Below are 230686 nucleotides of genomic sequence, written 5' to 3' on the forward strand. Positions count from 1 at the left end.
ATATGATGAAAACGAGAATGAAAGTGGATCACAAAGCCAGTTATTTAAAGAGGATTTAATATATGATTCAAATGTGTGACGTGTTAATTCACGAGCAATTCCTTTTCTTCTTCCTTTTAAAATCTCTTGTGCCATATGCAATATTTGATGGCACTCTTCCTCTTCTTCATAAAAAAACTTCTCTTTTAAGATTGTATATATCCACTCATTTTGTTTCACATTCACAATGAAATATACCATTACTGGCAATAAAATCTTTTCAATATAATTTGATTCACATACTGGTATGTGAATCACCACTTTTTGTTCCTGTAAATACACACTCGTTTCCTTATATAACAGTTCCGCTCTTTTCAGTAGTTGTCTATATACGTGCATAGCATCATTTTTTTCTTCGAAGCAAATTTCAATCACTTTTGTCCCCCCTTTTATCCCTGCTCTAAAGGACTGTATCTATACGTTACAAATCCTATAAGAGTCCGTCCCGCGTGAAAGTTCACTCTTAGTAGAATTACATTTCTTATCGTTAGAAAATCCACTCGATATGGCTTGCTAATTTTATATATATTAAGGGAGGGAGAAAAAAATGATACAAGCTACTAGGAATTTTCAATACGAACTTTTCATTTTATAATTCGGCTACTTTAAAAAGCGTTTAACTACAAAAAAGAGCAAGCTTCTCAGCTTACTCTTTACTTATGACGACGGTTTTTCCCGCCAATCGGAATTGGTTTCGCTAAATATTTAATTCGCTCCATAATACGAGCTGCTTTCATTTCTTCCGCTTCACCGCGCTGCGTATATGTTAAATGATGTTCTAGCTGTTTAAAATCAAAGTTAGACGTAAAGAACGTCGGTAAGTTTTCTAACATACGGAATTGCAAAATTGCACCAAGTACATCATCACGTACAAAGCTTGACATCGCTTCTGCTCCAATATCATCTAACATTAAAACTTGTACGCGTTTTACTGCATCAATCTTTTCCCCAATCGAATTATCTTGAATCGAACTTTTAATTTCACGTAGAAATTCAGGGAAGTATACAAGCATCGAACTTATTTTCTTTCGAGCAAGCTCATTCGCAATTGCTCCTAACAAATACGTTTTCCCTACACCAAATTTACCGTACAAATATAAACCTTGTACTTTTTTACCAGGTTCATATGTACTTAAAAACTCATTAGCTGCACCAATTGCATCAATACGCGCATCTAAATCTGAAGGGTCTAAATTTTCCATCGTTGCTTGTAAAATATCAGTTGGCATATATACACTTTGAACGAGCTTTTCATATTTCTTCCTCTCGTCATATGCTACTTTTCTAACGCAACGATCATATTGAATATCAATCATCTTCCCTTGGATAACGAGCTTTGGCTCATATCCTTGCAGCATGTTTTTACACGAACCTAGATCCGGACAATCCGCGCAACCTACACTTTGTCCAATATATTCGTATAATTTCACAAGACTGCGTTCAATCATAGACGTTGTTACTTCCCCTTTATGTTCGTCTATAAATTCTTTCACACGCGGATGTGCCATTACTTCCGCCTTTAATACTTCATATCTATTTTTAAAATTTTCATTTTCCATTAACTTTGCAAATGAATTTTGAATATGCTCCATTTTCTCACCTCAAAGAGCGTTCATTCTCTTCTATTAATCACGCTTATATTTTTTTAACACTTCTTCTAATCGTTTTCGTTCGTCCTCTAACGTACTTGCACCTTTTTCAGCATTTACATCTTTTTTCACAGTTTCTTTCTCTTGTTCTTTCGGCTCTTCTTTCAGCCAATCTGGTACCATTTCTTTTCGTACTGTTTTCTTCGACGTACGACCTTTCTTCTTCGTCTCAGCCCATTCTTGATATTGACGATTTTCTTCTTTCGCTAATGCCATCGCTTCAGCTACTGTACCGACCTTTTTACGTGCCCAATGTCCAGCAATCTTCTCCACATACGTTTTCGCAAGTTTCATATCTGAGCGTAGCATAACGTAATAAATAAGTACATTCACAACACCTGGTGTTAACTTTTGATTCATCATTACATCTTCAACGATTTGCAAGTCAGCCTTCGTTGCCTCTGCACCGCCAGAGATTTCTTTCAATAGTTGTTTTGGTGAGATTTCCTCTAACTGTTTGATTAACATCTCTTCTTGCGATGAAGGCTCTTTTTCTTTCATCATACGTGCAGCGTGAGGCTGTACTCTTTCACTTAATACAGGTAACGCTTGGCCGTTTTCGAACTGATACCAATCACGTGCTCCTTTTCTAAGCCTTTCGATATCAATTGTCTGCATCTCTGTCACCGCACCAAGAACGATATTTTGCATCGATAACACATCTACATCATACACGTAAGCAAGCGTAATGACACATTCTCGCACTTGATCTGTAATCGCCTTTTTAGGGACAAGAGCGGATAAGCCATCTACAAATAAAGAGAAATCAAAGAAATCATTCCAAACTTTTGGAGCGTCTCCCTTTTCATTACTTGGCATAGCTGTCGTTTTTGGAATACGAAGGTCTTCTTGCGCATGCTCAAGCTGTCCTGGATTAAACGAACCAAACACATCATTAAAAGAACGCGTAACATTTTCATACGATACAAAATCAAATTCTTCTTCTAAGAAATATTGTTTTACTTGATTATATTTTGTCCGACTCAATCGATTGTATAAAAAGATACTTAAAACAATATCATCAAAAAACTGCTTCGGAGATAAAGGTGGTTGCAGCTCATATATAAACATTCGAATATCTTTTTCTTTCTTAATATATACTTTCAAAAGCCCAATTGCCTCTAACTTTACTCGTTCTTCATACACTTCGGGAAGTTGCATTTGCATGGTCACCATAAGGGAATGATGCGTATTCTCTTTTCCAAACACACGATCTTGTTCTAACTCTCCCCATAGCGTCATGTACAAGCTAAAAGCTCTACTACCTATTAACGGCTGATATAACATCGTTAACACTTTTCGGTCGTAATTATGCAGTAACCCTTTCGCACTTACTTTATAACGATCAATCGGCAATAGCTCCATCCATGACTGTTTTTCCATTCTTGCTTTCCTTTCTCTCATCCAATCTTCACTATATAATTTATTAGCGAAAAAGAGCTATTAGCTTTCGCTTCTAGCTCTCTTATCTCATTACTTACGGTATGTAAAGAGAATACGATACAGATGCTACTCTCTTTCTTTTTGCAGTATATCTTTTAATTCTTCAATAAATACATTTAAATCTTTAAATTGGCGATATACAGAAGCAAAACGCACGTAAGCAACATCATCGATATCACGCAGTTCTTCCATAACAATTTCACCAATCATATCACTCTTCACTTCTGATATACCTAAATTACGAAGTTCACGTTCCACACTTTGAGTTACTTCTTCTAATTGTCTTAAAGATACTGGTCTTTTTTCGCACGCTTTAATTAAGCCACGTAAAATCTTTTCTTTATTAAACTCTTCTCGTGTTCCTTCTTTTTTTACAACGATAAGAGGTGACTCTTCCACTCTTTCAAATGTCGTAAAGCGGCTTAAACAGCTTTCACACTCTCTCCTTCTTCGAATAGAGCGCCCCTCGTCTACCGGACGCGAATCTAACACTCTTGTACCATTATGAGAACAGGATGGACAACGCAATATATTCACTCCTTTACACTATACTCTTTATTTTTTCTCTACTTACTTCATCTGACAATATATATACATTATTATATAACTCATTTTAACTCTCTTACCACTTTAAGTTTAAACGCATTAGGTTATCATCTCGTTTTCAAAAATAAGATAGTAGATAGGGCGTTAACTCATTCGTAAGAGCTCCATTTATTTAACTAACGAGTACGTTATATTTTCCCTTTTTTATAAACTAAAAAAGAGGTGCATTATACACCTCTTTACATTTTAAATCAATTATGTTCTTTTTTAAAGAGCTTTTGTTTCTCTCTGCTTAATTTCGAAGCTACCAGTGCCTCGAGGAAGCTCGATGCTCTCACGCGTTTTCGCGTTTAAACCTTCTGCAATATATTCTGCAGCAACATTTGGATCAATACGATCCCCACAAGTATAAACATCAATACTTGCGTAACCGTGCTCCGGAAAGCTATGAATTGTTAAATGTGATTCCGAGATAATTACTACTCCACTTACACCTTGTGGTGCAAATTTATGGAAAGCAACCTCACGCACTTCAGCACCAGCTCTTAGTGCTGCATCCACAAATAATTGTTCAATATACGGCATGTCATTAAGCTTGTCGAAATCGCAATCCCAAAGTTCAGCGATCACGTGACGACCCATCGTATCCATAGTATCCATTCTACAGTTCCCCCTTGTAAATTTATTCTAACTGTTCGAATTGAAAACTAATTTGCAATTTGGCTTGCTCCACTACCACGGGGGAAAGTTAGTCCAGAGAGGTCCTAACCCTTTAAGTAGTGACTACGTACCTCAGCTCTTAAGTTTACGAGTGTTAGTATACTTTGTTTATTTTCATTTTGCAACAACAGTTTTTTCGATTTTCTGTCATATTTTCCTCTTTACTTTTCCCTAAAAAAAATAAATGATTCACGAATGCAGTAATCCCAACACTTCGTGGTATGTCCACTTCTAAAAATATACTTATATAATTTTTTTCCTTTTCAGAAAAAAATAAAAAAAAGAGGGCAAATATTCACTTGCCCTCTCCTTATTCACTTAAATATGTTGCACATTTTCTTGTTTCGCTAATTCATCCACAACTAACGTTACAAGATCTACAACACGACGAGAGTAGCCCCACTCGTTATCATACCAAGCAAGTACTTTTACTTTACGATCACCCATTACCATTGTAGATAAACCATCGATAATAGCTGAGTGTGTATTTGTATTAAAGTCAATAGATACTAAAGGCTCTTCGCTGAATTCTACAATGCCTTTTAACGCACCGTTTGCAACAGTTTTGAATGCATCGTTAATAGCTTCAACTGTTACATCACGTTTTACATCTACTACTAAGTCAACAAGAGACACGTTTGGTGTTGGTACACGAAGTGCCATACCATGAAGTTTTCCATTTAAATGTGGAAGAACTTTTGCTAGCGCTTTCGCAGCACCTGTCGTTGTCGGAATAATTGATTGTCCGCAAGCACGTGCTCTTCTTAAATCTTTATGTGGGTTATCAATATTTTTTTGGTCATTTGTATAAGCGTGAACTGTCGTCATTAAACCGTTTTCAATTCCAAACTGCTCATCTAACACCTTCACAACAGGCGCTAAACAGTTTGTTGTACAAGATGCATTTGAAATAACAGTATGTTTTGTAATATCTAATTGGTCTTCGTTCACACCTACTACAATTGTTACATCTTCATTTTTACCAGGCGCTGTTAAAATAACTTTTTTCGCTCCAGCTTCAACGTGAAGAATTGCTTTTTCTTTTGAATTAAATTTACCAGTTGCTTCAATTACAACTTCAACACCTAAATCTGTCCAAGGCAATTCCTTTGGATCGCGGTTGTTTAAAAGGCGAATCATTTTCCCATCAACTAATAAGTGATCTTCAAATGCTTCTACTGTTCCGTCAAACTTGCCGTGAACTGTATCATATTTAATTAAATGTGCTAACGTTTCAGATGGATAGCTTGCATTGATTGCTACAATTTCGAATGCGCTTTCTTTTATTGCCTGACGAAATACCATTCTCCCAATACGTCCAAATCCATTAATTGCCACACGAGTCATAATATGTTATCCCCCTTGAATGCGTTATACTATTTATCTCCAATCCCAATAATAGTATAACACAAAAAGGAGATATGTCACTAAGCATTTTCATTAATTTCACAATTTTTTAGTCAATAATGTTCCAATTCTTTAAAATGACCTCCAATTGTGTTTTCGTTCCCATAATTGTGCCATCATTATTTATCACTTCATCTGCACGTTTCACTTTTTCTTCTAACGGCATTTGAGATTGAATACGAGCTGTTGCTTCTTCTTCTGAAAAATTATTTCGCTTCATTAAACGTTCTAATTGCGTACGTGGCTTAACTGCTACAACTAAAACGCGGTCAACGAGACTTGTTAATTTACTTTCAAATAAGAGAGGAATATCTAACACAACCGCTTGCATACCTTCTTTTATGTACATTTCCTTTTGCCTATTCATTTCCTCACGCACTGCAGGATGAACAATTTTGTTTAACTGCAATCGTTTCTCTTCATTATAAAAAACGACACTTCCTAATTTCGGCCGATCCAGTTCCCCATCTTCTTGTAATACTTCCGTTCCAAACACTTCTACAATTTTGTTATATGCTGGCTTTCCTCGTTCTACAACTTCTCGTGCAATAATATCTGCATCAATAACTGGTATATTTAGCTCGCGAAACATTTGAGATACTGTACTTTTTCCGCTTGCAATACCTCCCGTTAATCCAATTACTACTGTCATCATATAATCCTCCTCATAATAAAAGGCGCGAAACTAATGTTCCACGCCCGTACTTACATTTTCCAAATTCCAATAATAATGAGTAATACCCCAGGCAGGAATGTAAATTTTTGCAACCATTTCATATTTGATAAAACCGTTCCAAGTTTCATTCCAATAAATAAAAACAAAGAACTCATCACTGCAACTAATATCGCCATCATAGCGGGTGCATACCCTAATAAAGATGCACCAATTCCAGCACCAAATGAATCTACAGAAAGAGCGATACCAAGAAGTAACGCTTCTCCTGCAGAAATGGTGCCTGATTTATCGAAATCTGCTACAGTCGGTTTCCGTAAAATTTGAATGACTAACCCAAGCGAGGCAATCTCTAATTTCCATACCTTCTCCTCTTGCTTCGGTTCTTCTCTTTTCTCACTTCGGAAAAATTGGTATAATACCCAAATTCCTATTCCAATAAGAACAAGCCCACCGATACGCGTTGCGATAACAGGTGAAAATACTTTCGCGATCATATGTCCAATTCCCATTGAAACAAGCATAACAGCGGCTGAACACATTCCGATAATTACAATTGATCTTAGTGGAATTCTTACGCTTCTTAAACCATATGTTAGCCCTACACTACAGCTATCTAAGCTTAATGTAAAAGCTAATAAAATAAGAGATAAATAAAGGTACATCGGTAAGCTCCTCCCTTATACATAGCTCTGCTGTATGTATATGACAAATGCCTATCCGATGTTATCTCTTTTCTATATTCTTGGCTGACAAATTGGGCAGTAATGCGTTCCTCTTCCACCAACAACTGTTTTTTCTAATATCGTACCGCAAGTCACACACGGTTCTCCTTTTTTTCCATATACATTTAGCAGTTCTTGGAATGAGCCAATTTGCCCTTGTGAGTTGATATACGTTCGAATTGTACTTCCGCCACGCTTCACTGCTTCGCCTAACGTTGTAACAGTCGCCTCATAAATTCGCTCAATTTCTTCTGCTGTTAAAGATGATGCTTCTCGTTCTGGATGAATTTGAGAACGGAATAAAACTTCATCTACATATATATTTCCAAGTCCTACTAAAAGACGCTGGTCTAATAATACAACTTTTATTTTACGCTTTGTCTTTTGCAATCTCTCTTGTAAATACTGTGGTGTCAATTCAGCATCAAATGGCTCCGGACCTAAGTCAGCAAGAGGCATTTGATTCATTTCCTCACCTTTTTTAAAGAGATGCATCGTACCAAACTTTCTCACATCTTTATAATGTAATTCAGTTCCATCTGTAAATAAGAAACGGACGTGCGTATGCTTATCAATTGGCTCATCCTCTTGATGCAGTAAAAACTTACCTTCCATACGCAAATGTGAAACAATGACATAATTTGTTACATATAAAAGCAAAAACTTTCCCCTTCGCTTTATATTTTCAATCGTCTCGCCTTTTAGCATTTCTTTAAAGATTTCTGCATCATCCGGTCGTTTCACGATTTTGGGATAAGTAACAATAACATCTTCAATCGTTTTTCCTGTTACAAGATTTTCAAGTGTCCGTCTGACGTTTTCAACCTCTGGTAATTCAGGCATTTCATCACTTCCTTATTTTGCGTCGTACCAAGTTGGACCGTAAGAATAATCAACTTTCAACGGAACTGCGAGTTCAATTGCATGCTCCATTACTTCTGGTACAAGCTTCTCTAATTTTTCAATTTCTTCTTTTGGTGCTTCAAATATTAATTCATCGTGTACTTGCAATAGAAGACGCGCTTGTAATCCTTCTTCTTCTAAACGATCTGCCATAATAATCATCGCTTTTTTAATAATATCTGCTGCAGTACCTTGAATTGGTGTATTCATAGCTGTACGCTCAGCAAAGCTACGCAAGTTAAAATTACGACTCGTAATTTCCGGAATGTAACGGCGGCGATTTAATAATGTAGCTACATATCCTTTTTGTTTCGCATCTTTTACGATGTCATCCATGTATTCTTGTACACCAGGGAAACTTTCTAAATACTTTTCAATAAATTCCGCTGCTGCTTTTCTTGTAATTCCTAAGTTTTGTGAAAGACCATAATCACTAATACCATACACAATTCCGAAGTTAACAGCTTTCGCTTGTCGTCTCATATTTGAAGTTACTTCATCTTTTTCAACGCCAAATACATCCATAGCTGTTTTTGTATGAATATCCATATCATGTTGGAACGCTTCAACTAGCCCTTTATCATTGGCAATATGAGCTAATACACGAAGTTCAATTTGTGAATAATCTGCCGCGTACATAATCCATCCTTCTTCTGATGGAACGAATGCCTGACGAATCTTTCTTCCTTCTTCTAGTCGAATCGGGATATTTTGTAAGTTTGGATCCGTTGAACTTAATCGGCCTGTTTGCGTTAATACTTGATTGAAACGAGTATGGATTTTAGATGAATCTTCATGTACAACTTTTAATAACCCTTCAATATAAGTTGAATTTAGTTTCCCTAATTGACGGTAATGTAAAATGTTTGGAATAATTTCATGGTGATCCATCAGCTTGTCTAGTACATCAGCTGACGTAGAATAACCTGTTTTCGTCTTCTTAATAACCGGTAAGTTTAAGTTCTCAAACAGAATCACACCAAGCTGCTTCGGTGAATTAATATTAAATTCTGTTCCCGCCAGCTTATAAATTTCCTGTTCCATTTCCTTTAATCTACCTGCAAGTTCTTCTCCCATATTACGAAGACGTTCTGTATCAACTTTTACACCTTTTACTTCCATATCAGCTAATACACGTGCAAGTGGTAATTCTAACTCTGTAAACAGTTCATATTGCTCATTCTTTTCTAACTCTTCAACGAATGTTTGCTTCACATCATATAATACATGCACTTTACGAGCTACATGCTCCGCTACTATCTCTAACTCTGGAACAGCACGCTTCGCACCTTTTCCGTAAACTTCTTCATCAGATTTCACAGCATGCGTTTCTTTCATTTTCGCTACAGTACGGAAATCTTTATCTGTATCAGCCGGATCAAGTAAGTAAGCAGCGATTAATAGATCAAAGTCAATCCCTTGCATATCTATACCGTTCCATTTCAGCGCAACGATCGCACGCTTCGCATCAAATGTATACTTTCTCATTTCTCCATCTGCAAGCCACTCTTTAAAAGCATCTGATTTAAGTGCAATGTCTGTCTGAATAAAGTAACATCCGTTTTCATTTTGAATACCGAAACCTTGAATATCTGCTTTATGATAATTATCTTCTTGTACTTCAACGATAAGCGCACTATCTTGTTGAAGCATTTCTTCTGTAACTTCTTCCACAATATCAAATGTAATATCATCTAATTCAGCTGGAGCCGTTTCTTCTGGCGTAACACCTAATTTATTTAAAAGAGATGTGAATCCTAAATTCTCGAACATTGGAATGACATCACTTGCTTCATACCCTTTATACTCCATATCATCCACATGCACTGTAATCGGCGCGTCTGTAATAATGGTTGCAAGATCTTTACTCATAAGAGCTTGGTCTTTATTTGCTTCCAGCTTTTCTTTTAATTTCTTCCCGCTTACTTGATCTATATTTTCATACACTTCTTCAACCGTTCCAAACTGTGTTAACAATTTAATCGCAGTTTTTTCACCAACTCCTGGTACACCTGGAATATTATCTGATTGGTCTCCCATTAAACCTTTCATATCGATAATTTGCTTTGGTGATAAGCTGTATTTTTCAAATAAAGCTTCTTTCGTATATTCGTCTACTTCCGTAATCCCTTTTCGAGGAATACATACAAGCGTGTTATCAGAAACAAGTTGAAGTAAGTCTTTATCTCCTGAAATAACTTTTACACTAGCTCCTTGTTCACTCGCTTCTTTCGCTAGCGTTCCCATAATGTCATCCGCTTCATAATTTTCTAATTCATAACGCGGTACATTGAATGCATCAAGCATCTCACGAATAAATGGGAATTGCTCTGATAACTCAGGCGGAGTCTTTTGACGTCCTCCTTTATACTCACTATATGTTTTATGACGGAATGTCGTTTTCCCAGCATCAAATGCTACTAACATATGCGTCGGTTTTTCTTCCTCTAATATTCTCATTAACATCATTGTAAAACCGTAAATTGCGTTCGTATGTATACCTTTGTCGTTATTTAAAAGCGGTAGTGCAAAGAAAGCACGATACGCGATATTATTACCATCTACTAATACGACCTTTTTTTCCAAATCAGAAACCTCCCCATACAAATTTGAAATGATTTTTTTCACAGAAAAAAACCGTTTCTTTCCTCTCTCTATATTAACATGACTAATAGAGAGAAGAAAAATAACGGTTATTTTCTTTCATATATAAAACAGACTTATATTGGCATAAAGGGAAGTGACGAGAATAGCTTAACTATTCTCGTCCCAAATTACTCCTTGGATGAAGGGGTTTTCATGTATTATATTAACAGAGCTTTATTAATATTTAATTAAGCCATTGTTAATATATTGTAAACATCCTTCATCCTATTTTTCAGTTGCTGATTTTGGTAAAACAACTGTAAACGTTGTCCCTTCTCCTACTTCACTATCCACTGTAATCGTACCGTGATGGGCCTCGACTAAATGCTTTACGATTGATAATCCAAGACCTGTACCACCAGTATTTCTACTTCTCGCTTTATCAACTCGGTAAAAGCGTTCGAAAATACGCGGAATTTCATCTTTACTAATACCAATTCCAGTATCCGATACTTTTATATAAGCATTATATTTATCTTCTGCTAATTCTACAGAAACAACGCCTCCAGCCGGTGTATATACGATTGCGTTATTCATTAAATTAATAAAGATTTGCTGCAAACGACTTGGATCTCCAATGACAGAGACACGTTTTAATGCATTTACTTGTAAAGAGATTTCTTTTTCTCCCGCTTTATTATCAAGCACCATATGAATATCTTCAAGAAGTCCCTTCATATCAACGGTACCCATATTCAATTTAAATCCTTGTTGCTCAATCTTTGATAAATCTAATAAATCTTCAATTAATCCTTGCATACGTTCACTTTCTTTTAAAATAATGTGCAAGAAATGTTCGCAGAATTTTTTATTATCCATAGCACCGTCTAAAAGTGTTTCTGAAAAACCTTTAATAGAAGTAATCGGCGTTTTTAGTTCATGGGAAACATTCGCTAAAAAGTCTTTTCTCATTTGTTCTAACTTTTTCAGCTCAGTAATGTCATGGAATACAAGGACAATCCCTTTCCATTCATGGTTCGTCCCGATAATCGGTGCTCCATATACCTCGAAATGCTTTCGCTCAATTCCAAGTGGCAATAACATTTGTTTGCGCACTTTCACTTCTGTCATAAAGATTTCTTCCACAAGCTCTATAATTTCCGGATGATGAAACGACTCATAATATAAACGATTTAAATATTCTTCATCTGTGACGTGGAAAGTTTCCTTATACGAACGGTTTACAAGGTTGATATAACCGCGGCTATCAATTAAAATCATTCCACTTCCCATATTTTCAATTAACGTATGCAGACGATCTTGTTGCATTTCTTGCTCAAGTGTCATCTCTTGTAAATTACGAGCTAAAATATTAATCGCTTTACTTAACATTCCCGTTTCATCCGAATGACTTTCATAAGCGCGTGCTTTATAATTACCCTTCGCTAATTCGATGGCAACTTTCGTAACGGACTCAATCGGCCTAATATATTGCCCTGTAATTTTCATACCTAAAAATACGACTACAAGACACGCAATAACAAATCCGATAATTAATAATCCCCACGTTTTTTGATGAACGTCTTTCAAAGGCTCAATTGTGCTCTTCACCAAAATGTATCCTTGTTTCCCTGCTACATCTTGCACGAACACCGCATGGTAAAATTCATTATTTTGATCTGTTTCTTTCGTAATGACTTTATTTCTTTGTTTCGTTGTTTCAGAGGAAAGTTCTTTTATTATCCCTTGGCTAAAAGCAGACGGTTCTCCCCCGCTATATTGAACTTTCTTTTTCTCATCTACAAAGGCAATAGAAGCCTGAATTTTTTCTTCTAGCTTTTTAAATATATATGGATTTTTTAAAACATCATCAAAACCTTGTTCTTCTGCTAATACCGCAACATACTCTGTCTCTTTTACCATTCTCTCTTTCGCATGATCTATATAATAGTTTTCAAACACGGTTTCCAGCAATAAACCGAGTCCGACTAAAATAAAAACAATAAGAGAAACAAATGTAAAAAGAAGCCTGGAACGAAATTTATTCATCCCCTTTTGGCTCCTCTAATTTATATCCTAAACCACGTATCGTTTTAATGTACGTCGGTTTTTTCGTATTTTGTTCAATTTTATCGCGCAAATGGCTAATATGAACGTCAACAATTCGTGTATCACCAGCGAAATCATAATTCCATACAGCACTTAATAATTGATCACGCGTTAATACGCGACTTTTATTTTTCGCAAGATAAACAAGTAGTTCAAATTCTTTTGGTGTTAATTCAAGCTTTCTTCCTTGGAAATAAGCCTCATAAAACTCCGGTAAAATTTTAAGTTCAGCAATTGTAATGCTCTCTTCATCTGACGATTCTGTAACTTGCTCTTCTTGTTGTAATTTCGTACGGCGTAAAATCGCCTTCACACGCGCAACAACTTCCCTTGGGCTAAATGGCTTCGTCATATAATCATCCGCCCCAAGTTCAAGACCTAGCACCTTATCAAACTCATCATCTTTTGCTGTCAACATTAAAATCGGCGTCATAACGCGCTGCAATCGTAATTCTTTACATACTTCCATACCATCCATTTTTGGAAGCATTAAATCTAATATAATTAAATCTGGACGTTCTGTTGTCGCTTTTTGAAGCGCCATTTCTCCATCCATCGCTGTTATCACTTCAAAACCAGCTTGTTGTAAATTAAATTCGATTAAAGTTAAGATAAACTCCTCATCATCAACTACTAAAATACGATTGTTCATTCTTTTCCTCCAAGTTATAGACTTGAAACCTTCTTCATCCTAGTATTTTCCCCGTTATTCTCATCATACTAGAAAACAAGGTCCCTCTCAATATAATTGTCTATTCATGGATTCGGATTGTTCTATTGTTATTACTCATTCACTCCAATTAACGTGTTGTTATCCATACTTTATATACATCTATATTTTCATTCCATTCTACTTCTGTATGAATATTGAATTCTTGATTTTGCGCTAGAAAAAGCGAAAGAGCATACGCTATTTTATAGTCCCGCGTTTCATATCCACCAAATACTCTTCCATACATTTCATTCGCGATCCCGTCTGCCCACACTTCAGCCTCTCTCATCGTTTCAAAGATAACGTCTTCTCTCTTCCATCTCATCTTAAAAAACCACTCCTTCAATTGACTTTAATTATCAAATCACTATATAGTAAATATTGTTAATCCGAAAATCCTAATATAAAAGATAAGGAGACTCTATTATGCGACTAGTGCTACCTATTCTATCTTTAATAGTAACGTGCATTCTTACATTCAACGCCCCAAGCTGGGACACGATTAAAACAGGTTGTTCTGATTTCGCCGAAGGATTCACACAAGGATTCTTCAACTAAAAATAGCGCTAGCTCCTTATAAAAGGTATGCTAGCGCTATTCACATTTTCATGTTTTAAAAATTATCTAATGCTTTTTCCATAATAGAGACTGATTTGTAAGGTGGCGTTACTGTTAATGAGCCTTTCACAACAGTATCCCCTTTTTCATCATGAGCAGATACAAGCATATCAATTGTATGTTCCTCCTCAGAAACAGCCACAACTTCAAAGTGGATTTGTAACGTTTCATAATGGTGAACATGCTTCACGAACGTAAGGTCCTTTCTCGTAATATGACTACCTGGACCTGGTAAATATTTCGTAACTGCCGTTGTAATCATTCCAGTTAGCATAATGCTTGGTACAATCGGCTTTTCATACGGAGTTTGGGATGCGTAATCATGCTGAATATATAATGGATTGGCATCATTCGTTAACCCTAAGTACAATAACAAATCTTTATCCTCAATTTTTTCAGTGATAGATAATTTCTCTCCTACTGTAATTTCATCCATTTTACGACCAATTTGAACTTTTTTCTTTAACATGTTACAACCCCCTCCGATTTTTTCACCTTATTATCCTACTAAAAGCGATACTTGATCCGACATTTACTATGATGAGGGCAATGTATAGTATAAATCTACAGTTTCATTATAGGATATTACAAATGATAGCGTTTTCATGTTATTTCAAAAAAACATTTGTATAAATAGTAGAAAAAGATTCGGGGCCCCGAATCTTTTTCTACTTATATTTAATGATTAAACAAGAACCTTCATAACATTACGTACAGATTCTACAGAGCGATCTAACGCTTCTTTTTCATCTGCAAGAAGTTCTAATTCAATAATTTTTTCAATTCCGTTACCACCTAGAATTACTGGTACCCCTAAGTAAAGGTCACTATAACCGTATTCACCTTCAAGGTACGCAATAGCCGGTAATACACGGCGTTGATCTTTTAAGATTGCTTCTGTCATTTCAACTAAAGAAGCAGCTGGTGCGTAATATGCACTACCGTTTCCTAATAAGCCTACAATCTCGCCGCCACCTTTACGGGTACGTTCTACGATTGCTTCTAAACGCTCTTTCGGAATTAACGTTTCTAACGGAATGCCACCTGCATATGAATAACGTACAAGAGGTACCATATCGTCACCGTGTCCACCAAGAACAAATCCTGTAATGTCTTTCACAGAAAGATTTAATTCTTGTGCGATGAATGTACGGAAACGAGCTGTATCTAATACGCCCGATTGACCGATAACACGCTCTTTCGGGAATCCAGCTTCTTTAAATACAGAATATGTCATTGCATCAACTGGATTTGTTAATACAACAATAATCGCATTTGGTGAATGTTTTGCAATGTCGCGCGTAATACTTTTCATAATTTTGGAGTTTGTTGCTACTAAATCATCACGGCTCATACCAGGCTTACGTGCAATACCTGCTGTAATCACAACAACGTCAGAATCAGCAGTATCTGCGTAATCAGATGTTCCAATAATGTTAGCATCAAAACCTTGTACTGGGCTCGCTTCTAACATATCTAACGCTTTCCCTTTTGTTGGATTTTCCAGCTGTGGAATGTCCACTAATACAACATCTGCAAGTTCTTTTTGTGCTAATAAGAATGCTGTTGTTGCTCCTGTAAATCCTGCACCGATGACTGAAACTTTCTTGCGTTTGATTGTCATAATTTACCCCCCGCTTTAATTATGCGTTTTTGATTATCGCTACATCCATGTTTTTAATAAGTTCATTAGCGAACTCAGAACATTTCACTTCTGTTGCACCTTCCATTAAGCGTGCGAAATCATAAGTTACTACTTTTGAAGCAATTGTTTTCTCAACAGAAGCAGTTACTAATTTCGCAGCTTCGTTCCATCCTAAGTGTTCTAATAATAATACACCAGAAAGAAGAACTGAAGATGGGTTTACTTTATCTAAACCTGCATATTTTGGAGCTGTACCGTGCGTAGCTTCAAAGATAGCATGTCCAGTTACATAGTTAATGTTTGCACCAGGTGCAATACCAATTCCACCTACTTGTGCAGCAAGTGCATCAGAGATGTAGTCTCCGTTTAAGTTCATTGTTGCAACAACATCGAACTCACGTGGACGAGTTAAAATTTGTTGTAAGAAGATGTCTGCAATAGAATCTTTTACGATGATTTTTCCAGCCACTTCAGCGTCTGCCATCGCTTTATTCGCTGCATCTTTACCATCTTTCTCAACGATACGATCATATTCAGCCCAAGTAAATACTTTGTCGCCGAATTCTTGTTCCGCTACTTCGTAACCCCAGTTTTTGAAAGCACCTTCTGTAAATTTCATAATGTTTCCTTTATGAACTAATGTAACAGAAGAGCGTTTTTCGTTAATTGCATATTGAATTGCAGCACGAACAAGACGCTTTGTCCCTTCTTCTGAGATTGGTTTAATACCAATACCAGATGTTTCTGGGAAGCGGATTTTATTAACACCCATTGCTTCTTTTAAGAAAGCAAGAACTTTTTCTGCTTCTGGAGATCCTTGCGCATATTCAATTCCAGCATAAATGTCTTCTGTATTTTCACGGAAAATAACCATATCAGTATCTTCCGGACGTTTTACAGGTGAAGGAACACCTTCAAAATAACGAACTGGACGTAGACATACATATAAATCTAATTCTTGACGAAGTGCTACGTTTAGAGAACGAATACCACCGCCAACTGGAGTTGTAAGTGGACCTTTAATCGCGATTAAATATTCACGAATTAAATTTAAAGTTTCTTCTGGTAACCACTCGCCTGTTTGGTTGAATGCTTTTTCCCCTGCAAGCACTTCTTTCCAAACGATTTTCTTCTCACCATCATAAGCTTTTTCAACTGCTGCTTCTAGTACACGAGATGCAGCTGCCCAAATATCAGGACCAATTCCATCTCCTTCGATAAATGGAATAATCGGATTGTTTGGTACATTCATAACACCATTAGTTACAGTAATTTTTTCACCTGTCGTCAATGTGATAACCCCCATGTTTGAAATTTCATATGTATGAAACTGAGGGAATAACCCCTCAGTTCAAACCGTTAGTCAAATTAAAATATTCTAATCATTACATCTTTCCGAAAAAATCAGACTTTTGAAAGCGTATTTTCACTATCAAAATAGTGTTATTCGCTTATCGTTGTGCAATTGGAACATACACTTGATGTGTTGGTCCATTATAATCAGCACGCGGACGGATTAAACGGTTATTTTCATATTGTTCTAGAATATGAGCTAACCAGCCTGACATACGGCTAATTGCAAAAATAGGTGTAAATAAGTCATGGTCAATTCCTAAACAATGGTATACAGAAGCTGAATAGAAATCAACATTTGGTGGAAGACCTTTTTCTTTTGTTACAATGTCTTCAATTTTGATAGACATATTATACCATTTCTCTTCTCCTAAAAGCACGCATAATCTCTTAGACATTTCGCGTAAATGTTTTGCACGTGGATCACCATGCTCATATACACGGTGGCCAAAGCCCATAATTTTCACTTTATTTTGAAGAGCATTATGAATATATGATTCTACATTTTCTTCTTCGCCAATTTCAGTTAACATCTTCATTACATTTTCATTTGCCCCGCCGTGAAGAGGACCTTTTAACGCACCGATTGCTGCTGTAATGCCAGAATATACATCTGAAAGTGTAGCTACACAAACGCGTGCAGTAAATGTAGAAGCGTTTAACTCATGATCTGCGTGAAGTACAAGTGCCTTATCAAAAGCTTCAATTTCAACTTCATTTGGCTCGCGATCATTTAACATGTACAAGAAGTTTGCAGCTAATGATAAATCATTTCTAGGCTCAACAACATCTAAGCCTTTACGGATTCTTGCGTAAGCAGCAACTAAAGTTCCCACTTGAGCCTGTAATTTAACCGCTTTCAAATAATTGGACTTTTCATCCATAATTTCAGCGCTCTCATCGTATAATGATAGCATGGAAATTGCAGTTCGTAAAACAGACATCGGATGTGCGATTTTTAAATCTACTTGTTTCAAATATGCTAAAATCTCACCTGGAACTTTATAGTATTCCGATACAATCTCCTTAAATTTCGCTAGTTCTTGCTCGTTAGGAAGCTTGCGATGCCATAATAAGTACACTACTTCTTCAAATGTAGCATTCTCAGCTAAATCATCAATATTATACCCAACATAAGTTAATGTATCATCAATAATAGAGCTCACAGATGATGTTGTTGCTACTACCCCTTCTAAACCTCGAATAACAGTCATGACATTCTCTCCTTTTCCTGAAAATTCTCCCAACCTTGCTCCTTATATCTATTTGCTTCCCTTTTGAATTATGAACGCCCGTTCACTCTTTAGGCAAGCAAAATGCACGATCATGCAAATTTGTTGCGATGTTCCCCTCTTATTGTCCATTGTTTACATGGAAAGCATGAGCGTGAATGTCTCCCCGAATCCTCACGCTCAAAACAACAAGTTAGTGAGGAAAATGAATTCCGAAGAGTTTTATGATAAAAACAACATAAAGCAATATCATTATAAAATTGTTTTATGTTGTTTTTATTTTATCTGGTGTAAAGTCTCTGCTGTTATGTAACTTTTCAAAGTTTCTAATCCTATTATAAACAATTATCTGACTTTTGTGAACAGAAAGAATTCAAAAATTTTATATTACTATAAAATTCTTTATTTAAACATCTGTATAATGTTCATAACTGCATAGGCAATTCCAGCCCCAATTAATGGACCTACAGCGACCCCATTAAATAAAGCAACTGCTATAATTGTCCCGAAAACGAGTGCAGTTGTAATATGAGGATCTGTCGTTAATAATTGTACGCCACCTTTCGCTAACAGAGCAACTGCTACCCCTGAAGCTAAAGCAATCCATGCATAATACGATTTCGCTGCTTCCCCAAGTTGTTTAAAACCTATTTCCCCCGTTGCAATCGGTACGAGTACTGCTATTGTAATAACCGTAACACCGAGGTTAATCCCTTTCGTTTGTAGATAAGGGAAGACTTTATCTCCTAGAAACGTAAATTTCAATAGAAATAACACACCAATAGCTACAGTAAGCGATTGGTTTTTCGCAATAAGTCCTATAATAAGTAGTATGAATAAAAATAACGTTGACTGACTAATCATGTTTGCACTTCCTTTCTGAAAATAATGAACTCATTTCCAAACCAAAATACCTTTAAACCTATCGTTATACATGCTATATCGATGCCTATCCAACATGAATCACTTCATTTTTTTATGCATTTTAAAATGAAAAACTGAGACTTTCACCATCCAAATGTAAGCATGTATACATTTTAAAAAACGGGCGTCTCTCCTTTCTTTTCTAATTAGAAACAGGTAAAATAAAAAGAAGAGAAAATGAAGTTTTTACCATATAGTAGAAGCATCAACAGCAAGCTTTCACAGTCACTCACATACTGAAAAAGCAGGAAAAATCCATCATTCCACTATAACATAAAGTGAAACTTTAATCAGTGGGGTACACTCGTTATAAGTTGAACGAATTAGGATAATCCAAATTGGAATGGGAGGTATACATCTTTGAATCGAAACTTACTATATATGATATTGCGACTCGTATTTGTCATTGTAGCTACGGTAGCCGGGTTCTATGCATTACTATATATGTCAGGACTTATCTATCCTTTTATTATCGCTTTCGCATTTGCTTATTTGATTAATCCTGTCGTCAATTTTCTTAATCAAAAACTACAATTTCCCCGCGCACTCGCAGTACTCGTTAGCTTAATTCTCGTATTTGGAGCTATCGTCGGACTCGTTACATACCTTGTAACAGAAGCAATATCTGCTACAACATACTTACTACAACTTGTTACAGTAAAATTTCCGGATATCGTTGCATTCGCTCAGCAGTTTGCACTTAATCATATTATGCCTCTCTACGATGATTTAATCTCTAAATTTAATCATCTTGGGGAACCGCAGCGCTATACGATTACACAAAACATTCAAAACTTAGGAACCGAAGCAACGACGCAAATGAAAGAACTTTTAACCGCTATTATAAGCGGGTTAACAAATTTCATTAGTGCACTACCAACTACTTTAACTGTACTTGTATTTGTTTTATTAGCCACTTTCTTCATTAGTTACGATTGGCATCGTCTTGCTCAGAAAGTAAGAAAGTTTTTGCCCAACCGTGTTCATGGCTATGGAAAAACTATTTTTGTGGATTTAAGAAAAGCTTTATTCGGTTTTGTTAAAGCACAACTTACACTCGTATCTATGACAACTGTTATTGTACTAATCGGACTTTTAATATTACGCGTACCATACGCCATTACTATCGCGATTATTACAGGGGTTGTAGATTTACTCCCGTATTTAGGAACAGGAGCTGTCTTCGTTCCTTGGGTTATATACGTATTTTTCACTGGCGACACTGCTTTCGCCATCGGTCTTCTCATTTTATACATCGTCGTGATTGTCCAAAGGCAAATTATGGAGCCAAAGGTACTTTCATCTAATATCGGCCTTGATCCATTAGCAACACTGATTGCTCTATTTGTCGGCTTTAAGCTCTTTGGCTTCTTAGGATTAATCATCGGTCCAGTCACCTTAGTACTACTTAATACATTACACAAAGCTCGTGTATTCCATGATTTGTGGAAATATATTAAAGGCTCACCTTCAAAATAATAGTTTCTAATTCATACACAACCAAAAACTTACATATAATCAGTGGAAATTCCCCACTGATTATTCCTTGTACTTATTTTTCATACTCATTACACACAACAAGAGAATTACCCTAAAAACAGGATAATTCTCTTGTTTTTCGCATAAAAAACGCATATTTCGTGGTATTTTTACATATTTATTCTATTTAATTTATAATTATTGCTTACATTTATTACTTTTTATGTAAATGAATAAATATACAAATCGGCATAGAATGAGACTTAAACTGACCATTTACCTATTCTTATTTAACTTTTTTCATTCCAATTCATTCTTTTTTACATACAAAAACAATCTTAAGTTCAGATTCCCACTTTAAACACACTGATTCAGAGCTAATAACTCCCAAATCACATATCCAATCGAAAAAATACACAACAAATACAACAAAGTAAAACTTTAATCTACAAGGATCCTATCCCCATCGATTATCAACCGTCACATTCACCGCATATTAAAACACATCTTTCATTAACTGAACTTTAACCACTCTCTCATCCTTTTACAGACAAAAAAATAGTGCTTAGATCGCTATAATCTAAGCACTATTTCTGCACAATAATAGTTGAGTTTTTTCTAAACTTCCATTCCATCCACTTCATAACAAACGGCTTCAATAAAGCCCTCGTCATAGGGACAACAAAGATGAAACCTATTATATCCGTTACATATCCAGGAAGCACCAAAAGAATACCTCCTACAAAGATAAAAATACCATCTAAAACCGCCGCTCCTGGCATTTCTCCTCTATTCAACTTAGATTGAATCTCTCCAAGTACTTTAAACCCTTGTCTTTTCGCCAAATATACACCTACAACACCTGTAAATACGATCATAGCGAACGTAGACCACAAACCTATTACATGACTCGATCCAATTAAGACTGTAATCTCAATAGCCGGTATTAATATAAACAAGAATAGTAACCACTTCATAGTTCTACACTCCTTTCATATCCCATCACTTTAAACACCCTCACAACGTCCATATACAGCATATAAAAGCCAAACGCACTTTCCCATCAAACTTCATAATAAATAGCTTTTAAAAGTAATTTCAGACGTTTTAAGCTAGTTTCACCTCATTTTTGTGTAAAAAAAAGAGAAGGACTCCGATCCTTCTCTCCGTATTACTTATAGCACTTCCGCATGTCCATTATAAACAATTCCGCGTGCTGCATCAACTGTTACTTCTTGGCCATTTTTTAAAGTTGCTGTTACGCCGTTTACACCAACGATAACAGGAATACCGATTGATACACCTACAACAGCCGCATGGCTTGTTAGGCCGCCTTCTTCTACAACTAGAGCAGCAGCTTTTTCAATTGCAGGAATCATATCTTTATCAGTGCTTGTTGTAACAAGGATATCACCTTCGTTTACGTTTGCTACAGCTTCAGCAGCTGTTTTCGCTACAACTACTTTACCTTTTGCAGCTTTACGACCGATCCCTTGTCCTTTAGCAACTTCTTCACCAACAACGTGGATTTTCATTAAGTTTGTTGTACCAGTTTCAGCAACCGGAACACCAGCAGTGATTACTACAGTGTCTCCAAGTCCGATTAGACCTGCATCCATACCTGTTTGAATCGCTGTATCTAACATTTCGTCAGTAGAAGCTGCGCGCTTCTCAGCCATAAATGCTTGTACACCCCAAACAAGTGCAAGACGACGTCCTACTTGCTCGTCAGATGTTACAGCTACGATTGGAGATTTTGGACGGTATTTAGAGATCATTTTCGCAGTATATCCACTTTCTGTTGGAGCTACGATTGCAGCTACATCAAGAGCAAGTGCTGTATGCGCAACAGATTGGCTAATTGCATCTGTAATTGTTGGAGTGAACTCTTTAATACGTTTTTTGAACATATCTTCATATTGTAATGATTTTTCAACACGTACTGCAATGTTAGCCATCATTGTTACTGCTTCTACTGGGTATTGTCCAGCAGCTGTTTCACCTGAAAGCATGATTGCGTCTGTACCATCGAAGATTGCGTTAGCTACGTCACTTGCTTCCGCACGAGTTGGACGTGGGTTACGTTGCATAGAATCTAACATTTGTGTTGCAGTAATAACTGGTTTACCTAACACGTTACATTTTTTGATTAGACGTTTTTGTACTAATGGTACTTCTTCTGGTGGAATTTCTACACCCATATCACCACGAGCTACCATTAAACCGTCAGAAACTTCTAAGATTGAATCGATGTTGTCGATACCCTCTTGGTTTTCGATTTTTGGTACGATTTGGATGTATTGAGCGTTATGCTCTTCTAATAATTCACGGATTTCTAATACGTCAGCTGCTTTACGTACGAATGAAGCTGCGATGAAATCAACTTTTTGCTCGATACCGAAGATGATATCTTTTACGTCTTTTTCAGTGATACCAGGAAGCTTAATGCTTACGTTTGGTACGTTAACACCTTTTTTATTTTTTACAGTTCCGCTGTTAAGAACTTTTGTACGGATGTTTCCGTCAGCTTTTTCGATTACTTCTAGCTCGATAAGACCGTCATCGATTAGAATGCGAGAACCTGGGTTTACATCGTCATAAAGACCAGCATAAGATACAGAGAACTTCTCTGCAGTACCTAATACTTGCTCAGTAGAAATAACTACTTCTGCACCTGTTACAAGCTCAGCTTGTCCGTCTACGAAGTCGTGAGTACGGATTTCTGGACCTTTTGTATCAAGTAAGATACCAACTGTTTTACCAGTTTTCTTTGAAGCTTCACGAATGTTTTTAATACGAGCGCCGTGTTCTTCATGGCTACCATGAGAGAAGTTTAAACGAGCAACGTTCATACCTGCTTCGATTAATTGCTCTAATTTTTCAATACTTTCACTAGCAGGACCTATAGTACATACAATTTTAGTTTTACGCATATTGCACCTCCGAAAATTATGAAACCGTTCCCAAATATCCGACATTACGCCGATTAGATGGATAATTCTTTAGATAATTGATACATATCTTTATCGATTGTATGCTTTTGAGCTAACGCTTCGATAATATCATGATCAACAAGTTTGTTATCTTGAATACCGACACAACGTCCACCTTTACCAGCAATTAATAATTCAACTGCTCTTGCACCAAGACGGCTTGCTAATACACGGTCTTGTGCACTTGGTGATCCACCACGTTGTACGTGACCTAATACAGTTACGCGAGTATCAAAGTTTGTTGCTTCTTCAATGTGCTTACCGATGTCAATTGCACTTCCAACACCTTCAGCTACAACGATAATACTGTGTTTTTTACCACGTTCACTACCGCGCTTCAGACGAGCGATAACATCTTCCATGTCATACTCTTCTTCTGGAATTAAGATTGTTTCCGCACCATCAGCTAAACCAGCCCATAATGCGATATCACCAGCGTGACGTCCCATTACTTCGATAACATATGTACGTTCATGAGATGTAGCTGTGTCACGAATTTTATCAATTGCATCAATAACAGTGTTTAAAGCTGTATCGAAACCAATTGTGAAGTCTGTTCCAGGGATATCATTGTCAATTGTACCTGGTACACCAACACATGGGAATCCTTGTTCAGTTAATTTTTTAGCGCCTTGGTAAGAACCATCTCCACCAATAACAACAAGTCCTTCGATACCGTGTTTCTTTAATTGCTCGATACCTTTTAGTCGTACTTCTGGGTCTTTAAACTCAGGACATCTTGCTGTATATAATTTCGTACCACCGCGGTGGATAATATCGCCAACAGAACCTAGTTCTAATTTTTCAATGTGACCAGAAATTAATCCAGCGTATCCATGGTAAATACCATATACTTCAATATCATGGAAAATCGCTTTACGAACAACTGCACGAATGGCAGCATTCATACCAGGTGAATCTCCACCACTTGTTAATACACCAATACGTTTCATTTGTACTCACCTCATAAAGATTATTTGCCTTATAATAAAATAACACGAAAAAATATAAAAATACAATGGAGAAGATGTGTCTTTTCATAATAAAAACGTGCATTCGCGAAGTGGAACGCACGCTTTTCTTATTTTATCCAAATGGAAGCGTTTGAAAACGAAACTTGCCCAATTTTCATATATTTTTCATAACGTTTTTCGATTAATTCATCTTTCGAAATTCCGTTTAATTGTTCAAAAGTTTTTCTAAGCATTAAATCTATATTTTCTGACTGTTTCAAAACATTACGGTGTGCTCCACCTTTTGCCTCTGGAATAATTTCGTCAATTACACCTAATTCTTTCAAATCTGCCGCTGTAATTCTCATCGCCTCTGCAGCTTCCTTTGCTTTCCCTGCATCTTTCCAAAGAATTGCTGCTGCACCCTCTGGTGTAATAACAGAATAAGTGGAATTTTCTAGCATATGAATGTAATCTCCTACTCCAAGACCTAGCGCACCACCACTACCACCTTCGCCGATAACGATACAAATAACAGGCACCGTTAAGCCTGCCATTTCAAATAAATTGCGGGCGATCGCTTCACTTTGACCACGTTCTTCAGCAGCTTTACCAGGATAAGCTCCTTTCGTATCAATAAAACAAATAATTGGACGATTGAACTTTTCCGCCTGCTTCATTAAACGCAATGCTTTTCGATATCCTTCTGGGTGAGGCATCCCAAAATTACGGCGAATATTTTCTTTCGTATCTTTTCCGCGTTGATGCCCGATTACAGTTACAGGCATCCCTTTATACTTCGCAATGCCGCCGACAATCGCTGCATCATCGCCAAAGAGACGATCTCCATGACATTCAAAAAAATCAGTAAATAAGTGCTCAATATAATCGAGCGTTGTCGGTCGTTCTGCATGACGAGCAATTTGAACACGGTCCCATACTTTCATATTGCCGTATATATCTTCCTCTAAATTTTCTAGCTTGTCTTCCAAAATACGAATCTCCTCACTGAAGTCCATCTGGCTGTTTTTCGTATAGTCTTTCAGTTCACGAATCTTATTTCTTAGCTCAACAACTGGTTTCTCAAATTCTAGCTCTGCCATACAGCCATTTCCCCTCCTTGATGAACTTCTAAAATCTTACGAAGCGATTCTCTCATATCATCACGATGTACCACCGCATCTAATTGACCATGTTCTAGTAAGAATTCTGCCGTTTGGAAATCTTCCGGTAGTTTCTCACGCACGGTTTGTTCAATTACACGTCTACCAGCAAATCCGATCAGTGCCCCCGGTTCTGCAAGATTATAATCACCAAGTGAAGCGAAACTTGCTGAAACCCCGCCCGTCGTTGGGTGAGTCATAACAGAAATAAATAATCCTCCTGCATTACTATGCTTTTTCAAAGCTACGCTTGTTTTTGCCATTTGCATTAAACTTAATATCCCTTCTTGCATACGGGCACCACCCGAAGCAGTAAAGATAATAAATGGAACTTGTAAGTCGTATGCCTTTTCAACCGCACGGGCAATTTTTTCTCCTACAACAGAGCCCATGCTCCCCATTCGAAAACGAGAATCCATTACTGCAACAACAACAAGCATGTCATCAATTGTTCCTTCACCAGTTACAACCGCTTCGTTCAATTCAGTCTTCTTACGATCGCTCTCTAGTTTCTCTTCATAATCTGGAAACTCGAGTGGATTTAATGAAACCATTTCTTTGTCATACTCACGGAATGACCCTTCGTCCAATATACTATCAAGACGTTCCCACGCATTCATAGGATGATGATATCCACAATTCACACATACTTTTAAATTTTTTAGAAGCTCTTTCGTATACATGATTTTTTTACATTTCGGACATTTTGTCATAACGCCATCTGGTACATCTTTTCGTACTTGTTCTGAAGGTATTGCAGCGTACTTTTTCTTTTTCACGAATAAATCTCTTAGCACAATTTGACCCCCTTCGTTGAGAGCTAAGGTTAGTGTAAGAAGAAAATTGGGCTAACACCAAAGTTTGATGTTAGCCTTATCTTCTCAATCTGTCTAATAACCTCACTCTTTACGTTTAACTTTAACCGCTACGCGATAGAATGTTTGTCATAACGTGTCATGGTCATTTCGACAAATTTTATACATTACGAGTGAAACTGTATATTCTCTACTAATTCATCGTAAATTTTTAGTGCATCATTTTCTTGTTTTTCTTCCAAAATAGCGTAAAGCTTTCTATACATATCGATAGAATCTCCTGAAACTTTACAAGAAAGCGTTGATACGTAATCATTTACGATCATCCAAATGCGATATAGTAAATAATTATCGACTTGTTCAATAAGTGTTTTAAAGAACGTTTGGTGAAGCATTGGAACTGAGTTTTCATTTCCTTCAAGCACTTGATGTAATTTACTTAGCACTTTAGAAAACATTTCTTTCGGTAAATTACATACAATTCGAATCATATCTTTCTCAAGCAATCGTTTTGTTTGTAATAAATCACGAATTGTTTTCTCATCTTGCAGCAAGAACGGAGCAATCAATTGTACAAGACCGTTATCGTAAAAGTTTCGAATAAACGTCCCTTCACCACGTCTCGTTTCAATTAATCCTACAAGTTCTAAAGCACGCAACGCTTCTCTTACAGAGGAACGTCCTACGTTTAAACGTGAACTTAACTCACGCTCAGACGGCAAACGATCCCCTGCTACCAATCCATCCTCTTCCATAATGGAACGGATTTTTTTTACAATTTCGAGATATACTTTTGTATTTGATGATGTCAATGGAAATTCCTCGCTTATTCTTTACCAATCAGCGCTAATTGTTTTGTTTTCTCAGCAACTTCATTTGGATCTACTTGACGGCGAGCTACTCCTGTCTCCATTGCAGCTTTTGCAACGTAAGCTGCTACTTGAGGCGCTACACGCGCGTCAAATGGTGCTGGAATGATATAGTCTGCATTTAACTCATCTTCTGCTACAAGCTCAGCAATAGCTTGTACAGCTGCCATCTTCATTTCTTCGTTAATTTGTGTCGCATGTACGTCAAGTGCACCGCGGAAAATACCAGGGAACGCTAGTACATTATTTACTTGGTTTGCGAAGTCAGAACGACCCGTTCCAACAACAGCTGCGCCCGCTGCTTTTGCCAATTCTGGCATAATTTCTGGAACTGGATTCGCCATTGCAAAAATAATTGCATCGTCATTCATTGTACGAACCATCTCTTCTGTTAATGCACCTTCTGCAGATACACCAATGAATACGTCCGCACCTTGTACAACATCAGCTAAAGAACCTTCGATACGATTCTTATTTGTATATTTTGCCACTTCATCCTTCACCGGATTCATACCTGTAGGACGACCATCATAGATTGCCCCTTTACGGTCACACATAATAATGTCGCGTACGCCATAGCGATATAAAAGTTTAATAATTGCAATACCTGCTGCACCTGCGCCATTTGCGACAACTTTAATGTCAGACATTTTCTTTCCAACTAGTTTTAGCGCGTTCACAAGACCCGCTACTGTTACGATAGCTGTTCCGTGTTGATCATCATGGAAGATAGGAATATTTGTTTCTTTTTTCAAACGTTCTTCAATAATGAAGCAGTTTGGTGCTGCGATATCCTCTAAGTTAACGCCGCCAAAAGTTGGCTCCATTAATTTTACAGTTTCAACAATTTTATCTACATCGTTTGTATTTAAGGCAATTGGGAATGCATCTACACCAGCAAAGCTCTTGAATAATACAGCTTTACCTTCCATTACTGGAAGAGATGCTTCAGGTCCGATGTTACCAAGACCAAGTACAGCCGTTCCATCTGTCACAACTGCTACCATATTTCCCTTCATTGTATATTCATATACCTTACTTTTATCGTCATAAATTTCTTTACAAGGTTCTGCAACCCCTGGAGAATATGCAAGACTTAAATCTTTTGCATTTTCTACTTTTACTTTTGATACAGTTTCTAATTTTCCTTGATGCACTTTATGCATGTGAAGTGCTTCTTCACGAAGTGTTGACAAACTATCCACTCTCCTCAAATTATTCTTGCTGATATCAATTTCTCCAAGTGGTCTGACCACGAACACTACTACTATAATAATCGAAGTGTAGGGAAATTGTCCATTATATTTTCACAACCACATTTTCTTCCCCGACAATTTCACGAAGTGCTCCTAAACATTCTTCACTTGGGTGAATCGATAAACTTCGTGATAATTGTACCATTTTATGTTCCTTTTCATAATAAATTAGTACTTTCGCAAAACCCGAATAGTCAAACAATATTTTAGTAACCTGATTTAAAAGCTTTTTCTCATATTGAGACGGCAATTTCACGTAAACAGACGCATCTTTCTTTTCTTCATACACATCCATTTCTTCTAACGGATATAGTCCATTTACAATCCATTGCAACTTATGATTTCTAAGCTCAATCATGCCGTCAACTAAAACAATTGCTCCTTCTTGTAACTTATCTGAGAAATGTATATACGTTTCGGGGAAAAGAACTGCTTCCATTTCATCATTTTGATCACAAAATGTAATAAACGCCATCTTTTGCAACTTTTTCGTACGAATCACTCTCACACTTGTTATATACACGATAGCTCTTTGTACTTTTTTCTTATGTCGCATCGCCTGAGCGAGAGATGGAATTTCTAATTCTTTCGCTAACTTCACATACTGCGCTGTCGGATAGCTTGATAAATAAAAACCTAGTACTTCCTTCTCTTTATTTAACTGTTCAATAAAGGAGAGCTCTTCTCCTTGTACGTATTTTGATTTTGGAACAGCATCTCCTAAATCACGTGCAAGATTGGCATACTCTAACGCTCCTTTAAGACTTTTCCATAAATTCGTTCTCGAAACACCGAAATCGTCAAAACATCCAGACCAGACGAACGCCTCTAAATTTCGCTCTGTTACAAACTTCGATGGCATGCGCAGACAAAATTCAAATAAATCTTCAAACATTTTTTTCTCTCGTTCTTCGATTAATGCTGTCACTGTAGCCATTCCGATGTTTCGAATAGAAAGTAAGCTGTAACGTATCGCATTTCCTTCTATTTGGAAATTGTAACCACTTCTCTGAAGAGACGGCGGCAAAACATGAAAACCTTTTCGCTTCGTTTCTCGTATATACTGCACAATCTTATCTTCATTTCCAATTGCACTCGATAATAGTGCCGTCATAAATTCCAGCGTATAATTCGCTTTTAAGTAAGCAAGCTGATATCCAATCATACTGTAGGCTACAGCGTGACTTCGGTTAAAGCCGTAATTTGCAAATCTTACAATTAAATCGTAAATTTTCTCTGCAGATGTCTCGTCATAACCATTTTGTAAACACCCTTGCACAAAATGCTTACGTTCCTGATCTAAAATATCACGATTTTTTTTACTCACTGCACGGCGTAATAAATCTGCTTCCCCGAGCGAGAAGCCCGCCAACTTCGACGCGATTTGCATAATTTGTTCTTGATATACAATTACACCGTATGTTCTTTCTAAAATCGGCTTTAAGTCCGGATGTAAATATTCAATTTGTCTTTTTCCGTGTTTTGATTCAATAAAGGTTGGAATTTGTTCCATCGGTCCTGGTCTATATAACGAGTTAACAGCAACAATATCTTCAAATTCATTCGGCTTTAACCCGCGAAGTACATTTCGCATACCACCTGATTCAAGCTGGAATACACCTGTTGTATCCCCTCTACCTAACAATTGGAATGTCTTTTCATCTTGAAGTGGTAAATTTCTTATATCGATTTCTTTTCCTGTTTTTTGCACGATAAACTTTATAATATTTTCAAGTAACGTTAAATTACGTAATCCTAAAAAGTCCATCTTGAGCAACCCAAGTTCTTCTAATGCATCAGCTGGGTATTGCGTAACATACACATCGTTATGCCCTTCTTGAATTGCAACACTTCCGGTTAATGGCTCTTGGCTCATAATAACGCCAGCTGCATGAATAGACGTATGACGTGGTAAGCCCTCTACACGTTTTGCAATTTCAAACACACGCTCATGCAAAAGATTCCCTTGTATAAACTCACGGAGTGATTGCGATTCCTCATATGCATCTTTTAACGTTATACCAAGCTTTGATGGAATAAGTTTTGAGAATATATCAATATCTCGCGGCGGAAGCCCCATTACACGCGCAATATCTCTAATTGCCGCTTTCGCTGCCAACGTCCCAAACGTTACAATTTGTGCAACACGAAGCTGACCATATTTATCTTTCACATATCGAATCATCTCATCACGTCTTATATCTGGAAAATCGATATCAATATCTGGAAGTGTCACACGTTCGGGATTTAAAAACCTTTCAAATAATAGATCGTATTCAATTGGATCAATATCTGTAATTTCTAATACATAAGAAACGAGTGATCCAGCCGCCGATCCACGTCCTGGTCCTGTTAAAATATGATTTTCATGCGCATACTTCATAAAATCCCATACGATGAGGAAATAATCACTAAACCCCATACTAGAAATCACGTTTAATTCATGATTCAAACGGTTTATATGTACTTCTTTCGGCGTACCATAACGTTTCTGTAACCCTTCTTCACAAACGCGGCGCAAATACGTGTCATTCGTCTCGTTCGCTGGAACAGGAAATTTCGGTAATTGATTTACATGAAACGGTATTTCTACTCTGCAACGTTCTGCAATTTCTACTGTGTTATAAATCGCTTCTTCTACGTGAGAAAACAGTGCTTCCATTTCATCTGATGATTTTAAATAATATTGATCTGTTTTCAGCCTCGGCCTATCTGGATCCGTCATTTTCGTTCCACTTTCAACAGATAATAAGCATTCATGAACAAGTGCGTCACTTTGATTGATGTAGCGTACATCGTTTGTTGCAACGACTGGAATATTTATCCTACTCGTAAATTCAGGTAATTTCTCTTGCAGAAGCAGTTCATCTTGAATCGCATGATGCTGTAAACTCATATAAAAATTACCGAACATACTTCGATACATGCGAGCTACTTCTTCAGCTTGACTCTCTTTGTCTTCTAATAATAATTGTTCAATTTCCCCATCTTTACCTGGTGAAATTGCAATTAATCCTTTCGCATAATGTGCAAGCCATTTCTTAGGAATACCTTCTTTTGACTTCGTCATAATGCTACTAGAAATCTTTAATAAATTTTGATAACCTATTTCATTTTCAGCAAGTAAGACAAGCGGATAAGACTTTTCTTCTTCTTCACTAAAAATAGAAGCTGTTACGCCGATAATAGGATGTATACCATGTTTCTTACATGCTTTATAAAACGGAATAACGCCATACATAACATTTTCATCCGTAATAGCAAGTGATGAATAACCGAGCTCTTTCGCCCTAACTACAAGTTCATCAATTTTACAAGCACTTTTTAATAAACTAAAAACGGTTTGACATTGTAAATGCACAAACTTCACTGTTGTACCCTCTCTTTACCTATTTGACTACTTTTATTATAGGTGAAGAGGAAAGCGGAAATCAAAACATACTTCTTATACTTTGTCCATATATATGAAGAAGAAAGGGGAATGACGATGGATGTAAGAGAACATACTTTTTTCTCTCTGCTTATTATTAGTTATTTTATTGCCTTTGGGGTTATACTTGGTGGTTCATTAATTGGTGGATTTGGTGCATTTCTTATCGGAAAACCAACTCTAACTTACATTAATCAATTCGCCCAAAATTTAAGAATTTGGGCACTCGTTGCAGCGATTGGCGGAACATTTGATACTTTTTATAGCTTTGAAAGAAGTTTCTTTGGCGGGGATATGAAAGATATCGTAAAACAAATTCTCCTTATTTTTTTCGCAACGGGTGGTATGCAAACTGGTCTTATTATTATTAAATGGCTAACGCAGGAGCATGTATGAGAGTACCAAGTGCCAATACAGCAAAAAAATGGTATTTAGTTTTAGCTGGTGCTGCTGTTGGAGGCGTGTTGAGCTGGTTTATTTTTTTGTACATATACGGTGTTTTTCAAGAAGAACAAGCTAGTAAAATAGCAGAACAAAGAGAAATTATAGAAAAACAAGAAGCAAAGCTCCACGTCCTTCTCGAAGATCAAGAAAAATTGAATACTGAAAATAAACGGCTCTTAACCATTCAAGAGATTAAAATAAAACTTATAAATCGAGAAAAATACGATTTAGACAATCTTACACTCGAAAATATGACTACATCTATCCATAATGACCTCCAGCATCTTTTAACGAAAAACATACAAAGTATCGCAAAAAATAAAGACCTACTCAAAAAGGTAATCGAAAACAAGACGTACAAACATTACGATCGGCTATACCGGTTTAAAGTCGATACAATATCTTTTGATACCGTGCTTGAAATTAGCATTACGATAGAGAAAGAAAAATAAAGAAGGAGGGCTTTAGCACCACTCCTTCTTTTCGTTCTAACATATAATTTCTTATTTACAAATCTCACGTAAATCAGCAAATAGACGATCCGCTTCTTCCCAAGAAGATGCTTTTGCACCAGAAGCCATCGGATGTCCTCCGCCGTTATATTGCATTGCTAATTTATTTATAACTGGTCCTTTTGAACGAAGGCGAACACGAATCACATCGTCTTCCTCTAAAAATAGAACCCATGCCTTTAATCCATCAATATTACCAAGTGCTCCAACAACGCCAGATGCCTCAGAAGGAAGTACATCAAATTCTTCTAATACTTCTTTCGTTAATTTAATGTAAGCTGCTCCTTCTTCTACCATCGTAAAGTTTTGTAAAATATAACCGTTTAAACGAGCGATTTTTTCTTTTGTCTTATACATTTCATTGTATAAATCTGTGAATTTCACACCCATGTCAACAAGCTCACTTACGTAACGAAGTGTTTTTGCTGTTGTATTCGGGAATAAGAAACGACCTGTATCTCCAACAATACCTGCTAAAATAAGACGAGCTGCTTCTTTTGTTATCTGTAATCCTTTATCTTTTCCATACGTGTAAAACTCATAAATCATTTCACTTGTAGAACTTGCTGTCGTATCTACCCACGTAATATCTCCGTATGGATCTTCATTTGGATGATGATCAATTTTAATTAACATCTTCCCTTTTGCATAGCGTTGATCGTCAACACGTTCTTGGTTCGCAGTATCACATACGATAACAAGTGCATTTTCATATACACTATCTTCAATATCATCCATTACTCGTAAATATGCAAGTGACGGTTCATTGTACCCAACCGTATAAATATTTTTCTCTGGAAACGATTCTTGTAGAATTGTACTAAGACCGCCCTGCGAACCTAACGCATCTGGATCCGGACGCACATGACGATGAATAATAATTGTATCAAACTCTTTAATTGCTCCTAAAATTTGCTCATGCATATGTATAATCTCCTTTTTATTCAACTTCTTCACTTCAACGTGCAGTAAAAGCCCAATGAATGTGGGCTAATCATTAGCGCGGAAACATCCCCACACTAATGAAAGTCTCACTTTATCCTCCATTATAACGGAAAGTATTTCATACATGCGAACAATTGCTTTATAATAAAAATTAGAAAGTTTAGATATTTCTTTTTTCTCCACTATTATTTTTCACAAAACGATGGGAGTGTGTATTATGCCAGTATTAGTCTTCTGTATTATCGTCTCATTTATGTTGTACCTCTTCTACAAAACAAAATACTTTCGTACAAACCGCCCAATGGAGAAAGGTTGGCTCTCAGGAAAATCCGCAATGGCACTCGGTTCATTCGTCTTATTCTTCGGGATAAATCAATTCTTTTTAGAACTTTCAACCGCTCGTATTATCGTTGGTGTCTTATTTGTTCTATTTGGTAGTGCAAGTGTATTTAATGGATTTCGCCAATATAAACATTTCTTACCATTAGCAGTTAAAGAAGCAGAAGGCTATGAAGCAACGTAAAAAAGCATCAACATTGTGATGCTTTTTTACGTCCTCTAACTTTCAAAATCATATATGCGACAAACGCAGATGGTATATTAAATGGGTTGCCTTGCACATGAAGATGTAATTGTTCTTCCCCAAAAGACATTTTTTCGTATAGTTCTCGCTGAGATAATCCTGTTTTTTTCTTTTTTTCATGTAAACCTTGTAAGTATAAATATTGAATCGGTATCATCACAAGGAAGTAAAATAGTGCGATACTACCAAAAAAGAGTACTGTTGATGACATAATGCATACCACCTTTCAGGAATCCATTTTCTTACAATATAATCATAACACAATATACAACTGAGTTGAATTACTATTCTGTCTTTTCTTTATATAACTGTTTCTCCACCTAACTCTTTTTCAGCATACTGAATATATCGCCGAATAAAAGCGCCAGGATCTTTTCTAATAGGTTCAATATCGAGCCTTAACGGTATCTTTCCAGCCATATAAAAGATTCTTGAAGCGGTCCCAAGTCGAATGGATGGTTCTGAAATATTTTCCCCATATCCCATCATGAAATTCCCCCACATGTCTTCTAGTTGCCCCGAAGCAATTAAATGTAATCTTGGAACACCAATATCAAACTCTTTATGCCCAAATCCACATTCATCAAAATCGAGTAAATACCAATCCTCTTTGCCTACAAGAATATTTCCAAAATGCATATCTCCGTGAACAAATTGTTTATCTCCTAGTTGAGTTGAATTTGAGAGCTCTTGTATTTTTTCTGCAATTCTCATGCACGTATGCTTATCCTCATGCGATAGAAATGAAGCATGTAGTAATCGTTGTAAAGGCTCATGGATTATCTTTTGCTCACCATATATCGGTCTTTCATACCCTCTCCAAGTTTGTGGTACCCTTTTGAACACTTCATTTGCTTTATCGTGAAACATGCGCATTAATGATCCAAGTTTTTCATAGTCCCTATTCTTCGGTTCTAACACTTCACTTCCGTTTATAAACCTAAAAACAACAAAATACAAAATACTCCCATCATCTTTCGTAACATACGTGATCCAGTTACCACTTTTATCTTCAACTACTTCTGGTACTAACATTTGTTTTTGCATCGCTATTAACCAATGTATTTCAGCCTCTATTTGCTCGGCTGTATAACGTCCTTCTCTATACTGCCTAACTACAAATTTACTTTTGTCTGATTCGAATATATATGTTTGATTTTCTCCCCCATGCAACAATGAAACGTGCGTAAGACTATTTAAATTATACTGCTTACACAACTGCTTTTTAGTGTGAAAATCCATTCTTCTCCCCCTAGTTCGTATAATGAAGCATAGTAATAATTAGTAGCTTAAACTTCCTTATCGACTAATCACCAATTTTCTATCCGTACCAATACATATCCTGCTATTTTTTCATTTCTCTACCTGAACTCTTGCGTAACTTAAATAATAATTTCAAAACCAAATAAAACAAAATAAAATTAACAAAAAAACCTAATGGATAAAACGAAATTTCCCATCCACCATAATAAATGAAATTTTCTGCTGGTATACCAAAGTAAAGAAAATCGCTATTATTTTCTCCAGTTGTAGGGATAGCGGAACAGATAATAGCGAAAATTAAACTTATTACATACAATTTCTTTTTATTTGCATCCATTCTTCGATGTGTTAACACATGAAAAGTTATTGCAAATACTACCCCTAAAAAGAGAATTATTACTCCCATTCGACACCTCCACAATTATTATTCAAGTATCTTCAAGTGATTGCATGCCCTTATCTTATAAATATGAAACAGAACGTGATAGATTCAGTTGCTAACTAAATTAAAAACTCCCTACTATAGCGTTCTTTAAAAAAATGGAACAAACCAAAGCGGCTTGCTCCATCTTTTTATTTATCGATCAATTGCACCATAAGCAATGCTTTCCCGACAACATTACCTTCATGATGTACTTCTACATCAACCTTACCAAATTTACGTCCAATTTCTAATACTTTCGGATGAACGGATACAACATTGTCAATTTGAACTGGTTTTACGAAATAAATTGTTAAGTTCTCAACAATTAAATCGCTCTTCTTTTGCGCACGAATAACGCGATTCGTTGCTTCTGTCACAATCGTTGCGAATACACCGTAAGATAGCGTTCCGATTGAATTCGTCATTTGCGGTGTCACTGAAAATTGATATAGATGCTCATTTTTCGCTTCTTTCGGCGTCATAAATTGATTCGTTACAATATCATCGATTGTTTCACCGACTTGCGGTTGACGCTGAATCATTTGCAACGCCTGAAGTACATCTTGACGGCTAATAATACCTTGCAACTTATTTCCTTCATCAACAACTGGAAGTAACTCAATACCTTCCCACACCATCATACGTGCCGCAGCTGCGACAGACATTTTTCCATTTACCGTAATCGGATGCTTTGTCATCACTTTATCAATTGGTGTTTCTTTCGCTACACCGATCATATCTTTTGAAGTTACAATACCTAACACCTTTTTATTTTCATCAACAATCGGATATCTTCCGTGCATCGTCTCTTCGTTATACGCATGCCATTGCTGCACTGTATCATCTGGCTTTAAATATAACGTTTCTTCAATTGGCGTTAAAATATCTTCAACGAGTACAATTTCTTTCTTAATAAGCTGATCGTAAATCGCACGGTTAATTAACGTTGCAACTGTAAATGTATCGTAACTACTTGAAATAATCGGCAGTTTTAATTCATCTGCTAATTTCTTCACATGATCTTCCGTATCAAATCCGCCCGTAATTAACACCGCAGCTCCGGTTTCTAACGCTAATTGATGTGCGTTTGTACGATTACCGACAATAAGTAAGTTTCCAGCTTCTGTATAGCGCATCATCGCTTCTAATTTCATTGCTCCGATTACGAATTTATTTAACGTTTTATGTAGTCCTTCTCTGCCTCCAAGTACTTGACCATCGACAATGTTAACGACTTCTGCATATGTCAGCTTTTCAATATTTTCTTTCTTCTTTTGTTCAATTCGAATTGTTCCGACACGTTCAATCGTACTAACATACCCTTTATTTTCTGCATCTTTAATTGCACGATAAGCTGTACCTTCACTTACACTCAAATCTTTTGCAATTTGCCTTACAGAAATTTTATGCCCTACTGGCAGGCTATTAATATGTTCTAAAATTTGGTTATGCTTGGTAGCCAAATGGTTTCACCATACTTTCTTTTCCCTAAATTCTTCATGTGTTGTATTTTTAGTATACTATATTTTCAAAACTGTTACACTCTCTCTTTGTATATCTGTACTATTTTTTTTATAACAAAATACGCCTTACATTACACCACTTCTTCTATTACAACAATGTAATGGTATTGTCATCTCGTTCGATAGTTTGTCCAGCCGCTTCCATATACAATGAAGACAAGAAATGAAACAAAGGAGCGGATACATGATGAAAAAATTATTAGAAGTTGTAGGTGCTGTATTTTTAGCTTTCGTAGACGGGAAAAAAGTTGCAATGGAATTGAATGAAACACCTGAACAGCCACTCCCAAAAAGAAAAGAATCATCAAAACAAGTACAACCATTAAAAACTATCCTACACACGTAAAAAACCCTTCACTTGTCGTTTCAAATGAAGGGTTTCTTTTTTATAGTGTAATACTTTCTCCAGCTTCTAATACTTTCCCTGTACAATTTTGTAGCTTTTCGACAAATTGATATGGATCTTGTTCAATTACTGGGAACGTATTGTAATGCATCGGTACAACAGTTTTCGCCTGAACCCATTTTGCTGCTAAAACAGCATCTTTTGGTCCCATTGTGAAATTATCACCAATTGGTAAAAATGCTACATCAATGTTATTTAATTCCCCAATTAATTTCATATCAGAGAATAGAGCAGTATCCCCTGCATGGTACAAAGTCTTCTCTTCTGCTGTAAATAAAATACCCGCTGGCATACCTGTATATGTAATCGTCTTATTTTCTTCATCAATATAACTAGAGCCGTGGAATGCTTGTGTAAACTTCACTTTTCCGAAGTCAAATTCATGTGAACCACCAATATGCATCGGATGTGTATTTACACCTTGCCAACTTAAAAATGTCGCTAGTTCAAATGGTGCCACTACAACCGCATTATTTTTCTTCGCAAGTTCTACTGTATCTCCAACATGATCACCATGACCGTGTGATAAAAGAATCGCATCTACTTTTACATCTTCAGCCTTTAAATCTGTTTTTGGATTTCCTGTTAAAAACGGATCAATTAAAATTACTTTTCCATTCGTTTCAATCTTTACAACTGAATGCCCGTGATAAGATACTTTCATTATTACATTCCTCCCCTTATTACATTCTCACTTTTTATTCTACATGATTTTTCAATTCCCTGTCTTTTCTAACATCTATTTACTTGTCATAACACTTTCTTCCGAGTTAAAGTTATATTTGTAATTAAATATCTCGGGGGTGCCAATCGATGAATGCTAGATTAGAAAATTTAATGCAATGGCTAAAAGAAAAAAACGTTGAAGCTGCGTTCTTAACTTCTACACCGAACGTCTTCTACATGACAAACTTCCACTGTGAACCACACGAAAGACTTCTTGGTATGTTTGTATTCCAAGAGAAAGAACCTATTTTAATTTGCCCTAAAATGGAAGAAGGCCAAGCACGTAACGCTGGCTGGGCACATGAAATTATCGGATTTACTGATACTGACAGACCATGGGATATGATTGCAAAAGCAATTAAAGACCGCGGTATCAATGCAAATGCAGTTGCAATTGAAAAAGAACATTTAAACGTAGAGCGCTACGAAGAATTAACAAAATTATTCCCAAATGCAGCTTTCACGTCAGCTGAGGAAAAAGTTCGTGAACTTCGTTTAATTAAAGACGAAAAAGAACTTTCTATTTTACGCGAAGCAGCTAAAATGGCAGACTATGCTGTTGAAGTTGGTGTAAATGCAATTAAAGAAGATCGTAGCGAACTAGAAGTATTAGCAATTATTGAACACGAATTAAAAACAAAAGGCATACATAAAATGTCATTTGACACGATGGTATTAGCAGGTGCAAACTCTGCTCTTCCACACGGTATTCCAGGTGCAAACAAAATGAAACGCGGCGATTTCGTACTATTTGATTTAGGCGTAATCATTGACGGTTATTGCTCTGACATTACACGTACAGTGGCATTTGGCGACATTTCTGAAGAGCAAACTCGCATTTACAACACTGTACTTGCTGGACAACTACAAGCAGTTGAAGCATGTAAACCAGGTGTTACACTTGGCGCAATCGACAACGCTGCTCGTTCTGTTATCGCAGATGCAGGTTACGGCGACTTCTTCCCGCACCGTCTTGGTCACGGACTTGGAATTAGCGTACATGAATATCCAGATGTAAAAGCTGGTAACGAGTCTCCATTAAAAGAAGGTATGGTCTTCACAATCGAGCCAGGTATTTACGTACCAAACGTAGGTGGTGTTCGTATTGAAGATGATATTTATATCACAAAAGACGGATCAGAAATTTTAACGAAATTCCCGAAAGAATTACAATTTGTAAAATAATAAAAAAGGCAGCGTGAGTGCTGCCTTTTTTATTTCTCTACTACTTCAAACTTCTCTACAATCATTTTTGCTGGATAGCTTTCAAGTGTTTGAGAAGACCATACTTTTATTTTATCCCCTGTTTTTAATTGATTATATGCGCTTTTATCCTTAAAACTTAAAACCGTATGTGATGGATGTTCTTTATTTATTTGTTGTTCTATATAATTTTGCAGCTCTACTTTCGTTTCAAACGTTTTACCACCGATAAAAAACACCGTACCATCTCTTAGTATGACATACCCTTCTTCAGGTACTTTTTTTACTGCTACTTGCTCTACTCGTTTTGTAGTACACGCTGATAATATGGTTAGAAATACAATTATAAACATTAATTTTTTCATATACCTATTCATTTTTAACTCCTTACTCAAGGCTATTTCAAATTTAACACCATCTTCTCCTCATACTTATCATCCCATTTAATCACAACCTCTATCGGTTCATCTTTAGATAAAGGCGCACAACTTATACAAGATGATTTCATTTCAATCTTTGCTCCTTTATGAACTTCTGACGTTTGTGTCATTGTACGAAAGGTTTCATTTACAAATATGAAGAAGACGAGCGCCTCGTTTATCCGATTGTCGCAATGCTACAAAATGGTCTAAAGGAAGAAGCTCTCATATTAGCCCTTCATAATTTAGTAGCTCAATTACCCGTCCAAAAACAAACATTACATATTAAATCGTATGAGTACTTATACGGAAATATAAAATCTTTCTTACGCAGCTTATTTTTCAGACTACGCACACTGTCTATATGTAAAGAAACCGAATGCGAAATTGAAAAATTGCTACAAGAGCTTCCAAAATATTATTAAAAAAAGAAGGCCACTTAAAAAGTGCCTTCTTCTATTTCACTAATATTTAATTGAAATTTCACGATCCAAACTGAGAAAAGGTGGACAAGAAGCGCAAACGCCATACATGCTCCGCTTAAAAAAGTTAGTATAGGATGCGAATACACGTGCCCTAATCCATAGGATATCGCCACGAAAAACATAGTTATGTAAATATAAATTGCTCCATGTATTTGCCTCATACAAACCTCCTTTTCCCATAGTATAACATAAATTTTCTGATTATTCACATTAATAGACTGTAATTAATATTTCTCAACTGTTACACCTCTAACAGCAGCCTTAATATATGGTGCTCCTTGTAAACTTTGTAAATCCTCTGTTTTTCCTGTTACAACTACAACGTATATGGGTAGATTTTTTGGTTTAAAGTTTTCACCTTGTTATAGTTTCCCCTAAATTTTTTTAATATCCCTCGTTTTTTTCACTTAAAGATATCTAAATACAGCTTTTCTTCAAAGTTTTTTTCAAGATAAAAAAGCACACCTACCTTGATGTGCTTCTCCCAAAAATACTATTCTATTATTTCATCGCGTCCTTCACAACATCTTGAATCATAACGACTTCTGTTTTCATTTCAACAGACGGTACTTCCTCATCAATACATTCATACCAAAATTCCAAGTGCTTTTTATCAATTTCATGATGAGAATTTTCGACAAGAGCCCCGCCTTCTCCTTGCACAGAATACCAATATAAGTACTCTTCTCCATCTCTTATTTCCCGGAAAATTGTCTCAACGTACATCTTTTCGTCGTTTAATGTCAAAAGTACTTCTTTCATATTGTCATTCAGAAGCTGCAACCATTCATCTACACGATGACTTTTACCAGGCTTCACTTTAAATCTCGTTAATTCCACATTCATTTTTATTCCCCCGTTTTCTTCCGTACAAATAATCTATATTCTATTGGATTATGAAAACTTAATTTGCTAGCTAATTTTCGCGAAGAAATATTGTCTACATAACAATCCCAACACGGTGTAATATCATTTTGCATGCAATGCTCAATGAACCGCGTCGCAACAGCTTGAGCTAACCCTTTCCCTTGATATGCTTTATGCGTCACAATATCAATTTCAGCAAATCCGTTTCCACTAAATATTGAAACACATTCCGCTACAATTATTCCCTCTAGTTCTATACAAAATCCAAAACCATCGTTTAAAAATGTTTCTTTTGATCCCCAATATTCTTTGTAGTACTCCTCTGTAAATTCACTGCTTCGTTCTATATATCTTCTATCAATACGCTTCACTTCATATGTATTTTTGTTACAATCCCGTTTTCTCTCTTCAAAGATTACGCTTTGAAACTTCATTCGCGGGATGTTTCGAAGTACATGACTAAAACGTTCTTCTATCATCATTTCCCACTTGTCACTCGAAGAGAACAATGTAAATCTCTTCTCTGTTTTTTCGATAGCCTTTTTTATAAACGAAAATAAATCTTCGTTGTAATTTTGATCATCAGTATGACCAAATAAATAATAAATGCCATTCGCTGTACGAATTAGTCCTGCTGTTAACTTCTCGTTTACAAAAACATCACCATCTATCACTTGATCACATACCGCATAAGCAAACGTCGTCGTTTTTGTATGGCTTTCTAAAATCGGAAGGATTTTTCTATACTCAGCTACAGATAATTTTTTCATAATTGCTCCACTTTAATCGTATCCGCCTCTATATGTTCAAAACAAAGATTTACCGTTCTCTTTAATGCTCTCGTTCTATGAATCGTGCATGCTGGAATTAAGATAGAATCATTCGGATTTAAAACCGCTGTTTCTCCATCTTCAAAATCGATAAGTAATTCTCCCTCTAGTACAATAAATAATTCATCCGAATTAGAATGATAGTGCCAATCGTATTCACCAGTAAATACAGCGATTCGTAAGCAATGACTATTTACATTTGAAACGACGAAGTTTTTATGTTGATCTTGAATGTCTTTTGTTAATTCTATTAAGTTCACAGATTCCATCTTTCGTCTCACCCTTTCATTAGTCGTTCTTCTGAAAAACTAACTTAGTCTCCACCACCTCCGCAATCTCCTCCACCATCACTTGAGCTGCTACAATCGTTGCTACTATAGTCACCAAATCCGCTTGATGAACTTGAAGCGGATGAAGATTTTTTATTCCTTTTTCTTTTCTTATCTTTCTTACTTTCATGACTAGGCCATACTGTATCAAATAGTACAGAGAATAAGACTAATTGTATTGCAACAAGGAGAAATTCTAAAATACTCTCAATAATATTAGGAGTTATCTCCAAACTGTAAAACACTCCAAATGAATACATACACAAAATTACATACAGAGCCATACAAATATACCGAAATGTTTTTTCTATCATAAGAACTACTTTTTTTGAAAGAGGTATATTCTGTTCCTGTTTTTTCTTTATGTACTTTTGTCTTTTAGCTTGCTTTTGCTTCCTCTTTTTACTCCCCATCCAATCCCCTCTTTTTATTATATAATTCTAAATTATCACAATAAAAATCGATTTACACCAATAAATAACAATTATTCACATGTTATTTCCCCATATAAAAAAGACCCTCCTTATGAAAAGGAAGGTCTCAAATGTATTTCTATTATGATAAAGCAGGAGCTTTTTCAAGTAGCTCTTTCGCATCAGCATATTGTAAGCCATGAGCTTCTGCAACTGCTTCGAATGTTACATATCCATCTAATGTATTAATACCTTTTAGTAATGCAGTGTTACCTAAGCAAGCATCTTTGTAGCCTTTGTTCGCAATTTGTACTGCATATGGTACTGTTACGTTTGTTAATGCAAGAGTTGATGTACGTGGAACCGCACCTGGCATATTAGCAACTGCATAATGAACAACGCCATGTTTTTCGTAAGTTGGGTTGTCATGAGTTGTAATACGGTCAGTTGTTTCGAAAATACCACCTTGGTCAATCGCGATATCTACAACGACAGAACCTGGCTCCATTGATTGAATCATTTCTTCTGTTACAAGTTTTGGCGCTTTTGCACCTGGAATTAATACTGCACCAATAACAAGATCAGATTCTTTTACGGCTTCTGCGATGTTGTATGGATTAGACATTAACGTTTTTACTTGGTTACCAAAAATGTCATCTAGTTGACGAAGACGTTCTGCACTTAAGTCGATGATTGTTACATCTGCACCTAAGCCTACTGCGATCTTCGCTGCGTTTGTACCAGCTTGACCACCGCCGATAATTGTTACTTTGCCGCGTTTTACCCCTGGAACGCCTGCAAGTAAAATACCTTTACCACCTTTGTTTTTCTCAAGGAATTGTGCACCGATTTGTGCAGACATACGACCTGCTACTTCACTCATAGGTGCAAGTAATGGTAGTGAACGATTGTCTAATTGTACTGTTTCGTATGCAATTGATACGACTTTGTTATCAATTAATGCTTTCGTTAATTCTGGTTCTGGAGCTAAGTGTAAGTATGTGAATAAAATTAAACCTTCACGGAAATAGCCGTATTCACTTGCTACTGGCTCTTTTACCTTCATAACCATATCTTGATTCCATGCTTCTTCAGCAGTTTCAACAAGTTTCGCACCAGCTTGTACGTATTCTTCATCTGTAAAGCCAGATCCTAAACCTGCTCCTTTTTGAACAAAAACTTCGTGACCATTTTGTACTAAATGTACTGCTCCCGCTGGCGTCATTGCCACGCGGTTTTCATTGTTTTTAATTTCTGTTGGAATACCGATACGCATGATTAGTTCCCCCTTGAGTTATGAAATGACCCCTGAATCATTTTTTAAAGCGCTTTCTACGCTCTTATATTTTAACATAATATCTCAATATTTGACAAAAAATAATGCGAGTTTTCCGATAGATTTAATCTTACATGAAAGGACAGTATTATCCGCACCTCTTTGCATACAGGATAAACTGTCCAATTATTCGAAACTTCACTTTATTTTTCTCTATCGATGTCTATGAATAACATCAACTGCACCAGTCACTTCAATAATTGTACCGGTAATCATATCGGAATCGTCCTCACATAAAAACGCAATCGTTCTTGCGATATCTTCACCTGTTCCAGATCTACCAATTGGTGTGTTACGTTCTTTCAACTGACGTGCTTCTTGAATTGTCGCTTCTTTCATATCACCAATAATATCACCAGGACATACCATGTTTGCAGTAATACCATATTCTGCTTCTTCGTAAGCCACTGTTTTCGTTAATGAAACAAGTCCTACTTTCGCTGCTGCAAAAGCTGAACGATAAATCCATCCCGGTGCACTATCTGCCCCTTGGAATCCATAATTAATAATACGGCCAAAGTTCTGTTTTCTCATAACCGGAACGACAAGTTTTAACAAATGAAATACCGCTGTTAAATTACCCTGAATCATTTCATTCCATTCATCTTCTTCATAATCGACTAACTTTTTTCGTTCAAATACATATGGACCAGCATTATTAATTAAGAAATCAATTTTGCCAAAACGGCTTATCGCTTCTTCTACTATTTTATGTAAATCTTCTTTTTTCGTGACATCCGCTTGCACGAATTGTAGACGCTCTTCCATATTTTTATATGTTTCTTTCATTTTTTTCATAGCCGTGATATCGCTATGATACGTTACTGTTACTGAATACCCTTTAGCCAATAACTTCTCTGTTACTTGCTTTCCTAAACCTTTCGTACCGGCTGTAATGAGCACGTGTCTCACAAAACGGCCCCCTTTTAAATTGCTATAGTTCATATGTAACAAGTTCTCGCACCAATTACAACTAAAATGAATTGAAACAGAGTTTTCGAAATTCTGTAACGTTTCTGGCAAGCACATTACCAAAATTTGTTTTATAATAAAGTTGTAAACAGTAATAAAAATGATTGGGAGGAATTTACTATGAATAATACATATACAAATATTTTAATCGCGGTGGATGGTTCTAAAGAAGCAGAAAAAGCCTTTAAAAAAGCAATTCAAGTCGCAAAACGCAACAATGCAACATTAACTATTGCTCATATCGTTGATGTAAAAGCATACTCAGCAGTAGAAGCTTATAGCCGTGCAATTGCTGAACGTGCAAATCTATTTGCAGAAGACTTATTAGAAGACTACAAAAAAACTGCGCTTGAAGCTGGCCTTGAAAAAATTGAAACTGTATTAGAATTTGGTAATCCTAAATCAAAAATTTCAAAAGAAATCGCTCCAAATCATAAAGTAGATTTAATTATGTGTGGTGCAACTGGTTTAAATGCTGTTGAGCGTTTCCTAATTGGTAGCGTCTCTGAACATATTATTCGCTATGCGAAATGCGATGTCCTTGTTGTTCGTGGTGATGAGGAGCAAGGTGAGCTTTAATTTATAAATAAAACACCAAGTCCAGATGGGCTTGGTGTTTTTCATTTCACATATTTTACTAGAAATACAAGACAAGCTATAACAACAACGGTAATTGCTAACACATAAGGCGGAAGAAACTTCAAAGACCACAATGCCATCATAATCGTAGCTACTGTTAAATAAGATTGCCTTGCATCTTCTGTCATTTTTTTACGAAGGCATAAAACGTACAAATAACCAATTGGCGGCGTAATAAAGCAAAGAACATATATGATTTTAGATTTCAAATACCATTTTTGTTCCCCGAGTTTCTTTATATCTTCTTCTATTCTCTTATGCTCTCGTTCTCTCGCTTCTTCTACAAGTGGATCTTCCTCTTCTCCTCGCTTTTCTTTCATATAAGGAAGAAAATGCATGAAAAAATAATATGCAAATACGAACGCTCCAAATCCAATATTTAATCTTTCTAATGGGATATTCTCACTAAAAAAAGTAGCAGCAATCGCTAAAGTAAAACAATACGTCGTCATCCAAAATGAACGTTTTCTCTTTTTTCGTTCCATTTCATTTTTATCTTGTACATGTTTTCTTTTCGAAAGCCATATTGAAATACAGCAATCTACTATAAATAGAGTAAAGATAAATATCCCAACGTGTACTGTTTCTACATCCTTAAATGAAAATACGATTGGGAATGCAACATGTACTACAACCAACGTATACAAAATTAACCCTATAAAATAAATACGTCTCATTTTCCATCCCTTTCTTATTTCCTAACATTACATTAACATACATTTTTTAGAAGTAAACGGACAAAATATATATGTTGAAAAAAGGAGGCTGCTACATGGATGATTCTGAACGCATTATTTTAGATGTGAATGGGAAAGAAATCGAAATGTTAGATACGATTCGTACTCATTTTAAAGAAAAACATGGTGTGGAACTAAGTAATGGTGCATTACTACGAGATTTGATGGATATTGAGTATATTCGAATTACGGAAGATCGGCATAAGTATGATTGATTTTAAGCTATAAAAATTACAAAAGAAGGTACACTTCCCTCTACTAAGGTTAGCGTACCTTCTTTCTAATCAATCAACTTCCCACAAACTCTCCAACTAATCCCTTCGCCTTCTCCAAAGCTTTTTCAATCTGTTCAAACCCTGTCCCACCAGCACTGTTACGACGCTTTACAGCTGCATATGGTAACAGCACTTCATACAAATCTTCTTCAAATAGCGAGCTCATTTCTTTATACGTTTCAAGTGGGACATCTACTAAATAAATCCCTTTTTGTGTACAGTGTAGCACTAGCTTCCCAACAATTTCATGAGCTTGACGGAATGGTAGTCCTTTACTTGCTAAGTAATCGGCAATTTCTGTTGCGTTAGAGAAATCTTGCGTTACAGCTTGCCCCATTTTTTCTTTGTTTACAGTCATCGTCTCTAGCATGCCTGCCATAATATGAAGGCATCCTTCTACTGTTTTTACTGTATCGAACATTCCTTCTTTATCTTCTTGCAAATCTTTATTGTAAGCGAGTGGTAATCCTTTCATTACTGTAAGTAAACTAAATAAATTACCGTATACTCTGCCTGTTTTACCACGAATAAGTTCTGCCATATCCGGGTTTTTCTTTTGCGGCATAATGCTGCTTCCCGTTGCGTATTGATCGCTCATTTCAATAAATTGAAACTCTTGGCTACTCCATAAAATAAGTTCTTCACAAAAGCGTGATAAGTGCATCATGAGCATAGATGAGTTACTTAGGAACTCCAGTATGAAATCACGATCGCTTACTGCGTCTAAACTATTTTCATAGATTCCATTCAATCCAAGAAGCTCCGCGCTATATTCTCGATCAATCGGGAATGTTGTCCCAGCTAACGCTCCTGCTCCTAATGGGGAAATGTTAATACGCTTTAACGAATCTTCATAACGGTTCACATCGCGCTCTAACATCCAAAAGTAAGCGAGAATATGATGTGCAAATGAAATCGGCTGCGCACGCTGCAAATGCGTATAACCAGGCATAATCGTTTCAATATTATTTTCTGCTTGATGAACAAGAACAGTTTGCAATTGTTTTGTAGCTTTTATAATATGTTCTACTTTTTCTTTCAAATATAAATGCATGTCAGTCGCTACTTGATCGTTACGGCTTCGGCCAGTATGAAGTTTCCCTCCTACTTCACCGATTTTTTCAATTAACATCTTTTCGATATTTAAATGAATGTCTTCCGCTTCAACTGAAAAATGCAATTTATTTTGTTTCGCTTCTTCTAATAAATATTGAAGACCTATCTTTATTTTTTCGGCTTCTTCTTTCGTAACGATGCCTTGCTTTGCTAGCATCGTTACGTGTGCAATACTTCCGTTTATATCTTGATTTACTAACTGTTGATCGAAGGAGATGGATGCTCCGAACTCTTCAACCCATGCTTCCGCTTCTTCTGTAAAACGTCCGCCCCAAAGTTTGCTCACGCTTCCACCTTCTTTTGGTTCACTTGGCTGTATACTTTTGTCGGTAACCCGAATAATGAAATGAATCCAACTGCTGCATCATGATTAAATTCATCCTGAGCAGTATATGTTGCTAATTTTTCATCGTATAAAGAGTACTCAGATTTACGTCCTTCTACAATTGCATGACCTTTAAATAATTTCACACGCACCATGCCTGTTACATTCTTTTGCGTTTCTTGTAAGAAAGCATTCAGCGCTTGTTTTAAAGGCGAGAACCATAAACCGTTATAAATAAGTTCTGTTATTTTTTGCTCAATCATCGGTTTAAAATGCGCTACTTCTTTTACGAGTGTTAAATCTTCCAGTTCCTTGTGCGCCGTAATTAAAGTCATCGCTGCTGGGCATTCATATACTTCACGCGATTTAATACCGACAAGACGATTTTCTACGTGATCGATACGTCCAACGCCATGTTTTCCAGCAAGTGCATTTAACGTTTTAATTAATTCTGAGAGTGGGTATGCAATACCATTTAAAGTCGTCGGTACGCCTGCTTCAAAGCCGATTTCTACAAACTCTGGTTTATTCGGTGTATCTTCTAATGCTAATGTCATCTCATATGCATCTTCTGGCGGTGCTGCCCATGGATTTTCTAAAATGCCACATTCATTACTGCGTCCCCATAAGTTTTGATCGATTGAAAATGGGCTGTCTAAATTAATCGGAATTGGTACATCGTTTTCTTTTGCATAGGCAATTTCTTCTTCACGTGACCATTTCCATTCACGTACAGGCGCAATCACTTCTAAGTAAGGATTTAACGCTTGAATAGAAACTTCAAAACGAACTTGATCATTCCCTTTCCCTGTACATCCGTGTGCCACTGCAGTCGCTCCTTCTTGTTCTGCAATCTCTACTAATTTCTTCGCGATAAGCGGACGTGATAACGCTGAAACGAGAGGGTATTTCCCTTCGTATAACGTGTGCGCTTGCATCGCCATCAATGCATATTCATTTGCAAATTCTTCTTGAACATCAATCATATATGATTTAATTGCACCTACTGAAAGTGCCTTTTCTTTTACAAATGCTAAGTCTTTACCTTCCCCTAAGTCTAAACAAAGCGCGATAATATCATAATTCTTCTCTTGTAACCATTTAATTGCAACGGAAGTATCAAGGCCTCCAGAATATGCTAATACAACTTTTTTCTTCTCCATTTTGCATCCCCCTAAAGAATAAATATTCATTTTCTTTTATAATAATTCACACTTTAACACCTTTTACAAAATGTATCAAGAGTCATTTTCAAATTTTTTCAAACAATTTCGTCGAACTTCTTTCTGTTTTTTTGTACAATATAAGCAGGAAAACGGGGGTGAACTTATGGAAAAGTATTTCTTATACGATGAACATCTCGGAATTGAAGTTCCGCATTTACAAGAAGACTGGGAAGATATCCCCGAAAAAATGCAACATGCGATTTTATTAAAATGGGAACAAGTTCGCGGAAAGATTCCTGATCGTATAAAAGAACTCGAACATTATATTAATGCAAAACAGCATCATTTAAATAACGAAGAAGACTTCGAAATTTCTTGCAAACTGAATTCAGAAATTGCCGATCTCGCTTCCATCATTAATGACCTTTGGCTTTGGTATCGACTCACTCAACATGTATCTGAGGGGAAAGCACACCAATAAAAAAAGCATGCCCCTCAATTACTTCGGGTCATGCTTTTTTGTCGTAACACGATTTACAATATATTTCTTGTGCTGTTTTTGCCAAACACACATCAAATGGACCAACTAATATACTTCTTTCTTTCGGCAACTTTACAAAAGCAATAAGCTCTTCTTCATATTGAATCTTTTTCTGACATGAAGCACATGTTAACTCTTTTCTTTTAAACATGTCTTTTAGCATATTCTCACTCTCCTCTTCATCTATCTATATTAATATACTCTCATAATAGTTAAAACTTGTAAAAACATGACACATTATAAAGTAAATGATTCATATACTATGTACAAAAGGAGGCCTTACACTTATGCGCGCTTTCGTTATTATCGCTTTAACTTTTTTAAGTGTGATTAGCTGGGATGCGTTTTTTAAAGATAAAAATACAACTGAATAGAAACTCTTCTTTTCTTACTTATTGGACAAACTAAAAAAAACTGTCCAATTCTCCAAAATAACTTAGGCTTTTCTACAAAAATATTTAAACATAACAATTTTTGTAGATTTCCTCCGTTTATTGTCGGTTTCCATCCGCATACATTTTTTGAAAGTATGATATAATAATATAAATCTTGAAGGAAGGGATTTTGATATCATGATCGCTCGAAGGAGCATGTGGCATCGTATTGACGAATCATACACGTAGCGTATTTTCCAGCTCAGATACTTTAGTCTAGCGAAAAAAATACGAGAGTGGGGAAATTATGATTGCCCGAAGGATAATTTGGCAAAAAAAAGACTCTTCTTACACATAGCGTTTTGTTTAGGGCTTAATTGTTACTAGCTAAACAAAACAAAGAAGAGCAGGATTGCTAAATGAAGAATCCTACTCCACGTTTTGTTTAGTCGTTTTAAGACTTAAACTAAAACGAAAGTAGGGAGAATTGATGGACGAGAGGATTATTCGTTATTTCTTCAGCGACATATAGCGTAGTTAGTTTTTTCGTAAACTAACTGAAGCTACATGTGAGCTCGTAGTTAGTTTACAACACAAAAAAGGACTACTAACTACGGAAAGAAGGAATAACGATGAGGAACATCCAAAGTCGACAAATTATTAAAGAAGTTTTTATGGTTTTAATCGGTTCATTTATTTTAGCAGCAGCGCTATATCACATTCACTTCCAAAACCACTTAACAGAAGGTGGCTTTGTAGGTATCGCACTATTCATCCAAAATTTTTATGATATTTCACCATCTATTTCAACTGTAATGATGGATATCCCAATTATTCTACTATGCGCTTCATTGTTAGGTAGAAAAATGGTTGGCTATTCATTCTTAGGTTCAATTTCATTCGGAGTATTTTATTCTCTTATGGAAAATTATTCTCCATTTACGGTCGATTTATCAAACAATTTATTTATAGCTGCAGTAGTTGGCGGTGCGTTAGCTGGTATTGGACTCGGTTTTATATTGCGATTTGGCGGTGCAACCGGTGGAGACGACATTTTAACAATTGTATTAAGTAAAAAAACGCGTTTTACAATTGGGCAAATTTTCTTCGTCTTTGACGCGATTGTTCTTGCGCTTTCATTATATTATTTAAATTGGACAGAAATTGCTTTTACTATTCTTTCAATTGCCGTACAGGCAAAAACATTGGATTTAATTTATTATCCAAAAACAGAAAAAGCAGAAGAAAAGCAGCCAGTATCTATTCCAATGTCCAAAAAGCATGCAACAAATTAAAAAAAGCGAAAGGCTTCGGCCTCTCGCTTTTTTTATGCTCTTTTTTCCTTCTCGACTATGTGGCGCACTTGATAAAATCTATTTGCAAATTCAGTAACGTTTCTTGTTAAACGATAATTCACTGTAGACCCGATTGCCATTCCAATTACCGGAATACCTTGGAATAATTTACGACGAAGGGCATAAATCGAAAATGTTTTCAAAATTTGTTTTAAAATAATTTCAGTAGAAGCTGGTTGTAACACCGCTTCATCTCCTTCGTAGAAGAAGGAATCTTCTTGTTCTAGCTCTTGCAGTAAATTGTACCATGCGTATTGCTGAAGTCTTCCTGGTAGTAATGACGCATGAAATACCTTTAACGCAAGCATCATTTCATACGGCTTGTTCACATCATGCCCAAATGACGTTGCAATAAGTTGGACAGCCTTCACATTTAACGCAATCATAACCGGAAAATCAGCTGTTAATAATAATAAACCTCCAGCACCCGTTGCTCCGCCTTGTACGAATGAATATAGGCGATGGCGTGCTGTTTGCTGCTCTGCTATGTATGTTAATTGATCAATAGATAATGCTTTTAAATCCTCTAGTTGCTCAATCGATTCATCAAATAATCTCGATGTTCCTAAAATACGATTACGCGCCTCTAACTGTGATTGTGAACTTTGAATCAATGCATGCAAATGAAAGAGCCATCCATCTGCTTTCGTAAAGAAATCTTTTCGTTTTTTCTCAGGTAGTTTCGCAATTGTAGTATGTACCCATTTATCAAACAGTTTTTGAAAATCAGTCGCTTCTTGCTCAACTAATTGCGATTCCCATTCTTTTATATTGTCTAAAATGGCTTGTTCTCGCTTCGATCGCATCGTAACAACCACCTCGTTCGATTTTTTTCTATTGTAACATATTTCTGCTTATTCTTTACAAATATGCTTGTCTATCTTTATTCACATACCATTTTTAGTAACATAAAATATTAACAAAAAGGATGAGATAAATCACATGAATCTATCCGATATAAAAAAAGAATATCATGCAGTATTCAGTTTAGGACAAAACTGCTGGCCTGCTTGGGCGTTATATCAATTCGAATTATCACCATTTTTTGGCGTTATTGATTTTATGCTAAGCCCATCATTAGAAAAGGTGAATATATTATTACAAAATCGATTTGACCGTTTTTTACAGTTAGAAAACTTATCCTTCATCTCATTTTGGGATGATGATGCGAAATTAAGACTACGGGACAATCTATATGAAATCGACTCCTGCCACGACTTTAAAACAGATGTAAACACACCAACTTCTTGGCCTTCTTATACAGAAATTAAGTTAAATTATGAGCACCGAATTAATCGTTTTCTAACAACAATTGACACAGCACAATCCATATTATTTATTCGAACTGGAGGAACATACGAAGAAGCACGTTCCTTGGAACACATTTTATCTCAAATCGTTACACATACATTCTCTGTCCTATTACTCATTCCTGAAGATGTACCAACTGTTACGGAAGAAGATTGGGGATTGCAAAATATTTGCGTTATAAAATGTCCTATTATGGATGTATTTCAGTACAATGAAACATTTTGGAATGACTTATTTAATGGCATCGTAATTCGACCACATTCTTAAATACACGACACTTTTATTACGCAATACATTATAATCATCCTTATACAAAATAAAGTGAAACTTTAATCAGTGGGGTTTTTGTTCATCCCCCACTGATTATTAGCCCTCACCAATCGGACTTTTACGGACAGCCCGCCCCCCCACCTAACTTCTTTGCTTCCGCTGAATTTTGAGGTGGGGGTCTTACTGCCCGTTAAAGCGGGATAAATAAGGAGTGATTGTATATGTATCCACGTGCAAAAGCTTTCGGTCTTGCTTTACATCACGAGCGGCTTCTCGTACAAGAATATCATACAGACGATGAAACATATTACCGGCCTCTTGGCGGTTCAATTGAACTTGGTGAAAAATCAGCACATACCGTTATTCGTGAATTTCAAGAAGAGCTTCATACAGAAGTGGAAATCACTGCTTATTTAGGTTGCTTAGAAAACATCTTTCATCTTGATGGAGAAATTGCTCATGAAATCATTCAGTTATATTCTTTACGCTTATTAGACACGTCACTATATGGAATGGAAGTACTGAATATACAAGATGAATAAACAGTATCGTATGCGAAGTGGATTCCCATTACAGCATTCATTCAGGAGAAAAAAGCACTATATCCAGATGGAATTTTAAACTATATCCAAAAGAAAAAAGACGAAATCCTATAGGATCTCGTCTTTCTTTTCATATATTAACCAATGTTTCCAAGACGTAGTACGTCACGAGCGATCATAACTTCTTCGTCAGTTGGAATTACAATAATTTTTACTGGAGAATGTGGGAAGTTGATGAATGCTTCCTCACCGAATACGTTATTGCGTTTTGCATCGAAGTATACGCCCATGTATTCAAGGCCTTCTAATACGCGTTCACGAATAATCGCACTGTTTTCACCTACACCAGCTGTGAAGATGATTGCGTCTACACCTTTCATACGAGCAGTGTAAGAACCGATGTATTTGTGGATACGGCTTACGAATACATCAAGTGCTACTTTCGCACGGTGATCGCCTTCTTCTTCTTTCGCAATGATGTCACGTAGGTCACTAGAGTAACCAGTAAGACCTAACATACCACTCTTCTTGTTTAATACGTTAACTACTTCTTCTACTGTTTGGCCTGTTTTTTCCATGATGTATGGAATTAACGCAGGGTCAATGTTACCAGAACGTGTACCCATTGTTACACCAGCAAGTGGAGTGAAGCCCATAGAAGTATCGATAGATTTACCGCCTTCTACTGCTGCGATACTTGCACCGTTACCTAAGTGACAAGAAAGTAAGCTTAAGCTTTCAAGTGGACGACCTAATAGCTCAGCTGCACGCTCAGTTACATATTTATGAGAAGTTCCGTGGAAACCGTATTTACGGATGCCGAATTTTTCATAGTACTCATATGGTAAGCTGTATAGGAATGCAGATTCCGGCATTGTTTGGTGGAATGCTGTATCGAATACTGCTACTGCTGGTACGTTTGGTAATACTTCTTGGAATGCTTTAATACCAACAACGTTTGCTGGGTTGTGAAGTGGTGCTAAATCGCTTAATTCTTCGATATCAGCTAATACTTCATCAGTAATTAGAACAGAGTCAGCAAATTTTTCGCCGCCGTGAACAACACGGTGACCGATACCGCCAATCTCATCTAGAGATTTAACGATTCCGTTTTCAGTTAATTTTTTAAGAAGCATATTAACTGCTACTGCGTGATCTGGAATGTTTGTAATTTCTTTTTGTTTTTCGCCATCTACAGTAATAGTGAAGATACTATCTTCTAAACCGATACGTTCTACTAAACCTTTTGTTAATACTGTTTCACTTGGCATTTCAAATAATTGGAATTTTAAGGAAGAGCTTCCTGCGTTAATCGCGATGATTTTTGACATCTAGTCTTTCGCCCCTTTTTCTCTTGGTAGTTGTGTGGATGTTTCCACAAACCGCTCGATTTTATCTGATCAAATTTACTAAATATGAAAACGTTTCATCATTAGCAAATTTTATACTCACGATTTTAATTTAAACATCGTACGACATATATTTCAAGTGAAAAAATTGTAACACCAAGAAAAAAAATATATTACAGATTTCAAAAAAATTCAGTTAAATCTTGTATATATTTAAAAATATGACATATCATATAAAACTGTACTACATGAATTACTAACCCTGTTACATATACCTAGCCTTATTTATGCGTTGCAAACCAAGTATTTAATTGGTCCATAATGTCCTCCATCGCCTTCATGTTGGAGAATTTAGGTAACTCCACTAATAACGCCTGTTTTGGCATCGTTACACTAGGACCTTTCTTTTGGAGAACAAATATACTTTTTGCATTTTTCTCGTTTTTAAACATGGAAACAGGTAGCTGTAATAACCCCTGAATAAAGCATGTTTCTTTAATAAATGCATGCAATTTCGGTGCTTGATCACTTTCAAAAATGAAGTTCGGTACTAGGAAGAATAAGTATCCGCCTTCTTTCGTATGTTTCACACTTTGTTCAATAAATAGGTGGTGGGCATATGACATTCCTTCATCTGCTTTTAACTTATATTCACTTGCACCGATTTCATTTGGATAGTAACCAACCGGTAAATCTGAAACGACTGCATCAACTGGATCGATATAAAGCGGTGCTAGTCCATCTTGATGGAAGAATTCGATTGCATGCTTTTGTAAATTCGCATTTACTAAAGCAAGTTTAATTAGCACTTCGTCCACTTCTACACCAAATCCACTCATCGTAATGTTTTCTTGAGCACTATTGAAAACTGTCGTCATCAAGTTACCCGTTCCAATTGCAGGGTCTAACACAGTAATTTCATTTTGACCCTTCATAAATTTATGGAATAAGTAGCTCATGAACATACCAACTGCATCAGGCGTCATTTCGTGATTCGCTTGTACGCCTTCCTTCATTCCTTTTAAGATGGCTAACTGAAATGCTTTACGAATTTCTTCACCTTTATATGTTTCTTCATTAAACGTACTATATTCACGATTCAGCCTTTCAATTGCTGATTCTGATAATTCCTCTTGTAAAATCGCTCCTTCAAACAAGTTATCCCCTGTTTCTACAAGCGCCTCTAAATATGTTACATCTAATTCTTTACGTAAAACTACCGCAGAAGAATCAAAAATAGAAAATAAAGTTTCTACTGTCTGACTCACGTACATTCCTCCTTCTCTCTTTTACACATAACTTATATCATACCATAATCTGATTTTTTCCCAAAAGAAAAAGCGACCTCTTTTTTAGAGCTCCCTTTTTAGTGATGTATGATGTAACGTCTTCTCTCGTATATCGATTCCATATAGCAATATATGAGAGAAGACGACCTCTTACAAAGAGGTCATCTTCGTTCACATTATTTTGCAGCTTTTGCTGCTTCTAATGCTGCTTCATAGTTTGGATGGCTTGTACCTTCGCTTACGTATTCTACGTAAACTACTTTGTCATTGCTATCTACTACGAATACTGCACGAGCAAGTAAACGAAGCTCTTTCATTACTAAGCCGTAAGCTTCACCGAATGAAAGGTCACGGTGGTCAGAAAGTGTAACAACATTTTCTAAACCGTTTGCTGCACACCAACGTTTTTGAGCAAATGGTAAGTCAACGCTAATTGTTAATACTTTCGCGTTTTCAATACCTGCTGCATCTTGGTTAAAACGACGTGTTTGTGCATCACACACACCTGTGTCGATTGAAGGTACAACACTAATTAATTTCACTTCACCTTTGTATGTTTCTAAACTTACTGGAGATAAGTCATTTGCTAACACTTGGAAGTTTGGCGCTTGATCGCCAACTTTAACTTCTGTTCCAACTAAAGTCATTGGGTTACCTTTAAAAGTTACGTTTGCCACTTGAAAATCCTCCCTTATTTAAACAAAATATGTACAATGTAAATGATAGTTTGTCCCTATCGATAATGCAAATAAAATCGCTTTATTTACAAAAAAATTAAAGAAGCTAATCTATTGATCAGCTTCTTTATTCGTTAAATTTGAAATTCAGGATCGTCTTCTTTTCGTTTATCCATCATTTCTTTCACTTTATCAACAGCTTGTGGCGCTAATTCAATTATTTTATCGATGACGTGTGTTTGCTTATCTAAGTGCAACACTTTTACGCCTTCTCCATTTATAACAAGAAAAGCAACAGGATTAATAGAAACTCCTCCACCGCTTCCCCCGCCAAATGGATGGCGGCCTGAATGTTCTATTTTACCAAATTCACTTCCACCAGCCGCAAATCCGAAGCTAACTTTTGAAACGGTAAGAATTACACTTCCATCAGCAGCTTTAATTGGATCGCCGACAATTGTATTTACATCAGTCATTTGCTTTAAATGCTGCATTGCAGTTGTCATTAAACCTTGAATTGGATGGTCCATTCTATATCCCCCCTATGCTTGAACAGATTTTTCTGTCGTACCAGATCTTTGTCTTCTCATAAACACGAGTAATTTCACCGCTGTTTTTATAGTACGGAATATACGAAAAGATGCTGTTAACTCACATCTTGATGCAAATCCTTTCCCTTGAAAAACAGGAGTAATTTCAAATTCTGGTACGTCGACAATATGCATATATTGTCCTACAACTCCAGCAGCCATCCCTTTTGTCCCCCATGCATATCCGGTGACAATTCCAGTACTAGCTGCGTCGCCTGCTCCAATTTGCGTATGCCATTTCCAACCATTGATTTTCACTCGTTTGAGAAAATCTTTAACGATAGTATGAACTTCTTGCAGCTTTTTTATCAGTTCCCCCATACTATCAAGTTGTGCCATAATTTTATTATCAATTCCGCCGTCCTCTTCAGCTTTTTCGATTTTTTGTCCTGTTTTCTTCTGCTGTTTTTCAATTCTTTCCAACACATCAAATGTATATCGGATCATCCATATTTTCACTTGAAGCAAACATTGCTTTTCCATTTCTGAATATAAAAATGTCACTTTAAGCTTTATTTTCGACAATAGTATAAACAAAATAAAAAGGAGAAGAATTATTATTCCAATTATGAGCCACTTCATACGTATCATCCTTTCACTCCGTACCCATTATCGACAACTTTATTCATCATTAAACAGAGTTTTATAAGATTGAATATAAAAATTTTTCTAAAAATAAAAAGGTATTTTGACAATTTATATCGAAATATATTATTTGAACATATCGTCAGGGAACGGACTCTAATGATATGTAGCACGAAGCATAGAAAATTTAACTGCAGTGGAGGGATACATAATGGCAGATCGTCGCAATTTATTTTTCTTTTATGGTGATGACAAAGCAAAGCTCGTTGAAAAAATGAAACCAATCTATCGTATTTTAGAAGAGAATGGATTCACCATATTAGATCATCCAAAAAATGCAAACGCTATCGTCAGTGTTGGAGATGATGCAACTTTCTTACAAGCCGTTCGTAAAACTGGTTTTAGGGAAGATTGCTTATACGCAGGGATTTCTACGAAAGATGAAATTTCATTCTACTGCGATTTCCATATTGATCACGTTGATACAGCCCTTCAAGAAATTACAAAAAATGAAATTGAAGTGCGAAAATATCCAACAATTGAGGTAGATGTAGATGGTAGCACATCTTTCCATTGTTTAAATGAGTTCTCATTACGTTCTAGCATTATTAAAACGTTCGTTGTAGATGTTCACGTTGATGATTTATATTTCGAAACTTTTAGAGGTGACGGTTTAGTTGTTTCTACCCCAACAGGAAGTACAGCTTACAATAAATCGTTACGTGGTGCAGTTGTTGATCCGCTTATCCCTTGCTTCCAAGTAAGTGAATTGGCATCTTTAAATAACAACACATATCGTACACTTGGTTCACCGTTCATTTTAAATCACGAACGTACATTAACTTTAAAACTAAGACCAGACGGTAACGATTATCCTGTTATCGGCATGGATAACGAAGCGCTTAGCATTAAACAAGTGGAAAAAGCTGTTGTACGCTTAAGCGATAAACAAATTAAAACAGTTAAATTAAAAAACAACTCTTTCTGGGAAAAAGTACAGAGAACGTTTTTATAGTATTAAAATAACCGTAGAATTATGGTGGCCCATAATTCTACGGTTATTTATTTACCCCGATTGGCGCGAGCAACAACCTCTCGCTATCCGGCCGATATTCTTGTCAGTTTTTGTCGATAAGTCGATATATTTTAATAATCGCTGATATATTTCGAGTTACGGTCGATATATTTCAATAATCGCTGATATATTTTTACGCATCTTTTCTATAGACGACTCGGCCATCTATTACGGTCATTTCTGCCTGTACTTCTTTTATTTCTTCTGCCTCTATTTCAAAAATATCGCGGTCTAATATCGTAAAGTCTGCTTCATATCCTTTTGTAATTTGCCCTCGCTTCGCTTCTTTTCCAATCGCATAGGCACTTCCTGTTGTAAATAAAGAAACAGCCTCATATACCGTTAATCTTTCTTCTGGCATATAACATAAACCGTCAATAAAACTTCTACGTGTAACAGCGCTATATATACCTAGAAACGGATTTACTTGTTCAATGGGTGCGTCAGAACCACCGTTGCAGTGTAACCCTGCTTCTAGTAACGTTTTCCACGCGTATGCATAACGGAGACGATGCTCGCCTAGTTTTTCAATGACTGACGGGAAGTCCGATGACAGAAAGACGGGCTGAATATCGATAATAGCCGGCAAATATTTCATTCTCTCAATCAACTCTTCACGAGCGAGCTGACAATGAATAATGCGGTCGCGTAATCCTTTTGCTGGCGGATACAATTCAAGCGCATCAATGACATATTCAAGCGATAAGTCACCGATAGTATGAACCGCAACTGGCATATGTAAGTCTCGTGCTTTCTTCACTAATTCCGCAAGTTCTTCACGTGAGAAAATGGCAACTCCATTTGTTTCTCTCGCATCTTCATACGGTTCACTTAATAAAGCTGTTCTTCCGCCAAAAGAACCGTCAGAAAAAATTTTCATTGCCCCAAACTCAATATAATGCTCATTTTCATATTCTTTACGTTCATGTGCTACTTCATGGTGAACGAGTAAATGTGCTTTAAATGGCGTTTCTTTTATAACATGAGAAAACGCATTATGCGTTTTTCTAAATCCACCGTAATAATTTAAATCTTCCGTATGCCCGCCAACGAGTCCATATTGCCAGCAGTCTTTAATTGCTGTTTGCAAAGCACTTTGTAAGTAGGCTTCATCAATTTCAGGCTGGACATGTTTGATTAACTCTTGGCCTTGTTCATATAAAAGTCCTGTTAATTTATTGAATGAGTCCCGTCCAACTTTCCCGCCTTTTGGATTTTCTGCCTTTTCTGTTATGTTCGCTTCTTGCAGTATGTATGAGTTCACCCATGTAACGTGACGACAAACTCTCTTTAATAAAATGGGATGTTCTTTCGAAATTTCATCTAAATCACGCGCGTGAACATCTTTCGTATCTGTAAAGTTATTCTCATTCCAGCCTTCTCCAATAATCCAAGAACCTTTCGGCGCTTCTTCTACTCGCTTCCGAACGAGAGTCAGCACTTCTCTATAAGATGTGCAGTTTGATAAATCTAAACGAAGTAATCTCTCTCCATGCCCAATAAGATGCATATGGCTATCAACGAGACCTGGAATCATCGTTTTGCCTTTTAAATCGTGCAATGTAACCACAGCATATCGGCTTTCTAACTCTTCTTTACTTCCATTATCAATGATCCTGCCATTTTCAACATAAATAGCTTCTACTTTTTCATTTTCTTCCCTCATCGTGTAAATGCTGCCGCCATACCAAATTTCTCCCATATACTCATCCCCTTTTTCCTTAAGTCTACGAAATTCATTCGTATAAAAAAAGCACCATTTCGATTAAAAATGGTGCTTTTCCAAAAATTACTTTTGTTCAGTAGTAGACGTTGTAATTTGCCATTCAATGCTAAATTTATCTTTTAGTTGTCCGTATGCTGGGCTCCAGAACGTTTCTTGAAGGGGCATAATAACCTCGCCACCTTCTTGTAACTTATCGAATACTTCTTTCGCTTTTTCCGCGTTACTAATTTGAATTGCGATTGTTACTTGAGATCCAATTGCATGCCCTTGACCTGGAAATGTATCAGAAATCATAAGATCCGTATTACCAACTTTTAAAGTAGCGTGTAAAACGCGCTCTTTTGCTTCAGCTGGAACCGGGTATTCTGGATTTTCAGGCATATCACCAAAAGTTTGCATGACTTCCACTTTTGCATCTAACGCCTCTTTATAAAACTGTACAGCTTCTTGCCCACTACCATCTAAAACTAAGTACGGATTAATACCTAAAATCATACGGACACCTCTTTTTTTAATTTATAAAATCGAACTTGTGTTCGTTTTTATATTATCATTGTTTGCCATTTCATTCAACTATTTCCTTCACTGTTTTCAAATTTATTTTGACGGAATCTCCATCTCTTGTTTTCTAAGTTCAATACGGCGGATTTTTCCAGAAATCGTTTTTGGTAGTTCATCTACAAATTCAATTTTGCGAGGGTATTTATATGGTGCAGTAAGTTCTTTGACGTGTTGTTGGAGTATTGGAATTAATGTTTCTTCGTTCTTTTCTATATTCTCTCTTAATACGATAAATGCCTTCACGACACTTCCGCGAATTTCATCAGGACTTGCGACAACCGCACATTCTCTCACGTAAGGGTGCTTTACGAGCGCATCTTCTACTTCAAACGGTCCGATTGTATAACCAGAGCTAATAATAATATCATCACCGCGCCCTTCAAACCAGAAATAGCCGTCTTCATCTTTCTTTGCTTTATCACCGGTAATATAATAATCACCGCGGAATTGCATCGCTGTGCGCTCATCGTCTTTATAGTATTGTTTAAAGAGGGCTGGTGTTTCAATGTGAACCGCAATATCACCAACTTCGCCTACCCTTACCGGCATCCCTTCCTCATCTACAATATCAACGTGGTTGCCTGGCGTCGGTTTCCCCATTGATCCTGGTCTAATATCCATCCCTTTCATTACACCAACAAGCAATGTGTTTTCCGTTTGCCCATAGCCGTCTCTCACTGTAATATGAAAGTACTTTTGGAACGTTTCAATGACTTCTCTATTTAACGGCTCACCTGCGGATACAGCGCTATGTAACGCTTCTAAATTATACTGTCTTAAATCTTCTACCTTTGCCATTAATCTATACTCAGTCGGTGTACAACAGAGCACATTCACCTTATTATCGTCTAATAAGTTCAGGTACGTTTTCGGTTCAAACTTACCGTGATATACAAATCCTGTTGCCCCTGACCCTAGTGTTGCTAAAAACGGGCTCCAAATCCACTTTTGCCAGCCTGGACTAGCCGTTGCCCACACCACATCATTCTCTTCAATTCCGAGCCAATTTGGAGCGCTCGTACGTAAATGAGCGTATGCCCACGCATGTGTATGAACAACACCTTTTGGATTTCCTGTCGTTCCTGACGTGTAAGATAAAAAGACCATATCTTCTTTATCTGTCTTCGCCATTTCTAACATGTCACTCTCTGTTTCTAACGCTGTTTTTAAATTCATCCATCCATCTACTGACTGCTCGCTCAGAACGAATTTTTGAAGAGATTCCATCGCTTCTATATCATCAAACTGTCCAATGTACGGCTCATAACTTACGATTGCTTTTACTTCCCCGTGTCCAATGCGGTATTCAATATCCTTTTTGCGCAACATTTCCGAACTCGGAATTACGACAAATCCTGCTTTAATCGCAGCGATATACGTCATGTATGCTTCAATTAAACGCGGCATCATAATGAGGAGCTTGTCCCCTTTTTGCAGACCACTCTTTATAAAAGCGTTTCCAATTTTATTTGCACCTTTCATTAACTCAGCGTATGTAACTTCTCGTCGATTCCCTTTATCATCTTGCCAAATTAAAGCAAGCTTCTCTTTATCACCTGTATATTTCTCTATTTCAGAAACTAAATTATAAGACGGTGGTGCCAACAATTCCTCTCTCTTCATAAACATCCTCCTTTTTCTTTATGCCTCCCTTATATAATAAAGAATTTTCTGTCAATTTTGAACCCTCATCTTTTGACAAATTTTTTAGTTCTGTCGAATTGATAAATGAAATTATATCGACGATTTTTTAATATACCGTGTACAACTTGAAATATATCAACGAAAAATTGAATGCCTTACCGACAAATAGCGACACAACACAAAAAAGAAAGAGCGGGAGAACCCGCTCTTTCTAAGCCATCTTATATGAGATTATTTTTGGAAACCGCCTAATTGTTGCTCAGCTAGTGAAACTAGACGTTTAGTGATTTCACCACCAACAGAACCGTTAGCGCGAGCTGTTGCATCAGCTCCAAGTTGAACACCAAACTCTTGAGCGATTTCGTATTTCATTTGGTCTAATGCTGATTCAGCACCAGGAACCGCTAATTTATTTGTGCTACGTGACATGTTATATCACCTCCTTGTGAGTATAGAGTGTGATAAATAACATGACTTCATACACGGTTTATATATGGTAATTTATGGTTTTAGAAAAGTTCTTCAAACTTTTCTTCTTCCGCCACTACTTCAACTGTTTGTAATACCATTTGTTCTGTATTCGCTACAGCTTCATCGATTAATGGTGTGAAATCGTATTTCGCTTCGAAACGATTCGCTTTTTCACGCTTCGGCTTCGTCGCTGGGCTTGCTGGTGTGAATACTGTACAGCAGTCTTCGTATGGACGAATTGAAATATCATATGTGCCAATTTCTTCAGCGATTTTAATAATTTCTAATTTGTCCATCGTAATAAGCGGACGAATAACTGGATAGTTTGTTACTTCGTTAATCGTATGCATACTATCTAACGTTTGGCTTGCTACTTGTCCAAGACTTTCACCAGTCGTGATCGCAAGTGCGTTACGCTCCTCTGCGATACGCTCTGTAATACGCATCATCATACGGCGCATAACTGTCATTGAATAGCTAGATGGGATTTCTTTATTAATCGTTTTTTGCACTTCTGTAAATGGAACAAGGTGAAGTGTTACACGTTTACAGTATTTCGTTAACTCTTGTGCTAAATCGATTACTTTTTGTTTTGCGCGCTCACTTGTGAAAGGTGGGCTATGGAAGTGAACTGCTTCCACAGATACGCCGCGTTTCATCGTTAAGTACGCTGCTACTGGGCTATCGATACCACCAGAAAGAAGTACCATTACTTTTCCGCCAACACCAACTGGTAAACCGCCAGCTCCCATACGCTCATCGCACATAATATAGCTATAACCACTGCGAATTTCTACACGTACATTTACATCTGGATTATGAACATCTACAGTAATATCTTCTGTATTTTCTAGAATGTGTCCACCAATCTCAGGTAATAATTCCATCGTTCTCATTGGGAAATGCTTATAAGAACGGTGTACAGTAATTTTAAATGTTTTCACATCGCCTTTTACTTGTAAGAAAGCTGCTAATGCACCCTTTTTAATGTCTTCTAATTCTGATGGTACTTTCATCGCTAAGTTAAACTTATGAATACCAAATACATCTTTTAATCTTTCAGATACCGCTTCATGATCTTCGCCATTTAATTGGATGTACATACGGTCATGCGTTGCATCGATTTTAATATTTGGGAATTTTTTCAGTTTGAACTTCACGTTATCTTTTAATGTACTTACAAATTTAGAACGGTTCTTACCTTTAGTCGTCATCTCTCCATAACGAACTAAAATATATTCATATGTCATCATATTCCTTTACCTCATCACTTCATATAATTTTGGCATCGTCTCTTTCACAATACCTTCAAATTGCTTTACTTCTTCCATCGTGTTTTCTGGCGCCAAACTAATGCGAATAGCACTTGCAGCAGCGGCATGCGGTACTCCCATTGACACTAACACTCTGCTCACTTCATTTGCTTTTGAAGAACAAGCAGATTTCGTTGATACATATACACCGTGCTCTTCTAAAGCATGAACGACCACTTCTGGTTTTAAACCTACAAATGATACATTTAAAATGTGCGGTGCTGCATATGCAAGCGACGTATTAATCGTTACATCTTCCATCTCTTTAAAGAAACGAACAAGCTCTGCTTGTAAACTTTGCAAATGAGCTACCTTTTCTTTCACTTGCTCCATTGTCATGCGAAGTGCCTTCACCATCGCTACAATGCCAGGTAAGTTCTCTGTACCAGAGCGATACTTCAGCTCTTGTTGACCACCTGATAAAATTGGATCTAACCTTACGCCATCACGTACATAAAGAAGACCCGTTCCTTTTACACTGTGGAATTTATGTCCAGATATTGAGCAAAGATCAATATGAGAAGCGTATAAATTAAGCGGTACTTTTCCTATCCCTTGTACATGGTCCACATGGAATCTTATTTTCGGATAATTCGATAATAACGTTCCAATTTCAGCAACAGGCTGAATTGCTCCAGTCTCGTTGTTCACGTGAATAATTGACACAAGAATCGTATCTTCACGAAGCGCTCGTTTTACATCCTCTACCGATACAACACCATGCTCATTAACCGGTAAATATGTTACATCAAAACCGAGATCTTCTAATTGTTTATATGCTTCAAACACAGACGCGTGTTCAATATTTGTTGTAATGATATGTTTACCGCGCGAACGATTCCTCATCGCTATTCCTTTAATCGCAAGGTTATTCCCTTCCGTTCCACCTGATGTGAAAATAATTTCAGAAGGCTTAACGTGAAGAAGCTGCGCTGCAATTGTTCTTGATTGTGTTAATAGACGCTCTGCCTCTCCCCCAAGCGAATGAATAGAAGAAGGATTCCCAAAATATTTCCCCGCAACCGTTACGTACGATTGAAGAGCTTCTGGATATGGCTTTGTCGTCGCACTATTATCAAAATAGATCATCGTTCTTCCCCTTTCAGCGCTGTCACATCATATAATCATATCACAAATACGTGTCATTACGCTAAGACTACTCAAAGGTTCCGTTATATTTTAAAACGAATAACCTTACTGTATTCCGCTCTTCATTATAGCAACATCGCCTGCAAAATTACACAAAAAAACAAACCCTTATGAAAGGGTTTGTTCATTGTCTACATATTCAGCTATTTTTTGAACAACGCCAGGCTCAAGTTGCTCTAGTACAGAAGCCGCTTGTTCTAAAGCAGCATCGTATTGATATTCACGGAATAATTTCTCCGCGTAATTTAAGCTCTCTGCAAGGTTTTCATCATGACTGCGGTAACGATTACCGTATTGAATTAATTTTTCAACTAAATACGCTTGTCCAATTAACTCTTCTGTCATTTCAGCTACACCATTAACAGTTTTGTAAGCTTCTTCTAAACTACTATTTACAGCATTCATATTTAACGGCTTCACTTCTAATTGCTCATATACAGCTTGCATTGCCATTTGTCCTCTTTTTAAATCTTCCATAATGCTCTCTGGAAGCCCTGGCAAATTCGACTTTTGCATAAAGCGTTTCGTTTCGAAAATAGTATTTCGCATTTCTTGTAACTTCTCACGCGCTTCAAATTCTTCTTTACGCATCGTTTGCAGCATTTCTTTATATTCTGCATGAAGTACTTTTAATGTTTCACATTGCTCATAAATCTCTTCTAGTTCCTCACGAATAATAGAGAAGGCAATATCTTGTTCCGCAACGCGTAATTGCAGCATTTCAAAACGTTTCATTAAAATGTGCATTTGCTTTTCAATTACTTTTTGAGACTCAATGTCCTTATCTTGCAACTGATAGCTTTGTTTCACAAGCTGTGTTTCTGCTTTTGTTTCAATCGTTTCAATGCGAATTTCTTCTAAGTCTTCATAAACAGAAAGTGTTTTTTGCTCCACATAATGTCTCGCATGTACTTCTTGTTCTAGTTGATCATAGAAGCTATCTAAACTTGTTTTTAAGTTTTCTACTTTTTCAGCCGCTTCTGTTATGTGAAGCTCCTGTATATCCATTAAACATATTTGTAGTTGTTTCTTCATATCGCGAACTTCTTTAGGGATTTCCAAATACTCTAATACATAACCTTGTCTTACCATATCATTATGTCCGTGTAATAAATCTTCCAGCTGAACCGGTAACGTCGCTTGACACTCTACCAATAAATCTGGAATTTGGTGAATAATGATTTCTAAATCTGCTAAACCTTCTTCCAAACTAATAACAATTTCTCTCGCTTTTAAATAGTCACCATTATTTGTTGCTTCTTCAAAGGTTTTAAATTTCTCAGATTCAGCGTCTAGCATCTCTTCGATTTTCTGCTCTGCTGCTCCATACATATGTCTATGAGCAAGAACACTCTTCTTCATACTACGATATGTATCACGTAACCCTTCAATTTCCGAGCTATTTTTTTCATGGCTTTCTAACAATTGCTGTAATTCATTTAAAATGTCTGTAATACGATTATCAGCGTCATCTAAACCACTTATGGATTCATTCATCGCATGCTTTGCTTTTCGGAAGGAGAATTGCGAGGCGAATTTTCGCGCTTGCGCTAAATCTTTTTCAGCTTTCGGAATGGTTGTTGATACAATTTCATCCCATTCTTCACGCCATTTACCAAACAGTTCTTCTGTTTGACCCGTCATATTTAAATCTTTCACCCGTTTTAGTTCATCTGCCACAGGTTTATCTTTTATCTCTTGTTTCCACTGCTCAAGTGCTTCAATATCTTTATATGAACGATTTCTTATCACAAGCTCTATCATGAGCAGCACTAGAATAGAGCTTACTACAATGATAACGATCGTCAGGATAGAATCCATGCAAAAAAGCCTCCTAGTTATATCTCTTTTTTTGTCCGTTCCGTTTATGAAATGGAAGGCATTATGTATAAAAAGGGAATTCCCCTATATTTAACAACTAACAATGTACTAATCATACCATGTAATGGTTTGTTTTTGACCTAGTTTTTTTAAAATTTCATGTTTCTTTCAATGCAATTGTAATCTTTCTCAATATTCCGTTTGGATTACCTCTCCTCATCAAATGAATGCAGCAAAGGGCCTTCTTCCATATGAGATGCGAAATATATTTTACGTACAAGTGGCGGTTCAATAGAAATCGCATGCACATTTCCTTGCCTTACCGCTTGCTCTACTAATATTTCTGGAAGTAACGTGATGCCAAGTCCAGCACTGACCATCGCAAGCATCGGTTCTGCATAAGAAGTTTCAAATGCAATAATCGGTTTCGCACCTATCCCTTGAAACAGATTCGTAATCATTTTCCTTACATCGCAGATTTCTGGGTATACGATTAACTTTTCATTTTGCAAATCTTCCATTCGAATTACTGTTTTCTCTTTATAAAGATGATCATTTGAAACGACACACACAATTTTTTCTTCTCGTATTTCTTTTATACACGTAGCACCTTCTACTACTGAATCGATGAACATCGCTTCAATCTTCCGTTCTTTAAAAAGTCCTATCAGTACTTTCGTATGCTCAATTTTCCATTCTATTTCGAACCCGTCACCTAATATATCTTTACATTTTGCTATGTAATGTGCTGCTAAACTTGGCAATATCCCTATAGAAATGTTCCTCTTCTCTTGAAATTTCTTCATTTCGGCTTTCACTTCATGTATGTGTTCCAAAATCGGTAACATTCTTTTTATAAATAACTCTCCAGCCTCTGTTAACTCCACTCCTTGCGCGGAACGCTTCAGTAAAGTAACATCTAAATCCGCTTCCAACCTTTGAATTTGTTTACTAAGCGCCGGCTGAGAAATATGTAAAATCTTACTCGCCTTTGATAAACTTCGCGTATTCTTTACTTCAATAAACGATCGTACTGCCTCCAAATCCATCGTACACACCTCTAACAAAAAGTTATAACTGTCATAAAAAATCGATATTTCCTTCTATAAACAATTACTCTTTATACTTATTTCATCAACTTACTATAACGAAATGTAAAGGGGAAAGATACTCTTGGATAAAAAACAAATGCTACTTGGATCCCTCCTATGCTTACTTGCCGTAACTGCTTGGGGATTTATGTTTCCCGTTATGGCAAATGCCCTGCAGTTTATCGATCCGTTCTTCTTCACAACTATCCGGTACGGATCAGCAGCTATTATTTTTCTTATTCTGCTATTACTTACCGAAGGGACAAAGTCACTCCGCTTAGAAAAGAAAACACTTTCGTTACTCTTTTACGGAACAGTCGGTTTCGCAGGATATGGTTTTCTCATTTTTTACGGTCAACAACTTACCGGACCTGCTGGAGCCATCCATGCCGCGATGATTCAATCTCTTATGCCACTCATCGCTTTATTATTGCAGTGGATAACAAAAAACAAACGCCCACAAAACTACACCTTCCTTTGTATGTTCGTTGCATTTCTCGGTGTTATGCTTGTCATTTCAAAAGGAAATATGCACTTATTATTTGGAGCTGCCAGTCACCTTTCAACAAATATACTTATGCTATGCGGCGTTACTTGCTGGGTCATTTACACGAACGGTGGTGCTCGTTTTCAATCTTGGTCCCCACTTAGGTACACGACGTTAACTTGTTTATTCGGCTCAATTTCACTCATCGTTATTGTCACCTTCTTCACTTATACAAACATAGTTACTGTGCCGTCACTTCGTACAATTATGAGTGTTCGTTTTGAACTCTTGTATATGTCGATTATTGCGGGTGTTATCGCTGTATTTTGCTGGAACACAGGAAATCGCTACATTTCATCCATTAACGGCATATTATTTATGAATTTAGTTCCTGTACTTGCACTTATCGGTTCCATCTTTCGAGGGTATACAGTCGACAAAGTTGAAATTGCCGGAGCCTCATTAACAATTATCGCGCTATTATGCAACAATGTATGGCAAAGAAAAGAAAGCACAAAAATCCCCACCTCAGTTCGTTAGGTGGGGATTTCTCACATATGAACAGCTCTTGGCCATTCCTGATATATATTCGTTATACATAACGTTTGTTCCATCCATTGTTCAATTTCTTTCGTGTACATTTCTAAGAAAAATGTCTCAGACGGAAAAGAATGCAGCACTTCTGATATATATTGCGGATATAAAAACGGCATATTCATCATGCCTTTTAGTTGCGTCATAAACATTGTAAAAGATACCTTCTTAAACTCTCGTTTCATTTGTCCTTGCTTTATGATTTGCTCTATATAATATCTTTCTTTAGAAAAATAAATCGTCATCACTTCGCGAATTAATGTCGTATCCAGTGAAAGCTCTCGGTAGAAGAAGCGTGTCAGTTCCCTATTTTCAAATTGATATCGTAAAATCCCGCGCACCATTTGTACCATCACATCTTTAGCCGACAAATATTCCCTCTGTTCAAAGGACGTTTCAATCACATGAATATACCCTTCTAAAAAATCCGTAATAAGCTGCTCTAATAGGCCTTGCTTTCCAGCAAAATAATATGAAATATTCGCTACATTCACATCCGCTCGCTTTGCAATGTCTCGCACCGACGTTCCATCATACCCTTTCGTGTTAAACAACGATATTGCCGCATCGATTACTTTTTGTTTCGTCTGTTTCATGCGCTCACTTCCTCTCACTGAACAGCTATAGTGTAAATTTCTTGACTTTTAAGACAAATTCCTTTAATTTTCTATCGACAAAGTCATGTGAAATACATCGTATTTTGCTAATATTTTACACATCTCGATAAAAAAGGAGCTGTTTCCATGTTTACTAAAGAAAGTTATGCAGGATCTCGCGTGCAGCAATATGAGACAGTAATAAAACAACTGGATGCATTATTAACTGGCGAATCAAACGTAGTCGCAAACTTATCAAATGCGTCCGCATTATTAAACCAATTTTTAGATCGCGTTAATTGGGTTGGCTTTTACGTAACAGAAGGAAATCAGCTTGTTCTTGGACCATTCCAAGGAATGCCTGCTTGCGTGCGCATTCCATTTGGACGAGGCGTTTGCGGCGTTGCAGCTGAAACGAAAACAACGCAGCTTGTAGCAGACGTCCACCAATTCCCAGGGCATATCGCTTGCGACAGTGCTTCAAATTCAGAAATTGTCGTACCGATTATTAAGGATGGGAATGTCATTGGTGTACTTGATATTGATAGTCCTGAAAAAAATCGTTTCGACGAAGTAGATCAGCGCTATTTAGAAAAGTTTGTGGAAACACTCCTGAAACATATGTAACAAAAAAGAGCCAGTTATCGATTAAGTACATGACGTACAAAACCGATAGCTGGCTCTTTTTTTATTGATTACTAACAGTAGATATTTTCTTTAACGCTTGCTCTAAATCAGAAACGATATCCTCCCACGATTCTAAACCGACAGATAAACGTATTAAATTATCATAAATGCCCATTTCTTGTCTTAACTCAGCTGGAATCGCAGCGTGCGTCATCGTTGCCGGGTGCTGAATTAACGTTTCTGTATCTCCTAAACTTACCGCAATTGTAATAAAGTGAAGGTCATTAATAAACGCCTGCGTCTCTTCTTTCCCGCCTTTAATTGAAAAAGATATAACGCCGCCCCCACGTTTCATTTGGCGAGATGCTAACTCTCCTTCTGGGTACCAAACACCTTCTACCGCATCATGATTTTTTAGGAACGATACAATTTTTTCTGCATTATCACAATGGCGGTCCATTCTTACCGCTAGTGTCTTTAATCCGCGTAACAATAACCACGCATCAAACGGTGCCATAATACCGCCGATATCTTTTCGCATCGGGCGAATTTTTTCAGCTAACGCTTTCGTTTTACAAATTGTTACACCCGCCACAACATCACCGTGACCACCAATATATTTTGTCGCACTATGAACAACGGCGTCACAGCCAAGTTCAAGCGGTCTTTGTAAATAAGGTGAACAAAACGTATTGTCAACAATGACAAGTAAACCATTTCGCTTCGCAACCCGAATCACTCGTTTTAAATCAATTAATTTCATTGTCGGATTAATCGGTGTTTCAACGAAAATAAGCTTTGTATTTGGGCGAATTTCATTTTCAATATCAGCCTCTGTCTCCATATCACAAAACGAATGCGTAATCATAAATTTTTCTTCCAACACTTCCAAAAAGCCGTATGTGCATCCGTATAATCCATTTGAACAAATAATATGATTTCCAGCTTTTAGAAAACCAATTAACGTTGCGGAAATAGCTGCCATACCGGATCCGAAAGCAAGCGCTTCTTCTCCTCCTTCTAACACCGCCATACGTTCTTCAAATAATTTCACAGTCGGATTTCCAAGTCTTGAGTAAATATAAGATGGATCCACTCCCGCAAAACTCGCCTCTCCTTGCTGCGCAGTCTCAAATGTAAATGTAGACGTTTGAAATAAAGGCGGTGTTAAACTTCCTTTATGTTCCTCTGATGTATAACCGTGATGAATTAACGCTGTCTCCATATGCTTCTTTTTCATAAAAACATCCCCTTTTATGTTTTTATTGCCGCATATTCATCAACAAAAATTTGATGAACGTTTTTACTACATTTTATGTAAGCGTTTTATTTGTGTTTCTATCTCTTCTTTTATATCGTTTTAAATTCCTTCTTGTTCATTTCCAAAATTTATATGCATAAAACAAAAACGTACTCGCTTGACGAAACTCTGGGTAAAAGATATAATAGCGTTTGTGTAAAATAAAAAGGCAGCCTTGTAATGTGAGTTTATCGTTTGTATTTTGTTCCTCTACGGAGGTGTATCTCGTAACTCCCTGCTGCTGGAGCGAAGGTACATGAAAACAAAATGCCCGTAAATATCGATTACGTCTGTTTTTATTTTACGTAAATAAAAACATTTTAAAGGAGGAGTCAACTATGGCTCGTTATACAGGTCCAGCTTGGAAACTGTCTCGTCGTCTTGGAATCTCTCTAAGCGGCACAGGAAAAGAATTAGAAAAACGCCCTTACGCACCAGGTCCTCACGGTCCTAACCAACGTAAGAAACTTTCAGAATACGGTTTACAATTACAAGAGAAACAAAAACTTCGTCACATGTACGGCATGACTGAGCGTCAATTCCGTCGCACATTTGACCAAGCAGGTAAAATGCCTGGTAAGCACGGCGAAAACTTCATGATCCTTCTTGAAGCTCGTCTTGACAACTTAGTTTACCGTATGGGCTTAGCTCGCACTCGTCGTGCAGCTCGCCAATTAGTAAACCACGGTCACATCATGGTTGATGGCGCTCGCGTAGATATCCCATCTTACCGTGTAAAACCTGGTCAAACTATCAGCGTTCGCGAAAAATCTAACAACCTTGTTGTTGTTAAAGAAGCGATCGAAGTTAACAACTTCGTACCAGAATACTTAACTTTCGATGCTGACAAATTAGAAGCTACTTACACTCGTCACGCTGAGCGTGCTGAGTTACCAGCTGAAATCAACGAAGCATTAATCGTAGAGTTCTACTCTCGTTAATCTCGGTACTCTGAAAAGAGTCGTATTAAAAGCCTTAGGAACCTTGTTTATCAAGGGGCCTGGGCTTTTTTTATTTTATTTAACAATGCAAGATAAGGCATAAAAAAGAATGTAATTGGGGCCACAATAAAAAAAGCTGGCGTGTATATAGAGATGGGTAAGTATCAAAAAGCAGATACTAAAAGGAGCTACTTATTTTGAAACAAAACTTCATCAAAATTCATCTTCATATACATGACTTTCAAACATTAAAATTGTTATTAGAAGAAATAATACAAGACGAAATAGAATTGTTTGAAGGGTTTTCTAAATATACTTTACATATTTCATCTAAAGAATCTAAAATAACTATTAACCTTAGAAGTGAGCTTTTTCCAAAACCATATTTAGCAATTGGTAAAAAAAATAGTAAAATTAATTTATATGAAGCAAAAGCTTCCTTAACCGCACCTTTAACAAAAAATCAAAAAGCAGCTTTCCCTGAAATCGAAAAGTATGGAGCTATTGTAAAAGGGAAAGGGAAACCACCTTTAGTTGGTGGGACTGAAATACCGCCATCTAAAGTCGAAGTTGTACGTAAACAATAGAGAAGGAGTTGTGATATATGTCTTTAAGAGAATTAGAACAAATAGACTTATTAGCCGTTGAAAAAGAAACAGGATATGTTCATCTTATTATTGCTGATGAAGAGGATTGGTCAGACGAAGAAGAACACGTATCTTTATTGATAGAGAAGATTTATGCCTACTTAGGAGTTATTGAAAGTGGAGCGATATATGAAATGTACCCTGATGCTAAGGGCCGACAATTTGTTATTAGCATACACAGAAAATATCGTTGTACTGAGTACGGTGAAGAGTTTTTTGAAAAGACTGAGGAAATAGTTATGAAAGCTGGATACGGTTTCCAATATATACATAAACCCCATGAAGAAGGCAACACTTTAGCAAAATAAAAACATTTAAGTCACACTCACACACGAGCTGTGGCTTTTATTATGTAGTATTTATAAATTCCCCTAGACATTCCCCCCCCTATCCTCATAATACATGCGATGCATGTATTATGAGGATAGGGCCTTCGAGGAGGTACCTCCACAATGTATAGAATTTGCATACAAAAACCAAAATGACTGCCGATAACTTTAGTTATGTAAATACCAACATTCAACTAGCTCTTTTATTAATATTTGTACAAGAAACTATTAAAAATAATATGTGCATACCAAAAAGAAGGTATCTCCAAAAGACCATTTTCACTGACTTTTTTGGACACCTTCTTTTTTCGTTATATATAAAATAAAATTATTTATTTTCCTCTTTCTGAACATATACATAAGCATCTTTCTGCTCTTTATGTACATCCACCTTCGAATTCTCTGCAAGCTGACCCGCGTTTAGCAAAGAAAAAATAATAAGCGCTTCTAGTGACATTTCGTTTTACCACTCCTTTCTAGTTGTTATACATTTATCATACCGCTTACATGTGATTTCCGTATGAACTCGAAAAGGAGATTACAACAAAAAGGTTACAGAACTATGAATGCACGCTATAATAACCATTAAATAGGAGGTGGACTCTTTTGACAATAAACCAAATGGTTCAATTAGGTAGTGCATGTATGTTGTTTATTACTTCCGCGCTTATTAATTGGTATCAGGGGAGTAATTTGATAGATGATCCCGATGAATGGAAATATAGCGCTAAGTTTACGAATTATTTTAAAGGCAGCGTTTCAAATTACGAAGATATTTATCAAATCGATTTCTTTATATATGCAGCAAAATTTTATCCAACAGCATTTATCGTTATGCTCATTAGCTTACTTTATATGCTTATATTAATTCTTTATACTCTATTTAAAAGAAAAGATCCGGCGATTTAAATCCATACATAAAAACCCCGAATCATAGACTTTTCAACCTACAATTCGGGGTACTATTTGTTTATATTCGTTTCTGATTAGTAACGAATTAAGAAATATTTCTTTTTACCGCGGCGAATGATTGTGAATTTACCTTCGATGCGGTCTTTTTCTGTTACAACGTAGTCTAATGCTTGTGTACGCTCACCGTTTACGTAGATTGCGCCGTTCGTTACATCTTCACGTGCTTGACGTTTTGATGGAGAGATTTTGCTTTCTACAAGTAAATCGATTAATACTGTATCTTCTGCAGTGCGTTCTACAGATGGTACGTCTTTGAATCCTTGCTCGATTTCGCTTGCAGTCAATTCTGCTACAGAACCGCTGAATAATGCAGCTGAAATTTTAATCGCTTGCTCTAATGCTTCTTCGCCGTGAACAAGTTTTGTCATTTCTGCACCTAATGCTTTTTGTGCTGCACGTTTTTCTGGTGCTTCAGCTACTTGTTTCTCAAGCTCAAGAATTTCTTCATGAGATAAGAATGTGAAGTATTTTAAGTATTTAACAACGTCGCGGTCATCTGTGTTAATCCAGAATTGGTAGAACTCGTAAGGAGTTGTTTTCTCTGGGTCTAACCAAATTGCGCCGCCCTCTGTTTTACCAAACTTCGTACCGTCAGATTTTGTAACAAGTGGAATTGTTAAACCGAATGCTTTCGCATCTTCTTCTGATTTACGGATTAATTCAAGACCAGCTGTAATGTTACCCCATTGATCACTACCACCGATTTGTAGGCGGCAATTATGGTGTTGGTATAAGTTTAAGAAGTCGTATGATTGTAAAATCATATAACTAAACTCAGTAAATGAAATACCAGTCTCTAAACGAGATGCTACTGTATCTTTTGCTAACATATAGTTTAAACCGAAGTTTTTACCGATATCGCGTAAGAATGAAATGACATCTAAGTTACCAAGCCAGTCATAGTTGTTAGCCATTGTTGCTGGGTTTTCCACGTTTTCGAACTCTAAGAAGTTTGAAAGTTGGTTTTTAATGCTTTCTGTGTAGTAAGCAACTGTATCTTTCGTATTTAATGTACGCTCTGCTTTTTTACCACTTGGATCACCAATCATACCAGTACCACCGCCAACAAGTGCGATTGGTTGGTGACCAGCTAATTGGAAACGACGTAACATTAATACTGGTAACATATGACCGATGTGTAAGCTATCCGCTGTCGGGTCGAAACCACAGTATAATTTAACGCTTTCTTTTTCTAATAATTGCTCAAGGCCCTCAGCATCTGTTTGCTGATTAATTAGACCGCGAAATTCAAGATCTTGTAAAATACCCATATCCTACATACTCTCCTTTAAGTTCATTACTGGCGTGAAGGTTGAAAACATAAAAAAATCGCCCCTTCAAATAAGGGACGATTTTGATTATCGCGTTACCACCCTAGTTGCAGACCAAAATAGCCTACCACCTTATTTACATAACGGCTTAGCACCGTCTCTTCCCTTTTGAATACAATTCAATCGAAAAAAGATGCTCTAGGGGCGTAATTCGCGATCATCTATGTGCTGATTTTCACCGGCCATCAGCTCTCTAAAACAGGGAAATGATCACTACTTCTCCCTTTCCACGCTCAATTATTCATATACTTTTCTTTATACCATCATTTATATAGGCGTGTCAAATAAGGTCGGGTTTCTCTTCTTGCCAATCCTTTACAACGTCGCAAAGAGTATCGTAATAAGAGAAAGAATTGGAACCCCAATTAATAACGATACATGAAACACAACCGATAAATCATTCCCAATCGTCGCCTCTACAGGATCTTTCGCTGGAGAACCAAGAAATCCGATTAATCGATCGAAGCGACTTACCGTTTTCGGAAAGTCGGGTACTTCTACATGGTCACTATCTAAATGCTGTCTTAATTTATATTCACTCTTAAAGGGATTTTCGCTCAATTTCATCCACCTCCAGCAATTGTTTCAATTTCTTTATCCCGTTATGGAGTCTCGATTTCACTGTTCCAATCGGAATGTTTAATATCTCCGCAATCTCTTTTTGCTGCATATCATGATAATAAGAAGGAATGAGGACAGCTCGCTGTTCTTCCGGAACTTTCAAAATTGCTTCTCTTACTGTAAGCCGATCTTCGTGAGAAAATTCTTTTTCCGGAATCGGCACTAAAAATGGCAAAAGCGTACGCCACTTTTTTCTTCTATTTAATTTATTAATCATAAGGCGATAACCGATTTGAAATAAATACGTTTTTATTTTTCCTTTTTCAAGTTCATACATATGTTTCTTTCGTTCTAACGTCAAAAACGTATCTTGCACAAGGTCGATACTCAATTGTTCATCTCGATTAAATCGATATAAAAATGTGTATAGCGCTGGTTTGATTAAAACATATAGTTTTTCCCCAGCCTGCTTATCTCCCTTTTGATACGCAAGCATGAGCTCTTCTTCACTCCCAATCTGCGCCATGATTTTTGATCTCCTTTATTCCTTTTAACGTTAATGAAATGCGGGAAATTAAATAGCAGCTTGCGACAATAATCCATACTTGTGATTGATTCGTAAAAAATTGAACATATGGGTTTTCGATTGTCTCGCCGGTTGAAACTAAAAAGTTTAATGCTTGCACACATATGCATGCATACACTGCAAGACAAACCGAAATCGTATCAAATACATTCCAACGAAAGTACACTTTTGTTTTTGTAAAATCAATTTTATATCCTTTTTTCCGTACTATATGTTTTCTATCAAACGAAATAATGATGGAAAACATAACAATCATCATAACTCCAGCTGTAATCATCGACACTTTAAATCCGATTGGCATCGGTAATAGTAAACCACAAGAAAATACGGCTATAATTCCAATTAAAGCAAAAGTAAGAAGTAATTTATTAGACATATAAAAAGCCTCCCTCATCTATTGTTTCATAAATGTATACAGACGAGGAAGGTACTTCGTTCAAATATTATTTTATTTTTTTATAATCTTTGCAGGATTTCCGCCAACTACTACATGATCTGACACATCTTTTCATACAACTGGATCAGTCGGTATATATATTTCTCCTAGTATCATTTTTTTCTTTTTCTGTTTTCATTTTCTTCCCTCTTTATATGTAGGTTAAAGAGAGAAGAAAAAAGAAAGGTCTGAACGCTATTTCGTTCAGACCTTTCTCTCTTAATCTTCCATCGTTGATAAGTCACCTGTTGGTAAGTTTAACTCCCACGCTTTTAATACGCGGCGCATAATTTTACCGCTTCTCGTTTTCGGTAATTTGTCTCTAAATTCAATTTGTCTTGGCGCTGCATGAGCTGCTAGACCTTTCTTTACAAATTGACGAATTTCTTCTTTTAATTCTTCAGATGGTTCGTAACCTGCACGAAGCGCGATAAATGCTTTAATAATTTCGCCGCGCACCGGATCAGGAATACCAATTACACCAGCTTCTGCAACAGCAGCATGCTCGATTAATTTACTTTCTACTTCAAACGGACCAACGCGCTCGCCTGATGTCATAATTACATCGTCAATACGCCCTTGGAACCAGAAGTATCCATCCTCGTCCATATAGGCAGAATCACCTGATACGTACCAATCGCCTGGCATGAAGTAAGACTCATACTTTTGCTTGTTATTCCAAATTCCGCGCATCATCGCTGGCCAACCTTTGCCAATTGCTAAGTTACCCATTGTGTATGGAGGCACTTCATTTCCTTCATTATCAACAATCGCTGCTTTTACACCTGGAATTGGTTTCCCCATTGAACCTGGACGGATTTCCATACAAGGGTAGTTACAAATAACTTGTCCACCTGTTTCTGTCATCCACCACGTATCATGAATACGAAGTCCAAATGCGTTCATACCCCAGCGAATTACTTCTGGATTTAACGGTTCACCAACGCTTAACACGTGGCGCACTTGTGATAAATCATATTTTTTAATTGCATCTTGTCCAGCACCCATTAACATGCGAAATGCTGTTGGTGCGCTATACCAAACTGTTACACCGTAATCTTGCAGTGCTTCATACCAAGCTTCTGGACTAAATCGTCCGCCTAAAATAACGTTTGATGCTCCGACTAACCACGGCGCGAAAATACCGTAAGCTGTTCCAGTTACCCAGCCCGGGTCAGCTGTGCACCAATATACATCGTCTTCTTTTAAATCTAGCACCCACTTCGCCGTTTGATAGTGCTGCACCATTGCATTTTGTGCATGAAGCACACCTTTTGGCTTACCAGTAGAACCAGACGTATAATGTAAAATTAAACCGTCTTCGCGTCCTAACCATTCAATATGTAATTCTTTTGAAGCTTGTTCAAATAAAGGATTGAATGCTACCGTTTTACCGCCTTCTTCTACATGATCTCCAACAAGAAAGACTGTTTTTAAAGCAGGTAAATCATTTAATGGTACACGCTCTAACAATTCAGGTGTTGTAATTAACACTTTTGCTTCGCTATCTTCTAAACGATCGCGAACTGCGCCTTCCATAAATGCTTCAAATAGCGGACCAACAATTGCTCCCAACTTCACTGCACCAAGAAGTGCGAAATATAACTCTGGGGAACGCGGCATAAAAATAAAAACGCGATCGCCTTTTTCTACATCGCCATAATTTTTCAGGACGTTTCCTGCTTTATTAGAAAAATCCTTCATTTCCTTAAATGTATACTTCTCTTTTCGCGATCCATCTTGATAATAAAGGGCTACTTTATTCTTTCGATCGGATTTCGCATGCTTATCAATTGCCTCATACGCCATATTTACTCGGCCTGTTTCATTCCAAGTAAAGTTTTTATTAACCTCTTCCCAGTTAAAATTCGCGTATGCCTCATCATAATTCGGCAAATTATTTTCTCCTTTAATGACAGGAAGCGTTTCTACTTTCATACTTTACATCCCCCTCCTATGTATTCTATTATCTATTATAATAACATTATTTAAAATTTTCAGTATATTTGTTGATTTTTAGACAAATTTTTAATGACAAATTTCGATTCACATCGCATATATTATAAAGTACGATATGAATAGATTCACAAACCCTCAAGGTGGTGAGCAATACATTGATTCATAAAAAAATATATAATGCTAGAAACTTAAAAACAGCGAAAGGCACTTTAATTATTGAAGGGCCTGTCTCTACACATAACTTAGAAATGTATGAATTTCATCCAGACTTAATTGCGTTTCGTCCTGCCGAGCAACAATATAAAGCAATTGTCGAAATTTCTAAATTGCCAGAAGCTCGTCTCATTATTGCTAGACATGACCAAACGATTGTTGGATATGTTACATACTTGTATCCTGATCCACTTGAACGATGGTCAGAAGGAAAGATGGAAAACTTAATTGAACTTGGGGCGATTGAAGTTGTCCCTGCCTTTCGCGGTTGCGCTGTCGGAAAAAACTTATTAGAAGTTTCAATGATGGACGACCATATGGAAGATTACATTATATTGACGACTGAATATTATTGGCACTGGGATTTAAAACAAACTGGCTTAAATGTTTGGGAGTATCGAAAAGTAATGGAAAAAATGATGAATGCAGGTGGCTTACAATGGATGGCTACAGATGATCCTGAAATTTGTTCGCATCCTGCTAACTGTTTAATGGTCCGCATCGGTAAACGCGTTGATACGGATTCTATTCAAGCATTTGATCGTCTACGTTTTCACAATCGTTTTATGTATTAATAAAGGGGGCAACTGGAATGATTGTAGAAGAAATTATGAATCAAGATGTGGTGACACTACACCCAAACGATACAATCGAAACAGCAATCCGAACGATACGCACGAAAGGCATTCGGCACATTCCAATTGTCGATCAAAATAATCATGTCGTAGGCATTATTTCTGATCGGGATGTAAGAGATGCAAGTCCGTCTATTTTAGATGAACAAGTTTCACTCGATATGCTGAAGCAACCACTTGAACTCATTATGAAACATCCTGTTATGACTTGCCATCCTCTCGATTTCGTTGAGGAAATTGCTACTTTATTTTTTGAAAATAAAATTGGCTGTCTTCCTGTTACAAAGGCTGGAAAGTTAGTTGGAATTATTTCTGAATCTACTGTGCTACACACGTTAGTGAAATTAACAGGAGCACATCAACCGAGTTCACAAATTGAAATTCAAGTAAAAAACGAACCTGGTATTCTCGGGAAAGTCGTTGCCATTTTTAGTGAGTTACAAATCAATATCGTGAGCGTTCTCGTCTATCCAGCAAAAGATGAGAATGATAAAGTACTCGTTTTCCGCATCCAAACGATGAATCCGCTAAAAGTGATTGATGCACTTGAGGCAGAAGGCTACCGCGTATTATGGCCGAACATTATGGGGATGCAAGCATGAGTAGCGCGTTTATTTATTCGGATGACTTTCGGGGCTATTCATTTAGCCCCGATCATCCTTTTAACCAACTGCGCGTCACACTTACGTATGATTTATTACAAAAGGGCGGTTTCATCTCTCCTTCTCAAATCATCTCACCACGGATGGCTACAGATGAAGAGATTGCCTACATTCATACAGAGGAGTACATAAATGCGGTAAAACGTGCTGGAGAAGGAAAGTTAGAAAAATCAATTGCGATGACATATGGACTCGGAACAGAAGATACACCGATGTTTCCAAATATGCACGAAGCAAGTGCATTACTCGTTGGCGGTACATTAACAGCTGTTGACGCTGTTCTTTCTGGAAAAGTAAAGCACGCGCTTAACTTAGGAGGTGGCTTACATCACGGTTTCCGCGGCAAGGCATCTGGCTTTTGTATTTATAACGACAGTTCCATCGCAATGAAATATATTCAGAAGAAATACGGTTTACGCGTTTTATATATTGATACAGATGCTCATCACGGTGATGGTGTACAGTGGTCCTTTTATGACGATCCTAACGTATGCACCATTTCACTACATGAAACTGGTCGATATTTATTCCCTGGAACTGGCGCTGTAAACGAACGCGGACAAGGTAATGGCTATAGTTATTCTTTTAACGTTCCACTCGATGCTTTTACAGAAGACAAATCGTTTTTAGATTCCTATCGAACTGTCGTAAGAGAAGTGGCCGCATACTTTAAACCGGATATTATTTTAACGCAAAATGGTGCTGACGCACATTATTACGACCCACTTACACACCTTTGCGCAACGATGAATATTTACCGCGAGATACCGAAGCTCGCTCGCGAAATCGCTAACGAATATTGCGAAGGTCGCTGGATTGCTGTCGGCGGTGGTGGTTATGACCACTGGCGCGTCGTCCCAAGAGCTTGGGCACTCATTTGGCTCGAAATGAACAACATCCAAAACATCTCAGGTTATCTCCCTCCAGAATGGATTGACGCTTGGAAAGGACAAGCAGAAACAGAACTTCCCCTCACATGGGAAGATCCAGACAACATGTATAAACCTATCCCCCGCAAACCAGAAATTGAAGAAAAGAACGCATTAACTGTAGCGAAATCCCTTGAAATTATTCGGAATAATATGAAAAAATCTTTGTACTAAAAGAAAAGGAGGCTCGTTTTTGAATAGCCTCCTTTTCTTTATTGTCGATTTCTGTCGGTAAGTCGATATATTTTAATAATCGCTGATATATTTCGAGTTGCGCCGATATATTTTGATAATCGCTGATATATTCCGAGTTGCGCCGATATATTCTAATAATCGCTGATATATTTTTATGTACTAACGGATTTTATGAGGAAAGGTCGTGATATTATGTGGATACAACAAATGATCCACACGAAACGTGGCACATTTGAACTTTTTACAAAGGGAAATGGCGAACCGCTTTGTATTACACATCACTATTCACAATTCAATGAAACTGGTGATTACTTTGCGGATGTTTTCACTGCTACGCATCGTGTATTGCTCATTAATTTACGAGACGCTGGTAACTCAGCAAAAGCCCAGGTAGAAAACGAATTAAGTATGATTGAAACAATTCACGATTTAGAAGCTATACGAGAAGCATTACAACTTCCAACATGGCATTTCGCCGGTCATTCAACAGGTGGTATGCTTGGACTTTTATATGCGATTACATATCCAAATCCCTTACAATCACTAGTCGTCGTTGGAGCCGCAGCAAGTAATTATACTGAAACACCATTTTGTATTTATCATCCGGAACATCCTCAGTTTCATTATATGCAACAGCTCATTGAAAACTTAAAAAGCCCTCACCTTACAAATGAGGAACGAAAAGAACTATCTACCAAACGAACAAAATTATCTTTATATAAACCCGAAAACTACAATTCTTATTTTGATAAACCAATCAAAAAAACAATGTCCGCTAGCCGGATGAACGCTTTTGCTCATGAATATCCATCATTTGATTTACGAGAGCATTTACCTTCTATAAAAACAAAAACAATAATTATGTGCGGAAGACACGATGTGCAGTGCCCAATTCAGTATTCTATCGAGATGCATGATGGCATACGTAATTCTATTTTTGTGATATTTGAAGAGAGTAATCATTATCCTTTTTTAGAAGAAGCTGCTCAATTTATTTCTACTACTCAAGAATTTTATAAATCGTTACACTAGTACCGTTATTATTAAAGAAAGCTAACAGCCTCTATAAGACTATGAGCTTTTTTCAAAAGAAATATTTCATACTAAAAACAACAAGCAGAACAAAACAATCATTAAACCTACATCAAGGAATACTGCCTTTTTATCTCCTTCTTTTATACTCATTATAAAAGAAGAAATGATTTTAATTCCAAAAAAGACCATCATAAATAACCAACCAAAATGATCATTTGTATAATCTTCATCATAAAACATTTGTATTGCGCCTATTAGTAATAAAACAAGTATGATATTAGTTCCAATCTTTAAAATCTTGTTTGATTTATTATCTTTTAATATATCCCCCAAAATGTAGCACGCCCTCTCACACTCTCCTATGTTTTTATCTCTCTTTATATTTTAACATAAATTACCTATTCTCCCCTTTTGATCACATACAAAAAAACCTGCCAAAACTTTGACAGGTTCCCTACACGTTAAAACGATAACCAGCCCCCCATACCGTTTCGATATATTGCGGGTGAGCAGGATCTCTTTCAATTTTTTCACGTAACTTTCTAATATGAACGACAACAGTTGCTAAATCACCAGCGGAGTCTAATCCCCAAATGCGTTCAAATAGCTGTTCTTTATTTAATACTTGATTTGGGTTTGTGACAAAGAATGTTAATAAATCAAATTCCTTCGTTGTAAACGCAACTTCTTCATTGTTTATAAAAACTTTCCTCGCCCTTTGATCAATAGAGATTCCGTGAATATATAGCGTATCGCGTTGCTTACTTACATTTCCTAATAATCTTTCATAACGAGAAATATGGGCTTTTACTCTTGCTACTAGCTCACTCGGGCTAAACGGTTTCGTTATATAATCATCCGCTCCTAATCCGAGCCCGCGAATTTTATCTATATCTTCTTTTTTTGCTGAAACAAGTAAAATCGGAATATCTTTTATAGCTCGAATTTGCTTACAAATTTCAAATCCATTCATTTTCGGAAGCATAATATCTAAAATAATTAAATCGTAGTCTTCTTGCAGGGCCATTTGTAAACCTGTTTCTCCTGAATGTTCGACATCAACTTGAAAATCATTAATTTCTAAATAATCTCGCTGTAATTCTGCAATGCTTACTTCATCTTCTATTAGTAAAATTCTTTTCAATTTACTCACCACATTTCTCTACTTTTTCCAATGAGAAGAAAATGCTTGTGCCTTCCCCAAGCTCGCTTTCCGCCCAAATATTCCCGCCATGTTCTTCAATAATTTGCTTCGCTATCGCTAAGCCAAGTCCACTTCCACCTGTACTAGAATTTCGCGATTTCTCTGCACGATAGAAACGTTCAAAAATATAAGGAAGTGTATCAGATTCTATACCTGATCCGTTGTCCATTACTTTCACAATCACTTTATTGTTATCACTCGATACTGTTACAGTAATTTTCTTTTCTTCTTTATCCATGTATTTCACACTATTATGAATTAAATTTGATATCACTCTATTTATCTTTTCGCAATCAGCCTTTACATAAAGTGGTGATGCATGTAATTGTAAGTTAACTTCTATACCTTCTTTACTTAAATCCATCTGCATCTCTTCTATTAATTCTTGCATAAACATATTTAATTCAACCGTTTCAAACTGAAAGGGAACTCGATTCAAATCGAGCTTTGAGAATAAAAATAATTCATCAATGAGTGTATCCATATGTCTTGCTTTCGTATGGATAGTCGTTAAGTACTTATCCATTTTTTCTGGCGTATTTGCTACTCCGTCTTTTATTCCTTCTACATATCCAATAATAGATGTAATCGGTGTTTTTAAATCGTGAGAGATGTTTGAAATGAGCTCTTTTCGATTTTCTTCATACTGCGTTTGCATCTCTATCGATTCTTTTAATTTCTTCCTCATTTCCTCAAATCCTTGATTCAATTGCCCAATTTCATCGTGCGATGTAACTGGTATTTGAAAATCTAAATTTCCTTCTTTAATTTTTTCAGTCGCATCTTTCAATACAAAGATTGGTTTTATAACACTTCTTGAGACGAGGTAACTTAATAATCCAATAAGTAAAATAGCTAATAGTAAAAGTGATACGAACAAAATCGGAAATAACTTTTGTGTAAGATCTACAAATGAACTTTGCTTCTTTAATACAAATATACTCCCCTCTTCTTCCTGAGGAAAATAAAAATCAAACTTTACATATCGATAAAATGTATCGCCTAATTCCGTTGTACCACGACTATTAATATTTGCTGATTCAAATTTCGGAAGAGCTTCCTTTAAAGCCCCACTTTCAAATACTTTTGTAGCATAAGAAATGGTTTCTCCCTTTCTTACAACAATTTTCACCCCTTCTTTTTCAAGTGATGAAACGAACGACTCATCTAATAGTTGCGATTGATGTTTCTTTGCTGCCGTCTTTAACTCAATATACGCATTCTCTTCTTCTGACGTAAGCGGCTTTTGAATATAGGAGCTTTTATAGAAATTTTTCACTGCTTCCAAATCACCTGTTATCGAAAAAACGATTAAAAATCCCGCGATTAATATAAGCGTAATGGAAACGAGAATGACAGCGATATAAGAAAATAAAAACCTTGTTTTAATAGACATATGTTACATCCTCACTTTACCCCGCTATTTGCCGGGCAGTAAGATCCCCACCTCAAAATTCAGAGAAAGCAAAGAAGTTAAGTGGGGGATCAACTGCCCATAAAAGCCCGATTGGTTGGGGCTGATAATCAGTGGGGGATGAACAAAACCCCCACTGATTAAAGTTTCACTTTATCAAACCTTATTACTCATAAGCATAAAAATATATGTTCAAATACTCAAGCGATTTTATAGTAATTTTAGCGTCAGTTTATAAAAATTTAATGTTCTTCTTTTACAGTTGAAATGAGGAGGTTGAAATTCCATGTTCAAAAAAACAGTAAGCATGATATGTTGCGTAATTTTTTTACAAGGTTGCTCGCAAGAACAAGAAGTTAAAAAGGAGATGATAAACATGGAGACAGCGCTACTAACAGCTACTGAGAAACAAGAAACGAATACTGTTATATCGTTACTCAAAAAAGGGGCTGACATAAATATAACAGACAATAAAGGACGCACCCCTCTTATGATTGCTACATATAAAAATGATGTAAAAACCGCAAAAGTACTTATCGAAGCTGGTGCTGACGTAAATATCCAAGATGATATGAAAAACAATCCCTTTCTATACGCCGGTGCAGAAGGTTACTTGGATATTTTAAAACTAACGATTGATGCCGGCGCAGATCCAACACTTACGAATCGTTACGGCGGAACAGCCCTTATCCCTGCCTCAGAACATGGTTATATTGATGTTATAAAAGAACTCCTCACGCGAACAAATATCGATGTAAACCATGTAAATAACCTCGGATGGACAGCTTTAATGGAAGCCATCGTACTAAGTAACGGAAATGAAACACAACAACAAGTTATCCGCCTTCTTATTGAACACGGTGCAGATGTAAACATTCCAGATAATGATGGTGTTACTCCGCTAGAGCATGCTCGCGCTCATCACTTTGAGGAGATAGAGAAGATTTTGTTAGAAGAACATAAGTAAAACGCTAATTTTTGCCTTCCTCCCCCGCTCTATGCTACATTTAACCCGTTATATCAATATGAATAGGGTGGGAATACATATGAACAAACCGAAAATCGGGATGATTGGACTTGGAAGTATCGCACAAAAAGCCTATCTTCCAACACTTACAAAAGAAACAGATTGGAATTTTGTAGGGGCTTTTACACCTAATGCAGAGAAAAGGAAACAAGTTTGCCAGCAATACCGCATACAAGACTTCCATTCTATTGAAACGTTAACTTCAGAATGCGATGCAATCTTCGTTCATAGTTCAACTGCATCGCATTATGAAATCGTTTCTGAACTTCTGAAAAAAGGAATCGATGTTTACGTTGATAAGCCGCTAGCTGCTACAGTGGAACAGGCTGAAAAACTAGTCGAGTTGAGCGAAAAATATAACCGAAAGTTAATGGTCGGATTTAATCGCCGCTTCGTTCCTATGTATGTTGCCGCAAAAGAGCAAGCTCATCATATTTCATGGATTCGAATTGAAAAGCATCGTACAAATAAAGTTGGGCCCTATACGTACGACTTTACGATGTTAGATGATTACTTACATATTGTAGATACTGCTCGCTGGTTAGCTAACGATGAGCTTAACGTCGTTCATAATATGATGCAAATCAATGAAAAGAATGAACTTCTTTACGGACATCATACATATACAACTGCAAATGGAATGTTACTTTCTACCGCAATGCACCGTCATGCCGGTACAAATTTAGAACAAATTGAACTTGTCACAACAGGAAAAATCATTCGCGTAAAAAACATGAACACATTTGAAGTTGAGCAAGAAAATGCAGTTTCTCAAATTGGTTCCCCATCATGGGATACGACGTTAAAACAACGTGGTTTTGAAGATGCTGTTCATCATTTTATTGCATGTGTACAAGGAGATACAAAGCCTGTTGTAGATGGATTAGAAGGATTAAAAACGCAACAACTTTTGCAATCTCTGCTGAATAATGTAAACAAAAATTAAAACGGATACATTTTTCAGAATTTACTTTCATTCCCATTTCCCCTTTATTTCTCACGCAAATTTCTATAGAATATGTTGATAGGAATTATAAATTTCATAATGAATCGTGGAAAGGATGGGATTAACACATGTGGAACGAGTTTAAAAAGTTCGCTTTCAAAGGGAATGTCGTTGATTTAGCTGTCGGGGTTGTAATCGGTGCTGCATTCGGTAAAATCGTTAGTTCTTTAGTAAAAGATGTTATTACACCATTACTTGGTATGGTATTAGGTGGCGTTGACTTTACAGATTTAAAACTTACATTCGGTAAGTCATCTATTATGTACGGTAACTTCATCCAAACTATTTTTGATTTCTTAATTATTGCAGCAGCTATCTTTATGTTCGTTAAAGTGTTCAACAAACTAACATCTAAAAAAGAAGAAGAAAAAGAGGAAGAAATTCCAGAACCAACAAAAGAAGAAGAACTTCTTAGCGAAATTCGCGACTTATTAAAACAACAAAACTCTTCTAAAGATAGAGCATAATTGAACGGATAAAAAGGCATGTCCCGAGAGGAACATGCCTTTTTTATATGCTATAACGTTTCCGAATTCATATGAATAAATAAAATAATACCTGCAACCATAAGTACCATAATACTACTTGCAAATAGTGTAATCCCCATAAACATTAAACTTGTGCTCATATCCACCGATACACTTTCAATAAAAATAGAAATTACATACGTGATAAGGGCAATTCCTGCAAGAATACTTCCTGGAACAAATCGCTTTAAACCATTTTGTTTTAACGTCATATATGCAAAAATAGCAGTCATACAAAGCGTAATTATCCAAAGAACGATCATCTCTTCTCCCCCCTCACAAGCCTTTTCTTTCTATTATACATGACATTGCCCTATAATAGTTAAATTTGCACTTATGTGACATATAACAAGGAATCATATCATTTTACAACGAAGTCACCAATAGGTCATATACTGAGGAGGTTTTCAATTGGAAGATGATATTGTAGGATATTTTAAACAAGTAGAGCGATTCGATTATATTACAATCGACTTAGACAAAAAGTTCTTTTATATCGAAGTTGTACAACTAGAAACAAATATAACTTTTCTAAAAATATCACTTAATTTAAATAAAGATGAAACTATTGTACAAGGCAAAACAGAGCACTATGACCCTTATAGGCTGGAACAATTAATACAAAGTTTTAAATACACCGCACAAACATGCATTGAACATAATTTACGAAGTCCTGAAGAACTTTTTGCATTTTGGAAAGGAAATTGACACTAGAAATAAATGGATATTATTCGTATAAATTGATATAATTACCATATATAAATATTCTTTATAAGGAAGTGTTCATAATGTTTTGGATTTCACTAATCGTATTAGCCTATTTCATCATTCTCGTCCCAATACAGTATAACTACATTAAAATACTCAAAGAAAAACAGAAGAAAATGAATATGTCACAAAACGAACTATATGACAACATGTCTTATGAAGAATCCCAAATACATTACCATTACCAAAGTAACGTATTTACAATACCTGCTTCACTTGTCGCAAGTATTATTTATAAAGTGAAACATGCAGCATAATATGTACGCTGTAAAATTATTGTTTGAATCTGTTCATTCTGGTGAGCCTGATCCTACGAAAATGGATGAGCATTATGAAGAAAATCACGATACACTTTTTGAAGAAAGTATTATTCTTGTTAAGGCACACAGTTTGAAAGAGGCCCATGCACTAGGTGAACAAATCGCTATACAGTCTGAGCATACGTACGATAATATGTACGGTGAGCAAATAACATGGACGTTTCGAAAACTGTTGCATGTGTTTGAATTAGACGATACACCATTTGAAACTGGAAAAGAATTATACGCAAGATTTTTACAAGTTAAGAAAAATGAAACGGTGGATACAGTCGTACAAAAATACTATCCTGCATACGAATAAAAGCTCACAGCAATCGCGGTGAGCTTTTTTATACTTACTTCGTTGAATCTCTAAATTGGATACGGTGAGGTAAGATAACAGTGTGATCTTCCACTTTTTCTTTGTTCATATACTTTGTTAATAGACGCATTGCTACTGCACCGATATCATACATCGGTTGTACAACTGTTGAAAGTTGTGGACGAACCATTAATGCAAGGCGTGTATTATCGAAACCAAGTACTTCTACATCAGTTGGTACATTTAATCCAGTGTCTTGTGCTGCGTGGATTACACCTAGTGCCATTTCGTCAGAAGATACGAAGATCGCTGTTGGCTTTTCATCAAGGCTCCAAAGCTTTTCGAATGCTTCGATACCTGAGTCATATGTGTAATCTCCATCGATTACAAGATTTTCATCATATGAAATACCTGCTTCTTCTAGAGCTTTTCTATAACCTTGTAACTTCTTCGCACTCCCCGCTTTATCAATGAAAGGACCAGAGACGAAACCGATACGCTTATGTCCTTGTTCAATAAAGTGCTTCATTGCGTCGTAAGCTGCTTGTGTATAATCAATGTTTACTGATGGCGTTTCATTTTGCTCATCAAATGACGCTGCTAATACGATTGGTACTGGAGACTTTTTAAATTCTTCAGCGTGAATATCTGTAATATCTTCACCCATGAAAACAATTCCGTCCACTTGTTTTCCAAGCATCGTATTTAATAAATGGAACTCTTTCTCTTTGTTTTGGTCAGAGTTACTTAAAATGATGTTATATTTGTACATTGTTGCGATATCTTCAATTCCACGAGCAAGTTCTGCATAAAACGTATTTGAGATATCAGGAATAATAACACCTACTGTAGTTGTCTTTTTACTTGCTAGTCCACGTGCTACCGCATTTGGGCGGTATCCTAAACGATCAATTGCTTCTAATACTTTCTTTCTTGTTGTAGGCTTTACATTTGGATTACCGTTCACAACGCGTGATACGGTAGCCATTGAAACGTTCGCTTCGCGCGCTACATCATATATTGTTACGTTCATCTCATCGCACACTCCTTCTATTTTTGCTATCTATTTTTATGTATCGGTTACTTGAATGAAAAAAAGACATCAACTCTATTTGCAGATGCCACCAATCGTCCCGAGTTCTTCCTTTTACTAATGATACGATAAAAACGCAGGCTCATACAATATTTTCCCGCAAAAGTTTCGAAAAAATTCGCTTCTTTTCTCGTATTTTCGTATTTTTTATGAAAAAAAGGGCATTTTTTGTAAAAATATAGATATCCCACAAGTAGAAACCCTATTTTAAGCAGTACACTAGCTAGTAATTGAAATTTATATCAGCGATTTTTTGAATATATCAACCACAGCTCGAAATATATCAGCGATTTTCTAAATATATCGACCACAACTCGAAATATATCAGCGATTTTTTAAATATATCGACTTACCGACATCAAACGACAATGATCACCATTTGATGCGCTGGATCTGGAAGTACTCTACAATTGGCAATAGAAGATCCCATCCCCCTGTAGAATGCGTTACATCGACAATGCAAGGGGTTAAAATAGGTTTCTTTCTTTGAAATTAGTACAGCGGAAATATGGAGCGTATTACGTGACGCCCTGTCCCATCGTCCCCTTTCATTTACAGTAAAAAAAGACAGTTTAAACACTGTCTTTTTTTATAAGAAGGAAACAAACGGTTTATCGCTGTTTTTCTCTTTTATAACAATTGCCTCAATTTTATTCTCGGACTTTATCTGCAATTGTACTTTTGCATCTTTCGGTAATTGGTCTAACATACTTTGAGCGGCGAGTTGAGTAAGAGCCATTAATTCTGTTTTACCGTTATATTTAATAACAATATCCATATTTAATGTATCCATTTGATTTTTCTTATAAGAAACTTTAGCATTTACTGGGATAAAGTCTCCAGGAGAAAAACCTTTCATTGCCTCAGCAAATTTATTTATTTTTTCATTATCTTCTCCATGTGCTTGTGTAAATTCATCGGAAGGATATGAATACGCTTTTTCTTCAATTGCATTCCAATTTCCAAGGTTCGTATCATTCTTTTGAACGGTAGCACTAGCAATATACGTGCCATTTTTTAAAGAACTTGTACTTTCTTGCTTAAAGATAGCAAACGTAATTGGGGATTTATTATACTTGTCATTTTTATGAATAGCTTCAATAAGTTGCTTAGCAACTTCAGTCCCCTTAGACATTGCCTCTTCATTGGATACACTTGAAGACATAGCTAACCCAATTACAACGCCAGATAAACTTAATTCATTTGAATTCTGTTTCCCGAAATAGTCTTGTTCTATAATATTTGTCAAAACGGGTGCTTCTACTTTTGCGACTAGTTCATCAACTAACTTCTCAGGAATATACTGATTTAATTGAAGCACATGGTTTTCTGTATCAAATTGCTCTTTTGCAATATTCATTAAACCATTTTCATACTCTGCTAAATCTAATTTAGAATTTGTTTTTACATTAGCTGTATTTATAACCTTTTGTTCTTTTAAAGGAATTACAGTTCTATAATAATCTTTAGAAACAGCAGTTCTCGGAATCATGCTTTTTTCTTTCGTATCTTTCTGTATAACTTCATCCTTCTTACTAATCGTATCATTACTACAAGCTCCTAGTAATAAACTTACGACTGCGAAGGATAATGCCATTTTCTTCATTACTTAAAACCTACTTTCAACAATCTAGTTATTTAGTTTGAACTATTAACAGTTTACCATTAAATATATTTCAACAAAAACAAAAAAAAGAAGCAAGCACCTTTCGCTTGCTTCTTTTTACTTAATATTCTCTTCTAAAACATCTTTTTTAATGTTCCAATGAGACGTATTCCATACTACCATCCCATCTTTTATGTATAACACTTGCGGAGATTCATGTTTCATGCTGTACTGTTCTGCAACACGATTCGAAACATCTCTTGCATCTTGTACGTATAAGTAGTACGCTGGTACCGCTCTTTCTTCACTACAATAAGCTTGAAATTCTGTATAAGCACCATGACTAATAGGACATGTCGTACTATGTTTAAAAAGAACATAAGGCTCGTTTTTTTCTACTAGTACTTCAAACTCTTCAATTGTTTCAAGTTTTGTCATATTCATTACGATTCACCTCTCATACGAAGTCTAGAGCGCTTCTCTTTCTTTTCAGCTTTTTTCTCAAGTCTTTCTAATTTACGCTCTTCTTTTTCAACCTTTTTCTCTTGTCTTGTCGCACGATAATGATTGTATACTTCAATTGCTGCGCTACTCCACTGTACAACTTGCGCTACTTTATCTGCATTATTTTCAATTTCGTCCGTAACAGACTCTGATACATTACGAAGTTTCGTATTTAAAGAATGGATTGTCGTTCCAATTCCATCTACACCCGATACTACTTTATTTAATGATTGTGACTTCTGTTGAATGTCATCAGCTAACGCATTTGTTTTATGTAATAATTGCTCCGTCTCTACGCTAATCCCTTGCATTTGCTTTTCTAAACCTTCTAACGTGCTTGCAACGTTTTCTAACGTCTTCTGAACCGATAACAACGTTCTACATACATACACTACTAATACAGCGAAAGCAACCGCGATAATAGCTGCACTTACATATAAAAGAACTTGCATTTCATCACTTCCTTTATCTTTTTCATACTTTCCCCTATTATACAATCATTTTCCGTTTCGTTCTAATCCCTATCTTTTCATTAGAATTTTCATACTTATTCGTTAACTTTAACATAAATGATTCAACAAATTCCACTAAGTAGGTTACAATAGGAGAGGATACATAATTAGTAGGGAGGCTTTACATATGAAAGATCCACGCATTGAAAAGTTAGCATACAATTTAATTAACTACTCTATTCGCTTACAAAAAGGCGAAAAAGTATTAATTGAAAACTTTGGCTTACAAAAAGAACTTGTAACTGCACTTGTTAAAGAAGCATATGCAGCTGGTGGTTTCCCATTCGTTTCTTTAAAAGATCATCAAGTAGATCGCTCTTTATTAATGGGTGCTACTGAAGAACATTTTGAACAAATCGCAGCCTATGAAGCAAGCGTAATGAAAGATATGGACGCTTATATCGGTCTTCGCTCTGGCGATAACATTAACGAACAAGCTGACGTGCCAAGTGAAAGAATGCAAATTCACGGTCAAACAGTTGGTAAGAAAGTTCATAGAGACATCCGCGTTCCAAAAACACGCTGGGTTGTTCTTCGCTACCCAAATGCTTCTATGGCACAGCTTGCGAAAATGAGCACAGAAGCTTTCGAAGACTTCTACTTCGAAGTATGTAACTTAGACTACGGTAAAATGGATAAGGCGATGGATAGCCTTGTTACATTAATGAATAAAACAGATAAAGTGCGCCTAACTGGACCTGGAACTGACTTAACATTCTCTATTAAAGACATTCCAGCAATTAAATGCTCTGGTCATTTAAACATTCCAGACGGTGAAGTATACTCTGCACCAGTTCGTGATTCTGTTAACGGTACAGTTTCTTACAACACGCCATCTCCTTACAACGGTTATACATTTGAAAATGTACAACTTAAGTTCGAGAACGGACAAATCGTTGAAGCAACTGCAAACGATACAGAGCGCATTAACAAAATCTTCGATACAGACGAAGGCGCACGCTACGTTGGTGAGTTCGCAATTGGCGTAAACCCATACATCTTACATCCAATGGGAGATATCCTATTCGATGAAAAAATCGATGGCAGCTTCCACTTCACTCCTGGACAAGCTTACGACGATGCTTGGAACGGTAACAACTCGAACATTCACTGGGATTTAGTATGCATCCAACGCCCTGAATACGGCGGCGGCGAAATTTACTTCGACGACGTACTAATCCGTAAAGACGGACGCTTCGTTGTACCTGAATTAGAAGCTTTAAATCCAGAGAACTTAAAATAATAATAAAAACGCTCGGAGTTTTCTCTGAGCGTTTTTTTAATATTTTAATAAGTCTTTCGCCACATCTTCTGGCACTTTAAAACTCATCTTCTTATTTTTCATTTCAACTTCGACATAAGGGACATCTTTATATACTGTCATTGTACCGATTTCATGTAACTCTTTTTTATCTTTACTCGACTCTGATAATTTTGGTGTATCTTCTTGATACATTTTAAATGTTTTCCCTTGCGGAGTATCTAAAGGAGCCGACTGCATTTCCCACTTATCCATTTTCATGACTTCAAACAGCTTTTCAATTTCTTTCTTATCGGTCATTACTTTTTTATCACTTGAATCTGTAAGTGATTCAATCTCTACCTTTTGTGCCTTTTCTAAGTTCATATCAGCTCTATCCTTCTTCGCACTACACCCTATTACAAGAACGGATGCGGTTAGCAGAAGTAAAAATAACGTAAGGACTTTTTTCATGTCTAATCCTCCTAACTACATAGAGCTACTTTTCTCACTTTTTGTTTGCTGAAAATGAAAATAATATAAAAGCGCTACTGCGATAGTACCTATTAATATTGGTACATATAAGTGTAGATCCCATTTCATATATACTCTAGTGCAGCCAACAAACACAAACAAAATTTCCAAACAGAATAAAGGTTTTACATACTTCATTTCTTACCTACCATTTCTATTTTCACATGTGGATTTTCTTTTTCTACAAGAGATAAAAACTGCTCCATATGTTGCGGCATCGCAATCATATGTACTTTATATGCATTCGTCGTAATTTCAAGAGATTTCCCAACTTGACGAATGATTCTTATCTCTTTCAATACGATATCGTCATTTAAAACACCGTACTTTAATACACCATTTTCTACTTTATGCTTTTTAATAAACACTTCCCAAACGAGTGGTACATTAACAAGGAAGCATAAACCCATCCCAATTAACGCTGTCATCCACTGCTCTTTATTAGCGATAATCATGACGAGTGGATATACAAACATAAAAGCTAACGTGAGACAAACAAAAATTACTACCGATTTACTTCTTTGAATCGGAAAGTTCATACACGCACCCCCCAACCTAAATTATACCACTTTTTCCATTTTAGTTCATAAAAAAAGGCCATTTCTACATAACCTTCTTAAACAATATATCTATAAAATTTCTTATCCACCTGCAACACTGGAAAACTTTTTGGCAACTCATCTATACTCACACTTTGAAAACCATTCTTTTCATAAAAGCGATGTGCTGCTAAAAATTTAACTGTCGTTCCTAAGTAAATATCTTTCAGCTTTTTATTCTCAGCCCACAAAATTGCTGTTTGGAGCAACTTATGTGATGCACCCCACTCTTTTCCGCGAAATTCTTTTTTTACGAACATTTTTCTTAACGCTACTTGATGACTCCCAATATCTAATAAAGCTACTGTTCCAACTACTTTACCATCATAAATTGCTACCCAAAAGTTCCCATGATTCCTTTGATAGAACGTTTCTATTTCAAGTAGGTCTGGCTGCTCTTCTTTCGTAATGGAAACATTGTACTCTTTTTGCTGAATATGAACGATAAGATCTACTACTTCATCTTGAAACGTACTTTCATACGGAATAATGCGTATCTTCTCGTTCATCGGATCTCCTTCCATTCTGAAGCTAGTAAACTATATACAGCGATATCGTGAAAATGATCGTATAGCCATTCATCATCTCTTAAAATACCATCTAACTTAAACCCTAAACGTTCTGGAATAGCGCGACTTTTCACATTTTCAACACCGCATCTAATTTCCATTTTATTTAATTTTAAATTCTCAAATGCATAGTGAAGTACAGCCTTCACGCTACGCGTCATAATACCTTTCCCGCCAGCATCTTCTGCCAGATAGTAACCGAGACTTGCCGCTTTCTTCCCCCAGCTCACTGGATGAATACCTACCATCCCAACGAGCTTTCCTTTATAACGTATGCCACTTTCAAAACCGTCTCCCTCTGCAAACTTCTTTAACCACATCGGACAAATCTCATTATAAGCATCAGCAGATTTCGTCCCATCTACCCAAGGAAGCCATCTTCTTAAATGATTGCGGTTTTGATTTATTAATTGATATAGTTCCTCTTTATGATGCTTTTCTAATAACTGTAATTCGATTTCGTCGTCTACCCGGAGTGTGAACATGTTTTTTAGCTCCCTTTTTTATTTTTCTTATTATTCTAACATTTCTAAATAAAAATTGTTAAATATTCACACTTTCTTTTGATTTTATTTGTATAAAACCTGATGAACACAATACTCCCATAATAACTAATATCATCCCTATACATTGTGCGGGTACTATATTTACTCCTTCTACAAAAGAAATAATCATTGTAACTACAGGCACTAGATTAAAAAATAAAGATGTCCTTGCTGCACCAATTTGAGCAATTCCATTATTCCACCATAAGTAACCAAGCACACTCATTCCAATTGCCATAAAGAGAATCGCTCCCCATGCCAACAAAGGAATTTCTAAAACTGGTACTATACTTTTTTGTGTAGAAGATATGGTCATAAAGGCAAGTGCACCAATAGTCATCGTATATGTCGTCGTTTGTATTGGATTACCAGTTTTAATAAACCTTCTGCCTAGCACGCCGTATAACGCCCAGCAAATATTCCCTAATAAAATATAAAAATCTCCTTTTGAAAATGATAAGTTTTGTAGTATCGTAAACGAACCTTGTGTCAGTACAAAGACAACGCCAAGTAATGCAAGTAACATCCCAATACCTTGGCGTTTTATAATTTTTTCTCGTAAAATAAAACTTGCTAACAGCGTCGTAACGAGCGGATTCGTCGCCATAATCAGTGCACCATTCATAGCTTCTGTATGTTTCATACCTAAAAAGAAAAAGAAGTTAAAACCGAATACACCAACAATACCTAGCAAAAAGTAATAAGTCTTATTCTCCCTCCATACCTCTACCTCAAAATCTTTTCGTATTTTTAACAAACATAACATCACAAATGCAGCAATTCCAAAGCGCCATGCTGCTATATGAATTGCTTCGAAATACTGTACAGCATATTTCGAAGCATTAAATGTCCCACCAGTGAAAATCGCAAATCCAAGTAACTGAGCGTATACTTTATTTTTCATTGTCAGCCTCTGAATTTCCACCTTCTAGAAAACCGTAATAAATTTCTAGTTTCTCCTCCGTTAGCTGAACAACTTTTTGCAATTGTTCCTGCTGTTCTTTTAGTCTCTCTAAGTGAGTTGTTAAAATTGAAATTCTCTTTTTTACTTTCGCCGGTACTTCCTCTTTTCTCTGCCTAATTTCCTCTATAATACATCCATCACTTGCAAACTGAGCCATCTCTTCTAATGACATTCCAGTTTGTTTTAACGAATATAAAAATTTTAAAAGGCGTACATCACCTTCTGTATATTGGCGGATCCCGCTATTTCGCGTTGGTGGTGGTAATAATCCTAATTTCTCATAGTAACGCAAAGTATGAATACCCATCCCTGTTAATTCTGCCACTTCACCGATTTTATACATGTTCTCTCCCCCTTGTTTTTACATTTTCATCTTACAACCTAGAGTTAGCTCTAGGTCAATACAGAAATAAAATTCTACTATATATGATTGATATCTAGATATGAATCATATATAGTTAAAGTATGGAAAAAAATGATAATTTTATAATTCAATTACGTAAAGGTGTTTTTGATCTCGCTATTTTGTCCTTAATAGGTAAACAACCTATGTACGGATACGAAATTACAAGTGCATTACAAGAAATCCCTGTATTTCATATCCCCAATGGCTCGATTTATCCTATATTAAATCGAATCACGAAAAACAATTGGGCTGTTTCCTATTGGGAAGAGTCTGGTGATGGCCCAAAAAGAAAATACTATCGCATTACAGACGAAGGGAGAGAAATTTTACATAATCGCTTACATGATTATGATGCCGTGTATCAAGCTCTAATGTTACTAGCTAAAGGAGAGGATAAAAAATGAACAAAGAACAATTCTTTGCAAATGAACTCATTGCTTCTTTCTTACATGACCTCCACAAAGGTTTAATGAACTTACCTACATCAGCACGAGAACAACATATGTTAGAAATTGAATCCGATTTATACGAAAATGCATTACGTAAAGAAAGTGAAGGGATACCATCAGGAGTCATTCCTTCACAAGTGATTGCAGAATTTCTTCCTCCAAAAGAACTAGCAAAGGAAATTGCAGCAGAATATATAGACGTTATTCAAGATGTACAGCAATCTACAAATACATTTATAAAATATTATTCTGGCCTATCTATCGGTCCACTTGGTGCTCTATCAGTACCTATTGTACTAGGCTTCATCAATATTTCAGCTAATTTGCCATTTGTACTAGCTTTTATAGCAAGTAACATTTGGTTCATCTGTAGAGAAAACCATTGGAATACAGACTTATTAAAATACTTTAAAACAATAATTTCCATTAGCTCAAGGCTTTTAATCGCTCTTCCATTTTCATTTTTCGCAATTCGCATCATCATAACAAAACAATTCGATATGTTTTCATTCTATTATTTAATTGGATATGTACTTTTTAGTTCAATTTATATCGTTGTGTTAAAACAACTCTACAAAAAGAATAAACAATACCAACCTATCCATGCTTTTTAAATATATCGAACACAACAAAAAAGACGCACAGCTAAGCTATGCGTCTTTTCTATTACTTCTCTGCAACTTGAACTTCTTTTACGTAAGCTGCTTCGAATTTTTGGATGTCTCCTGCGCCCATGAAAATGAGAACGCCGTTTTTATGTTTCTTTAATACATCCGTTGTTGTATCTGTAATTAATTCTGCACCGTCAATACGCTTTTGCAGATCTTCGATTGTTAATTCACCTTTGTTTTCGCGCGCTGATCCGAAAATATCACATAAGTATACTTGATCAGCTTTGCTTAGGCTTTCAGCGAACTCATCTAAGAACTTTTCTGTACGTGAGAATGTGTGCGGCTGGAATACAGCGACAATTTCACGCTCTGGATGTTTTTGACGAGCTGCTTCAATCGTTGCATTAATTTCTGTCGGATGGTGTGCGTAGTCATCAATAATAACCTGCTCTCCCATCGGCTTCTCATTAAAGCGACGTTTTACGCCTTCAAAAGTTGTTAACTGATGCTTAACTGCTTCTACATCAACATTTTCATAATGGCAAAGCGCGATTACTGCTAATGCATTTAATACGCTGTGATTGCCGTATCCTGTAATTTTGAACGTGTCATAGTACGTATTACGAACGAATACATCGAAAATAGTACCATCTGTTCTCTTTTGAATGTTACGTGCTTGGAAATCATTATCTTCTCCAAATCCATAGAAAATAACAGGTACTTTCGCTTGAATTTTTTGAAGTTCTTCATCATCTCCACATGCAATAATGCCTTTTTTCACTTGCAATGCCATCTCTTGGAATGCACTGAATACATCATTGATATCTGTGAAATAATCTGGATGATCAAAATCAATGTTTGTCATAATCGCATAGTCTGGATTGTAAGACAAGAAATGACGACGATACTCACAAGCTTCAAATACAAAATACTTACTATTTTCTACCCCATGCCCTGTTCCATCTCCAATAAGGTAAGATGTAGGGTGTGCACCTTGCATTACATGGGCTAACAAACCAGTTGTTGATGTTTTTCCATGTGCACCAGTTACAGCAACACTTGTGTATTGGTTCATAAGGTCACCTAAGAAGTGATGGTAACGATGTACTGGGATGTTTAATTCTTTTGCTGCTACGATTTCTTCATGCGTATCAGGAAATGCATTTCCTGCAATAATCACTTGTCCTTCTTTTACATTACTTTTATCAAAAGGAAGAATCGAGATACTACGCTTTTCCAACGCTGTTTGTGTAAAGAAACGCTTTTCATAATCAGACCCTTGAACAGTATGCTTCATGTCATGAAGAATTTGCGCTAATGAACTCATTCCTGTTCCTTTAATTCCTACAAAATGGTAAACTGTCATCTTAAAGAACCTCCAACATTTCGAACTAATACAACGGCCTATCTATAAGACAGTATATGAATCTTTTCTTATTTTGGTAATCATCATACATTTTTGATGTAGTGAAGTTATTCTTCCCTTCACTTATCAGGATAAACTCGTACGTACTTCTTTTTTATGTCCATAACAAATCCATTATAGCAAAAAAGAAGCCGCTATACTATGATAACAGAAAAACTGATAGGGTCAATCACCTATCAGTTTTTCTCTCTCTTACATATCTTCTCTTTTTTCTAATTGAACACGTTCTAGACGTGGGTTTGGACGATATTTACGACCAGCTTTCGCTTCCGGTTTTCCATTTAATTCTACGTTATCACCAGTAAAGCCAATATTCATTTTTAATAAGCTACTTCCTACTCCGTATATATCAACAGGTACGTTTTGAGCTTCAAATTCACGAATACGTTTCTCATCAAATCCACCAGTTACAACGATGTCTACATGCTGGAATCCTTCTTCATCAAGTGCTTTACGAAGTGCGAATACAAGCGATGGGTTTACACCACGTGGATCAAATGTTCCAAGTACTTCTGGGTGGCGAATGAAGTATTGATCAATCATCGTGCGAGACGTATCTACACGTACACCTTTTAATGTTGATCCAAATTCACGTGCTACGCGAAGTGCATCTGTAATGACATCATTGTTGTAATCAATTAATACAACTAATTCATCTTCTGGGAATTTCTTATGATATGCTTTTGCCGCTTCCACAACATCACCATTAAACATTTGAATTAATGCGTGAGGCATCGTCCCCATACCACTTTTGCCCCACCATTCATTCATCGCATGCGTCGCTTGTGCGCTCATACCACCGATGTATGCTGCATAACCGTCACCAGCTTGTTGTGTATAATGATCATCACGGTCTCCCATGAAAATAACTGGTTTTTCTTTATTTACGCTACGTGCAGCTTGGACAACGTTATATACGTTTGTCGCAACCGATGTACGACGAGCTAAAATCCCATCAATAACACCTTCTAAAAATCCGAAATTTTCATAAGGACCATGAATTGTTAACACTGTTTCAAATGGACTAATTTTATCGCCATCTTTTAAAGAGTTAATCTCAAGTTCCTCAGGATTTTTAGCGAATGTTTGTAGCAATGCAATGACTTCATCTGTTCCGCAAAGAACTGCATTTTCCTTTTGGAAAAATTGCATCGTTACAACACTTTTCGGGCGAAATTCTTGAATGATTTCTCTAGTCTTTAAAAAGTAAACGGCAGAGAACCAACCTTCTCCAACACGTTCGTCAAATTTAAATGTTTTATTTGTTAGTCTATTTATTTCACCTTTTAATTTTAATTCAATTTCTTTCATGTCGCTTTACTCCCTACTTTACTATCCAACATTTTCTCTTAGTATACAGCAAAACCGTTTACTATACATTTGTTTCCTGCATAGCAGCAAATTCATCCTCAGAAATAAGGACATCTCTTGGCTTCGTTCCTCTTGCTTCAGAAATAATCCCTTGCGATTCCATCTCTTCAATGAGACGTGCCGCGCGATTATAACCGATGCGGAATTTTCGCTGTACAGAAGATGTGGACGCTCCCCCTTGTTCTACAACAAATTGACATGCTTCAAAGAACAATTCATCTTCCGACTCAGCCTGTTCTGTTTTCGCTAATAAATCCTCTTGCTTAAATAAGTAATTCGGCTTCATTTGCTTTTTCACATGATCAACTGTCTTTTCAATCTCATCATCCGATACATATACACCTTGTACACGAACTGGCTTAGACGTACCGTTCCCTAAGAATAACATATCACCACGGCCAAGTAATTTCTCCGCGCCCCCAATATCAATAATCGTACGCGAATCAACTTGAGATGATACAGTAAACGCAATACGCGTTGGAATGTTTGACTTAATTAAACCTGTAATAACATCTACAGATGGACGCTGCGTCGCTACTAATAAATGAATACCACAAGCACGTGCTTTTTGCGCAATACGACAAATCGCTTCCTCAACATCACCAGGTGCTACCATCATTAAATCGGCTAGCTCGTCAATGACAATAACGATATAAGGTAATGTCTCTCCCGGAATTTCTCGCTCACTTACAATCGTATTGTAACGAGTTAAATCACGAGCTCCTGCGTGCGCAAATAATTCATAACGGCGCTCCATTTCTTCAACTGCCCATTTTAATGCAGCTGTCGCTGCTTTTACATCCGTAATAACAGGTGCTACAAGATGTGGAACAGAATTGTATGGTGCAAGCTCAACCATCTTCGGATCGATTAACATTAACTTCACTTCATGTGGTTTCGCTTTATATAAAATACTTGTTAAAATGGCGTTAATACACACACTTTTACCTGAACCTGTTGCACCCGCAATAAGTCCGTGTGGCATTTTTCGAATATCCGTTACAATTGGATCACCTGAAATATCAAGTCCAAGCGCAACCGTAAGCGGTGATTCACTCTTTGTAAACACAGGACTTCTTAAAATTTCACGAAGAAATACTGGCTTACTTTCTTTATTGGGAACTTCGATTCCAATCGCACTCTTCCCTGGAATCGGCGCTTCAATACGAATATCTTTCGCCGCTAAACTTAGCTTAATATCATCACTTAAGTTTGTAATTTTATTTACTTTTACACCTGGATCTGGCTGTACTTCAAAACGAGTTACTGCTGGACCTTGCGATACATTAATAACATGTGCGCCAACGTGGAAATTATTAAACGTTGTATCTAATAATTCTTTCTGTTCTTCCAACCATTCCGTATTATCTAACGCTGCTTGCTGCGGAATCGATAGTAATGTTAATGATGGAATCGTATACGTCGGTGGCGTTTGCAATACATTTCGCACATCATTCTCTCTTTGATTTACAACATATGCTTTCTCTTCTACTTCCGTACTTGAAATTGGCTTTTGTACTTGCTCTGCCACTACTTGTTGTACTGGCTGCACTTCTTCCACTTGTGGCTCTACTACTTGCTGCACTGGTTTTTCTTCCACTTGCGGTTCTACCACTACTTGCTGCATTGACTTTTCTTCCACTTGTGGTTCCACTACTTGCTGCATTTGTTTCTCTTCCACTTGTGGTTTCACTACTACTTGTTGCATTTGTTTTTCTTCCACTTGTGGTTTTTCTTCTACTTGATGTACAGACTTATTCTCTACTCGTTCACTCATAGAAGGTTGCATTGCATTTGTTCTAGCCGCATGTCTTTCCATTAATCGCGTTCTGTCTTGTTTCAACATAACAACATTAAATGGTACGTGACGCTTTTTCTCACGTTTTGGTTCTTCTTTTTGTACAACTGTTTGTTCTTCTACGACTGGTGCTTCTTCTGCAACTGGCTGTTCTTCTACGACCGGTGCTTCTTCTGCAGCTAGTTGTTCTTCTACAATCGGTGTTTCTTCTGCAGCTGGTTGTTCTTCTACGACCGATGTTTCTTCTGCAACTGGTTGTTCTTCTACGACCGGTGCTTCTTCTGCAGCTGGTTGTTCTTCTATAATCGGTGTTTCTTCTACAGCTGGCTGTTCTTCTGCAATCGGTGCTTCCTCTGCAACTCGTTGTTCTTCTACGATCGATGTTTCCTCTGCAACTCGTTGTTCTTCTGCAACTCGTTGTTCTTCTGCAACTCGTTGTTCTTCTGCAATCGGTGCTTCTTCTACAACTGATTGTTCTTCTACGACCGGTGCTTCCTCTACAACTCGTTGTTCTTCTGCAATTAAAACATCCGCAAAGCTTTGAACATCTTTTTTCGTTTGTTCATCAGCCTCAGCAACATGTATGAATTCATTCTTTTGTTCAATTGCTTTATTTAACACCATTTCTTGTTGCATTTCCTCAAGTGCTACAGGCTCGGCTTCTTCTGGTGCTTTTGTTTCCGCAATTACTTCCACTTCTTCTGACTCTTCTGCTTCTGCAATTACTTCTACTTCTTCTAACTCTTCTGCTTCCGCAATTACTTCTACTTCTTCCGACTCTTCTGCTTCTGTAATTACTTCTACTTCTTCTGACTCTTCTGCTTCTGCAATTACTTCCACTTCTTCTGACTCTTCTGCTTCCGCAATTACTTCTACTTCTTCTGACTCTTCTGCTTCTGCAATTACTTCCACTTCTTCTGACTCTTCTGCTTCTGCAATTACTTCCACTTCTTCTGGTATTTCTACAACAATTGTTTCTTCAAGTTTTTCTTCTGCTTTGACAATCACTGATTCTTCTGGTGCTTGTTTTTCTACTTCAATAGTAGGTTGTTCTATTTCTGTACTACGTTTAATTTCTTCTGATAATATTGTATCCTCGTGCTCTACTTTAGAATCTACTAATTCCTCTTGTAGAATGTTTTTGTCCACTACATCACTTTCTTGCTTCGCACCTTCCATGCGCTCAGCAATTGTTTCATGAAGTAATTCAGCCGCTGGAACTTCCTGCGGTGCACTCATTTCTTGAACCACTTCTTTTTCTTCCACTATAGGCTCTTGGCGTTCGATTTCATAACCGTTTTTCTCTAGCCATTGATCAACAACTGACTTTTCTTCCTTTTTACTCTCTTCATATTGTTGCTCTCCTTGCTCGTTAGCAGCTCTATGACTAGAAGAAGTCGGTGCTTGTCCATCTGAGAAATCAGATAATGTATATCCCTTTTTCTCTAACCATGCATCAACGACTGATTTGCCCTCTACAGATATTTCAAGGTCTTCTCTTTCCTTTACTTCCTCCTGCTTTTCTTCCTTTTTCTCTACTGAAGGACGATTATATCCGTAAATTGGCGAAATCATTTCTGTTGGACGAAATGGTCTACGGTTACTTTCTTGCGTAGGTGCAGTTGCTTTCTTTATGACAGGCTCTCGCTCCGGTTCATATTGCATTTCCGGTTCTTCATATGTAGAAACTACCTTCTCCACATACTGTCGTCTACTTCTTTCCACTTTGATTCCTCTTGGAGTAGGCTGATCTTCATATGTTACAGCTTGAACAGGTTGTTCTTCAAAACGCCCTGTTTCTATAACATCCTCTTCATCGAACCCATTATCCGGTACTAATGGAAAACGGCATTTACCTGCATTCCTACTTGCCATTTGTGCTTCTCTTGCTTCGGTGTAGTGGTTTACACGAGGAATTTTCGGCTGACTTTCAACTTGCTTTGGTACTTCTTTATTCATCGCTGTTTGTTCTTCCTCTTTGTTAAACAGCTTTTTCATCCAATCTAACATGCTTACCACTCTTTCTACTAAATAGTAACATCCTTTATTGTATCAGCATTCGGCAAAAAGTGCAGGTAAAATTAAGCATGTCATATTTATCCATAATATTCTAATTTACGATTGTTTCATATAGAAAAACGCACCCTTACATGTAAGACTGCGTTTAAGCTTTACTCTTCCAATATTCATCTACACTATCCGTTACACTTTGCAATAAAGAATTTACATACTGCGGGTCAGATAATTTTTTATCTTCTTCATGGTTTGACATAAATCCAAGTTCTAATAGTACGCCAGGTACTTTGGACCAATTAAATCCAGAAAGATCATCCCTAAATTTAATTCCATTTACTTTCACTTGCTGATTCTCTCTCATTTTATTTACGATCGCTTGAGAGATTTGAAGACTTTCCGCATAAATCTCTTTCGTATACGGACTTTCTTCTGCCGGTGTCAATACAGCAAATCCACTTTGATTCGGATTTTCGGAACCATCTGCATGAAGACGTAAAAATAAATTCGCCTTATGATCATTCGCCAATGTCGCACGTTCTTTATTACTTATATCAACATCTTGTGACGTTCTCGTCATTAATACTTGCATTCCCTTCGCTTCTAACTTTTCTTTTAATATGAAAGCCATTTCTAATACAAGGACAGCCTCTCGTTTTTTCGTCACAACACCAGTTGTACCATCTGTCACTTTATATTTTTGCGTCGCTGCTCCTGGCCCAATCGGTTCTAACTTTAAATTCGCTTTTTGTTGATGCCCTGGATCAATAACAACGAGAAACTTTCCTTGCTTTTCATTATTCTCTACTTTTTGTTCATTACTTTGTAGCGGTTTCTCAGTTGGCTGCACTGGCGTCGATTCCTCTTTCTTTTTTTCGGCCGGCACTTCCTCCTGCTTCTGCTCTACTTGCTCAGTTGTTTGAACCGCTTGCGGCTCTTCTTTCTGCTTTTCTACCGGTGCGTCTTCCTTGTTATCTTTGATTTTTTCCTTCATAGAAGATGTCACTTCTTTTTTCGGCTCTTCTTGCGAACAACCTCCCATATATATTCCAATGCATGCAATCATGCTCATTATTTTTATATACTTCATGCTTTTCTCCCATCACTTTGCACCGGTCTCAAAGTTTTTTATAATTGTTTTATAATCTCATCCATATTTCCGATATGAACGGGTCGCCACGTTTCTGTACCACGCTCTGCCGTATAAACGAAATACGCATCATCAGCCACATTTACGAAAACCGGATCCCCCATATCTGTTTCATATCCGAGAACAATCCACTCTTCTTTCCATTTTCCATGTTCTTCACTTATTAATGAATTTTTATGTTTATCATATCGATAACCGATTTGTCCTTTTTCTAATTCATTTTCACTAAACAAATATATCTCATAAGTACCTAACTCGATATCTTGCTGTTTTGAAGTTTCAATTCGTTTCAGAAGTTCTGCGATTTTTGGTTGTTGTTTCATAAGTCTATCCCCTTCTATTTTTCTAAATTTTAACTATTTTGTTTATAAAACACAATATAGATTTTAAGAAAAAAAGTGACATCCTTATGAATATGAATGATTTCCTGAATATATCTATTAAAACTCGCAATATATCAACGGTTCGACACAGGATATCGACTTACTGACAAAAAACGAAAAGAGAGGTTGTCCAAAAGGACACCCTCTCTTTTCTTATATCAATTAAAATTTAAACTCTTGTCCAACTTCAAAGCTATCTTCTAATACAAGAATACCTTTTTCTTGTGGAGCATCTGGAAGCTCTAATTCACGTGCTGAACAAATCATTCCAGCAGAAGGAACTCCGCGAAGCTCAGCTGGCTTGATTAACATACCGCTTGGCATTACAGCGCCGATTTTTGCAACGACCACTTTTTGTCCTGCATCAACGTTTGGTGCGCCACATACAATTTGTAATGTTTCTGTACCGATTTCTACTTTACAGATGTTTAGCTTATCGGCATTTGGGTGTTTCTCTTTTTCAGCTACATAGCCTACAACAAATTTTGGAGAAAGATCTGCTTCTACTGTTTCTTCAAAGCCGTTCTCCGCTAAAATTTCGTTGATTTTTTCTACAAGCTCTTTCGTTAATGTAAGGTTACCTGTTTCTTTTACTTCTAAGTAAGAAGATGCATTAAAGATGTTGAATCCTGCTGTTTCGTTGCTTTCACGGTCATATACGCGTGCAACATCTCCTTTGCGATCAAAAGTACGGTTCTCTAAAGTAATATCTTGTAAGGCAACAATTAGAGTGTCACCAATTCCTTCAAGGTTGTAAAAAACGTTCACTTCGTTCATCCTTTCTCTTTTCCATCTGTCTTCTTCCGATTCTTCGCTAAAATAAAGATTGGTTCAAAGTCCCCATCTTCATATACGAATGAAAGTGATGTAATCGGAACATGCCCTTCGGCAAAAAATTTCATTGTCATTTGTGCAATAATATCATAACCGATTTCGTTGACGATATCAGCAATAATTAATACATCTTGGTGAGGAACAGCAACAACCATGTCACCAGAAATCTTTTCACGCATCGATTGTAGTAACGATTCGTTTAAAATACGAGTGGCATCATACCCATCATTTGTGTTTAAAAAGTAGAATGTATTACCTGCTACTGTGTCTTGTTTAAATTCATAACCTAATGAGCGAGCGTTGAATAATGCCATTTCACGTACTTGTTGCTCTGTAAGCCCTAATTTTTGTAATAAACGCTCGTCAATGAGACGATATGTTTTATTCGAATCTAGCGCATAGTAAATACGTGTTTCCGCCGTATGATCCGTCATAATAAACGGATTTCCTTCTTCTGCTTGTTTCGGGAAAGAAGTAGAGCGAATAACAGGTAAAATTTTCGCCGCGCTATTTTCTTCCTTATGCATCGCAATTAACGCTTCTTGTACGTAGTAGGCAACCTCTTCAATCGCCTTTTCTTTATTCACTTCCCATTTTGCTACAACTCCTGGAAGCGATACGTTAATACCTTTTTTTGAGTCTTTCTGTTCTATACGTAGAACTTCTTTCTCACTATCATACTGAAAGTCCCATTCCGGGCGAGATAATCTCTTCATTAACTCGTCTTTCATCTTTTTACTTGTCATCTTCATCTCTTTTTCCTCCCTTCCAAAAAAATAACCTCCCCCGCGAAGGTAGAGGTTGTTTTACAATTCAATTGGCAAATTGCCTTATTTTAAACCTTCAATGAACTCTTCGATTTGTTCTTGTGTTTTACGATTTTTGTTTACATAGCGACCTGTTTCTTCACCTTTATTGTACGCTACAAAGCTCGGAATGCCAAATACGTCTAATTTTACGCATAGATCAATAAACTCATCACGATCTACATAGTAAAATGAGAAATCACTATATTTCTCTTCTACTTCTGGCATAAATGGATCTACGAAGCGGCAGTCTGGACACCATTCTGCTGAGAACATAAAGACTACATTCTCTTCATTTTTTAACTCTTGGAATTGCTCCATGCTTTCTAATGATTTCATCTATATTTCCTCCTCTAACGAGTACATTTTTCATGTTATAATCTTTCTTTTATACTACCATACATCGCGCACGGTGCAAGGTTTATGCTTGCTTTTCATCATACTTATATTGCCCAACAAGTAACTTAACAACGTGTACAAATAATTCCGTACGGTCCACATAATCATCCGTAAAAATACCGATAGCACCTTCATGACTACGAATATCTTTTCTCTGTACAAACTCTTCCATCACTTCACTTAACTCCTTACCACCTTCAAGAGGTGCTAAAAAATCATCTGGTAACGTAATACGTGCCCCGCCAGCAACGAATATTTTACCATCACTTGTTGCTAGCGCGCCCCAATTACACATAAATAAACCGTGCTCTGTTTTCATTACGCCGCCTTCTAGTCCAATGCCAATTTGAGCTTCCCCTTCCTCTAGCGCTCGCTTCGCTCTATTGATCGCTCCTTGCATCGTCTCTTCATCTGAAAACGGTTGTGCTGCTACTCCTGAAGGAACAGAAAGAGATGTAATTGTAGCATCTTTCCAAACCTTCTCCACAGCTCCAACCTTCGTTTTATTCTTCGATCCAACTACTACTTTCATTTCATTCACCTCTATAAAAATTTATCATTTTCCCTTAATCAAATTGTTCTTTATACACGGGAGCACGGCCACCACACATCGCTTGTTTGTCTCTTCACTCTGAAAAAGAAGAGTTTTTCTCACAACATTGCGGACCTCGAACCCAAAAACAACCTTACTCTCACTTCCTACCCGGGGTTTTAATCCCCGTACGAGAATCAATTAAGCACTGACCGCTACCATACATCGCTCGAGCATCTATTCAATCTAAAAAAAGAAGGGTTTTCTCACAACATTGCCGATCGCTCCCGCACATCGCCGGGCATCTATTCAATCCAAAAAGAAAGGTGGCTTCCCTCAATTACAGACCTCGAACACAAAAATAGTCTTCCTCTCGCTTCCTACCCGCGCTCTTAATACACCATTCGAGCACCCATTAAGCACTGACCGCTACCATTCATGGATGGGTCATCTATTCAATCCAAAAAAAGAAAGGCTCTTCAGCCCTTCTTCTCTACGCGTTATTCTTAATTGTCTCTAACGTCGTTTTATCCGTTGCTCTTACAAGCTTCGTAATTAGCTCTTTCGCTGCCGCATAGTCATCAACATGTAAAATAGAAGCATGTGTATGAATGTAACGTGCGCAAACACCAATTACTGCTGATGGGATACCTGAGTTACTTGTATGTACACGTCCCGCATCTGTACCGCCTTGTGAAATAAAGTATTGGTACGGAATGTTGTTTGTTTCTGCTGTATCTAAAATGAATTCGCGCATTCCTCTATGCGTTACCATCGTACGGTCATAAATACGAAGAAGAGCACCTTTTCCTAATTGACCGAACTGTGTTTTGTCACCAGATGCATCGTTTGCTGGACTTGCATCAAGCGCATAGAAAATGTCTGGTTGGATCATATTTGCAGCAGTTTGCGCACCGCGAAGACCTACTTCTTCTTGTACAGTCGCACCAGAGTACAATGTGTTTGGTAATGTTTCGTCTTTTAATTCTTTTAGTAATTCGATTGCAAGGCCACATCCATAACGGTTGTCCCAAGCTTTCGCCATAATTTTCTTTTCGTTTGCCATCGGCGTAAACGGGCAGATTGGCACGATTTGTTGTCCTGGTTTTACACCAATCTCAATCGCATCTTCATAGCTATCTGCGCCTATATCAATTAACATATTTTTTATATCCATCGGTTTTGCACGTTGCGCGTCACTTAATAAATGAGGAGGAATAGAACCAACAACCCCAATAACAGGGCCATTCTTCGTCATAACTTGAACGCGCTGAGCTAATAGTACTTGGCTCCACCAGCCGCCTAAAGGCTGAAAACGAAGCATTCCGTTTTTCGTAATTTGCGTAACCATGAAACCTACTTCATCCATATGACCTGCTACAAGAACACGCGGGCCAGTTTCGTCCCCTTTTTTCAGCCCAAATACGCTACCTAAACCGTCTTGTACAATTTCATCTGCATATTTGCTTAATTCTTGCTTCATAAAACGGCGTACATCATGTTCGAAACCTGATGCACCCTGTAATTCTGTTAACGTACGAAATAATTGTAATGTCTCTTTATTCACGAAGTCCCCTTCTTTCAAACCTTAGTAGAATACCTCTTTTATTGTAACGAAATTTTCGAAATGTTTCTAGTTTCTTCTTTTTTAGCTGTATTTGCTTTATAATTATTATCGGTACACTATTTTTATTTTATAGAATTGAGGTGAATATATGAGCTGGAAAGGTTTAGTAGCAGGTCTTGGCGTTGGGTTCGCAGCTGGTTATTTCGTTGCAAACAAAGTACAAGAACAATCCCATATTTCTTCAGAAAAAGCATTGAAAATGGTAAAACAAGCATTAAGTCATAAAGGTGAAATTACTGGCTCTTGGGTACATATGGTTCCAGAGACATTTGAAAAATATGATGTCGCGTATGAAGTATATCGCGGCGGTCTTACAACGATGTTAAATGATATACAAGAACGATTTGAATTTTTAGTTGATGCTAAAACAGGTACTGTTTTAGAGGTTATAGCAGCATAAACAGGAGGGTTCCCATTAGGTGAACCTCTTATTTTTTAATTATGGGTAGTGTTTGAAATTATATCGGCGATTTTCCGAATATATCGGCGCAACTCAATTTATATCAGCGATTTTCTAAATTTATCGGCGCAACTCGGTTTATATCAGCGATTTTCTAAATTTATCGGCGCAACTCGGTTTATATCGGCGATTTCCCAATTATATCGACTTACCGACAAAAGCCGACAATAAAAAAGAGGTCGCTCCAGCAAATATTCTGGAACAACCTGCTCTTTTTATGCTTCTATACTCGTTTTTCTCTCTATCTTTTCTACAATGTGCCCTTCCTCATTCCACTTTACTGCACGGTAATATGCGTCATGATAAAATGTAAACCAAGCATCCTTTTCAGCTCCATACTTCATCCACTTTTGCTTATTTTCAATCGATGTCATCGGATAATCATCATAAGCCATTACCCATAATACATTTTGATGGGCGTGCGTCGGCAATAGGTCTGCTAAATGCAGCATCGTTTCCCCTTTGCTTTCTAAAGCGATCACTGCGTGTCCGTCACTATGGCCGCCCGTATGCGCCATTTTTATTTCATCCGTAATTTCTATTTCTTGCTGAAACGTAATAACTTGGTCTACAATTGGCTCCCAATTTTCCTTCCAATATGTATTACGGGATCTAATATTTGGATTTCTCATTTCATTCCACTCTGTTTCACTTACGTAAACTTTCGCATTTGGAAAAGTTGGTACAAGTTGATCACCTTCCCATTTCGTTAAACCAGATGCATGATCAAAGTGAAGGTGCGTCATTAAAACGTAATGAATATCTTCAGGCTTTAGTCCCAGCTTTTCTAAAGAATTCTCAACTGACGACTCTTCCGTTACACCTTGATTCCGCTTCATCTTTTCATTCAATTTACCATTTCCTATACCAGAATCAATGAGCATGTTGCCATCTTTCGTTTGTAAAAGTAACGGATCTGTTCGTAAATAAATATGATTTGTATCATTATGTTTATATTTACGTGACCAAAGTACTTTCGGTACAACACCAAACATTGCTCCTCCATCTAAATGTGTGTTCCCACCTTTTAGCCACGTCACTTTTATATCTCCAATTTGTAACTGTTCCATTTTTCCTCCCCCTTTCCTTACAATACTAACATAAAATTCTGATTATTTTAGATACAAAAAACCTATGCATTACTGCATAGGCTCTGTACGATATTTTGCTTCTACTCGGTAAATGCGATGACCTTTACTAGAGAATTTCTCTTCGTACTCAGTCATAATGTTACCTTCAAAGTCGCTGTTATGAAGATCTAAGCTTAAGTAAGTTAGTAACATACCATACTCCGCCATACTCATAAGAGAATATTCAAATAAACCTTGGTTATCTGTTTTGAAATGAATTTCTCCGCCTTCTACTAACACTTCTTCATAATTGCGTAAAAACGTTTTGTACGTTAAACGACGCTTCGTATGACGTTTCTTTGGCCATGGATCTGAGAAGTTTAAATACACGCGATCAATCTCACCTTTTGCAAAGAAAACTGTTAAATCTTCAGCATCTTTATTAATTAACTTTAAGTTCGGTAATTCTTCTTCAATTAATTTATCAAGTGCATCTACAACAACACTTGTGAATTTTTCAATTCCAATATAATTAATATGTGGATTGGCTTTTGCCATATCATACATAAAGCGGCCACGACCTGTACCTACTTCGATGTGAATGGGTTGCTCATTTCCAAATACTTCTTTCCAGTTACCAGCGCGCTCCTCTGGGTTTCCGATTACGATATGTGAATACTCATTAATTCGATCCATTGCATATGGTTTATGTCTTAAACGCATAGATGTTTCCCTCTCTTTACATAGCTATTTTAAAGGAATAATTCCTTCTTTCTGTTTTTAATCAATCTACCAAACAAAAAACCAAGTACGTACGAGCACTCGGTCCGTTTCTTTCAAGTATAAGATGTACCATTTTGATAAAAACTACATACAGCATTAAACATTCCATGACGAAACAGCTTTTTCTCTTACTTTTCTAAGAAGAGAAAAACAATCGAAAGGATGATCCGTTCATGCCAATTAATCAACAACATCAATTAGAAGTGCTGAAAGATATTTTAGTCAATCACCAAAGTGATTGTTGCGGGACAGTTTCTGAATGCGAGCAATTAGAGCGTCTCATTCAATCGTTACTCGCAAACGATAATATAAGTAGTGACGCTAAAGCAATGCTAAACGATGTATATTCTTATAGTCAATCGGGTAAATCTTCCTCTAATTTGGACAACCACATTTCCAATAATCAAGAACAACTTACTCAGTGGATTGCTGGAATGGACAATTTTTCTTAAGTATTACTCTGAAGCAAGTAGTTGCTGTAAATATTGATGCCAATATTCAGCTTCTGCTTGCTGTTTTTTTGTTGTATGCCATTGAATAGACAAAATCGTTTGTGCTATCACATACCATCTCATACGTTTAAGCAGCGATTCATCCATTTCAATATCATAGTAACCGAGCCACTCACTCCATTCTTGGCGCGGAATGTACCAATATAATAACATACCGAGGTCTAGAGCTGGGTCAGCAATTACAGCTCCATCCCAATCAATTAAAAACAACTCATCTTCATCCGACAATAGCCAATTGTTATGGTTTACATCACAATGGCATACAACGAATTCGTTGTATTCAATATCTTTTAATGAATCCATTAAATATTGAAGACCTTGCTGAATTGTTTCCTCATCCCTTATATCTCCTCTTAAAACGAGTTGCAGTTGTTGTAATAACTCTTGTGCGTGAAGCGGCTGCTTCCCAAGTCTCTGAATCATCTGCACAAGTGCTTTAGATGAGTGTATTTTCTTCAAAAGTTTCGCAACACGTTCTAGTTTCATATCCTCTGGCTCTAACTTCTGTCCCGGAAGCCATTTTTGAGCAGAAATTACATCACCGTTCGTTACCCTTCTTGTCCAAAGTAATTTTGGAACAATTCCTTCTGCTGACAATACCGCTAAAAAGGGCGATGTATTCCGCTTTAAAAATAACTTCTGTTGTCCGTTTTGCGCAATATATGCATCGCCCGTTACTCCACCAGCCGGTACAAGACTCCACTCTTTTCCTAATAATTGTTCCAACCATTCCATATTCATTACCCGTTAACAAATCCTTATCTTTTATAGTTATGAAAAGAAAAACCGCAACATTTCTACACATGTTGTGGATTCATATATATTTTACTGTAAATGAAAAGAAAATTTGGCATAAGCCAAAAACTCTCTATTTTATTTTACAAAACCATCCATAGAATGACAACTTATCAAAATCGTCACCTTTGTCAATTCTACATTTATTACATTCTCATCGTCAAGTAGCGATTTGTCACATTATCGTCAATATATACGTGCTAATCGGAGCGAGCCTAAGTTCCTTTCCTCTAAATGAAGAAATTGGCTCTATTTTCGCTTGCTTTTCGTTTACTAACACATGCCACGTTTCTTCTTTCGGCAGTTGCACCGTTTTCTCTTCTAAACTGCTATTAAATAAAACGACAATTTCTTTCCACAGTCCAAACGACTCTACATTTTCTAAATGATATGCAAGTACTTCTGGGGATGTTTGCAAAAAAGTCATATGCTTTTTTATAAGGTCTGCATTTTGTAACCGGAATGCTCCGTGCTCTTTACGAATCGCAATTAAACCTTTTATATAGTTAACGGTCTCTATTTCTTTCTCTTTTCGATCCCAATCTAATTGATTAATTTCATCATTTGCATTATAACTATTTTCATTTCCTTGCTTCGTACGATAAAACTCTTGCCCAGCATGTAAGAAAGGGATGCCTTGCGACAGAATCACCATTGCAGTTGCTAGCACGTGACGTTTTTTCAAAATCTCTTCCGACTCTTCATTACTGCGCATTAGTTTATCCCACATCGTCATATTGTCATGACATTCTACATAGTTAATGCTTTGCACAGGCTCTAGAAACAAACCTGTTTCTTTCATACTCAAAAGGCTTCCTGATGCAATATACTGCAAATGATTACAGTCTACATACCCACCAAATGCAAAACCACGTTTATTTATATGAAAGGTACTCCCTTTTATCCCATCACGAAATTGATCATTAAATTGCGCAATATGCGGCATTTTCTTTGCGTTATTTAACGTTGCTTTTTCCTCTAGAGGAAGTGGTGTTTGTAAATCCCATCCTTCTCCTAATAGCAGTGCATCTCGCTTTATGTTTCGCACTTCTTTTTCTATTATATTTATTGTATCAACATCTAAAATTCCCATTAAGTCGAACCGAAATCCATCAACATTGTACTCTGTAAGCCAATATAAAATAGACTCTACAATGAATTTCCTCATCATTTTCCGTTCAGATGCTATGTCATTTCCGACTCCCGTCCCATTAGAAGGCATACCATTTTCACCATGACGAAAATAATATCCTGGGACAAGCTTTTCAAATGATGAGAGCTCTCTTTCATACACATGATTATATACAACATCTATAATCACTCTAATGCCGTGCTCATGAAATGTTTCAATCAGCTGTTTACACTCTACGATCCTGTTATACGGGTCAGAGGGATTTGTAGCATAATATCCCGTTGGTGCATTGTAATATAATGGATTGTACCCCCAATTATAGGCAGAAGAAGGATTCGCCTCATCTACACCACCGAAACAATATAAGGGTAATAGTTCAACATGTGTAACACCTAAATCCTTTATATGAGACAAACCTGTTAACGTCCCATTTCGCCCTGTCGTTCCTTCTTCCATTAGTCCCTTATATGTTCCTTTTTTACTCACTCCACTGCCTGGATGAATAGTAGCATCACGAATATGCAGTTCATACAATATGGCATCTGTCATTGCTTGTAAAGGTGGTAATTGCCCTAGCTTTGTTACATTCGTCTTTTCCAAATCAATAACAACGCCGTACTTCCCATTTACAGTCACTGATTTTGCATAAGGATCCACAGCTTCGTTCCATATTAAATTTATACAAACAAGAAATGTATACTTTTCACCGGCTAAATCGCCGTGCAATGTATGAGCCCAAACTCCATTTTCTTCTCTGTACATTTCGTAATCTGTATATTCTTTATCACTTTTATAAATTCTTACTTTCGCAAGCCTCGCAGTTGGAGCCCATACTTTAAATGTAGTTGCTTCCTTTTGGTGTACTGCCCCTAAATCTGTACCTTCGTAATAATACTTCTCATCGAAAATCGCTGTTCTTATGACAGCACCTATTTGTAAATCTGTTTCTTCATTCCGTTCATCTCGTACTGTATAATACTTCCCCACATCTAGCGGCTCTTCTATAAAGCACTCATACTTCGTTGCATCCGGAAGCGCAATTGTATGAGCAATCGGTAAATCTTTCACGTTACTTCCTTCTTGCAAACGAAATGTCCGACTTGTTCCATACGCATGTGGGAGCAAAATTGTAATTTTATTCATTTCATCTAAATAGGCATCAAATGGACGTTTTACTTTCAACATAAAAAAATCACCATCATTCTTAAAGTTAAAATGAAACGAGCTGCAAATGATAAGGCTTTTCTTATCAGCGAAGCCCTATACAGTAACACATTGTTCTTTATAGTATATTCACCTGTATAAAAAACGTTTTCATACATTCTATTTTTGTAATTTTATTTCAGCAATTGCTTTATACTTCGGCGCTTCTTTCACGTGAGATTCGTATAAAGTAATCGTATCCGCTTGAAATGATATTTTAGGCACTTCCTTTATATGTTCTAAATTAAACTTTTCTTCCCCTACCCATTTACGAGCAACAGTAATATGCGGATGATATGGGCGCGTTTCTAAAGAAAATCCATTCTCTTCACACATAACGTGTACTCGCTTTTGCAATTGAAACAAATCTTGATTTCCGCTTACCTTTGCCCAAAAAATACGCGGCCTGTCTTCCATACCAAACGTTGAAAATCCTTGTAATGTGAACGATAGTTCTTTCATTTGTATAAGTGTTTGTAATCCATTCTTTATTCCTTCTAATTGTTCCTCTGTCGCACTACCTAAAAATGAAAGGGTAATATGATAGTCTTCTTTATGTACCCACGAACGAAATGGTAATTCCTCCTGCATTTCCTCTCTATAGTTAGACAGCACTTCTTTTATATGATTTGGTAACGTAATCGCGACAAAATAATGCAGTTCCATGTACATCTTCTCCTTCTTTCTATTGTTGCTTTTCTTTCTTATCTCATTCCATTAAAAAGAATCCAACTTCCCTACAAGTCTAACCAAGTTCAGGTCGCGTTAATAGATGAAATGATATCGACATTTCGACAAGGAACATCTGCTTACCAACAAACGACACGTAATAGAAAACCGTCCCAAAGAATGTATCGGGACGGTCTTTTATTATTTATATATCCATTACTTCGCTAATTCATAAATTGCTTGCGCGTAAATTGCTGTTGCTTTTAATAAGTCTTCAATTTCAATATACTCATCTTTTTGATGTGCAAGTTCTTCTTTTCCAGGGAACAATGGGCCAAATGCAACACCAGCTTTTAACGAACGAGCGTAAGTACCACCGCCAATTGCTAATAGTTCTGCTTTTTCACCTGTTTGTTCTTCATATACGCGCTGCAACGTACGAATTAATACGTGGTCTTTATCAACGTGATGCGGACGAGAGTTTGAATAATCAGCTACTTCAAATCCATGAGTACCCACATATTCTTTTAACTTTGCAATCATTTCTTCAAAGTTAGTCGTAACTGGGTAACGTACGTTTAATCCTAAATTGCCACTATTTTCTTTCGTATAAGAAAGGCGACCAACATTCACTGTTAACGGACCACTAACCTCATCTTTATAAGCGATAGTAGCCTTTTCACCATAAATATCACCAATAAATGTTGCTGCTACAAATGTCGCAAACGAAGCCCCTTTTCCATCAAGAGCAACTTTCGTTAAGAAGTTTGCCAGTAATAAACCTGCATTTTCTCCTTTTTCAGGAGTAGATCCGTGAGCTGAAATTCCTTTAATTTGCAACGTTACTGTATTACCTTCTACAATTGCTTCACCTATTTTTTTAGCAGTTTGTAAATACTCTTCATATGCTACTGTAAGTGCATTTACATCTTCTCCTGTAACAACCGCTTCTGCAAAATCAGGAACCATATTTAAACGGCGACCTGACTCAAATGAAACAAGTTCATATGTACCTTTCTTCTCTCCACTACCATTTTGCACAACTTGTATATCAGAAATTCCTTTTTCTGCATTAATAATTGGAAAGTCCGCGTCTGGCGCAAAACCGATTGTTGGCATTTCTTCGTTTTTAAAGTAATGATCTACACATTTCCAATTACTTTCCTCATCTGTTCCTAAAATCATACGAACGCGTTTTGAAAGAGGTAAACCTAATTCTTTCACAATTTTCATCGCATAGTAAGCTGCCATCGTTGGGCCTTTATCGTCAATTGCACCGCGTGCAAAAATCTTTCCATCGCGAATATCTGCACTATATGCAGGAGTCGTCCAACCATCTCCTTCTGGTACAACGTCAACGTGACAAAGAATACCTACTAATTCTTCTCCTTGTCCCATTTCAAGATGACCTGCATACCCTTCTAAATTTTTAGAAGTAAAACCTTCCGTTTCTCCTTTATGTAACATGAAAGATAAAGCTTTTTCTACACCTTCACCGAACGGTGCGCCCTCTTTTGCCGACTCTTCTTCCCATACACTTTTAATTTGTAAAAATTGTTGTGTATCACGAATTAAATCATCTTTTCGTTTTGCAACTTCTTCTGTCCAATTAATTGCTGACATCACGCATCCATCCTTCACTATATTGTTTCTTTCATCATAACAAACCGAAATCTCTTATGCCATACACGAAAACCAAATACCGAACAATTGTAATATTTCAGATATTTCTTATTAGTTTTTCTTTTATTTTTCTAAAAAAATTTGCAGGAATTTGGCGTTTTACGTAGAATTTTATGTGTTAGTTGACTGACCATATATACAATGTCAACTACCAATATTTTTCTATATGAATATTTGTTAAATTTCTGTAAAATTTAAGTAGATTAAAGCATGAATTTTATCATGTAGAGTACAATGGTAGTAACGACCTTCTTTCCTGAATGGGGTCAAAAAAACTAGTAGAGGAGTGGTTTTCTCTTGAAACCTACAACTACTCGTATGCTAACACGCATTAAATCAATTTATATGTACATCAATGAAAACGGAACGGTAACGACGAAAGACCTTGTAGATGAGTTCGGGATCACACCGCGAACGATACAACGTGATCTAAATGTGTTGCAGTTTAATGAACTCGTGTATAGCCCTTGCCGCGGTAAGTGGACAACAACAGGAAAGAAAGTGAGAATGACCTCATAACGAAAAATAATTGTATGTAAATAAATACATACCCCTTTCTAACTCATTAGAAAGGGGTCTTTTCTGCGCCTAAAAATAGCACTATTTCTCAGTATCTACTTGATATGTTTTTAACATCTCTACTTCTTCATCTGTTAGCTCACGGTATTGTCCAAGTTCTAGCTCTTCATCTAACACTAACGGTCCCATCTCTGTTCTCTTTAAGTAGACTACTTTTTTCCCTACCGCTTCAAACATACGCTTTACTTGATGGAACTTTCCTTCTGTAATGACAAGCTCGATTTCAGAAATATCATCGCTTTTTAATATTGTAAGTGCACCTGGCTTTGTTTCATAGCCATCATCTAAAATAACACCTTTAGCAAACTCTTTTACATCCTCTTCTGTTACTACTCCTGCAACGTGTGCATAATATTTTTTCGGCACATGCTTTTTCGGAGATAACAATTGATGTGATAACTTCCCGTCATTTGTTATTAATAAGAAACCTTCTGTATCAATATCAAGTCTTCCAACTGGGAACGGATTAAAAATCGCATCCTCTAACTCTAATAAATCTATTACCGTTTCATGATTATCATCTTCTGTCGCTGAAATAACGCCTTGTGGTTTATGCATCATTAAGTAAACAAACTCTTTATATTCCACAACTTCACCGTGAATCATAACTTCTTGCTCTTCTACATTTACATGAACCTTTGCATCTTTCACTGATATGCCATCAATTTTTACAACGCCGTCTTTCAATAATTTCTTTACTTCTTTTCTACTTCCATATCCCATATTTGCTAATAATTTATCTAATCTCACGTTTTTCACCTTCTTTATTTATCATAGAAAAGGGGACGTAATTACGCCCCTTTTGATTTCAACTTTATTTTGAATCTATTGCCAAGTTTACGTTGGATCTTCTCTAACGCTTCTCCACCAAATACTCTTTCAAGTACTCCTGTGCGAATCGCTAACAATCCGTAAACAAGACCGCCAAGACCTGCACAAATTGCAACTGTAATAAGAGCGCCCATTCGGCCGTCCGGCGAAATCACGAAGGATAGAATCCATTGTGATAGTTTTACGACCACAACCATTACAAATGTTAATACTGCAATTTGGAATGTTCTCTTATATACAACACCGAATGAATAGTGTGCGTATTTTTTAATTTGTTGATTTGTGTACCAAACAGAAGCTAAGAAACCAACAGCTGTTGCTAGAATTGCCCCTACTGTACCGAAATAACGAATAAAAATTACGTTACATACAAATTTCAAAATAACACCCATTATAAGTGCGATAATCGCATGCTTTTGTTGGTTAATACCTTGCAGAATTGCCGCTGTTACTGTAAATAAAGCAAATAACAACGCAACCGGTGCATACCACATTAATACTTGTCCACCTAATGGATCTGAATCGTAAAACGCAGTATAAATCGGATAGGCAAGTGATGAAATACCGACAACTGCTGGCAATGTTAAGAACATATTTGCCTGGAATGTTTGTGTAATTTGTAACTTTAAATAACGGTATTGCTTTTCAGTAAATGATTTTGTAATCGCTGGTACGAGCGTTAAACTAAACGCTGTCGCAAGTGATACAGGAATCATAATTAATTTATGCGTCCACATTGTGAAAATACCGAGCGCTCGCTCTGCAATATCACCTTGGCCAATCGCTTGCATAATTGAGTTAAATGTCAATGTATCAATTTGTTGATATAAAGGAATTGTTAACCCAATTACAACGTAAGGAATCGCATATGCAAATAATTCTTTAAATAATTGAACCGTACTCACTGTCGATTCTGGTACAGTTTGTTCAATTAAATATTGATCTAAATGTTTTTTACGTTTTAGCCAGTACCAAATGAGTACACCGAGCGCTCCAACTGCTGAAACGAATGCAGCAAATGTCGCTACCCCAACTGCTGTTGCAACTGTACCACCAAGTACTTTAATAACGATAAAACTACCCGCTAATAAAAAGACGATACGAATAATTTGTTCAATAATTTGCGAAACAGTAGTTGGTCCCATCGATTGGTGACCTTGGAAATAACCACGAATTAAACTCGCTGCCGGCACAACAATAAGCGCAAAACTTACAAGACGAATAATCGTCGTAACTTCTCCTATATTACTGTGTACACTTTGTTTACCGAGCATTGCTTCTGCAAACAACGGCGCCGTCATGTACAGTACTAGGAATGAAAGAACTCCTGTTACTATCATCATAACCATTCCCGAGCGGAACATTCTCCGGCTCGTTTTATAATCGCCAAGCGCATTATATTTGGAAACGAATTTTGAAACAGCAAGCGGCACCCCTGCCGTTGCAATACTTAAAAAAATCGTATATGGAATGTATCCATATGTATAGAGCGTTCCGCCTTCTGTCCCTACTAATGCATGAAACGGAAAGACGTAAATCATGCCTAAGAACTTCACTAAAAATGTCCCTAACGTAACGATAAGCGTTCCGCGCAGAAATTTCGAATCGGACATACAAAAATCCTCCTACATCTACATAAAGTGAAACTTTAATCAGTGGGGTGTTCTTCCCTACTGATTATTAGCCCCCACCAATCGGGCATTTACAGGCAGTTAATCTCCCACTGAACTTTAAGGCGGGAGTCTTACTGCCCGCAAATAGCGGGGTAAAGTGAAACTATAATAAATTGAACTATTCGAGCATTCGAGAACTATTAGACTTCCCCTAACTCATAAGGTTTTAGTCCTATGGCCCACAAATAACAGGATAGTGCTGAACTCTAACTTTTGTATTGTACCACAATTCTCTCCTTAAGCAGTACTTCACTCTATTTTTCTTTTAAGGGAAAACATGCTATTCTTTTAGGCAGGAAATGTAGAAAATGAGGTCGATATATTATGCATTATGATGTTATTGTCATCGGCGGTGGGCCTTCTGGGCTAATGGCTGCAATCGGTGCTGCAGAAGAAGGCGCAAGCGTCTTACTTCTTGATAAAGGAAATAAACTAGGGCGTAAACTTGCGATTTCTGGTGGCGGCCGCTGTAACGTAACGAACCGTCTACCACTTGATGAGATCGTTAAACATATACCAGGAAATGGCCGCTTCTTATACAGCGCTTTTTCTATTTTTAATAATGAAGATATTATTACATTCTTCGAAAATCTCGGTGTAAAACTGAAAGAAGAGGATCATGGCCGCATGTTCCCTGTTTCAAATAAAGCGCAATCGGTAGTAGACGCACTTTTAACACGATTAAAAGATTTAGGTGTAAAGATCCGCACGAATACACCTGTTGAAACGATTGAATATGAAAATGGTCAAACGAAAGCAGTCGTACTAAAGACTGGCGAAGTGCTAGAAACAAATCACGTCGTTATCGCTGTCGGCGGAAAATCAGTTCCGCAAACCGGTTCTACTGGAGACGGATATGCTTGGGCAGAAAAAGCAGGTCATACAATTACAGAATTATTCCCAACAGAAGTACCAATCCTTTCAAACGAACCATTTATTCGAGACCGTTCACTACAAGGACTTGCTTTACGAGACGTAAACTTAAGTGTATTAAACCCGAAAGGAAAAGCTATCATTTCTCACAAAATGGACATGCTCTTCACTCATTTCGGCTTATCTGGTCCTGCTGCACTTCGCTGTAGTCAATTCGTTGTAAAAGCACTGAAAAAGTTCAAAACGAATACAGTTCAAATGAGTATTGATGCGTTGCCAGAAGAAAATAGCGAGCAACTATTCCAGCGCATGCTGAAACAAATGAAAGAAGATCCGAAAAAAGGAATTAAAAACGTGTTAAAAGGTTATGTTCCTGAACGTTACTTCCTATTCTTATTAGAAAAAAATCAAATTGATGGCAGCGAGCAAGCTGGACAAGTTTCTCACGAAAAGATTCGTGCACTTGTGAAAGACTTTAAAGAATTTACTGTGAATGTAAATGGTACGCAGTCAATTGAAAAAGCATTCGTTACTGGCGGTGGTGTATCCGTTAAAGAAATTAACCCGAAAGAAATGTCTTCTAAATTTACAAATGGCTTATATTTCTGCGGGGAAGTTCTTGATATTCACGGTTATACTGGTGGCTATAACATTACATCTGCTCTCGTTACTGGTAGAATTGCCGGAACGACAGCTGGAGAAAACTCAAAAATGCAATATTAAACTGAGAAACAGGGATTCCTGTTTCTTTTTTTATAGGTACATGAAATTATTATCGGCGATTACACAGATATATCAGCGATTCTGTAATTTTATCGGCGATTTTCCAAATTTATCAGCGATTCTACAACTTATATCGGCGATTTCTCAAATATATCGACTTACCGACAAGAAGCGACAAATATCCCCTCCCCTTAACTTTCCATTGCTTTTTTGTTGCTTTATTTACCTTAGTACCTTTATATTTTATATTGTTGAATATTTGAAAAAGGGTAAGGGGAAAACATATGAGAAAAAAAGTCATGATGTCTTTAATGCTAATGACGTTTCTTTCTGCGGTAGAAGGAACGATTGTTAGTACAGCAATCCCTCGTATAACGAGTGATTTATCCGGCGTTGAACTTGTTAGCTGGGTTTACGCAATTTACATGCTTGCCACAGCGGTTTCAACTCCCATATACGGAAAGCTCGCTGATTTATTTGGCCGTAAAAAAGTTTTACTTATTGGAGCTACAATCTTTTTAGTCGGTTCTGCACTTTGCGGTGTCGTTACATCAATGGAACAATTAATCTTCTTCCGCGCTCTTCAAGGTATCGGTGCTGGTGCTGTTATGCCGATCACAATGACGATTATTGGAGACTTATATAGCGAAGCGAAAGACCGCGCGAAAGCACAAGGATGGATGAGTGCCGTTTGGGGTGTCTCAGGTGTTATCGGACCGTTAGTAGGTGGATTTTTAGTTGATTCTCTTTCCTGGCGTTATATTTTCTTCTTAAACGTTCCATTTGGAATTATTGCCTGCTTAATGATTGCCATTTACTACAAAGAATCTATTAAGCCAGCTAAACACCATATCGACTATCTTGGTGCAACAGTCTTCTCATTAAGTACGATTGCTCTACTATACGCGTTATTAACAGGTAGCAGTAAGCAAAACTGGGGAGACATAACAATTATCGGCCTATTAATCTTCGCCGTCGTTTCATTCATTATTTTCTTATTCATCGAGAAAAAATCTCCGGAACCATTAATTCCGCTAGCACTTTTCTCTAACCGTACATTATCTACGATTAATATATTAACGCTTATTGCTGGCGCAATGATTATTAGTATTACAATGTACCTTCCAATTTGGAGCCAAGGAGTATTAGGAAAAAATGCGACAGAAGCTGGACTTATTTTAATGCCAATCCCTGTTATGTGGACATTTGGAGCTATTTTCTCTGGTAACTTAGTAGGAAAATTAAAAACGAAACAAATCATTTTACTTGGGGCTAGCATTTTATCAGTCGCTACGTTCTTATTATTTACATTATCAACACATTCACCATCGTTCCTTATTTATGTGGCAGTCGGATTATTCGGCTTAGGAATGGGGCTTGTGACACCGATTTACATGGTAACAATTCAAGCAGCCGTACCAGCTCATACACGCGGAACAGCCGTTGGTTTAAACACATTTATTAATACATTTAGCCAAACGTTAGGTGCGGCAATATTCGGTACAATCTTCAATACGATGATTCACGCACGTGGTATTAAAAACCTTGATCTTGTATCTGGCGGACATGGAGGTACTACAACAAACGTAGTAACCGAATCGCAATCCGCATTAGCATCAAGTGTACACGTCATTTATATGAGTACTTTTGTATTGGCAGTATGTACATTAATTATCGCTTGGCTTTTATTAAAGCCCGCTACACAAACGAGTGAGCAATAAGAAAGAGGATGACCAAAATGGTCATCCTCTTTTACTCTTCATTCTCCACAATATGTTTCAACATGGACAATTTATTATCCCAAAAACGTTCATAATACGAGAGCCACTGTTGTAATTCCTCTAATGGTTCTGGATGCAAGCGATATATTTTCTCTCTTCCGCTTTTTCTTCCACTTACTAAATTCGCTTCTGAAAGAATATGAAGGTGCTTTACAACCGCAGTACGACTCATCGGAAAATGATCCGTTATTTTGGAAATCGGTAACTCTTTATCACTTAATAACCGTATTACTTCTCGGCGGGTTGGATCAGCAATTGCTTGAAACACATCATATTTCGCTGCTGATGAGGACACTTAGCCTTCGACAACCTTTTTCAGTTTTTCATTTACAATCGCTACCCAGCCTCCGCTCATTCTGTCGCGAATAATAGAGCTCTTCGCATTCGCTTTCGGAAGAATTTCATCAGGGTGTTTCCAGCCGCCGTGAATTAACGTAAATTCTGTTTTATTATCTCCTAGGTCTTTCAGATGAAATGAAACAACCCAGCCATCTGTATCCCATGAAAAAGATAGATGATTTGGCTCATCGATTTCTAATACTTTACATGGTGATGGTCCAAATGGTGATTGTACATGAAATTCATGTCCTACCTCTAATACGAAATCATTTGGCATAAACCATGAGGCAATCCCTTCTGCAGTTGATACTACATTCCACACCTTTTGAATAGACGCGTTAAAAACGATCGTTTGTTTAATGTCAGTTAATGTATGTTGTTGTTCCATTTCCATTCTCCTTTATTCGGCAATCAAATATAACACCTTTTGGTTACACTTCGATAATATAACACCTTTTAGTTTCATGTCAACACTAACTCTTTTTTACTGTTGAGAAATTCTCAACATTTTTTCAACAGGACAAACACCCTCCGAGCATTTCCTCATAATATACTCACAAAGGCAACAAAAAATAAAAACTTCTCTCAACATGAAACTCCATCATTCATCTTGGAAGAAGCGCCTTACGTATATCATGCGTATTTCGTCTCTCCTCCTTCCCTCAGGGACACTACGCGAGATATGAAAAATCAGAAGGAATATGCCCACCATTTGAGTAGGTAGTTATTTCTCTTCTCCTCAACATTTCCTTAGGAGCGAAATGACTACCGACTCACTTTTTTCAAACAAAAATAAAAAGGGGTTGAACGCTATGTTCTATTGCATTAACTGCTCTGACATTCACCATGAAAAACATCCGAATGATAAAGTATTCAAAAACGGGTTTTATATTGATCCATTTTTAGGTGATCGTTATCACCTTGGTATGTGTAAAGATGCCCAAAATCATCAGACAGGGGAGCCTCTTTTAACTACAAAACAATTAGGCACAACCCAATCTATTATGAACGTATTACCGACACATGTTGTCCCAACATAAAACATAAAAAAGAGCTGGCTCACCCAGCTCTTTTTTATGCTTTATAAACGATCATTGCTGAAAAACAATAAATTTGGTTTTCGTCATCATTAATAGAAACACCGACTTGGTACTTAATATCTACAAAGTTACTATCATCAATCTTTTTCAAAAAAACATTTACAGCGTCTTCTAAGTCTTTTTCGTGACTTTCATCAAACACTTTCACACGAATCATGTTAACACCATCCTAGATCGCAGCCCTCCGCCGCTTGATTATTGCCACGGTGCGTATCTATGATGCGATAAAACTTTCCGTCTTCATATATATATCCGTCTTCTAACACATATTCTTTACCTTCAGTATAGACATAAAACTTACCTATCATAAATTTACTCGTATATAATTCCAAATAATCTGGCCTAAATTTAGCTACAACTTTATTTGTAATATCAATTTTTATTGTGCGCCCCACCTTCTCTCCCTCCTTTGCAAAGAACGGATTTAGGTATATTGTATTAGCGATTTTACATTTTATGCTTAAAAATAAGTGGATATGCCTCCTTTCTCCGCCTGTACTATTTTTCTAACAAAATCATCAATAAATAAAAGCAAAAAAATATATATAAAAGGAACTTTTAATTATTGACTCAAATATAATTATTATGGTATTATATAAAATTTTACATTTTCATTCACTTATGCTATCATTAAAGATGGTTACCACATATGGAGGTGGATGATTTGTTTCAAATTGGTGATAAAATCGTTTATCCAATGAACGGCGCAGGAGTCATCGAAGCCATTGAAGAGAAAGAAATATTAGGAACAACACGTCAATATTGTGTAATACGTATCATTAGTAAAGATATGCAAGTAATGCTTCCGATGGATCAATTACAAAAATCAGGTATTCGTTATATCGTAGATAAAGGTACGTTAGATGATATACTTCTTGAATTTCAAAACGGGGAATCAGATACATCACTTTCCTGGAAACAAAGATATACAATGAATATGGAAAAAATGAAAAACGGCAATCTGCAAGATAGTGCGGAAGTTGTTCGAGATTTACTTCGCCGCAATAAAGAGAGAGCTTTAAATGCGAGCGAAAAACAAATGCTAGATAACGCCCGAAAAATGATGATTAGTGAAGTTGCACTCGTGCAAAATGTTTCTGAACATCAAGCAACAGAATATCTTCAAGACACTATTAATCACTAAATTTAAAATAGCTGGCCGCTATTTTTTTTGTGTAAAAAAGGACGAAGAGTTTTATCTCTTCGTCCTTTTCTATTACCCACGCCCAGCTTGAAACGATGGGTATAACGTCATTCCACCATCTGCAAATAGCGTAATTCCAGTTACATAACTCGCCTCTGAGGAAGCGAGCCACGTTGCGACTGCTGCAATTTCTTCCGGTTTTCCAATGTAGCCCATCGGTATCATACTTTCTACGTCAGCACGTTTTTTAGGATCAGCAAACTTTTCTGCATTGATCGGCGTATTAATTGCACCTGGCCCTATATTATTTACTCGAATACCTTTTGGTGCATATTCTAACGCTAACGTTTCTGTCATCAGTTTAATACCACCCTTACTTGCTGCATAGTGCACGAATAAGGGCCACGGAATTTTCTCATGAACACTCGACATGTTAATGACAGATCCTTTAATATCGTGTTCTACAAAATATTTAATCGCTTCACGGCTTCCTAAAAAAGCACCTGTTAAATTTGTGTTAATTACCCTATTCCAATCTTCAAGCGGCATTTCATGCGATGGTACCGCATTTTCTATCCCTGCATTATTAATCATAACGTCAAGCGTACCAAACTCTTTTACAGCAGATTGAATGAGATTCGCCACATCTGATTCGACCGTCACATCACCTTTTACAGCAATCGCTTCTCCGCCTACCTTTTTAATTTCTTCTAACACATCATTCGCTTCTGACTCCCGTGAGCGATAATTAATCACTACCTTTGCTTTCTCCGCAGCAAACCTTACTCCCATTGCTCTTCCAAGACCACTTGCTGATCCTGTAATAACGACAACCTTTCCTTCTAAATCACTATACATTTCCATACCTCCTTTAACTTTTTGCTATACCTAGCATAATTCCGGCTGCGATAATAAAAACGATACCGACAACAATACCCGTTAATTGACGTTTCGTTTTTCTTTCACCTAATATAAGAATCCCGCCAAGCGTCGAAATAATAATTCCCATTTGCGATAGCGAGAAACTTGTTGCCACTCCGACACGCGGTTGCGAAATGAATAAAAACATATTTCCAGCTGCCCAAATTAATCCTGGAATAATATTTCGTATTGCATATTTATTAAATGGATGATGTTTAAAAGTAAGCAAAATCCCTCCTAACACCATACCAACTGCTTGTGGCAACAAAGCTGACCAACCATCTACGTTAAACAGTCTAATCACTACTACGTAAACTAAATAACCGACTGTTGAAATCAATAAAATGATAATGCCTTTTTTAAAATTGCCCGCTTGCTCTGCATTCTTTTCTTCTTCACTTTGAAGAGATGTTAAAATAACACCGATAATAATACAAACGAGAGCTAATACACCAAGGACGACTGATATTGTTGTGGACCACTCATGAAATACGATGACTCCAAATAAAGTTGTCGCAACTAATTGAAGTCCTGTTGAAATCGGCATCGTCCTCGAAACGCCCATTAAATCAATACTTTTTAATTGATTCGCCTGACCGAGAGCCCAAAATAAACCTGACACAATCCCAACTCCGATAACAGTAGGAGTCAATACTGGTTTCATAAAAATATAAACAACAATTGAGAAAATAAGTGCGCCAAGCGTTGTACCGAGCGTTTGACTATAAGGCCCTCCGCCCAGTTTCACGTTAAATAGCACAATACTTCCCCAAAATATAGCTGGTAAAATCGCTAAAAATATATCCATCGCTCATTACCTTTCTTTACTAAATGTCATAAGTTATCTCTCTGAATCAGTAGAGTGAGCTTTTATTTTTTCTTTTTCCCTTTCACAAATCTTTTCTGCAATAGCACCAGAAACATTCTTTTCTCGCTCCACTTTCTTTATCTTTACGTGATCTAAATAATCTTCCAAAGTAAGCGTAACTTTATCATTTGGCGGATTATGTGCTCCTTGAAATGTAAGAAATTGTAGCGTCACTTCATATCTAGGAACGAACTCACCATTCTTGCCGAGACGCTTTATATTTATAACTGAAGCACATTCATATTGGTCTTCTGTCACTTGTCTTATCACAGAATAATATCGATTTAATAATGCACTTTCTAAAAGTTGTTCATTCGATTCTTTTGCCAAAGAATAACTTGGAAAAAAGGAAAAGATAGAGCATATCATCGTTAGCATTACACATAATTTTTTCATAACGCCCTCCTTGTTCTATACGTTAGTGTTCTCAAAAACGCCATAAAAAAACGACTTTCCCTACATAGGAAAGTCGTTTTAATGAATCCAATATTAACCACCGCTCACTGGCGGGATTAGTGCAACAACATCACCAGATTGGACCCTGTCATCTTCATTTGCATATTCTTCATTAATCGCAACCATAATTGGTTCTGTGACTGGTACATTATATTCTTTTGCAACAACATCTTTTAACTCTGCAACCGTAATACTTTCTTTCTCTATTTGTAATTCACTTCTTCCTGCTTCTTCTTGTAAGTTCGCAAATAACAATACTCGAATCATACTTATAGCTCCTTCCCAGGCTCTCCCGCCGGATATGGCGTTTTTTCTAATTGATCGCCAATCCAAGAGTCTCCATCTTCCCAAAACTCTTTTTTCCAAATCGGAACAATTTGTTTTATGCGTTCCATAATGTATTCATTTGCTTCATAAGCCGCTTTACGATGCGGCGTTGAAACAGCTACAACAACCGCGATATCAGAAATTTGCAGTGTACCGATGCGATGTGTAATCGCAACGTGTGTATCTGGCCATTTCTCTTTCACTTCTGATCCGATTTTCTCTAGCATCTTTTCTGCCATCGTTTTATAAGCGACATATTCTAAGTATAATGTACGACGCCCTTTCGTAAACTCTCTAACCGTTCCAATAAATGTTGTAACAGCACCACATTCGCGGCGAATAACCTTATTCGCTACTTCTTCAATTGAAATTTCTGTATCAATTACTTCATAATACGTATGTGTCATTTCGCACTCCTTACCGTTTGTAAAAACCAGTCTATATATAACTCTTCTTCTGTTATATGAAATACTTTATATTCTTCTCGTAAGTTTGCAGGAGCATCATGCCACGTAATAACCGCTACTATATTTTCTACTTTAAGTAAAAGTTCAACGTCTTCTTCAGAACGAAGTAACACCACTTTCGGATAGCTCTCTTTTTTATAGCCCTCAATTAAAATTGTATCCACTTCAAAAAACTCGTATAAACGGATAATTTCTTGCAAGGACCATTCCTCTCTTAATGACGACAATGAAAGTAATCCAGCACCTTCTACACTACTTACGACAGCACCGGCCTTTCTATGCCTTTCACTATCTTTTTGCGCTACTTCTGGAAACCCTCCATGCCCGTGATGTTTAATGGTAGCAACTTTCATTTTCCGTTCAGCTAATGCATGCACAATTTTCTCTACAAGTGTTGTTTTCCCGCTATTTTGATACCCTACTATTTGTAAGAGCGAAGGGGCTTTGCCCATGGCCAATCACATCCCTCAGCGTGCTCTAACAATAATACAGACACTTTCATCCCTGCCTCAAAGCCTCTCGTTCCTCCAGGTAGCACAATAAAAGCATTCGCATCTGCAAGAGAAGATACCGCACTCGATTTATCTAAACCGACCGGCATCGCGTGTAATGCCCCGTCCACGATTGTCACCTTTGCTCTTACAAAACGAGTAAACGGATTCGGCTTTGGAAAATCTTTTTGTAAAATAGCATCTGCTCTATATACGTGAGGTTCTTTCGCATACAAATATGTTTTTATAACTGGATGCACAAATAGCTCAAATCCTACGTAACAAGCTGACGGATTCCCTGATAAACCGAAAAGTAACTTTCCATCAACTTCAGCTACAGTCGTTACACTTCCTGGTCTCATCGCTATTTTATTGAAGAGTACATTCGCTTGTAATCTTTCATAAATAGCCGGCAAGTAGTCATAATCTCCTACCGACACACCGCCTGTCGTAATTAAAATATCAACTTCATCCATCGCTGATTGAACGGCGGTAAAACACGCATCTAACTCGTCGGCAAGTTGGCCATAATATCGGACTTTACCTCCCGCTTTCATAATTTGAGCAGCAATCATATAAGAGTTACTATTTCTAATTTTCCCTGGCTGTAACGACTCATGTACTTCTAACAATTCACTTCCTGTCGTCACAATACCAACAACAGGCTGTTTTACAACTTTCACAGTACTATATCCAAACGTCGCTAATAAGGCCGCAACACCTGGATTAATTGCAACACCTTTCTGAACGAGAACTTCATTTTGTTTTATATCTTCCCCTTTAAATGACACATTGTCGCCACTATGAAAAGGACGCTTTAACTTCATATATGTTTTTCCGTTCTTCTCAAAGCCTTCCGTCAGTTCTAGCATTACGACTGCATTACAATCCGCTGGAATAGCTGCTCCTGTCATAATACGAACCGCCTGAAAAGATCCTACTGTATCTAGAAAAACAGACCCCGCCCCGATTTCTCCTATTACTTCAAACTCAATTGCATTCTCTTGATTTGCTTCTTTCGTATCTTCTGCTCGAATTGCGAAACCATCGTAAGGAGAACGATCAAAATGAGGAACGTCATGATCAGAGACAACATCCTCTCCAAGAATTCTTCCGTAACTTTCCGTAATAGAAACTTCTTCTACTTCACCAATTTTCGCATATTCCATTACTCTCTCTACTGCATCAGCAACTTGAATCGGAATTCGTTTTTCTACCATCGTTTCTCACCCCATATTTGCAATTTTTTTTATCTCGATTAAACTTTATATATTAAATAGAAATTACTTCAAGGAGGAATTCCATGTCTTCATTCACACACTTTAATGACCAAGGACGCGCGAAAATGGTTGATATAAGCGATAAAAAAGCAACCGTTCGAACAGCAATTGCGCGCTCTAGCATTGTCGTTACAAAAGAAATTTACGATAAAATCTCTCATAACGAAATCGGGAAAGGTGATGTATTAGCAGTTGCACAAATCGCTGGTATTATGGCTGCAAAACGCACTTCCGATATTATCCCAATGTGCCATCCTTTATTATTAAAAGGTGTTGACGTTTCTTTCGATTGGAAACAATCCGATGAACAATATCGGTTACTTATTGAAGTAAAAGTTAAAACAGAAGGTAGCACCGGTGTTGAAATGGAAGCTTTAACAGCTGCTTCCGCTACCGCTCTTACCGTGTACGATATGTGTAAAGCTGTTGATAAAGGTATGATTATTGGTGAAACGTACTTACTTGAAAAAACAGGTGGAAAAAGTGGAGATTATACGAGAAAGTCTTAATCTTCTCCCTGTTGAACCTAAAGGGGTTCCCTTTAGGTTCAACCTATATATCTGGCATATAAACGTTTTGCCACATTTATATCATTCGTCCCATGAATAAACGCCCTACCATCTGTAAATAAAACAAAACGAAATTCCTCTACTAAAAACGATACTAAATACGGAGTAGCTTTTACATCCACACTTCTTTGTAAGCGCTTTTTAATTTCTTCTAAATTGAATTCATTCCGCACACCTGGACGGATTTGTACTGTATTTCGTCCGCATAACACTTCTGTTTTCGTTTGCGCTTCAAATGTTAAACTCGGATATGTACGTAATCTTCCGCAAGATAAACACGTGTCTTTTTTCTGTCTATTCACTTTAAATGCCATCTGTTGATTATTCCAAAGATCAAACGATAACATCGTTTCGCGAAGCGCCCCATAGTCTTCTACTAATATTTTCAGCGCTTCCGTTATTTGATGCGCAACTACTAATTGTACTGCTGGCTGTATAATGCCAGCCGTATCACATGTTGCTCCGCTTGCTGGATGCTCCATTAAACAGCGGAAACACGGTGTTTTTCCTGGTACAATTGTATACGTTACTCCGTAGCTTCCGACACAACCACCATATATCCATGGAATATTATACTTTTGTGAAATATCATTAATAAGAAGACGCGTTTCAAAATTATCTGTCGCATCTAATATTAAATCTACACCCTTCACTAACTCTTCCATTTCTTGCACTGTTACATCCGTCACAACCGGATTTATTTCCACCTCAGAATTAATCGCTTTTAAATGCTCTGCCGCTGCTACCGCCTTCGGTTTATACTGCTTTGCATCTTCTTCTGTATATAATTGTTGCCTTTGTAAATTACTCCACTCTACATAATCACGATCCGCAATTGTTATTTTTCCAACACCTGCTCTAACAATCGCTTCTGCATTTGCTGCACCAAGAGCTCCAGCACCAATAATAAGCACATGCTTCTCTCTAATTTTTCTCTGTCCTTCTTCTCCAACACCAGAAAATAATATTTGCCTTGAATATCGCTCCTGCATACGATAGCCTCCCTTCTTATCCCCCTATATAAGACATTTCAATTTTCGGACGATTTTTCGCACTTTCTTCTGTCCGTTCATCCGAATACCTATCTTTTCTATTCATCCATACATCTTGTATAACGCTTACTAACTCCTCATCCGAAAGATTTCCTCTAAGAAGTTCCCTTAGATTGAGTCCCTCTGTCGCAAATAAGCAAGTATAAAACTTTCCATCTGCTGAAATTCTCGCTCTCGTACAAGAGGAACAAAAGGACTCAGAAACAGAAGTAATAAAACCGACTTCAACATTTGTTCCAACGTAACGATATCGCTTCGCAACTTCACCAAAATAATGCGCTTCAGCTGGCTCAAGCGGATACACGCGATGAATCATCTCAATTAACTCTCGCTTCGTAACAACTTGATCAAAATTCCATCCATTTGTACTACCAACATCCATAAACTCAATAAACCTAAGCGGGATTCCTTGCTCTTTAAAATACGCAGCCATCGGAAGTACTTGATGATCATTCATCCCTTTTTTCACAACCATATTTACCTTTACATCAAGCCCGGCTTCTTTTGCAGCCATAATTCCCTTTATAACAGGTTTCGTATTAATATTTCGGCCATTAATAGCCTTAAATACATCATCATCTATTGCATCCAAACTAACATTTACTCTATGTAATCCAGCTTCTTTTAATACTTTTGCTTGCTTCGTTAAATGAATTGCATTGGTCGTTAACCCTATATCTAACAGCCCGTCAATTTTCACGAGACGTGCAATAAGTTTTGTTAAATCTTTACGAAGTAGTGGCTCGCCACCAGTAAGTCTAATTTTTCGTACACCGATGCTAACAAATAGTTTTGCTAAACGCTCAATTTCATCAAACGTCAGTAAAAACTCATCTTTTAAAAAAGCATAATCTGGCCCAAACACTTCCGCTGGCATACAATATGTACATCTAAAATTGCAACGATCAATGACAGATATACGTAAATCTTGAAGTGGGCGTCCCAAAAAATCTGTAACCATCTCCTGCATCGCCACCCTCCCTTTCTGCCAAATTTCTCTCTTTTCATTCTATTATAATATATTTTCGAACTGCGATGTTTTTGCTCTAACAAATAAAAAGCCTTGAAGCATAAAAGTTTCAAGGCTCTCCTCTTATTAACTCAATCGAATAATCGTTAGAGTAGCTCCTGGCGTTGCCGTAGATAATGTAGCCAACGCAACTACTCCAAATAATTGTAAGCTAACAGTAGCTCCAGCAGGCAAGTTAGCAATGATTGTTGCACTAAATGAACCAGTAGCCACTGTCGGAGCATTTATCGTTCCCGCAAGCGGACTGCCATTTACAGTTATACGAGAACTTACAAGTAAACCTGCTGTTAAATTAATTGTATAGGCTATATAATAATTCCCTGCATTCGCAACTGTAAATACAGTATTTCCACCACTAACGGTTATTCCTGGGCCAATATTTTGATTGTTCGGTAACGGAATATTCGTGCCACCTAACAAAACAGAAATAACACTTCCTGATGTATTATTCGCGAATGCATATGTTGCAGTTGTACTAACTCCAGTCGCCCCGGTCGCTCCAGTGGCTCCAGCTCCGGTTGGACCTGTATCTCCAGTTGGACCTTGAATTCCTTGCGGGCCTTGAATTCCTTGGGGACCTGTTGCTCCGGTTGCTCCTGTAGCTCCCGTTGGACCTTGAATTCCTTGCGGGCCTTGAATTCCTTGTGGGCCTTGAATTCCTTGGAGACCTGTCGCTCCGGTTGCTCCTGTAGCTCCCGTTGGACCTTGAATTCCTTGCGGGCCTTGAATTCCTTGTGGGCCTTGAATTCCTTGGGGACCTGTTGCTCCTGTAGCTCCCGTTGGACCTTGAATTCCTTGCGGGCCTTGAATTCCTTGGGGACCTTGTGGGCCGGTCGGACCTATGTCACCTTGCGGACCTTGGACTCCCTGTGGGCCTTGTGCTCCGGTTGCCCCCGTCGTTCCTTGGATTCCTTGAGGACCTTGTGGACCTTGAATTCCTTGTGAGCCGGTTGGACCTATATCGCCTTGTGGGCCTTGAATTCCTTGTGGACCTTGTGCTCCGGTTGCCCCCGTTACTCCTTGGATTCCTTGCGGACCTTGAATACCCTGTGGACCGGTTGGACCTATATCGCCTTGAACACCTTGGATTCCTTGCGGACCCTGTAAACCCGTCACTCCGGTTGCTCCCGTTGCTCCGGTCGCTCCTGTCACTCCAGTTGAGCCTGTCGCCCCGTTATCTCCTGTTACTCCTGTCGCACCTGTTGCTCCGGTCGGGCCAGGTGGCCCACCTGATGGACCTGTCACTCCCGCCGGACCTGATGGCCCCGTTGGGCCGGTCGGTCCTGCTGGTCCTCCTGACGGGCCAGTCACCCCTGTTGGACCGGTTACTCCTGTTGGACCGGTAGTTCCCTCTCCCGTCGCTCCGGTTGCCCCCGTATCTCCTGTTGCTCCCGTCGGACCTTGGATTCCTTGAATTCCTTGTGGACCTTGCACTCCTTGTGCGCCCGTCGCTCCTTGAATTCCTTGTACTCCTTGCACTCCTTGTGGCCCCACCGGACCGGTTGGACCAATCGCTCCTTGTACTCCTTGCACTCCTTGGGGACCCTCTGGACCCGTTGCTCCTATTTCCCCTTGTATCCCTTGAATTCCAGTTGCTCCTTGTGCTCCAGTTGCTCCCGTTATCCCTTGCACACCTTGTATTCCCTGTATTCCTTGAGAACCTTGTGGACCGGTTGCTCCTATCGGTCCTTGAATGCCTTGTATTCCCTGAGGACCCTCTGGACCCGTTGCTCCAACTGGCCCTTGAACACCTTGTATTCCTTGCGGGCCCTGAAGTCCCTCTGGGCCTTCTGGACCTGTTGGACCTATCTCTCCTTGTATCCCTTGGATTCCAGTTGGACCTTGTGGCCCAGTCGGACCTATGTCACCTTGCTGACCTTGGATTCCCTGTGGGCCTTGTGCTCCTGTTCCCCCTGTCGCTCCTTGGATTCCTTGAGAACCTTGTGAGCCTTGAATTCCTTGTGGGCCGGTTGGACCTATGTCACCTTGTGGGCCTTGAATCCCTTGCGGACCTTGATCTCCTGTTGCCCCCGTTACTCCTTGAATTCCTTGCGGACCTTGAACACCTTGGGGACCCGTCGGGCCTATCTCTCCTTGCACTCCTTGGATTCCTTGCGGACCTTGTAAACCCGTCACTCCGGTTGCTCCCGTTTCTCCTGTCGCTCCTGTCACTCCAGTTGAGCCTGTCGCCCCAGTATCTCCTGTTACTCCTGTCGCCCCGGTTGCTCCTGTCGGGCCAGGTGGTCCACCAGATGGACCTGTTACTCCCGCCGGACCTGATGGCCCCGTTGGGCCGGTCGGTCCTGCTGGTCCTCCAGATGGGCCTGTTACCCCTGTTGGACCGGTTACTCCTGTTGGGCCTGTAGTGCCTTCCCCTGTTGCCCCAGTTGCTCCCGTATCTCCTGTTACCCCCGTCGGACCTTGGATTCCTTGAATTCCTTGTGGACCTTGCACTCCTTGTGCGCCCGTCGCTCCTTGAATTCCTTGTACTCCTTGCACTCCTTGTGGCCCCATCGGACCTGTTGGACCAATCACCCCTTGAGCACCTTGCACTCCTTGGGGACCCTCTGGACCCGTTGCTCCTACTTCCCCTTGTATCCCTTGAATTCCAGTTGCTCCTTGTACTCCAGTTGCTCCCGTTATCCCTTGCACACCTTGTATTCCCTGAATTCCTTGTGGACCTTGTGGGCCGGTTGCTCCTACCGGTCCTTGAATTCCTTGTATCCCCTGGGGACCCTCTGGACCCGTTGCTCCTACTGGGCCTGGCACACCTTGTATTCCTTGCGGGCCCTGAAGTCCCTCTGGGCCTTCTGGACCTGTTGGTCCTATATCACCCATCGGACCTTGTATCCCTTGAACTCCCTGTGGACCTGTTGCTCCTGATGGCCCTGGTACTCCTTGTATTCCTTGTGGACCTTGATCTCCTGTGGCCCCTGTTACCCCTTGTGGCCCTATAGTCCCCTGTATACCTTGTGGACCTTGATCCCCTGTTGCTCCCGTTGCTCCTTGAATACCCTGAACTCCTTGAATTCCTTGTTCACCGGTTACTCCCGTCGGACCAGGAATACCTTGAATTCCTTGCGGACCTTCTGGACCTGTTGGCCCAATTGGCCCTTGAATCCCTTGTATTCCTTGCAAGCCCTGTGCTCCCGTGCTTCCAGTCGGACCTGTACTTCCCGTTGCTCCTGTTACCCCTGTACTTCCTGTAGCCCCAGTATTTCCCGTTGCTCCGGTTGCTCCTGTACTTCCACTCGGTCCACCGCCCGGACCTGTCGCACCAGTCGGCCCCGTCGGCCCAGGAGGTCCTCCTGATGGGCCAGTGATCCCTGTTGGACCAGTTACTCCCGTCGGACCGGTTATCCCCTGACCAGTCGCTCCGGTTGCTCCTGTATTTCCACTCGGTCCTTGTGGTCCTTGTATCCCTTGTGCTCCTTGTATTCCTTGTGGACCGGTTGCTCCCGGTACTCCTTGCACTCCTTGAATTCCTTGAGATCCCTCAGGTCCTGTCGCTCCAATTGGCCCCTGTAATCCTTGTATTCCCTGTATTCCTTGTGCACCAGTCGCTCCAGTTGGACCAATCGGCCCTTGTAACCCTTGTACTCCTTGAGATCCTGTCGCTCCGGTTTCTCCCTGTGGTCCTCTCAATCCTTGTGGCCCCTGCTGTCCTTCTGATCCCGTTGCACCTATTGGTCCAACCGCTCCTTGTATACCTTGCACACCTTGTGGACCGGTTGGCCCCCTTTCTCCCATCGGACCTTGAAATCCTCTTGGTCCTTGCGGGCCAGTCGCGCCTTGTGGACCGGTTGGACCAGTAATCCCAATACCAGTAAATCCCGTTGGAACGGGAGGAAAAGTGGGCCCAATAAGTTCTGGTGAAATTCTAAAATTAGGGTTTAACGAATGTTGTTGCCTTCTATTATCGCGCTCTCTCACACTTTCACCACCTACACACCATCTTTTTTACATTACAAACCTCTTCTTAATATGTATTTACAAAAATAATCTCAAAGACTATTTTTATTTTAAATAATAAAAACTCCCTTAATTCCTTAAGGGAGTCCAGCAACTGAATCCATATTATCTGTATTAGGGACAGCTTGTGCTATACCCGATGCATTTACACTTTGCCCCATATTTGTTCCTGTTACAATACCAGCAGGAGTACCTCTCGTATACGTTGTTGTGACAGAATCTCCTGGCTGTAAACAAAGCTTCGTCTCCGTCCCTATTACTGTAACAACATCAATCCAAGTACACCCCATCGAACCACTATACGATTTCGAAGCAGTAAATGACGTATCACTCAGATTATCACCAGTAAATATATTCCCAGTGTTATTCACAATAACGAACTCTTTTATATGAGCAGGCATAATTACACTCTACCTTTCTTCTATGAGCCTAATGTACGTGTACTCGTTGCTAATGGCGGAAGAAACACCGATGTTCTAATGACCGCTTCTGGCTGTCTTTTTCCATTTAAAAAAATAGCCACACTCGATCCTCCAGCACCTGCATACACTTTCGCTACAGCTAAAGGTGAGATATCATAACAATCGCCGACATTAACAGCCCCTGTATTATTTATAATTTTTACTTTCCGTAAGTTAATCCCCATTTACCTATCCCCCTTTTGTACACTGTATGCAAAAGAAAAAAACTTGAAACAGACTCGTTTCAAGTTTTTTAAACTACTTATTTGATTTCGCCTTCATATTGAAGCATACCGCCAACCATGTTCACTGTTTTAAAGCCTTGCTCATTTAAATAATGGCATACATTTTCACTACGCATTCCCGAACGGCAAATAAAGATATATTCATTCTCTTTATCAAAGAAATCTACTTTATTTGGGATATCACCCATTTTAATATGTACAGCTTCTGGAATTTTTCCTGCTGCTACTTCTTCATCTTCCCTTACGTCTACTAAAAATAACGTTTCTCCTTTTTCTAAACGCTCTTGCACTTCTTCTGTAGTAATTGTTTTCACTTCTGTCATATGTCGTTCCTCCTTATATACAATAAAACCTTTAATTTCTTCTTTAAACAACCATTTCTCATCAATTTTAGCATGCGAAAGAAAGAACGCAAAGAATAGGGAATTTATTTCTCAATTTTCTCGTAAAACTTATCCTTTACAAACATAACTCTTGCATTGTATCCTCAATATACTTGTTTTATGAAAGGAGCCAATGAAAATGACACTTTTTCTTTTCATTATGGGCATCATTTTCTTAATCGCTGCAATTATTGCTCTTAGTATGAAAAATAATAGAAAGATAAAATCACCACAAGAAATGTCATTCTTGTTTCTATTGCTTAGTATCGCCTTCTTCGGTATAGCAATTGCCACATATATTTTTCGTCTACAAATCATGTAAAAAAAGGTGCCTATTACATACATTGCACCTTTTTCACATCATTTATTTTCTACACAAAACTAGACACTTTCCGATTTAAAAATTCATAAACTTTCTTTTCAAACAAATGAACATCAAATACTCCCGCCATATGCCCATTTATACTCTCTATCTCATATACTTCCGCATACTTCCCTTGTCTTTGCAATAGGTCTACCATTTTATAATTATAACGTGAAGGCTGAAGCAAATCTTGTTTACACGGAATCATAAGTACATTTGCTTCTATATTAGACAGTGCGTCTTCTAAAGATGAAAATCCATGTGCAATATCATGTAATAAAACTGCTTTTGCAGTGTACATCCACGAATTTGCATCTACTAAAGCTATACTTCTATTTGTCACTTTGTTAATTTCTTTCTCAAATGATGTTAATGCAGAAAATGTTTCATAAGATTCTTTCTCTATACTATTACGAGGAAATGTCGTTTCGTAAAAATGCTCATCAAACGCGTTCATAAACATCATGCTATTTGCTAACTGAAGCCCCTTCATTGGCTGCTCTTCTCCATATTTTCCGCCCTTCCAACTTGGATCCAGCTTGATAGCCTCAATTGCATTTTGCGCTACATTTACCGACGTAATAATTGGATTTTGCGGGTTCGTAATAACACCAATCATCCGCTCTACCATATGAGGATAATGAACAGCCCATTGCTGCGCAATCATCCCGCCAGCTGACGGTCCCATTACAGCATGTAGCCTTGCGATTCCCATATCTTTTATTAACTCATATTGCATACGAGCTACATCAAGAAATGTAAAAACCGGAAAATCCATCGCATATTCATCTCCAGTTTTCGGATTAATCGATTTCGGTCCCGTTGTAATTACATAAGGGTTCTTCACCTGCACATTACAAATATTATCAGTGCATATAACGAAGTATTTATTTGTATCAATTGCTTTTCCCGGTCCAATTAAACCATCCCACCAACCAGACTCCTCATCATGCGCTGTATATTTTCCTGCTGCGTGACTAGTTGCACTAAAATAATGACAAACCAAAATCGTATTTGACCTTTCTCTATTTAAAGTACCATACGTCTCATACCCCATTTGAACAGGAATTGTCCTACCATTTTCAAATGTAAACTCCTTTAAAATAAATTTCTCCTTTTTTACAATTTGCACAGACTCGCCCTCTTCTCGTCATAGTATGTACTGCTTACTAAAGGATTTTTTCTATGCAAACCCATCTCCTCCTTCTTTTCATAAATAAATGAATAATATACAAAATTAGCCACAAAATAGCACTATATTACACAATCAAAGAGGGCATACATATGATTTGGAATTGGCTACGTAAGAAAAAAAAATCAAATACAACAGAGAAAAACGAAACAGATAACTCAGAGCAACACCCTAACAATCAAGAGGATAATAGCAAACAACAGACTAGAAGTATGAAACATAATAAAGATAGCAATGGCGAGCAACCAAAAGAGGAGCACAAGGAGTCTTCCAAAGATAAGCAGCAAAACAAATCGAATCAGAAACAGCAACAAAGTGCTAAACAAGACGAATCTTCTCAAGGACAACAACACTCTAAACACAACAAATCAGATCAACAACAACAACAACAGCATTCTAAGCAAGACAACTCAGTGCAAGATCAACAGCAGCATTCTAAGCAAGACAACTCGGAGCAAGATCAACAACAACACTCTAAACACAACAAATCAGATCAAGGGCAACAGCAGCAAAATTCTAAAGGGAATAGTATTTATGATTTTACGAAACCAGAAAAAGAACATATTCATTCTCTACAAGATTTAATAGAGAAGCTCAAACAGTCTAGTGATTTTGTTAATTATCACACATCTGACGATGAAACGATGCCTTATTGGATTTCTTACTATCGTCCTTCGCTTGATGGCGAGAAATTACAAAAGTATTTAATGCCCACTCTTTTAGAACGACCTTGTGCTTCACTAGAAGAGCTAAAAGAACATATTCCAATGAGTGGCATTACAATTACGAACGACTTACAAAAAATTGAAGATATGGTTTTAAAGGGGCATGCAATTATTCAGTTGAATCAGAAAGATCAAAAGTGTATGCTCGCAAACATTGCAATTGATAATTATCGTGCACCAACTCCACCTTTAAATGAATCAACTGTTATCGGTCCACAAGAAGGTTTTGTAGAGGATATTGATACAAATATTAATTTAGTTCGAAAACGTCTTCCTGTTTTAGATTTACAAACAAAAGAGATGATTATTGGTGAGTTTTCCAAAACAAAAGTTGTCATGATGTATTTAGACAACCTCGCTGAAAAAGATAATGTAGATTTTCTAGAAGAGTCCTTACGCGCTCTTGAATATGATCAAATTAATGATAGTGCTTATTTACAAGAATTAATGGGTGAAAAGTCAATTTTCCCTCTCTATATCAATACAGAACGAACCGATAGAGTTACAAAAGCACTAATCGATGGGAAAATCGCTATTTTTGTTGATGGCTCTCCAAGTGTTTTACTAACACCTGTATCCTATTTCGATTTTTTCATTTCCCCAGAAGACTATAACGTCTCCTGGATGTATGCTACATTTTCAAGGGTTTTAAGATTAATTGCCGTTCTATTTTCAATTTGCGCTACACCGTTATACGTTGCAGTTTTAAATTATCATTATGAACTCATTCCGAGTGATTTACTTGAAACTTTAATTTTATCAAGGGCGCAAGTACCATTCCCGCCTTTAATTGAAGCACTCTTTTTAGAACTCGCAATCGATTTACTGAGAGAAGCTGGCGCGAGGTTACCGATGAAAGTTGGTCAAACGCTCGGTATTGTAGGCGGTATCGTAATTGGGCAAGCATCTGTACAAGCTGGTTTAACGAGTAATATTTTATTAATTATCGTTGCCTTATCAGCACTCGCCTCCTTTATTACACCTATTTATAAAATGGGTAATGCGGTTCGACTACTACGTTTTCCTTTTCTTATGTTTGCAGAAATAGGCGGATTGTTCGGGATTTCTCTTGGATTTATCTTTTTATTTACTCATCTATTTAGACTTACTTCCTTACGTAAGCCGTACGCTTTGTTTTATCCGACAAGACAACAGTCTGTTAAAGACTCTTGGATTCGTTTTCCTTTAACAATGATTGATACACGGGATGTACAAGCAAGGCCACAACATGTAAAAAAAGCAGCGAAAGGAATTTCAACAAAACATAGATCAGACTTTGATGATTAAGAAATGAGGTGCATTCGATGAGTAAAGTTCAAGAAAAATATCAAATATCTCCTATTTTCGTTTTCTTCTTAATTCACGGTGCACAGTTCGGTGCTGGCGTTCTCGGCTTCGCTCGAATCACCGCAAAGGCCGCTGGATACGACGGCTGGATGGGCGTTGTAATCACAGGACTCTGTATCCATCTTCTTATATGGATGATGTATTTTTTATTAAAAGAAACAAATGGAAATTTAATTGATTTACAACGACAAACGTTTGGAAAGTGGATAGGGAATATCTTTAATATCATCTTTGCAGCTTATTTTTTAATCGTCAGTATTTCGGTCATTCGAACGTATGTTGAAATTATTCAAGTATGGATGTTCCCAACTGCTTCCACGTGGATGTTAACACTCTTTTTATGCTTAGTTAGCTATTACATTGTCTCTTCTGGATTTCGTGTCATTACCGGTATTTGCGTCATCTCTGTTGGTGGTACATTGGGATATTTATTTTTAAGCTTATTCGTTTTGAAATATTCACATTGGGAGAATTTACTGCCTATATTCACACATTCTTTTTCAGACATTTTAAAATCCGCTCAAGTGTCAATCTACAGTATGACTGGTTTTGAGATTTACCTCATGGTGTATCCATTTGTGAAAAAGCCTATGCAATCTCATAAATACGCTCAGCTTGGAGCACTATTTTCAAATCTTCTATATGTATTTAGCACCCTTTTAGCCTTTGCATTTTTTAGTGAAAAACAATTATTAAAAACGATATGGCCCCAACTTTCTATGACCCAAGTCATTCAATTACCGTTTATAGAAAGACTCGAATATATTGCAATTTCAGGCTATGCACTCGTTATTATTTCAAGTTTTATCCTCCCTTTATGGGCAGCAACGAGAGCAACACATGAAATATTCCGTGTAAAACAAAGAGGTGTTTTAATCGCTTTTATGTTTATCACTCTCATTGTTTCACAACTTTTAACAAACAGACACGATATTAATAATTTTATTAGCAATGCATCAAAGGGGAGTTTTTGGCTTATTTATGTATACATCCCAATCCTATTTATTATTGTGTGGGTGAAAAGAAAATGGAAAAAATCAAAAGCAAATTAATGCTTATTTCTTGTATAGTACTTTTTAGTTTAACTGGATGTTTACAAAAAAATATTATCGATGACGTACACCTTATACAAGGAACTGTCTTTGATGTAGCAAAAGATAATAAAATAAAGGTAACATTTGTTTGTCCTATTCAGCAAAAAGGTAACAAAGTTCAAGTTTTTGAAGGGACAGCAAATGCGGTAAAACAAGTAAAAGCAGACACATCTTTAGAGTCTTCTCAACCATTTGCCAGCGGACAAATGCGTGTTTCTCTATTTACCCTCCGAATTGCAAAAAAAGGAATGGTTGCTTCCTTCGATACATTAATTCGTGATGTAAATATCGGAAATGCCTTATATGTTGCTTTACTCGACGGCAATGGTACTGAACTTTTAAAAGGAAAGTACACGACTTCATCTAACGTTGCAATTTATATAAAAAAAATGCTCGAACATAATATGAAGACAGGTCCTTTACCAACAGATAATCTGCATATAGGAGCATTCCGTTATTATCAAGAAGGGCAAGACTACTATATTCCAATTCTAAAGAAACATGGTGATAAAATAAAAATCACGGGAATTGGTCTTTTTAAAAAAGATAAATATGTTGGTAAAATCGTGGAAAAAGATATGTTTGTATTTAAAGGATTGTTAGAAGAACATAAGTTAGATTCACATGAATTTAAAGCAGATCCTGGGTACGTAATGATTAACAATATTCGTTCTGTTCCAACATACGATATAAAAATAAAAAACGGAAAGCCCTCCTTTTCCATTCATGTGAAGCTTGATGCCCGTATTCAAGAAGTATCGAAACAAATTAACTTAGAGAATGCTAAGAACACAACAAAGATTGAGAAGGTCGTTCAAAAACAATTAAATACACAAGCTGCTAAATTAATTAAGCAGTTTAAATCTTTAGGCGTCGATCCGCTCGGGCTAGGTGCTAAATATAAGCAACATTATCGCCCATTCAAGTTAGAGGAGTGGAAACAAATGTACAAAGATGTTCCAGTTACTATAAAATACACCGTAAATATTACAAATTCTGGTGTAATTGAATGAGAAATGATTGAACTCCTCTCTCCAGCATGATACAACGGAAAGAGGAGTTTTTATTTTAGATAGAGAGAGAAGATATTTATGGGGGAGCTTATGTCTAAAAAATTAGTAAAGCCTATTTTAAATGGTATTTTATTTCTCGGCGTCTTTTTATTTGCTCATACATATTTAAAAAATGTTTCCTTCACACGTTATTTACTTGTCGTTATACCAATGTTGCTCGTTGGTATGTTTGGCATCGACCTTATTTTATCCATTTTAATTAAGAAAGAAGAATAACAGGCGAACATCTTATTTTCTATAAGATGTTCTTTTCATTTCATAATCACCTTATGTTACAATGAGATTCGGCACTAAGCGAGAAAGGATGAAACAACATGACAAACGAAAAAGGTTTAGATAAAGGATACGAACTTGTTGCAAAAATGCATAAAGAGTTCGGACACCCTGTGACAAATACTCCAACAAAACTAACAGAAGAACGTGCAAAAATCCGTGCGAGTTTTATGCAAGAAGAGCTAGAAGAATTTCTGGAAGCAACGACTGTTGAAGATCAATATGATGCACTAATTGACCTTATTTACTTTGCATTCGGCACGTTTGCCGAAATGGGCGTACGTCCTGATAAAGGATTCGAAATTGTAAATAACGCAAACATGGCAAAACTATTCCCTGATGGAAAACCTCGATTCCGTGAAGGCGACGGCAAAATTCTAAAACCAGAAGGCTGGCAAGCACCAGAACCACAACTTCGTGCTGAAATCGAACGTCAGCGCCAAGAAGCTGAAAAAAACTGCTAGGATTTCCTAGCAGTTTTTTATTATGTCTTTTTTTCTGCAATTCATTAATGACCAACGTGTCCAGCGTGCCCTGCTGCTCCACCAATACTAGCCGCTCCTGCCGCTGCCCCTGCTCCTCCTGCTCCAATTCCACCTGTCCAAGGAGAAGATTGTTGTTGATACTGTTGGTATTGTTGGTGTTGTTGGCCTTGGTAACCTTGATGACCATGTTGACCTTGGTGGTCATGTTGACCTTGGTGGCCGTGGTGACCTTGATGGCCTTGGTGACCTTGGTGGCCTTGGTGACCTTGGTGACCTTGATGGCCTTGGTGTCCATGTTGACCATGTTGACCTTGATGAGTTTGATAAAGAACAGCCTGTGGATGTATATGATGGTGTCCGTGGTGATGTACTTGTTGTTGATGATGTCCATGTTGACCGTGGTGACCTTGGTGACCTTGGTGACCTTGGTGACCTTGGTGGTGATGGTGTCCATGTTGACCGTGGTGACCTTGGTGGTGATGGTGTCCGTGGTGATGTACTTGTTGTTGATGATGTCCATGTTGACCGTGGTGACCTTGATGATGATGGTGTCCATGTTGACCGTGGTGGCCTTGATGGTGATGATGTCCATGATGGCCATGTTGACCGTAAAAACCTTGCGGATATCCACCTACTCCTCCTGCTACAACACCTACTCCCGGTACCGGAAATCCTGTTTGTACTCCTCCAACGAAAGATGGGAATGTAGTTGGTGCTCCAACCGCTGCTCCGCCTACAAATGTCGGCATTCCGGTTTGCACTCCGGCTACCGATGATGGAAATCCTCCTGTTAATGTTGGAATTCCAGTTTGTGCTCCAGCTACTGATGTGGAAAATCCTCCAGGCGCTCCGCCCATCCAGCTCGGAATTCCACCGTATCCTTGTTGGCCAGCCCCTCCCATTAACATCATTTGTTCATAACTATCCGATCCACCTCCGAAAAATCCGTGTGGTGCATTATTGTCCATCCCTTTCATTCCTTTCACCTCTTCTACTCATTTTAGCCTACCTTTTTTATCATATTTCCTATAGAAAAATAGGTGTTTGTCTGCATGGGAATTCCGCTCTTTTATTTGTACGTAATGGAATAATTGAAAACTTAGACTAAGGTAATCCAGAAATTATTTTCTACACAAAAAAGCTCAGAGTATAAATCCTCTGAGCTTTTTTGAATGAATTAGTTTGCAACAACGTTAACAAGTTTTCCAGGAACTACAATTACTTTACGAACTGTTTTCCCTTCAATTTGGTCCTTAATTGCTTCAAGTGCAAGTTGTTCCATTTCTTCTTTTGATGCGTCTTTACTCATTGTTAGTTTTGCGCGAACTTTCCCCATAACTTGAACAACGATTTCAACTTCATCTTCTACAAGTTTAGACTCATCAAATGTTGGCCAGCTTGCATATGTGATTGTTTCATTGTATCCAAGTTTGCTCCATAGCTCTTCCCCGATGTGAGGTGCAACTGGTGCAATCATTTTTACGAAACCTTCTACATATTCTTTCGGAAGTGTTTCAGCTTTGTATGCATCGTTGATGAATACCATCATTTGAGAAATCGCTGTGTTGAAGCGAAGCTCTGCATAATCTTCTGTTACTTTCTTCACTGTTTGGTGGTAAGCTTTTTCAAGCTCTTTATTTGGTGCATCAGTAATTTTCTCACTTAATTCACCGTTATCTTGAACGAATAGACGCCATACGCGGTCTAGGAAACGACGAGCTCCGTCAAGACCATTTTCAGACCAAGCGATTGAAGCATCTAATGGTCCCATGAACATTTCGTATAGACGAAGTGTATCTGCACCGTGGCTTGCTACGATATCATCAGGGTTTACAACGTTACCTTTTGATTTACTCATTTTCTCGTTGTTTTCACCTAGAATCATACCTTGGTTGAATAATTGTTGGAACGGCTCTTTCGTTGGAACTACACCGATATCGTATAATACTTTATGCCAGAAACGAGCATATAGTAAGTGAAGTACAGCGTGCTCTGCTCCGCCGATATAAATATCAACTGGAAGCCATTGTTTTACTTTTTCAGGATCTACAAGTGCTTCGCTGTTGTTTGGATCGATGTAACGTAAGTAATACCAGCAGCTACCAGCCCATTGTGGCATTGTATTCGTTTCACGACGACCTTTTTTACCAGTCTCAGGATCAACAACATTTACCCACTCGTCAATGTTAGCAAGTGGTGATTCACCTGTACCTGAAGGACGGATGTTGTCTGTTTTCGGAAGAACTAATGGTAATTCTTCTTCTTTTACAGCTGTCATTGTGCCATCTTCCCAGTGGATTACTGGAATTGGCTCACCCCAGTAACGTTGACGGCTGAATAACCAGTCACGTAGACGATACGTTACTTTTTGATTTCCTGCGCTCGTTACTTCAAGCCATTCAATCATTTTTGCGATTGCTTCTTCTTTATTTAAGCCATCAAGGAATGCTGAATTTACGTGTGGACCATCACCTGTGTACACTTCTTTCGTAATGTCTCCGCCTTTTACCACTTCCTTCATTGGAAGATTGAATACTGATGCGAATTCATAGTCACGCTCATCGTGAGCTGGAACTGCCATTACAGCACCTGTTCCGTAAGTTGCAAGAACGTAATCAGCGATCCAGATTGGTAATTTCTCACCATTTACTGGGTTAACTGCGTAAGCACCAGTAAATACACCAGTTTTTTCTTTCGCAAGTTCTGTACGCTCTAGGTCACTCTTCATTTTTACAGCGTTAATGTAAGCTTCCACCGCTTCTTTTTGTTCTGCTGTTGTAATTTCTGCAACAAGTGCATGTTCCGGAGCAAGTACACAGTATGTTGCACCAAATAGTGTATCAGGGCGCGTTGTGAAAACTGTGAACTTCTCGTCTGTACCATCGATATTGAAGTGTACTTCGGCACCTTCAGAACGACCGATCCAGTTACGTTGCATATCTTTTAAGCTTTCTGGCCAATCAAGCTCATCTAGATCTTCTAATAGACGATCTCCGTAAGCTGTAATTTTTAACATCCACTGTCTCATCGGACGACGCTCAACTGGATGTCCACCGCGCTCACTCTTACCGTCAATGATTTCTTCGTTTGCAAGTACTGTACCAAGTGCTGGACACCAGTTTACAGGTACTTCATCAACGTAAGCTAAGCCTTTTTCAAATAGTTTTAGGAAAATCCATTGTGTCCACTTGTAGTAGTTTGGATCTGTTGTATTTACTTCACGGTCCCAATCGTAAGAGAAACCTAATGATTTAATTTGGTTACGGAATGTATTAATATTATGCTCTGTAAATTCAGCTGGGCTGTTTCCAGTATCAAGTGCATATTGCTCTGCTGGAAGACCGAATGCATCCCATCCCATTGGATGAAGAACGTTATATCCTTGCATACGCTTCATACGAGATAAAATATCTGTTGCTGTATAACCTTCTGGATGTCCTACGTGTAAGCCTGCACCTGATGGATATGGGAACATATCTAGTGCATAAAATTTTGGTTTTTCTGTCTCATCTGGCGTACGGAATGTTTTATTCTCTTCCCAGTACCCTTGCCACTTCTTCTCAATTTCTTGATGATTAAAGCTCATGAGATACCCTCCTTGAAATTCTATTTATTTTCACCGCCCAAAATACAAAAAACCTCTCATCCCTAGAAAGGGACGAGAGGTTATAGATTCCCGCGGTACCACCCTAAATTAATGTACAAATATACATTCGCTTAGATCCGTAACGTGGATTAACGGCAATTGCTACTATTAATTTCACAACTGCAACTCAAAGGCGAGTTCATAACGAAACGTGGATTGACTTGCACCGACCGTCAACTCTCTAAACCAGCTTCTATTACTACTACTCCTTCTCACTGTTATTACACATATGAGTTAATTTGAACTACCCTCCACTTCGTATCTCTAAAGAGCTTACTTAAAGCGGGGCTTCTCGGTTAATCGTTACTTTTAATAACTAACGAATTCGTCTTAAGACAGCCGAGCTATCTCCCTTGTTCGAAAGGTTGTTTTATTTAAATATATTCTAAAACATGTGAACATGTTCCGTCAAACTAAACTGCAATTTTTTCTTCAACTGTTTCTTCTACTTTTACTCGTTTATCATAAATACTTGTTGCGATAAGCGCTACTACAAGCATTACCATGATTGCTATAAACAATACTTCCATATTGTATAAATCCACAATTGCTCCGCCAACGACCGGCCCGAACATTTTCCCTACAGTCGCCGCACTATTTACAACACCTTGATAAAACCCTAACTTATCTTTTGGCGCAAGTATATTTGCAATCGTTGGAACTGCTGGCCATACGAATAACTCACCAATTGTTAATGTTACCATCGCAACGAGGAACATCGTAAATTGCTGCGCTTGACTTAATACAATGAATGACACTGCAAAAATAAGAATCCCAATCATAATTTGTTGTTTTAACGAACGCTTCATCCAGCGAATTAACATACTAACTAGTGGCTGTGCACAAACGATCATCGCTCCGTTTATCGTCCATAATAAACTATAGTGACGAAGACTAATATTTAACTCTTGCATATGTGTTGCAATTGCTCCTTGCCACTGTACGTATGTAACCCAGCATAAAGCATATGCTACACATACGATAAGAAGTGCTTTGAATCCAGGTGTAAGCGACCAACCTTTTTTCGTTTCAACTTCTTTTTTCACTCCTGGCTCTTTCTTATCTTCCATACCACGGAATCCAATAAAAGCAATTAAGAAGAATACAAAGTATAAAATAAAGTTTGCTAAGAAAATATAATCAAAACGATACGATGCAACTAATCCACCACACGCTGTTCCAATCGCAATACCAACGTTTTGTCCAACATACATCGCATTAAATGCTCGTCTTCCGCCCTCTGGCCAAACCGTACCAACCATCGCATACATCGATGGGAAGACCATTCCAGAACCAAAGCCGATTAACGCTAGCCACACAACATATAACGGCCAACCGTGGAAGAACACAAGACCTAAAATCGATACGAGTGTAATGACAATCCCTACTAAAGTTGATTTATAACCGCCCCATTTATCAAATAAAACACCGCCGAGCAAGTTTCCGATTACACCAGTAAGCGAGTTGATCATTAATACCATTCCGGCCACAGATAAAGATTTCCCTAGGTGATCATGCAAATAAATTGTATTAAAAGGCCATAAAAAAGAAGCACCCGTGACATTAATAATCATCCCAGCTACTAATAGCCATACTTTCCTTGGCATAGTCTCCCCTCCTATTCTATTTTTTCGTTCATCTATAACAGTAAAATTGTAGTCGTTTTTAAATAGGAAGGCAACTGATTAATAGTTGATGAAATTCAGATAATGGTTTGTCGGTAAATGAAATTACCTTAATTGCCACTTGAAAATATATCAGCGATTTTGGAAATATATCGGCGCAACTCGAAATATATCAGCGATTATCAAATTATATCAGCGCAACTTGCAATATATCAGCGATTATTAGAATATATCGACTCACCGACAAAAAATGACAACAATAACAATATATAAAGAGGCTGCATGAAGTTCATGCAGCCTCTTTATACTATCCAACTTCCTTTTCTCGCTTTGCACGTTCTTTAGCACTCCATTTAAATACCTTATCTAGTAGAGAGTATATTCTCCCAGACTCTTTCGTTAATAACGGTCCTAACGATGCCAATATTAAAACATATAAAGCAGAGAACGGTTTAATCGCTGCCATTAAGCCACCGGCAATGCCGATATTCGCTACAATAATAGAAAATTCCCCGCGTGATACAAGTGTTAAACCTATATTCGTAGAAGCCTTATGGGATAACCCGGCTTTACGTCCCGCAATCATTCCAGCAGTAAAATTGCCGATTAGAGTAATGAAAACTGCTCCTAATGCCAACCACACTGCTCCTCCAAGCGAAAACGGATCTATGCTTAAACCGAAGCTGAAAAAGAATATGGCTCCAAAGAAATCACGGAATGGGACGACGAGCTTCTCAATCCGATCACTATGCTCTGTTTCAGAAAAGACGAGTCCTAACAATAACGCTCCAATTGCCTCAGCGACATGAATCGTTTCTGAAAATCCTGCTACGAAGAATAAAATAGCGAATATTACGATAATAAAAATTTCATTTGAGGAAATATCTAATATTTTATTTAAAAACGGCGTAGCTTTTCTAGCGATTACAAAGAATAGTAGCATATATCCTACTGCGATTAACACCGATGTAAGAGCACCTACAAATGATGTGGCACCACCGAGTACTAACCCTGAAACGACTGATAAATATACAGCTAAAAAAATATCATCAAACATGATGATTCCTAATATTAATTCAGTCTCTTTATTACCAGATCTTCTTAAATCAACAATTACTTTTGCAACAATTGCACTCGATGAAATTGTAATGATTCCAGCAATAATTAACGTCTCTAATAAGGGGAAGCCCATAACATATCCATAAAGCAAACCTAATATGAAATTAAGTGATATATGGACAGTCCCCCCAAAAGCAATTGATTTTCCTGATTTAATTAATTTTTTTATTGAGAATTCTAAACCTAAATAGAATAGGAGGAATATGACGCCAACGCGGCCAAGGAAGGAAATAACTTCTCCGCTTTCAATAAACCTTAAATCGATAAGTCCTAAATCGGGGGCATGAGGCCCCACTAACATACCGAGTATAATGAGAAACGGAATAATCGAGAACTTTAACTTCGCAGCGAGGATAGCTGCAAAAGCTACTAATACTAACGCAGTTCCAACTTCAAAGATTAAAGTATCCATCGATTATGAATCACCTCCTGATGAAAGCAATTCATTAATAATTCTTTTCACTTCATGTCTCGCGCCTGATAACACGAGCATATCGCCAGCTTCAATAATAGAGTCTGGACCTGGATTAAAGAATTTCTTCATATTCTTTTTTAAAATAGCAATAATCGTTACGTTATATGTTTTTCTGACATGTAAGCTACCAATTGTTTTTTGTACGACTGGTGCATGATTTTCCACCTTAAACCATTCAATTGATAATCCTTCAAAAGCCATCTCAATCGTGTCTAACGCTTGTGGTCTATATACCATTCCGCCCAATATAGCTGCAATTTGTCTCGCTTCCGAATCACGAAGAGAAATACTTGAAATACTTTCATCATGATCTGCATCAAAATGATACATTTCTCTTCGGCCATCATCGTGAATAACAATAACCAGCTTTTCATTACCTTTTGTAATTACTTCAAACTTACATCCAATGCCCGGTAATTCACTCTCTCGAATATTCATATTCCCGCCTCCTAAAGTTTTTAGTTACGGCTTTTACAAATCAACATCAATCTCGGTTTTAAATTCTTCATCTTTTGAGATTCCTAAATACTTGAGCGTCTCTGATGGCGTTGCGTGATGGAAATGCTTTTGCAATAGTGCAATCGCTATCCCTCTTTTGTATGCATGAAATCCAAACGTTTTTCTCATTGAGTTTGTTCCGATTTTACCAACAATCCCAACCGCTTCAGCAGCATTATGAATGACACGATACGCTTGTTGACGTGTAATTGAATTTTTCGTTTTATTAGATTGAAATACGTAGTTTTCTCTTTTCACATCAATAGATTGTACGTACTCTAAAAGTGCTTCTTTTACTTTTGTATTTAAATAAATATCTTGTTTAAACTTTTCATCTTTCACAGGAAGAGAATAAAACTCTTTAACAGTTCCATCTTCATTTAATATCTCTTCAAATTTCATACTAAGTAGCTCAGTAATCTTTAATCCTGTGTTAATTCCAATAACAAATAAAAGATAATCTCGCTGTGAGTGCTCTTTTAAATACTTTTTCATAGCCTCAATTTGGCTTATATCTTTTAATGCCTCTACAACTTCCATACATGTATTCTCCTCATCTTATGAACGGTAATTTTCTCATCATGTTGTCCATTTTACCTTATCACGCTATGAGATTTCCATGTATTATCCATTATTTTTACAATATACTTTCAGGTTTGGAAATTTATAATTGTGCAAATGCAGTAGGGGTAGGAATAATAGGGGATACAAGTTCAGCCTCTTTCTACAGATCAGATTCCTCCTTTCCTTATCCAGCTGCGTCTACTTTTATATTATGTTACTTATTTACATTATATTATATATTTCAGTAACGTCAAAGTGTTTTTTTCTGAAAATAATAAAAACCGAGCAATTTCGCTCGGTTTTTATTAATCTTCTTTCGGAAGAACAATTCCTTTATACAATTGAACTGTAATGAAGTAATAAATCGTGTAAATAACTACGAAAATTATGATTGGCACCCAAATACGGAAGTACGGATCGATTAAAATAAATCCGAAAATATTCATACCAACTAATACGTGAGCAATACCTACAATTGCTGGGAATAGGAAGACTAAGAATAACTCTTTATAAATGGATTTCGTTAATAATTCACGGCGCACCCCGATTTTACGAAGCATTTGATAACGCGTAATATCTTTTGATGCACCAGAAAGAATTTTGAACATTAAACAACTTGCCATCATTGCTAAGAAAGCAATTCCAAGGAAAAATCCCATAAACACTGTTCCGCTCGCAACGCCATAGAACATGTCGTAAGCTTGATATTTACTATCTAATCTTTCAGCTTTTACATTTTTATATTTATCTAGCTGCAACTCGTCAAGTTTTTTCCATTCTTTTTTGTGCGCTTCAAAATCATCTGTTTTTCCAGTAAATACAATTCCTTCTTTACCATTTACAGTATCGTACATTTTTTGATTTACAATTTTAATTGCATGATCTTCATGTACGTAGAATGGCTCGATTGTTCTGAAAGCCTCGTCCCATTCTTGTGGAAGTTCTTTAGCGTTCGCATCTTTTTCATTCATTTCTCTAGCAACTGCACCCACTGGTAGTTCCTCTGAAACTTTTTTCGTGTTCACTATATCCTTCATTGATTTGATATTTGACATATCTTTTACTAAAGGACGATTTTTCTCTAAATCCTCTTTTACATAGTAAACGTATTTATCATCGACTTTGTAACGATATTCGCTTTTCTCTTTAAATGTAATACCGTCTAAAATTTTCTTTTCTTCAGCTGTTGGGTTATGAACTACTGAATCATATATTACGAAACCATCAACCATTTTTATAACGTTATTTTTAAACGCCATACCACCTGAAATTGCACCGGCTCCAAGCGCAACTAACATTGCTACTGTTGCAAGTACCTTTGTTAAACTATTAATACGGAAATTTAATTGTGCAAATGTAAAAGCGTTAAGCCCTTTTTCACTACGTTTTTTATTACTTTTTAATTTTTTAATAATAACCGGAAGAAGTGATCCAAATAGCATGTAAGTACCAGCTGTTGTTGTAATTAATGCAATAAGGATTCCCATTTCTCTTAGTTTTTCCATGTAAATCATTGATGCATAGCCAATTCCTAATAAAATAACCGCAAGGAATGCAACTACGCCTGTCATCTTCCCTTTTACTGCAACACGTTCTGTTTGTGCATCTGCATGTACAAGTTGCAATACAGAAATACGTGATAACTTAATACTATTCATAATTGCTGATAATACAAATAATGCGAAGAAGAAAATGCAAGTAACAGTCATTGATGGAAGGTAAAATGCTTTATAGCCTTCACCAGCAAATTCTAATTGTTTCATTAATAACTGACCGATACCTTCTGCAAGTCCTACACCAACTGTAATACCGATCGCAAGAGACGCAGCGCCTAATACGATTGTTTCGATAAACATAAGTAATGTAACTTTATGCTTTTTTGCTCCTAACATCATATACATACCAAACTCTTTTTGACGAAGAGATAATAAGAAAGAGTTCGCATATAAAATATAGAAGAACGTTATAATAGCGAGTAAAAATGAACCTGCTTGGAATACAAATCCAATCGATTGAATAACTGAGTTAGATTCGATAAACGCTTTATTCAGCGCTAACGTTTGGAACATATAAAAAATTGAAATTGACATGACAAGGCCGACAAGTAAGACGATGTAATCTTTCAGCTTACTTTTCAGTCCTGACATGGAAAGTTTAAATAACATACTGGAGCCTCCTTTCTTACGCTTTTTGTGTGCCTAAGTCTGCAAGCACATCTAAAATCTCTTTATAAAATTCTTCACGTGTACCACCGCGGTGAATTTCTTTATATAGCTCACCATCTTGAATGAATAAAATACGCTGACAGTAACTTGCACTATATGGATCGTGAGTAACCATCATAATAGATACGCCTTGCTCTTTATTTAAGTTTGTCATCGCATCAAGTAAACTCGTCGCGTTTTTAGAATCAAGCGCTCCTGTTGGCTCGTCCCCTAAAATAATTGCTGGCTCATGCACTAAAGCACGCGCTGCTGCTGAACGTTGCTTTTGTCCACCAGATACTTCAGATGGATACTTTTGAAGAATTGCTGAAATGCCTAACATATCTGCTACCTTTTCTACTTTTGGCCCAATATTTCGCGACGAGACACCTTGAAGAGAAAGTGGAAGTGCAATGTTTTCGTAAATAGATAAATTCTCTAATAAGTTAAAGTCTTGGAAGATGAATCCTAACTTTTGTGAACGGAAATCTGAAAGCTCACCTTGCTTCATTTTTGTAATATCCGTTCCCGCAATTTCAACAACACCGCCCGTTGCTTTATCTAGCGTTGAAATTACATTTAATAATGTCGTTTTACCAGAACCAGATGGTCCCATAATCCCAACAAACTCACCCTCCTGAATTGAGAATGATACACCTTTTAATGCATGTGATTGGTTCTCACCTTTTTTACCGTACACTTTTTGAACGTTTTTCACGTCTACAACTGGTTTCGTCATATATATCCTCCTACGCTTGTTTTTCCATTACCTATTTTGCGCCTTTTGGAGATGAACTGCTATTTGTTAACATTACAATTACCTTACACTTTTGTAAGATAAAGAAGGTGTGCTTGTAAGCTTGGCTTTTACTACTAGTGACATAGTAAATCGGCAAATGAAATTATATCGACGATTCTCCCACTTTTATCAGCGATTTTCAAAATATATCGACTTATCGACAAAAGCTGACAATACAAATAGGCTGTTTATTTCTTTAAAGGTGTTACTGTCCAATACGTAATAACACGCCAAATCCATTCTAATGGACCCATTTTAAAGATTTTCATCCAAATCACACTAAACACAATTTGAATTGCATAAATTGCGATACATACATATAACGTCTGCATGTACGTTAAGTTACCTGCAAAGTTAAATACACTGCCTGCGATTAAAATCATTGCAGTTTGTCCAATATAATTTGTTAAAGCCATACGGCCATAGTATTTCAATGGTGCTAATATTGTTTGAACTGGTTTTAACTGAAGTAATAAAATTAACGCTCCAACATAGAAAGCTGAAATAATTGGTCCGACTGTAACACCAATTTTTAAAAATTGACCTGCAGCATCCATTGTTCCATCCTCAGTCATAATTATCATATTTACAAATGGCTCAGCAGGAACATGCCCATATTGATACCATATAGCTACGACGCTTAAAACGAACATAACACCTGTAAAAATAGCGACTTTCTTTATGTTTTGTGAGAGGTTTTCAAATACACGATATTGCCCTGCAGCAAGACCTAATAAAATTAAGCCAAGTGGTAATAGTTCTTTAACGCCCATCACACTAAAAGCAATTGTCAAAATAAGACCAATTATTAAGTTCACTTCTTTTTTCGCTTTATAAAATGGTAAAACGATTAACCCGCAGATTGCATATAACGTTAACGCTTCGCCAGGCTGAAACATGTAATGAAGCAAACCGAAAATAAATAGCGCAACTAGACGGCGTAAAAATAGAACATATCCATTTTTCCCTTTTGCAATTGCTCTCGAGATAAAGATATAGAATCCCACTCCAAATAAGAATGAGAAAATCGAGAAGAAACGACCTTCTACAAATAAGTATAGAAACCTTTGATAGCTAGCATCTACTGTATTAGGATCTGGAATTTTAATATTAAGTAGTGCAAGAATATTTACTAAAATAATCCCCAGTAATGCGAAGCCACGAATGTAATCTAACTCATCAATTCGTTTGTTTGTAATGTTGTTCCCCATAAAGCAACTCCTTGTCCAAAATTTAATCCTCCCTTACTCTACTGGAAAAGTAAGCTTACAACTATCGACAAACCTTACAGAAATCTTACATTATTGTCATATAGCAAAATAAAACCAGGTCATATTGCGACCTGGTTTACTCTGATTGCTTTGATCTTTGAGGTTGTCCTTTTTTACTGTTGCGTTGTTTTACTTGAACAATTGGATCAAGCTCATTTGAAAACTCAGCGTTATGTCCATTTTGCGTTTTTTGTTCTGGATTATTTTGATCTGAACGTTTCGCCATTACATTCACTCCTTATTAGTGCGGTGTAATAATCATTTGATGTTGCAATTGGCGAATTGCCATACGTGCTCTATTTAATTGCTCACGTTGCTCATCATTCGCATGTTGTTGCATCGTTTGTAAATCGTTATATGCTTGTTCTAATTGTAACTGCGCATCCGAATACTCCATCGTATTATAATGCTCTTGTCTCATACCAAGATTTAGTTGCTCTTTCGCATATTCCACCGCTTGTTCCGCTTGTGTAATATACGATTCAAGTGATTGACGCTCTGCCATAATTGTCCCTCCTTGCTTCAATTCCCCTTTAGTGTGTCCCTTCCATATGAACCTTATGAGTATGTTATAATGGATTTTGTTTCATTTTGACTCGGCTTAGGAGGGAAAGTAATGAAGGTTCAAAACCCTTTTCCATATACAAACGACAATAAACGTTATCATACATGGAATTACCATTTACGAAATGAATTTGGTGAAAAAATCTTTAAAGTTTCATTAGATGCTGGCTTCGATTGTCCGAACCGTGACGGTACAGTTGCTTATGGCGGTTGTACATTTTGTAGTGCTGCCGGATCTGGTGACTTCGCTGGCGATCGCCGCGATGATGTTATAACGCAATATCATGAAATGAAAGAAAAAATGCGCTCAAAGTGGAAAGACGGAAAATGTATCGCTTATTTCCAGGCGTATACAAATACACACGCACCACTTGAAGTGTTAAAAGAAAAATTCGAACCGCTTCTAGCTGAAAAAGACGTTGTTGGTCTTTCTATCGCGACTCGCCCAGATTGTTTACCAGACGATGTCGTTGCATATTTAGCGGACTTAAATAAGCGCACATACCTTTGGGTTGAACTCGGACTACAAACTGTTCATGAACGTACTGCAAACCTTATTAACCGCGCTCACGATTATCCTTCTTATGTGGAAGGTGTAAATAAATTACGCAAGCATGGTATTCGAGTTTGCTCTCATATTATTAACGGTCTTCCACTTGAAGATTACGACATGATGATGGAAACAGCTCGTGAAGTAGCTAAGCTTGACGTACAAGGAATTAAAATCCACTTACTTCACTTATTAAAAGGAACGCCAATGGTGAAGCAATATGAAAAAGGACAACTAAAATTCCTTTCTCTTGAGGATTATGTAAGTCTCGTTGTTGATCAACTTGAAATCATTCCAGAGGACGTAATTGTGCACCGCATCACAGGTGACGGTCCACCTGATTTAATGATTGGTCCAATGTGGAGCTTAAATAAATGGGAAGTATTAAATTCCATCGATGCAGAATTTGTACGCCGCGGAAGCTGGCAAGGAAAATATGCAAATGAGGAGAAACAAAAATGAAATTAGAACGTGTATTACCGTTTGCTCGCACTCTCTTGCAAACGGCAGTAAAAGAAGGCGATTACGCTGTAGATGCAACTTTAGGAAACGGACATGACACTTGCTTCCTAGCTGAAATCGTTGGAGATAACGGAAAAGTATTTGGATTTGATATTCAAAAAGAGGCAATTGAAAGCTCAACAACTCGTCTAAAAGAAAAAGAACTTTTCGAACGCACTATTTTAGTTCACGATAGTCACGATACACTTCTATCCGTATTACCAGAAGATGCAAAAGGAAAAGTAACAGGCGCAATTTTCAACTTAGGTTATCTTCCAGGCGGAGACAAGCATATCGTTACAAAACCGAACTCAACAATTTCAGCGATCGAACAATTACTAGAAGTAATGGCACCTGAAGGAATCATCGTCCTTGTTATTTACCACGGACATCCAGAAGGACAAGTAGAACGGGACGCTGTTCTCAAATTTGCCGAAGAATTAGACCAAAAACAAGCACACGTACTGCGCTACGGCTTCATTAACCAACAAAATAACCCGCCATTTATTGTGGCAATTGAGAAACGATAATATAGCGACGATTCGACAAAAGATAACAAAAAAAGACGTGCACTTACTGCACGTCTTTTTGTTATTCTCCTATATAATGGATATATACACTGTATAGGAGGATAGAACTTTGCTAGTAGAACTAAAGGGAATTCAAAAGAAGTATGGCAAATCACTTATACTAGACAACATTGATTTATCCATTCCAGAAGGAGAAGCACTCGCCATTGTTGGCGGGAACGGGACTGGAAAAAGTACTCTACTCAAAATAATTGCAGGCTTTATTTCACCTACGGCAGGGACACTTCAAAGAAAAGAAAATATACAAATCGGCTATGTACCGGAACATTTTCCTGAAGGGATTCGTTTTACATTAGAGGATTATCTATTTCACCTCGGCCGCATTCACGGTTTATCAACAAAATATGTAAAAGATAAAATTCCGCTGCTTCTTGAAAGGTTTCATTTACTTCATGCAAGACATTCCGTTGTACGAAACTTTTCAAAAGGTATGAAACAAAAAACAGGCATTATGCAAGCGTTACTTACGGACGTACATTTATTAATTTTAGACGAACCGCTTTCTGGGCTCGATCCTAACTCTCAGCAAGAATTAGAACATATTTTACTCTCATTAAAACAACAAGGTATATCCGTGTTATTTACATGTCACGAAAAACAACTATTAGAAAACTTCGCTGATAGAATTTTGAAGTTAGCAAATCATACAATCACAGAAAATATCTCTGCACAAAAAGGAGCAGAACAAGTCTATATTGAAGCAATTGTTCACGAAACATTTTCAGCGATAGAACTACAAAAACAATCCGGTTTTATACACGTTGCACACAATTCAAATCAAAACCTTATTCAATTGCACATCGAAAAAGAATATACAAATGACATACTTCAGTTTTTATTACATAAAAAAGCATCTATCACACTGCTACAACCTAACTTTTAAATCGAAAGAAGGTTTATTATGTTTGCTCTTATTCGTTATCACTTTCTCGACTATACAAAATCGTATAAGTACGTCCCTCCTATTGCGATGTACTTCATGAGCTTACTTTTTGTATATGCATATAAACCGACTCCTATTGTACCGACATATTTAGAAACAGCTCTCGCGCTTTATTTATTATCTGCCTGGATTACGGTCACAATTTTTCATACGGAAGATCCTGTACAAGAACAAATTACGATTTCTCACACAAATAATATTTCCGCACTATATGTAGGGAAATATATTACAGCTCTTCTCATTTGTACTGTTTTATCTTTTATATCCGTAATCTACCCAATTATTTTGCAAATGTTTAATGAAAAAATGACAGTTTCTTTATTTTTAGTCGGATTTCTCGCTCATATGTCTTTCTCTATACTTGGAATTTCAATCGCATCTTTATTTACTAGAAATATGATTCCAAAAGCAAGCACCGCTTGGCTTAGTCTTACATTCATATTACTTATAACGATCGCCTCTATCCGTTTTAAAAAAGAGTTACTATGGTTTTTACCACCTGTCGAAAGCTTTCTAATGCTTGGACAATACAAATATAATATACTGACTCACACTTTATGGCTAACAGCTTGGGCTATCGTATATTCATTTTTATTATTTACCTTATTTCTTTTTATCGTTCGTAAAAAACGTTTTTAATTACATATTAAAGGAGACAAACCAATGATCGGAATACTAGCAGGAATGGGACCAAAATCAACTGGGCCATTCGTTGATACAGTTGTAGCAGAGTGCCAAACAATATACGGAGCAAAGCATGATATGGACTTTCCTCATATGATGATTTACTCGTGCCCAACACCGTTTTATATGGATTGCCCTATTGATCACGAAGCGATGACAAAAGCGATTATTGAAGGGGCACAAAAACTCGAGAGTACTGGCGCAAGCTTTATCGCTATGCCGTGCAATACGGCGCATCTTTATTTTGAAGAATTACAGGACTCTCTTTCTATTCCTATTTTGAATATAGTTGATGAAACGTTACAAGCGATTCCTGAAACTGCAAAAAGAGTCGCTCTTCTCGCAACGGAAGCAACTGTTCAAGCTGGTATTTACCAAGATGGGATTGCAAAACGTAACATAGAGTATATTCATTACGAACAATGGCAGGAAAGCATTAATCAAATTATTACTTATATTAAAAGCGGAGAAGTTGAAGAAGCTCGTGAATTGTGGAATGCACTCGTTTTACAATTGAAAGATGAAGTTGATACCGCCATTATCGCATGTACCGATTTGAATGTGGTGGCGAGTGAGGATTTTGTTGATTCCTCTCAATGTCTTGCAAAAGCGGTTGTTAGGATGTATGTAGAAAATATAAGGGGGTCCAAATGAATATACCTTTTGAAATGGGGTACACATTTGATGAAAATCTTAGAGAAAAGCCTATATCCCTTGCTGAAATGAAGCAGGGGATTTTATTTTTGAAAGAGCATTTACATGAAAGATCGCTATATGGAAAAAACTGCGAATTAATCGGTGTTTATGAACGAATCGCTGGCAACCTTTCTGACAGTAAGTATTACTTACAGGAAGCCATTGAATATTACACACAAACAGACAACATCCAAGGGATTTTTATTAACAAACTTCGTCTCGCACATACATATCATTGGGAAAGCAATTTTTCTGCTGCAAATACAATCTTTGCCGAACTTCTACAAACACTACCAGGCTTACCCGCTTATGAAGATTTTTTCTACCAACATTACGGAAAAAGCAAATTAGATGAGGGTGACTTCCAAACCGCCCTTACTTGTTTTCAAAAAGCGCTTCAAATCAGGCTACAAAAAGGAGATGAAGAGCTGATTCATTCAACTAAGCTTTGCATTACTTATTGTATGTATCGCCAATAAAAATCCCCAAAACTTTTAACTTTCTTCACAATTCTTTCAAAGTATCCACACTTAATCTCGCTATATTAAATAAGTAGTTATTCATATAGGGAAGGTTAGGGGAACTGAAAGTATGAAAGTAAATCGTTCGCTTCATTACATTTTTTGGCGTTGGCATTTTTATGCTGGGCTTTTTATTACGCCGCTTCTTATTACGTTGTCACTGAGCGGAATTGGGTATTTATTTCGGGAAGAGATTGAGGATTTCATCTATAAAGATTTATATTTTGGGAAGAGTGCTCAAACAGAATCTATTTCGATGGCTGATTCTATTTCCTTAACAGAGAAAAAATATCCACATTATAGTGTGGCGAAAATTAGTGAGTTTGATGGGGATTATAATACGAGACTTACGATTGCAAATGAGTATACTGGGCAACAAAAATATGTGTATTTAGATAATAATAATCAAATTGTTGGGGATCAAAACGCAAGTGAAACGTTTGCCAATATTATGAGGGAATTACATAGTTCTCTTTTAGTTGGTGGCACTGTCGTTAACTATACTGTAGAACTTGCGGCATGTTGGACAATCTTCTTAATTGTAACTGGGTTGTACATGAGTATACGCCTATTCAAAAACACACCGGCATCCAATAAGCGAGAAAAAGCAAAACGACGTCATTCTATTATCGGTATTATATTTACAATTCCTCTCGTTTTGTTAGTTGCATCTGGGTTGCCATGGTCAGGATTTATGGGTAACCAAATTTATAAAATTGCATCATCGAATGAATCAATTGGATATCCAAAGTTGTATATGGCGCCGCCTGAATCAAAGGTAAAAGAATTACCGTGGGCAACAAGAAAAGAAGCTCCTCCTGAATCGAATTCAAATGAACCGAAAGCAATTTCTGTCGATGAATTGCAAAAAGGAATTAAAATAAAGAAACCATATGTTATTTCACTACCAGCTGATCCGAAAGGTGTATTCACTGTTTCGAAATCAAGCGGTTCCGGTATTACAGGTATGCATGTTGCACCAAATGAAGAAATAACAGCTTACTTTGATCAATATAGCGGCGAACTTATTTCCAAAACGGACTACCGCGATTATGGCTTATTTGCCCAATGGTTCACTTACGGTATCCCGCTTCATGAAGGACATTTATTCGGATGGCCAAACAAAATATTATGCTTACTAACGACATTATCTTTATTACTTCTCATTTATTACGGAATAAAAATGTGGTTAGCAAGAAAGCCGAAAGGAAAATTAGCAGCACCACCAAAACAAAGAGATAAGAAAAGCATAATCGTTTTCTTTATCCTGATGGTTATACTAGGCGCTGTCATGCCTTTATTTGGACTGTCTGTTTTAGTTATTTTTGCAATTGAACTTCTTATATATGTACGTTCAAAAATACGATCATAATAAAAAAGCATTTGTACTCTCGTGTACAAATGCTTTTTTATTTACTATTTTCTTTTTTTCTACCACTTATTAAAAAGACAATATCTACTATAATAATTGCGCCAATTATTACTTGTGGCACGTAATCCATAACAGTAGGACCACTTGGCCTATTCATCATCATATACATTCCAGTTGCAAATGAAATGGAAAGTAGCACGAGTAATGTTATTTCAATATGGTCATATAGCTTTTGAAACAATCGCTTCATTTCTGCCACCACCTTTACCATATTATAACAAAAACCACTCTACATGAGTGGTTTTCTTCATCACTGCGCCGTTTTCTTTCGGTACATCTTCCCGTTCCAATAGAAGAATCGTGAAGTGAGACCACCGTATTTTACAATGCGCCGTGCCATTTTGTGCATATTCTTTTGTGCTGATACTTTTTGGTCTGATAAATAAATACCAAGTAATCCTCGGCTTATGAGACGATGAAACTTCGCATGAGGCAAATCACCAATGCTCTTCTCTGCTTCTTCTACAAAATGTTTCATACGATCTAATATCACTTGCTCGTTTTCATAATAACTACAGAAATTCAAATCCCCGCCGATGCGGTCTTCTTCTTGATCAATGAAATAATCAAGTAAGATATGAAGTCCTTGTACGTAAGGAAAATATCCTTGTCTAATTTTCGCAATATCTTCATCATGTAATTCATCATGAAAGGCATATGCGACAAGACAGAAGATTCCAAGCGTAGAACCGGCACATGCTGAAAATTCAAACCAACTCATCTCAGGTAAGTTTTCTTTATGTGCTTCAAACCATGTTTGTAAGCGTGGTTCTCTTTCTTCTAATTTCACATGTTTATGAATTTGCAGATCACAATAATAACAAGCAAGTTCATGAAGAATAGGAGCAATTTTGTCATAGTGCTTCGTTTTCTTTAAAACATCTTGGCATGTTTCAACAAGTTCATCTAAATAACCACCATCATCTTGATCGTCACGATAACGATAATAATTACCGCCACCTTCTACTTCAGGTGATAATGCCATTAACATAGATTCATGCAGTGCGGCAAAATCATTCGGATCAAGTGATGTACTGCGATCACATAAATTATCTAAGTAGTCACTAATCGTTTGATATGCGACGATAAAACGAATACATTCCTCACGGTGTTCATTTGCTAATAGTGCTAAAATGCCACCGCCTTCGCAATGAAACGTTTTATGCTCAATACTTGCGATTGCCTGACTATGAAGCTCATCATTCGGAATATGGTAGGCACGCTCTTTCCACATCGCTAGCTCATGGTGTACAACCGGAAACACATCACGGTATACTTTCGCCATGAGCGTTATGGGATTACTCGGTACGTTCACTTCTTCCTTCATCTCCTCTATTCAATGTACAAATAATTTACTTATTTGTTTCTATTATGTTATTGATGCGTATTTCAGTAAATGACTGAATATAATTCAAAATTTCATCGCGCTCATACTCATTTAATAACTCATGATAACAATTCGGCCATTCTTTAAAAGCCTTATCACTTATTTTAACATTATCAAACCAAGTGCGGACACGTGTTTTATCTACAAGTTTATCCTCACAAGCTTGCATTAGCAAGAGCGGAACATCTGGAAAATCATCTATTTTTTTATGAGCGATTTCAATAGACTTAATCAATTCACTATACCAACGTACTGATACTTTGCGCAAGAACAATGAATCGTTCTCCATCGCATCTCTCACTTCATGATTACGCGTTGACATTTCCACTGTAAGATTCGTTGCAAATTGCACTTTTGGAGCGATAATATTTAATATTTTTGAGGCAGCTTGAAGCGGTGCAGAAGGTCCAGCTAATACACCTAAACATGGCGAACTTAAAATAATACCGTCTACATCTTCTCTCTTCGTTTCTTGCATCATACGAATGACAATAAGACCACCCATACTATGACCGAATAGAAAAATAGGTAACCGATACTTTCTTGCTTCTTTCACCCATAATTTAACTTCCTCTATGTATTCATCAAACGAATCAATATGTCCTCTATTTCTTGAAGTCGTTCCGTGCGACGGAAGGTCCCCCATCACGACATGGTAGCCGATATGATTCCACATTTCCGCAACGGCTTCATAGCGTCCGTGATATTCCATTGCGCCGTGCACGATAACGATTACAGCCTTTGCTTCTTCAGCTTCATAATTCCACATACGGCTCTCCTCCATTTCACTCTTTTTCATAATTTGGTACACTGAAACTAGTCTCTAGGAAAGGAAGGCTTTACATGATATATCCTTACAAAGAAAAAAATCCGAAAATTGCGAGTAGTGCTTTTATCGCTGACTATGTTACCATTACAGGCGATGTCTCAATTGGCGAGGAATCAAGTATTTGGTTTAATACAGTCATCCGCGGTGATGTGTCACCAACAATTATTGGAGACCGCGTAAATGTACAAGATCAATGTACACTCCACCAAAGCCCACAGTATCCTCTTATTTTAGAAGATGACGTAACAATTGGGCATCAAGTCATTTTACATAGCTGCCATATTAAGAAAGATGCTTTAATTGGAATGGGATCTATTATATTAGATGGTGCTGAAATTGGCGAAGGAGCCTTTATCGGTGCTGGAAGCCTCGTTTCACAAGGAAAGAAAATCCCGCCGAATACATTAGCTTTCGGTCGTCCAGCGAAAGTCGTTCGTGAGTTAACAGAAGAAGACCGTAAAGACATGGAGCGAATTCGCACGCAATACGTTGAAAAAGGTCAATATTATAAATCACTACAAAAATGATTTTACTGCTGCCATAATACTGGTAGCTTTTTTATATAAAGTGAACCTTTAATCAGTGGGGGTTTTGTTCATCCCCCACTGATTATTAGTTGAACCAATCGGGCTTTTACGGGCAGTTGATCCCCCACCTAATTTCTTTGCTTCCGCTGAATTTTGAGGTGGGGATCTTACTGCCCGTTAATGCGGGATAAAATCTAACTTTTTCTTTACAAAACATTATTACTCCCTCAACAAAATCTTATTAAAATAAAAGCTAATATCTCCATATATATGTAAACGAGGGAGGAGAATTTTCATGAAGGTCAGTGGACTGTATAAAATAGAATGTTACATTTTCAAAGGAATTAACCGCTACTTTGATCAAAAAACGTTAAATATCTTTTTCAGCAATATTACTCATATCGGTGGCGCGACTTTCTCTATCGCACTCACACTGTTCTTTTTAATTTTCGCAGATGGAACTTTGCATCAAGCTGCAATTGCAACTGCTATTTCGTTAGCAATTAGCCATGTCCCTGTGCAAATATTAAAAAGATGGTATCCACGAAAACGTCCTTATTTAACAATTCAGAATGCAAAATATCCAGTCCATCCATTACAAGACCACTCTTTCCCGTCTGGTCACACAACAGCCGTTTTCTCTGTCTTTATTCCATTTATTTGCTATAATCCAAGCTTACTTATTTTTCTATTACCGTTAGCATTATGCGTCGGTATTTCGCGCATTTATTTAGGGCTTCACTATCCGTCTGATGTATTCGTCGGTATGTGCCTCGGCACTTGCTCTGGCATCATCTCTTTTTATCAATTCATCCCACTTTTCACATAAAGGAGTGATATGATGAGAGTCGCCATTTTTACCGATACTTTTACGCCACAAGTGAACGGGGTTGCGAAAACGTTAGAGCGGTTAACACGATATTTTCAGAAAGAAAATATCGCCTATTCTGTTTTCGCACCTCAGCATACAGCTGAAGATAATTTCGTAGCGAATGTGAACAAGATGAGAAGTATCCCGTTAACAATATTATATCCAGAATGTCGCTTTTCTTTTCCTACTCCGCGCATTAAACGAGAACTTCTTTCCTTTAAACCTGATATGATTCACATTGCTACACCTTTCAACATGGGACTTTGTGGATTGTATTATGCAAAAAAGTTAAACATACCAGTTGTCGGTTCTTATCATACTGATTTCGATGCTTATTTACGCTATTACAAAATCGAATTTCTCTCCAATATGCTTTGGAACTATTTAAAATGGTTTCATAGTCATATGCAAAAAAATTTCGTTCCATCCCCTGAAACGTTACACCAACTAAAAAACAAAGGCTTTCAGACCCTCTCCATATGGGGACGCGGTGTAGATTGCAATCTCTTTCATCCAGCTTACAATACAGACCTATTCCGAAAAAAATATAATATTACAGCGAAGTACGTCCTTTCCTATATTGGACGGATTGCTCCTGAGAAAGATATTGATACGTTGCAACACCTTATCGTAAAAACGACGCATACTCGAAACGACATTCATTGGCTCATCGCAGGAGACGGTCCGCTAGCAACAAATTTGCGTGAAGCTGTTCCGAAAACAAATGTCACTTTTACTGGATATTTACAAGGTAAGGATTTAGCTGAAGCGTATGCTTGTTCTAACATCATGGTATTTCCATCCGCTACTGAAACGTTCGGAAATGTCGTACTCGAATCACTTGCATGCGGTACACCTGTCATCGGTGCAAATAGTGGCGGAGTTAAAAATATTATTACTGATGGAAAAACGGGAGTTCTTTGTCCACCCAAAAACGAGGACGCATTTCTATCATCCATTTATTCTTTACTGCAAAATGAAGAGCAACTTATACAAATGGGCATAGCGGCTTCGTCTTATGCGAAAACCAAAAGCTGGGATGAGATTTTTCGTGGGTTACTTGACCAATATGAAGAAGTCCTTCAGAACACCGCATCAGAATTACTCGCTTAAACAGAAAAACTCCCTTCAAAAACGGAGGGCACTGAAAAACTCCACTTCATAAGAAAAAGGATCCCATCACCTACTATATACAGATGACGGGATCCTTTTTAATTTCAACATATTGATGAAATATGTGTTATTTTTTCAAAGCAACCACTTTTTCAGTGGCCTCCAAAAACGAAGGGAGTTTATTACACAGTTATAAATTTTAGTTTACTAAATGATACATAAGGTGAAGTATCACTTTATTTCTATATTCATTATAACAAAAAGATACATAACTAAACATACTTGTAATAAAAACCCATAAAAAATTAATATATGGTTATATAGTATTTTAACTGTATAGTGATTTTAAGAGATTCCCCTTAAAATCAACTTACTCACATACCTTTATACAGTAATTGTTCCCCAATTTCTGTATATCAAAAAAACCTTTCATTCATTTGAAAGGTCTTTTTGAGCCTGCACATATTCTTCTTTCGTATTCACATTTATAAACCAATCCGCATTTGCTTGTACATCTTCACCAGCAATATATTTCACATTACATTGTGATAAAAGCTGGCCCATACTTCTTTTTTCTTCCTGAAGTAAAGCATAAATCTTTTCTTTCACGCGGTTATGGTACGCTGCAAGTAACGGTTGTTTTCTTCCATTAATAATAGGTACAATCGCATCATATTCATTACTCGTTTGCTCTAGCAAAATGGTAAACCATTCTTGTGAAACATTTGGTGCATCGCAAGGCATAATAGCGTACCAATCTGCTTCTATATATTCCATTCCTGATACAATTCCAGCAAGTGGGCCATTTCCTTTATAATGCGGAATATCTTCAATAACAGCAACTTGTACAAGTTGCTCTACTCGCGCTTTTAGATCCGAATGACTAATGACTACAACTTCTTGAAGCGCATTTGTCATCACTTTCACAATATGTTCAATAAACGTACTACCTTGCCAACTCGCTAACGCTTTCGGCTCACCAAATCTACTCGACATACCACCTGCTAATACAATTCCAGCCCACTTACTCATTGTCGATGTAGCTCAAATGTAATATGACCTAATTCCGGTAAAATCAATTTATTCATCGCAAGACGAACTGCTCCGCTAGACCCTGGCATGGAAAAGACAACTTTGCGCCCAATTGTGCCACCTATCGCTCTACTTAACATTGCGCTGCTTCCGATATCTTCTAAATAACTAATCATGCGGAACAACTCACCAAATCCAACAATTTCCTTATCCAATAACACTGATACTGCCTCAATCGTCACATCACGCTTCGTAATACCAGTTCCGCCGTTTGTTAAAATGACATCAACATCTTCTCTATGATAACCAGCTAACACTGCTTGCTGAATACTTTCTTTATCATCTTTTACAATTTCATAAGAGGTCACCAAATGCCCTGCTTCTTTTAATAATTCATGTAATAGTTGTCCGCTCTTGTCCGTCTCTTCTGTACGTGTATCGGAAATCGTTACGATTTTGCAACGCACTTCTTTCGGTGCTTGTTTTTTATGTTCGGTTACGCTCATTTTTTATCTTTCCTTTCCTAAAGTCTTTTCTTCATTTTATCATACATACCTTTACACAATTATGTATGAAGCCGATAATACGCCATGATACAATATAAGTATACTAACCCACAAAAAGGAAAGTTCATTTTCTTATACTCCTTAGACTACACATCTTTAGCTACTCTTTATATTTTCTACATACATAGAATTCAATTTTAAAACTTGTACTAAAAAATAAATCGGAGGTCTACATATTATGGAACTTTATAAAAAATTAACAACAACATTCATCCTCTTATTTATCGCTTCCATCACTGTCGGCTTTTCTCTAAAAGGAGCAATCCCATACGCGACATTGGTGAGCATTATATTTGCGACACTATTTTTACTAAGCAGTGCTTTTTGCGCGGGTAAAGCACGTCAAATGAAAGGTTGATTACATATGTTCCTTAAGAAACCTATCCTTTGTAAATCATGTAAAAAGGAAATACAAACGTATGAAAAGGCTTGGATTCATATGCCATTTCCAGCAAGTAGTATGACGAATATGAGAAAGTATATTGAACTAGAAGGACAGGTTTATTGTAGCTCGTGTGTTGAAATAATGAACAAAAAATAGTAAATACAAAAGGGGGACTTACATTGTTTGAATCAAACCGTATCCAGTTACGAAAATTTTCCGAAGATGATATTCTAACATATTATAAATGGCATAATGATATAGACGTTATGAGTTCAACTACTCTCACTCTTGATAAATATTCCCTTCAAGACACAGAAAAACTTTGCCAGCAATTTATTCATTCTTCGGACTCTAAGAGCTATATCATTGAAGAAAAAGCTACACATCTTCCAATTGGTATTACTTCTTTAATTCACATTGATTCGTATAATCGAAACGCTGAATGCATTATTGATATTGGTAAAAAGGATTACTGGGGGCAAGGTTATGGGAAGGAAGCTTTCACTTTATTATTGAATTATGCATTTTTAGAATTAAATTTACATCGCCTTTCTTTGCGAGTATTTTCTTTTAATGATAGAGCAATCAAATTATATAAATCGCTCGGTTTTCAACATGAAGGAACTTGTAAAGAAGCTATATTCCGCAATGGCACTTGGCATGACATTGAACTCTTCGCTTTATTCCAACGTAATTATATATAAAAAAAGCTTTGCTCTCACTGCGCAAAGCTTTTTTTCATATATTATAGACCAGCTTGCTCTTTTAAAGCTGCAGCTTTGTCTGTACGTTCCCATGTTAGATCTACATCAGTACGTCCGAAGTGGCCGTAAGCTGCTGTTTGTTTGTAAATTGGGCGACGTAAGTCTAGCATTTTAATAATACCAGCTGGGCGAAGATCGAAGTTGTTACGAACTAGTTCTACTAATACGTCTTCAGATACTTTACCAGTGCCGAATGTATCAACTGAAATTGATACTGGTTGCGCTACACCGATTGCGTATGCAAGTTGTACTTCTGCTTTCTCAGCAAGACCAGCTGCTACGATGTTTTTCGCAACATAACGAGCTGCATATGCTGCTGAACGGTCAACTTTCGTTGCATCTTTACCAGAGAATGCACCGCCACCGTGGCGAGCGTATCCACCGTAAGTATCAACGATGATTTTACGTCCTGTTAAACCAGCATCACCTTGTGGTCCACCAATTACGAAGCGGCCAGTTGGGTTAATGAAGAATTTTGTTTCTCCATCGATTAATTCTGCTGGTACTACAGCTTTAATTACGTGCTCTTTTAAGTCGCGATCGATTTCTTCCCATGTAACATCTGGGTGATGTTGTGTAGAAATTACGATAGTATCAACACGTACTGGTTTACCATTTTCATCATACTCAACTGTAACTTGCGTTTTTCCATCCGGACGTAGGTATGATAATGTATCATCTTTACGTACTTCAGTTAAACGGCGAGCTAATTTGTGAGCAAGCGAGATTGGAAGTGGCATTAACTCTTGTGTTTCATTACATGCGAAACCAAACATTAAACCTTGGTCTCCTGCACCAATTGCCTCAATCTCAGCGTCAGTCATTTGACCTTCGCGTGCTTCTAGCGCTTGGTCAACACCCATAGCGATGTCAGCAGATTGCTCATCGATAGATGTTAAAACTGCACAAGTTTCTGCATCGAATCCGTATTTTGCGCGTGTGTAACCAATGCCTTGAATTGTTTCACGAACGATTTTTGGAATATCTACGTAAGTAGAAGTCGTAATTTCCCCCGCTACCAATACTAAACCAGTTGTTACAGTTGTTTCACAAGCTACACGTGCATTTGCGTCTTTTGATAAGATCGCATCTAAAATTGAATCAGAAATTTGGTCACAAATTTTATCTGGATGTCCTTCAGTTACAGACTCAGATGTGAACAGATGACGTTTTTTTGTCATGTGGTAAACCTCCCTACAGTAATTGTATATATTGTACGGAACTCATCCTTAATTTGCCACAGATTGCGACATACATTTATTCTCCCACACAAGCATACAGAAAAACCTTTCCTACATAATAGAGAGGAAAGGTTTAATTTGCTACTTGCATACTGCTTTTTGCCCTTCGCTCTTATCGTTCGAGACCTGTAGCCTCGCACAGGTTTTAGCACCTATTCACTTGTGTTTACCAATACAAGTGAGGTTGCTGGGCTTCATCGGGCCTGTCCCTCCGCCAGCTCGGGATAAGAGAGTATCCGTCCCAACCTATACTAAAGAAATGATATTCATTTGTCAATTAATATTCACATTTTCCTGAAAGTTTTTCTCAGTGCGCCTGAAATAAAATATTAATAAGGAAATAATGCATTCACACAAACAAAAAGAAATAAATAGTATACATTATTTATATAATTGTGTTATACTCTTGTTGGGGATTACGAGAAATATTTCATTAAATGAAAAGGATGGTATATAAATATGAGTACTGTGAATGTCCAAATTGGTTTACACGAATTATTGAACGGAAGCAATGCACAGATTCAACTAAGTGTTCCGCAATTAGTGGAAAAAGTATTAATGCGAAATGAAGGGAAATTAACTTCGACTGGTGCCGTTTCTGCTTCAACTGGAAAATATACAGGACGTTCTCCTAAAGATAAATTTATTGTGAAAGAAGCATCGGTTGCTGACAAAATTGCTTGGGGAGCAGTGAACCAACCGATTTCTGAAGAACATTTTAATAAATTATATACGAAAGTTTTAGAATACTTAAAAGAGAAAGAAGAGTTATTCGTCTTCAAAGGATTTGCAGGCGCTGACCGCAATTACCGCCTACCAATTCAAGTTATTAATGAATATGCATGGCACAATTTATTTGTACATCAACTATTCATTCGTCCAACTGAAGAAGAATTAACAACTCATGAATCAGAGTTCACAATTGTTTCTGCACCGAATTTCAAAGCTGATCCAGCTGTTGACGGTACAAACTCTGAAGCATTCATTATGGTTTCATTCGAAAAACGTATCGTACTAATTGGTGGTACAGAATACGCTGGAGAAATGAAAAAATCAATCTTCTCTATTATGAACTTCTTATTACCTGAACAAGATATCCTTTCTATGCATTGCTCTGCAAACGTAGGTGAAGAAGGCGATGTAGCACTATTCTTCGGTTTATCTGGAACAGGTAAAACAACATTATCTGCTGATCCAAACCGTAAATTAATCGGTGATGATGAGCACGGTTGGTCTGATAATGGTGTATTCAATATTGAAGGCGGTTGCTACGCGAAATGTGTAAACCTTTCTCACGAGAAAGAACCACAAATTTTTGATGCAATCACATTTGGATCCGTTTTAGAAAACGTTATCATTAATGACCAAACGCGTATCGCAGACTATAACGATACTACTTTAACAGAAAATACTCGTGCTGCATACCCTATGCATGCGATTGACAATATCGTACTGCCAAGTGTTGCTGGACACCCAAATACAATCATTTTCTTAACTGCTGATGCATCTGGCGTATTGCCTCCAATCAGCAAGTTATCAAAAGAACAAGCTATGTACCATTTCTTAAGTGGTTACACTAGTAAACTAGCAGGAACAGAGCGCGGCGTTACATCACCGCAAGCAACATTCTCAACTTGCTTCGGTTCACCATTCTTACCACTTGATGCATCTCGCTATGCTGAAATGCTTGGTGAAAAAATCGAGAAACACGATGCAAAAGTATTCTTAGTAAACACTGGCTGGACTGGTGGCGAATACGGCGTTGGTAAACGTATGAACTTAGGTTACACTCGTGCAATGATTCAAGCAGCATTAAACGGTGAACTTGCGAAAACTGAAACAGCTAAACATGACATCTTCGGTCTTGAAGTTCCACTTCACGTACCAGGTGTACCTGACGAAGTGTTAATGCCTGAACAAACTTGGGCTGATAAAGCTGCTTACAAAGCAAAAGCAATCGAACTTGCAAATGAATTCAAAGCGAACTTCAAAAAGTTCGATAGCGTTTCTGAAGATATTATTAACTTAGGCGGTCCAATCGCTTAAGTGCAAACTTTCTGTTGGAATAACCCTTTACTCATATGAATAAGTGTCGTGTAACCGTAAAGTTCCGCGTACTCACCGACAAAACCCAATGCGGCTTAACGGTTACACACACTTACATAAAAAAGAAGCTTACGTTTTTTACGTAAGCTTCTTTCTATATCTTATATAAAGTGAAACATTAATCTCTTCATCTGTGACTTCGTTTGTTAACTTACAGAAATTTCACTTTATAGTTATTTATTTTTAGTTTCCTATGATATAATTTACATATATAGGAAGGAGCGGAACCTATGAAAAACTTTTCTCGTACAGGAAAAATTTTATTCAGTTATGGAGCGATCCAAATGTTTTGGGGACTTGTAATGCTTAACGTTAGTTTATTTGAGCATACAAGTGAAACGATAAAATATATTATTCTAATTACTGGAATAGTTTTTTGTATTATATCCAACTTTTTTAAAGAACCTAAAAGTCATACTAATACGTAATTTCATGTTAACTTATTGGAAGCAAAAACCTTTATTTTATGCAACGTTTCGCTTCCTGTTGTACTATTCATCGCTGGAGCCTCTATTCCATCTAAAAAGAGGCTTTTTAGCTCTTCGTTAATTCTTTCTCATCTTTCATACTATAGTATCCTAAATTCACAACAATTAAGAAATAACCGCCCATAATCCCTACTGCAAATGCCCACATCACCATATGGTGCTCAATTTCGTACATAATAATAGCTCCCAAAATAGCAGCCGCAAAACGATTAAACATACCGAGCGTCGGTGCTTTCGTTTTCTTTACGATACTATCTCCAAGCTTCTCAATTCGTCTCCCTAAAAGCCACACGCAATACATACTTACAATAAGTCCAATTCCTGCACCTAAAAAATGTGCTGAAAACGGTGTTACCATCCAGCCTAGCAAAAGAAAACCTAGTATATAATACGATTGAATTTTAAACGACCTTAACGACATACTAATCATGCTGTTCTCCTCTTCTTCAGTAATTTTTATCTATCCAACAAAAGACTTCTTTCAAGTTCATACTACTTAAACCCATTTCACTCAAATAAAAAACAACATAAACGGTATGTTTATGTTGTTTAAATGTTTTTAGAAAATAATATTATACAAGATTTTAAACATCATATTTTCATAATTTGTGACGTTTTTTCAAACATTTTTCGTCCATTTATGAAAAAATTGATATCAATCTATGAACATACGGATATGATGTAATAAGTACACAAATAAAGGGGGCGTCTAATGATTTATTTTTTAATGGCTCTCATTCACCTCATTATCCCTGCACTTATTGGACTTTCATTGTATTGGTACACGAAAAACCATAGTATTTTCTACGCTGTCCTCGGTGTCCTTCTTCCGGGTATTATTCTTATCACACTCTTCCGTATTCCATTTTTAAACTTAATTCCTCTTATTACTGCTATCTTATTTCTCATCTTCTTACCAAAAATAAAAAAATAGGAAAGCAGATCATAGGTGATCTGTTTTCCTATTTTGATATAGGTTCCCCTGCAGTAGAATGCACTTTTACTTTCTCCGATTTCACAAACCATAAACCGAAGAAAATAATAATTCCACCGATTATTTGTTGAAACGATACATATTCATTTGCCCATACAGCTGCAAATAAAACGGCTACAAGCGGCGTTATATACATATAGACCATCGTATGTGACGCCCCAATTTTTTGAACGCCTACATACCACATCACTAAGCCAAATACTGTTACAAAGAAAATAGAATATAGTAAAGCAAATAGGGTCATTCCATGTGTAATGTGAAATGGCATTGTAAATACATGTGGTCCACTTAATAATAAGAGCGGAATCGCGCCAACTAATGCTGACCATGCGGTAACACGTAATGCTGAATATTTTTTAATTAATGGACCAGCTAAAACAGGATAAAGCCCCCAGCATATTGATGTAATGAGTCCAATCCCATTCCCATAAAAAGAACTAGCCAGTGAATGCCCTGCTACTAAAACTAAAGTTGCCCCACCAAAAGCAATGATAGAACCGATGAGCTTTCGAGAAGAAAACTTTTCTTGTTTTAAGAAAATCGCAAATACAGTTGTAAAAATAGGTGAAATAGAAATGAGTAAAGAGGCATTTGTAGCGGATGTATATTTAACAGTTTCCATAAATAACGTTTGATACAGTACAATACCTACAACGCTAACGATGATTAATCTAGGTATATCTTTTCTCTCCATATAAACCGACTTTTCAATAAAAAATGTAAGGAGTAACATAAGCGGTGCCGCCGATATCATCCGAAGTGCAGTAAACTCAATTGCTGTAAATTCTAAAAGTCCATATTTCGCAATCGTAAAATTAATCCCCCAAATAATAACGACTGCTAAAATTAATAACTCAATTCCCCATCTTCTCATGCGTATCCCCTCCGCAAAAACAATTATACAGAAAATTCAATCATATGTACATTTCATTATGTGAAAAAATCTTTTTATTGTATGGAGGGGTGTGCATTGTTTTGTACATGAAACTATATCAGCGATTTTCTGAATATATCAGCGCAACTCTGATTATATCGGCGATTTTCAAAATATATCGGCGCAACTCGAATTATATCAGCGATTTTTTAAATATATCGACTTATCAACAAAAAACGACAAGAATAGCGACTTATACAATAAAAAAGGTGGTTCCAAAATACGTTTTGGAACCACCTTTTTTTACTACACTCGAACGTGTAACTTCATATTTGGATTATAAAACTGGCTCGGGCTCTTCAGCTGAAACGTCCCTCCACCTTCATGCCAATCAACTGTTAATTTATCATCCATAAATACAAGCTTTGTGCGATCTGCGATAAAATTCATTGTGCTAGATTCGATATCCACATCGCGCTCATCTTTTTCTGCTACAGCTACTAAATCGATAATTCCGCTCATTACACAACCGCAACCTTCATTATCGTAAAATAACTTTATATATTTCGCTTCATTTGGAATCGTATCCATAATCTTTTTATATGCTGCTTCTGTTACAGTAACGTACATACTCTAATCTTCATCCTCTCTTCTCGTATCCTTCATATATTGTACCACCATTTTTCTTTAAAAATATATACAGAAAATTACGAACAATACACAATGTATGTAGTAAGTGAAAGAAACATTGATGTATGATTGGTTTAAAGAGAATTTTGAAGTGGATGTTACTTTAGTTCCACAGGAAAAATGGTGGTTATAAATTTTTAAAGAGATAGCTAATTTGGCTATCTCTTTTTACTAAACTTAAAATTTCATGAGGCGTTTGAAAAATATAATCAGCCTCTTCAAATCCTTTCCTTGTCTTTGCTCCCCACAAGGCTAAACCAAATTTTGCTCCCGCTTGTTTTGCGCATTGTAAGTCATATACTGAGTCACCTATGTATATCGCTTCTTGTGCCTCTATATTCAATCTTTTTAGACATGCCACAAGTGGCTCTGGATGTGGTTTATGTTTCATTGTATCTTCCACACAAATAGAGTGTTCAAAATATGAATGTAATCCAAATGGCTGGAAATCATCGATAAACTCTTGACGTGTTTTTGAAGTCACAATACCAGTTCGAATCTTATATGAAGATACTATTTCAATCACTTCCGCAATTCCTTTAAATACTGTAATTTCATTCTTAAAATCTGCCATATACGTATCCATTTCTCATGAACTGCTTTCATATTTTCCACACCAATTTCTTGTAACGTAGCCATACCAGGAATACCTAATGCAAAATGTAGCTTTTCTAATGAATAATTCATCCCTTCATCTCGCAACGTTCTCTGTAATGAATATAAAACTGCTTTTTCCGTATCTAACATCGTTCCGTCAATATCAAATATAATCCCCTTCATTTTTACGTCCCCCTTTACTTCACTCCAACGATTAGCTCAATTCCATATTCTTTCACTACTCTTTCTAAATCGCCAGGTATAGCATCATTCGTAATAATTGTATCTATCGATTCTAATGACAGTGCCTTAAAGTTTTGACGTTGATTCATTTTTGTCTCATCAGCAAGTAAAAACACTTCATTTGTTTGTTTAACAATTTGACGCTTAAAATGAATATCTTCCTCATACGCATAATAGACACCATCTTCTGTAAGACCGGGTGATCCAATAAAAACCTTATCAAAATGATAATCTTTTAGTTTCTCCATTGCAGAAAAACCCGTCATATAACGTGAGTGTTTATTTAATTCTCCACCTAAAATATGAATATTTACATTCTCCATATCCATTAAATGATTTACTGTATCAATTGAATTTGTAACAACCGTTATGTTACTTGCTGTCAAAAATGAAGCCATACAGTTAACAGTTGTTGAAACATCAAGATAAATCACTTCATTATCTTCTACAAAAGAAGCAGCTCGCTTTCCAATAGATATCTTATATTCAATTTCTTTTTCCTCACGATTTACATAATCCGATATTTTATGGTGGAAAGATGATAAAGCTACACCACCATGGGTTCGCACTATTGTTGTTTCATTTGTTAATTTTACAATATCTCTTCTTGCTGTATCTCTGGAGACTTGAAATAGCTCACACATTATCTTCAAACTCATCGTCCTATGTTCATTCAAATACTCCATTATTTTTATTAAACGTTCCTCTTGATTCATACTCTCACCCATTTTTATTTACTTTTAAGTACTTTTAAGTTATTTTAAGTATATCACAACATAAATCCTTAAATAAACCTTAAAATAACTTAAAACAGGAGTGAGAAAATGCTACGTACAATTATTTTTGATTTTGATGGCACACTAGCTGATACTTTACCTTTATGTTATTACTCGTTTCAAAACGTTTTTTGGCAATTTGATAATAAAGAAATTACTGAAGCAGAGATTCTTTCTATGTTTGGCCCAAGTGAAATTGGTATTATTCATGAGAACTTACTCTCTGAAGAAAAAGAAGTAGCAGTTGAAAGATACTATGAATGTTATGAAGAAAAGCATCATGATTACGTAGAGCGAAATCATGAAATAGTAGACCTTTTAATACATTTAAAAAAACAAGGGTTTCAGTTAGCTATCGTAACTGGAAAAGCAAGAAGAAGCCTGGACATTTCTCTAAAAGCATTAGGACTAGTTTCTTTCTTCGATTGCATAGTAGCTGGAGATGATGTAATGAAGCCAAAACCTGATCCTGAAGGTATTCTTCTTGTATTAAATACATTACATGTAAATGCAAACGAAGCAATTTTTATTGGGGATAGTGATGCTGACATACTTGCTGGAAAACAGGCAGATGTACGAACGATTGGCGTACAATGGTTACCAAACTATCAATCTGCTACATTTACTGTACAACCAGATTATTTTATTAAGAAAACAGATGATTTTCTCATCTCATTAAATACTACATTTTCAAAATAAGTAGTCTACTACTGACAAAATTACTGGATCGGGGCAACTTTAAGTATTTTACCCTACTCCAGCAGTAGGTCCCGCTACTGTAACTTGGACTAGCATTACAACCGGAAACCCTATTTCGATAGGAGATGCTATATCCCTTTATATTACTCCTGGAATTACTGCCAGTGCTGTATATTCTGTTTTTCTAATCACCAATATTTAGTTCCCTCTTAAAAGTAATTTATTTAACAAAAAAAGCCCCAATAATTGAGGCTAACAAATAGAAATACAAATGAATTAAAACAAATAATAGACAAGCTCATTATATACTATCATTTCATAAATATCCATATTTCGGAATTTATATTATGTATACTGTACTAATAGTGCAAACACTTTCGAATCTCTATTCACAAAAAAGGGAAATCACTTTCACGTAAGTAATTTCCCTTTAAAAAATATTTTTTATTGTATCGGCAACATAACCTTCACTGTCGTTCCAACCCCAACTTCACTTTCAAAACTCATTTTACCGTTGTGGTCTTTAATAATTTTTTCTGTAACTACTAAGCCTAAACCTGTTCCCGTTTCTTTCGTTGTGTAAAAGGCTTCATTTAGCTTCGGAATTTTGTCTTTTGGAATGCCGCAACCTTCATCCTTAACTTGAACAATGATTGCATCTTCTACAGTCACTTTAATCGTAATCGTTCCGCCAACTGACATTGCTTCAATCGCATTTTTAATTAAATTAAAAAACACTTGTTTTAATCGTTTTTCATCGCATGTAATCGATGGTATGTCTTTACTATAAATACCTTGTATGTGCACACCTTGATTTAAAGCAGGCTTCCCCATAACTCGAATAACATAAGCGATAATTTCTTCTATATTATGAACTTCTGATTCTATTGATTTAGATTTCTCAAATCCACTAAGTTCTGTAGCGATTGTATGAATTCGTTCTACTTCTTGTTTCATAATATCACTATATATTTTATCCTCTGGATATTTAACCGCTTGCTTATTTACAAATTTATCTAAATTAGCTAAAGGTCTTTTAATTTTGGAACCAATAACTGTAGCCATTTTCCCAACAGTTGCTAACTTTTCTGTTTGTTGTATTTCTTTATTCATCATCTCAAGCGTACGAACGTAAGATTGGAACCTTACAAACATAATCCAACATATGATAGTAAATACGCTATATAATGCCATCGGGATTAAAACGAGTGATGAGTGAATCATGATTCCTATAAGAGCATATTTTCCAACAAGTATGCTCGGAACTAACCAAAAATATCTTTTATTCACAAAAAGTGGGGCAAATAAAATAAAAAATCCTTCTACTATATTTCCACCATCAAACTCAGCATCACTACCGTAGTAAATCATAATATTATGGATAAAATCTAATAGATTATACCCAATTAGAATAATATACTTTACTGCAAATGGATTTTTCCATTTCATAAAGTATATTCCAATGCAAAATAAAACCACCATCAGAAAATAAAGCCATAAACCTAAACCATCTTCAAATTGTCCTACTCCTTCTTGCTCTCCTCCTATTAAAGGTACAACAAATTCGTAGGCAAGATCGTATACAAAAAATATAATGAAAAATAAACTTAAATATATTTTCAGCGCCTTCATTTCTTCATTTTTAAATATATCGTCTTTATTCATATGGTAACTCCTAGCTTTTCTCCCACTTGTATTTCATTATTTCCACACTTTTTTGGAAGAATAATATCTATTCTCGTTCCCTTATCTCTTTCACTTGAAATATGTAACGTACCAAGGTGTTCGTTGACAATTCGATCTGCTACCGTAAGTCCCAAACCAATTTTATCCTGTTTTGTTGTATAAAAAGCTTCTGTAACACGAGCCAAATTTTCTTTCTTAATACCGTAACCATTATCGATTACACTTAATATTACATAATCTTGTCCTTTATTTTCTAATCGTAACTCTAATGTGCCACCTTGCTCCATTGCCTCCAGAGCATTTTTTATGACATATAGAAAGACTCCTCTTATTTTTCGCTCATCACATTCAACTTCTATTATCTTTTCTTCGATATTAGACATAAGCTGGACAGTAGATTCATTCATTTTTTCTCGAAGAATTGCTACTGCTTGTAATGCAATTTCACCTATATTATGTTTTTTATAAATAGAGGGTTTACATGTAGCAACTTCCATCAATTCACTTATCATATTATTCATATTTTCTATTTCAAAAATCATCTGTTTATAAATAGGGTCCTCTTCATGCTTCTCTCGTTGTAATTGCGTAAACCCTTTCAATGAAGCAAGTGGATTTTTAATTTCATGTCCCACTGTCGCTGCCATCTTTCCGATTACTGCTAATTTTTGTGATTCACTAGCAATCTTAATACTTTCCTTTACCGCTGAAAGGTATTGTATAAATCGATTTAAAATGATGTATGCTGCTATTAATACGAGTGTATACATAATGAGGAACATAAATCCTTTTACTTCTTTTAATACAAATAAGTAAATTACATATTTCCCTACAATAGTTGAAAGTAAAAACACAAAATATTTTTTATTTAAAAATATAGGTACAAAGAAGATGAAAATAATTTCTATTATATTTCCCCCATCAAATGCCGCCTCATTATAAAGCATATACGAAAATATGTTAGCAATTTCTATTCCTATGTATGCAAATACACATGCATATTTCACAAAATTCACTTTCTCTTTTTTTATTAAATATACATTTACACCGAGTATTGCAGTTCCGCAAATAACTTGCCATAGTATGCTATGTCCCTTATCCGTTAGTGATTTATTTTCTAATACGATTGCATAGAAAATTTGGTATGAAACAACAATGACGTATAGCACCCACAAAAAGATTTTGGCATTCCTTTCTTCTTCTTTATATGATAGAAAACTTTCTTTCACTTCAACACCCCTTCAACATAATATCTCTAAGAATACCATTTATTATAATAAATGATTTTCTTATACAAACAAAGATAAATCGAACATTTGAGGAAAATCATCCCAAAATCGTGATATTTTCAGACGATATGCAATCATAAAAATTATAAACAATAATACGTATATTATGTGGGAGAGATTTTATATAAGCGGCAAAAAATGAAGGAAAACTTCCCCCCCTCACCAATCGGGCGTTTACGGAGAATGGATGAGGGATAAGTAACTACAATCACACGTAAGAATGAAGGAAAGCTTAGTGTCTTAATAGAACGAAATTCTACGCTCCTGGCGTATGAATAGGAGGCTCATTCATGTTTGTTACCGTCGAGAAAGATGTGCACATTTTTGTGCAAGATGTTAACCCCGGTCCCGGTAGTAAAACCGTGTTCTTCGTCCATGGCTGGCCTTTAAATCATCAAATGTACCAATATCAGCTCAACGTGTTACCACAGCACGGTTTCCGCTGCATCGCTATGGATATACGCGGAAATGGACAATCTGATAAACCATGGACTGGTTACACATACGATCGTTTAGCAGACGATATCGCCATCGTTTTAGAAGCACTTCAAGTCGAAAATGCTACATTAGTCGGTTTCTCAGTAGGCGGTGCCCTTTCTATTCGGTACATGTCTCGCTATAATGGTCAGCGTATTTCTAAACTTGTATTAGTCGATGCCGTTTCCCCCTCTTTCGTTAAAAATCAAGAATCTCCCTATGGTGTCCCAAAAGAACAAGCAGATACTCTCATTAATCAAATGTATGCCAATCTCCCTAAATTTTTAAATGATGTATCTTTATCATTTTTTAATAGAAACTTAGGATCCGCTACGTTAGAATGGTTTTCTTATCTCGGTATGCAGTCTGCTTCCTATGCCCTCATCAAAATATTGCAAGCAGCTGCAAATGAAGATGTAACGAAAGATTTAAGTAAAATTAACGTGCCAACAAAAATATTCCACGGTATTCACGATCAACTTATCCCATACAAAAGCGCTGAACTTACGCAAAAGCGGATTAAAAATTCTCAGTTACATCCTCTCACCAATAGTGGTCACGGCTCCCCAATCGATCAAGCGGATGAATTAAACGAAGAACTTATAAAGTTTTTGCATTCATAAAAACCTATGCCAAATCGTATCGATAGGAACGTAGTTTTCAAAAACGTTAAAATTCACACACTTCTCACAAATCAACTGATAAAACGATTACATTTTCATTTATACTAAATGTACAGGTAATACTCCCTAAACCCAGCTTGTCTGGTTACCCCGTTAAATACTATAAAAAAGAACTTGTATCGTTATACAAGTTCTTTTTGTTTCTTTTACTTAAAGAGGATATCTTTGCTATATTGATTTCCGACGAGTAAATCATATTGGAGCATTTTATATTGCTCTAACATTTCTTTTTGTTCCTTTGTTAAATCATTGATTACTTCTCCATTTTTATCAATTTTTAATTCATCTCTAAGCACCGGTATTTCCTTGTAAAATGCCGATAAAAATTGATAAAATAAAGATTTATTTAATCCTGCATAATCAAAAATAAGATTAGAAAAATAAATTGGACTTACTACACCTAAATTATCATTTGGCATATCAAAGTTTGCGTACATTAATAGCGGCGTTTGGGCCATCGCTAAACGTTCGCTCGGTGTTTTTTCATTCGTTATATACCCATTCTCTTTATAAAAAGATTTATTTGTTCCTAATGATGGAAGATGATCTCCAAAGAATACTAATAATGTAGGTCTATCTAAATTATCTAGTTGCTCTATTAAATATTGAAGGGCCTCATCTGAACGTCTTAAACCTTCTGTATACGTTTCTAATTCTCCCTTTGATTCTTCATTTTCTAGACCGCTAATTTCTATTAGGTTTTTACCAAATCGGCCTTCTGTAAATGGAAAATGATTTTGCATCGTAACTGCATGAATAAATGTAGGTTGTTTTTGCTTCTCTAACTCGGCAATTATCTCTTTACTCATCGCTAAATCACTAATATAATCTCCATCAATATCTACATTTTCCATCGTATCAGCTGCATTAAACTTATCAAATCCTAACACCTTATATACATCATCACGTTTAAAGAATGTGCGACCAAATGAATGAATTGCACTTGTGTAATACCCTTCTTTTTTCAACGCCGTAGGGATTGATGGAATTTCTTTCTTATTTGTAATAACCTGCTGATATGGTATAGAACCTGGCTTTAACAAACTCATTGAATAACTCGTTAATGCCTCAAATTCAACGTTCGCCGTATTTCCCCCAAATGTAGGAGAAATAGTTTGTCCACCAGGAAAGTTTTCTATATAATGATGTAAATTTGGTACAGGATCTTCACTAAAAGAAAGGTTAGTTGCTTTCGTCGGATCCCAAAACGATTCACTCATTACAAAAATAATATTCGGTTTCTCTTTTTTCTTTTGGCTCCCTATATTTCCACTATATTGTTTTTTTATATCGTTTGCTATTTGAAGCATATTTTCTTTAGAATAATTTTTTGGTTTTTCCATAACTGTTGTATCTAAATTGCTAATAAACCCAAGTACAAAACCATTTGAAGCATAGTTCTCATTTTGATCCCACAAAACAAAATCTACACCTGATTTTTGAAATACTTTATTCATAAATGTGTTCGCAAAATTACCGTACGCATATAGAACAAAAATAGACCCTACTACTAATAAGGCTCTTATTCCTAGATGAGTCTTTACATTTTGAATATACCTTCTCATATATATCCCTGCTACAATACAAGCCACGATACTTAAGATAATGACAAAAATATAACTCCAGCTAAAATAGTCCATCACCATCGGTATAACAGATTGCATATGCATAATTTGTGTGAAATCAGAAGGATACAGCGGATCACCTCTAAAAATAAGCTTTAAATAATTCACAATACCTAAAATGACTAACGTACAGCTCGTTAAAATCATACTTAGAAAAACCTTGCCTATTAAATTATAAACAAGAATGTATATTGCATAAATTGCTACAAAACTTAATATAAACTGCATGTTATACAAGTAAATCCAATTCATTGCCTCTATAAAACTCATATTAACTTGCATGACAATATAAAATAACGCTACTGTATGAGCTAGTAAAAATAATACAAAATGCACTCGTAGGGATGCCCTAAGTGTAGACATCTCTTTTTTATTAAAATGTGAAATATAAAATGTTATGCCCCATATGAAAATCATCATAACAATTAAAACAAGATTTTGATTTAAATGAGCTTTCATTATGTCTAAATTAAAAACCTTTAAAAGCATAAACAGCATAGTTATTACTAATAAAGTCACCATACTACTTATAATGCTAGAAATTAATATATTTCTTTTTGGAAGATCAAAAAGTGTAGAACCATACTTCAATTCATTCCCTCGTTTCTATGTCTTAATTTCCCCCGCATCGAAAGAACTATTTCTATTAAAATAACATATATGACATATTTCGTCTGCATACTTGCTTCTATCATAAATGTATTGTCTTAATATTCCCTTAATAAACATTTAAATTATGGCATACAAATTACTCATTCTTGAAAAACTTAATTTCAGCATTCCACTTTATGATATAATAACTATGTTTTGGAAATCCTTAATACTATTAAAGATTTCACATGAAAATACGAAAGAATTAATAAAAAAGGAGTTGCTCATTTTTGCTTACTAAGTTTAAGAGTTTGCCTAAAGCGGTATATGCAATTTTGGCGCTTTCTTTCCTGTTGCACGTTTTTTGTTTAGTAAAACAGCCAGGATTAGATGGAGAGTTAGTCAAAGTAACATATGGTGCAAATGATGCCTTTAACTATTCGTTAACAGCTGAACAACTATTAAAACATGGTGTATTTGGTTATGTGTATTTAGAACCTAGTGAAGTTCCAGGGAAAAATGCATATATCACACCAGGTCAGCCATTACTATTAGCTGGCGCTATGATTATTTCTGATATTACATCAATTCCTTACTATTACGTAGCAACTGTTATTAACATGATTATGAACCTATGCACAGTGCTATTAGTATTCTTAATAGGAAAAGAATTGTTCGAAAAAAACATTTATGGAATTGTTGCAAGTATTTTATATGCTATTTATCCAAGTAACTATACATACTTCCGTACATTGCTAACAGAAGTTCCATCCATATTCTTATTAGCGTTATGTGTATATGTATTTGTTCTCGCATGGAAATACAATAAAGTGAAATTCCATATATGGTTTGGAATTGTCGTTTCAATTTTACTTATGTTCCGTCCAAATCCAGCTCCAATGATGCTCATTCCTGTTCTTGTTGTATTATTTACATATGGATTTAAAGACTCCATTCGAATCGGATTGTTATGGTTTATCGGACCTTTCTTTATTATTGGTGCATGGGTTGTTCGTAACTATTTAGCACTCAACCAATTTATTTTATTCTCAACCCAAGGTGCTGATCCACTAATTGCGGGTGCTGATCCATTTAATAAAATTGGATATGAAAATATAGTAAATGAAATGAGAGCCAAAGGCTTAGATGACAAAGGGGCATACGCAAAAGAATTAATCAAGAACGGCTTTAAGACGGACTTCACTTATTGGTTCTCTTGGTTCACTGTCGGTAAAACAATTGAATTATTCAAAACAGCTCCTGCTGTAGACCAATACCGTATTCACAACTTTATGCAACTATGTCATAGAGTGTTTATCATCGGTACATTCTTAAGCAGCTTCTGCTTCATGCTAAATTCATTTAAACATAAACGCGTTATGATGCTAGTAGCAAGTTCTATTATTTACATTATCTTCTCAAACTTATTCTTAGCAATTAACCGCTATGGATTTTTCATTAATCCCCTTATGTGCTTAATTCTTGCATACGGATTAATTCACATTGCGCAGAAGCTTCCATTCTTCCGCACGAACCAAGCATAATAAGAAAGAGGTCGTCCCACGGTGGACGACCTCTTTCTTATTACCCCACACTTTGCAAACAGCCAATTTATCCATTCTGTAATCACACTTTAATTCCGTATGTATGTGTTTCTATATTTGTCAAAATATCTTTCACAATACTACTCACTATTTTACTTATAAATGCAAGTTTTTTACAACTATTACTATAACGAAAAAATCCTGCCACAAGACAGGTTCTTTTCGTTATTTTATGATAAAAGAAAAAATCATTAGCATGTGTATTATATAAAAGGAAACAGCCATATTTTCCATACGATACATACGAGTACAATAACTACAAAATCAAAAAAATCTAATCTCGGACCCTTTTTCATATTCATCTCTAGCCACATATGAAGCCATTTTATTTTTGTGTATTTTTGGATGTTTTTCTTTGCAAATCGGTAAACGAGTACTTGCATAATAAAAAATCCGACTACGAAAATAAACAAGAAAATGAGAAAATCGACCACAAAATTCCTCCTTATTTTTGCAGCGATTTTTCTACGATATGATTTTTCAAAACCCACTCTTCAAATTGAGCACTTCCAAATTCCCAACTAAGATCACGAGCATGTACAGAAAAAACGTAATAACCAGCATATTCGTCCATAAATTTCCCCGTCTCAATCCCATCTTTCTGAAGACCATATGCTCCAAAATTAAAATATACATCCCACACGTCTTCATTCTTCCGTTTATAAGCAATCGATTCCATATCACATTCTGTTCCGAAATAGTCAAGATGTAAATGTACGCTATCATCATATTCGTACTCCATTTTATCACCCCTTATATTTGTACTTCTTTATCCCCAAAAAAATTCCTGCTATCTACACTCACATGTGGGCACTTACCTACATATCATGCTTGTAGAGTGACTTCTAGGAGGTGTTATATAGTGAAAAAATTAATAGCTGTTTTTTGTATCATGTTACTAGCTGTCTTCACACTTGTTGCTTGCAGTAGTAAAAAAGAAGATACGAAAGAACAAACTCAAAATGTTCGAGTCGGCGAAGTTACCCACTCTCTCTTCTATGCCCCGTTATATGTCGGGATTGAAAAAGGATTTTTTAAAGAGGAAGGATTACATGTTGACCTCCAAACAACAGCTGGAGGAGATAAAACGATGACTGCCTTATTATCTGGCGGGATTGATATTGCTCTCGTCGGTTCTGAAACGTCCATTTACGTTCATCAACAAGGCGCAAAAGACCCCGTCATTAACTTCGCACAACTTACACAAACAGATGGAACATTTTTAGTTTCGCGTAAAAAATTAGACTCTTTTAATTGGAATGACGTAAAAGGTGTTACGTTTTTAGGACAGCGTAAAGGCGGTATGCCGCAAATGGTTGGGGAATACGTTTTAAAGAAAAATGGCATTGACCCTCACAAAGATACAAACTTAATTCAAAACATCGAATTTGCTAATATTGCAAATGCCTACGCATCTGGTACGGGAGAATTTGTACAGCTTTTTGAACCGACTGCAAGTATATTCGAAAAAGAAGGAAAAGGATATATCGTCGCTTCGTTCGGAAATGAATCTGGTACTGTTCCGTATACATCGTTCATGGCAAAAGAAAGTTTCTTAAAGAAAGATAAAGCTGCTGCTGAAAAATTCACACGGGCGCTGTATAAAGCACAACAATGGGTTGATACTCATAGCCCAGAAGAAATTGCTGATGCCGTTTCTCCATTATTTAAAGACACTTCAAAAGACATTACAGTAAAAGTAATTGAACGGTATAAAAAGCAACATTCTTATGCGACAAATCCGCTATTAGATGCTGAAGAATGGAAACAGCTCCAAACGATTATGAAAGACGCTGGCGAATTACAAAAAGAAGTTCCATATGAAGCGCTCGTCAATACGAAAATTGCCGAAAGCGTTATTAAGAAATAGAGGCGAAGTGTATGAGTTTTTTACAAATACGTAACGTTTCTCACTGCTTTTTCGCAAAAGAGAATGCCAAATTGATTCTCGAAGATATGAGCTTACAAGTGGAAGAAGGCGAATTCATTTCGATACTCGGCCCAAGTGGTTGCGGCAAAACGACACTCCTCTCCATTATTGCTGGACTACTTGATCCAATTGAAGGTATCGTCTTTTTAGATGGTGAGCCCGTTACAACGAAAACTTCATCTATGGGGTATATGTTGCAGCAAGACTACTTGTTCCCTTGGAAGACAATTGAAGAAAATATTATGCTTGGACTTCATATCCGAAACATTTACGATGAACAGACGAAAGAACATACTTTACAGCTTTTAAAGCAAGTCGGTCTACATGATGTAGAGCAGCAATATCCTCGTGAACTATCCGGTGGTATGCGTCAACGTGCCGCCCTCGTTCGAACGTTAGCGACCAATCCGAAAATTTTATTGCTAGATGAACCTTTTTCGGCGCTCGATTATCAAACGAAATTGAAACTAGAAGATCTCGTTTTCAGCTTACTACACAAATATAAGAAAACTTCACTACTCGTGACACATGATATTGAAGAAGCCATTGCGATGAGTGATCGTATTTATTTACTACAAGCGAATCCTGGAAAAATTGCAAAAACATTTATCGTCCCAGAAAGCATCCGTTCCTTATCACCGTTACAATCACGCCACCACCATGACTTCCCATCCCTCTTCCAAAATATATGGAAGGAGCTGGAGCGACTTGGATAATATAAAGCAACTACATGAACAGTTTCGGAAGAAAGAACGCAAGCGCGCATGGTTAGCACGGTCTTTACAGCTTTTACTGCTCATTCTTTTCTTTGCACTATGGGAGATAGCTAGCAAAAAGGAATGGATTGACCCTTTACTCTTTAGCTCTCCTTCAAGCATTTGGAACCTCTTCCTTAGTAAATGGCTTGACGGCTCGCTTTTGGTCCACATATGGACGACATTACTTGAAACGGGAGTAGGCTTCATTCTTGGAACAGTACTCGGAGCCATTATCGCTACTTTCCTTTGGTGGATACCACTTCTCGCCCGCGTACTCGATCCATATCTCGTCGTCCTAAACGCCATGCCAAAAGTAGCACTTGGTCCGATTATCATTGTAATCTTCGGCCCAAATATTTCTTCGTCAATTGCAATGGGAGTAATCATTTCTATCATCATTACCATTCTCGTTATTTACAGCGCATTTCAAGAAGTCGATTCTAACTATATAAAAGTGATGGACACATTTGGCGCAAATAAATGGCAATGTTATAAACAAGTCGTTCTCCCTGCATCTTTCCCAGCCATTATTTCAACGTTAAAAGTGAACGTTGGATTATCGTGGGTCGGTGTTATATTCGGCGAACTTCTCGTCTCTAAACAAGGCCTTGGCTACTTAATTAACTACGGATTCCAAGTATTTAATTTCACACTTGTCTTACTAAGCGTACTACTCACATGCGTCCTCGCAACACTTATGTATGTGTTTGTTGAGGCATTTGAAAAACTTCTAATTGGGAAACGAAAAAGAAGCTGACTTAGAGCGATAGACTATAGTCAGCTTCTTTCTTTTACTTTTTATCACACATCTTTGTTTCATTTTTAACATTTCCATCCGCAACCGTAACTGTATGGAAACAATCTTTCACACGTACTGTAACGACATTATCTTTTCGATCTATTACATGATAATCATTAAACTTTTTATCCAATGCACTACGAATTTGCTCCCCTTCAAAAATCGGAAAACCGTGAGACATTACCCAAATGAGACCAGCGACAGCAAGAATCGTTTTCATACGTTTCATTACCTCCTCGAGAGTAAACTTATAGTCCCTATAACACGCGCATTATAATTGTGTCTAAATTGTGACATTTTTATACTAATTCTATTTTATAATGGTAGTTCCTTCTTCTTTTTAACAAAAATACAGAATTTTCAATTTTATAAACATAAAAAACGTAAAGAACTACAATTCTTTACGTTTTCTTAGCTAACATATATAACCCGCATTAGTTCCCACTTCGTTGTTCTATCGTTTTCGAAACATCATATAATCCTGCCAACACTTCCGCTCTCATTTTTACAAGCTCAGGGAATTGATAGAAAAAGGCGATTTTTTTATATTTTAACTCTGTTCCTTCTTTCACCTTTTTTGAGTCTTGTAAAATAAACGCTGTAAACGTATCTGCAATATCTTCCGCTACATTTGTCGTTCCATACTGTGATACAAACTCATCATGTTTTTCTTTAAAAAATTCAATTTGCGTTTCTTCACTTTCTTCTACTTTCTTTTCTGTCCACTCCTGCTCAATAGGCTTCCAGAAAGAATTATAAAATTGATTAATATAAGAGTTTTCCTTCGCACATCCCTCTTGTAAGAAAAGATTTCCACATTTATTTCGGTACGTTGAAATATCTTTATCCTCTTCAAAATCCTTTACATAGTTTTCATCTACTGGTATTTGCTTATGCCCGAGCGTCAACACGTGAGCCGTCTCATGAATTAATGTTTTCATCACTTCATCAATATTTACCGCGGAATCAAGCGTATCTAAGCTAAGAGTCCATTCTTTCGGATTCTCTATACTAGGCATAACGTGAGCAACAACACCGTCATAACCATCCGTTATTAGATCAAATTCTGTTATATTCCCGCGATATTTAGCTGGAATAAGCGTGCGATACATATCCCATAAATCTTCATGATACCCTCTATCTTGACGTTGTTGTAACACCTCTTCTTTCGCTTCTTTATCATCAGCAAATACTTTATTTAAACGTTTCCGTTCTATTTTTTCAAAATAAGGATCTACAATTTCATCACCATCAATATAATAAGAAGCTAAAAAGAAATAATTTTCATCACCATCTTCTTTTTTCTGCTCTGCCTCTTTCATATCCGCACTTTCATGCTCTTCTATTTCATAATCTTCTACTGCTTCAAGCTCAGATAATCCATCTATTTTTTCATATACTTTTTGAAGTTTCTTATCTCCTATTTCCACACATTCTTCGTCTGTTTTACACACTTCTTTTTCTTTCACACTCTTCATAGAACTTTCGCATCCTGCTAGTAAGCCGATTGCAACGATAACCCCTACTAACTTGCCATACAGTCTCTTCATACATTCCTCCATCAATACATTCTACAAAAATATCATAATCATTTTTTAACGAATATGCGATAATAAATTATAAAAATTGTAAGGAGGTTTCCTATGATTCGGGCAGTCCTATTCGACTTAGATGGAACACTATTAGATCGTCGTCAATCTTTAGAACAATTTATTCATGATCAATATAATCGCTTTACCTCTCATTTAATAAACATAGAAAAATCCGAGTATTGTTCTCGATTTCTCGAACTAGATAATAATGGCTATACGTGGAAGGATAAAGTATATGCTACTCTCCTTTCCGAATACAACATTACTACTTTAACGCAAGAGCAACTGCTGCACGACTACATTACAAATTTTCAACATCATTGTATCCCTTTCCAAAACATGCATGAATTACTTCGACGTTTAACACAACAAAATATTAAAATTGGTATTATTACAAACGGCTTTACTGACTTTCAGATAAATAATCTTCGCGCACTAAACATACATACGTATACAAATACAATTCTCGTTTCAGAAGCGGAAGGAATTAAAAAACCGCATCCTGAAATTTTCGAAAGAGCTTTAAAAAAGCTAGATGTGAAGGCGGAAGAATGTCTTTACGTTGGGGATCATCCTGAAAATGATGTACTGGGTTCTGAACAAGTAGGGATTCTTGGTGTTTGGAAAAGAGATTCATTTTGGGGTGATTTTGAGCATTCGCGTGTGGTGGATGATTTGTTGGAGGTGCTTTCGTTTTTAGAGATAGAGACAAAAACAAGACAATAGTAAAAGGAGGCTTCGTTTCCCCGACGCCTCCTCTTCCCTTATGATTCATATACTGTAAACTGCGGTTTACTCGGATGATCTTTAACTAGCGCATCATCTGGAAACTTTGAAACTTTTTGATATAAGGCAATGTCACCCATGCAACCTGCTGTTAGTAGAATTCCTAAAAATGAGATTAATGGCATATTCGTAGCTAACCCAATTACAATTGGCAAAATTCCAGTCGGTAAAAACGGAAGCATTAACACCTTCTTCATTTGCTTTACTGTAATCGCCTGTTTAGAATGAGCATATGCAACACCCAATTTCCAATTGACACCCCATTTTAACTCAATCCACGGAACGCCTCCGATATAACGAAATCCTATTAAATGTATCGCTTCATGAATACAAACAAGAACAATCATTCCAATAATTAAAAGAAACATAACAGGCAATGTAAAGTCAAATTGAACCCCGCCTGAAAGAAATGCATGCAAAAAACTAATTCCAAATGCCAAAACAAATATTATAAGAAATGCATAGACATTTAATTTAACCATCGAAATAGTAACAATCGTTTCTTTTCTTTTATCCATCTTCCCCCTCCTAAAATGTAAATATATCTTTACAAAAATTGTATAATATACCCAAAATAATGTAAAGATATATTTACATTTTTACACACAAAAAAAGAAACCGGCCACTTTACTTCGTAAAACAGCCGATTTCTTCTATATGTTTCATCGTACGCGCCAATACATCGTCGCGCATTATAAAGCTAAATTTTCTATCCGTTTTAATGTTGTCAGGAATGTCTGTTAATAAAACAGATCCTTTCGTTTCTTCGTAATGCGTATGTTCTTCTACCGCACTAATTGTTGCAAAATAAATGTTTTTAATGATTATTTTGTCTTTTCCAGATACTTTATATTGTCCTAAGTAAGTTAAATCAGAAACTATGCCACCGGTTTCTTCATGAACCTCTCGAACTGCCGCTTCTTCCGGTGTTTCCCCGAGTTCTACTTTACCACCTGGAAATTCAAGACCGCGACGTAAATGATGCGTTAATAACCATTGATCCCCGTACCGGCATACAACCCAAACATGCTTTGGCTCAGGAGAAAATGGATAACGTTCAAACGATAATTGTACAGTGTTGTGGTAATAATCTTTAAATTTGTACATGCCATTACTCCCCTATTGATGGTTACAAGTTTTTCCTACCACAAATTGTAGCATATTCTCGCTTTTCTGCATAATATTATCCAATTATAATCCATTGATTATTCCCATTTGTGCGACTAATTCTTTCGTCTCATGATTTCCTAAATCGTAAATCATTTTATATGCTTTTTGTAGTTGTTCATCATATCGGTCATTATTTGAATCATGATGATACTCAACAAATGGAACGTGGGAGCGTACAAATGAACCTAAATCCTCTACATACGCTTGATCAAAGTACTCTCTTAACTCCGTAATTTCCTCTTCATTTGCGGAAATCTCAAAATTATACGTATCCGCTGTCTTCACTTGTGAAATTTGACCGTTTGCTATTGATATATAATATGTTTTTTTCTGCTCCATGTAACACCCTTCTTTCATCCTTTTTATTTCTATTGTTTTCATCAATTACAAAATTATGTAAAATAAAGAAAAGGAGGGGTTCCATGTTTAAAATATTAATTATCGGTATTATAATCGTCCTAGTCATATTAGTACTCTCCGTCATGACGATTAATAAAGGCTACGCTTATAAACATTCCGTCGATAAACTAGAAGATAATCCTTATACAAAAAATAATAAGGAGAATTCATAATATGTTTCGTATACTTCGCATCGGAATCGCGCTCACTGTAATTATTATGTCAGCAATCGGACTCTATACGGGGCAAAATACCTTTCTCCCCCTTTCACAATTTCTATTAGGAGCTTTAATGTTTCTCATTGCTATTGAACAAATAAAGAAAAAGGATTCCGGAACAGGAGTTATTTGTATTGTTGCTGGAGCTTTCATTTGGATTGTTTTCATCAGTAGCTATATAAAATAACAGGGGGAATATATATGCTAAAAGGATTACAGATTACTTTTGCACTCATTGCATTGTGCATAACAATATATGGATATTTTACTGATAATAGAGAAATGATGCCTTACATGTTCATTTTCTTAGGATTAATGGCTTTCACTATAGGACTAGGAGAAATAAAACAAGACAGAAAATCTAGTGGTATATTTGCTTTCATAGCTGGAGCTGGTGCTTTATTTCTTAGCTTCTCAGAAATATTCCGATAAATAATCTATTTAAGGGGGAATTACATGCTAATTGGTTTACGGATTGTTTTAGGACTTTCCACGCTTCTCATACTCTTTCTTTGCACTTATATCCAGATTACCGATCATTTCTCACTTCTCCCATACGTACAATTTATTCTCAGTTGTTTCTTTATTCTTGTCGGAATTAACGAATTTATATCCGGACGAAAATCCATGAGCATTCCGTTTTTTTTCGTTTCTATTCTTATGCTCTTCGTTCTCATATCAAACTACCTTCGCTACGTATAGAATGAAATCTTGAGCAATTTCGCATTTACAAGCACGCAATAAAATAGGGATGATTTTTTGTCAACTTTTTTTGGTAAGTCGATATCCAGTGTCGAAACGTCGATATATTAAAAAAATCGTTGATATATTTCAAGTTACGGTCGATATATTCGAAAAATCGTTGATATCATTTCATTTATCATCGTACTACAAAAAAACTGCCCTTTCACAGGCAGTTTTTCTTTCTATCCAAATACTTTCTCAAGTTCATCTTTATCTTGGCTTAACCAGAAGTTCATTAAGCGTTTTGCTCCTTCTAAATCGTGAAGCTTCGCTTGACCACATTGCGTTTCATTTGCAGCTGGAATTTCTGTAATTTGAACCGCATCTTTTAATGTTAATTCTAATAAATCAATAATTTCTCGAACTGTCGGTGTTCCGCTTACTACAAGGTAGTATCCTGTTTGGCAGCCCATTGGTGAAATATCGATAATATCGAAATGCGGATAACGATCAATATATTTACGTAAATTAAATGCTAATAAATGTTCTAACGTATGAATAACATCTGGTTTCATCGCTTGTTTATTCGGTTGGCAAAAACGAATATCAAATTTATTTACAATACCGTCACTACCTACATTGTGAACTCCGCAATGTCTTACATAAGGTGCCTTTACAATCGTATGATCTAATTCAAAGCTTTCTACTGATGGCATACAACATCTCTCCCGCTTTTAATTTAATTCCGTTATATCCAATATGATATAACGGAAATGCACATTAGTAAAGTATTATGTACAGTCGTGCTATAATACTTTAAGAATATGCTGAAAAGGAGATCGTTATGAAACAGATTTTTATTGGGATTATACGCTTTTATCAAAAGTTCATTTCTCCGATGACACCACCCACTTGCCGCTTTTATCCAACTTGTTCTCATTACGGATTAGAGGCGTTTCAAAAGCATGGTGCACTCAAAGGCTTTTGGCTTACTTGTAAGCGTATATTAAAATGTCACCCTTTCCACCCAGGAGGATTTGATCCTGTCCCAGATAAAAAGGATGACAAAGTACATTCTTAATTGTCGTAACCATTCACAACTAAATCTAATTTTCCTGTATCAGGATCGATAACAAGACCGTGAACAGGTACTTCTTCCGGAAGTAATGGGTGGTTGCGAAGTACTGATACGCTATGTTCTACACTTTCTTCCACACTAGAGAAGCCGCGCAAGAATTGTTCTAAATCGATTCCAGAATAACGAAGCATATCTAATTTCTCTTCTGTTACACCGCGTTCTTTCATTTTCTCAATCGTACTGCTTGCTTGAATTTTTGCCATACCACAATCGTGGTGACCAACTACACATACTTCATCAGCGCCAAGTTCATATACAGCGACTAAAATACTACGCATAATACTTCCAAATGGATGTGAAATAACAGCACCTGCTACTTTAATAATTTTCACATCGCCGTTACGCATATTCATCGCTTTCGGCAATAGTTCAACAAGTCTTGTATCCATACAAGAAATAATTACCATCTTTTTGTTTGGAAATTTCCCCGCTACAAACTCTTCATACTTTTTCTCTTCCACAAATTTCTCATTGTATTGCAAAATCTCTTCTAATGACTTCATAGTAAGGAACCCTCTTTTCTCTCATTTACACTACATAAATAGTGTACCAAAATATGAAAAACTCAAAAAGGATATCGCTTTATAGTAAAAATAAGATATTTTCAGATAATCGACATAATTCTTTCAAAATATACACACAGCTTTGTAACAAGTCTCACATACTTTAAACGCATTTTCACTATAAACTGATTGTAGATAATGTAAAAAAGGAGTGAATATTTATTATGTCCGACGTTCTGTTACTGAGTCGTTTTCAATTTGCAATTACTGTTTTTTATCATTTTTTATTTGTACCTTTGACAATCGGACTTGTTATTTTAGTAGCGTGTATGGAGACTCAATACGCCCGCACATTGAATCCAACATACCGCAAAATGGCAAATTTCTGGGGTAAATTATTTACAATTAACTTCGTAATGGGGATTATAACCGGGATTACGATGGAATTCCAATTTGGAACAAACTGGTCTGAGTACTCCAAATATATGGGAGATATTTTCGGATCACCTCTCGCAATCGAAGCACTCGTTGCCTTCTTCTTAGAATCTACTTTCATGGGAATATGGTTATTCGGTAAAGACAAAATTTCACCAAAGTTCCGTGCCTTCTGTATGTGGATGGTTGCACTTGGAACAAATATTTCCGCCCTTTGGATTATTACAGCAAACGGCTTTATGCAAAACCCTGTTGGCTACGTCGTACGTAACGGCCGCGCTGAATTAAATGATTTCTGGGCACTCGTTACGAATCCATACGCTTGGAATATGTTCTTCCATACTGTAGTTGGTTGTTATATTGTTGGTGCTTTCTTCGTCATGGCAATTAGTGCCTATCACTTATTACGTAAAAATGAAGTTGAATTCTTCAAAAAATCATTTAAGTTTGGCTTAATGTTAGGCTTATTTGCCGCAACAATTACACCATTTATGGGACATCAATCTGGTGTATCCGCAGCTAAATATCAACCTGCTAAAGGTGCTGCAATGGAAGCTGTTTGGGAAACTGGAAAAGGACAAGGCTTCTCGATTGTTCAAATTCCTGATGTGAAAAACGAAAAGAACTTTGAATTCCTAACGATTCCAAAGTTAGGAAGCTTCTTCTATACAAATTCATTTGATGGGGAAATTGTTGGTTTAAAAGATATTCCGAAAGAAGATCGTCCAAATGTTAACCTCGTGTACTATAGCTTCCGCTTAATGGTTGCACTTGGTATGTTCTTTATGGCATTAACTTGGTACGGTTTCTACTTAAACCGACAAGGAAAACTAGAAAACTCAAAACGTTACTTAAAAATTACAATATGGTCTGTTTTACTACCATATATCGCAATTAATGCTGGTTGGATTGTTGCCGAAGTAGGTCGTCAACCATGGACAGTATATAAACTCATGCGTACCGCAGAATCTGTATCACCTATATCTGTCCCGCAAATTTGGTTCTCATTAATTAGTTTAATCTTGTTCTACACTTTACTTTTAATCGCAGACGTATACTTAATGCTGAAGTTCGCCAAAAAAGGACCAGCAGCATTAGAGGAACCTGCTACTGAGGGAGGTGCAGCTCATGTCTCATGATATGCTTGCGATTATCTGGTTTGGTTTATGGGGCGTGATTTGGACAGTTTACTTTATTCTTGATGGATATGCACTTGGTAACGGAATGATTTTTCCTTTCGTTACGAAAGACCGACAAGAACGAAATCAATTACAAGAAGCAATTGGCCCGTTCTGGGGCGGTAATGAAGTGTGGTTAATTACAGCTGGTGGCGCAACATTTGCTGCCTTCCCAGTCACATATGCAAATATGTTTAGTTATTTATATACACCGTTATTCTTAGTATTACTTGCACTATTTGCTCGTGCTGCTGGACTTGAGTTCATGCATAAAGATGATTCACCAATTTGGCAAAAAACTTGTAAATGGGCATTTGCAATTGGTAGTTTCTTAATTGCTTTCCTATTCGGTGTTACATTTGCTAATCTTTATTACGGACTACAAATCGGAAAAAATGGCTATGAAGGAAATTTACTTAGCTTACTAAATCATTACGGTATTTTAGGAGGGCTGTTCTTCACTGCTATATTCGTCGTATCTGGTGCACTTTGGGTTATGATTAAAACGACTGGTGAAGTATCTGACCGCGCTTATAAAATCGCTAGACCATTTTCAATGGCAGCTGCTATCATTTTAGCTATTTTCTATGTAGCAACTGCAAATCGTACAAATTTATTCCAAAACTTCACAGAATATCCGGTACTATTCATTCTTCCAGTACTTGCAATGTTAATGAGTGTACTCGCACTTATTATGGTGTACAAACATAAAATCGGCCTTGCATTCACATTCGTTTGCTTAACAATCGCAATGTTTATGACAACTGGCTTTGCTGGCATGTTCCCAAGAATGTTACCATCTCGTATTAATGATGCTTATAGTACAACGTTATACAACGCAGCTGGCAGTCAATTAAACTTAAAAATTATGTTCTTCGTTGCAATGGTTATGGTACCAATTGTTATTGGATATCAACTTTGGAGTTACAGTATCTTTAAAAATAAAATTCATAAAGACTCTGCCAAAGGGTATCACTAAAATGAAAAGAGACACTTCGTTTGAAGTGTCTTTTTTACGTATGATTTTTGATAAGATGTTATATTTCTAATCTAACAACTATAATACAGAAGAATCATTAACAGCTCACAGCTAGATTGTAGCACAGGGCAAGTTCATCATTTTATGCAATTTTACATATTTCTCTATAAAGTAAACTGTATTCCTTGATCATTCACGTCGCTATCCCCTACATCCGCTGTACTAATACCACTAAATGTTTGTACTTTCATTCCTGTATTCGATGATCCCGACCCGTTATAAGCTTTCGTTTTTTCAATCGGTTGCACGTTATATTTATCCCCTAAATTAATCGTTCCATTGCAGTTTTCAATAATAACCCCTTCCACAACTGACGGCATTTTGTCACCTACTTTCATTTCCTTACTTTCATTTTATGAAAAGCGCCTAAAAAAATAGCATGTTTCCATAAGAAAAAAGCACTCAAACTGAGTGCTTTTTTCTTATTTACCTTTTTTCTTTTTCTCACAAGCAATTCCATCGCCATCACGGTCTAAATGCTTACCATAATACGGGCTATCTCTTGTAATGTCATAATATCCCGCATCGTTTGCTTCTTTACAGTTAGCAAACCGTTTTGGATCTGGCTTTACTTCTGGTTTCGGTTCTGGTTTCGGTTCTGGTTTCGGCTGTGGTTGTTTTGCTCCTGGTCTTTCTTCAAGTGGTAACGTTGCATTATATAAGAACTGAACATATTGCTCACGACTTACATGCATTTTAGGTGCGAATGTACCGTCACCAGTTCCAGCTGTAATATAATTTGATTTAATTGCAGTAATCGCAGGATTCGCCCATCCATTTCTATCTACATCCGGGAAATTATGATCCCCTCTAATTTGCAATTGGAATCCTCTTGTCAAAATTTGTGCCATTTCTTCACGAGTTAACGCATCTTTCGGTCTGAATTTCCCTGTGTTATCTCCAACGAATACGCCCATCTCTGTTAAAGCAAGAATCTCTTTTTTAAACATAGTTGAACGATCCGTAACATCTTTATATGGATTGTTATACTGTTCTTTTACTGTCGGTTTTAAATGGCGGAACATAAGAGCTGCAACTTGCTCACGCGTTACATTATCACCAAATCCAAAAATCCCATTTCCGTATCCAGCAACAACGTTTTTATTTGCTAAATCCATAATTGCTTTATAAGACCAATGATTGTTTGGAACATCTTTAAAACCTGCGCTTGCCCCCGCTGTTCCAATTGAAGTAAATGCTGTAGTTGCAACAAGTGCACCTGTTAAAATTAATTTTTTAAATCTCATACTTAAGTCTCCTTCTCTTTCCATAATAACCATTTAACAATATAACAATTTATTCAAATGTATTTTGTCATATTCTGTCGAACACAAAAAAGAATCCTGCAGGATTCTTTTTTGTTAAGCATGAATGGCAATTTTGGAGACAGTTGACTTCTTCAAAAATTTATTAGGGGTAATATTTTGAAAAAGAAAGCCTTTCATATGTAGGTTAACACTGCTGGAATATATAGTAAATTGATAATATTTATACGGAAGATTGCTAATGTTTAGTATAGATACTTTCCACTATATCAACAGTGAAAAGTATCTACATGAAACAACAAAAAAGGCGCCTTCAAAGAAGGCACCTTCCATAAACAGACACTATAAAACAGAATTATTTATTGTTATACGATTGTTAGATACAAAAAGTAGAGGGAAATGTTTGTATTACATTCTGTTTTATAAAGTATGTCTACCACTTATATTTTAATCCTCTTCACTTGAAAATAAATCTAATATGCATAATTACATACAAAAAAAGAAAAGACACTCCATAGAGTGCCCCTTCAACCATTTTACTTTTAATATATCGCTTTACATACATTGTAACATATGTATCCATATATTTTATTGAGAAAATTCAAAATCCTTTTTCTTTCATTTTCAATTATAAAATCATGTAATATAAAAGGTATGTCAAATTCTTATACAAATTGAGGTGTACTATATTTATGTATTTCGGAATTATTCCCCTTATATTGTTTATTATTTTTCTTATCTCTTACTTAAAGGATCCGCGAAAAATAATAAATGGGTTTTTATTTAATGCCTTTATCTGTTCATTTCTATTATTTTGCGCTATAGCCTCATATGAGTCTGGTAGTAATTCTTTACATTTTATCGTTATTATTCCGATGTTAGCGCTCATTGTAATGATACCTTTTGCTATAGTCGCTTTAATGTTTGGGCTATTTCTTAATGCAAAAATTTTAATGCAACGTGAAGGAAGACGCTTCACAAACTCTTTAACTTTAATTGCTGCTTTAGGGATTTTATTCTTTATAATGCTCCCTATTATAAATCCAGCAAGTTTATTCTCAGAGCATTTTCAATTTATTTTTGCTGCTATATCTCTTATAACTATGTATTTCTTTATACACTTATCTAACTTCTTAAGCGCGTATTTTTTATACCAATTCAACAGACCAAGACGTAATCAAGATTTCATTATCGTTCTTGGTAGCGGATTAATTAATGATAAAGTACCACCTTTACTTGCAAGTCGTATTCATAAAGCAATCGACTTTTACTGGAAACAAGCCGCTGTAAATACGCCACCAACAATTATTTTCTCTGGTGGACAAGGTCCAGATGAAGGCCTTCCAGAGGCAGAAGCGATGCAAAAGTACGCTGTTGAAAAAGGAATTCCGCTTGAACATACAGTGCAAGAAAATCGCTCTGTAAACACATATCAAAATATGTTGTTCTCTAAAGAAATTATGGATTCTTTAAAGCCTGAAGGTAAGTATAATAGTATCTTTACAACGAACAACTTCCACCTATTCCGCGCTGGTATATATGCAAGACAAGCAGGTCTTAATAGCCAAGGAATCGGATCAAAAACTGCATGTTATTACTGGCCTAATGCAATGATTCGTGAATATGTCGCAATTGTTGTGATGGGACGTAAGCGCCATATGAAAATATGTGGAACTATTTTAGGCTTCGCTTTATTCCTATCCGTGCTTAGTTTTATCATTTCTTAATAGCATCCCATCCTTTGAAAGGATGGGATTTCTTATACTCATTTCAAAAATATTTTAAAGTTAATATGGTCATAATATTCCCTGCATACATCCATTAAAGGAGAATTTTTTCAAATTAAATGTTAAAATAAAATTTAGGTGTGAATGATGTAACAAACAAGAAACTAGTTTGAAACGAGGAAATTACATGGAGAAAATTATCAAAAACAAGCCCAATAAGCTAAAAATTGCTTCAAAAGCTTTGATGATTATTATTGGGGCATTTATCACAGCGTACGGATTAGAAGCAGTATTAATTCCAAATAACGTATCAGACGGTGGTGTGACTGGTTTAAGTATCGTTAGTTCGAGATTATTTGGATTGCCATTAGGAGCTCTAATCGCAATTATTAACATTCCTTTCGTTTGGTTAGGATATAAGCAAATTGGTAAAAGCTTTGCGATTTATTCCATTATCGGGATTGCTTCATTAGCAATAGGTACCGTTGTCATGCACGGAATACCAGCTATTATTGAAGGCGATACATTATTAGTTACAGTTGTTGGTGGTATTATCATCGGTTTTGGTATGGGACTAGCATTACGTAACGGCGGGGCATTAGATGGAATCGATATGCTAGCTGTATTGCTTTCTCGTAAGTTACCATTCGGAACGAGTGACCTTATTTTATTCTTAAACATGTTCGTATTTATTTTCGTATCAACCGTATTCGGCCTTCAAGGAGCTATCCTTTCGGCAATTGCTTACTTTATTGCTTCGAAAGTGATTCATATCGTTGAAGTTGGTTTAAGTGGTTCGAAAGCATTTAAAATCATTACGAAAGAGCCTGAATTGATGGTAGAAACAATTCGTGATCGTTTAGGCCGAAGTGCAACATATAACGAAGTATACGGCGGTTATTCTAGAGAGAAATTCAAAGAAATTTCTTGTGTAATTAACCGTTTAGAAGAAAGTAAAATGAAAGAACTTATTAATGAAATCGATCCACACGCCTTTATTACAGTTTATGACGTAGCAGAAGTAAAAGGCGGTAACTTTAAGAAACGTGATATTCATTAATCATTATGAAAGAAGAGGGTGTGCCAATATGCTGGCACACCCTCTTCTGTTATTGTTGTCAGTTTTTGTCGGTAAGTCGATATATTTTAATAATCGCTGATATAATTTTACTCTCCCCATCTTCTTCCTCTCTTAATCCATGCTACATATTTTTGAAAGGCGGGCACTTCTTGTTGAAAGCGTAGCGGAACATATAGAAAAAGGGTACATGTACATAGTATCCATAGAATACCTACTACAAAGTGAAATTTCATCGTTGTACTAATGAATAAACTTAAGAATAATACGAGGAACATAATTACACTAAATCTTTTATACATAGTCATACTATCCCCCCCTTATAACTTAATTGTACCAGCTAAAAGGAATTGATTTCCATAAAAAAACCGAAAAGCAAATTTCACTTTTCGGTCTCTACACTATCTTCTCTTCGTAATCTTTCCTGAACCTCCGACCCTCGTTTTCGGGGGAGATGTATTCCTTGGCGGCGTTTTAATAGATGATTTTGGCTTCACATCTGATCCGCTTGAACCACCTGGATTTTTCGTAATTTTCCCTTTGCTTCCAGTAGAAGGCGGAGGCGTGCTGTTTCCTTTTTTCGTAATACTTCCTGTATCTCCTACAGAAGATTTCGAATCTACATTATCGCCTCGCTTAATGATAGATCCTTTCCCTTCCTTCGTAATTGGAGGCGGGGTTTTCTTTTCTTCTTTCGTAGGCGGTCTCTCTGGAATAACTGGTTTATGATTTTGTCTGTCATTATATCCGCGATAATCACCGTACGATGATTTTCGTGAACCGAATATATCATTTAATATACTACCCATAATATATCCTTGCAGGAAGGACGGTTGGTAATTTTGACGGACAAACTCTTTATTACTTATTTCAATTAACGTATCAGATGGCTTCTCTTTATCCTTTTGCAGATTATAAATCTTATCAGAATAAACGAGGAACATTTGATTTTCGTCTTCTTTAGATGCTTGCTTCGGTTCTCTTTCATTCATGAGTTCCTTCGCGACTTCAGGAACTGACCGATTGGCGGCCCTATACACGTAAGATTCTTGTTTACCTTCCTTTGCGACAGATTCAAGCGGATAACGGTCTTGAATCGACTTTGTCTGCCCGCCCTGACAACCTGATAAGGCATATCCAGCAACAACAAGTAATGTAACGATAGCAAGTATAGGGATCACGAACGATTTAATCATGGTAAACAATCGGTTTGACATGATTACGCCCCCTTACGTTGCTCTTATAATTTGTACATCAGCAGGAATAATTGCTTCTCCCTCATACATCATTGTGCGACCATTTTGCCATTCAATACGCAATAATTTTCGATTATCTGATTGGAACTCCCATACATACTGTTCTTCTGAAGCTGAGAATGGTGTTTTTCCCATCACAACAACCCGTCCGTTATATTGCTCTTCCATATGGTACTCTGTATCATCCATTTCAATTGTCGTTGGAATTTCATCAATTGAATCTAAACGACCATCAATTGGTGTATACAATTTGTAATACGTATTTTCACGGTCTTCAATTTTTAAATAACGAATATCTTTCCCGTCTTGCAGTGTTAAAACAATTTCTTTACGAGAATGCATACTCGTTTTCCCAATTAATTCATACATGACTAATGAAACTTCAACCATATCGCCAGGAGCTAACGTTAACAAACTTTTCTCTGGTTTCGGTGGTTCTGGGCTTTTCATTATATTTTTAATTCGTTTAAATAAACTCATGATCTACCCCTCCTTCTCTCTTTATAAACACGCACCTAAAATAAGTGCACCAACAATATGTAATGATCCGGCCAACATCGCATGAGCAACACTGCCTTCTTTCGTACCTTCTTCTAAATCTAAACCAGCCATTTTCTTTAACACAAATTCGATAAACATTTCTACCACTAATAAAATAACGAAAGAAACTGCTGATGCAAGTAGCGCTTGCCATAAGTCATTTGCTTTCGTTATCGATTGAGATAAAATGTACCCTTGCGCAAATAATTTCATAACGAAACGAGTTGTTACTGCTGTATTCCCATTTTTTATTTCTTTTAAATCATTGTATTTAGTAAAAATTGAATCAACCCACATAATTGCAAATAAAAGTATTGCACTCGCTCCAGTCCATACAAGCATCGCTAATACATTTGTCCATGTCATTGCAAAACCTCCTCTAAATATAAAGTGAAACTTTAATCAGTGGGGAGGTGTTCATTCCCCGCTGATTATTAGTTGAACCAATCGGGCATTTACGGACAGTAGATCTCCCCCCACCTCTCTGCTTTCACAAAAAGTAAAGGTGGGAGTCTTACTGCCCGTTAATGCGGGGTAATAGAAAACCGACATGAATTTATTTAGACATGTCGGTTCATTTGTCTCTATTCTATATTATTTCTCATACTGCTTCATAATACGAGCTAATTCATCGTCAACAGCAGAATTTTTGTTTAAGCTTGCGAATTCATCATCTAATGATTTCTCTTTTTTATACACTTCACCGCTCGCTTCTGCTTCAGCCTCTAATTGAAGAGCTTTCTCTTCCATACGGCTTAAACCAGCTTTTGCTGAGTTTGAATCAAATCCAGACATCGCCTGATTAATATTCTTTTGTGCTTTCGCCGCATTTACACGTGCTACAAGTGTTTCACGTTTATTTTTTAGCTCAGTTAATTGCTTACGCATTTCTTCTAGCTTCAGGCGCAGATTATCAGCAGCAACTTTGTTTTGCTCATAGCTTGCTTTATACTCATTCATCTTTTGCTCTGCATTTTGTTTTTCTTCTAATGCACGACGCGCAAGATCTAAGTTGTTAGCTTGAACAGCCATATGAGCTTGCTCTTCACGTTTTTTCACAAGCGCTTCTTGCTCTTCAAATAAGATTTTGAATTTCTTCTCAAGTGCAATTTGAGCTGCTACACTTTTCTCAGCTTCTTGTACATCCGCTTGCATATCGCGTAAATATTGATCCGTCATCTTAACTGGGTCTTCCGCTTTTTCAATTAATGAATATACATTCGACATTGTTAAATCTCTTAATCGTTTAAATACAGACATCTAAATTCCTCCTATAATATACCTCATATTTCAAATTCACTACTTGGAAAACTGAAAAATCTTCCTTAACAGTAAAGAATATTCATTTTTACAGCCTACGTGTTTATTATAACAAAACTAATATGTCCTTACATGTTATTTCCAAAATACATCCATTATAATATGACATTCCATATAAAACATTGTATTCCTAATATATTCTCATTAATCCTTGTGAGAATTAACTTATTTTTATGCAATTTCACTAAATTACATTATTGTAATGTTACTGTAAGCTAACTCGATAGTTACGTTGCAATATTTCTTATACACTAATACCAGAAGCAACGAACAAGCTTCTCATCATTTCAGAACTAATACAAAAATGTATTAACTATAAAACATATAAAAGGAGAAATTCATCATGAAAAAATTAGTAGGAATCGGATTAGCAGCAGCAATTTCATTCGGAGCATTATCAGGTTGTTCTTTATTAGGAGATAAAGCAAACGGTTTTGTACTGTACGGATCAGAAGAACAAATTCAACAAATTACAGATAAGAACAAAAAAGAAGTGAAAGAAAAAGACTTCTATAAAATGAAAATGACAACATTAGAAGGTAAAAAAGTTCTTGTCATGGATAAGAAAACTGGTGAAGAACTGGTGAAGAAAGAATTACTTAACAAAGTGGATGCAAAAGACGACACGAAACCACTTGATAAATTACCAGCTGTAACAGCAGAGCAAGGTGTATTATTTGCTAAAGAAAAAGTAGAAAATGCTACACTTGATGGAGCAAAATTAAAATATGAAGGCAACACAATTATCGGAAGTGGCCGTGCATATACAGATATGTATGCGATTGTTGATGACGCAACTTACAGCAATGTAAAAGGTGAAGAAAAATCTGTAGGTGTATTAAAATTTGATAAGGATCCAAGTAAAGAATTCCCTGGCTACAACGGCGTAGAAGCTTCTCAACTTGTAAAAATTAAAAAGTAAAATGAAGTGCACCCCAATTGTTAGACACATAATTAACAATTGGAGGTGCATTTTTTATGGCTAAATTTTCTTCAAAAGATAAAATACAAGCAATAAAACGATATCTAGAAGGTACTGAAGTTGGTTTTTTACTTACTAATTATATGACTGTCGTTGACATTGATCCGCTGAATAAATCTATAATTTGTACGGATGCATTTTATAATAATGTGACTTTGAAGTTTATTGATATTATTGATGCAAAATAAAAAAATGCTCACAATCGTGGCTCTAATTGTTACTTTACATACACATAAGCTTTATTTACAATTAAGCAGATTTTATTTCATCTCAATATTATTATACTAATCTAAAGTTTCCGTATTTACATTTTTTCTTTTTATCTCATAATTTTAATTTGGGAAAGGGAGGAAAGAAATGGTTCAAATCAAAGTAACACCTGAAATGCTAGAAGAAGTTGCTAATCGTGCAAATAATACCAGAATCGCATTAGAATCTATACATAATAATCTATGTAATGAAATAGATCATTTATGTTTTCAATGGATTGGTGCCTCTAACCAACAGTTCATTCAAATGTTCAATGATGCAAGACCAAAAGCTTTTACATCTATCAATTCGATTATAAAAGTGGAAGAGGATTTGAAACGAATTGCCGAAAAATTCCGTACCGCAGATGCTTCATATGATGGAAATCTTGAAGAAGGAGCAATGTGTGGTAAGTTAAATAGTGAGAAAAATGATGGATCTTTACGTGACAAGGTTTGGCATGGTCTCAAGGAAACTTATGAGGATCTTAGTAAAGTAAAAAATTCCGATGAGTCTTTATATGATAAATTTAAACATGGTATCGATGCAGCGTATAAAGATGTGAATAAAATAAAAGACACTATAGATGATGAAATCGCATCTGCTTTTGAAAAATCTGGATTAGGTGTCCCCTATCACTTAAAAAAGGGAATGAGCAACGCTATAGGTGATGAATTGTTAGGACTTGCAGATGCAGTTATCCATCCAATTGACACATTTAATAACACGATTGAAGCCGTTTCTCACCCAGTCGAGACGTTCAATACGATAAAACAAACAATTTCTGATTCTTGGAATCGTGATGTTACCAATGGTGACTTGTATAGTGGTGCAGAATGGTATGGAAGCGTGGCTGGTCATACTATATTGGCTGTTGGACAACTATTCGTAGGAACAAAAGGTGTGGATAAAATTGCAATGTTGAACCCTGGCACAAAATTATCTGAGATTTCACGAACTGCTAATCAAAGCTTGCAAGACGCTGCATCCTTATTCAATCGTAATCGCAATGAGTTTGCTTTAGCTGGTGGAAATAATGTACGCTCTGTATTCGATACACATGATTTTAGAGCAGCTGAGGAAAAGCTATCGACCCATCAGTTTGCTAGGGGTGAAGGAGCTTCCAGTGGGAACACGCCATATAAATTTGACTCATCACTTATGGAGCATGTTTTTCATGGTGAAGTAAGACAAAAATGGTGGGGATTAAAAGCTGTTGGTTATCATCACGAGAATATGATGGGGGGAGAGATACTTCGCGTTACTAGACCACCAAATCCTGCAGGAGTATATGTTGCAGAGGTAAAGGTTGATGGTATTGTAAAACAAGCTAAATCTTCATTTTTCCCTAAGGATTGGAATAGAGTCCAGGTAGTTGATTCTATTAAAGAAGCATATACCAATCGTGTTCAAATCGCTCCAAATAAATACGTAGGGCAAACTTCTTCTGGATTTAAGGTTGAGATGATTATTGAAAATGGAGAAATTACCACTGCTTATCCAAAATATACGAGAAGATAGTGAGGTTGTATTAATGAATTATTCACATGAATTTTGGCGTGACCCATTTGGTGGACTAAGAATTCGTTTACCAAAAGAAATTGCTATTGTATCTGACTTTATAGAAAACCTAGATGAAGATGAAGCGGATGAATATATAGAAGTTTTAGACTATGTCGTAGAGGGAAAGTACCCTAGTTATGAACTAGAATACAATGCTGCTGCTGTATTTATTGAACCTAAATATACAAGCGCGATTAATTATTACATTAGCCCACCAAATAATCAATGTAAATTAGAAACTTCAGAATTTAGGAGATTACTTTTACTTTGGAGAAATAAAGTGATGACAGAAGGAAGAGATATTGAAGTAGATTAAAAAGACTGTCTGTAATGAAGTGCACCCCAATTGTTAGACACATAATTAACAATTGGAGGTGCATTTTTTATGGCTAAATTTTCTTCAAAAGATAAAATACAAGCAATAAAACGATATTTATATTCATTACTACAATCACAAAAGAGTTAAAACAAAACTAAAAGGATTGTCCCCTGTGCAATACAGAGTTCAATCCTTAGTAGCTGCTTAATATATTTGTCTAACTTTTTGGGTTCAATTCAAATTCACAAAGCTTTTTTCTATTTATGAGCAATTTGCTCCATATCCGGACTACAAGTTTGAGACTGACATGACTTATTTAAAGAACATGCTGCGCATTTTCCCTTTTTACTTCTCTTTACAAAATTAACTAACGTGTATGCTGCATAACCAAAAATGATAGCTCCAATTATAATATTGACCATCACTCTAATACATCTCCTTCTAGAATCCGAGTAAGGATCCAACTTGGTATATAATGAACGTTAATACATAAGCAACAACGAGTGGATACACGACTGAGAAAATCGTCCACTTCGCTGATCCTGTTTCACGTTTAATAACAGCTACTGTCGCTAAACACGGAACATATAATAAAATAAAGAACATAAATGCATATGCTGATAACGCAGTATAATGTGCTCCCATAACATTTCCTAACACATCTTCTTTCACCGCATAAATAATTGCCATTGTAGAAACGACAACTTCTTTCGCTAAAAATCCTGTTAAAAGGGATGCCGCAGCTTGCCACGTTCCAAAACCAAGCGGTGCAAATAGTGGTGCGATAAATCCACCAATCATTGCTAAGAAACTGTCTCCCATATCAACACCAAATCCTGATGGCCCTGCATAATTTAATAGCCAAATGACAACAGAACCACCGAAGATAAATGTACCTGCTTTACGAACAAATCCTTTCCCTTTCTCCCACGTACTTAGCCATAACGTTTTCGCTTGCGGCACGCGGTAAGGCGGTAGTTCAATAACGAAAATAGATTTTTCCGCTTTTAAAATGGTAAGAGACATAATCTTTGTAACTAATAACGCAAGGACAATCCCTGCAACATATAGGGAGAACACAACAGTTGCCTGACTATGAGGGAAGAATACTCCCGCAAATAACGCATATACAGGTAAACGTGCCGAACAAGACATAAATGGTGTTACAAGAACTGTAAGTAAACGTTCTTTTTCTTGTTCAATCGTTCTCGCTGCCATAATACCTGGAACATTACATCCAAAACCGATAATCATCGGAATGAACGCTTTTCCGTTTAAACCGAAGAACTCCATAATTCTATCCATAACAACTGCAATTCGCGCCATATATCCTGAGTCTTCTAATAATGAAATGAAAAAGAATAGTGCAAAGATTTGTGGAACGAATACTAATACAGCACCAACACCAGCAATAATACCTTCTGTAACGAGTGCTTGAATAAAATCAGAAGCCCCAACACTTGTAAGCCCAGCTGTCACCCAATCCGTAAGCTGTCCAGCAAAAAACTCATCTAACATATCCGATAAAGGTGTTCCAATCCACGTAAACGTAACCTGAAAAATAAAAAACATAACTGCTAAAAAGATTGGAAGTCCTAAAATTTTATGTGTAATTAATCTATCAATTTTTTCTGAAAAAGGAATTTTCCCTTCTTTCTCATGCTTCATAACATTTGTTTTTAACTTTTCAATATACGCTTCACGAGTTTTGTAAATGTGCTCTTCCAACGTACAATCAAGTTTTCCTTCTAAGCGAGATCGAATGGCTATGAGTTCCTTATAAATTGGTAATGCTTTCATTTCTTTTTCTACTACTTCGTTATTACTTAAAAATTGAAGAGCTAACCATCTCGGATGCTCATAATTCGCTTTCTCTAAAAGAGCAATTACTTCTCCAATTCCTTCATCCATTTGTACACCATATGAAATAAGGAATGGCTTTTTCTCGTTTTTGTCATTTTCTTTAAGAGTCGCAAGTAATTCTTCACAGCCTTTTCCACTTCTTGCAACGACAGGAACGACTGTTACACCTAATAGTTCTGATAATCGTTTTACATCAATGACAATTCCTCTTTGCTTCGCCACATCAATCATATTTAAACCAATTGAGACCGGCTTACCAAATTCAAGTAATTGCAACGTTAAATGCATATTTCGTTCGAACTGCGAAGAATCCACAATATTTAACATATGCTGAAATTCTTCTGTTAATAGAAAGTTTGTTACAACACCTTCATCACGTGAAACTGGATTTAAATCATAGACGCCTGGTAAATCAATTAATGTTCCTTGCTTATCTTTTAATTTACCAACCTTCTTTTCTACTGTTACACCGCTCCAGTTTCCTACGTATTCATAAGAACCAGTAAGCGCATTAAATAATGATGTTTTCCCTGTATTCGGATTCCCTAGCAAAGCTACCTTATTCACGCTAATTCCACCTTTATCATTTTCGCGTCACAATGACGAATACTAATTAACTGTCCACGACACTCCAATGTACAAGGACCTTTGAACATCGCTTTCTGCTTCATACGAAGTTCGCTTCCTTCAGAAAGACCAAAAGCAGCCAGTCTTCTCTTTAATAATTGATCTAACGACTGAACGCTTTTTACTAACACTTTCTCACCAATTTTAATATCTACTAAGCTCATAACCTTCCCCCTCAGAAGAGAATGATAATTATTTTCAAAAAAAATTATACCACACTCAATTTCTCTTGTACTATACCCTTTTGCTTCATATTTATTAACATTTCGCTACAATTCTATTTCAATTATTGTCATACTGTATTCGTTTGCCATTCTCATCCATTTCGCTTACAATAAACAATAGCAAATAAAGAATCTCGTTATCACAGGGGGAGCCATGCCGCTGAGAGGGAACACTTCGTTCCGACCCTTCGAACCTGTTAGTTAATGCTAACGCAGGGATTGTGCAAACGTCCGAAATACATACCTCATTTTTATTTACGTATTTCGTATCCTCCTATGATATCTATTCTTTTTTGTACAACTTGGATTTAGGGGGAGACAACATGCGTAACACCAATTTACAAGCGATGATCGAATCTGCTATTCTTGCAGCCTTCGCCCTGATCATCGACATTTTACCATTATCAATTAAACTTCCAACAGGCGGTTCCATTTCATTTGCTATGATTCCTATTTTTATTATTGCATACCGCTGGGGCTTTAAATCAGCTTTCTTAGGTGGTTTAGTTTGGGGACTATTACAAATTGTCGTGGGAGATGCTTACATTTTAACACCTATTCAAGCATTCATTGAGTACTTCATTGCCTTTGCTTTTATCGGATTTGCTGGCTTATTCTATCGTCCAATTCAAAAAGCACTTTTAACGTCTAATGAAAATAACTTAGAACAATCAAGTCTAGGTAGCCGTAAAGACAAACCTTCATCAAAACAAAACGAAGGAAAGAAAGTTCTTGGTTATATTATCCTTGCTACATTTATCGGTAGCTTTGCTCGCTATTTCTGCCACTTTATTGCTGGTATTATTTTCTGGGGACAATATGCACCGAAAGGTCAATCAGCTGTGCTATATTCATTAATCGTAAACGGTAGTACAATGATTGGTTCCTATATTCTATGTACCGTTTTACTTATATTTTTATTCCTTACTTCACCACGCTTATTCAAGAGCATCAATGCTTATCAAATAAATGCAAACAAAAAGGGCGCTTAATAAGCGCTCTTTTTTCATATCGTAATATCAATTAAAAATACAATAAATGCGCAAAGAAAAATAAATACTACCATACCTAGTAAATTGCTATTCACGGCTAATCTACTCCTTACATAACCTCATTTTCTAACCAGATTATATCGCTTAAAAATAAAGATTAGGTAAAGATAATATGAAAATAAATTAAAAAAGCGTAGCATGCATCATCTACGCTTTTTTCAATAAGTAGAAATAAAATAATACACCATCTTCTGTATTCTTCACTCCATATTCAGCATCATGTAGTTCTAAAATATTCTTTGAAATGGCAAGCCCAAGACCTGTTCCACCTTGCGAACGCTGACGAGCTGCATCCACGCGATAAAAACGATCCCAAATTTTATCTAATTGCTCTTCTTCAATGTGAGTACCTTTATTTTCAATACACACTTTTATACGATCCTTCTCATCTATTGTAGAAATAATAATATCTTCTTTATTTGGTGTATAACGTATGGCATTCGTAATAAAGTTCACGATGACTTGTTCAATCCGGCCTTGATTTGCGACTACTTCAAATGGACCTATATTTTTATGAACACGAAGTTCTTTTTTCTCTATTTCTACAGAAAGGTGTTCACATATATCTTCCATTACTGTATCAATATAAAATGGATCCTTTTTCATTTTATATGTACCTGACTCAAACTTAGCTAACTCAAGCATATCCAAAATTAACGTATCCATTTTATCTACTTCTCGTTCCATTGCTTGAAAATAATACTCTTTTTTATGCTCAGCTACTCCATCTTTTAAAATAGAAATACAGCTTTTCATAATACTGAGCGGTGTTTTTAGTTCATGCGAAACACCAGAAATGAATTCTTTCCGCGTCTTTTCTAATTTTCTTTCCTTTTCAATATCTTGTTCTAGCTGTCCAATATGGGAATGGAGTTTATTGGATAATACATTAATATTTTTCGATAAATCACCAATTTCATCTTTTGAAGTAATCGGTATTTGTTCTGTGAAATCTAAATGCGCTATTTTCTTTGTCGTATCATTTATTTTTAATAACGGCTTTGCAATTTGTTTTGAATAATAGAACGAAGCTAAAAAAATAAGAACGACTACAAATGCAATGATATAGATGTAATAATCTTGCACCATTTGTACAGCTTCATCTACGGGCTGTAAAGAAGCCATCGCATAAATATATGTTACTGATCCGTCTTTTTCCTTTATTGGTTTCATTAATAATTTATATTTTATATCATTCTTTTCATAGTCCATTGTCTTTGTTGAATACTCTATTTGATTACTCTCTTTTAGTAACACATCCGTTTGAAATTCTTTTATACTATCCAAAAATAAAGTGTTTTTATAAATTGAATTTACGGGGCCTTTTACATCTGGAAACTGTACTTTCGTAACACGCCCTCCTATGTAAACATTTGATTCTTGAGCAGCTTGCTCCTGAACAGCTGGTTTCTTTTCCTTAACAAGTTGTTCCTCAGCTGCTCTCTTTTTCTCCTGAAATGCTTTTTCTAACGGTTTATTAGATCCACTTAAATTCTGCTTAGATAAAGAAAAAGAGAATGGAATAAAACTATCTTCTTTTCTCACTCCAGAAAAATAAATTTCTTGCCCTAAAAACTGCTCTGATAATTTATTATCAATTTCCTCTATATTGACGAGATTACCTAAGGGAATTTTAAATATTTGTTGTCCAAAGCTCTTTTGTTGCCTACGATCTATCATTACTTCAAAATAAAAATCATCTGCATGTTTTAAATTCCCGTTCTTATCTAATGTCGTAATCCACGTATTATTTTCTCTTAAAAAGTCTTGCTCTAGTTTTTGAATTTCTTCTGCATTTCCTGCATAATTTAAATAATTCTTCTCAAAGGAATTTAAATTCACTTTAATATCTTCCACTTTTCGATTCGCATAATATTGTTTAAAAAATATCGTTTGTCCAATAAATATCGTCGCTAAAATCAACATGCATAATGCCGTTGTAAGAGTAAATAATTTTAGTACAATTCCTTTCCTCATACATTGCCCTCAAATTTATAACCTGTTCGTACTACAGTTGTAATATACTTTGCTTTCTCTCCTAATTTATTTCTTAAATTACGAATATGACTATTCACCGTTCGATCATCACCAGCAAATTCATATCCCCAAATTCTTGAAATGAGTTGCTCTCGCGTTAAAACGATTCCTTGATTTTTCATGAAATACGCTAATATTTCAAATTCTGTATGCGTTAAATTAATATCGGTTCTATCTACCGTAACAGTGCGAGACGGAAAATGAACGTGAATGCCGTGGATTGATAATGTATCATCTTCATTCTCTAAAAGTTGCTTTGTCACTTTTCTGCTTTCTAACAACCTTTTCGCTCTTGCTAATAAAATTGGCGGACTATACGGCTTCGTCACATAATCATCTGCCCCAAGTTCAAAACCAAGTAACGTATCGTCTTCATCTACGCGCGCCGTTAGCATAATAATAGGCACCTCGGATGTCTTTCGAATTCTTCGGCAAACCGACCACCCATCAAGTTCTGGCAACATAATATCTAAAATAACTAAATCCATCTCTTCTTCTTCAAATACAACTAAGGCCTCTTTCCCGTCCCTCGCTTCAAACACTACATATTGCTCACTTAAAAAATAATCTTTTAATATTTCACGTAATATATCTTCATCTTCAACAATTAAAATGTTTTTTGACATAACTTATATATCCCCCTCTCGCTTTCAGAAACTATAATTTCACTTTGAATAACTGCCAATTAACTTCGCCTCGATAATATATCTATCTGGTGCATTCCCTATATAATCAAATGGGTAACAAGTTGTCAGTGTTAATATCGGTTCTTCTTTTTTTATAATAACAGTACGATCATCCGCATGAGTAATCCATGTCTTTTGAATTTCATATGTGTACGTTTTATTATCATACTCTAAAACAAGGGTATCCTTTTCTTTCAACTCTCCTAAATCTGTAAATACAGTATCTCGATGTCCACTCAGTACAGTATGTCCCCCTCCAGATGGAGTTGTCGTTACATCACTAACGAACATACCCACTCCTTTTTTCAAAGTCGTATCATCCGCTCCCCAATATATAGAAAACTTCTTCTTTATTTTTGGTATGTTTAACATCGCTACCTTTTCTCCTTCTTTATGTTCTGTTTGAGAAGAAGGCACTTGAGAAGTTACAGGTGTTTCACGAGAAAGTTGAGTATATTGTATATTTTTAAGGCTCTTTATTTCTTCTGCCGTTAATTGCCCGGCAGAGCTTTTTCCTTTATACCATTCCATAGCATAATAGGATCCCATGAATAGTCCTATAGCCATCAATATGATACCGATATAATTGAGTAACTTCATGTTTCATCCCTCCATGCCAAAAATGGTAGGAATAACCTACCATTTTTAATATATGAAATTATCTCATTCTTTATAGGACAATATTTTAATTACGCCTTAACTTTATTGCGGCGATTCAAACCAAATAATGTACCGATTGCTACAAGACATGCACTTAGGCCCATCATTGCTACATTATTTGATGCTGTATTTGGTAATTTTTCACCTTGTACAACTGGCTTTGCTACTTCTTTTTTAGCTGCTTCTTTTTTGGCCATATCGTTTTTTAACTGTTCTTGTGCTATTCTCTTTTTCTCTTCTTCACTTTTTTTCTCAGCTTTTATTGCTTCCTCTTTTTTAGCCATATCACTTTTTTCTTGTACTTGCGCCGCTTGCTTTTTCTCTGCATCACTCTTTTGCTGTATCTTAATCGCCTCTTCTTTTTTAGCCTTATCTTGTTGTACTTGCGCTGCATCTTCCTTTGTTACTGTTCCAGTATCGGCACTTGCTACTGAAGAATATCCTACTGCTAAAAGTGCCATTGCACAGATTGGTAATAGTTTCTTTTTCATTTTCATTCTCTCCTTATATTTTATTCTCATCAACTCGCATCGGATGTATTACTAGAATAAGCAAGAGATATAAATATAAGATGCAGATGAAATATATTTCATTTAAAGATTTCATTGTAGAAAAAGAAAAAAACATCGCAATATGTACGATGTTTTTTCGGGTGTGTGTCTCAATTATTTACATGTTACTTTCGCGTGATTTAGAAGTAGAACGGGCCGGAGCGATAACTAATTGTCTCGGCTCAGTTTTCTTTAAGTGATTTTTGACGTTACACTTACGACGTTGAACACCCCACGCTTTAATAGGATTTGTCAAAATAATCTTTTGCTCTTCGTTAGGGGCCTCTTCTTCAAATCTACAACTTTCGCTCCATTTATTCCATTTCATTGTAAATTTAGAAGAAGAATGATCGTCTTCTCGATCAAACAAGTGCAAAAAATCAATTTCGCCAGCTAGCATTACGGTGTTGCTAGTTGCTAAAAAAGAAAAGGTCGTCCAACGTTTCTCCATGCCCTCCTACTCCTTTTTCACATATAGAGTACCTAAAACTTAATTTACCTAAAATATGCTTGCCTTTTACCTTACACCCATAGTTTATCCAAAACACTACTATGCAACTATCGATTTGTCTTACAACTACCTTACATTTTTGTAAGAAACAAAAAAACCTTCACTATGCCTATGTGAAGGTCTCTTATTTCTTATCTATATGATCTTTCATATCATCAAGTCCAGCTTCTTGTAGCTGCGACATCATACCATGAGAAATTGCACCTAATACTAAAGTCATTCCAATTAGTGAAATCCGAATCGCTGGTACATCAATTATATAAGCCAACAGGCCAAGAACAATTGTTAATAGCAATGCTTTTATAAATGTTGCACTTGTATACTCTTTCTTTTTCATCATAATCACCCTTCATGGAAGCGTTTTCTTAATATAATCAGTATATCATATCATCTGACTATTTTGTGGGTATTTTTGTAAAAAACTTATATCTTCTTTGACTTTTTCCTTTCTATCCTTTACAGTCGAAATGTTCGCAAGTTTTACACTGTAGGAGGACTCCAATGAATATTGAAATAAAAGACACTTTAATTTCTGAAAAACAATTACAAGAAAAAGTAAAAGAACTAGCACTTCAAATCGAACGTGATTTTGAGGGAGAAGAAATCGTAGTAATCGCTGTATTAAAAGGATCTTTCGTATTCGCTGCTGATTTAATTCGTCACATTAAAAACGATGTAACAATCGACTTTATTTCTGCATCTAGCTACGGAAATCAAACAGAAACAACTGGAAAAGTAAAACTATTAAAAGATATCGATGTAAACATTACTGGCAAAAACGTAATTGTCGTAGAAGACATTATCGATTCTGGTTTAACACTTCACTTCTTAAAAGATCACTTCTTTATGCATAAACCAAAAGCGTTAAAATTCTGTACGCTACTTGATAAACCTGAGCGTCGTAAAGTGGACTTAAAAGCTGAATATGTTGGCTTCCAAATTCCAGACGAATTTATCGTTGGCTACGGTATCGACTGTGCAGAAAAATATCGTAACTTACCATTTATCGCTTCAGTTGTAACGGAATAATATAATAAAATAAACTTTCATCAATTACTGGTGGAAGTTTATTTTCTATCACAATTCGTAAAAGATAAAGGGAGAGAAAAAAATGACAAAGACAAAATTTGAAAAAGTACTCCTCATCGTAAATCCAAAAGCTGGACAAGGCGACTTACATACAAATTTAACGAAAATCGTACCACCTCTTGCCGCAGCTTTTCCTGACTTACATATCCTTCATACGAAAAAGCAAGGTGATGCAACAAAATATTGCCAAGAGTTTGCTAGTAAAGTAGATTTAATTATCGTCTTTGGTGGTGACGGCACTGTATTTGAATGCACAAATGGCTTAGCACCTCTTGAAACTAGACCTACACTTGCAATCATTCCAGGCGGAACTTGCAATGACTTCTCTCGCACACTCGGCGTTCCGCAAAACATTGCAGAAGCAGCAAAGCTAATCACACAGGAACACGTAAAACCAGTTGACGTTGCAAAAGCAAACGGACAACACTTCTTAAACTTCTGGGGCATTGGACTCGTATCTGAAGTATCAAACAATATTGATGCAGAAGAGAAAGCAAAGCTTGGTAAAATTGGTTATTACTTAAGCACCATTCGAACTGTCAAAAATGCTGAAACATTCCCAGTAAAAATTACGTACGACGGACAAGTATATGAAGACGAAGCTGTCCTTGTTATGGTTGGAAACGGTGAATATCTTGGCGGCATCCCGTCCTTTATTCCGAACGTAAAATGTGACGACGGAACACTTGATATTTTCGTAGTCAAATCAACAGGTATTCAAGCATTTAAAGATTACATCGGAAAGAAACTATTTGAAGACTCAAACGAAAATGACATCTTCCACGTAAAAGCGAAATCCATTCATATTGAAACAGAAGAAGAAAAAGAAGTAGATACAGATGGAGAAAGTTCGCTTCATACACCTTGTCACATTGAATTATTACCAGGACACTTTACGATGATTTATAATCCTGCGGTTGTGTAATACTAAAAGACGAGCTAAAGTTTTAACATTTTAGCTCGTCTTTTTTATTAGAAGGATATTTTAATCTACGCTTTCATTTTTAATATGAGTTTTCATAATCAAACTCCACCCAATTTTTCCAATGCGTATTACAATCCTTATTCACGATAACACTTGGATCTTTCTTCTCTATTGCAGCGGCTACTGATTGGAAGAATTCATTTTCACTTACTTTTTCGTCTTCAACATGTTTCCATTCTTCCGTTTCATACGCTACTTCCCAGTCGCCTTCTAAACCGAACTCTTCTAAAATTTCTTCTTTATCCCACCACAATAATTTTTTAGCTTCCTCATTAGTAGCAAGCATACGCATGAAGTATGTTGGATAATGCTCTGTCGTTTGTACTTCTATTCCATTATTTATATAATCCTCTTCTGTAAATTCATATTCAAAATGATGTTCGCGAATTTTTAAACTGCCGTTATAAATATCCGGTATAAAATTACCTTCATCATCAAATAATTCATAATCTCCATCATTTAATTGCAAAATTCCATCATCACCAATTGAATAGTTTATTCTATCTCCATATACTTGAATATCATTACATACACCTAATGAACCTACACCGACAACCTGAAATACCATTAACCAATCTTTATTATCTTTAAAGAAAAGAGAGAATTTCACTTGTGAAATATCCATATATTCATTATCAAAGGCAGGAAATTCATAGTTACTTTGCTTTTTATCTAATAGTTTTAAAATATCCTTTTGCATATGTATCATCTTCACCTCGATATAAACTTTTCAATTTTACTAGAGTATAACATAGCTATACTTACCTCTGATTTTATAATAATCCTACTCAAAAATAGCAGAAGGGTCTATTTGCATCCTCTAGTTATTTTTAGATAAAATGAAGGAAAGAAGCACCTTCATATAAGGGAGAGGACAACCTTTGTTCAACCAACAATTAGTGAATTTACGCATTGATTTTGCATTTAAACAATTGTTTGGTACGAATGGTAGTGAAGATATTCTCATTGCCTTTTTAAACGCGATGTTACAAGAGTCTTTAGAGTCACCTATTGCTTCTCTACAATTAGAAGATCCACATTTACACCGAGAACACGCAAATGATAAATTATCAATTCTAGACATTTCAGCAACATTAGACACAGGGACAAAAGTAAATGTAGAAATACAGCTTAATAATAATCACGATATGATGAAACGCAGTTTATATTATTGGGGAAAATTATACACATCTCAGTTACAAAAAGGTATGCCCTACAGTGCACTTCGTAAAACCATCACCATAAACTTATTAAACTTCATAATGTTTTTAGATCACAAAGAATTTCATACAACGGGCACATTATGGAATACAGAACAACAGGAACTCTTGAGTGATGACATAGAGATTCACATTGTAGAAATTCAAAAGTTAACAGAACAATGGCATGAAGAAAAAGTAAATCCGTGGAAAGATCCATTTGTTCGTTGGCTTTTATTGCTTTCAGCAAATGAGGATGAGCACTTAACTAAACTATTGGAGGATATTGCGATGAACCAAGATCCTATTTTACAAAAAGCGATAAATAAATGGGAACGTATGAGTCAAGATTCATCTTTCCGACAAGCCTATGACGCAAGAGAGAAAGTTTTAATGGATGAAGCAGCAAAATTTGCCCATGCTGAGACAGAAGGAATAAAAAGAGGAATGGAACGAGGAATGGAACAAGGAATGGAACAAGGAATGAAAAAAGGACTTGAACAAGGTATTGAACAAGGTATTGAACAAGGTATTGAACAAGGGCGAAAAGAAGGAGTTCAACAGGGAAAAATTCAAATGATTAAAAGTATGTATGCCCTTGGTATACCACTTGAAACGATTGCTAAGGCAAGTAAATTAAGTGTACATGATGTTGAACGAATTTTAGAAAATAAATAATGATAAAAAGGCGAAAGAGAACATAATTTTCACTATGTTCTCTTTAAGCAACAGAATTCAATTCAGTATAGATACATTTTCTTAATAAATAGTGCTAGGGTTTCTTAATGTTTTCTTAAAAAGAAGTTCAATAATCATAAAAAAAGCCTGCAGTTGTTCCACTGCAGGCTTTCAAATATTTAATAAATTGATGAAGCTAAGTTCATTGTTGCCTTTTTAACTTCTTTAAAAGATTAAATTACATCTCGAACAAAAAGGTGCAGAATTTCCTTTTCTAATTTTCGTATCACATTTTGGACAATATACGTATCGTTCTTCTATCTTTTGTCGTTCTATCATATGTAAAGATACTACCCTCATACTGCACATAATCCCAATTAATATAAGACTAACAACGAGTAGCATACCTCTCACTCCTCCCCTCTAAATTTTACCATAAAATAATAAACCCGATTCTCTCATCAAGAATCGGGTTTATATTTACAATCCTAACTTTGCCTTTGCACCATCAGGAAGTTTATCTATCTTTACTTGCACTTTGTCATGTAAAACCTTTCCTCTTGTAAGCACGTGCCAATACGAACCTTTTTGTAATTCACCTACTCCATCAATCGTTACTTCTTTTTCCTTCCCATCCATATCGTAAGCTTTCACCGTATACTCACGGCCTTTATTTCCGCCTAATTCTTTTCCATCATTATCAATAATTGCGTAATGATTCTCTATATCAAGAAATGGGTTCATCCGATCTAATAGCTTACTCCCACTTAATAAATATGCCGCTCCTGCGACGATAACAAGTAATGATCCAAAAATAAATCTTTTCATCTATATTCCGCCTTTCATTATGTTTTCTTGAGAACATTTCTAAGTATAGAGCGCATTTCTTAATAAAAACTCGTACGGTTTCTTAACTTTTTCTTAATGTAGAGGAAACGTGGCACCACATCTAGGTACATGAAATTATATCGACAATTTTTTCAATATATCGACTTACCAACAAAAACTGACAGTAGAACCGCACAACAAAAGAGGCTGTTCCAAAATGTATTTTGGAACAGCCTCCTCTACTTACTAACTACCGCACTTCTTTTTACATAAAACAAACTGCCAATTAAAACGACAGTTACGCCAAAATACACACCATACTCTATCGCAACTGCTACAATACTTTCAATATGTTGCCCAAATAAAGAACCGAGCACAAAGTAAACGAGTGTCCAAACAAACCCTGTCGTATAGGAATACAAAGCATACGCCTTAAATGACATGTTATTCATTCCAACTACATACGGTACAATATGTCTTACAACTGGTATGAAGTAACTTGTAACTAACGCATAATGACCATATTTCTCTACCATTTGTTGAGATTTCAAAAGATATTTCGCCTTTTTCTTTTTCATTAGCTTATGAAGTACTTTTGCACCAAATATTTTTCCTAATATATAACCCAAAGATAGCCCTGATACAACGCCTAAATACGTTAATAAAAATGCAGGAATGACACTTAATATTCCTAGTGACGATACAAATCCACCACTCATTACAATCATTTCATCTGGAATTGGCATACCGATAATACCTAACCATAAACAGAAAAATAATGCCCAATAACCGTATTGTTCAATATAAGATAATAATTCATGTAATTCCATTATGCATATGCTCTCCTTAGCTCTTTTTTACAGCTAAAGATGTAAGCTGGCGGGAAATTGAGCCACACTTTTTCTAGTGTAATTTTAGGAAAGAAGTGCTGGATAAATCCTTTTTTCACAAGTGAATATTGAAATGTAATAAATTCCCCATTCTCATGTATCGCTTCCATTACATTGTTTAAAATGCGTTTTGAAACTTCTTCTGGCAAAGAAGTGAAAGGCAATCCCGATAAGACGTAATCAACGCATTCTATATGGAACTCTTCCATATACTTCTTTATATTTTCAGCTGAACCGTGTACAACAATGACGTTCTGCTCATCTTTAAACTTTCTCTTTAACTCTTTGCAAAACACTTCATTAATTTCAATAAGAAGAAATATTGTGTCCTGCTTCTTTCTCTTCATAATCTCTTTCGTAAAAACCCCTGTACCAGGCCCTAACTCTACGATGCACTTCGCCTTATTAAAATCAATTACATCTACCATTTTCTTTGCTAATATTTTTGAACTTGGCGCAATTGCACCAGTATGTTTCGGATGTTTAATAAATTCGTGTAAGAATGTTATGAGTTGCATATAAACCTCTCCTCATTCGTTCGATAGTTTTTAACTTGTTTTTAAGTATAACTATCGTTTCTTAACAAAAATTGAGGAGATTTCTTAAGATTTTATGAAGAATAAAAAAACAGCTATCGCCTATAGCGATAGCTGCCCCTTTATTACTTCGCACTCACAATCTTATAATAAGAACGAACCGTTAAGAAGTAATATCCAATATAAATCGCGCCGTATACTCCGATACTAATTAGAAGCGGAATCATAATTTCAAATGGTAATATATTTGATAAACCTTTTAGTGCAAATAAGCTGTGTAAAATACCGATTACTAACGGAATCGCAAAGATAAAGCTTACTTGTTTTGCGATAGCTTTCTTCATTTCTTGCTTCGTTACCCCAACTTTATGAAGGACAATGTAACGATCACGGTCAGCGCTTGCTTCTGTTAATTGTTTAAAGTAAATGATTGAGCCTGTCGCTAATAGGAAGACTAATCCTAAGAATAACCCAATAAACATCATTAAGCCTGTCGTTTCAAGCCCCATTTGGAATCCTGTATAGAAATCGTTAAATGGTTTTAAAACTTCTGATTCAGCAGCTGGCATAATGCTTGCTAATTTTGTTGTTAGCTCTTTACTATTTCGCTC

General features: G+C 36.6%; 255 protein-coding genes, 8 pseudogenes, 2 riboswitches and 2 other annotated features (2 of these 267 running past the window's edge). Of the genes and pseudogenes, 88 read left to right on the top strand and 175 right to left on the bottom strand.

Annotated elements, in window-relative coordinates; all coding sequences use genetic code 11:
- The 13 genes from ytxC to BGI23_RS22185 all read right to left on the bottom strand — a co-directional run.
- Positions 1–414, bottom strand: partial view of a putative sporulation protein YtxC gene (gene ytxC, locus BGI23_RS22125; RefSeq protein WP_000569618.1) — the 5' end (the start) only. It extends 468 nt beyond the left edge of the window; the window shows 414 of its 882 coding nt (coding positions 1–414); the start codon lies at positions 412–414; the stop codon falls past the left edge of the window.
- Positions 415–692: 278 nt separating this feature from the next.
- Positions 693–1631, bottom strand: a complete 939-nt coding sequence (gene dnaI / locus BGI23_RS22130) for a primosomal protein DnaI (protein ID WP_000400101.1) — start codon at positions 1629–1631, stop codon at positions 693–695.
- A gap of 33 nt (positions 1632–1664) precedes the next feature.
- A complete protein-coding gene (locus tag BGI23_RS22135; protein WP_000415053.1) occupies positions 1665–3071 on the bottom strand; it encodes a replication initiation and membrane attachment family protein in 1407 nt (468 codons plus the stop codon).
- A 126-nt stretch (positions 3072–3197) separates the two neighbouring features.
- Positions 3198–3659, bottom strand: coding sequence for a transcriptional regulator NrdR (gene nrdR, locus BGI23_RS22140; protein WP_001203687.1), 462 nt, complete (start codon positions 3657–3659; stop codon positions 3198–3200).
- A gap of 285 nt (positions 3660–3944) precedes the next feature.
- On the bottom strand, positions 3945–4328 hold the full coding sequence (gene speD, locus BGI23_RS22145) for an adenosylmethionine decarboxylase (RefSeq protein WP_002003660.1): 384 nt from the start codon (positions 4326–4328) through the stop codon (positions 3945–3947).
- 387 nt (positions 4329–4715) lie between these two features.
- Positions 4716–5744, bottom strand: coding sequence for a glyceraldehyde-3-phosphate dehydrogenase (locus tag BGI23_RS22150; protein WP_000198972.1), 1029 nt, complete (start codon positions 5742–5744; stop codon positions 4716–4718).
- A 109-nt stretch (positions 5745–5853) separates the two neighbouring features.
- Positions 5854–6456, bottom strand: a complete 603-nt coding sequence (coaE, locus tag BGI23_RS22155) for a dephospho-CoA kinase (RefSeq protein WP_070806936.1) — start codon at positions 6454–6456, stop codon at positions 5854–5856.
- A gap of 53 nt (positions 6457–6509) precedes the next feature.
- Complete coding sequence (gene ytaF, locus BGI23_RS22160) at positions 6510–7142, bottom strand: sporulation membrane protein YtaF (protein ID WP_070806937.1); 633 nt, start codon at positions 7140–7142, stop codon at positions 6510–6512.
- 72 nt (positions 7143–7214) lie between these two features.
- Positions 7215–8045: a DNA-formamidopyrimidine glycosylase gene (gene mutM, locus BGI23_RS22165; protein ID WP_044790627.1), complete on the bottom strand. Its 831-nt coding sequence runs from the start codon at positions 8043–8045 to the stop codon at positions 7215–7217.
- A 12-nt stretch (positions 8046–8057) separates the two neighbouring features.
- A complete protein-coding gene (gene polA, locus BGI23_RS22170) occupies positions 8058–10691 on the bottom strand; it encodes a DNA polymerase I (protein ID WP_000412811.1) in 2634 nt (877 codons plus the stop codon).
- 285 nt (positions 10692–10976) lie between these two features.
- Positions 10977–12740 (bottom strand): sensory box histidine kinase PhoR, encoded by a 1764-nt coding sequence (phoR, locus tag BGI23_RS22175; RefSeq protein WP_070806938.1) that lies wholly within the window; start codon positions 12738–12740, stop codon positions 10977–10979.
- Positions 12733–13452: a two-component system response regulator PhoP gene (gene phoP, locus BGI23_RS22180; RefSeq protein ID WP_001065225.1), complete on the bottom strand. Its 720-nt coding sequence runs from the start codon at positions 13450–13452 to the stop codon at positions 12733–12735. Before phoP ends, phoR begins: the two co-directional genes overlap by 8 nt.
- 148 nt (positions 13453–13600) lie before the next feature.
- The gene (locus BGI23_RS22185; protein ID WP_070806939.1) at positions 13601–13837 is read right to left on the bottom strand and encodes a hypothetical protein; all 237 of its coding nucleotides are present in this window, start codon (positions 13835–13837) and stop codon (positions 13601–13603) included.
- Positions 13838–13938: 101 nt separating this feature from the next.
- On the opposite strand from BGI23_RS22185, the gene BGI23_RS28785 reads away from it, so the two are divergent.
- Complete coding sequence (locus BGI23_RS28785; protein WP_001241581.1) at positions 13939–14070, top strand: hypothetical protein; 132 nt, start codon at positions 13939–13941, stop codon at positions 14068–14070.
- 55 nt (positions 14071–14125) lie between these two features.
- On the opposite strand, the gene BGI23_RS22190 is transcribed toward BGI23_RS28785, so the two are convergent.
- From BGI23_RS22190 to BGI23_RS22215, 5 genes are all read right to left on the bottom strand, one after another.
- Positions 14126–14599, bottom strand: a complete 474-nt coding sequence (locus BGI23_RS22190; protein ID WP_000914178.1) for a MaoC family dehydratase — start codon at positions 14597–14599, stop codon at positions 14126–14128.
- A 216-nt stretch (positions 14600–14815) separates the two neighbouring features.
- The gene (mdh, locus tag BGI23_RS22195; RefSeq protein WP_000153232.1) at positions 14816–15754 is read right to left on the bottom strand and encodes a malate dehydrogenase; all 939 of its coding nucleotides are present in this window, start codon (positions 15752–15754) and stop codon (positions 14816–14818) included.
- A 19-nt stretch (positions 15755–15773) separates the two neighbouring features.
- Positions 15774–17066, bottom strand: coding sequence for an NADP-dependent isocitrate dehydrogenase (gene icd, locus BGI23_RS22200; protein ID WP_000206898.1), 1293 nt, complete (start codon positions 17064–17066; stop codon positions 15774–15776).
- A gap of 160 nt (positions 17067–17226) precedes the next feature.
- The gene (citZ, locus tag BGI23_RS22205) at positions 17227–18375 is read right to left on the bottom strand and encodes a citrate synthase (protein ID WP_138321022.1); all 1149 of its coding nucleotides are present in this window, start codon (positions 18373–18375) and stop codon (positions 17227–17229) included.
- Between the two features lie 387 nt (positions 18376–18762).
- Positions 18763–19224, bottom strand: coding sequence for a DUF441 domain-containing protein (locus BGI23_RS22215; RefSeq protein ID WP_000625506.1), 462 nt, complete (start codon positions 19222–19224; stop codon positions 18763–18765).
- Positions 19225–19644: 420 nt separating this feature from the next.
- On the opposite strand from BGI23_RS22215, the gene ytvI reads away from it, so the two are divergent.
- Positions 19645–20763 (top strand): sporulation integral membrane protein YtvI, encoded by a 1119-nt coding sequence (gene ytvI / locus BGI23_RS22220; RefSeq protein ID WP_001081397.1) that lies wholly within the window; start codon positions 19645–19647, stop codon positions 20761–20763.
- A gap of 587 nt (positions 20764–21350) precedes the next feature.
- On the opposite strand, the gene BGI23_RS22225 is transcribed toward ytvI, so the two are convergent.
- The 8 genes from BGI23_RS22225 to dnaE all read right to left on the bottom strand — a co-directional run bounded on the left by BGI23_RS22225 (position 21351) and on the right by dnaE (position 32182).
- Positions 21351–21740: an FxsA family protein gene (locus BGI23_RS22225; RefSeq protein ID WP_000871625.1), complete on the bottom strand. Its 390-nt coding sequence runs from the start codon at positions 21738–21740 to the stop codon at positions 21351–21353.
- A gap of 198 nt (positions 21741–21938) precedes the next feature.
- Positions 21939–23696 (bottom strand): pyruvate kinase, encoded by a 1758-nt coding sequence (pyk, locus tag BGI23_RS22230; protein ID WP_001232661.1) that lies wholly within the window; start codon positions 23694–23696, stop codon positions 21939–21941.
- A 53-nt stretch (positions 23697–23749) separates the two neighbouring features.
- The gene (gene pfkA / locus BGI23_RS22235; RefSeq protein WP_000821163.1) at positions 23750–24709 is read right to left on the bottom strand and encodes a 6-phosphofructokinase; all 960 of its coding nucleotides are present in this window, start codon (positions 24707–24709) and stop codon (positions 23750–23752) included.
- Between the two features lie 128 nt (positions 24710–24837).
- A complete protein-coding gene (gene accA, locus BGI23_RS22240) occupies positions 24838–25812 on the bottom strand; it encodes an acetyl-CoA carboxylase carboxyl transferase subunit alpha (RefSeq protein WP_000818794.1) in 975 nt (324 codons plus the stop codon).
- Positions 25800–26669 (bottom strand): acetyl-CoA carboxylase, carboxyltransferase subunit beta, encoded by an 870-nt coding sequence (gene accD / locus BGI23_RS22245; protein ID WP_060632501.1) that lies wholly within the window; start codon positions 26667–26669, stop codon positions 25800–25802. Before accD ends, accA begins: the two co-directional genes overlap by 13 nt.
- Positions 26670–26854: 185 nt before the next feature.
- A complete protein-coding gene (locus BGI23_RS22250; RefSeq protein WP_000204431.1) occupies positions 26855–27499 on the bottom strand; it encodes a FadR/GntR family transcriptional regulator in 645 nt (214 codons plus the stop codon).
- A 14-nt stretch (positions 27500–27513) separates the two neighbouring features.
- Positions 27514–28722 carry an NADP-dependent malic enzyme gene (gene ystJ / locus BGI23_RS22255; RefSeq protein ID WP_001970845.1) on the bottom strand — a complete coding sequence of 403 codons (1209 nt, stop codon included), beginning with the start codon at positions 28720–28722 and terminating at the stop codon, positions 27514–27516.
- Between the two features lie 133 nt (positions 28723–28855).
- Entirely contained in the window at positions 28856–32182 is a 3327-nt protein-coding gene (gene dnaE, locus BGI23_RS22260) for a DNA polymerase III subunit alpha (protein ID WP_070806940.1), read from the bottom strand.
- 42 nt (positions 32183–32224) lie between these two features.
- Here dnaE and BGI23_RS22265 point away from each other — a divergent pair, with 42 nt between their 5' ends.
- Together BGI23_RS22265 and ytrI are read left to right on the top strand one after the other, a co-directional pair.
- Entirely contained in the window at positions 32225–32638 is a 414-nt protein-coding gene (locus BGI23_RS22265) for a YtrH family sporulation protein (protein WP_002003648.1), read from the top strand.
- Positions 32635–33138 (top strand): sporulation membrane protein YtrI, encoded by a 504-nt coding sequence (gene ytrI / locus BGI23_RS22270; RefSeq protein WP_001265726.1) that lies wholly within the window; start codon positions 32635–32637, stop codon positions 33136–33138. The genes BGI23_RS22265 and ytrI overlap by 4 nt, the downstream gene beginning before the upstream one ends.
- Positions 33139–33189: 51 nt before the next feature.
- On the opposite strand, the gene BGI23_RS22275 is transcribed toward ytrI, so the two are convergent.
- Complete coding sequence (locus BGI23_RS22275; protein ID WP_070806941.1) at positions 33190–34122, bottom strand: DHH family phosphoesterase; 933 nt, start codon at positions 34120–34122, stop codon at positions 33190–33192.
- A 238-nt stretch (positions 34123–34360) separates the two neighbouring features.
- Between BGI23_RS22275 and BGI23_RS22280 the strand changes: the two genes are divergently transcribed.
- The gene (locus tag BGI23_RS22280) at positions 34361–34666 is read left to right on the top strand and encodes a YtpI family protein (RefSeq protein ID WP_001144775.1); all 306 of its coding nucleotides are present in this window, start codon (positions 34361–34363) and stop codon (positions 34664–34666) included.
- Between the two features lie 7 nt (positions 34667–34673).
- Here BGI23_RS22280 and BGI23_RS22285 read toward each other — a convergent pair whose 3' ends face one another.
- From BGI23_RS22285 to BGI23_RS22300, 4 genes are all read right to left on the bottom strand, one after another.
- Complete coding sequence (locus BGI23_RS22285; RefSeq protein WP_000099739.1) at positions 34674–34937, bottom strand: DUF3949 domain-containing protein; 264 nt, start codon at positions 34935–34937, stop codon at positions 34674–34676.
- An 89-nt stretch (positions 34938–35026) separates the two neighbouring features.
- The gene (locus BGI23_RS22290; protein ID WP_070806942.1) at positions 35027–35968 is read right to left on the bottom strand and encodes a phosphotransferase enzyme family protein; all 942 of its coding nucleotides are present in this window, start codon (positions 35966–35968) and stop codon (positions 35027–35029) included.
- A gap of 103 nt (positions 35969–36071) precedes the next feature.
- Positions 36072–36395: a hypothetical protein gene (locus BGI23_RS22295; RefSeq protein ID WP_070806943.1), complete on the bottom strand. Its 324-nt coding sequence runs from the start codon at positions 36393–36395 to the stop codon at positions 36072–36074.
- A gap of 167 nt (positions 36396–36562) precedes the next feature.
- Positions 36563–37876, bottom strand: coding sequence for a CBS domain-containing protein (locus BGI23_RS22300; protein WP_000201583.1), 1314 nt, complete (start codon positions 37874–37876; stop codon positions 36563–36565).
- 244 nt (positions 37877–38120) lie between these two features.
- Here BGI23_RS22300 and BGI23_RS28485 point away from each other — a divergent pair, with 244 nt between their 5' ends.
- Positions 38121–38282: a hypothetical protein gene (locus BGI23_RS28485; RefSeq protein ID WP_070806944.1), complete on the top strand. Its 162-nt coding sequence runs from the start codon at positions 38121–38123 to the stop codon at positions 38280–38282.
- Between the two features lie 40 nt (positions 38283–38322).
- Here BGI23_RS28485 and BGI23_RS22310 read toward each other — a convergent pair whose 3' ends face one another.
- Positions 38323–39006, bottom strand: a complete 684-nt coding sequence (locus BGI23_RS22310) for a metal-dependent hydrolase (RefSeq protein WP_000868941.1) — start codon at positions 39004–39006, stop codon at positions 38323–38325.
- Positions 39007–39155: 149 nt separating this feature from the next.
- Here BGI23_RS22310 and pepQ point away from each other — a divergent pair, with 149 nt between their 5' ends.
- A complete protein-coding gene (pepQ, locus tag BGI23_RS22315) occupies positions 39156–40253 on the top strand; it encodes a Xaa-Pro dipeptidase (RefSeq protein WP_000994042.1) in 1098 nt (365 codons plus the stop codon).
- A 29-nt stretch (positions 40254–40282) separates the two neighbouring features.
- Here the strand turns inward: pepQ and BGI23_RS22320 are convergent, their stop codons facing one another.
- Both BGI23_RS22320 and BGI23_RS29005 read right to left on the bottom strand, forming a co-directional pair.
- Entirely contained in the window at positions 40283–40648 is a 366-nt protein-coding gene (locus BGI23_RS22320) for a DUF3221 domain-containing protein (RefSeq protein WP_070806945.1), read from the bottom strand.
- A 20-nt stretch (positions 40649–40668) separates the two neighbouring features.
- A pseudogene (locus BGI23_RS29005) lies at positions 40669–40848 on the bottom strand (hypothetical protein); the annotation flags it as partial.
- On the opposite strand from BGI23_RS29005, the pseudogene BGI23_RS22330 reads away from it, so the two are divergent.
- A pseudogene (locus tag BGI23_RS22330) lies at positions 40840–41115 on the top strand (DUF2785 domain-containing protein); the annotation flags it as partial. The pseudogenes BGI23_RS29005 and BGI23_RS22330 overlap by 9 nt on opposite strands.
- 14 nt (positions 41116–41129) lie before the next feature.
- On the opposite strand, the gene BGI23_RS22335 reads toward BGI23_RS22330, so the two are convergent.
- From BGI23_RS22335 to BGI23_RS22365, 7 genes are all read right to left on the bottom strand, one after another.
- Positions 41130–41336, bottom strand: a complete 207-nt coding sequence (locus BGI23_RS22335; RefSeq protein ID WP_001248905.1) for a hypothetical protein — start codon at positions 41334–41336, stop codon at positions 41130–41132.
- Positions 41337–41676: 340 nt separating this feature from the next.
- The gene (locus tag BGI23_RS22340) at positions 41677–42021 is read right to left on the bottom strand and encodes a DUF6176 family protein (RefSeq protein ID WP_001100203.1); all 345 of its coding nucleotides are present in this window, start codon (positions 42019–42021) and stop codon (positions 41677–41679) included.
- A 2-nt stretch (positions 42022–42023) separates the two neighbouring features.
- Positions 42024–42812, bottom strand: coding sequence for a GNAT family N-acetyltransferase (locus tag BGI23_RS22345; RefSeq protein WP_070806946.1), 789 nt, complete (start codon positions 42810–42812; stop codon positions 42024–42026).
- Complete coding sequence (locus BGI23_RS22350; RefSeq protein ID WP_070806947.1) at positions 42809–43141, bottom strand: cupin domain-containing protein; 333 nt, start codon at positions 43139–43141, stop codon at positions 42809–42811. The genes BGI23_RS22345 and BGI23_RS22350 overlap by 4 nt, the downstream gene beginning before the upstream one ends.
- Positions 43142–43185: 44 nt before the next feature.
- Positions 43186–43614: a hypothetical protein gene (locus tag BGI23_RS22355; protein WP_000534957.1), complete on the bottom strand. Its 429-nt coding sequence runs from the start codon at positions 43612–43614 to the stop codon at positions 43186–43188.
- Between the two features lie 142 nt (positions 43615–43756).
- Positions 43757–44890: an alanine dehydrogenase gene (gene ald, locus BGI23_RS22360; protein ID WP_001219405.1), complete on the bottom strand. Its 1134-nt coding sequence runs from the start codon at positions 44888–44890 to the stop codon at positions 43757–43759.
- A 213-nt stretch (positions 44891–45103) separates the two neighbouring features.
- Complete coding sequence (locus BGI23_RS22365; protein WP_070807324.1) at positions 45104–45895, bottom strand: SDR family oxidoreductase; 792 nt, start codon at positions 45893–45895, stop codon at positions 45104–45106.
- 147 nt (positions 45896–46042) lie between these two features.
- On the opposite strand from BGI23_RS22365, the gene BGI23_RS22370 reads away from it, so the two are divergent.
- On the top strand, positions 46043–46501 hold the full coding sequence (locus BGI23_RS22370) for a universal stress protein (RefSeq protein ID WP_001066673.1): 459 nt from the start codon (positions 46043–46045) through the stop codon (positions 46499–46501).
- 41 nt (positions 46502–46542) lie between these two features.
- Here the strand turns inward: BGI23_RS22370 and BGI23_RS22375 are convergent, their stop codons facing one another.
- The gene (locus BGI23_RS22375; protein WP_070806948.1) at positions 46543–47238 is read right to left on the bottom strand and encodes a hypothetical protein; all 696 of its coding nucleotides are present in this window, start codon (positions 47236–47238) and stop codon (positions 46543–46545) included.
- 95 nt (positions 47239–47333) lie between these two features.
- Here BGI23_RS22375 and BGI23_RS22380 point away from each other — a divergent pair, with 95 nt between their 5' ends.
- Complete coding sequence (locus BGI23_RS22380; RefSeq protein ID WP_000342760.1) at positions 47334–47513, top strand: hypothetical protein; 180 nt, start codon at positions 47334–47336, stop codon at positions 47511–47513.
- Between the two features lie 73 nt (positions 47514–47586).
- Here BGI23_RS22380 and argH read toward each other — a convergent pair whose 3' ends face one another.
- Positions 47587–48975, bottom strand: coding sequence for an argininosuccinate lyase (gene argH / locus BGI23_RS22385; protein ID WP_044790641.1), 1389 nt, complete (start codon positions 48973–48975; stop codon positions 47587–47589).
- Positions 48972–50177, bottom strand: coding sequence for an argininosuccinate synthase (locus BGI23_RS22390; RefSeq protein ID WP_070806949.1), 1206 nt, complete (start codon positions 50175–50177; stop codon positions 48972–48974). The genes argH and BGI23_RS22390 overlap by 4 nt, the downstream gene beginning before the upstream one ends.
- 166 nt (positions 50178–50343) lie before the next feature.
- On the opposite strand from BGI23_RS22390, the gene BGI23_RS22395 reads away from it, so the two are divergent.
- Positions 50344–50661 (top strand): hypothetical protein, encoded by a 318-nt coding sequence (locus tag BGI23_RS22395; protein ID WP_044790643.1) that lies wholly within the window; start codon positions 50344–50346, stop codon positions 50659–50661.
- Positions 50662–50689: 28 nt separating this feature from the next.
- On the opposite strand, the gene BGI23_RS22400 is transcribed toward BGI23_RS22395, so the two are convergent.
- Entirely contained in the window at positions 50690–50884 is a 195-nt protein-coding gene (locus BGI23_RS22400; RefSeq protein ID WP_044790644.1) for a hypothetical protein, read from the bottom strand.
- 843 nt (positions 50885–51727) lie between these two features.
- Between BGI23_RS22400 and BGI23_RS22405 the strand changes: the two genes are divergently transcribed.
- Positions 51728–52390, top strand: coding sequence for a YitT family protein (locus BGI23_RS22405; RefSeq protein ID WP_001244531.1), 663 nt, complete (start codon positions 51728–51730; stop codon positions 52388–52390).
- Positions 52391–52422: 32 nt separating this feature from the next.
- On the opposite strand, the gene BGI23_RS22410 is transcribed toward BGI23_RS22405, so the two are convergent.
- A complete protein-coding gene (locus tag BGI23_RS22410) occupies positions 52423–53256 on the bottom strand; it encodes an EcsC family protein (RefSeq protein WP_070806950.1) in 834 nt (277 codons plus the stop codon).
- A 136-nt stretch (positions 53257–53392) separates the two neighbouring features.
- Here BGI23_RS22410 and BGI23_RS22415 point away from each other — a divergent pair, with 136 nt between their 5' ends.
- Together BGI23_RS22415 and BGI23_RS22420 are read left to right on the top strand one after the other, a co-directional pair.
- Entirely contained in the window at positions 53393–54028 is a 636-nt protein-coding gene (locus BGI23_RS22415; RefSeq protein ID WP_070806951.1) for a DUF1796 family putative cysteine peptidase, read from the top strand.
- A 224-nt stretch (positions 54029–54252) separates the two neighbouring features.
- Positions 54253–54687: pseudogene (locus tag BGI23_RS22420) on the top strand (NUDIX hydrolase).
- A gap of 23 nt (positions 54688–54710) precedes the next feature.
- On the opposite strand, the gene ackA reads toward BGI23_RS22420, so the two are convergent.
- From ackA to BGI23_RS22445, 5 genes are all read right to left on the bottom strand, one after another.
- Entirely contained in the window at positions 54711–55904 is a 1194-nt protein-coding gene (ackA, locus tag BGI23_RS22425) for an acetate kinase (RefSeq protein ID WP_000034576.1), read from the bottom strand.
- Positions 55905–56203: 299 nt separating this feature from the next.
- The gene (locus BGI23_RS22430; RefSeq protein ID WP_000084356.1) at positions 56204–57190 is read right to left on the bottom strand and encodes a class I SAM-dependent methyltransferase; all 987 of its coding nucleotides are present in this window, start codon (positions 57188–57190) and stop codon (positions 56204–56206) included.
- A gap of 197 nt (positions 57191–57387) precedes the next feature.
- Positions 57388–57888, bottom strand: a complete 501-nt coding sequence (tpx, locus tag BGI23_RS22435) for a thiol peroxidase (RefSeq protein ID WP_000024530.1) — start codon at positions 57886–57888, stop codon at positions 57388–57390.
- A 134-nt stretch (positions 57889–58022) separates the two neighbouring features.
- The gene (ytfJ, locus tag BGI23_RS22440; protein WP_000350002.1) at positions 58023–58418 is read right to left on the bottom strand and encodes a GerW family sporulation protein; all 396 of its coding nucleotides are present in this window, start codon (positions 58416–58418) and stop codon (positions 58023–58025) included.
- A gap of 12 nt (positions 58419–58430) precedes the next feature.
- Positions 58431–59069 (bottom strand): DUF2953 domain-containing protein, encoded by a 639-nt coding sequence (locus tag BGI23_RS22445; protein ID WP_041184147.1) that lies wholly within the window; start codon positions 59067–59069, stop codon positions 58431–58433.
- Positions 59070–59274: 205 nt separating this feature from the next.
- Between BGI23_RS22445 and BGI23_RS22450 the strand changes: the two genes are divergently transcribed.
- Positions 59275–60078, top strand: coding sequence for an NAD kinase (locus BGI23_RS22450; protein ID WP_000785168.1), 804 nt, complete (start codon positions 59275–59277; stop codon positions 60076–60078).
- Between the two features lie 193 nt (positions 60079–60271).
- On the opposite strand, the gene BGI23_RS22455 is transcribed toward BGI23_RS22450, so the two are convergent.
- The 8 genes from BGI23_RS22455 to BGI23_RS22490 all read right to left on the bottom strand — a co-directional run bounded on the left by BGI23_RS22455 (position 60272) and on the right by BGI23_RS22490 (position 69872).
- Positions 60272–61840 (bottom strand): amidohydrolase, encoded by a 1569-nt coding sequence (locus BGI23_RS22455; protein ID WP_070806952.1) that lies wholly within the window; start codon positions 61838–61840, stop codon positions 60272–60274.
- Positions 61841–61927: 87 nt separating this feature from the next.
- Positions 61928–62359 (bottom strand): VOC family protein, encoded by a 432-nt coding sequence (locus tag BGI23_RS22460; RefSeq protein ID WP_070806953.1) that lies wholly within the window; start codon positions 62357–62359, stop codon positions 61928–61930.
- 102 nt (positions 62360–62461) lie between these two features.
- Positions 62462–64048, bottom strand: a complete 1587-nt coding sequence (gene mbcS / locus BGI23_RS22465) for an acyl-CoA synthetase MbcS (RefSeq protein WP_070806954.1) — start codon at positions 64046–64048, stop codon at positions 62462–62464.
- A gap of 252 nt (positions 64049–64300) precedes the next feature.
- A complete protein-coding gene (locus BGI23_RS22470; protein WP_000091639.1) occupies positions 64301–64498 on the bottom strand; it encodes an alpha/beta-type small acid-soluble spore protein in 198 nt (65 codons plus the stop codon).
- Between the two features lie 80 nt (positions 64499–64578).
- Entirely contained in the window at positions 64579–65793 is a 1215-nt protein-coding gene (gene thiI, locus BGI23_RS22475) for a tRNA uracil 4-sulfurtransferase ThiI (protein WP_070806955.1), read from the bottom strand.
- A gap of 6 nt (positions 65794–65799) precedes the next feature.
- Entirely contained in the window at positions 65800–66942 is a 1143-nt protein-coding gene (locus tag BGI23_RS22480) for a cysteine desulfurase family protein (RefSeq protein WP_000638965.1), read from the bottom strand.
- A 168-nt stretch (positions 66943–67110) separates the two neighbouring features.
- Positions 67111–68823 carry a septation ring formation regulator EzrA gene (gene ezrA / locus BGI23_RS22485; protein WP_000377295.1) on the bottom strand — a complete coding sequence of 571 codons (1713 nt, stop codon included), beginning with the start codon at positions 68821–68823 and terminating at the stop codon, positions 67111–67113.
- Positions 68824–69029: 206 nt separating this feature from the next.
- Positions 69030–69872 carry a LysR family transcriptional regulator gene (locus BGI23_RS22490; protein ID WP_070806956.1) on the bottom strand — a complete coding sequence of 281 codons (843 nt, stop codon included), beginning with the start codon at positions 69870–69872 and terminating at the stop codon, positions 69030–69032.
- 124 nt (positions 69873–69996) lie between these two features.
- Here BGI23_RS22490 and BGI23_RS22495 point away from each other — a divergent pair, with 124 nt between their 5' ends.
- On the top strand, positions 69997–70941 hold the full coding sequence (locus BGI23_RS22495) for a DMT family transporter (protein ID WP_070806957.1): 945 nt from the start codon (positions 69997–69999) through the stop codon (positions 70939–70941).
- A gap of 11 nt (positions 70942–70952) precedes the next feature.
- On the opposite strand, the gene refZ is transcribed toward BGI23_RS22495, so the two are convergent.
- The gene (gene refZ / locus BGI23_RS22500; protein WP_070806958.1) at positions 70953–71591 is read right to left on the bottom strand and encodes a forespore capture DNA-binding protein RefZ; all 639 of its coding nucleotides are present in this window, start codon (positions 71589–71591) and stop codon (positions 70953–70955) included.
- 147 nt (positions 71592–71738) lie between these two features.
- On the opposite strand from refZ, the gene BGI23_RS22505 reads away from it, so the two are divergent.
- On the top strand, positions 71739–72218 hold the full coding sequence (locus BGI23_RS22505; protein ID WP_000494335.1) for a GAF domain-containing protein: 480 nt from the start codon (positions 71739–71741) through the stop codon (positions 72216–72218).
- A gap of 61 nt (positions 72219–72279) precedes the next feature.
- On the opposite strand, the gene megL is transcribed toward BGI23_RS22505, so the two are convergent.
- Entirely contained in the window at positions 72280–73458 is a 1179-nt protein-coding gene (gene megL, locus BGI23_RS22510; RefSeq protein ID WP_070806959.1) for a methionine gamma-lyase, read from the bottom strand.
- A gap of 398 nt (positions 73459–73856) precedes the next feature.
- Between megL and rpsD the strand changes: the two genes are divergently transcribed.
- From rpsD to BGI23_RS22525, 3 genes are all read left to right on the top strand, one after another.
- Entirely contained in the window at positions 73857–74459 is a 603-nt protein-coding gene (gene rpsD / locus BGI23_RS22515; protein ID WP_000135311.1) for a 30S ribosomal protein S4, read from the top strand.
- Between the two features lie 197 nt (positions 74460–74656).
- Entirely contained in the window at positions 74657–75046 is a 390-nt protein-coding gene (locus BGI23_RS28795) for a hypothetical protein (RefSeq protein WP_255369066.1), read from the top strand.
- A gap of 17 nt (positions 75047–75063) precedes the next feature.
- Positions 75064–75414, top strand: coding sequence for a DUF6572 domain-containing protein (locus BGI23_RS22525; protein WP_070806960.1), 351 nt, complete (start codon positions 75064–75066; stop codon positions 75412–75414).
- Positions 75415–75763: 349 nt separating this feature from the next.
- Here the strand turns inward: BGI23_RS22525 and BGI23_RS22535 are convergent, their stop codons facing one another.
- A complete protein-coding gene (locus BGI23_RS22535) occupies positions 75764–75892 on the bottom strand; it encodes a hypothetical protein (RefSeq protein ID WP_000050944.1) in 129 nt (42 codons plus the stop codon).
- A 149-nt stretch (positions 75893–76041) separates the two neighbouring features.
- On the opposite strand from BGI23_RS22535, the gene BGI23_RS22540 reads away from it, so the two are divergent.
- Positions 76042–76344 (top strand): YjdJ family protein, encoded by a 303-nt coding sequence (locus tag BGI23_RS22540; RefSeq protein WP_070806962.1) that lies wholly within the window; start codon positions 76042–76044, stop codon positions 76342–76344.
- 77 nt (positions 76345–76421) lie between these two features.
- Here the strand turns inward: BGI23_RS22540 and tyrS are convergent, their stop codons facing one another.
- The 5 genes from tyrS to acsA form a co-directional block, all read right to left on the bottom strand.
- Positions 76422–77678, bottom strand: a complete 1257-nt coding sequence (tyrS, locus tag BGI23_RS22545; protein WP_000512096.1) for a tyrosine--tRNA ligase — start codon at positions 77676–77678, stop codon at positions 76422–76424.
- Positions 77679–77748: 70 nt separating this feature from the next.
- Positions 77749–77977, bottom strand: a binding site (T-box leader).
- Between the two features lie 76 nt (positions 77978–78053).
- A complete protein-coding gene (locus BGI23_RS22550) occupies positions 78054–78299 on the bottom strand; it encodes a hypothetical protein (protein ID WP_044790659.1) in 246 nt (81 codons plus the stop codon).
- A complete protein-coding gene (locus BGI23_RS22555) occupies positions 78280–78825 on the bottom strand; it encodes an RNA polymerase sigma factor (RefSeq protein WP_070806963.1) in 546 nt (181 codons plus the stop codon). Before BGI23_RS22555 ends, BGI23_RS22550 begins: the two co-directional genes overlap by 20 nt.
- Positions 78806–79261 carry a hypothetical protein gene (locus BGI23_RS22560; protein WP_070806964.1) on the bottom strand — a complete coding sequence of 152 codons (456 nt, stop codon included), beginning with the start codon at positions 79259–79261 and terminating at the stop codon, positions 78806–78808. Before BGI23_RS22560 ends, BGI23_RS22555 begins: the two co-directional genes overlap by 20 nt.
- Positions 79262–79540: 279 nt before the next feature.
- The gene (gene acsA / locus BGI23_RS22565; protein WP_000862042.1) at positions 79541–81259 is read right to left on the bottom strand and encodes an acetate--CoA ligase; all 1719 of its coding nucleotides are present in this window, start codon (positions 81257–81259) and stop codon (positions 79541–79543) included.
- A 176-nt stretch (positions 81260–81435) separates the two neighbouring features.
- On the opposite strand from acsA, the gene acuA reads away from it, so the two are divergent.
- The 4 genes from acuA (at position 81436) to BGI23_RS22585 (ending at position 84946) form a co-directional block, all read left to right on the top strand.
- On the top strand, positions 81436–82068 hold the full coding sequence (gene acuA / locus BGI23_RS22570) for an acetoin utilization protein acetyltransferase AcuA (protein ID WP_000581383.1): 633 nt from the start codon (positions 81436–81438) through the stop codon (positions 82066–82068).
- A 17-nt stretch (positions 82069–82085) separates the two neighbouring features.
- Positions 82086–82730, top strand: coding sequence for an acetoin utilization AcuB family protein (locus BGI23_RS22575; protein ID WP_000634568.1), 645 nt, complete (start codon positions 82086–82088; stop codon positions 82728–82730).
- On the top strand, positions 82727–83893 hold the full coding sequence (gene acuC / locus BGI23_RS22580) for an acetoin utilization protein AcuC (protein WP_083322797.1): 1167 nt from the start codon (positions 82727–82729) through the stop codon (positions 83891–83893). Before BGI23_RS22575 ends, acuC begins: the two co-directional genes overlap by 4 nt.
- Positions 83894–84106: 213 nt before the next feature.
- The gene (locus tag BGI23_RS22585) at positions 84107–84946 is read left to right on the top strand and encodes an alpha/beta fold hydrolase (RefSeq protein ID WP_070806966.1); all 840 of its coding nucleotides are present in this window, start codon (positions 84107–84109) and stop codon (positions 84944–84946) included.
- A gap of 66 nt (positions 84947–85012) precedes the next feature.
- Here the strand turns inward: BGI23_RS22585 and BGI23_RS22590 are convergent, their stop codons facing one another.
- The 3 genes from BGI23_RS22590 to BGI23_RS22600 all read right to left on the bottom strand — a co-directional run bounded on the left by BGI23_RS22590 (position 85013) and on the right by BGI23_RS22600 (position 87549).
- Positions 85013–85282 carry a hypothetical protein gene (locus BGI23_RS22590; protein ID WP_070806967.1) on the bottom strand — a complete coding sequence of 90 codons (270 nt, stop codon included), beginning with the start codon at positions 85280–85282 and terminating at the stop codon, positions 85013–85015.
- A 121-nt stretch (positions 85283–85403) separates the two neighbouring features.
- Positions 85404–86093, bottom strand: coding sequence for a response regulator transcription factor (locus BGI23_RS22595; RefSeq protein WP_001993852.1), 690 nt, complete (start codon positions 86091–86093; stop codon positions 85404–85406).
- Position 86094: 1 nt separating this feature from the next.
- Entirely contained in the window at positions 86095–87549 is a 1455-nt protein-coding gene (locus BGI23_RS22600) for a sensor histidine kinase (RefSeq protein WP_044790868.1), read from the bottom strand.
- Between the two features lie 304 nt (positions 87550–87853).
- Between BGI23_RS22600 and BGI23_RS22605 the strand changes: the two genes are divergently transcribed.
- From BGI23_RS22605 to mscL, 3 genes are all read left to right on the top strand, one after another.
- Positions 87854–88534 carry an ankyrin repeat domain-containing protein gene (locus BGI23_RS22605; protein ID WP_070806968.1) on the top strand — a complete coding sequence of 227 codons (681 nt, stop codon included), beginning with the start codon at positions 87854–87856 and terminating at the stop codon, positions 88532–88534.
- A gap of 79 nt (positions 88535–88613) precedes the next feature.
- A complete protein-coding gene (locus BGI23_RS22610; RefSeq protein WP_070806969.1) occupies positions 88614–89540 on the top strand; it encodes a Gfo/Idh/MocA family protein in 927 nt (308 codons plus the stop codon).
- A gap of 128 nt (positions 89541–89668) precedes the next feature.
- Complete coding sequence (gene mscL / locus BGI23_RS22615; RefSeq protein ID WP_000267018.1) at positions 89669–90067, top strand: large-conductance mechanosensitive channel protein MscL; 399 nt, start codon at positions 89669–89671, stop codon at positions 90065–90067.
- A gap of 50 nt (positions 90068–90117) precedes the next feature.
- On the opposite strand, the gene BGI23_RS22620 is transcribed toward mscL, so the two are convergent.
- On the bottom strand, positions 90118–90390 hold the full coding sequence (locus BGI23_RS22620) for a DUF3917 domain-containing protein (protein ID WP_000636593.1): 273 nt from the start codon (positions 90388–90390) through the stop codon (positions 90118–90120).
- Between the two features lie 148 nt (positions 90391–90538).
- On the opposite strand from BGI23_RS22620, the gene dhp61 reads away from it, so the two are divergent.
- The 3 genes from dhp61 to BGI23_RS22635 all read left to right on the top strand — a co-directional run bounded on the left by dhp61 (position 90539) and on the right by BGI23_RS22635 (position 91516).
- Positions 90539–90835 (top strand): protein Dhp61, encoded by a 297-nt coding sequence (gene dhp61, locus BGI23_RS22625; protein WP_070806970.1) that lies wholly within the window; start codon positions 90539–90541, stop codon positions 90833–90835.
- 80 nt (positions 90836–90915) lie between these two features.
- On the top strand, positions 90916–91152 hold the full coding sequence (locus BGI23_RS22630; protein WP_070806971.1) for a DUF3949 domain-containing protein: 237 nt from the start codon (positions 90916–90918) through the stop codon (positions 91150–91152).
- A 1-nt stretch (position 91153) separates the two neighbouring features.
- Positions 91154–91516 (top strand): DUF4288 domain-containing protein, encoded by a 363-nt coding sequence (locus BGI23_RS22635; protein ID WP_070807325.1) that lies wholly within the window; start codon positions 91154–91156, stop codon positions 91514–91516.
- Between the two features lie 34 nt (positions 91517–91550).
- Here BGI23_RS22635 and ccpA read toward each other — a convergent pair whose 3' ends face one another.
- From ccpA to BGI23_RS22660, 4 genes are all read right to left on the bottom strand, one after another.
- A complete protein-coding gene (gene ccpA, locus BGI23_RS22640) occupies positions 91551–92549 on the bottom strand; it encodes a catabolite control protein A (protein ID WP_001103286.1) in 999 nt (332 codons plus the stop codon).
- 649 nt (positions 92550–93198) lie between these two features.
- Complete coding sequence (locus tag BGI23_RS22650) at positions 93199–94215, bottom strand: CamS family sex pheromone protein (protein WP_000738019.1); 1017 nt, start codon at positions 94213–94215, stop codon at positions 93199–93201.
- A 117-nt stretch (positions 94216–94332) separates the two neighbouring features.
- A complete protein-coding gene (ytxJ, locus tag BGI23_RS22655; protein ID WP_044790864.1) occupies positions 94333–94659 on the bottom strand; it encodes a bacillithiol system redox-active protein YtxJ in 327 nt (108 codons plus the stop codon).
- A complete protein-coding gene (locus tag BGI23_RS22660; RefSeq protein WP_001197726.1) occupies positions 94659–95171 on the bottom strand; it encodes a DUF948 domain-containing protein in 513 nt (170 codons plus the stop codon). Before BGI23_RS22660 ends, ytxJ begins: the two co-directional genes overlap by 1 nt.
- 187 nt (positions 95172–95358) lie before the next feature.
- On the opposite strand from BGI23_RS22660, the gene BGI23_RS22665 reads away from it, so the two are divergent.
- The gene (locus tag BGI23_RS22665; RefSeq protein ID WP_000654739.1) at positions 95359–96474 is read left to right on the top strand and encodes an aminopeptidase; all 1116 of its coding nucleotides are present in this window, start codon (positions 95359–95361) and stop codon (positions 96472–96474) included.
- 36 nt (positions 96475–96510) lie between these two features.
- On the opposite strand, the gene BGI23_RS22670 is transcribed toward BGI23_RS22665, so the two are convergent.
- The 7 genes from BGI23_RS22670 to BGI23_RS22700 form a co-directional block, all read right to left on the bottom strand.
- Positions 96511–96945, bottom strand: a complete 435-nt coding sequence (locus tag BGI23_RS22670; RefSeq protein WP_070806972.1) for a hypothetical protein — start codon at positions 96943–96945, stop codon at positions 96511–96513.
- Positions 96946–96960: 15 nt separating this feature from the next.
- Entirely contained in the window at positions 96961–97143 is a 183-nt protein-coding gene (locus BGI23_RS22675) for a hypothetical protein (protein ID WP_070806973.1), read from the bottom strand.
- A complete protein-coding gene (locus tag BGI23_RS22680) occupies positions 97140–97544 on the bottom strand; it encodes a PH domain-containing protein (RefSeq protein WP_070806974.1) in 405 nt (134 codons plus the stop codon). The genes BGI23_RS22675 and BGI23_RS22680 overlap by 4 nt, the downstream gene beginning before the upstream one ends.
- Positions 97545–97621: 77 nt before the next feature.
- Positions 97622–98113 (bottom strand): GNAT family N-acetyltransferase, encoded by a 492-nt coding sequence (locus tag BGI23_RS22685; RefSeq protein ID WP_070806975.1) that lies wholly within the window; start codon positions 98111–98113, stop codon positions 97622–97624.
- Positions 98110–98658 carry a GNAT family N-acetyltransferase gene (locus BGI23_RS22690; protein ID WP_070806976.1) on the bottom strand — a complete coding sequence of 183 codons (549 nt, stop codon included), beginning with the start codon at positions 98656–98658 and terminating at the stop codon, positions 98110–98112. The genes BGI23_RS22685 and BGI23_RS22690 overlap by 4 nt, the downstream gene beginning before the upstream one ends.
- A gap of 58 nt (positions 98659–98716) precedes the next feature.
- Positions 98717–99622, bottom strand: a complete 906-nt coding sequence (locus BGI23_RS22695) for a DMT family transporter (RefSeq protein ID WP_070806977.1) — start codon at positions 99620–99622, stop codon at positions 98717–98719.
- Complete coding sequence (locus tag BGI23_RS22700) at positions 99612–100025, bottom strand: MerR family transcriptional regulator (RefSeq protein ID WP_001971079.1); 414 nt, start codon at positions 100023–100025, stop codon at positions 99612–99614. The genes BGI23_RS22695 and BGI23_RS22700 overlap by 11 nt, the downstream gene beginning before the upstream one ends.
- 122 nt (positions 100026–100147) lie before the next feature.
- Between BGI23_RS22700 and BGI23_RS22705 the strand changes: the two genes are divergently transcribed.
- On the top strand, positions 100148–100492 hold the full coding sequence (locus tag BGI23_RS22705; protein WP_001971083.1) for a PadR family transcriptional regulator: 345 nt from the start codon (positions 100148–100150) through the stop codon (positions 100490–100492).
- A complete protein-coding gene (locus BGI23_RS22710; protein ID WP_070806978.1) occupies positions 100489–101151 on the top strand; it encodes an HAAS signaling domain-containing protein in 663 nt (220 codons plus the stop codon). Before BGI23_RS22705 ends, BGI23_RS22710 begins: the two co-directional genes overlap by 4 nt.
- Positions 101152–101203: 52 nt before the next feature.
- Here the strand turns inward: BGI23_RS22710 and murC are convergent, their stop codons facing one another.
- The 10 genes from murC to BGI23_RS22760 all read right to left on the bottom strand — a co-directional run bounded on the left by murC (position 101204) and on the right by BGI23_RS22760 (position 113427).
- Positions 101204–102514 carry a UDP-N-acetylmuramate--L-alanine ligase gene (gene murC / locus BGI23_RS22715; RefSeq protein ID WP_000219470.1) on the bottom strand — a complete coding sequence of 437 codons (1311 nt, stop codon included), beginning with the start codon at positions 102512–102514 and terminating at the stop codon, positions 101204–101206.
- Between the two features lie 252 nt (positions 102515–102766).
- Positions 102767–103885 (bottom strand): nicotinate phosphoribosyltransferase, encoded by a 1119-nt coding sequence (locus BGI23_RS22720; protein WP_070806979.1) that lies wholly within the window; start codon positions 103883–103885, stop codon positions 102767–102769.
- A gap of 61 nt (positions 103886–103946) precedes the next feature.
- On the bottom strand, positions 103947–107753 hold the full coding sequence (locus tag BGI23_RS22725) for a DNA translocase FtsK (protein ID WP_070806980.1): 3807 nt from the start codon (positions 107751–107753) through the stop codon (positions 103947–103949).
- Positions 107754–107907: 154 nt separating this feature from the next.
- Positions 107908–108846, bottom strand: a complete 939-nt coding sequence (locus BGI23_RS22730) for an N-acetylmuramoyl-L-alanine amidase (RefSeq protein ID WP_070806981.1) — start codon at positions 108844–108846, stop codon at positions 107908–107910.
- A gap of 38 nt (positions 108847–108884) precedes the next feature.
- On the bottom strand, positions 108885–109229 hold the full coding sequence (locus tag BGI23_RS22735; protein ID WP_070806982.1) for a thiamine transporter: 345 nt from the start codon (positions 109227–109229) through the stop codon (positions 108885–108887).
- A 222-nt stretch (positions 109230–109451) separates the two neighbouring features.
- Positions 109452–110066: a YtpR family tRNA-binding protein gene (gene ytpR / locus BGI23_RS22740; protein ID WP_070806983.1), complete on the bottom strand. Its 615-nt coding sequence runs from the start codon at positions 110064–110066 to the stop codon at positions 109452–109454.
- On the bottom strand, positions 110063–110875 hold the full coding sequence (locus tag BGI23_RS22745) for a DUF1444 domain-containing protein (RefSeq protein WP_000784613.1): 813 nt from the start codon (positions 110873–110875) through the stop codon (positions 110063–110065). Before BGI23_RS22745 ends, ytpR begins: the two co-directional genes overlap by 4 nt.
- Positions 110876–110953: 78 nt before the next feature.
- Positions 110954–111268, bottom strand: a complete 315-nt coding sequence (locus BGI23_RS22750; RefSeq protein ID WP_070806984.1) for a thioredoxin family protein — start codon at positions 111266–111268, stop codon at positions 110954–110956.
- 82 nt (positions 111269–111350) lie between these two features.
- A complete protein-coding gene (locus BGI23_RS22755; protein WP_000869949.1) occupies positions 111351–111860 on the bottom strand; it encodes a DUF84 family protein in 510 nt (169 codons plus the stop codon).
- A 493-nt stretch (positions 111861–112353) separates the two neighbouring features.
- Positions 112354–113427, bottom strand: coding sequence for a M42 family metallopeptidase (locus BGI23_RS22760; protein WP_070806985.1), 1074 nt, complete (start codon positions 113425–113427; stop codon positions 112354–112356).
- A gap of 148 nt (positions 113428–113575) precedes the next feature.
- On the opposite strand from BGI23_RS22760, the gene BGI23_RS22765 reads away from it, so the two are divergent.
- Positions 113576–113887, top strand: a complete 312-nt coding sequence (locus BGI23_RS22765; RefSeq protein WP_000118540.1) for a PepSY domain-containing protein — start codon at positions 113576–113578, stop codon at positions 113885–113887.
- 275 nt (positions 113888–114162) lie between these two features.
- Here the strand turns inward: BGI23_RS22765 and BGI23_RS22770 are convergent, their stop codons facing one another.
- Positions 114163–115017 (bottom strand): YtnP family quorum-quenching lactonase, encoded by an 855-nt coding sequence (locus BGI23_RS22770; RefSeq protein WP_000436844.1) that lies wholly within the window; start codon positions 115015–115017, stop codon positions 114163–114165.
- Positions 115018–115086: 69 nt separating this feature from the next.
- Positions 115087–115740, bottom strand: coding sequence for a tRNA (guanosine(46)-N7)-methyltransferase TrmB (gene trmB, locus BGI23_RS22775; RefSeq protein WP_001239380.1), 654 nt, complete (start codon positions 115738–115740; stop codon positions 115087–115089).
- 233 nt (positions 115741–115973) lie between these two features.
- Here trmB and BGI23_RS22780 point away from each other — a divergent pair, with 233 nt between their 5' ends.
- Positions 115974–116252 carry a YtzH-like family protein gene (locus tag BGI23_RS22780; protein ID WP_001122234.1) on the top strand — a complete coding sequence of 93 codons (279 nt, stop codon included), beginning with the start codon at positions 115974–115976 and terminating at the stop codon, positions 116250–116252.
- 3 nt (positions 116253–116255) lie between these two features.
- On the opposite strand, the gene BGI23_RS22785 is transcribed toward BGI23_RS22780, so the two are convergent.
- The 4 genes from BGI23_RS22785 to pepV all read right to left on the bottom strand — a co-directional run bounded on the left by BGI23_RS22785 (position 116256) and on the right by pepV (position 121734).
- On the bottom strand, positions 116256–117053 hold the full coding sequence (locus tag BGI23_RS22785; protein ID WP_001055736.1) for a phosphotransferase family protein: 798 nt from the start codon (positions 117051–117053) through the stop codon (positions 116256–116258).
- Between the two features lie 229 nt (positions 117054–117282).
- Positions 117283–119424, bottom strand: a complete 2142-nt coding sequence (pulA, locus tag BGI23_RS22790; protein ID WP_070806986.1) for a type I pullulanase — start codon at positions 119422–119424, stop codon at positions 117283–117285.
- Positions 119425–119562: 138 nt separating this feature from the next.
- Positions 119563–120108: an RNA 2',3'-cyclic phosphodiesterase gene (thpR, locus tag BGI23_RS22800; protein WP_070806987.1), complete on the bottom strand. Its 546-nt coding sequence runs from the start codon at positions 120106–120108 to the stop codon at positions 119563–119565.
- Between the two features lie 219 nt (positions 120109–120327).
- Positions 120328–121734, bottom strand: coding sequence for a dipeptidase PepV (gene pepV, locus BGI23_RS22805; RefSeq protein WP_070806988.1), 1407 nt, complete (start codon positions 121732–121734; stop codon positions 120328–120330).
- A 357-nt stretch (positions 121735–122091) separates the two neighbouring features.
- On the opposite strand from pepV, the gene BGI23_RS22810 reads away from it, so the two are divergent.
- Positions 122092–122313 carry a DeoR family transcriptional regulator gene (locus tag BGI23_RS22810; protein ID WP_000805512.1) on the top strand — a complete coding sequence of 74 codons (222 nt, stop codon included), beginning with the start codon at positions 122092–122094 and terminating at the stop codon, positions 122311–122313.
- 81 nt (positions 122314–122394) lie between these two features.
- Here the strand turns inward: BGI23_RS22810 and BGI23_RS22815 are convergent, their stop codons facing one another.
- Positions 122395–123123: a pseudouridine synthase gene (locus BGI23_RS22815; protein ID WP_001234935.1), complete on the bottom strand. Its 729-nt coding sequence runs from the start codon at positions 123121–123123 to the stop codon at positions 122395–122397.
- Between the two features lie 41 nt (positions 123124–123164).
- Positions 123165–124817 (bottom strand): putative polysaccharide biosynthesis protein, encoded by a 1653-nt coding sequence (locus BGI23_RS22820; RefSeq protein ID WP_070806989.1) that lies wholly within the window; start codon positions 124815–124817, stop codon positions 123165–123167.
- Between the two features lie 384 nt (positions 124818–125201).
- Here BGI23_RS22820 and BGI23_RS22825 point away from each other — a divergent pair, with 384 nt between their 5' ends.
- Positions 125202–126473, top strand: coding sequence for a BaiN/RdsA family NAD(P)/FAD-dependent oxidoreductase (locus BGI23_RS22825; protein ID WP_070806990.1), 1272 nt, complete (start codon positions 125202–125204; stop codon positions 126471–126473).
- A 284-nt stretch (positions 126474–126757) separates the two neighbouring features.
- A complete protein-coding gene (locus tag BGI23_RS22830) occupies positions 126758–128194 on the top strand; it encodes an MDR family MFS transporter (protein WP_001228012.1) in 1437 nt (478 codons plus the stop codon).
- A 31-nt stretch (positions 128195–128225) separates the two neighbouring features.
- On the opposite strand, the gene BGI23_RS22835 is transcribed toward BGI23_RS22830, so the two are convergent.
- Complete coding sequence (locus tag BGI23_RS22835; RefSeq protein ID WP_000098837.1) at positions 128226–128549, bottom strand: ArsR/SmtB family transcription factor; 324 nt, start codon at positions 128547–128549, stop codon at positions 128226–128228.
- Positions 128550–128981 carry an SRPBCC family protein gene (locus BGI23_RS22840; RefSeq protein ID WP_000437669.1) on the bottom strand — a complete coding sequence of 144 codons (432 nt, stop codon included), beginning with the start codon at positions 128979–128981 and terminating at the stop codon, positions 128550–128552.
- A 424-nt stretch (positions 128982–129405) separates the two neighbouring features.
- Between BGI23_RS22840 and BGI23_RS22845 the strand changes: the two genes are divergently transcribed.
- Complete coding sequence (locus tag BGI23_RS22845; RefSeq protein WP_000498992.1) at positions 129406–129633, top strand: DUF3973 domain-containing protein; 228 nt, start codon at positions 129406–129408, stop codon at positions 129631–129633.
- A gap of 34 nt (positions 129634–129667) precedes the next feature.
- Here BGI23_RS22845 and BGI23_RS22850 read toward each other — a convergent pair whose 3' ends face one another.
- Both BGI23_RS22850 and BGI23_RS22855 read right to left on the bottom strand, forming a co-directional pair.
- Positions 129668–129850, bottom strand: a complete 183-nt coding sequence (locus tag BGI23_RS22850; RefSeq protein WP_000621751.1) for a sporulation protein Cse60 — start codon at positions 129848–129850, stop codon at positions 129668–129670.
- Position 129851: 1 nt separating this feature from the next.
- On the bottom strand, positions 129852–130088 hold the full coding sequence (locus BGI23_RS22855) for a DUF2553 family protein (RefSeq protein ID WP_000533799.1): 237 nt from the start codon (positions 130086–130088) through the stop codon (positions 129852–129854).
- Between the two features lie 254 nt (positions 130089–130342).
- Between BGI23_RS22855 and BGI23_RS22860 the strand changes: the two genes are divergently transcribed.
- Positions 130343–130837 (top strand): CarD family transcriptional regulator, encoded by a 495-nt coding sequence (locus tag BGI23_RS22860; protein ID WP_001993652.1) that lies wholly within the window; start codon positions 130343–130345, stop codon positions 130835–130837.
- Positions 130838–130909: 72 nt separating this feature from the next.
- Here BGI23_RS22860 and BGI23_RS22865 read toward each other — a convergent pair whose 3' ends face one another.
- The 7 genes from BGI23_RS22865 to moeA form a co-directional block, all read right to left on the bottom strand.
- Complete coding sequence (locus BGI23_RS22865) at positions 130910–131695, bottom strand: glucose 1-dehydrogenase (protein WP_000286684.1); 786 nt, start codon at positions 131693–131695, stop codon at positions 130910–130912.
- Positions 131696–131708: 13 nt separating this feature from the next.
- Positions 131709–132566 carry a glucose uptake protein GlcU gene (glcU, locus tag BGI23_RS22870; protein WP_070806991.1) on the bottom strand — a complete coding sequence of 286 codons (858 nt, stop codon included), beginning with the start codon at positions 132564–132566 and terminating at the stop codon, positions 131709–131711.
- A 33-nt stretch (positions 132567–132599) separates the two neighbouring features.
- The gene (locus BGI23_RS22875) at positions 132600–133022 is read right to left on the bottom strand and encodes a DUF3888 domain-containing protein (protein WP_000732105.1); all 423 of its coding nucleotides are present in this window, start codon (positions 133020–133022) and stop codon (positions 132600–132602) included.
- A gap of 93 nt (positions 133023–133115) precedes the next feature.
- On the bottom strand, positions 133116–133349 hold the full coding sequence (moaD, locus tag BGI23_RS22880) for a molybdopterin converting factor subunit 1 (protein WP_000621792.1): 234 nt from the start codon (positions 133347–133349) through the stop codon (positions 133116–133118).
- A gap of 2 nt (positions 133350–133351) precedes the next feature.
- Positions 133352–133816, bottom strand: coding sequence for a molybdopterin synthase catalytic subunit MoaE (moaE, locus tag BGI23_RS22885; RefSeq protein WP_000149942.1), 465 nt, complete (start codon positions 133814–133816; stop codon positions 133352–133354).
- On the bottom strand, positions 133813–134328 hold the full coding sequence (gene mobB, locus BGI23_RS22890) for a molybdopterin-guanine dinucleotide biosynthesis protein B (protein WP_000513648.1): 516 nt from the start codon (positions 134326–134328) through the stop codon (positions 133813–133815). Before mobB ends, moaE begins: the two co-directional genes overlap by 4 nt.
- Positions 134298–135587 carry a molybdopterin molybdotransferase MoeA gene (gene moeA / locus BGI23_RS22895; RefSeq protein ID WP_070806992.1) on the bottom strand — a complete coding sequence of 430 codons (1290 nt, stop codon included), beginning with the start codon at positions 135585–135587 and terminating at the stop codon, positions 134298–134300. Before moeA ends, mobB begins: the two co-directional genes overlap by 31 nt.
- 83 nt (positions 135588–135670) lie before the next feature.
- On the opposite strand from moeA, the gene moaC reads away from it, so the two are divergent.
- Positions 135671–136156 (top strand): cyclic pyranopterin monophosphate synthase MoaC, encoded by a 486-nt coding sequence (gene moaC / locus BGI23_RS22900; protein ID WP_000094151.1) that lies wholly within the window; start codon positions 135671–135673, stop codon positions 136154–136156.
- Positions 136157–136194: 38 nt separating this feature from the next.
- Here the strand turns inward: moaC and BGI23_RS22905 are convergent, their stop codons facing one another.
- The 6 genes from BGI23_RS22905 to BGI23_RS22930 form a co-directional block, all read right to left on the bottom strand.
- Positions 136195–137208 (bottom strand): molybdopterin-synthase adenylyltransferase MoeB, encoded by a 1014-nt coding sequence (locus BGI23_RS22905; protein ID WP_047956756.1) that lies wholly within the window; start codon positions 137206–137208, stop codon positions 136195–136197.
- Between the two features lie 16 nt (positions 137209–137224).
- On the bottom strand, positions 137225–138238 hold the full coding sequence (gene moaA / locus BGI23_RS22910) for a GTP 3',8-cyclase MoaA (protein WP_070806993.1): 1014 nt from the start codon (positions 138236–138238) through the stop codon (positions 137225–137227).
- A 126-nt stretch (positions 138239–138364) separates the two neighbouring features.
- On the bottom strand, positions 138365–142231 hold the full coding sequence (locus tag BGI23_RS22915) for a BclA-related collagen-like exosporium protein (protein WP_070806994.1): 3867 nt from the start codon (positions 142229–142231) through the stop codon (positions 138365–138367).
- Positions 142232–142347: 116 nt separating this feature from the next.
- Entirely contained in the window at positions 142348–142671 is a 324-nt protein-coding gene (locus BGI23_RS22920) for a hypothetical protein (protein ID WP_070806995.1), read from the bottom strand.
- A 20-nt stretch (positions 142672–142691) separates the two neighbouring features.
- The gene (locus BGI23_RS22925; RefSeq protein ID WP_044793734.1) at positions 142692–142916 is read right to left on the bottom strand and encodes a spore germination protein; all 225 of its coding nucleotides are present in this window, start codon (positions 142914–142916) and stop codon (positions 142692–142694) included.
- 77 nt (positions 142917–142993) lie between these two features.
- Positions 142994–143299 carry a rhodanese-like domain-containing protein gene (locus BGI23_RS22930; RefSeq protein ID WP_000141202.1) on the bottom strand — a complete coding sequence of 102 codons (306 nt, stop codon included), beginning with the start codon at positions 143297–143299 and terminating at the stop codon, positions 142994–142996.
- A gap of 199 nt (positions 143300–143498) precedes the next feature.
- Between BGI23_RS22930 and BGI23_RS22935 the strand changes: the two genes are divergently transcribed.
- Positions 143499–143681: a hypothetical protein gene (locus BGI23_RS22935; protein WP_000171883.1), complete on the top strand. Its 183-nt coding sequence runs from the start codon at positions 143499–143501 to the stop codon at positions 143679–143681.
- Positions 143682–143730: 49 nt separating this feature from the next.
- Here the strand turns inward: BGI23_RS22935 and BGI23_RS22940 are convergent, their stop codons facing one another.
- Positions 143731–144855, bottom strand: a complete 1125-nt coding sequence (locus BGI23_RS22940) for a homoserine O-acetyltransferase family protein (protein ID WP_070806996.1) — start codon at positions 144853–144855, stop codon at positions 143731–143733.
- Between the two features lie 152 nt (positions 144856–145007).
- Here BGI23_RS22940 and BGI23_RS22945 point away from each other — a divergent pair, with 152 nt between their 5' ends.
- The 5 genes from BGI23_RS22945 to BGI23_RS22965 all read left to right on the top strand — a co-directional run bounded on the left by BGI23_RS22945 (position 145008) and on the right by BGI23_RS22965 (position 149891).
- A complete protein-coding gene (locus BGI23_RS22945; protein ID WP_083322801.1) occupies positions 145008–146927 on the top strand; it encodes a spore germination protein in 1920 nt (639 codons plus the stop codon).
- A 17-nt stretch (positions 146928–146944) separates the two neighbouring features.
- A complete protein-coding gene (locus BGI23_RS22950) occupies positions 146945–148039 on the top strand; it encodes a spore germination protein (RefSeq protein ID WP_070806997.1) in 1095 nt (364 codons plus the stop codon).
- On the top strand, positions 148015–149094 hold the full coding sequence (locus BGI23_RS22955; RefSeq protein ID WP_070806998.1) for a Ger(x)C family spore germination protein: 1080 nt from the start codon (positions 148015–148017) through the stop codon (positions 149092–149094). The genes BGI23_RS22950 and BGI23_RS22955 overlap by 25 nt, the downstream gene beginning before the upstream one ends.
- 90 nt (positions 149095–149184) lie before the next feature.
- A complete protein-coding gene (locus BGI23_RS22960; protein WP_000038783.1) occupies positions 149185–149370 on the top strand; it encodes a hypothetical protein in 186 nt (61 codons plus the stop codon).
- A gap of 98 nt (positions 149371–149468) precedes the next feature.
- A complete protein-coding gene (locus BGI23_RS22965) occupies positions 149469–149891 on the top strand; it encodes a pyrophosphohydrolase domain-containing protein (protein WP_000180559.1) in 423 nt (140 codons plus the stop codon).
- 44 nt (positions 149892–149935) lie between these two features.
- Here BGI23_RS22965 and BGI23_RS22970 read toward each other — a convergent pair whose 3' ends face one another.
- The 11 genes from BGI23_RS22970 to BGI23_RS23020 form a co-directional block, all read right to left on the bottom strand.
- Entirely contained in the window at positions 149936–150889 is a 954-nt protein-coding gene (locus BGI23_RS22970; RefSeq protein ID WP_070806999.1) for a hypothetical protein, read from the bottom strand.
- Between the two features lie 200 nt (positions 150890–151089).
- The gene (gene leuS / locus BGI23_RS22975) at positions 151090–153498 is read right to left on the bottom strand and encodes a leucine--tRNA ligase (RefSeq protein ID WP_070807000.1); all 2409 of its coding nucleotides are present in this window, start codon (positions 153496–153498) and stop codon (positions 151090–151092) included.
- Between the two features lie 65 nt (positions 153499–153563).
- Positions 153564–153783: a binding site (T-box leader), on the bottom strand.
- 188 nt (positions 153784–153971) lie between these two features.
- On the bottom strand, positions 153972–155165 hold the full coding sequence (locus BGI23_RS22980) for an MDR family MFS transporter (RefSeq protein ID WP_070807001.1): 1194 nt from the start codon (positions 155163–155165) through the stop codon (positions 153972–153974).
- 325 nt (positions 155166–155490) lie between these two features.
- Entirely contained in the window at positions 155491–156714 is a 1224-nt protein-coding gene (locus BGI23_RS22985; RefSeq protein WP_070807002.1) for a cation:proton antiporter, read from the bottom strand.
- 3 nt (positions 156715–156717) lie between these two features.
- A complete protein-coding gene (locus BGI23_RS22990; RefSeq protein WP_001026039.1) occupies positions 156718–157215 on the bottom strand; it encodes a cation:proton antiporter regulatory subunit in 498 nt (165 codons plus the stop codon).
- Positions 157216–157248: 33 nt separating this feature from the next.
- On the bottom strand, positions 157249–157815 hold the full coding sequence (locus tag BGI23_RS22995) for a tyrosine-type recombinase/integrase (protein ID WP_000454214.1): 567 nt from the start codon (positions 157813–157815) through the stop codon (positions 157249–157251).
- 329 nt (positions 157816–158144) lie between these two features.
- A complete protein-coding gene (locus BGI23_RS23000; protein ID WP_070807003.1) occupies positions 158145–160004 on the bottom strand; it encodes an FtsX-like permease family protein in 1860 nt (619 codons plus the stop codon).
- A gap of 16 nt (positions 160005–160020) precedes the next feature.
- A complete protein-coding gene (locus tag BGI23_RS23005; RefSeq protein ID WP_070807004.1) occupies positions 160021–160782 on the bottom strand; it encodes an ABC transporter ATP-binding protein in 762 nt (253 codons plus the stop codon).
- A 248-nt stretch (positions 160783–161030) separates the two neighbouring features.
- Positions 161031–162053, bottom strand: coding sequence for a DUF418 domain-containing protein (locus BGI23_RS23010; protein ID WP_070807005.1), 1023 nt, complete (start codon positions 162051–162053; stop codon positions 161031–161033).
- Positions 162054–162189: 136 nt separating this feature from the next.
- A complete protein-coding gene (locus tag BGI23_RS23015) occupies positions 162190–162339 on the bottom strand; it encodes a hypothetical protein (RefSeq protein ID WP_001129341.1) in 150 nt (49 codons plus the stop codon).
- 15 nt (positions 162340–162354) lie between these two features.
- Positions 162355–162618 (bottom strand): YtzC family protein, encoded by a 264-nt coding sequence (locus tag BGI23_RS23020; RefSeq protein ID WP_000840873.1) that lies wholly within the window; start codon positions 162616–162618, stop codon positions 162355–162357.
- A 111-nt stretch (positions 162619–162729) separates the two neighbouring features.
- On the opposite strand from BGI23_RS23020, the gene mnmL reads away from it, so the two are divergent.
- The 7 genes from mnmL (at position 162730) to BGI23_RS23055 (ending at position 168534) form a co-directional block, all read left to right on the top strand.
- The gene (gene mnmL / locus BGI23_RS23025; protein WP_070807006.1) at positions 162730–163689 is read left to right on the top strand and encodes a tRNA modification radical SAM protein MnmL/YtqA; all 960 of its coding nucleotides are present in this window, start codon (positions 162730–162732) and stop codon (positions 163687–163689) included.
- Entirely contained in the window at positions 163686–164258 is a 573-nt protein-coding gene (gene mnmM, locus BGI23_RS23030; protein ID WP_070807007.1) for a tRNA 5-(aminomethyl)-2-thiouridylate-methyltransferase MnmM, read from the top strand. Before mnmL ends, mnmM begins: the two co-directional genes overlap by 4 nt.
- Positions 164259–164367: 109 nt before the next feature.
- The gene (locus BGI23_RS23035; RefSeq protein ID WP_000959712.1) at positions 164368–165201 is read left to right on the top strand and encodes an ABC transporter ATP-binding protein; all 834 of its coding nucleotides are present in this window, start codon (positions 164368–164370) and stop codon (positions 165199–165201) included.
- 18 nt (positions 165202–165219) lie between these two features.
- Complete coding sequence (locus BGI23_RS23040) at positions 165220–165900, top strand: hypothetical protein (RefSeq protein ID WP_044790851.1); 681 nt, start codon at positions 165220–165222, stop codon at positions 165898–165900.
- A 24-nt stretch (positions 165901–165924) separates the two neighbouring features.
- Positions 165925–166599 carry an aspartate/glutamate racemase family protein gene (locus BGI23_RS23045; RefSeq protein WP_070807008.1) on the top strand — a complete coding sequence of 225 codons (675 nt, stop codon included), beginning with the start codon at positions 165925–165927 and terminating at the stop codon, positions 166597–166599.
- On the top strand, positions 166596–167120 hold the full coding sequence (locus BGI23_RS23050; RefSeq protein ID WP_070807009.1) for a tetratricopeptide repeat protein: 525 nt from the start codon (positions 166596–166598) through the stop codon (positions 167118–167120). Before BGI23_RS23045 ends, BGI23_RS23050 begins: the two co-directional genes overlap by 4 nt.
- 112 nt (positions 167121–167232) lie before the next feature.
- Positions 167233–168534, top strand: coding sequence for a PepSY-associated TM helix domain-containing protein (locus tag BGI23_RS23055; protein WP_070807010.1), 1302 nt, complete (start codon positions 167233–167235; stop codon positions 168532–168534).
- A gap of 37 nt (positions 168535–168571) precedes the next feature.
- On the opposite strand, the gene BGI23_RS23060 is transcribed toward BGI23_RS23055, so the two are convergent.
- Genes BGI23_RS23060 through BGI23_RS23070 form a run of 3 tightly spaced genes read right to left on the bottom strand, consistent with a single transcriptional unit; the run spans position 168572 to position 170750 of the window.
- Positions 168572–168784 (bottom strand): hypothetical protein, encoded by a 213-nt coding sequence (locus tag BGI23_RS23060; RefSeq protein ID WP_070807011.1) that lies wholly within the window; start codon positions 168782–168784, stop codon positions 168572–168574.
- Positions 168785–168844: 60 nt separating this feature from the next.
- The gene (locus BGI23_RS23065; protein WP_001102457.1) at positions 168845–169909 is read right to left on the bottom strand and encodes a tetraprenyl-beta-curcumene synthase family protein; all 1065 of its coding nucleotides are present in this window, start codon (positions 169907–169909) and stop codon (positions 168845–168847) included.
- Positions 169910–169946: 37 nt separating this feature from the next.
- Positions 169947–170750 (bottom strand): alpha/beta hydrolase, encoded by an 804-nt coding sequence (locus BGI23_RS23070; protein WP_070807012.1) that lies wholly within the window; start codon positions 170748–170750, stop codon positions 169947–169949.
- Positions 170751–170824: 74 nt separating this feature from the next.
- Here BGI23_RS23070 and BGI23_RS23075 point away from each other — a divergent pair, with 74 nt between their 5' ends.
- The 3 genes from BGI23_RS23075 to BGI23_RS23085 all read left to right on the top strand — a co-directional run bounded on the left by BGI23_RS23075 (position 170825) and on the right by BGI23_RS23085 (position 173321).
- Entirely contained in the window at positions 170825–171337 is a 513-nt protein-coding gene (locus BGI23_RS23075) for a gamma carbonic anhydrase (protein ID WP_000640195.1), read from the top strand.
- Positions 171338–171632: 295 nt separating this feature from the next.
- On the top strand, positions 171633–172166 hold the full coding sequence (locus tag BGI23_RS23080) for a phosphatase PAP2 family protein (protein ID WP_070807013.1): 534 nt from the start codon (positions 171633–171635) through the stop codon (positions 172164–172166).
- Between the two features lie 12 nt (positions 172167–172178).
- Positions 172179–173321, top strand: coding sequence for a glycosyltransferase family 4 protein (locus BGI23_RS23085; protein WP_070807014.1), 1143 nt, complete (start codon positions 172179–172181; stop codon positions 173319–173321).
- A 429-nt stretch (positions 173322–173750) separates the two neighbouring features.
- Here BGI23_RS23085 and BGI23_RS23090 read toward each other — a convergent pair whose 3' ends face one another.
- Together BGI23_RS23090 and BGI23_RS23095 are read right to left on the bottom strand one after the other, a co-directional pair.
- The gene (locus tag BGI23_RS23090) at positions 173751–174353 is read right to left on the bottom strand and encodes a molybdenum cofactor guanylyltransferase (protein WP_070807015.1); all 603 of its coding nucleotides are present in this window, start codon (positions 174351–174353) and stop codon (positions 173751–173753) included.
- Positions 174350–174859, bottom strand: coding sequence for a MogA/MoaB family molybdenum cofactor biosynthesis protein (locus BGI23_RS23095; protein ID WP_070807016.1), 510 nt, complete (start codon positions 174857–174859; stop codon positions 174350–174352). Before BGI23_RS23095 ends, BGI23_RS23090 begins: the two co-directional genes overlap by 4 nt.
- A 238-nt stretch (positions 174860–175097) precedes the next feature.
- On the opposite strand from BGI23_RS23095, the gene BGI23_RS23100 reads away from it, so the two are divergent.
- A complete protein-coding gene (locus tag BGI23_RS23100) occupies positions 175098–175277 on the top strand; it encodes a hypothetical protein (RefSeq protein WP_000424797.1) in 180 nt (59 codons plus the stop codon).
- Positions 175278–175483: 206 nt separating this feature from the next.
- A complete protein-coding gene (locus BGI23_RS23110) occupies positions 175484–176008 on the top strand; it encodes a GNAT family N-acetyltransferase (protein WP_070807017.1) in 525 nt (174 codons plus the stop codon).
- A 41-nt stretch (positions 176009–176049) separates the two neighbouring features.
- Here the strand turns inward: BGI23_RS23110 and metK are convergent, their stop codons facing one another.
- Positions 176050–177249 carry a methionine adenosyltransferase gene (gene metK, locus BGI23_RS23115; RefSeq protein WP_070807018.1) on the bottom strand — a complete coding sequence of 400 codons (1200 nt, stop codon included), beginning with the start codon at positions 177247–177249 and terminating at the stop codon, positions 176050–176052.
- A gap of 169 nt (positions 177250–177418) precedes the next feature.
- A riboswitch (SAM riboswitch) is annotated at positions 177419–177540 on the bottom strand.
- Between the two features lie 228 nt (positions 177541–177768).
- Here metK and pckA point away from each other — a divergent pair.
- Positions 177769–179355 carry a phosphoenolpyruvate carboxykinase (ATP) gene (gene pckA, locus BGI23_RS23120; protein WP_000108802.1) on the top strand — a complete coding sequence of 529 codons (1587 nt, stop codon included), beginning with the start codon at positions 177769–177771 and terminating at the stop codon, positions 179353–179355.
- Between the two features lie 290 nt (positions 179356–179645).
- Entirely contained in the window at positions 179646–179843 is a 198-nt protein-coding gene (locus BGI23_RS23125; RefSeq protein WP_000788121.1) for a hypothetical protein, read from the top strand.
- Positions 179844–179949: 106 nt separating this feature from the next.
- Here BGI23_RS23125 and BGI23_RS23130 read toward each other — a convergent pair whose 3' ends face one another.
- Positions 179950–180333: an ATP synthase subunit I gene (locus tag BGI23_RS23130; protein ID WP_000624921.1), complete on the bottom strand. Its 384-nt coding sequence runs from the start codon at positions 180331–180333 to the stop codon at positions 179950–179952.
- Positions 180334–180615: 282 nt separating this feature from the next.
- Here BGI23_RS23130 and BGI23_RS23135 point away from each other — a divergent pair, with 282 nt between their 5' ends.
- Positions 180616–180837: a hypothetical protein gene (locus BGI23_RS23135; RefSeq protein ID WP_000639042.1), complete on the top strand. Its 222-nt coding sequence runs from the start codon at positions 180616–180618 to the stop codon at positions 180835–180837.
- A gap of 28 nt (positions 180838–180865) precedes the next feature.
- On the opposite strand, the gene BGI23_RS23140 is transcribed toward BGI23_RS23135, so the two are convergent.
- From BGI23_RS23140 to BGI23_RS23155, 4 genes and pseudogenes are all read right to left on the bottom strand, one after another.
- Positions 180866–181771, bottom strand: coding sequence for a DMT family transporter (locus BGI23_RS23140; RefSeq protein ID WP_070807019.1), 906 nt, complete (start codon positions 181769–181771; stop codon positions 180866–180868).
- Between the two features lie 306 nt (positions 181772–182077).
- Entirely contained in the window at positions 182078–182401 is a 324-nt protein-coding gene (locus BGI23_RS23145) for an iron-sulfur cluster biosynthesis family protein (protein ID WP_000289565.1), read from the bottom strand.
- A 187-nt stretch (positions 182402–182588) separates the two neighbouring features.
- Positions 182589–183241, bottom strand: a pseudogene (locus BGI23_RS23150) (HAD family hydrolase).
- A 14-nt stretch (positions 183242–183255) separates the two neighbouring features.
- A complete protein-coding gene (locus BGI23_RS23155) occupies positions 183256–184017 on the bottom strand; it encodes a DeoR/GlpR family DNA-binding transcription regulator (protein ID WP_048551248.1) in 762 nt (253 codons plus the stop codon).
- A gap of 108 nt (positions 184018–184125) precedes the next feature.
- Between BGI23_RS23155 and BGI23_RS23160 the strand changes: the two genes are divergently transcribed.
- Together BGI23_RS23160 and BGI23_RS28800 are read left to right on the top strand one after the other, a co-directional pair.
- A complete protein-coding gene (locus BGI23_RS23160) occupies positions 184126–184776 on the top strand; it encodes an HAD family hydrolase (protein WP_000946538.1) in 651 nt (216 codons plus the stop codon).
- A 25-nt stretch (positions 184777–184801) separates the two neighbouring features.
- A pseudogene (locus BGI23_RS28800) lies at positions 184802–184978 on the top strand (collagen-like protein); the annotation flags it as partial.
- A 242-nt stretch (positions 184979–185220) separates the two neighbouring features.
- On the opposite strand, the gene BGI23_RS23165 reads toward BGI23_RS28800, so the two are convergent.
- Both BGI23_RS23165 and BGI23_RS23170 read right to left on the bottom strand, forming a co-directional pair.
- On the bottom strand, positions 185221–186441 hold the full coding sequence (locus BGI23_RS23165) for an ATP-binding protein (RefSeq protein WP_070807020.1): 1221 nt from the start codon (positions 186439–186441) through the stop codon (positions 185221–185223).
- The gene (locus tag BGI23_RS23170) at positions 186438–187691 is read right to left on the bottom strand and encodes an ATP-binding protein (protein WP_070807021.1); all 1254 of its coding nucleotides are present in this window, start codon (positions 187689–187691) and stop codon (positions 186438–186440) included. Before BGI23_RS23170 ends, BGI23_RS23165 begins: the two co-directional genes overlap by 4 nt.
- A 350-nt stretch (positions 187692–188041) precedes the next feature.
- Here BGI23_RS23170 and BGI23_RS23175 point away from each other — a divergent pair, with 350 nt between their 5' ends.
- Positions 188042–188851, top strand: a complete 810-nt coding sequence (locus BGI23_RS23175; protein WP_044793588.1) for an alpha/beta fold hydrolase — start codon at positions 188042–188044, stop codon at positions 188849–188851.
- 206 nt (positions 188852–189057) lie between these two features.
- Here BGI23_RS23175 and BGI23_RS23180 read toward each other — a convergent pair whose 3' ends face one another.
- On the bottom strand, positions 189058–191127 hold the full coding sequence (locus BGI23_RS23180; protein WP_070807022.1) for an LTA synthase family protein: 2070 nt from the start codon (positions 191125–191127) through the stop codon (positions 189058–189060).
- A 290-nt stretch (positions 191128–191417) separates the two neighbouring features.
- Between BGI23_RS23180 and BGI23_RS23185 the strand changes: the two genes are divergently transcribed.
- The gene (locus tag BGI23_RS23185; protein WP_044793590.1) at positions 191418–192671 is read left to right on the top strand and encodes a glycosyltransferase family 39 protein; all 1254 of its coding nucleotides are present in this window, start codon (positions 191418–191420) and stop codon (positions 192669–192671) included.
- Between the two features lie 82 nt (positions 192672–192753).
- Here BGI23_RS23185 and BGI23_RS28805 read toward each other — a convergent pair.
- From BGI23_RS28805 to BGI23_RS23195, 3 genes and pseudogenes are all read right to left on the bottom strand, one after another.
- A pseudogene (locus BGI23_RS28805) lies at positions 192754–192828 on the bottom strand (DUF2196 domain-containing protein); the annotation flags it as partial.
- Between the two features lie 106 nt (positions 192829–192934).
- A complete protein-coding gene (locus BGI23_RS23190; RefSeq protein ID WP_000227435.1) occupies positions 192935–193165 on the bottom strand; it encodes a hypothetical protein in 231 nt (76 codons plus the stop codon).
- Between the two features lie 11 nt (positions 193166–193176).
- Positions 193177–193473, bottom strand: coding sequence for a DUF3986 family protein (locus tag BGI23_RS23195; RefSeq protein ID WP_000455572.1), 297 nt, complete (start codon positions 193471–193473; stop codon positions 193177–193179).
- A 120-nt stretch (positions 193474–193593) separates the two neighbouring features.
- Between BGI23_RS23195 and BGI23_RS23200 the strand changes: the two genes are divergently transcribed.
- From BGI23_RS23200 to BGI23_RS23210, 3 genes are read left to right on the top strand one after another with little or no spacing between them, the layout of a single operon-like run.
- The gene (locus BGI23_RS23200) at positions 193594–194601 is read left to right on the top strand and encodes an ABC transporter substrate-binding protein (protein WP_070807023.1); all 1008 of its coding nucleotides are present in this window, start codon (positions 193594–193596) and stop codon (positions 194599–194601) included.
- Positions 194602–194612: 11 nt separating this feature from the next.
- A complete protein-coding gene (locus BGI23_RS23205; RefSeq protein WP_070807024.1) occupies positions 194613–195377 on the top strand; it encodes an ABC transporter ATP-binding protein in 765 nt (254 codons plus the stop codon).
- The gene (locus BGI23_RS23210; protein ID WP_070807025.1) at positions 195370–196176 is read left to right on the top strand and encodes an ABC transporter permease; all 807 of its coding nucleotides are present in this window, start codon (positions 195370–195372) and stop codon (positions 196174–196176) included. The genes BGI23_RS23205 and BGI23_RS23210 overlap by 8 nt, the downstream gene beginning before the upstream one ends.
- A 34-nt stretch (positions 196177–196210) precedes the next feature.
- Here BGI23_RS23210 and BGI23_RS23215 read toward each other — a convergent pair whose 3' ends face one another.
- A complete protein-coding gene (locus BGI23_RS23215; RefSeq protein WP_000849109.1) occupies positions 196211–196438 on the bottom strand; it encodes a hypothetical protein in 228 nt (75 codons plus the stop codon).
- A 214-nt stretch (positions 196439–196652) separates the two neighbouring features.
- Positions 196653–197768, bottom strand: coding sequence for a hypothetical protein (locus BGI23_RS23220; RefSeq protein WP_044793594.1), 1116 nt, complete (start codon positions 197766–197768; stop codon positions 196653–196655).
- A 93-nt stretch (positions 197769–197861) separates the two neighbouring features.
- Between BGI23_RS23220 and BGI23_RS23225 the strand changes: the two genes are divergently transcribed.
- On the top strand, positions 197862–198536 hold the full coding sequence (locus BGI23_RS23225) for an HAD family hydrolase (protein WP_000617318.1): 675 nt from the start codon (positions 197862–197864) through the stop codon (positions 198534–198536).
- Positions 198537–198574: 38 nt separating this feature from the next.
- Here the strand turns inward: BGI23_RS23225 and BGI23_RS23230 are convergent, their stop codons facing one another.
- The 3 genes from BGI23_RS23230 to BGI23_RS23240 all read right to left on the bottom strand — a co-directional run bounded on the left by BGI23_RS23230 (position 198575) and on the right by BGI23_RS23240 (position 200105).
- Complete coding sequence (locus tag BGI23_RS23230; protein WP_070807026.1) at positions 198575–199114, bottom strand: DUF3267 domain-containing protein; 540 nt, start codon at positions 199112–199114, stop codon at positions 198575–198577.
- Between the two features lie 109 nt (positions 199115–199223).
- Entirely contained in the window at positions 199224–199703 is a 480-nt protein-coding gene (gene mutTA, locus BGI23_RS23235; protein WP_000276386.1) for an antimutator 8-oxo-(dGTP/GTP)ase, read from the bottom strand.
- Between the two features lie 84 nt (positions 199704–199787).
- Complete coding sequence (locus BGI23_RS23240; protein ID WP_000435819.1) at positions 199788–200105, bottom strand: hypothetical protein; 318 nt, start codon at positions 200103–200105, stop codon at positions 199788–199790.
- Between the two features lie 83 nt (positions 200106–200188).
- Here BGI23_RS23240 and ytzI point away from each other — a divergent pair, with 83 nt between their 5' ends.
- From ytzI to BGI23_RS23255, 3 genes are read left to right on the top strand one after another with little or no spacing between them, the layout of a single operon-like run.
- The gene (ytzI, locus tag BGI23_RS23245; protein ID WP_000472798.1) at positions 200189–200338 is read left to right on the top strand and encodes a YtzI protein; all 150 of its coding nucleotides are present in this window, start codon (positions 200189–200191) and stop codon (positions 200336–200338) included.
- Position 200339: 1 nt separating this feature from the next.
- Positions 200340–200570: a DUF3953 domain-containing protein gene (locus tag BGI23_RS23250; RefSeq protein ID WP_000488457.1), complete on the top strand. Its 231-nt coding sequence runs from the start codon at positions 200340–200342 to the stop codon at positions 200568–200570.
- Between the two features lie 14 nt (positions 200571–200584).
- Complete coding sequence (locus BGI23_RS23255; protein WP_000911963.1) at positions 200585–200815, top strand: YczI family protein; 231 nt, start codon at positions 200585–200587, stop codon at positions 200813–200815.
- Positions 200816–201309: 494 nt separating this feature from the next.
- Here BGI23_RS23255 and luxS read toward each other — a convergent pair whose 3' ends face one another.
- On the bottom strand, positions 201310–201783 hold the full coding sequence (luxS, locus tag BGI23_RS23260; RefSeq protein ID WP_001141369.1) for an S-ribosylhomocysteine lyase LuxS: 474 nt from the start codon (positions 201781–201783) through the stop codon (positions 201310–201312).
- A gap of 128 nt (positions 201784–201911) precedes the next feature.
- Here luxS and yidD point away from each other — a divergent pair, with 128 nt between their 5' ends.
- Complete coding sequence (gene yidD / locus BGI23_RS23265) at positions 201912–202148, top strand: membrane protein insertion efficiency factor YidD (RefSeq protein WP_000809333.1); 237 nt, start codon at positions 201912–201914, stop codon at positions 202146–202148.
- On the opposite strand, the gene BGI23_RS23270 is transcribed toward yidD, so the two are convergent.
- Entirely contained in the window at positions 202145–202708 is a 564-nt protein-coding gene (locus BGI23_RS23270) for a beta-class carbonic anhydrase (protein ID WP_000838163.1), read from the bottom strand. The genes yidD and BGI23_RS23270 overlap by 4 nt on opposite strands.
- A 224-nt stretch (positions 202709–202932) precedes the next feature.
- On the opposite strand from BGI23_RS23270, the gene cydA reads away from it, so the two are divergent.
- Positions 202933–204282: a cytochrome ubiquinol oxidase subunit I gene (gene cydA, locus BGI23_RS23275; RefSeq protein WP_001286200.1), complete on the top strand. Its 1350-nt coding sequence runs from the start codon at positions 202933–202935 to the stop codon at positions 204280–204282.
- Positions 204272–205300: a cytochrome d ubiquinol oxidase subunit II gene (gene cydB, locus BGI23_RS23280; RefSeq protein ID WP_000017662.1), complete on the top strand. Its 1029-nt coding sequence runs from the start codon at positions 204272–204274 to the stop codon at positions 205298–205300. The genes cydA and cydB overlap by 11 nt, the downstream gene beginning before the upstream one ends.
- 164 nt (positions 205301–205464) lie before the next feature.
- Here cydB and BGI23_RS23285 read toward each other — a convergent pair whose 3' ends face one another.
- Entirely contained in the window at positions 205465–205698 is a 234-nt protein-coding gene (locus tag BGI23_RS23285; RefSeq protein ID WP_011040784.1) for a spore germination protein, read from the bottom strand.
- 84 nt (positions 205699–205782) lie between these two features.
- Positions 205783–206607, bottom strand: coding sequence for an S-layer homology domain-containing protein (locus BGI23_RS23290; RefSeq protein WP_070807027.1), 825 nt, complete (start codon positions 206605–206607; stop codon positions 205783–205785).
- 710 nt (positions 206608–207317) lie between these two features.
- Here BGI23_RS23290 and BGI23_RS23295 point away from each other — a divergent pair.
- Positions 207318–208352 carry a YdcF family protein gene (locus BGI23_RS23295; protein WP_070807028.1) on the top strand — a complete coding sequence of 345 codons (1035 nt, stop codon included), beginning with the start codon at positions 207318–207320 and terminating at the stop codon, positions 208350–208352.
- 187 nt (positions 208353–208539) lie between these two features.
- Entirely contained in the window at positions 208540–209412 is an 873-nt protein-coding gene (locus tag BGI23_RS23300) for a YitT family protein (protein ID WP_000411239.1), read from the top strand.
- A 107-nt stretch (positions 209413–209519) separates the two neighbouring features.
- On the opposite strand, the gene BGI23_RS23305 is transcribed toward BGI23_RS23300, so the two are convergent.
- The 5 genes from BGI23_RS23305 to BGI23_RS23325 form a co-directional block, all read right to left on the bottom strand.
- Positions 209520–209738 (bottom strand): hypothetical protein, encoded by a 219-nt coding sequence (locus BGI23_RS23305; RefSeq protein WP_000180096.1) that lies wholly within the window; start codon positions 209736–209738, stop codon positions 209520–209522.
- Positions 209739–209831: 93 nt separating this feature from the next.
- Positions 209832–210647 carry a DUF4247 domain-containing protein gene (locus BGI23_RS23310; protein ID WP_000071210.1) on the bottom strand — a complete coding sequence of 272 codons (816 nt, stop codon included), beginning with the start codon at positions 210645–210647 and terminating at the stop codon, positions 209832–209834.
- A 12-nt stretch (positions 210648–210659) separates the two neighbouring features.
- On the bottom strand, positions 210660–211166 hold the full coding sequence (locus BGI23_RS23315) for a DUF4178 domain-containing protein (protein WP_000051759.1): 507 nt from the start codon (positions 211164–211166) through the stop codon (positions 210660–210662).
- Between the two features lie 21 nt (positions 211167–211187).
- Positions 211188–211592: a DUF350 domain-containing protein gene (locus BGI23_RS23320; RefSeq protein ID WP_000220319.1), complete on the bottom strand. Its 405-nt coding sequence runs from the start codon at positions 211590–211592 to the stop codon at positions 211188–211190.
- A 228-nt stretch (positions 211593–211820) separates the two neighbouring features.
- Positions 211821–212486 (bottom strand): PspA/IM30 family protein, encoded by a 666-nt coding sequence (locus tag BGI23_RS23325; RefSeq protein WP_000110282.1) that lies wholly within the window; start codon positions 212484–212486, stop codon positions 211821–211823.
- 403 nt (positions 212487–212889) lie between these two features.
- Between BGI23_RS23325 and BGI23_RS23330 the strand changes: the two genes are divergently transcribed.
- From BGI23_RS23330 to BGI23_RS27925, 5 genes and pseudogenes are all read left to right on the top strand, one after another.
- The gene (locus BGI23_RS23330; RefSeq protein WP_070807029.1) at positions 212890–213468 is read left to right on the top strand and encodes a lipoprotein BA_5634 family protein; all 579 of its coding nucleotides are present in this window, start codon (positions 212890–212892) and stop codon (positions 213466–213468) included.
- 56 nt (positions 213469–213524) lie between these two features.
- Positions 213525–213608: pseudogene (locus tag BGI23_RS29070) on the top strand (YolD-like family protein); the annotation flags it as partial.
- 277 nt (positions 213609–213885) lie between these two features.
- Complete coding sequence (locus tag BGI23_RS23340) at positions 213886–215298, top strand: WXG100 family type VII secretion target (protein WP_070807031.1); 1413 nt, start codon at positions 213886–213888, stop codon at positions 215296–215298.
- Positions 215299–215311: 13 nt separating this feature from the next.
- On the top strand, positions 215312–215656 hold the full coding sequence (locus tag BGI23_RS23345; RefSeq protein WP_070807326.1) for a hypothetical protein: 345 nt from the start codon (positions 215312–215314) through the stop codon (positions 215654–215656).
- 112 nt (positions 215657–215768) lie between these two features.
- Positions 215769–215867, top strand: a pseudogene (locus tag BGI23_RS27925) (IS3 family transposase); the annotation flags it as partial.
- A gap of 49 nt (positions 215868–215916) precedes the next feature.
- Here BGI23_RS27925 and BGI23_RS23350 read toward each other — a convergent pair.
- The 3 genes from BGI23_RS23350 to BGI23_RS23360 are packed head-to-tail and all read right to left on the bottom strand — an operon-like array spanning position 215917 to position 218313.
- On the bottom strand, positions 215917–216084 hold the full coding sequence (locus BGI23_RS23350; protein WP_000989597.1) for a FeoB-associated Cys-rich membrane protein: 168 nt from the start codon (positions 216082–216084) through the stop codon (positions 215917–215919).
- Between the two features lie 16 nt (positions 216085–216100).
- Complete coding sequence (feoB, locus tag BGI23_RS23355; protein WP_070807032.1) at positions 216101–218089, bottom strand: ferrous iron transport protein B; 1989 nt, start codon at positions 218087–218089, stop codon at positions 216101–216103.
- Complete coding sequence (locus BGI23_RS23360) at positions 218086–218313, bottom strand: FeoA family protein (RefSeq protein ID WP_000060519.1); 228 nt, start codon at positions 218311–218313, stop codon at positions 218086–218088. The genes feoB and BGI23_RS23360 overlap by 4 nt, the downstream gene beginning before the upstream one ends.
- A 195-nt stretch (positions 218314–218508) precedes the next feature.
- Positions 218509–218610: riboswitch (TPP riboswitch) on the top strand.
- A gap of 86 nt (positions 218611–218696) precedes the next feature.
- On the opposite strand from BGI23_RS23360, the gene thiT reads away from it, so the two are divergent.
- Complete coding sequence (gene thiT / locus BGI23_RS23365) at positions 218697–219365, top strand: energy-coupled thiamine transporter ThiT (RefSeq protein ID WP_070807033.1); 669 nt, start codon at positions 218697–218699, stop codon at positions 219363–219365.
- A gap of 207 nt (positions 219366–219572) precedes the next feature.
- Here the strand turns inward: thiT and BGI23_RS23370 are convergent, their stop codons facing one another.
- The 6 genes from BGI23_RS23370 to BGI23_RS23395 all read right to left on the bottom strand — a co-directional run bounded on the left by BGI23_RS23370 (position 219573) and on the right by BGI23_RS23395 (position 224210).
- Complete coding sequence (locus BGI23_RS23370) at positions 219573–221402, bottom strand: sensor histidine kinase (protein WP_070807034.1); 1830 nt, start codon at positions 221400–221402, stop codon at positions 219573–219575.
- Entirely contained in the window at positions 221399–222088 is a 690-nt protein-coding gene (locus BGI23_RS23375) for a response regulator transcription factor (RefSeq protein ID WP_070807035.1), read from the bottom strand. Before BGI23_RS23375 ends, BGI23_RS23370 begins: the two co-directional genes overlap by 4 nt.
- A 39-nt stretch (positions 222089–222127) precedes the next feature.
- Complete coding sequence (locus tag BGI23_RS23380) at positions 222128–222748, bottom strand: class D sortase (protein ID WP_070807036.1); 621 nt, start codon at positions 222746–222748, stop codon at positions 222128–222130.
- An 89-nt stretch (positions 222749–222837) separates the two neighbouring features.
- On the bottom strand, positions 222838–223299 hold the full coding sequence (locus BGI23_RS23385) for an LPXTG cell wall anchor domain-containing protein (RefSeq protein ID WP_070807037.1): 462 nt from the start codon (positions 223297–223299) through the stop codon (positions 222838–222840).
- 178 nt (positions 223300–223477) lie between these two features.
- A complete protein-coding gene (locus tag BGI23_RS23390; RefSeq protein ID WP_070807038.1) occupies positions 223478–223810 on the bottom strand; it encodes a hypothetical protein in 333 nt (110 codons plus the stop codon).
- A gap of 184 nt (positions 223811–223994) precedes the next feature.
- Entirely contained in the window at positions 223995–224210 is a 216-nt protein-coding gene (locus tag BGI23_RS23395; RefSeq protein ID WP_029141217.1) for a hypothetical protein, read from the bottom strand.
- 161 nt (positions 224211–224371) lie between these two features.
- Here BGI23_RS23395 and hpt point away from each other — a divergent pair, with 161 nt between their 5' ends.
- Entirely contained in the window at positions 224372–224899 is a 528-nt protein-coding gene (gene hpt, locus BGI23_RS23400) for a hypoxanthine phosphoribosyltransferase (RefSeq protein ID WP_070807039.1), read from the top strand.
- A gap of 82 nt (positions 224900–224981) precedes the next feature.
- Positions 224982–225884, top strand: coding sequence for a diacylglycerol/lipid kinase family protein (locus tag BGI23_RS23405; protein ID WP_001976004.1), 903 nt, complete (start codon positions 224982–224984; stop codon positions 225882–225884).
- A gap of 79 nt (positions 225885–225963) precedes the next feature.
- Here the strand turns inward: BGI23_RS23405 and BGI23_RS23410 are convergent, their stop codons facing one another.
- The gene (locus tag BGI23_RS23410) at positions 225964–226644 is read right to left on the bottom strand and encodes a DUF7003 family protein (protein WP_070807040.1); all 681 of its coding nucleotides are present in this window, start codon (positions 226642–226644) and stop codon (positions 225964–225966) included.
- 181 nt (positions 226645–226825) lie between these two features.
- Between BGI23_RS23410 and BGI23_RS23415 the strand changes: the two genes are divergently transcribed.
- Positions 226826–227821 (top strand): Rpn family recombination-promoting nuclease/putative transposase, encoded by a 996-nt coding sequence (locus BGI23_RS23415; RefSeq protein WP_070807041.1) that lies wholly within the window; start codon positions 226826–226828, stop codon positions 227819–227821.
- A 225-nt stretch (positions 227822–228046) separates the two neighbouring features.
- Here BGI23_RS23415 and BGI23_RS23420 read toward each other — a convergent pair whose 3' ends face one another.
- The 5 genes from BGI23_RS23420 to BGI23_RS23440 all read right to left on the bottom strand — a co-directional run.
- A complete protein-coding gene (locus tag BGI23_RS23420) occupies positions 228047–228226 on the bottom strand; it encodes a hypothetical protein (protein WP_014481772.1) in 180 nt (59 codons plus the stop codon).
- A 75-nt stretch (positions 228227–228301) separates the two neighbouring features.
- A complete protein-coding gene (locus BGI23_RS23425; protein WP_000819356.1) occupies positions 228302–228649 on the bottom strand; it encodes a YxeA family protein in 348 nt (115 codons plus the stop codon).
- Positions 228650–228888: 239 nt separating this feature from the next.
- Positions 228889–229479 (bottom strand): DedA family protein, encoded by a 591-nt coding sequence (locus tag BGI23_RS23430; RefSeq protein WP_070807042.1) that lies wholly within the window; start codon positions 229477–229479, stop codon positions 228889–228891.
- On the bottom strand, positions 229479–230057 hold the full coding sequence (locus tag BGI23_RS23435; protein ID WP_070807043.1) for a class I SAM-dependent methyltransferase: 579 nt from the start codon (positions 230055–230057) through the stop codon (positions 229479–229481). The genes BGI23_RS23430 and BGI23_RS23435 overlap by 1 nt, the downstream gene beginning before the upstream one ends.
- Positions 230058–230200: 143 nt before the next feature.
- Positions 230201–230686 carry the 3' portion of an ABC transporter permease gene (locus tag BGI23_RS23440; protein WP_070807044.1) on the bottom strand. 1464 nt of this gene lie beyond the right edge of the window, so 486 of the gene's 1950 nt are visible here — the last part of the coding sequence; its start codon lies off the right edge, out of view — the gene reads right to left on this strand; it ends in the stop codon at positions 230201–230203.

It is taken from the genome of Bacillus sp. ABP14, assembly GCF_001831375.1.
Classification (GTDB): domain Bacteria; phylum Bacillota; class Bacilli; order Bacillales; family Bacillaceae_G; genus Bacillus_A; species Bacillus_A paranthracis.

Excerpts from the sequence above, each read along its gene's own strand:
- dnaI (WP_000400101.1), bottom strand. The coding sequence starts at position 1,631 with ATGGAGCATATTCAAAATTCATTTGCAAAGTTAATGGAAAATGAAAAT.
- BGI23_RS22135 (WP_000415053.1), bottom strand. The coding sequence starts at position 3,071 with ATGGAAAAACAGTCATGGATGGAGCTATTGCCGATTGATCGTTATAAA.
- speD (WP_002003660.1), bottom strand. The coding sequence starts at position 4,328 with ATGGATACGATGGGTCGTCACGTGATCGCTGAACTTTGGGATTGCGAT.
- BGI23_RS22150 (WP_000198972.1), bottom strand. The coding sequence starts at position 5,744 with ATGACTCGTGTGGCAATTAATGGATTTGGACGTATTGGGAGAATGGTA.
- coaE (WP_070806936.1), bottom strand. The coding sequence starts at position 6,456 with ATGACAGTAGTAATTGGATTAACGGGAGGTATTGCAAGCGGAAAAAGT.
- ytaF (WP_070806937.1), bottom strand. The coding sequence starts at position 7,142 with ATGTACCTTTATTTATCTCTTATTTTATTAGCTTTTACATTAAGCTTA.
- mutM (WP_044790627.1), bottom strand. The coding sequence starts at position 8,045 with ATGCCTGAATTACCAGAGGTTGAAAACGTCAGACGGACACTTGAAAAT.
- phoR (WP_070806938.1), bottom strand. The coding sequence starts at position 12,740 with ATGAATAAATTTCGTTCCAGGCTTCTTTTTACATTTGTTTCTCTTATT.
- phoP (WP_001065225.1), bottom strand. The coding sequence starts at position 13,452 with ATGAACAATCGTATTTTAGTAGTTGATGATGAGGAGTTTATCTTAACT.
- BGI23_RS22185 (WP_070806939.1), bottom strand. The coding sequence starts at position 13,837 with ATGAGATGGAAGAGAGAAGACGTTATCTTTGAAACGATGAGAGAGGCT.
- BGI23_RS28785 (WP_001241581.1), top strand. The coding sequence starts at position 13,939 with ATGCGACTAGTGCTACCTATTCTATCTTTAATAGTAACGTGCATTCTT.
- BGI23_RS22190 (WP_000914178.1), bottom strand. The coding sequence starts at position 14,599 with ATGTTAAAGAAAAAAGTTCAAATTGGTCGTAAAATGGATGAAATTACA.
- mdh (WP_000153232.1), bottom strand. The coding sequence starts at position 15,754 with ATGACAATCAAACGCAAGAAAGTTTCAGTCATCGGTGCAGGATTTACA.
- BGI23_RS22215 (WP_000625506.1), bottom strand. The coding sequence starts at position 19,224 with ATGATTAGTCAGTCAACGTTATTTTTATTCATACTACTTATTATAGGA.
- BGI23_RS22225 (WP_000871625.1), bottom strand. The coding sequence starts at position 21,740 with ATGAAGTGGTTACTATTCTTGTTTATATTAATACCGGCTATTGAGATT.
- pyk (WP_001232661.1), bottom strand. The coding sequence starts at position 23,696 with ATGCGTAAAACTAAAATTGTATGTACTATAGGTCCTGCTAGTGAAAGT.
- pfkA (WP_000821163.1), bottom strand. The coding sequence starts at position 24,709 with ATGAAACGTATTGGTGTATTAACAAGTGGTGGAGATTCACCTGGTATG.
- accA (WP_000818794.1), bottom strand. The coding sequence starts at position 25,812 with ATGGCAGAGCTAGAATTTGAGAAACCAGTTGTTGAGCTAAGAAATAAG.
- ystJ (WP_001970845.1), bottom strand. The coding sequence starts at position 28,722 with ATGCATAAAGTGCATCAAGGAAAATTAGAAACTGTATCAAAAGTAAAA.
- ytrI (WP_001265726.1), top strand. The coding sequence starts at position 32,635 with ATGAGAGTACCAAGTGCCAATACAGCAAAAAAATGGTATTTAGTTTTA.
- BGI23_RS22275 (WP_070806941.1), bottom strand. The coding sequence starts at position 34,122 with ATGCATGAGCAAATTTTAGGAGCAATTAAAGAGTTTGATACAATTATT.
- BGI23_RS22280 (WP_001144775.1), top strand. The coding sequence starts at position 34,361 with ATGCCAGTATTAGTCTTCTGTATTATCGTCTCATTTATGTTGTACCTC.
- BGI23_RS22285 (WP_000099739.1), bottom strand. The coding sequence starts at position 34,937 with ATGTCATCAACAGTACTCTTTTTTGGTAGTATCGCACTATTTTACTTC.
- BGI23_RS22290 (WP_070806942.1), bottom strand. The coding sequence starts at position 35,968 with ATGGATTTTCACACTAAAAAGCAGTTGTGTAAGCAGTATAATTTAAAT.
- BGI23_RS22295 (WP_070806943.1), bottom strand. The coding sequence starts at position 36,395 with ATGGGAGTAATAATTCTCTTTTTAGGGGTAGTATTTGCAATAACTTTT.
- BGI23_RS28485 (WP_070806944.1), top strand. The coding sequence starts at position 38,121 with ATGATGAAAAAATTATTAGAAGTTGTAGGTGCTGTATTTTTAGCTTTC.
- BGI23_RS22310 (WP_000868941.1), bottom strand. The coding sequence starts at position 39,006 with ATGAAAGTATCTTATCACGGGCATTCAGTTGTAAAGATTGAAACGAAT.
- pepQ (WP_000994042.1), top strand. The coding sequence starts at position 39,156 with ATGAATGCTAGATTAGAAAATTTAATGCAATGGCTAAAAGAAAAAAAC.
- BGI23_RS22320 (WP_070806945.1), bottom strand. The coding sequence starts at position 40,648 with ATGAATAGGTATATGAAAAAATTAATGTTTATAATTGTATTTCTAACC.
- BGI23_RS22335 (WP_001248905.1), bottom strand. The coding sequence starts at position 41,336 with ATGAGGCAAATACATGGAGCAATTTATATTTACATAACTATGTTTTTC.
- BGI23_RS22340 (WP_001100203.1), bottom strand. The coding sequence starts at position 42,021 with ATGAATGTGGAATTAACGAGATTTAAAGTGAAGCCTGGTAAAAGTCAT.
- BGI23_RS22345 (WP_070806946.1), bottom strand. The coding sequence starts at position 42,812 with ATGAAAAAATTATCTGTAGCTGAGTATAGAAAAATCCTTCCGATTTTA.
- BGI23_RS22350 (WP_070806947.1), bottom strand. The coding sequence starts at position 43,141 with ATGGAATCTGTGAACTTAATAGAATTAACAAAAGACATTCAAGATCAA.
- BGI23_RS22355 (WP_000534957.1), bottom strand. The coding sequence starts at position 43,614 with ATGGGGAGTAAAAAGAGGAAGCAAAAGCAAGCTAAAAGACAAAAGTAC.
- ald (WP_001219405.1), bottom strand. The coding sequence starts at position 44,890 with ATGCGTATCGGTATTCCAACAGAAATTAAAAACAATGAAAACCGCGTG.
- BGI23_RS22365 (WP_070807324.1), bottom strand. The coding sequence starts at position 45,895 with ATGAACTATAGCAATTTAAAAGGGGGCCGTTTTGTGAGACACGTGCTC.
- BGI23_RS22370 (WP_001066673.1), top strand. The coding sequence starts at position 46,043 with ATGAATAATACATATACAAATATTTTAATCGCGGTGGATGGTTCTAAA.
- BGI23_RS22375 (WP_070806948.1), bottom strand. The coding sequence starts at position 47,238 with ATGAGACGTATTTATTTTATAGGGTTAATTTTGTATACGTTGGTTGTA.
- BGI23_RS22380 (WP_000342760.1), top strand. The coding sequence starts at position 47,334 with ATGGATGATTCTGAACGCATTATTTTAGATGTGAATGGGAAAGAAATC.
- BGI23_RS22390 (WP_070806949.1), bottom strand. The coding sequence starts at position 50,177 with ATGGAGAAGAAAAAAGTTGTATTAGCATATTCTGGAGGCCTTGATACT.
- BGI23_RS22395 (WP_044790643.1), top strand. The coding sequence starts at position 50,344 with ATGGAAAAGTATTTCTTATACGATGAACATCTCGGAATTGAAGTTCCG.
- BGI23_RS22400 (WP_044790644.1), bottom strand. The coding sequence starts at position 50,884 with ATGCTAAAAGACATGTTTAAAAGAAAAGAGTTAACATGTGCTTCATGT.
- BGI23_RS22405 (WP_001244531.1), top strand. The coding sequence starts at position 51,728 with ATGAGGAACATCCAAAGTCGACAAATTATTAAAGAAGTTTTTATGGTT.
- BGI23_RS22410 (WP_070806950.1), bottom strand. The coding sequence starts at position 53,256 with ATGCGATCGAAGCGAGAACAAGCCATTTTAGACAATATAAAAGAATGG.
- BGI23_RS22415 (WP_070806951.1), top strand. The coding sequence starts at position 53,393 with ATGAATCTATCCGATATAAAAAAAGAATATCATGCAGTATTCAGTTTA.
- ackA (WP_000034576.1), bottom strand. The coding sequence starts at position 55,904 with ATGTCAAAAATCATCGCGATTAACGCAGGAAGCTCTTCCTTAAAATTC.
- ytfJ (WP_000350002.1), bottom strand. The coding sequence starts at position 58,418 with ATGGACCATCCAATTCAAGGTTTAATGACAACTGCAATGCAGCATTTA.
- BGI23_RS22445 (WP_041184147.1), bottom strand. The coding sequence starts at position 59,069 with ATGATACGTATGAAGTGGCTCATAATTGGAATAATAATTCTTCTCCTT.
- BGI23_RS22450 (WP_000785168.1), top strand. The coding sequence starts at position 59,275 with ATGGCAGATCGTCGCAATTTATTTTTCTTTTATGGTGATGACAAAGCA.
- BGI23_RS22455 (WP_070806952.1), bottom strand. The coding sequence starts at position 61,840 with ATGGGAGAAATTTGGTATGGCGGCAGCATTTACACGATGAGGGAAGAA.
- BGI23_RS22460 (WP_070806953.1), bottom strand. The coding sequence starts at position 62,359 with ATGATTTTAGGTATTAATCCGTACTTAGTTTTAGATGGTAGTGGGCAA.
- mbcS (WP_070806954.1), bottom strand. The coding sequence starts at position 64,048 with ATGAAGAGAGAGGAATTGTTGGCACCACCGTCTTATAATTTAGTTTCT.
- BGI23_RS22470 (WP_000091639.1), bottom strand. The coding sequence starts at position 64,498 with ATGTCACGTAGCACAAATAAATTAGCGGTTCCTGGTGCTGAATCAGCA.
- thiI (WP_070806955.1), bottom strand. The coding sequence starts at position 65,793 with ATGATGACATATGAATATATTTTAGTTCGTTATGGAGAGATGACGACT.
- BGI23_RS22480 (WP_000638965.1), bottom strand. The coding sequence starts at position 66,942 with ATGATCTATTTTGATAATAGTGCGACGACAAAGCCATATCCAGAAGCT.
- ezrA (WP_000377295.1), bottom strand. The coding sequence starts at position 68,823 with ATGGATTCTATCCTGACGATCGTTATCATTGTAGTAAGCTCTATTCTA.
- BGI23_RS22490 (WP_070806956.1), bottom strand. The coding sequence starts at position 69,872 with ATGGATTTGGAGGCAGTACGATCGTTTATTGAAGTAAAGAATACGCGA.
- refZ (WP_070806958.1), bottom strand. The coding sequence starts at position 71,591 with ATGAAACAGACGAAACAAAAAGTAATCGATGCGGCAATATCGTTGTTT.
- BGI23_RS22505 (WP_000494335.1), top strand. The coding sequence starts at position 71,739 with ATGTTTACTAAAGAAAGTTATGCAGGATCTCGCGTGCAGCAATATGAG.
- megL (WP_070806959.1), bottom strand. The coding sequence starts at position 73,458 with ATGAAAAAGAAGCATATGGAGACAGCGTTAATTCATCACGGTTATACA.
- rpsD (WP_000135311.1), top strand. The coding sequence starts at position 73,857 with ATGGCTCGTTATACAGGTCCAGCTTGGAAACTGTCTCGTCGTCTTGGA.
- BGI23_RS22525 (WP_070806960.1), top strand. The coding sequence starts at position 75,064 with ATGTCTTTAAGAGAATTAGAACAAATAGACTTATTAGCCGTTGAAAAA.
- BGI23_RS22535 (WP_000050944.1), bottom strand. The coding sequence starts at position 75,892 with ATGTCACTAGAAGCGCTTATTATTTTTTCTTTGCTAAACGCGGGTCAG.
- tyrS (WP_000512096.1), bottom strand. The coding sequence starts at position 77,678 with ATGGGTATTTTACAAGATCTTGAATTTCGCGGTCTAATTAATCAGCAA.
- BGI23_RS22555 (WP_070806963.1), bottom strand. The coding sequence starts at position 78,825 with ATGGCGCAGATTGGGAGTGAAGAAGAGCTCATGCTTGCGTATCAAAAG.
- BGI23_RS22560 (WP_070806964.1), bottom strand. The coding sequence starts at position 79,261 with ATGTCTAATAAATTACTTCTTACTTTTGCTTTAATTGGAATTATAGCC.
- acsA (WP_000862042.1), bottom strand. The coding sequence starts at position 81,259 with ATGAAAGTAGAAACGCTTCCTGTCATTAAAGGAGAAAATAATTTGCCG.
- BGI23_RS22575 (WP_000634568.1), top strand. The coding sequence starts at position 82,086 with ATGATTGTAGAAGAAATTATGAATCAAGATGTGGTGACACTACACCCA.
- acuC (WP_083322797.1), top strand. The coding sequence starts at position 82,727 with ATGAGTAGCGCGTTTATTTATTCGGATGACTTTCGGGGCTATTCATTT.
- BGI23_RS22585 (WP_070806966.1), top strand. The coding sequence starts at position 84,107 with ATGTGGATACAACAAATGATCCACACGAAACGTGGCACATTTGAACTT.
- BGI23_RS22600 (WP_044790868.1), bottom strand. The coding sequence starts at position 87,549 with ATGTCTATTAAAACAAGGTTTTTATTTTCTTATATCGCTGTCATTCTC.
- BGI23_RS22605 (WP_070806968.1), top strand. The coding sequence starts at position 87,854 with ATGTTCAAAAAAACAGTAAGCATGATATGTTGCGTAATTTTTTTACAA.
- BGI23_RS22610 (WP_070806969.1), top strand. The coding sequence starts at position 88,614 with ATGAACAAACCGAAAATCGGGATGATTGGACTTGGAAGTATCGCACAA.
- mscL (WP_000267018.1), top strand. The coding sequence starts at position 89,669 with ATGTGGAACGAGTTTAAAAAGTTCGCTTTCAAAGGGAATGTCGTTGAT.
- BGI23_RS22620 (WP_000636593.1), bottom strand. The coding sequence starts at position 90,390 with ATGATCGTTCTTTGGATAATTACGCTTTGTATGACTGCTATTTTTGCA.
- BGI23_RS22630 (WP_070806971.1), top strand. The coding sequence starts at position 90,916 with ATGTTTTGGATTTCACTAATCGTATTAGCCTATTTCATCATTCTCGTC.
- BGI23_RS22635 (WP_070807325.1), top strand. The coding sequence starts at position 91,154 with ATGTACGCTGTAAAATTATTGTTTGAATCTGTTCATTCTGGTGAGCCT.
- ccpA (WP_001103286.1), bottom strand. The coding sequence starts at position 92,549 with ATGAACGTAACAATATATGATGTAGCGCGCGAAGCGAACGTTTCAATG.
- BGI23_RS22650 (WP_000738019.1), bottom strand. The coding sequence starts at position 94,215 with ATGAAGAAAATGGCATTATCCTTCGCAGTCGTAAGTTTATTACTAGGA.
- ytxJ (WP_044790864.1), bottom strand. The coding sequence starts at position 94,659 with ATGAATATGACAAAACTTGAAACAATTGAAGAGTTTGAAGTACTAGTA.
- BGI23_RS22660 (WP_001197726.1), bottom strand. The coding sequence starts at position 95,171 with ATGCAAGTTCTTTTATATGTAAGTGCAGCTATTATCGCGGTTGCTTTC.
- BGI23_RS22665 (WP_000654739.1), top strand. The coding sequence starts at position 95,359 with ATGAAAGATCCACGCATTGAAAAGTTAGCATACAATTTAATTAACTAC.
- BGI23_RS22670 (WP_070806972.1), bottom strand. The coding sequence starts at position 96,945 with ATGAAAAAAGTCCTTACGTTATTTTTACTTCTGCTAACCGCATCCGTT.
- BGI23_RS22675 (WP_070806973.1), bottom strand. The coding sequence starts at position 97,143 with ATGAAGTATGTAAAACCTTTATTCTGTTTGGAAATTTTGTTTGTGTTT.
- BGI23_RS22680 (WP_070806974.1), bottom strand. The coding sequence starts at position 97,544 with ATGAACTTTCCGATTCAAAGAAGTAAATCGGTAGTAATTTTTGTTTGT.
- BGI23_RS22685 (WP_070806975.1), bottom strand. The coding sequence starts at position 98,113 with ATGAACGAGAAGATACGCATTATTCCGTATGAAAGTACGTTTCAAGAT.
- BGI23_RS22690 (WP_070806976.1), bottom strand. The coding sequence starts at position 98,658 with ATGTTCACACTCCGGGTAGACGACGAAATCGAATTACAGTTATTAGAA.
- BGI23_RS22695 (WP_070806977.1), bottom strand. The coding sequence starts at position 99,622 with ATGAAAAATAAAGTATACGCTCAGTTACTTGGATTTGCGATTTTCACT.
- BGI23_RS22700 (WP_001971079.1), bottom strand. The coding sequence starts at position 100,025 with ATGTATAAAATCGGTGAAGTGGCAGAATTAACAGGGATGGGTATTCAT.
- BGI23_RS22705 (WP_001971083.1), top strand. The coding sequence starts at position 100,148 with ATGGAAAAAAATGATAATTTTATAATTCAATTACGTAAAGGTGTTTTT.
- BGI23_RS22710 (WP_070806978.1), top strand. The coding sequence starts at position 100,489 with ATGAACAAAGAACAATTCTTTGCAAATGAACTCATTGCTTCTTTCTTA.
- murC (WP_000219470.1), bottom strand. The coding sequence starts at position 102,514 with ATGACAGTTTACCATTTTGTAGGAATTAAAGGAACAGGAATGAGTTCA.
- BGI23_RS22720 (WP_070806979.1), bottom strand. The coding sequence starts at position 103,885 with ATGAAAGAAATTGAATTAAAATTAAAAGGTGAAATAAATAGACTAACA.
- BGI23_RS22725 (WP_070806980.1), bottom strand. The coding sequence starts at position 107,753 with ATGTTAGATTGGATGAAAAAGCTGTTTAACAAAGAGGAAGAACAAACA.
- BGI23_RS22730 (WP_070806981.1), bottom strand. The coding sequence starts at position 108,846 with ATGAAGTATATAAAAATAATGAGCATGATTGCATGCATTGGAATATAT.
- BGI23_RS22735 (WP_070806982.1), bottom strand. The coding sequence starts at position 109,229 with ATGAAACAACAACCAAAAATCGCAGAACTTCTGAAACGAATTGAAACT.
- ytpR (WP_070806983.1), bottom strand. The coding sequence starts at position 110,066 with ATGAACGAAGTGAACGTTTTTTACAACCTTGAAGGAATTGGTGACACT.
- BGI23_RS22745 (WP_000784613.1), bottom strand. The coding sequence starts at position 110,875 with ATGAAGATGACAAGTAAAAAGATGAAAGACGAGTTAATGAAGAGATTA.
- BGI23_RS22750 (WP_070806984.1), bottom strand. The coding sequence starts at position 111,268 with ATGAAATCATTAGAAAGCATGGAGCAATTCCAAGAGTTAAAAAATGAA.
- BGI23_RS22755 (WP_000869949.1), bottom strand. The coding sequence starts at position 111,860 with ATGAAAGTAGTAGTTGGATCGAAGAATAAAACGAAGGTTGGAGCTGTG.
- BGI23_RS22765 (WP_000118540.1), top strand. The coding sequence starts at position 113,576 with ATGAGCTGGAAAGGTTTAGTAGCAGGTCTTGGCGTTGGGTTCGCAGCT.
- BGI23_RS22770 (WP_000436844.1), bottom strand. The coding sequence starts at position 115,017 with ATGGAACAGTTACAAATTGGAGATATAAAAGTGACGTGGCTAAAAGGT.
- trmB (WP_001239380.1), bottom strand. The coding sequence starts at position 115,740 with ATGCGTTTAAGACATAAACCATATGCAATGGATCGAATTAATGAGTAT.
- BGI23_RS22780 (WP_001122234.1), top strand. The coding sequence starts at position 115,974 with ATGCCAATTAATCAACAACATCAATTAGAAGTGCTGAAAGATATTTTA.
- BGI23_RS22785 (WP_001055736.1), bottom strand. The coding sequence starts at position 117,053 with ATGAATATGGAATGGTTGGAACAATTATTAGGAAAAGAGTGGAGTCTT.
- pulA (WP_070806986.1), bottom strand. The coding sequence starts at position 119,424 with ATGTTGAAAGTAAAACGTCCATTTGATGCCTATTTAGATGAAATGAAT.
- thpR (WP_070806987.1), bottom strand. The coding sequence starts at position 120,108 with ATGGAACTGCATTATTTTGTCGCGATTACGTTACCAAATCATATAAAA.
- pepV (WP_070806988.1), bottom strand. The coding sequence starts at position 121,734 with ATGTCAGCAATTAATTGGACAGAAGAAGTTGCAAAACGAAAAGATGAT.
- BGI23_RS22820 (WP_070806989.1), bottom strand. The coding sequence starts at position 124,817 with ATGTCCGATTCGAAATTTCTGCGCGGAACGCTTATCGTTACGTTAGGG.
- BGI23_RS22825 (WP_070806990.1), top strand. The coding sequence starts at position 125,202 with ATGCATTATGATGTTATTGTCATCGGCGGTGGGCCTTCTGGGCTAATG.
- BGI23_RS22830 (WP_001228012.1), top strand. The coding sequence starts at position 126,758 with ATGAGAAAAAAAGTCATGATGTCTTTAATGCTAATGACGTTTCTTTCT.
- BGI23_RS22840 (WP_000437669.1), bottom strand. The coding sequence starts at position 128,981 with ATGGAACAACAACATACATTAACTGACATTAAACAAACGATCGTTTTT.
- BGI23_RS22845 (WP_000498992.1), top strand. The coding sequence starts at position 129,406 with ATGTTCTATTGCATTAACTGCTCTGACATTCACCATGAAAAACATCCG.
- BGI23_RS22850 (WP_000621751.1), bottom strand. The coding sequence starts at position 129,850 with ATGATTCGTGTGAAAGTGTTTGATGAAAGTCACGAAAAAGACTTAGAA.
- BGI23_RS22860 (WP_001993652.1), top strand. The coding sequence starts at position 130,343 with ATGGAGGTGGATGATTTGTTTCAAATTGGTGATAAAATCGTTTATCCA.
- BGI23_RS22865 (WP_000286684.1), bottom strand. The coding sequence starts at position 131,695 with ATGTATAGTGATTTAGAAGGAAAGGTTGTCGTTATTACAGGATCAGCA.
- glcU (WP_070806991.1), bottom strand. The coding sequence starts at position 132,566 with ATGGATATATTTTTAGCGATTTTACCAGCTATATTTTGGGGAAGTATT.
- BGI23_RS22875 (WP_000732105.1), bottom strand. The coding sequence starts at position 133,022 with ATGAAAAAATTATGTGTAATGCTAACGATGATATGCTCTATCTTTTCC.
- moaD (WP_000621792.1), bottom strand. The coding sequence starts at position 133,349 with ATGATTCGAGTATTGTTATTTGCGAACTTACAAGAAGAAGCAGGAAGA.
- moaE (WP_000149942.1), bottom strand. The coding sequence starts at position 133,816 with ATGACACATACGTATTATGAAGTAATTGATACAGAAATTTCAATTGAA.
- mobB (WP_000513648.1), bottom strand. The coding sequence starts at position 134,328 with ATGGGCAAAGCCCCTTCGCTCTTACAAATAGTAGGGTATCAAAATAGC.
- moeA (WP_070806992.1), bottom strand. The coding sequence starts at position 135,587 with ATGGTAGAAAAACGAATTCCGATTCAAGTTGCTGATGCAGTAGAGAGA.
- moaC (WP_000094151.1), top strand. The coding sequence starts at position 135,671 with ATGTCTTCATTCACACACTTTAATGACCAAGGACGCGCGAAAATGGTT.
- BGI23_RS22905 (WP_047956756.1), bottom strand. The coding sequence starts at position 137,208 with ATGCAGGAGCGATATTCAAGGCAAATATTATTTTCTGGTGTTGGAGAA.
- moaA (WP_070806993.1), bottom strand. The coding sequence starts at position 138,238 with ATGCAGGAGATGGTTACAGATTTTTTGGGACGCCCACTTCAAGATTTA.
- BGI23_RS22920 (WP_070806995.1), bottom strand. The coding sequence starts at position 142,671 with ATGCCTGCTCATATAAAAGAGTTCGTTATTGTGAATAACACTGGGAAT.
- BGI23_RS22925 (WP_044793734.1), bottom strand. The coding sequence starts at position 142,916 with ATGGGGATTAACTTACGGAAAGTAAAAATTATAAATAATACAGGGGCT.
- BGI23_RS22930 (WP_000141202.1), bottom strand. The coding sequence starts at position 143,299 with ATGACAGAAGTGAAAACAATTACTACAGAAGAAGTGCAAGAGCGTTTA.
- BGI23_RS22935 (WP_000171883.1), top strand. The coding sequence starts at position 143,499 with ATGACACTTTTTCTTTTCATTATGGGCATCATTTTCTTAATCGCTGCA.
- BGI23_RS22945 (WP_083322801.1), top strand. The coding sequence starts at position 145,008 with ATGATTTGGAATTGGCTACGTAAGAAAAAAAAATCAAATACAACAGAG.
- BGI23_RS22950 (WP_070806997.1), top strand. The coding sequence starts at position 146,945 with ATGAGTAAAGTTCAAGAAAAATATCAAATATCTCCTATTTTCGTTTTC.
- BGI23_RS22955 (WP_070806998.1), top strand. The coding sequence starts at position 148,015 with ATGGAAAAAATCAAAAGCAAATTAATGCTTATTTCTTGTATAGTACTT.
- BGI23_RS22960 (WP_000038783.1), top strand. The coding sequence starts at position 149,185 with ATGTCTAAAAAATTAGTAAAGCCTATTTTAAATGGTATTTTATTTCTC.
- BGI23_RS22965 (WP_000180559.1), top strand. The coding sequence starts at position 149,469 with ATGACAAACGAAAAAGGTTTAGATAAAGGATACGAACTTGTTGCAAAA.
- BGI23_RS22970 (WP_070806999.1), bottom strand. The coding sequence starts at position 150,889 with ATGAAAGGGATGGACAATAATGCACCACACGGATTTTTCGGAGGTGGA.
- leuS (WP_070807000.1), bottom strand. The coding sequence starts at position 153,498 with ATGAGCTTTAATCATCAAGAAATTGAGAAGAAGTGGCAAGGGTACTGG.
- BGI23_RS22980 (WP_070807001.1), bottom strand. The coding sequence starts at position 155,165 with ATGCCAAGGAAAGTATGGCTATTAGTAGCTGGGATGATTATTAATGTC.
- BGI23_RS22985 (WP_070807002.1), bottom strand. The coding sequence starts at position 156,714 with ATGGATACTTTAATCTTTGAAGTTGGAACTGCGTTAGTATTAGTAGCT.
- BGI23_RS22990 (WP_001026039.1), bottom strand. The coding sequence starts at position 157,215 with ATGAATATTCGAGAGAGTGAATTACCGGGCATTGGATGTAAGTTTGAA.
- BGI23_RS22995 (WP_000454214.1), bottom strand. The coding sequence starts at position 157,815 with ATGGAAGTTGTAGAGGCATTAAAAGATATAAGCCAAATTGAGGCTATG.
- BGI23_RS23000 (WP_070807003.1), bottom strand. The coding sequence starts at position 160,004 with ATGTTATTTAAACTTTCCATGTCAGGACTGAAAAGTAAGCTGAAAGAT.
- BGI23_RS23005 (WP_070807004.1), bottom strand. The coding sequence starts at position 160,782 with ATGACGAAACCAGTTGTAGACGTGAAAAACGTTCAAAAAGTGTACGGT.
- BGI23_RS23010 (WP_070807005.1), bottom strand. The coding sequence starts at position 162,053 with ATGGGGAACAACATTACAAACAAACGAATTGATGAGTTAGATTACATT.
- BGI23_RS23015 (WP_001129341.1), bottom strand. The coding sequence starts at position 162,339 with ATGGCGAAACGTTCAGATCAAAATAATCCAGAACAAAAAACGCAAAAT.
- BGI23_RS23020 (WP_000840873.1), bottom strand. The coding sequence starts at position 162,618 with ATGGCAGAGCGTCAATCACTTGAATCGTATATTACACAAGCGGAACAA.
- mnmL (WP_070807006.1), top strand. The coding sequence starts at position 162,730 with ATGAAGGTTCAAAACCCTTTTCCATATACAAACGACAATAAACGTTAT.
- mnmM (WP_070807007.1), top strand. The coding sequence starts at position 163,686 with ATGAAATTAGAACGTGTATTACCGTTTGCTCGCACTCTCTTGCAAACG.
- BGI23_RS23040 (WP_044790851.1), top strand. The coding sequence starts at position 165,220 with ATGTTTGCTCTTATTCGTTATCACTTTCTCGACTATACAAAATCGTAT.
- BGI23_RS23045 (WP_070807008.1), top strand. The coding sequence starts at position 165,925 with ATGATCGGAATACTAGCAGGAATGGGACCAAAATCAACTGGGCCATTC.
- BGI23_RS23050 (WP_070807009.1), top strand. The coding sequence starts at position 166,596 with ATGAATATACCTTTTGAAATGGGGTACACATTTGATGAAAATCTTAGA.
- BGI23_RS23055 (WP_070807010.1), top strand. The coding sequence starts at position 167,233 with ATGAAAGTAAATCGTTCGCTTCATTACATTTTTTGGCGTTGGCATTTT.
- BGI23_RS23060 (WP_070807011.1), bottom strand. The coding sequence starts at position 168,784 with ATGAAGCGATTGTTTCAAAAGCTATATGACCATATTGAAATAACATTA.
- BGI23_RS23070 (WP_070807012.1), bottom strand. The coding sequence starts at position 170,750 with ATGTGGAATTATGAAGCTGAAGAAGCAAAGGCTGTAATCGTTATCGTG.
- BGI23_RS23075 (WP_000640195.1), top strand. The coding sequence starts at position 170,825 with ATGATATATCCTTACAAAGAAAAAAATCCGAAAATTGCGAGTAGTGCT.
- BGI23_RS23080 (WP_070807013.1), top strand. The coding sequence starts at position 171,633 with ATGAAGGTCAGTGGACTGTATAAAATAGAATGTTACATTTTCAAAGGA.
- BGI23_RS23085 (WP_070807014.1), top strand. The coding sequence starts at position 172,179 with ATGAGAGTCGCCATTTTTACCGATACTTTTACGCCACAAGTGAACGGG.
- BGI23_RS23090 (WP_070807015.1), bottom strand. The coding sequence starts at position 174,353 with ATGAGTAAGTGGGCTGGAATTGTATTAGCAGGTGGTATGTCGAGTAGA.
- BGI23_RS23095 (WP_070807016.1), bottom strand. The coding sequence starts at position 174,859 with ATGAGCGTAACCGAACATAAAAAACAAGCACCGAAAGAAGTGCGTTGC.
- BGI23_RS23100 (WP_000424797.1), top strand. The coding sequence starts at position 175,098 with ATGGAACTTTATAAAAAATTAACAACAACATTCATCCTCTTATTTATC.
- metK (WP_070807018.1), bottom strand. The coding sequence starts at position 177,249 with ATGACAAAAAAACGTCATCTGTTCACATCTGAGTCTGTAACTGAAGGA.
- pckA (WP_000108802.1), top strand. The coding sequence starts at position 177,769 with ATGAGTACTGTGAATGTCCAAATTGGTTTACACGAATTATTGAACGGA.
- BGI23_RS23125 (WP_000788121.1), top strand. The coding sequence starts at position 179,646 with ATGAAAAACTTTTCTCGTACAGGAAAAATTTTATTCAGTTATGGAGCG.
- BGI23_RS23130 (WP_000624921.1), bottom strand. The coding sequence starts at position 180,333 with ATGATTAGTATGTCGTTAAGGTCGTTTAAAATTCAATCGTATTATATA.
- BGI23_RS23135 (WP_000639042.1), top strand. The coding sequence starts at position 180,616 with ATGATTTATTTTTTAATGGCTCTCATTCACCTCATTATCCCTGCACTT.
- BGI23_RS23140 (WP_070807019.1), bottom strand. The coding sequence starts at position 181,771 with ATGAGAAGATGGGGAATTGAGTTATTAATTTTAGCAGTCGTTATTATT.
- BGI23_RS23145 (WP_000289565.1), bottom strand. The coding sequence starts at position 182,401 with ATGTACGTTACTGTAACAGAAGCAGCATATAAAAAGATTATGGATACG.
- BGI23_RS23155 (WP_048551248.1), bottom strand. The coding sequence starts at position 184,017 with ATGAATCAAGAGGAACGTTTAATAAAAATAATGGAGTATTTGAATGAA.
- BGI23_RS23160 (WP_000946538.1), top strand. The coding sequence starts at position 184,126 with ATGCTACGTACAATTATTTTTGATTTTGATGGCACACTAGCTGATACT.
- BGI23_RS23165 (WP_070807020.1), bottom strand. The coding sequence starts at position 186,441 with ATGAATAAAGACGATATATTTAAAAATGAAGAAATGAAGGCGCTGAAA.
- BGI23_RS23175 (WP_044793588.1), top strand. The coding sequence starts at position 188,042 with ATGTTTGTTACCGTCGAGAAAGATGTGCACATTTTTGTGCAAGATGTT.
- BGI23_RS23195 (WP_000455572.1), bottom strand. The coding sequence starts at position 193,473 with ATGGAGTACGAATATGATGATAGCGTACATTTACATCTTGACTATTTC.
- BGI23_RS23205 (WP_070807024.1), top strand. The coding sequence starts at position 194,613 with ATGAGTTTTTTACAAATACGTAACGTTTCTCACTGCTTTTTCGCAAAA.
- BGI23_RS23215 (WP_000849109.1), bottom strand. The coding sequence starts at position 196,438 with ATGAAAACGATTCTTGCTGTCGCTGGTCTCATTTGGGTAATGTCTCAC.
- BGI23_RS23220 (WP_044793594.1), bottom strand. The coding sequence starts at position 197,768 with ATGAAGAGACTGTATGGCAAGTTAGTAGGGGTTATCGTTGCAATCGGC.
- BGI23_RS23225 (WP_000617318.1), top strand. The coding sequence starts at position 197,862 with ATGATTCGGGCAGTCCTATTCGACTTAGATGGAACACTATTAGATCGT.
- BGI23_RS23230 (WP_070807026.1), bottom strand. The coding sequence starts at position 199,114 with ATGGATAAAAGAAAAGAAACGATTGTTACTATTTCGATGGTTAAATTA.
- mutTA (WP_000276386.1), bottom strand. The coding sequence starts at position 199,703 with ATGTACAAATTTAAAGATTATTACCACAACACTGTACAATTATCGTTT.
- BGI23_RS23240 (WP_000435819.1), bottom strand. The coding sequence starts at position 200,105 with ATGGAGCAGAAAAAAACATATTATATATCAATAGCAAACGGTCAAATT.
- ytzI (WP_000472798.1), top strand. The coding sequence starts at position 200,189 with ATGTTTAAAATATTAATTATCGGTATTATAATCGTCCTAGTCATATTA.
- BGI23_RS23250 (WP_000488457.1), top strand. The coding sequence starts at position 200,340 with ATGTTTCGTATACTTCGCATCGGAATCGCGCTCACTGTAATTATTATG.
- BGI23_RS23255 (WP_000911963.1), top strand. The coding sequence starts at position 200,585 with ATGCTAAAAGGATTACAGATTACTTTTGCACTCATTGCATTGTGCATA.
- luxS (WP_001141369.1), bottom strand. The coding sequence starts at position 201,783 with ATGCCATCAGTAGAAAGCTTTGAATTAGATCATACGATTGTAAAGGCA.
- yidD (WP_000809333.1), top strand. The coding sequence starts at position 201,912 with ATGAAACAGATTTTTATTGGGATTATACGCTTTTATCAAAAGTTCATT.
- BGI23_RS23270 (WP_000838163.1), bottom strand. The coding sequence starts at position 202,708 with ATGAAGTCATTAGAAGAGATTTTGCAATACAATGAGAAATTTGTGGAA.
- cydA (WP_001286200.1), top strand. The coding sequence starts at position 202,933 with ATGTCCGACGTTCTGTTACTGAGTCGTTTTCAATTTGCAATTACTGTT.
- cydB (WP_000017662.1), top strand. The coding sequence starts at position 204,272 with ATGTCTCATGATATGCTTGCGATTATCTGGTTTGGTTTATGGGGCGTG.
- BGI23_RS23285 (WP_011040784.1), bottom strand. The coding sequence starts at position 205,698 with ATGAAAGTAGGTGACAAAATGCCGTCAGTTGTGGAAGGGGTTATTATT.
- BGI23_RS23290 (WP_070807027.1), bottom strand. The coding sequence starts at position 206,607 with ATGAGATTTAAAAAATTAATTTTAACAGGTGCACTTGTTGCAACTACA.
- BGI23_RS23295 (WP_070807028.1), top strand. The coding sequence starts at position 207,318 with ATGTATTTCGGAATTATTCCCCTTATATTGTTTATTATTTTTCTTATC.
- BGI23_RS23300 (WP_000411239.1), top strand. The coding sequence starts at position 208,540 with ATGGAGAAAATTATCAAAAACAAGCCCAATAAGCTAAAAATTGCTTCA.
- BGI23_RS23305 (WP_000180096.1), bottom strand. The coding sequence starts at position 209,738 with ATGACTATGTATAAAAGATTTAGTGTAATTATGTTCCTCGTATTATTC.
- BGI23_RS23310 (WP_000071210.1), bottom strand. The coding sequence starts at position 210,647 with ATGTCAAACCGATTGTTTACCATGATTAAATCGTTCGTGATCCCTATA.
- BGI23_RS23315 (WP_000051759.1), bottom strand. The coding sequence starts at position 211,166 with ATGAGTTTATTTAAACGAATTAAAAATATAATGAAAAGCCCAGAACCA.
- BGI23_RS23320 (WP_000220319.1), bottom strand. The coding sequence starts at position 211,592 with ATGACATGGACAAATGTATTAGCGATGCTTGTATGGACTGGAGCGAGT.
- BGI23_RS23325 (WP_000110282.1), bottom strand. The coding sequence starts at position 212,486 with ATGTCTGTATTTAAACGATTAAGAGATTTAACAATGTCGAATGTATAT.
- BGI23_RS23330 (WP_070807029.1), top strand. The coding sequence starts at position 212,890 with ATGAAAAAATTAGTAGGAATCGGATTAGCAGCAGCAATTTCATTCGGA.
- BGI23_RS23340 (WP_070807031.1), top strand. The coding sequence starts at position 213,886 with ATGGTTCAAATCAAAGTAACACCTGAAATGCTAGAAGAAGTTGCTAAT.
- BGI23_RS23345 (WP_070807326.1), top strand. The coding sequence starts at position 215,312 with ATGAATTATTCACATGAATTTTGGCGTGACCCATTTGGTGGACTAAGA.
- BGI23_RS23360 (WP_000060519.1), bottom strand. The coding sequence starts at position 218,313 with ATGAGCTTAGTAGATATTAAAATTGGTGAGAAAGTGTTAGTAAAAAGC.
- thiT (WP_070807033.1), top strand. The coding sequence starts at position 218,697 with ATGCGTAACACCAATTTACAAGCGATGATCGAATCTGCTATTCTTGCA.
- BGI23_RS23370 (WP_070807034.1), bottom strand. The coding sequence starts at position 221,402 with ATGAGGAAAGGAATTGTACTAAAATTATTTACTCTTACAACGGCATTA.
- BGI23_RS23375 (WP_070807035.1), bottom strand. The coding sequence starts at position 222,088 with ATGTCAAAAAACATTTTAATTGTTGAAGATGAAGATATATTACGTGAA.
- BGI23_RS23380 (WP_070807036.1), bottom strand. The coding sequence starts at position 222,748 with ATGAAGTTACTCAATTATATCGGTATCATATTGATGGCTATAGGACTA.
- BGI23_RS23385 (WP_070807037.1), bottom strand. The coding sequence starts at position 223,299 with ATGAAAAAGAAACTATTACCAATCTGTGCAATGGCACTTTTAGCAGTA.
- BGI23_RS23390 (WP_070807038.1), bottom strand. The coding sequence starts at position 223,810 with ATGGAGAAACGTTGGACGACCTTTTCTTTTTTAGCAACTAGCAACACC.
- BGI23_RS23395 (WP_029141217.1), bottom strand. The coding sequence starts at position 224,210 with ATGATGAAAAAGAAAGAGTATACAAGTGCAACATTTATAAAAGCATTG.
- hpt (WP_070807039.1), top strand. The coding sequence starts at position 224,372 with ATGAATATTGAAATAAAAGACACTTTAATTTCTGAAAAACAATTACAA.
- BGI23_RS23405 (WP_001976004.1), top strand. The coding sequence starts at position 224,982 with ATGACAAAGACAAAATTTGAAAAAGTACTCCTCATCGTAAATCCAAAA.
- BGI23_RS23410 (WP_070807040.1), bottom strand. The coding sequence starts at position 226,644 with ATGCAAAAGGATATTTTAAAACTATTAGATAAAAAGCAAAGTAACTAT.
- BGI23_RS23420 (WP_014481772.1), bottom strand. The coding sequence starts at position 228,226 with ATGCTACTCGTTGTTAGTCTTATATTAATTGGGATTATGTGCAGTATG.
- BGI23_RS23425 (WP_000819356.1), bottom strand. The coding sequence starts at position 228,649 with ATGAAAAGATTTATTTTTGGATCATTACTTGTTATCGTCGCAGGAGCG.
- BGI23_RS23430 (WP_070807042.1), bottom strand. The coding sequence starts at position 229,479 with ATGGAATTACATGAATTATTATCTTATATTGAACAATACGGTTATTGG.
- BGI23_RS23435 (WP_070807043.1), bottom strand. The coding sequence starts at position 230,057 with ATGCAACTCATAACATTCTTACACGAATTTATTAAACATCCGAAACAT.